The sequence below is a fragment of the Klebsiella sp. Q11 genome (genome assembly GCF_964241505.1).
GTDB classification, from domain to species: Bacteria; Pseudomonadota; Gammaproteobacteria; order Enterobacterales; family Enterobacteriaceae; genus Klebsiella; species Klebsiella michiganensis.
The window spans coordinates 48063-277469 of sequence record NZ_CAXSXW010000001.1 but is presented as its reverse complement, the minus strand read 5'-3'; the positions used below and the strand labels follow the sequence as shown (position 1 = coordinate 277469).

At 56.1% G+C, this 229407-nt stretch carries 205 protein-coding genes, 1 tRNA gene, 1 other RNA gene, 3 pseudogenes and 1 other annotated feature (1 of these 211 cut by a window edge); of the genes and pseudogenes, 118 read left to right on the top strand and 92 right to left on the bottom strand.

Annotated features, from left to right (window positions below; all coding sequences use genetic code 11):
* The 3 genes from cyoA to ACESQ2_RS01240 all read right to left on the bottom strand — a co-directional run.
* Positions 1 to 60 carry the beginning of a cytochrome o ubiquinol oxidase subunit II gene (gene cyoA, locus ACESQ2_RS01250; protein WP_004848249.1) on the bottom strand. Its footprint begins 888 nt before the window's first position, so only the first 60 of its 948 coding nucleotides appear in the window; its start codon is at positions 58 to 60; its stop codon lies beyond the left edge, outside the window.
* 480 nt (positions 61 to 540) lie between these two features.
* Positions 541 to 2016: a muropeptide MFS transporter AmpG gene (ampG, locus tag ACESQ2_RS01245; RefSeq protein ID WP_046876992.1), complete on the bottom strand. Its 1476-nt coding sequence runs from the start codon at positions 2014 to 2016 to the stop codon at positions 541 to 543.
* A 45-nt stretch (positions 2017 to 2061) separates the two neighbouring features.
* The gene (locus ACESQ2_RS01240) at positions 2062 to 2640 is read right to left on the bottom strand and encodes a lipoprotein (protein ID WP_004848253.1); all 579 of its coding nucleotides are present in this window, start codon (positions 2638 to 2640) and stop codon (positions 2062 to 2064) included.
* A 305-nt stretch (positions 2641 to 2945) separates the two neighbouring features.
* Here ACESQ2_RS01240 and bolA point away from each other — a divergent pair, with 305 nt between their 5' ends.
* The 9 genes from bolA (at position 2946) to ACESQ2_RS01195 (ending at position 13387) form a co-directional block, all read left to right on the top strand.
* Positions 2946 to 3263, top strand: coding sequence for a transcriptional regulator BolA (gene bolA / locus ACESQ2_RS01235; protein WP_004133447.1), 318 nt, complete (start codon positions 2946 to 2948; stop codon positions 3261 to 3263).
* 347 nt (positions 3264 to 3610) lie between these two features.
* Positions 3611 to 4909 carry a trigger factor gene (gene tig / locus ACESQ2_RS01230; protein ID WP_004848255.1) on the top strand — a complete coding sequence of 433 codons (1299 nt, stop codon included), beginning with the start codon at positions 3611 to 3613 and terminating at the stop codon, positions 4907 to 4909.
* A gap of 314 nt (positions 4910 to 5223) precedes the next feature.
* Positions 5224 to 5847, top strand: coding sequence for an ATP-dependent Clp endopeptidase proteolytic subunit ClpP (clpP, locus tag ACESQ2_RS01225; protein ID WP_003021624.1), 624 nt, complete (start codon positions 5224 to 5226; stop codon positions 5845 to 5847).
* Between the two features lie 132 nt (positions 5848 to 5979).
* Complete coding sequence (gene clpX / locus ACESQ2_RS01220) at positions 5980 to 7254, top strand: ATP-dependent protease ATP-binding subunit ClpX (RefSeq protein WP_004099538.1); 1275 nt, start codon at positions 5980 to 5982, stop codon at positions 7252 to 7254.
* Positions 7255 to 7437: 183 nt separating this feature from the next.
* Complete coding sequence (lon, locus tag ACESQ2_RS01215) at positions 7438 to 9792, top strand: endopeptidase La (protein WP_373170105.1); 2355 nt, start codon at positions 7438 to 7440, stop codon at positions 9790 to 9792.
* Between the two features lie 208 nt (positions 9793 to 10000).
* Positions 10001 to 10273, top strand: a complete 273-nt coding sequence (hupB, locus tag ACESQ2_RS01210; protein WP_002444653.1) for a nucleoid-associated protein HU-beta — start codon at positions 10001 to 10003, stop codon at positions 10271 to 10273.
* A 213-nt stretch (positions 10274 to 10486) separates the two neighbouring features.
* Positions 10487 to 12361: a peptidylprolyl isomerase gene (ppiD, locus tag ACESQ2_RS01205; protein ID WP_004848261.1), complete on the top strand. Its 1875-nt coding sequence runs from the start codon at positions 10487 to 10489 to the stop codon at positions 12359 to 12361.
* Positions 12362 to 12509: 148 nt separating this feature from the next.
* Positions 12510 to 12875, top strand: coding sequence for a helix-hairpin-helix domain-containing protein (locus tag ACESQ2_RS01200; RefSeq protein ID WP_004848263.1), 366 nt, complete (start codon positions 12510 to 12512; stop codon positions 12873 to 12875).
* Positions 12876 to 12985: 110 nt separating this feature from the next.
* Entirely contained in the window at positions 12986 to 13387 is a 402-nt protein-coding gene (locus tag ACESQ2_RS01195; protein ID WP_046876990.1) for a YbgC/FadM family acyl-CoA thioesterase, read from the top strand.
* A 199-nt stretch (positions 13388 to 13586) separates the two neighbouring features.
* On the opposite strand, the gene queC is transcribed toward ACESQ2_RS01195, so the two are convergent.
* Together queC and ACESQ2_RS01185 are read right to left on the bottom strand one after the other, a co-directional pair.
* On the bottom strand, positions 13587 to 14282 hold the full coding sequence (gene queC / locus ACESQ2_RS01190; RefSeq protein ID WP_014228183.1) for a 7-cyano-7-deazaguanine synthase QueC: 696 nt from the start codon (positions 14280 to 14282) through the stop codon (positions 13587 to 13589).
* Between the two features lie 66 nt (positions 14283 to 14348).
* Entirely contained in the window at positions 14349 to 16049 is a 1701-nt protein-coding gene (locus ACESQ2_RS01185) for an SgrR family transcriptional regulator (protein ID WP_046876989.1), read from the bottom strand.
* A gap of 126 nt (positions 16050 to 16175) precedes the next feature.
* On the opposite strand from ACESQ2_RS01185, the gene cof reads away from it, so the two are divergent.
* Complete coding sequence (cof, locus tag ACESQ2_RS01180; RefSeq protein ID WP_014228185.1) at positions 16176 to 16994, top strand: HMP-PP phosphatase; 819 nt, start codon at positions 16176 to 16178, stop codon at positions 16992 to 16994.
* Between the two features lie 46 nt (positions 16995 to 17040).
* Here cof and ACESQ2_RS01175 read toward each other — a convergent pair whose 3' ends face one another.
* A complete protein-coding gene (locus tag ACESQ2_RS01175) occupies positions 17041 to 18093 on the bottom strand; it encodes a PLP-dependent cysteine synthase family protein (RefSeq protein WP_046876988.1) in 1053 nt (350 codons plus the stop codon).
* A 115-nt stretch (positions 18094 to 18208) separates the two neighbouring features.
* Between ACESQ2_RS01175 and ACESQ2_RS01170 the strand changes: the two genes are divergently transcribed.
* From ACESQ2_RS01170 to amtB, 6 genes are read left to right on the top strand one after another with little or no spacing between them, the layout of a single operon-like run.
* The gene (locus ACESQ2_RS01170; protein ID WP_004135994.1) at positions 18209 to 18667 is read left to right on the top strand and encodes an Lrp/AsnC family transcriptional regulator; all 459 of its coding nucleotides are present in this window, start codon (positions 18209 to 18211) and stop codon (positions 18665 to 18667) included.
* 42 nt (positions 18668 to 18709) lie between these two features.
* Entirely contained in the window at positions 18710 to 20482 is a 1773-nt protein-coding gene (locus ACESQ2_RS01165; RefSeq protein WP_025107160.1) for a SmdA family multidrug ABC transporter permease/ATP-binding protein, read from the top strand.
* Positions 20475 to 22253 carry a SmdB family multidrug efflux ABC transporter permease/ATP-binding protein gene (locus ACESQ2_RS01160; protein ID WP_025107159.1) on the top strand — a complete coding sequence of 593 codons (1779 nt, stop codon included), beginning with the start codon at positions 20475 to 20477 and terminating at the stop codon, positions 22251 to 22253. Before ACESQ2_RS01165 ends, ACESQ2_RS01160 begins: the two co-directional genes overlap by 8 nt.
* The gene (locus ACESQ2_RS01155; protein ID WP_004848281.1) at positions 22253 to 22483 is read left to right on the top strand and encodes a hypothetical protein; all 231 of its coding nucleotides are present in this window, start codon (positions 22253 to 22255) and stop codon (positions 22481 to 22483) included. The genes ACESQ2_RS01160 and ACESQ2_RS01155 overlap by 1 nt, the downstream gene beginning before the upstream one ends.
* Positions 22484 to 22496: 13 nt before the next feature.
* Positions 22497 to 22835 carry a P-II family nitrogen regulator gene (gene glnK, locus ACESQ2_RS01150; RefSeq protein WP_004099573.1) on the top strand — a complete coding sequence of 113 codons (339 nt, stop codon included), beginning with the start codon at positions 22497 to 22499 and terminating at the stop codon, positions 22833 to 22835.
* 33 nt (positions 22836 to 22868) lie between these two features.
* Positions 22869 to 24155, top strand: coding sequence for an ammonium transporter AmtB (gene amtB / locus ACESQ2_RS01145; protein ID WP_004848284.1), 1287 nt, complete (start codon positions 22869 to 22871; stop codon positions 24153 to 24155).
* A gap of 56 nt (positions 24156 to 24211) precedes the next feature.
* On the opposite strand, the gene tesB is transcribed toward amtB, so the two are convergent.
* On the bottom strand, positions 24212 to 25075 hold the full coding sequence (tesB, locus tag ACESQ2_RS01140; RefSeq protein ID WP_373170104.1) for an acyl-CoA thioesterase II: 864 nt from the start codon (positions 25073 to 25075) through the stop codon (positions 24212 to 24214).
* Positions 25076 to 25295: 220 nt separating this feature from the next.
* On the opposite strand from tesB, the gene ACESQ2_RS01135 reads away from it, so the two are divergent.
* A complete protein-coding gene (locus tag ACESQ2_RS01135) occupies positions 25296 to 25805 on the top strand; it encodes a YbaY family lipoprotein (protein ID WP_004848288.1) in 510 nt (169 codons plus the stop codon).
* A 39-nt stretch (positions 25806 to 25844) separates the two neighbouring features.
* Here ACESQ2_RS01135 and ACESQ2_RS01130 read toward each other — a convergent pair whose 3' ends face one another.
* Positions 25845 to 26156, bottom strand: coding sequence for an MGMT family protein (locus ACESQ2_RS01130; RefSeq protein ID WP_025107157.1), 312 nt, complete (start codon positions 26154 to 26156; stop codon positions 25845 to 25847).
* A gap of 65 nt (positions 26157 to 26221) precedes the next feature.
* Positions 26222 to 26629 (bottom strand): hypothetical protein, encoded by a 408-nt coding sequence (locus ACESQ2_RS01125; protein WP_025107156.1) that lies wholly within the window; start codon positions 26627 to 26629, stop codon positions 26222 to 26224.
* 254 nt (positions 26630 to 26883) lie between these two features.
* On the opposite strand from ACESQ2_RS01125, the gene ffs reads away from it, so the two are divergent.
* The 3 genes from ffs (at position 26884) to ACESQ2_RS01110 (ending at position 27765) form a co-directional block, all read left to right on the top strand.
* Positions 26884 to 26980: signal recognition particle sRNA small type (ffs, locus tag ACESQ2_RS01120), an RNA gene on the top strand.
* Positions 26981 to 27295: 315 nt separating this feature from the next.
* Entirely contained in the window at positions 27296 to 27553 is a 258-nt protein-coding gene (locus ACESQ2_RS01115) for a hypothetical protein (RefSeq protein WP_004848294.1), read from the top strand.
* Complete coding sequence (locus ACESQ2_RS01110) at positions 27550 to 27765, top strand: hypothetical protein (protein WP_004129860.1); 216 nt, start codon at positions 27550 to 27552, stop codon at positions 27763 to 27765. Before ACESQ2_RS01115 ends, ACESQ2_RS01110 begins: the two co-directional genes overlap by 4 nt.
* 133 nt (positions 27766 to 27898) lie before the next feature.
* Here ACESQ2_RS01110 and ACESQ2_RS01105 read toward each other — a convergent pair whose 3' ends face one another.
* Positions 27899 to 29326 carry a PLP-dependent aminotransferase family protein gene (locus tag ACESQ2_RS01105; RefSeq protein WP_032748270.1) on the bottom strand — a complete coding sequence of 476 codons (1428 nt, stop codon included), beginning with the start codon at positions 29324 to 29326 and terminating at the stop codon, positions 27899 to 27901.
* A gap of 87 nt (positions 29327 to 29413) precedes the next feature.
* On the opposite strand from ACESQ2_RS01105, the gene ACESQ2_RS01100 reads away from it, so the two are divergent.
* Both ACESQ2_RS01100 and ACESQ2_RS01095 read left to right on the top strand, forming a co-directional pair.
* Positions 29414 to 30028 carry a YitT family protein gene (locus ACESQ2_RS01100; protein ID WP_014228193.1) on the top strand — a complete coding sequence of 205 codons (615 nt, stop codon included), beginning with the start codon at positions 29414 to 29416 and terminating at the stop codon, positions 30026 to 30028.
* A gap of 92 nt (positions 30029 to 30120) precedes the next feature.
* Positions 30121 to 30474, top strand: a complete 354-nt coding sequence (locus ACESQ2_RS01095) for a DUF1428 domain-containing protein (protein WP_004848301.1) — start codon at positions 30121 to 30123, stop codon at positions 30472 to 30474.
* Positions 30475 to 30520: 46 nt separating this feature from the next.
* Here ACESQ2_RS01095 and ACESQ2_RS01090 read toward each other — a convergent pair whose 3' ends face one another.
* A complete protein-coding gene (locus ACESQ2_RS01090; RefSeq protein ID WP_224260027.1) occupies positions 30521 to 31399 on the bottom strand; it encodes a nickel/cobalt efflux protein RcnA in 879 nt (292 codons plus the stop codon).
* A 166-nt stretch (positions 31400 to 31565) separates the two neighbouring features.
* Here ACESQ2_RS01090 and ACESQ2_RS01085 point away from each other — a divergent pair, with 166 nt between their 5' ends.
* Positions 31566 to 31838: a metal-sensing transcriptional repressor gene (locus ACESQ2_RS01085; RefSeq protein ID WP_004129869.1), complete on the top strand. Its 273-nt coding sequence runs from the start codon at positions 31566 to 31568 to the stop codon at positions 31836 to 31838.
* Positions 31839 to 31840: 2 nt separating this feature from the next.
* On the opposite strand, the gene ACESQ2_RS01080 is transcribed toward ACESQ2_RS01085, so the two are convergent.
* Together ACESQ2_RS01080 and ACESQ2_RS01075 are read right to left on the bottom strand one after the other, a co-directional pair.
* Entirely contained in the window at positions 31841 to 33427 is a 1587-nt protein-coding gene (locus ACESQ2_RS01080) for an EAL domain-containing protein (protein WP_373170103.1), read from the bottom strand.
* A gap of 243 nt (positions 33428 to 33670) precedes the next feature.
* Entirely contained in the window at positions 33671 to 34780 is a 1110-nt protein-coding gene (locus ACESQ2_RS01075; RefSeq protein WP_004848307.1) for an ABC transporter ATP-binding protein, read from the bottom strand.
* 353 nt (positions 34781 to 35133) lie between these two features.
* Here ACESQ2_RS01075 and ACESQ2_RS01070 point away from each other — a divergent pair, with 353 nt between their 5' ends.
* The 6 genes from ACESQ2_RS01070 (at position 35134) to ACESQ2_RS01045 (ending at position 42268) form a co-directional block, all read left to right on the top strand.
* On the top strand, positions 35134 to 36366 hold the full coding sequence (locus ACESQ2_RS01070) for a maltodextrin ABC transporter substrate-binding protein (RefSeq protein WP_049070858.1): 1233 nt from the start codon (positions 35134 to 35136) through the stop codon (positions 36364 to 36366).
* 56 nt (positions 36367 to 36422) lie between these two features.
* Entirely contained in the window at positions 36423 to 37730 is a 1308-nt protein-coding gene (locus tag ACESQ2_RS01065; protein ID WP_004848312.1) for a carbohydrate ABC transporter permease, read from the top strand.
* A 10-nt stretch (positions 37731 to 37740) separates the two neighbouring features.
* Positions 37741 to 38592 carry a sugar ABC transporter permease gene (locus ACESQ2_RS01060; RefSeq protein WP_014837601.1) on the top strand — a complete coding sequence of 284 codons (852 nt, stop codon included), beginning with the start codon at positions 37741 to 37743 and terminating at the stop codon, positions 38590 to 38592.
* 4 nt (positions 38593 to 38596) lie between these two features.
* Positions 38597 to 39799 (top strand): arabinogalactan endo-beta-1,4-galactanase, encoded by a 1203-nt coding sequence (locus tag ACESQ2_RS01055; protein WP_032694156.1) that lies wholly within the window; start codon positions 38597 to 38599, stop codon positions 39797 to 39799.
* Between the two features lie 31 nt (positions 39800 to 39830).
* A complete protein-coding gene (locus tag ACESQ2_RS01050; protein WP_373170102.1) occupies positions 39831 to 41888 on the top strand; it encodes a beta-galactosidase in 2058 nt (685 codons plus the stop codon).
* A 65-nt stretch (positions 41889 to 41953) separates the two neighbouring features.
* Positions 41954 to 42268, top strand: coding sequence for a glucose PTS transporter subunit EIIB (locus ACESQ2_RS01045; RefSeq protein WP_057173779.1), 315 nt, complete (start codon positions 41954 to 41956; stop codon positions 42266 to 42268).
* A gap of 123 nt (positions 42269 to 42391) precedes the next feature.
* On the opposite strand, the gene ACESQ2_RS01040 is transcribed toward ACESQ2_RS01045, so the two are convergent.
* On the bottom strand, positions 42392 to 43663 hold the full coding sequence (locus ACESQ2_RS01040) for a maltoporin (protein ID WP_014228201.1): 1272 nt from the start codon (positions 43661 to 43663) through the stop codon (positions 42392 to 42394).
* 269 nt (positions 43664 to 43932) lie between these two features.
* On the opposite strand from ACESQ2_RS01040, the gene ACESQ2_RS01035 reads away from it, so the two are divergent.
* From ACESQ2_RS01035 to ykgO, 3 genes are all read left to right on the top strand, one after another.
* On the top strand, positions 43933 to 45006 hold the full coding sequence (locus ACESQ2_RS01035) for a LacI family DNA-binding transcriptional regulator (protein ID WP_009653595.1): 1074 nt from the start codon (positions 43933 to 43935) through the stop codon (positions 45004 to 45006).
* 112 nt (positions 45007 to 45118) lie between these two features.
* The gene (locus tag ACESQ2_RS01030; protein WP_004848323.1) at positions 45119 to 45382 is read left to right on the top strand and encodes a type B 50S ribosomal protein L31; all 264 of its coding nucleotides are present in this window, start codon (positions 45119 to 45121) and stop codon (positions 45380 to 45382) included.
* A complete protein-coding gene (gene ykgO, locus ACESQ2_RS01025) occupies positions 45382 to 45522 on the top strand; it encodes a type B 50S ribosomal protein L36 (RefSeq protein WP_003859006.1) in 141 nt (46 codons plus the stop codon). Before ACESQ2_RS01030 ends, ykgO begins: the two co-directional genes overlap by 1 nt.
* On the opposite strand, the gene ACESQ2_RS01020 is transcribed toward ykgO, so the two are convergent.
* Positions 45519 to 46217 carry a GNAT family N-acetyltransferase gene (locus ACESQ2_RS01020; RefSeq protein WP_046876980.1) on the bottom strand — a complete coding sequence of 233 codons (699 nt, stop codon included), beginning with the start codon at positions 46215 to 46217 and terminating at the stop codon, positions 45519 to 45521. The genes ykgO and ACESQ2_RS01020 overlap by 4 nt on opposite strands.
* Before the next feature lie 101 nt (positions 46218 to 46318).
* Here ACESQ2_RS01020 and ACESQ2_RS01015 point away from each other — a divergent pair, with 101 nt between their 5' ends.
* On the top strand, positions 46319 to 47773 hold the full coding sequence (locus tag ACESQ2_RS01015) for a PLP-dependent aminotransferase family protein (RefSeq protein WP_373170132.1): 1455 nt from the start codon (positions 46319 to 46321) through the stop codon (positions 47771 to 47773).
* Here the strand turns inward: ACESQ2_RS01015 and ACESQ2_RS01010 are convergent.
* A complete protein-coding gene (locus tag ACESQ2_RS01010) occupies positions 47748 to 48218 on the bottom strand; it encodes a YlaC family protein (protein WP_014228205.1) in 471 nt (156 codons plus the stop codon). The two genes, ACESQ2_RS01015 and ACESQ2_RS01010, sit on opposite strands and share 26 nt — an antisense overlap.
* 20 nt (positions 48219 to 48238) lie before the next feature.
* Here ACESQ2_RS01010 and ACESQ2_RS01005 point away from each other — a divergent pair, with 20 nt between their 5' ends.
* Positions 48239 to 48373 carry a hypothetical protein gene (locus tag ACESQ2_RS01005; protein ID WP_223226764.1) on the top strand — a complete coding sequence of 45 codons (135 nt, stop codon included), beginning with the start codon at positions 48239 to 48241 and terminating at the stop codon, positions 48371 to 48373.
* Here ACESQ2_RS01005 and maa read toward each other — a convergent pair.
* The 5 genes from maa to acrA form a co-directional block, all read right to left on the bottom strand.
* Complete coding sequence (gene maa, locus ACESQ2_RS01000) at positions 48345 to 48911, bottom strand: maltose O-acetyltransferase (protein ID WP_373170101.1); 567 nt, start codon at positions 48909 to 48911, stop codon at positions 48345 to 48347. The genes ACESQ2_RS01005 and maa overlap by 29 nt on opposite strands.
* Before the next feature lie 162 nt (positions 48912 to 49073).
* Positions 49074 to 49292, bottom strand: coding sequence for an HHA domain-containing protein (locus ACESQ2_RS00995; RefSeq protein WP_004099646.1), 219 nt, complete (start codon positions 49290 to 49292; stop codon positions 49074 to 49076).
* Between the two features lie 26 nt (positions 49293 to 49318).
* On the bottom strand, positions 49319 to 49693 hold the full coding sequence (tomB, locus tag ACESQ2_RS00990) for an Hha toxicity modulator TomB (protein WP_004129911.1): 375 nt from the start codon (positions 49691 to 49693) through the stop codon (positions 49319 to 49321).
* A 480-nt stretch (positions 49694 to 50173) separates the two neighbouring features.
* Positions 50174 to 53320, bottom strand: coding sequence for a multidrug efflux RND transporter permease subunit AcrB (gene acrB, locus ACESQ2_RS00985; RefSeq protein ID WP_014228207.1), 3147 nt, complete (start codon positions 53318 to 53320; stop codon positions 50174 to 50176).
* A 22-nt stretch (positions 53321 to 53342) separates the two neighbouring features.
* Positions 53343 to 54536, bottom strand: a complete 1194-nt coding sequence (gene acrA, locus ACESQ2_RS00980) for a multidrug efflux RND transporter periplasmic adaptor subunit AcrA (RefSeq protein ID WP_004136054.1) — start codon at positions 54534 to 54536, stop codon at positions 53343 to 53345.
* Between the two features lie 142 nt (positions 54537 to 54678).
* Between acrA and acrR the strand changes: the two genes are divergently transcribed.
* Positions 54679 to 55329 carry a multidrug efflux transporter transcriptional repressor AcrR gene (gene acrR / locus ACESQ2_RS00975; protein WP_014228208.1) on the top strand — a complete coding sequence of 217 codons (651 nt, stop codon included), beginning with the start codon at positions 54679 to 54681 and terminating at the stop codon, positions 55327 to 55329.
* 130 nt (positions 55330 to 55459) lie between these two features.
* Positions 55460 to 58801 carry a mechanosensitive channel MscK gene (gene mscK / locus ACESQ2_RS00970; RefSeq protein WP_014228209.1) on the top strand — a complete coding sequence of 1114 codons (3342 nt, stop codon included), beginning with the start codon at positions 55460 to 55462 and terminating at the stop codon, positions 58799 to 58801.
* 35 nt (positions 58802 to 58836) lie between these two features.
* On the opposite strand, the gene ACESQ2_RS00965 is transcribed toward mscK, so the two are convergent.
* From ACESQ2_RS00965 to priC, 3 genes are all read right to left on the bottom strand, one after another.
* Entirely contained in the window at positions 58837 to 59760 is a 924-nt protein-coding gene (locus ACESQ2_RS00965) for an Rpn family recombination-promoting nuclease/putative transposase (RefSeq protein WP_064358000.1), read from the bottom strand.
* Between the two features lie 66 nt (positions 59761 to 59826).
* Positions 59827 to 60000 carry a pleiotropic regulatory protein RsmS gene (rsmS, locus tag ACESQ2_RS00960; RefSeq protein WP_014228211.1) on the bottom strand — a complete coding sequence of 58 codons (174 nt, stop codon included), beginning with the start codon at positions 59998 to 60000 and terminating at the stop codon, positions 59827 to 59829.
* Positions 60001 to 60014: 14 nt separating this feature from the next.
* Positions 60015 to 60542 carry a primosomal replication protein N'' gene (gene priC, locus ACESQ2_RS00955; RefSeq protein ID WP_025107143.1) on the bottom strand — a complete coding sequence of 176 codons (528 nt, stop codon included), beginning with the start codon at positions 60540 to 60542 and terminating at the stop codon, positions 60015 to 60017.
* A 69-nt stretch (positions 60543 to 60611) separates the two neighbouring features.
* On the opposite strand from priC, the gene ACESQ2_RS00950 reads away from it, so the two are divergent.
* The 9 genes from ACESQ2_RS00950 to ACESQ2_RS00910 all read left to right on the top strand — a co-directional run bounded on the left by ACESQ2_RS00950 (position 60612) and on the right by ACESQ2_RS00910 (position 69962).
* Positions 60612 to 60989 (top strand): DUF454 family protein, encoded by a 378-nt coding sequence (locus ACESQ2_RS00950; protein ID WP_004848353.1) that lies wholly within the window; start codon positions 60612 to 60614, stop codon positions 60987 to 60989.
* Positions 60990 to 61139: 150 nt separating this feature from the next.
* Entirely contained in the window at positions 61140 to 61691 is a 552-nt protein-coding gene (apt, locus tag ACESQ2_RS00945) for an adenine phosphoribosyltransferase (protein WP_004099669.1), read from the top strand.
* Between the two features lie 91 nt (positions 61692 to 61782).
* Complete coding sequence (gene dnaX, locus ACESQ2_RS00940; RefSeq protein WP_373170100.1) at positions 61783 to 63690, top strand: DNA polymerase III subunit gamma/tau; 1908 nt, start codon at positions 61783 to 61785, stop codon at positions 63688 to 63690.
* Positions 63023 to 63087, top strand: a sequence feature (DnaX frameshifting element). Its footprint overlaps the gene before it by 65 nt.
* 57 nt (positions 63691 to 63747) lie before the next feature.
* Positions 63748 to 64080, top strand: a complete 333-nt coding sequence (locus ACESQ2_RS00935) for a YbaB/EbfC family nucleoid-associated protein (RefSeq protein WP_004099673.1) — start codon at positions 63748 to 63750, stop codon at positions 64078 to 64080.
* Complete coding sequence (gene recR / locus ACESQ2_RS00930; protein ID WP_004129946.1) at positions 64080 to 64685, top strand: recombination mediator RecR; 606 nt, start codon at positions 64080 to 64082, stop codon at positions 64683 to 64685. The genes ACESQ2_RS00935 and recR overlap by 1 nt, the downstream gene beginning before the upstream one ends.
* 111 nt (positions 64686 to 64796) lie before the next feature.
* Positions 64797 to 66671, top strand: a complete 1875-nt coding sequence (htpG, locus tag ACESQ2_RS00925; protein ID WP_009653565.1) for a molecular chaperone HtpG — start codon at positions 64797 to 64799, stop codon at positions 66669 to 66671.
* A 188-nt stretch (positions 66672 to 66859) separates the two neighbouring features.
* Entirely contained in the window at positions 66860 to 67504 is a 645-nt protein-coding gene (gene adk, locus ACESQ2_RS00920; RefSeq protein WP_004848363.1) for an adenylate kinase, read from the top strand.
* Positions 67505 to 67631: 127 nt separating this feature from the next.
* The gene (gene hemH / locus ACESQ2_RS00915; RefSeq protein ID WP_004129953.1) at positions 67632 to 68594 is read left to right on the top strand and encodes a ferrochelatase; all 963 of its coding nucleotides are present in this window, start codon (positions 67632 to 67634) and stop codon (positions 68592 to 68594) included.
* Positions 68595 to 68657: 63 nt separating this feature from the next.
* Complete coding sequence (locus tag ACESQ2_RS00910; protein ID WP_004137947.1) at positions 68658 to 69962, top strand: inosine/guanosine kinase; 1305 nt, start codon at positions 68658 to 68660, stop codon at positions 69960 to 69962.
* A 43-nt stretch (positions 69963 to 70005) separates the two neighbouring features.
* Here ACESQ2_RS00910 and ybaL read toward each other — a convergent pair whose 3' ends face one another.
* Together ybaL and ACESQ2_RS00900 are read right to left on the bottom strand one after the other, a co-directional pair.
* Positions 70006 to 71682: a YbaL family putative K(+) efflux transporter gene (ybaL, locus tag ACESQ2_RS00905; RefSeq protein WP_014228214.1), complete on the bottom strand. Its 1677-nt coding sequence runs from the start codon at positions 71680 to 71682 to the stop codon at positions 70006 to 70008.
* 357 nt (positions 71683 to 72039) lie between these two features.
* Positions 72040 to 73260, bottom strand: coding sequence for an MFS transporter (locus tag ACESQ2_RS00900; RefSeq protein ID WP_373170099.1), 1221 nt, complete (start codon positions 73258 to 73260; stop codon positions 72040 to 72042).
* 163 nt (positions 73261 to 73423) lie between these two features.
* Between ACESQ2_RS00900 and ushA the strand changes: the two genes are divergently transcribed.
* Positions 73424 to 75076 carry a bifunctional UDP-sugar hydrolase/5'-nucleotidase UshA gene (gene ushA, locus ACESQ2_RS00895; protein WP_373170098.1) on the top strand — a complete coding sequence of 551 codons (1653 nt, stop codon included), beginning with the start codon at positions 73424 to 73426 and terminating at the stop codon, positions 75074 to 75076.
* Positions 75077 to 75204: 128 nt separating this feature from the next.
* On the opposite strand, the gene ybaK is transcribed toward ushA, so the two are convergent.
* Both ybaK and ACESQ2_RS00885 read right to left on the bottom strand, forming a co-directional pair.
* Positions 75205 to 75684 (bottom strand): Cys-tRNA(Pro)/Cys-tRNA(Cys) deacylase YbaK, encoded by a 480-nt coding sequence (ybaK, locus tag ACESQ2_RS00890; RefSeq protein WP_014228216.1) that lies wholly within the window; start codon positions 75682 to 75684, stop codon positions 75205 to 75207.
* A 201-nt stretch (positions 75685 to 75885) separates the two neighbouring features.
* Positions 75886 to 76680, bottom strand: a complete 795-nt coding sequence (locus ACESQ2_RS00885; protein ID WP_014228217.1) for a TraB/GumN family protein — start codon at positions 76678 to 76680, stop codon at positions 75886 to 75888.
* 322 nt (positions 76681 to 77002) lie between these two features.
* Between ACESQ2_RS00885 and ACESQ2_RS00880 the strand changes: the two genes are divergently transcribed.
* The 5 genes from ACESQ2_RS00880 to ACESQ2_RS00860 are packed head-to-tail and all read left to right on the top strand — an operon-like array spanning position 77003 to position 82340.
* A complete protein-coding gene (locus ACESQ2_RS00880; RefSeq protein WP_025107137.1) occupies positions 77003 to 77410 on the top strand; it encodes a biopolymer transporter ExbD in 408 nt (135 codons plus the stop codon).
* A 1-nt stretch (position 77411) separates the two neighbouring features.
* Positions 77412 to 78155 carry an energy transducer TonB gene (locus tag ACESQ2_RS00875; protein ID WP_025107136.1) on the top strand — a complete coding sequence of 248 codons (744 nt, stop codon included), beginning with the start codon at positions 77412 to 77414 and terminating at the stop codon, positions 78153 to 78155.
* 34 nt (positions 78156 to 78189) lie between these two features.
* Entirely contained in the window at positions 78190 to 80430 is a 2241-nt protein-coding gene (locus ACESQ2_RS00870; protein WP_368768366.1) for a TonB-dependent receptor family protein, read from the top strand.
* Between the two features lie 19 nt (positions 80431 to 80449).
* Positions 80450 to 81097: a MotA/TolQ/ExbB proton channel family protein gene (locus tag ACESQ2_RS00865; RefSeq protein ID WP_004137930.1), complete on the top strand. Its 648-nt coding sequence runs from the start codon at positions 80450 to 80452 to the stop codon at positions 81095 to 81097.
* Complete coding sequence (locus ACESQ2_RS00860; RefSeq protein ID WP_014228221.1) at positions 81090 to 82340, top strand: phospholipase D-like domain-containing protein; 1251 nt, start codon at positions 81090 to 81092, stop codon at positions 82338 to 82340. Before ACESQ2_RS00865 ends, ACESQ2_RS00860 begins: the two co-directional genes overlap by 8 nt.
* Positions 82341 to 82414: 74 nt before the next feature.
* On the opposite strand, the gene copA is transcribed toward ACESQ2_RS00860, so the two are convergent.
* Positions 82415 to 84916, bottom strand: coding sequence for a copper-exporting P-type ATPase CopA (gene copA / locus ACESQ2_RS00855; RefSeq protein ID WP_368768368.1), 2502 nt, complete (start codon positions 84914 to 84916; stop codon positions 82415 to 82417).
* A 106-nt stretch (positions 84917 to 85022) separates the two neighbouring features.
* Between copA and cueR the strand changes: the two genes are divergently transcribed.
* Positions 85023 to 85433, top strand: coding sequence for a Cu(I)-responsive transcriptional regulator (cueR, locus tag ACESQ2_RS00850; RefSeq protein WP_014228223.1), 411 nt, complete (start codon positions 85023 to 85025; stop codon positions 85431 to 85433).
* Here cueR and ACESQ2_RS00845 read toward each other — a convergent pair.
* Genes ACESQ2_RS00845 through ACESQ2_RS00830 form a run of 4 tightly spaced genes read right to left on the bottom strand, consistent with a single transcriptional unit; the run spans position 85430 to position 89678 of the window.
* A complete protein-coding gene (locus ACESQ2_RS00845) occupies positions 85430 to 86146 on the bottom strand; it encodes a DUF3142 domain-containing protein (RefSeq protein ID WP_025107133.1) in 717 nt (238 codons plus the stop codon). The two genes, cueR and ACESQ2_RS00845, sit on opposite strands and share 4 nt — an antisense overlap.
* Entirely contained in the window at positions 86116 to 88284 is a 2169-nt protein-coding gene (locus ACESQ2_RS00840; protein WP_345911479.1) for a hypothetical protein, read from the bottom strand. The genes ACESQ2_RS00845 and ACESQ2_RS00840 overlap by 31 nt, the downstream gene beginning before the upstream one ends.
* Positions 88285 to 88305: 21 nt before the next feature.
* Entirely contained in the window at positions 88306 to 88764 is a 459-nt protein-coding gene (locus ACESQ2_RS00835) for an NfeD family protein (RefSeq protein ID WP_172868649.1), read from the bottom strand.
* Positions 88761 to 89678, bottom strand: coding sequence for an SPFH domain-containing protein (locus ACESQ2_RS00830; protein ID WP_004129981.1), 918 nt, complete (start codon positions 89676 to 89678; stop codon positions 88761 to 88763). Before ACESQ2_RS00830 ends, ACESQ2_RS00835 begins: the two co-directional genes overlap by 4 nt.
* A gap of 136 nt (positions 89679 to 89814) precedes the next feature.
* On the opposite strand from ACESQ2_RS00830, the gene fetA reads away from it, so the two are divergent.
* Both fetA and fetB read left to right on the top strand, forming a co-directional pair.
* Positions 89815 to 90495 (top strand): iron ABC transporter ATP-binding protein FetA, encoded by a 681-nt coding sequence (gene fetA, locus ACESQ2_RS00825; RefSeq protein WP_004848402.1) that lies wholly within the window; start codon positions 89815 to 89817, stop codon positions 90493 to 90495.
* Positions 90482 to 91264 carry an iron export ABC transporter permease subunit FetB gene (gene fetB / locus ACESQ2_RS00820; protein WP_014228227.1) on the top strand — a complete coding sequence of 261 codons (783 nt, stop codon included), beginning with the start codon at positions 90482 to 90484 and terminating at the stop codon, positions 91262 to 91264. Before fetA ends, fetB begins: the two co-directional genes overlap by 14 nt.
* 107 nt (positions 91265 to 91371) lie before the next feature.
* On the opposite strand, the gene ACESQ2_RS00815 is transcribed toward fetB, so the two are convergent.
* The 3 genes from ACESQ2_RS00815 to tesA all read right to left on the bottom strand — a co-directional run bounded on the left by ACESQ2_RS00815 (position 91372) and on the right by tesA (position 93710).
* Positions 91372 to 92226: a co-chaperone YbbN gene (locus ACESQ2_RS00815; protein WP_014228228.1), complete on the bottom strand. Its 855-nt coding sequence runs from the start codon at positions 92224 to 92226 to the stop codon at positions 91372 to 91374.
* Positions 92227 to 92287: 61 nt separating this feature from the next.
* Entirely contained in the window at positions 92288 to 93097 is an 810-nt protein-coding gene (locus tag ACESQ2_RS00810; RefSeq protein ID WP_171820944.1) for an SDR family oxidoreductase, read from the bottom strand.
* Positions 93087 to 93710 (bottom strand): multifunctional acyl-CoA thioesterase I/protease I/lysophospholipase L1, encoded by a 624-nt coding sequence (gene tesA, locus ACESQ2_RS00805; RefSeq protein ID WP_014228230.1) that lies wholly within the window; start codon positions 93708 to 93710, stop codon positions 93087 to 93089. Before tesA ends, ACESQ2_RS00810 begins: the two co-directional genes overlap by 11 nt.
* Between tesA and ybbA the strand changes: the two genes are divergently transcribed.
* Positions 93681 to 94367: a putative ABC transporter ATP-binding protein YbbA gene (ybbA, locus tag ACESQ2_RS00800; RefSeq protein ID WP_004099723.1), complete on the top strand. Its 687-nt coding sequence runs from the start codon at positions 93681 to 93683 to the stop codon at positions 94365 to 94367. The two genes, tesA and ybbA, sit on opposite strands and share 30 nt — an antisense overlap.
* The gene (gene ybbP / locus ACESQ2_RS00795) at positions 94364 to 96781 is read left to right on the top strand and encodes a putative ABC transporter permease subunit YbbP (protein WP_373170097.1); all 2418 of its coding nucleotides are present in this window, start codon (positions 94364 to 94366) and stop codon (positions 96779 to 96781) included. Before ybbA ends, ybbP begins: the two co-directional genes overlap by 4 nt.
* Positions 96782 to 96904: 123 nt before the next feature.
* On the opposite strand, the gene ACESQ2_RS00790 is transcribed toward ybbP, so the two are convergent.
* On the bottom strand, positions 96905 to 97213 hold the full coding sequence (locus ACESQ2_RS00790) for a monooxygenase (RefSeq protein WP_014228233.1): 309 nt from the start codon (positions 97211 to 97213) through the stop codon (positions 96905 to 96907).
* Between the two features lie 209 nt (positions 97214 to 97422).
* Here ACESQ2_RS00790 and ACESQ2_RS00785 point away from each other — a divergent pair, with 209 nt between their 5' ends.
* Positions 97423 to 98568 (top strand): porin, encoded by a 1146-nt coding sequence (locus ACESQ2_RS00785; RefSeq protein WP_004130005.1) that lies wholly within the window; start codon positions 97423 to 97425, stop codon positions 98566 to 98568.
* A gap of 117 nt (positions 98569 to 98685) precedes the next feature.
* On the opposite strand, the gene mnmH is transcribed toward ACESQ2_RS00785, so the two are convergent.
* From mnmH to ppiB, 5 genes are all read right to left on the bottom strand, one after another.
* Positions 98686 to 99765: a tRNA 2-selenouridine(34) synthase MnmH gene (mnmH, locus tag ACESQ2_RS00780; RefSeq protein ID WP_032719617.1), complete on the bottom strand. Its 1080-nt coding sequence runs from the start codon at positions 99763 to 99765 to the stop codon at positions 98686 to 98688.
* Positions 99766 to 99970: 205 nt separating this feature from the next.
* Positions 99971 to 101038, bottom strand: a complete 1068-nt coding sequence (gene purK / locus ACESQ2_RS00775; RefSeq protein ID WP_014228235.1) for a 5-(carboxyamino)imidazole ribonucleotide synthase — start codon at positions 101036 to 101038, stop codon at positions 99971 to 99973.
* Positions 101035 to 101544: a 5-(carboxyamino)imidazole ribonucleotide mutase gene (gene purE / locus ACESQ2_RS00770; protein WP_046876964.1), complete on the bottom strand. Its 510-nt coding sequence runs from the start codon at positions 101542 to 101544 to the stop codon at positions 101035 to 101037. The genes purK and purE overlap by 4 nt, the downstream gene beginning before the upstream one ends.
* 180 nt (positions 101545 to 101724) lie before the next feature.
* Entirely contained in the window at positions 101725 to 102447 is a 723-nt protein-coding gene (gene lpxH / locus ACESQ2_RS00765) for a UDP-2,3-diacylglucosamine diphosphatase (RefSeq protein WP_048261489.1), read from the bottom strand.
* Between the two features lie 3 nt (positions 102448 to 102450).
* A complete protein-coding gene (gene ppiB / locus ACESQ2_RS00760) occupies positions 102451 to 102945 on the bottom strand; it encodes a peptidylprolyl isomerase B (RefSeq protein WP_004099775.1) in 495 nt (164 codons plus the stop codon).
* A gap of 173 nt (positions 102946 to 103118) precedes the next feature.
* On the opposite strand from ppiB, the gene cysS reads away from it, so the two are divergent.
* Positions 103119 to 104504 carry a cysteine--tRNA ligase gene (cysS, locus tag ACESQ2_RS00755; RefSeq protein ID WP_373170096.1) on the top strand — a complete coding sequence of 462 codons (1386 nt, stop codon included), beginning with the start codon at positions 103119 to 103121 and terminating at the stop codon, positions 104502 to 104504.
* 293 nt (positions 104505 to 104797) lie between these two features.
* Here the strand turns inward: cysS and ybcJ are convergent, their stop codons facing one another.
* A complete protein-coding gene (gene ybcJ, locus ACESQ2_RS00750) occupies positions 104798 to 105010 on the bottom strand; it encodes a ribosome-associated protein YbcJ (protein ID WP_004099787.1) in 213 nt (70 codons plus the stop codon).
* Between the two features lies 1 nt (position 105011).
* Positions 105012 to 105878 carry a bifunctional methylenetetrahydrofolate dehydrogenase/methenyltetrahydrofolate cyclohydrolase FolD gene (gene folD, locus ACESQ2_RS00745; RefSeq protein WP_004099791.1) on the bottom strand — a complete coding sequence of 289 codons (867 nt, stop codon included), beginning with the start codon at positions 105876 to 105878 and terminating at the stop codon, positions 105012 to 105014.
* A gap of 340 nt (positions 105879 to 106218) precedes the next feature.
* Between folD and ACESQ2_RS00740 the strand changes: the two genes are divergently transcribed.
* The 9 genes from ACESQ2_RS00740 (at position 106219) to ACESQ2_RS00700 (ending at position 113499) form a co-directional block, all read left to right on the top strand.
* A tRNA-Arg gene (locus ACESQ2_RS00740) sits at positions 106219 to 106295 on the top strand.
* Between the two features lie 166 nt (positions 106296 to 106461).
* Complete coding sequence (locus ACESQ2_RS00735) at positions 106462 to 107676, top strand: tyrosine-type recombinase/integrase (protein ID WP_032410625.1); 1215 nt, start codon at positions 106462 to 106464, stop codon at positions 107674 to 107676.
* A 143-nt stretch (positions 107677 to 107819) separates the two neighbouring features.
* Positions 107820 to 108782 carry a hypothetical protein gene (locus tag ACESQ2_RS00730; RefSeq protein WP_009307965.1) on the top strand — a complete coding sequence of 321 codons (963 nt, stop codon included), beginning with the start codon at positions 107820 to 107822 and terminating at the stop codon, positions 108780 to 108782.
* Positions 108783 to 108938: 156 nt separating this feature from the next.
* Complete coding sequence (locus ACESQ2_RS00725) at positions 108939 to 109136, top strand: AlpA family transcriptional regulator (RefSeq protein WP_009307966.1); 198 nt, start codon at positions 108939 to 108941, stop codon at positions 109134 to 109136.
* A 60-nt stretch (positions 109137 to 109196) separates the two neighbouring features.
* Positions 109197 to 109913: a hypothetical protein gene (locus ACESQ2_RS00720; protein WP_009307967.1), complete on the top strand. Its 717-nt coding sequence runs from the start codon at positions 109197 to 109199 to the stop codon at positions 109911 to 109913.
* Positions 109906 to 110508 carry a host cell division inhibitor Icd-like protein gene (locus ACESQ2_RS00715; protein WP_077254552.1) on the top strand — a complete coding sequence of 201 codons (603 nt, stop codon included), beginning with the start codon at positions 109906 to 109908 and terminating at the stop codon, positions 110506 to 110508. The genes ACESQ2_RS00720 and ACESQ2_RS00715 overlap by 8 nt, the downstream gene beginning before the upstream one ends.
* Positions 110501 to 110719: a hypothetical protein gene (locus ACESQ2_RS00710; RefSeq protein ID WP_009307969.1), complete on the top strand. Its 219-nt coding sequence runs from the start codon at positions 110501 to 110503 to the stop codon at positions 110717 to 110719. The genes ACESQ2_RS00715 and ACESQ2_RS00710 overlap by 8 nt, the downstream gene beginning before the upstream one ends.
* 43 nt (positions 110720 to 110762) lie before the next feature.
* A complete protein-coding gene (locus ACESQ2_RS00705; RefSeq protein WP_373170095.1) occupies positions 110763 to 112874 on the top strand; it encodes a DUF927 domain-containing protein in 2112 nt (703 codons plus the stop codon).
* A 181-nt stretch (positions 112875 to 113055) separates the two neighbouring features.
* The gene (locus ACESQ2_RS00700) at positions 113056 to 113499 is read left to right on the top strand and encodes a single-stranded DNA-binding protein (RefSeq protein WP_032436817.1); all 444 of its coding nucleotides are present in this window, start codon (positions 113056 to 113058) and stop codon (positions 113497 to 113499) included.
* 49 nt (positions 113500 to 113548) lie between these two features.
* On the opposite strand, the gene ACESQ2_RS00695 is transcribed toward ACESQ2_RS00700, so the two are convergent.
* The 3 genes from ACESQ2_RS00695 to ACESQ2_RS00685 form a co-directional block, all read right to left on the bottom strand.
* The gene (locus ACESQ2_RS00695; RefSeq protein WP_032410629.1) at positions 113549 to 114421 is read right to left on the bottom strand and encodes a hypothetical protein; all 873 of its coding nucleotides are present in this window, start codon (positions 114419 to 114421) and stop codon (positions 113549 to 113551) included.
* Complete coding sequence (locus tag ACESQ2_RS00690; protein WP_373170094.1) at positions 114418 to 115179, bottom strand: HipA family kinase; 762 nt, start codon at positions 115177 to 115179, stop codon at positions 114418 to 114420. The genes ACESQ2_RS00695 and ACESQ2_RS00690 overlap by 4 nt, the downstream gene beginning before the upstream one ends.
* Before the next feature lie 375 nt (positions 115180 to 115554).
* Positions 115555 to 116100, bottom strand: a complete 546-nt coding sequence (locus ACESQ2_RS00685) for a hypothetical protein (RefSeq protein WP_373170093.1) — start codon at positions 116098 to 116100, stop codon at positions 115555 to 115557.
* Between the two features lie 198 nt (positions 116101 to 116298).
* Here ACESQ2_RS00685 and ACESQ2_RS00680 point away from each other — a divergent pair, with 198 nt between their 5' ends.
* The 6 genes from ACESQ2_RS00680 (at position 116299) to ACESQ2_RS00655 (ending at position 124260) form a co-directional block, all read left to right on the top strand.
* Positions 116299 to 116463 (top strand): hypothetical protein, encoded by a 165-nt coding sequence (locus ACESQ2_RS00680; RefSeq protein WP_009307973.1) that lies wholly within the window; start codon positions 116299 to 116301, stop codon positions 116461 to 116463.
* 96 nt (positions 116464 to 116559) lie between these two features.
* Positions 116560 to 116850 carry a hypothetical protein gene (locus ACESQ2_RS00675; protein WP_135716460.1) on the top strand — a complete coding sequence of 97 codons (291 nt, stop codon included), beginning with the start codon at positions 116560 to 116562 and terminating at the stop codon, positions 116848 to 116850.
* A 40-nt stretch (positions 116851 to 116890) separates the two neighbouring features.
* Complete coding sequence (locus ACESQ2_RS00670; RefSeq protein ID WP_032436811.1) at positions 116891 to 119587, top strand: transglycosylase SLT domain-containing protein; 2697 nt, start codon at positions 116891 to 116893, stop codon at positions 119585 to 119587.
* Positions 119587 to 121314: a hypothetical protein gene (locus tag ACESQ2_RS00665; RefSeq protein ID WP_032436810.1), complete on the top strand. Its 1728-nt coding sequence runs from the start codon at positions 119587 to 119589 to the stop codon at positions 121312 to 121314. Before ACESQ2_RS00670 ends, ACESQ2_RS00665 begins: the two co-directional genes overlap by 1 nt.
* Positions 121307 to 123874 (top strand): hypothetical protein, encoded by a 2568-nt coding sequence (locus tag ACESQ2_RS00660; protein ID WP_032436809.1) that lies wholly within the window; start codon positions 121307 to 121309, stop codon positions 123872 to 123874. The genes ACESQ2_RS00665 and ACESQ2_RS00660 overlap by 8 nt, the downstream gene beginning before the upstream one ends.
* A gap of 2 nt (positions 123875 to 123876) precedes the next feature.
* Positions 123877 to 124260, top strand: a complete 384-nt coding sequence (locus ACESQ2_RS00655) for a Rap1a/Tai family immunity protein (protein ID WP_040215289.1) — start codon at positions 123877 to 123879, stop codon at positions 124258 to 124260.
* Positions 124261 to 124292: 32 nt separating this feature from the next.
* On the opposite strand, the gene ACESQ2_RS00650 is transcribed toward ACESQ2_RS00655, so the two are convergent.
* The 4 genes from ACESQ2_RS00650 to ACESQ2_RS00635 all read right to left on the bottom strand — a co-directional run bounded on the left by ACESQ2_RS00650 (position 124293) and on the right by ACESQ2_RS00635 (position 126047).
* Complete coding sequence (locus tag ACESQ2_RS00650) at positions 124293 to 124700, bottom strand: hypothetical protein (protein ID WP_072040111.1); 408 nt, start codon at positions 124698 to 124700, stop codon at positions 124293 to 124295.
* Positions 124697 to 125266 carry a Panacea domain-containing protein gene (locus ACESQ2_RS00645; protein WP_040215292.1) on the bottom strand — a complete coding sequence of 190 codons (570 nt, stop codon included), beginning with the start codon at positions 125264 to 125266 and terminating at the stop codon, positions 124697 to 124699. The genes ACESQ2_RS00650 and ACESQ2_RS00645 overlap by 4 nt, the downstream gene beginning before the upstream one ends.
* Before the next feature lie 168 nt (positions 125267 to 125434).
* Positions 125435 to 125698: a hypothetical protein gene (locus tag ACESQ2_RS00640; RefSeq protein WP_226323891.1), complete on the bottom strand. Its 264-nt coding sequence runs from the start codon at positions 125696 to 125698 to the stop codon at positions 125435 to 125437.
* Positions 125699 to 125798: 100 nt separating this feature from the next.
* A complete protein-coding gene (locus ACESQ2_RS00635) occupies positions 125799 to 126047 on the bottom strand; it encodes an AlpA family transcriptional regulator (protein ID WP_032410641.1) in 249 nt (82 codons plus the stop codon).
* 82 nt (positions 126048 to 126129) lie between these two features.
* Between ACESQ2_RS00635 and ACESQ2_RS00630 the strand changes: the two genes are divergently transcribed.
* The gene (locus tag ACESQ2_RS00630) at positions 126130 to 126522 is read left to right on the top strand and encodes a KilA-N domain-containing protein (RefSeq protein WP_052455502.1); all 393 of its coding nucleotides are present in this window, start codon (positions 126130 to 126132) and stop codon (positions 126520 to 126522) included.
* A gap of 505 nt (positions 126523 to 127027) precedes the next feature.
* On the opposite strand, the pseudogene ACESQ2_RS00625 reads toward ACESQ2_RS00630, so the two are convergent.
* Positions 127028 to 127162, bottom strand: a pseudogene (locus ACESQ2_RS00625) (integrase); the annotation flags it as partial.
* A 334-nt stretch (positions 127163 to 127496) separates the two neighbouring features.
* Here ACESQ2_RS00625 and ACESQ2_RS00620 point away from each other — a divergent pair.
* Complete coding sequence (locus tag ACESQ2_RS00620; RefSeq protein WP_038423285.1) at positions 127497 to 128111, top strand: FMN-binding negative transcriptional regulator; 615 nt, start codon at positions 127497 to 127499, stop codon at positions 128109 to 128111.
* A 223-nt stretch (positions 128112 to 128334) separates the two neighbouring features.
* On the opposite strand, the gene ACESQ2_RS00615 is transcribed toward ACESQ2_RS00620, so the two are convergent.
* The 3 genes from ACESQ2_RS00615 to ACESQ2_RS00605 all read right to left on the bottom strand — a co-directional run bounded on the left by ACESQ2_RS00615 (position 128335) and on the right by ACESQ2_RS00605 (position 131875).
* Positions 128335 to 130311, bottom strand: coding sequence for a glycosyl hydrolase family 28 protein (locus ACESQ2_RS00615; protein ID WP_046876926.1), 1977 nt, complete (start codon positions 130309 to 130311; stop codon positions 128335 to 128337).
* 184 nt (positions 130312 to 130495) lie between these two features.
* Positions 130496 to 131323, bottom strand: coding sequence for an MBL fold metallo-hydrolase (locus ACESQ2_RS00610; RefSeq protein ID WP_046876925.1), 828 nt, complete (start codon positions 131321 to 131323; stop codon positions 130496 to 130498).
* Between the two features lie 9 nt (positions 131324 to 131332).
* Positions 131333 to 131875, bottom strand: a complete 543-nt coding sequence (locus tag ACESQ2_RS00605) for a hypothetical protein (protein WP_014837702.1) — start codon at positions 131873 to 131875, stop codon at positions 131333 to 131335.
* Positions 131876 to 132012: 137 nt separating this feature from the next.
* Here ACESQ2_RS00605 and ACESQ2_RS00600 point away from each other — a divergent pair, with 137 nt between their 5' ends.
* On the top strand, positions 132013 to 132888 hold the full coding sequence (locus ACESQ2_RS00600) for a LysR substrate-binding domain-containing protein (protein WP_046876924.1): 876 nt from the start codon (positions 132013 to 132015) through the stop codon (positions 132886 to 132888).
* A 37-nt stretch (positions 132889 to 132925) separates the two neighbouring features.
* On the opposite strand, the gene ACESQ2_RS00595 is transcribed toward ACESQ2_RS00600, so the two are convergent.
* Positions 132926 to 133792, bottom strand: coding sequence for a GNAT family N-acetyltransferase (locus tag ACESQ2_RS00595; RefSeq protein ID WP_032719595.1), 867 nt, complete (start codon positions 133790 to 133792; stop codon positions 132926 to 132928).
* A gap of 352 nt (positions 133793 to 134144) precedes the next feature.
* Between ACESQ2_RS00595 and cadC the strand changes: the two genes are divergently transcribed.
* The 6 genes from cadC to ACESQ2_RS00565 all read left to right on the top strand — a co-directional run bounded on the left by cadC (position 134145) and on the right by ACESQ2_RS00565 (position 143568).
* Positions 134145 to 135677: a lysine decarboxylation/transport transcriptional activator CadC gene (gene cadC / locus ACESQ2_RS00590; RefSeq protein WP_048261503.1), complete on the top strand. Its 1533-nt coding sequence runs from the start codon at positions 134145 to 134147 to the stop codon at positions 135675 to 135677.
* A 364-nt stretch (positions 135678 to 136041) separates the two neighbouring features.
* Positions 136042 to 137379, top strand: a complete 1338-nt coding sequence (gene cadB, locus ACESQ2_RS00585) for a cadaverine/lysine antiporter (protein WP_004848490.1) — start codon at positions 136042 to 136044, stop codon at positions 137377 to 137379.
* 81 nt (positions 137380 to 137460) lie between these two features.
* Positions 137461 to 139608, top strand: coding sequence for a lysine decarboxylase CadA (gene cadA / locus ACESQ2_RS00580; protein ID WP_004848492.1), 2148 nt, complete (start codon positions 137461 to 137463; stop codon positions 139606 to 139608).
* Positions 139609 to 139667: 59 nt separating this feature from the next.
* The gene (gene dtpD / locus ACESQ2_RS00575) at positions 139668 to 141143 is read left to right on the top strand and encodes a dipeptide permease DtpD (RefSeq protein WP_046876922.1); all 1476 of its coding nucleotides are present in this window, start codon (positions 139668 to 139670) and stop codon (positions 141141 to 141143) included.
* A 341-nt stretch (positions 141144 to 141484) separates the two neighbouring features.
* On the top strand, positions 141485 to 143002 hold the full coding sequence (lysS, locus tag ACESQ2_RS00570) for a lysine--tRNA ligase (RefSeq protein WP_004848495.1): 1518 nt from the start codon (positions 141485 to 141487) through the stop codon (positions 143000 to 143002).
* Between the two features lie 152 nt (positions 143003 to 143154).
* Complete coding sequence (locus ACESQ2_RS00565; protein ID WP_014228246.1) at positions 143155 to 143568, top strand: hypothetical protein; 414 nt, start codon at positions 143155 to 143157, stop codon at positions 143566 to 143568.
* A 266-nt stretch (positions 143569 to 143834) separates the two neighbouring features.
* Here the strand turns inward: ACESQ2_RS00565 and ACESQ2_RS00560 are convergent, their stop codons facing one another.
* The gene (locus ACESQ2_RS00560; RefSeq protein ID WP_025107110.1) at positions 143835 to 144710 is read right to left on the bottom strand and encodes an extended-spectrum class A beta-lactamase OXY-1-2; all 876 of its coding nucleotides are present in this window, start codon (positions 144708 to 144710) and stop codon (positions 143835 to 143837) included.
* 162 nt (positions 144711 to 144872) lie between these two features.
* Here ACESQ2_RS00560 and ACESQ2_RS00555 point away from each other — a divergent pair, with 162 nt between their 5' ends.
* Positions 144873 to 145904 carry a Gfo/Idh/MocA family protein gene (locus tag ACESQ2_RS00555; protein WP_373170092.1) on the top strand — a complete coding sequence of 344 codons (1032 nt, stop codon included), beginning with the start codon at positions 144873 to 144875 and terminating at the stop codon, positions 145902 to 145904.
* 43 nt (positions 145905 to 145947) lie between these two features.
* Here the strand turns inward: ACESQ2_RS00555 and ACESQ2_RS00550 are convergent, their stop codons facing one another.
* The gene (locus ACESQ2_RS00550) at positions 145948 to 146955 is read right to left on the bottom strand and encodes a Gfo/Idh/MocA family oxidoreductase (RefSeq protein WP_373170091.1); all 1008 of its coding nucleotides are present in this window, start codon (positions 146953 to 146955) and stop codon (positions 145948 to 145950) included.
* A 104-nt stretch (positions 146956 to 147059) separates the two neighbouring features.
* On the opposite strand from ACESQ2_RS00550, the gene ACESQ2_RS00545 reads away from it, so the two are divergent.
* The 4 genes from ACESQ2_RS00545 to ACESQ2_RS00530 all read left to right on the top strand — a co-directional run bounded on the left by ACESQ2_RS00545 (position 147060) and on the right by ACESQ2_RS00530 (position 152003).
* Complete coding sequence (locus ACESQ2_RS00545; RefSeq protein WP_046876920.1) at positions 147060 to 148079, top strand: LacI family DNA-binding transcriptional regulator; 1020 nt, start codon at positions 147060 to 147062, stop codon at positions 148077 to 148079.
* A gap of 449 nt (positions 148080 to 148528) precedes the next feature.
* Positions 148529 to 149452, top strand: a complete 924-nt coding sequence (locus ACESQ2_RS00540; RefSeq protein WP_046876919.1) for a sugar ABC transporter substrate-binding protein — start codon at positions 148529 to 148531, stop codon at positions 149450 to 149452.
* A gap of 24 nt (positions 149453 to 149476) precedes the next feature.
* Positions 149477 to 150961, top strand: coding sequence for a sugar ABC transporter ATP-binding protein (locus ACESQ2_RS00535; protein ID WP_004848509.1), 1485 nt, complete (start codon positions 149477 to 149479; stop codon positions 150959 to 150961).
* A gap of 19 nt (positions 150962 to 150980) precedes the next feature.
* Positions 150981 to 152003 carry an ABC transporter permease gene (locus ACESQ2_RS00530; protein WP_170873311.1) on the top strand — a complete coding sequence of 341 codons (1023 nt, stop codon included), beginning with the start codon at positions 150981 to 150983 and terminating at the stop codon, positions 152001 to 152003.
* Between the two features lie 45 nt (positions 152004 to 152048).
* On the opposite strand, the gene ACESQ2_RS00525 is transcribed toward ACESQ2_RS00530, so the two are convergent.
* The 7 genes and pseudogenes from ACESQ2_RS00525 to ACESQ2_RS00495 form a co-directional block, all read right to left on the bottom strand.
* Positions 152049 to 153290: a Zn-dependent hydrolase gene (locus ACESQ2_RS00525; RefSeq protein WP_122117662.1), complete on the bottom strand. Its 1242-nt coding sequence runs from the start codon at positions 153288 to 153290 to the stop codon at positions 152049 to 152051.
* A complete protein-coding gene (locus tag ACESQ2_RS00520; protein WP_122117661.1) occupies positions 153287 to 153769 on the bottom strand; it encodes an L-2-amino-thiazoline-4-carboxylic acid hydrolase in 483 nt (160 codons plus the stop codon). The genes ACESQ2_RS00525 and ACESQ2_RS00520 overlap by 4 nt, the downstream gene beginning before the upstream one ends.
* A 17-nt stretch (positions 153770 to 153786) precedes the next feature.
* A complete protein-coding gene (locus ACESQ2_RS00515; RefSeq protein WP_122117660.1) occupies positions 153787 to 154944 on the bottom strand; it encodes a branched-chain amino acid ABC transporter substrate-binding protein in 1158 nt (385 codons plus the stop codon).
* A gap of 27 nt (positions 154945 to 154971) precedes the next feature.
* Positions 154972 to 155606: pseudogene (locus tag ACESQ2_RS00510) on the bottom strand (ABC transporter ATP-binding protein).
* Positions 155599 to 156366 carry an ABC transporter ATP-binding protein gene (locus tag ACESQ2_RS00505; protein ID WP_025107103.1) on the bottom strand — a complete coding sequence of 256 codons (768 nt, stop codon included), beginning with the start codon at positions 156364 to 156366 and terminating at the stop codon, positions 155599 to 155601. Before ACESQ2_RS00505 ends, ACESQ2_RS00510 begins: the two are co-directional and overlap by 8 nt.
* Positions 156363 to 157469 (bottom strand): branched-chain amino acid ABC transporter permease, encoded by a 1107-nt coding sequence (locus ACESQ2_RS00500; protein ID WP_046876915.1) that lies wholly within the window; start codon positions 157467 to 157469, stop codon positions 156363 to 156365. Before ACESQ2_RS00500 ends, ACESQ2_RS00505 begins: the two co-directional genes overlap by 4 nt.
* 10 nt (positions 157470 to 157479) lie before the next feature.
* A complete protein-coding gene (locus ACESQ2_RS00495) occupies positions 157480 to 158430 on the bottom strand; it encodes a branched-chain amino acid ABC transporter permease (RefSeq protein ID WP_046876914.1) in 951 nt (316 codons plus the stop codon).
* Between the two features lie 171 nt (positions 158431 to 158601).
* On the opposite strand from ACESQ2_RS00495, the gene ACESQ2_RS00490 reads away from it, so the two are divergent.
* The 4 genes from ACESQ2_RS00490 (at position 158602) to licT (ending at position 163880) form a co-directional block, all read left to right on the top strand.
* Complete coding sequence (locus ACESQ2_RS00490) at positions 158602 to 159531, top strand: LysR substrate-binding domain-containing protein (RefSeq protein WP_025107100.1); 930 nt, start codon at positions 158602 to 158604, stop codon at positions 159529 to 159531.
* A 211-nt stretch (positions 159532 to 159742) separates the two neighbouring features.
* Positions 159743 to 161623, top strand: a complete 1881-nt coding sequence (locus tag ACESQ2_RS00485; RefSeq protein WP_046876913.1) for a beta-glucoside-specific PTS transporter subunit IIABC — start codon at positions 159743 to 159745, stop codon at positions 161621 to 161623.
* A complete protein-coding gene (locus ACESQ2_RS00480; RefSeq protein ID WP_046876912.1) occupies positions 161620 to 163044 on the top strand; it encodes a glycoside hydrolase family 1 protein in 1425 nt (474 codons plus the stop codon). Before ACESQ2_RS00485 ends, ACESQ2_RS00480 begins: the two co-directional genes overlap by 4 nt.
* A complete protein-coding gene (licT, locus tag ACESQ2_RS00475; RefSeq protein ID WP_014228254.1) occupies positions 163041 to 163880 on the top strand; it encodes a BglG family transcription antiterminator LicT in 840 nt (279 codons plus the stop codon). The genes ACESQ2_RS00480 and licT overlap by 4 nt, the downstream gene beginning before the upstream one ends.
* A gap of 1 nt (position 163881) precedes the next feature.
* Here the strand turns inward: licT and ACESQ2_RS00470 are convergent, their stop codons facing one another.
* The 8 genes from ACESQ2_RS00470 to ACESQ2_RS00435 form a co-directional block, all read right to left on the bottom strand.
* Positions 163882 to 164886, bottom strand: a complete 1005-nt coding sequence (locus ACESQ2_RS00470; protein WP_032694592.1) for a LacI family DNA-binding transcriptional regulator — start codon at positions 164884 to 164886, stop codon at positions 163882 to 163884.
* A gap of 30 nt (positions 164887 to 164916) precedes the next feature.
* On the bottom strand, positions 164917 to 166317 hold the full coding sequence (locus ACESQ2_RS00465) for a sucrose-6-phosphate hydrolase (RefSeq protein ID WP_046876911.1): 1401 nt from the start codon (positions 166315 to 166317) through the stop codon (positions 164917 to 164919).
* Entirely contained in the window at positions 166317 to 167687 is a 1371-nt protein-coding gene (locus tag ACESQ2_RS00460) for a sucrose-specific PTS transporter subunit IIBC (protein WP_014837718.1), read from the bottom strand. The genes ACESQ2_RS00465 and ACESQ2_RS00460 overlap by 1 nt, the downstream gene beginning before the upstream one ends.
* A gap of 136 nt (positions 167688 to 167823) precedes the next feature.
* Positions 167824 to 169341: a carbohydrate porin gene (locus ACESQ2_RS00455; RefSeq protein ID WP_004848527.1), complete on the bottom strand. Its 1518-nt coding sequence runs from the start codon at positions 169339 to 169341 to the stop codon at positions 167824 to 167826.
* A 164-nt stretch (positions 169342 to 169505) separates the two neighbouring features.
* Positions 169506 to 170429, bottom strand: coding sequence for an aminoimidazole riboside kinase (locus ACESQ2_RS00450; RefSeq protein ID WP_046876910.1), 924 nt, complete (start codon positions 170427 to 170429; stop codon positions 169506 to 169508).
* A gap of 281 nt (positions 170430 to 170710) precedes the next feature.
* Entirely contained in the window at positions 170711 to 171502 is a 792-nt protein-coding gene (locus tag ACESQ2_RS00445; RefSeq protein WP_014837719.1) for an ABC transporter ATP-binding protein, read from the bottom strand.
* The gene (locus tag ACESQ2_RS00440) at positions 171499 to 172581 is read right to left on the bottom strand and encodes an iron ABC transporter permease (protein WP_032748538.1); all 1083 of its coding nucleotides are present in this window, start codon (positions 172579 to 172581) and stop codon (positions 171499 to 171501) included. The genes ACESQ2_RS00445 and ACESQ2_RS00440 overlap by 4 nt, the downstream gene beginning before the upstream one ends.
* A gap of 6 nt (positions 172582 to 172587) precedes the next feature.
* Positions 172588 to 173706 (bottom strand): ABC transporter substrate-binding protein, encoded by a 1119-nt coding sequence (locus tag ACESQ2_RS00435; protein ID WP_373170090.1) that lies wholly within the window; start codon positions 173704 to 173706, stop codon positions 172588 to 172590.
* A gap of 274 nt (positions 173707 to 173980) precedes the next feature.
* Between ACESQ2_RS00435 and ACESQ2_RS00430 the strand changes: the two genes are divergently transcribed.
* The 10 genes from ACESQ2_RS00430 to ACESQ2_RS00385 all read left to right on the top strand — a co-directional run bounded on the left by ACESQ2_RS00430 (position 173981) and on the right by ACESQ2_RS00385 (position 186472).
* Positions 173981 to 174373, top strand: a complete 393-nt coding sequence (locus tag ACESQ2_RS00430) for a hypothetical protein (protein WP_373170089.1) — start codon at positions 173981 to 173983, stop codon at positions 174371 to 174373.
* Between the two features lie 308 nt (positions 174374 to 174681).
* Positions 174682 to 175164, top strand: coding sequence for an RcnB family protein (locus tag ACESQ2_RS00425; RefSeq protein WP_025107092.1), 483 nt, complete (start codon positions 174682 to 174684; stop codon positions 175162 to 175164).
* A 439-nt stretch (positions 175165 to 175603) separates the two neighbouring features.
* A complete protein-coding gene (locus ACESQ2_RS00420) occupies positions 175604 to 176782 on the top strand; it encodes a M20 aminoacylase family protein (RefSeq protein ID WP_004848538.1) in 1179 nt (392 codons plus the stop codon).
* Positions 176783 to 176801: 19 nt separating this feature from the next.
* On the top strand, positions 176802 to 177578 hold the full coding sequence (locus ACESQ2_RS00415; protein WP_004848539.1) for an ABC transporter substrate-binding protein: 777 nt from the start codon (positions 176802 to 176804) through the stop codon (positions 177576 to 177578).
* 131 nt (positions 177579 to 177709) lie between these two features.
* Complete coding sequence (locus ACESQ2_RS00410) at positions 177710 to 178663, top strand: aldo/keto reductase (RefSeq protein ID WP_014228266.1); 954 nt, start codon at positions 177710 to 177712, stop codon at positions 178661 to 178663.
* 342 nt (positions 178664 to 179005) lie between these two features.
* Positions 179006 to 181243, top strand: a complete 2238-nt coding sequence (locus ACESQ2_RS00405) for a TonB-dependent receptor (protein WP_373170088.1) — start codon at positions 179006 to 179008, stop codon at positions 181241 to 181243.
* 267 nt (positions 181244 to 181510) lie between these two features.
* Positions 181511 to 182887, top strand: a complete 1377-nt coding sequence (pheP, locus tag ACESQ2_RS00400) for a phenylalanine transporter (protein WP_048261542.1) — start codon at positions 181511 to 181513, stop codon at positions 182885 to 182887.
* 150 nt (positions 182888 to 183037) lie between these two features.
* On the top strand, positions 183038 to 184279 hold the full coding sequence (locus ACESQ2_RS00395) for an MFS transporter (protein ID WP_025107089.1): 1242 nt from the start codon (positions 183038 to 183040) through the stop codon (positions 184277 to 184279).
* A 16-nt stretch (positions 184280 to 184295) separates the two neighbouring features.
* Positions 184296 to 185324: a sugar phosphate isomerase/epimerase family protein gene (locus ACESQ2_RS00390; RefSeq protein ID WP_373170087.1), complete on the top strand. Its 1029-nt coding sequence runs from the start codon at positions 184296 to 184298 to the stop codon at positions 185322 to 185324.
* Positions 185321 to 186472, top strand: coding sequence for a Gfo/Idh/MocA family protein (locus ACESQ2_RS00385; protein ID WP_025107087.1), 1152 nt, complete (start codon positions 185321 to 185323; stop codon positions 186470 to 186472). The genes ACESQ2_RS00390 and ACESQ2_RS00385 overlap by 4 nt, the downstream gene beginning before the upstream one ends.
* A gap of 37 nt (positions 186473 to 186509) precedes the next feature.
* Here the strand turns inward: ACESQ2_RS00385 and ACESQ2_RS00380 are convergent, their stop codons facing one another.
* Both ACESQ2_RS00380 and ACESQ2_RS00375 read right to left on the bottom strand, forming a co-directional pair.
* Positions 186510 to 186926 carry an Exc2 family lipoprotein gene (locus ACESQ2_RS00380; protein ID WP_032748557.1) on the bottom strand — a complete coding sequence of 139 codons (417 nt, stop codon included), beginning with the start codon at positions 186924 to 186926 and terminating at the stop codon, positions 186510 to 186512.
* Positions 186927 to 187053: 127 nt separating this feature from the next.
* Positions 187054 to 187803 carry an SDR family NAD(P)-dependent oxidoreductase gene (locus ACESQ2_RS00375; RefSeq protein ID WP_049101474.1) on the bottom strand — a complete coding sequence of 250 codons (750 nt, stop codon included), beginning with the start codon at positions 187801 to 187803 and terminating at the stop codon, positions 187054 to 187056.
* A 180-nt stretch (positions 187804 to 187983) separates the two neighbouring features.
* On the opposite strand from ACESQ2_RS00375, the gene ACESQ2_RS00370 reads away from it, so the two are divergent.
* Positions 187984 to 188913: a LysR family transcriptional regulator gene (locus ACESQ2_RS00370; RefSeq protein ID WP_373170086.1), complete on the top strand. Its 930-nt coding sequence runs from the start codon at positions 187984 to 187986 to the stop codon at positions 188911 to 188913.
* 250 nt (positions 188914 to 189163) lie between these two features.
* A pseudogene (locus ACESQ2_RS00365) lies at positions 189164 to 189867 on the top strand (helix-turn-helix transcriptional regulator).
* Here the strand turns inward: ACESQ2_RS00365 and ACESQ2_RS00360 are convergent.
* The 7 genes from ACESQ2_RS00360 to ACESQ2_RS00330 form a co-directional block, all read right to left on the bottom strand.
* Positions 189868 to 190551 (bottom strand): fimbria/pilus periplasmic chaperone, encoded by a 684-nt coding sequence (locus ACESQ2_RS00360; RefSeq protein WP_025107085.1) that lies wholly within the window; start codon positions 190549 to 190551, stop codon positions 189868 to 189870.
* Positions 190548 to 192182, bottom strand: coding sequence for a hypothetical protein (locus tag ACESQ2_RS00355; protein WP_064405474.1), 1635 nt, complete (start codon positions 192180 to 192182; stop codon positions 190548 to 190550). The genes ACESQ2_RS00360 and ACESQ2_RS00355 overlap by 4 nt, the downstream gene beginning before the upstream one ends.
* On the bottom strand, positions 192172 to 194709 hold the full coding sequence (locus ACESQ2_RS00350) for a TcfC E-set like domain-containing protein (RefSeq protein WP_049069464.1): 2538 nt from the start codon (positions 194707 to 194709) through the stop codon (positions 192172 to 192174). The genes ACESQ2_RS00355 and ACESQ2_RS00350 overlap by 11 nt, the downstream gene beginning before the upstream one ends.
* Before the next feature lie 8 nt (positions 194710 to 194717).
* Positions 194718 to 195395 (bottom strand): hypothetical protein, encoded by a 678-nt coding sequence (locus ACESQ2_RS00345; protein WP_025107082.1) that lies wholly within the window; start codon positions 195393 to 195395, stop codon positions 194718 to 194720.
* 64 nt (positions 195396 to 195459) lie between these two features.
* Positions 195460 to 196038, bottom strand: coding sequence for a common pilus major fimbrillin subunit EcpA (locus ACESQ2_RS00340; RefSeq protein ID WP_004111140.1), 579 nt, complete (start codon positions 196036 to 196038; stop codon positions 195460 to 195462).
* A gap of 70 nt (positions 196039 to 196108) precedes the next feature.
* Positions 196109 to 196726 carry a LuxR C-terminal-related transcriptional regulator gene (locus ACESQ2_RS00335; RefSeq protein WP_025107081.1) on the bottom strand — a complete coding sequence of 206 codons (618 nt, stop codon included), beginning with the start codon at positions 196724 to 196726 and terminating at the stop codon, positions 196109 to 196111.
* Between the two features lie 675 nt (positions 196727 to 197401).
* Complete coding sequence (locus ACESQ2_RS00330) at positions 197402 to 197800, bottom strand: NUDIX domain-containing protein (RefSeq protein WP_049069481.1); 399 nt, start codon at positions 197798 to 197800, stop codon at positions 197402 to 197404.
* A 211-nt stretch (positions 197801 to 198011) separates the two neighbouring features.
* Between ACESQ2_RS00330 and ACESQ2_RS00325 the strand changes: the two genes are divergently transcribed.
* On the top strand, positions 198012 to 198992 hold the full coding sequence (locus ACESQ2_RS00325; RefSeq protein WP_014228283.1) for a LacI family DNA-binding transcriptional regulator: 981 nt from the start codon (positions 198012 to 198014) through the stop codon (positions 198990 to 198992).
* Between the two features lie 5 nt (positions 198993 to 198997).
* Here the strand turns inward: ACESQ2_RS00325 and ACESQ2_RS00320 are convergent, their stop codons facing one another.
* Together ACESQ2_RS00320 and ACESQ2_RS00315 are read right to left on the bottom strand one after the other, a co-directional pair.
* Entirely contained in the window at positions 198998 to 200242 is a 1245-nt protein-coding gene (locus tag ACESQ2_RS00320; protein ID WP_014837733.1) for a mechanosensitive ion channel family protein, read from the bottom strand.
* A gap of 77 nt (positions 200243 to 200319) precedes the next feature.
* Positions 200320 to 201747, bottom strand: coding sequence for an MFS transporter (locus tag ACESQ2_RS00315; protein WP_373170085.1), 1428 nt, complete (start codon positions 201745 to 201747; stop codon positions 200320 to 200322).
* A 109-nt stretch (positions 201748 to 201856) separates the two neighbouring features.
* Here ACESQ2_RS00315 and ACESQ2_RS00310 point away from each other — a divergent pair, with 109 nt between their 5' ends.
* Entirely contained in the window at positions 201857 to 202723 is an 867-nt protein-coding gene (locus ACESQ2_RS00310; RefSeq protein ID WP_049069470.1) for a helix-turn-helix transcriptional regulator, read from the top strand.
* Positions 202724 to 202983: 260 nt separating this feature from the next.
* On the opposite strand, the gene nfsB is transcribed toward ACESQ2_RS00310, so the two are convergent.
* From nfsB to ACESQ2_RS00295, 3 genes are all read right to left on the bottom strand, one after another.
* A complete protein-coding gene (gene nfsB / locus ACESQ2_RS00305; protein WP_046876899.1) occupies positions 202984 to 203637 on the bottom strand; it encodes an oxygen-insensitive NAD(P)H nitroreductase in 654 nt (217 codons plus the stop codon).
* Between the two features lie 118 nt (positions 203638 to 203755).
* Positions 203756 to 204124, bottom strand: a complete 369-nt coding sequence (locus ACESQ2_RS00300; protein WP_014228308.1) for an MmcQ/YjbR family DNA-binding protein — start codon at positions 204122 to 204124, stop codon at positions 203756 to 203758.
* Positions 204124 to 204705, bottom strand: a complete 582-nt coding sequence (locus ACESQ2_RS00295; protein WP_004848568.1) for a TetR/AcrR family transcriptional regulator — start codon at positions 204703 to 204705, stop codon at positions 204124 to 204126. The genes ACESQ2_RS00300 and ACESQ2_RS00295 overlap by 1 nt, the downstream gene beginning before the upstream one ends.
* Positions 204706 to 204895: 190 nt before the next feature.
* Between ACESQ2_RS00295 and ACESQ2_RS00290 the strand changes: the two genes are divergently transcribed.
* Positions 204896 to 205996, top strand: a complete 1101-nt coding sequence (locus tag ACESQ2_RS00290; protein WP_049069471.1) for an MBL fold metallo-hydrolase — start codon at positions 204896 to 204898, stop codon at positions 205994 to 205996.
* A 32-nt stretch (positions 205997 to 206028) separates the two neighbouring features.
* The gene (locus ACESQ2_RS00285; protein ID WP_004848570.1) at positions 206029 to 206370 is read left to right on the top strand and encodes a RamA family antibiotic efflux transcriptional regulator; all 342 of its coding nucleotides are present in this window, start codon (positions 206029 to 206031) and stop codon (positions 206368 to 206370) included.
* A 36-nt stretch (positions 206371 to 206406) separates the two neighbouring features.
* Here ACESQ2_RS00285 and ACESQ2_RS00280 read toward each other — a convergent pair whose 3' ends face one another.
* Positions 206407 to 208551: a TonB-dependent siderophore receptor gene (locus tag ACESQ2_RS00280; protein ID WP_049069473.1), complete on the bottom strand. Its 2145-nt coding sequence runs from the start codon at positions 208549 to 208551 to the stop codon at positions 206407 to 206409.
* Between the two features lie 153 nt (positions 208552 to 208704).
* On the opposite strand from ACESQ2_RS00280, the gene ACESQ2_RS00275 reads away from it, so the two are divergent.
* Positions 208705 to 210327, top strand: coding sequence for an esterase family protein (locus ACESQ2_RS00275; protein ID WP_049069475.1), 1623 nt, complete (start codon positions 208705 to 208707; stop codon positions 210325 to 210327).
* Here the strand turns inward: ACESQ2_RS00275 and ACESQ2_RS00270 are convergent.
* Positions 210256 to 210504, bottom strand: a complete 249-nt coding sequence (locus tag ACESQ2_RS00270) for a DUF1158 domain-containing protein (protein WP_004848573.1) — start codon at positions 210502 to 210504, stop codon at positions 210256 to 210258. The genes ACESQ2_RS00275 and ACESQ2_RS00270 overlap by 72 nt on opposite strands.
* Positions 210505 to 210998: 494 nt before the next feature.
* On the opposite strand from ACESQ2_RS00270, the gene ACESQ2_RS00265 reads away from it, so the two are divergent.
* From ACESQ2_RS00265 to ACESQ2_RS00255, 3 genes are all read left to right on the top strand, one after another.
* On the top strand, positions 210999 to 213722 hold the full coding sequence (locus tag ACESQ2_RS00265; RefSeq protein WP_368763187.1) for a cation-transporting P-type ATPase: 2724 nt from the start codon (positions 210999 to 211001) through the stop codon (positions 213720 to 213722).
* A gap of 70 nt (positions 213723 to 213792) precedes the next feature.
* Entirely contained in the window at positions 213793 to 214875 is a 1083-nt protein-coding gene (locus tag ACESQ2_RS00260) for an efflux RND transporter periplasmic adaptor subunit (RefSeq protein ID WP_064374611.1), read from the top strand.
* 10 nt (positions 214876 to 214885) lie between these two features.
* Complete coding sequence (locus ACESQ2_RS00255) at positions 214886 to 217978, top strand: efflux RND transporter permease subunit (protein ID WP_032748594.1); 3093 nt, start codon at positions 214886 to 214888, stop codon at positions 217976 to 217978.
* Positions 217979 to 218696: 718 nt separating this feature from the next.
* Here ACESQ2_RS00255 and ACESQ2_RS00250 read toward each other — a convergent pair.
* Together ACESQ2_RS00250 and ACESQ2_RS00245 are read right to left on the bottom strand one after the other, a co-directional pair.
* Positions 218697 to 219416 carry a phosphodiester glycosidase family protein gene (locus ACESQ2_RS00250; RefSeq protein WP_046876891.1) on the bottom strand — a complete coding sequence of 240 codons (720 nt, stop codon included), beginning with the start codon at positions 219414 to 219416 and terminating at the stop codon, positions 218697 to 218699.
* A gap of 51 nt (positions 219417 to 219467) precedes the next feature.
* The gene (locus tag ACESQ2_RS00245) at positions 219468 to 220583 is read right to left on the bottom strand and encodes a YbdK family carboxylate-amine ligase (protein WP_025107066.1); all 1116 of its coding nucleotides are present in this window, start codon (positions 220581 to 220583) and stop codon (positions 219468 to 219470) included.
* A 449-nt stretch (positions 220584 to 221032) separates the two neighbouring features.
* Between ACESQ2_RS00245 and ACESQ2_RS00240 the strand changes: the two genes are divergently transcribed.
* The 7 genes from ACESQ2_RS00240 to ACESQ2_RS00210 are packed head-to-tail and all read left to right on the top strand — an operon-like array spanning position 221033 to position 229073.
* Positions 221033 to 222697 (top strand): ABC transporter substrate-binding protein, encoded by a 1665-nt coding sequence (locus tag ACESQ2_RS00240; RefSeq protein WP_014228317.1) that lies wholly within the window; start codon positions 221033 to 221035, stop codon positions 222695 to 222697.
* A gap of 18 nt (positions 222698 to 222715) precedes the next feature.
* Positions 222716 to 223669, top strand: a complete 954-nt coding sequence (locus tag ACESQ2_RS00235; protein ID WP_004848587.1) for an ABC transporter permease — start codon at positions 222716 to 222718, stop codon at positions 223667 to 223669.
* A 2-nt stretch (positions 223670 to 223671) separates the two neighbouring features.
* On the top strand, positions 223672 to 224565 hold the full coding sequence (locus tag ACESQ2_RS00230) for an ABC transporter permease (RefSeq protein ID WP_014228319.1): 894 nt from the start codon (positions 223672 to 223674) through the stop codon (positions 224563 to 224565).
* Between the two features lie 3 nt (positions 224566 to 224568).
* Complete coding sequence (locus ACESQ2_RS00225; protein WP_046876890.1) at positions 224569 to 225612, top strand: ABC transporter ATP-binding protein; 1044 nt, start codon at positions 224569 to 224571, stop codon at positions 225610 to 225612.
* Positions 225602 to 226612, top strand: a complete 1011-nt coding sequence (locus ACESQ2_RS00220) for an ABC transporter ATP-binding protein (protein ID WP_373170084.1) — start codon at positions 225602 to 225604, stop codon at positions 226610 to 226612. Before ACESQ2_RS00225 ends, ACESQ2_RS00220 begins: the two co-directional genes overlap by 11 nt.
* Before the next feature lie 18 nt (positions 226613 to 226630).
* Complete coding sequence (locus ACESQ2_RS00215; RefSeq protein WP_373170083.1) at positions 226631 to 227815, top strand: amidase; 1185 nt, start codon at positions 226631 to 226633, stop codon at positions 227813 to 227815.
* Positions 227805 to 229073 carry a Zn-dependent hydrolase gene (locus tag ACESQ2_RS00210; RefSeq protein WP_219558049.1) on the top strand — a complete coding sequence of 423 codons (1269 nt, stop codon included), beginning with the start codon at positions 227805 to 227807 and terminating at the stop codon, positions 229071 to 229073. Before ACESQ2_RS00215 ends, ACESQ2_RS00210 begins: the two co-directional genes overlap by 11 nt.
* A gap of 127 nt (positions 229074 to 229200) precedes the next feature.
* Here ACESQ2_RS00210 and ACESQ2_RS00205 read toward each other — a convergent pair.
* The coding region (locus ACESQ2_RS00205) for a hypothetical protein (RefSeq protein ID WP_373170082.1) at positions 229201 to 229407 on the bottom strand (207 nt) is incomplete at its 5' end.

The following is a 229407-nucleotide window of genomic DNA, read 5'->3' as shown; positions in this document are numbered from 1 at the left end:
TACAGTGCCTGCGATTAATGACATCCATCCCAAACTTTTATTGTATTTCCTAAGTCTCATTGAACGACCTCAATTCCACGGAATCTGGTGGCGCTTAAAGTGTACGGGCATTTTACGGGAAGGTTGCATTACTGTAAACATAGTTGGAGCTGTGTCTGCTCTATGTTAGCGGCTTCTGCTTGCCCTGTCACATATGTTACGGAGTGTGACATTATCGCTTGCAAACCTTGATTTAGGCGGGATTGATAACGAAAGGGATAAGAACGAAAGGCTTTATAAGAGAATGAGCATAACTACCCGCAAAACAACACAAATAATTAACAATTAATTATCAAATAAAAGACATCATAAAAGCGGAAAATAAAACCTGCAGAGCTGAATCGGTTAAATTATTTAAAGATTCGCATGAAAATTGTCAATAATTTCCAGAAATCTAAAACGCACAAAACAACAAATCGGCTACGATGAATATAAAATCGTTAATAAGACGTTATAATTACGTTTAGTAATTACAACGTCCTCGTACGTTTCGGCGCTGATTTAAATCAGCTCGGTTTTACGTAATGCCAGATAGTCAAGGAAGGCGCCGAGTAAAATACCCGCGACGGCGGTGAGTACGGCGATCTCAAGCAGGCCGGCAAGGAAGGAGAAGTTGGTGTAATCCAGCGCGTTGAGCGCCAGCAGCAGCAGCCACACCGCCAGCATCAGGCAGCCAACCGCCAGAATAATTAATGCCAGCCCGTAGGTCTGCGGAAAGCGCGTGCGCGGCATAAAGCTTTCTGAACGCTGGGTGTGTTCCAGCGTACGCCGGCAAATTAACAGCAGCAAAATCCCCGGCACCGCGGCGACGACGGAAAAGAGATAGAAGGTAGGCCAGCCGTGGGCTTCGACAAACCAGCCGGCGATAGGCCCAACGTACACGCGCCCAACGGCAGAGAGCGCTGAGAGCAGGGCAAACTGGGTGGCTGAAAACGATTTATTGCACAGCGTCATCAGCAGCGCGACGAACGCCGCGGTGCCCATCCCGCCGCACAGATTTTCGAAAAACACCGCCGTCGCCATGGAGAAAAGGTGTTTATCGGTAATTGAGAGCAGCCAGTATCCGGCGTTGGATACCCCCTGCAGCAGGCCGAAAATCAGCAGCGCGCGGAACAACGTCAGGCGCTGCATGAGCACGCCGCCGTAAAGCGCGCCGACAATCGTGGCAAACAGGCCGAGCGTTTTATTCACCATTCCCACTTCACCCGCATCGAAACCAACGCCGCGAATCAGAAACGTGGTGGTCAGGCTCATGGCAAACGCGTCGCCAAGCTTATAAAGGACGATCAGCAGGAGAATGAGCCAGGCGTTATTCCGGCCGAAGAAGTCGCGCAGCGGTGCGGCAACGGCCTGCTCCAGCGTCTTCGGCACCGGAATGACGTCGCTGGGTTCCGGCGCCAGCAGCGTGGCGATAATGCAGGGGATCAGCAGCGCGGCCATCAGCCAGTACATCCCTTGCCAACCCAGCCAGCGATCGGCCAGCCAGAGCGCCAGCCCGCCGGAGACCAGCATCCCCAGACGATAGCCCAGCACGCTGATTGCCGCTCCGGTGCCTCGCTCTTCCGCGGCCAGCACGTCAGTTTTCCACGCGTCAAACACGATATCCTGAGAGGCGGAACAAAAGGCGATGACCACCGCCAGCGCCGCCATCCAGCGCAGCTGCGTGGACGGTTCAAGGAAACCCATCGCCGCAATGGCAATAAGGAGCAGAAACTGGGTCGCCAGCAGCCAGCCGCGACGACGGCCGAGAAACGGCGGCGTATAGCGGTCCATCACAGGCGACCAGAGGAACTTAAAGACGTAGGCCTGGCCGACGAGCGAGAAAAAACCGATAGTTTTCAGATCGATGTTTTCAACGGTCATCCACGCCTGCAGCGTGCCGGAGGTGAGGGCGAGCGGTAATCCTGAGGCAAAACCGAGGATCAGCAGGATAGCTGATTTTGGCTGCGTGAAAATGCGTAAGTAATGATTAGACATAGCATGTCGTGCAGACCCGGCGCGAGGCCGGGTCTGCGACTTAAATTAACGCGCGTTTTGCTTGATGAAATCGTGAATGCTGGTGTCCTGCGCCATATCGCTAATGGTATCGGTCATGACGCTATTAACCGCATCGGCGATATTTTTGTTCGAGGCCTGGAAGGCGCCTTCAACAGAGTAGCTGGCACGATAGTTTTTCGTCATCTTATTGCCGTTGGCGGCAGTGGCAACGATCGCAATGTCGGCTTTGGTCGCAATGTTGTAACGCACGTTGCCCTGAGAAACGTCGGCGTACAGTTTATTCACGATGATTTGCAGATCCACGGCGCCGTTCGGGCCAATCATATAGCCACGCGAGGTCATCTGTTTCTCGAGCACTTCCTGCAACAGGAAGCGCAGGTCGCGAGAGGCGGTGAGCGTAACCTGTTGGTTATCGCGGGTGACTTTCGCCAGCGCCTGATCCGGACGCTGATCGGCGCCGTTAATGCTGACGGTCACGCCCATCAGGCTGGGATCCTGCTGCGGCAGGGTGATTTTCGGTGAAACATCAATGGTGGTCGGCGGAGTGGCGCATCCGGCCAGCATAAACAGCGCGACCAAAGGAAAAAGAATTTTCTTAAACATGTTCAGGGTCTCAACGCATGGTGGAGTGGTAATGAGGAAAATTCCCGCCATCATAACATCGCCAACGGCAAGGGGAAGTGGCAACGCATGTAAATTCATCGCCTTGTGCGTTTTCTGTCCTGACTGCATCTCTTATCGCCACGCAGGCAGGGCTTTCAGGACACCGAACCACTAAAGCCGATACTTTTGCATGAAAATATCAGAGGAATGCTAATTTTTTGTTGTTTTCGCCCAATGGAAGCGGTAAAAGCGGCTAACATTTAAAGGGAATGGCGGCAATACAGCGTTGTCGGAGGAGAAAATTCATGATGATACGTGAACAGATCGAAGCAAAACTTAGGGCAGCGTTCGACCCGGTGTATCTTGAAGTCGTGGATGAAAGCTATCGCCACAACGTTCCTGCGGGCTCTGAAAGTCATTTTAAAGTGGTGTTGGTGAGCGATCGCTTCCTTGGCGAGCGTTTTCTTAATCGTCACCGTATGATTTACGGAACGTTGACTGAGGAACTATCAAGCACCGTGCACGCTCTGGCGTTGCATACCTATACAATCAAAGAGTGGGAAGGGCTACAGGATACCGTCTTTGCTTCTCCTCCTTGTCGCGGGGCTGGAAGTATCGCGTAGAAATCGCATTTGCAACCGCTGGAGCTTTTCCAGTATGTTGCGTGAAGATTTATGAGAAAACGGCCTGCGGGCCGTTTTGTTTTGCCTGAAAAATGTGCAATTCACGCATATTTACAGGCAAATTTGCTCGGGAAATGTGAAAAAAGCCGCAGCAGTGGGCGACAACCGTTCTCGACTCACAAAAGTGATGCCGCTATAATGCCGCGTCTTTTATTATGAATGTCTTCGGGATGATTCTGACGACAGGGAATGTGTTTCTGATTTGAAGAGGGCATCCCGGTTCTGCGAAGCAACCTGTTCGCGCTTCCAGAGTTGACCGAGCACTGTGATTTTTTTGAGGTAACAAGATGCAAGTTTCAGTTGAAACCACTCAGGGCCTTGGGCGCCGTGTAACGATTACTATCGCCGCTGACAGCATCGAGAATGCTGTCAAAAGCGAGCTGGTCAACGTAGCGAAAAAAGTTCGCATTGACGGCTTCCGTAAAGGCAAAGTGCCGATGAATGTTGTTGCTCAGCGTTATGGCGCATCTGTTCGCCAGGACGTGCTGGGTGACCTGATGAGCCGTAACTTCGTTGACGCGATCATCAAAGAAAAAATTAATCCGGCCGGCGCGCCGAACTACGTTCCGGGCGAATACAAGCTGGGTGAAGACTTCACCTACGCGGTAGAGTTCGAAGTTTATCCGGAAGTTGAACTGCAGGGTCTGGAAGCGATCGAAGTTGAAAAACCGGTTGTTGAAGTGACCGATGCTGACGTTGACACCATGCTGGATACTCTGCGCAAGCAGCAGGCGAACTGGAAAGACAAAGACGGCGCTGTTGATGCAGAAGATCGCGTTACCGTTGATTTCACCGGTTCCGTTGACGGCGAAGAGTTCGAAGGCGGCAAAGCCTCTGACTTCGTACTGGCGATGGGCCAGGGCCGTATGATCCCGGGCTTTGAAGACGGTATCAAAGGTCACAAGGCTGGCGAAGAGTTCACCATCGACGTGACCTTCCCGGAAGAGTACCACGCTGAAAACCTGAAAGGTAAAGCAGCTAAGTTCGTTATCAACCTGAAGAAAGTTGAAGAACGTGAACTGCCAGAGCTGACTGAAGAGTTCATCAAACGTTTCGGCGTTGAAGATGGTTCCGTAGCCGGGCTGCGCGCTGAAGTGCGTAAAAACATGGAGCGCGAGCTGAAAGGCGCCGTGCGTAACCGCGTTAAATCTCAGGCTATCGAAGGTCTGGTTAAAGCTAACGATATCGACGTTCCGGCTGCGCTGATCGACAGCGAAATCGACGTTCTGCGTCGTCAGGCTGCTCAGCGTTTCGGCGGTAACGAGAAACAGGCTCTGGAGCTGCCGCGTGAGCTGTTCGAAGAGCAGGCTAAACGCCGCGTTGTTGTTGGCCTGCTGCTGGGCGAAGTGATTCGTACCAACGAGCTGAAAGCTGACGAAGATCGCGTTAAAGGCCTGATCGAAGAGATGGCTTCCGCTTACGAAGATCCGAAAGAAGTGGTTGAGTTCTACAGCAAAAACAAAGAGCTGATGGACAACATGCGCAACGTCGCGCTGGAAGAGCAGGCCGTTGAAGCCGTGCTGGCGAAAGCTAAAGTGTCTGAAAAAGCCACTTCCTTCAGCGAACTGATGAACCAGCAGGCGTAATTTCGCCCCAAGGTTTAAGGTTTGAGCAAAAACCCGTTGCCGAAAGGCTGCGGGTTTTTTATTGCAATGATAGCCTTAGGATGAGTGCGAAAAGGCGATTTCAGTGATAGCGTTACGACAAAAGATTGTTATGCTTGAATTATGGCGACGTCATCCCCATAACCGGGAGACGTAACTGCATTGGCATAATCATGCGCCGTAATGAAGCGTGCATCTATGCACTTCTGCCCGACGGCAGAAATTCTGGCTGATAATCCGTCCGTAAGGTTACAATCAGTGCAGCGGTTTTTTTCAAATTAATCCAGGAGACGGAAATGTCATACAGTGGCGAACGAGACAACTTTGCACCCCATATGGCCCTGGTGCCGATGGTCATTGAACAGACCTCACGCGGCGAACGTTCATTTGATATTTACTCCCGTCTGCTCAAGGAGCGCGTCATTTTTCTGACCGGCCAGGTAGAAGACCACATGGCTAACCTGATCGTGGCGCAGATGCTGTTTCTGGAAGCGGAAAACCCGGAAAAAGATATCTATCTGTACATTAACTCTCCGGGCGGGGTGATTACCGCCGGGATGTCTATCTATGACACCATGCAGTTCATCAAGCCTGACGTGAGCACCATTTGTATGGGCCAGGCGGCCTCAATGGGCGCGTTCCTGCTGACCGCCGGGGCGAAAGGCAAGCGTTTCTGCCTGCCGAACTCCCGCGTGATGATTCACCAGCCGCTGGGCGGCTACCAGGGCCAGGCGACGGATATCGAAATCCACGCCCGCGAAATCCTGAAAGTGAAAGGTCGCATGAATGAACTGATGGCGCATCATACGGGTCAATCCCTTGAGCAGATCGAGCGCGATACCGAGCGCGATCGCTTCCTGTCTGCCTCAGAAGCAGTGGAATACGGCCTCGTTGACTCTATTTTGACTCATCGTAATTGATGCCCCAGGCGCAAGGGTGCCGCTATACTTGTTTGAAAGAGGGCGGCACAACGCTTCACAGCGGTTTGCGCCTGAGAATGGCATTTGCGTCGTCGTGTGCGGCACAAAGAACTTAATAAGAGGTTTGGACTCATGACAGATAAACGCAAAGATGGTTCGGGCAAACTGTTGTACTGCTCTTTTTGCGGCAAAAGCCAGCATGAAGTGCGTAAGCTAATCGCCGGGCCATCCGTGTATATCTGCGACGAATGCGTTGATTTATGTAACGACATCATTCGCGAAGAAATTAAAGAAGTCGCGCCGCATCGCGAGCGCAGCGCGCTGCCGACGCCGCACGAAATTCGCCACCATCTGGACGATTACGTTATCGGCCAGGAGCCGGCGAAAAAAGTGCTGGCGGTGGCGGTATACAATCACTACAAACGTCTGCGCAATGGCGACACCAGCAACGGCGTTGAACTGGGCAAAAGTAACATTCTGCTGATCGGGCCGACCGGTTCCGGTAAAACGCTGCTGGCGGAAACGCTCGCGCGCCTGCTGGATGTGCCTTTCACCATGGCGGATGCCACCACCCTGACCGAAGCCGGCTACGTGGGTGAAGACGTTGAGAACATCATCCAGAAGCTGCTGCAGAAGTGCGACTACGACGTACAGAAAGCCCAGCGCGGTATCGTCTACATTGATGAAATCGACAAAATTTCCCGTAAATCGGATAACCCGTCGATCACTCGCGATGTTTCCGGCGAAGGCGTGCAGCAGGCGCTGCTGAAGCTTATTGAAGGTACCGTTGCCGCGGTTCCGCCGCAGGGCGGGCGTAAGCATCCGCAGCAGGAGTTCCTGCAGGTTGATACCTCTAAGATCCTGTTCATCTGCGGCGGCGCCTTTGCCGGTCTGGATAAGGTCATTTCCCACCGTGTTGAAACCGGTTCAGGTATTGGTTTCGGCGCGACGGTCAAGGCGAAGTCTGACAAAGCCAGCGAAGGCGAGCTGCTGTCTCAGGTTGAGCCGGAAGATCTGATCAAGTTTGGCCTGATTCCTGAGTTCATCGGTCGTCTGCCGGTTGTGGCGACCCTGAGCGAGCTGAGCGAAGAAGCGCTGATTCAGATCCTCAAAGAGCCGAAAAACGCCCTGACCAAGCAGTATCAGGCGCTGTTCAGCCTGGAAGGCGCTGAGCTGGAATTCCGCGACGAAGCGCTGGACGCTATCGCTAAGAAAGCGATGGCGCGTAAAACCGGGGCTCGCGGTCTGCGTTCTATCGTTGAAGCCGCGCTGCTTGATACCATGTACGATCTTCCGTCAATGGAAGACGTGGAAAAAGTGGTCATCGACGCTTCGGTTATCGATGGCCAGAGCAAGCCGCTGCTGATTTACGGCAAACCGGAAGCGCAGCAGGCATCTGGTGAATAATTAACCATTTTGCTCAAGCAGTTAACAAAAAGGGGGGATTTTATCTCCCCTTTTATTTTTCCTGCATTCCCGCCGTTGAATGTATGGAATACATCCCCATATACTGGTTTACATATTAACGGCGACGCGTCGTTGAGTTGCGTCGTCGGCTACCTGGCGGACTTTAAACTAAGAGAGAGCTCTATGAATCCTGAGCGTTCTGAACGCATTGAAATCCCCGTATTGCCGTTGCGCGATGTGGTGGTTTATCCGCACATGGTCATACCCCTGTTTGTAGGGCGGGAAAAATCTATCCGTTGCCTCGAAGCAGCCATGGATCATGATAAAAAAATCATGCTGGTTGCGCAGAAAGAAGCCTCGACGGATGAGCCGGGTGTAAACGATCTTTTCACCGTCGGGACCGTGGCGTCTATTTTGCAAATGCTGAAGCTACCGGACGGTACTGTCAAAGTGCTGGTCGAAGGTTTGCAGCGCGCGCGCATCTCTGCGCTGTCTGATAATGGCGAGCATTTTTCGGCGAAGGCTGAATATCTTGAATCGCCGGCCATTGACGAACGCGAGCAGGAAGTGCTGGTTCGTACGGCCATCAGCCAGTTTGAAGGCTACATCAAGCTGAACAAGAAAATCCCACCGGAAGTGCTGACGTCGCTGAATAGCATTGACGATCCGGCGCGCCTGGCGGATACCATCGCTGCGCATATGCCGCTGAAGCTGGCGGACAAACAGTCCGTGCTGGAGATGTCCGACGTTAACGAACGTCTGGAATATCTGATGGCGATGATGGAGTCGGAAATCGATCTGCTGCAGGTTGAGAAGCGCATTCGCAACCGCGTGAAAAAACAGATGGAGAAATCTCAGCGCGAGTACTATCTGAATGAGCAAATGAAAGCCATTCAAAAAGAGCTCGGCGAGATGGACGACGCCCCGGACGAGAACGAAGCGCTGAAGCGTAAGATCGACGCGGCGAAAATGCCGAAAGAGGCAAAAGAGAAAACCGAAGCGGAACTGCAGAAGCTGAAAATGATGTCCCCGATGTCGGCGGAAGCGACCGTCGTTCGCGGCTACATCGACTGGATGGTGCAGGTACCGTGGAACGCCCGCAGCAAGGTCAAAAAAGACCTGCGTCAGGCTCAGGAGATCCTCGACACCGACCACTACGGCCTCGAGCGCGTGAAGGATCGTATTCTTGAGTACCTCGCGGTGCAGAGCCGTGTTAACAAGCTCAAAGGGCCGATCCTGTGCCTGGTTGGGCCTCCGGGGGTCGGTAAAACCTCTCTCGGCCAGTCCATCGCCAAAGCCACCGGACGTAAGTACGTGCGTATGGCGCTGGGCGGCGTGCGCGATGAAGCGGAAATCCGCGGTCACCGTCGTACCTATATTGGCTCAATGCCGGGCAAACTGATCCAGAAAATGGCCAAAGTGGGCGTTAAAAACCCGCTGTTCTTACTGGATGAGATCGACAAGATGTCTTCGGACATGCGCGGCGATCCGGCCTCGGCGCTGCTGGAGGTGTTGGATCCGGAACAGAACGTGGCCTTTAACGATCACTATCTGGAAGTGGATTACGATCTCAGCGACGTGATGTTTGTCGCGACCTCCAACTCCATGAACATTCCGGCGCCGCTGCTGGATCGTATGGAAGTGATCCGTCTCTCCGGCTACACCGAAGATGAGAAGCTGAACATCGCCAAACGCCACCTGCTGTCAAAACAGATTGAGCGTAACGCGCTCAAAAAAGGCGAGCTGACGGTGGATGACAGCGCAATTATCGGCATTATCCGCTACTACACGCGTGAAGCGGGCGTGCGTGGTCTGGAGCGCGAAATCTCGAAACTGTGCCGTAAGGCGGTAAAACAGCTGCTGCTGGATAAATCGCTGAAGCACATCGAGATTAACGGCGACAACCTGCATGACTTCCTTGGCGTGCAGCGCTATGACTATGGCCGGGCGGATAGCGAAAACCGCTTGGGTCAGGTGACGGGTCTGGCATGGACGGAAGTGGGCGGCGATCTGCTGACCATTGAAACCGCCTGCGTTCCGGGTAAAGGTAAGCTGACCTATACCGGTTCACTGGGTGAGGTGATGCAGGAGTCCATCCAGGCTGCGCTGACCGTGGTGCGTTCGCGTGCGGATAAGCTGGGTATCAACTCAGACTTTTACGAAAAACGCGATATTCACGTGCACGTACCGGAAGGCGCTACGCCGAAAGATGGCCCAAGCGCAGGTATCGCGATGTGTACCGCGCTGGTTTCCTGTCTGACGGGCAATCCGGTGCGCGCCGATGTGGCGATGACCGGGGAAATTACCCTCCGTGGCCAGGTGTTGCCAATCGGTGGTCTGAAGGAAAAACTGCTGGCCGCGCACCGCGGCGGCATTAAGACTGTTCTGATTCCTGATGAAAACAAACGTGACCTTGAAGAAATTCCAGATAACGTTATCGCCGATTTAGATATCCATCCGGTGAAACGAATCGAGGAAGTTCTGGCACTTGCACTGCAGAACGAGCCGTTTGGTATGGAAGTCGTCACGGCAAAATAGTGATTTCGCGCAAATTGCGCTAAGAAAAATAGGGCTGGTAAGTAAATTCGTACTTGCCAGCCTTTTTTTGTGTAGCTAACTTAGATCGCTGGCAGGGGGGTCAATTACAACTCTGTTGTAAGGGCATGACAGTCCTGATATAACTGCTGCGCGGTCGCGCCACGAAGGATTCTGGTGCGATATAAATTATAAAGAGAGGAAGAGAACAGTGAATAAATCTCAACTGATTGACAAAATTGCTGCCGGTGCGGACATTTCTAAAGCCGCAGCTGGACGTGCGTTAGATGCTTTAATCGCTTCTGTTACTGAATCTCTGCAGGCTGGGGATGACGTTGCGCTGGTAGGGTTTGGTACTTTTGCTGTTAAAGAGCGCGCTGCCCGTACCGGTCGCAATCCGCAAACAGGCAAAGAAATCACCATTGCTGCTGCTAAAGTACCGGGTTTCCGTGCAGGTAAAGCGCTGAAAGACGCGGTAAACTGATCGACTTCCCCACTGGGGTCTGTGACGAAGTACAAGGGCGCATCGTAAGATGTGCCTTTTTTATTTGCCAGAATGAGACTTAATGTGACTTTATACGCACTTGTGGGCTGACAATCACCCCGTTTTCTTGTCAAAATACGTCCTCACGCGCGGCGGCCATCACATGCTATGCTGCGCGAGCTAAAGTCATCTACAGCGGAGCGTTGTTACACCATGATGGACAACCTACGCACGGCCGCCAACAGCGTCGTGCTCAAGATTATTTTCGGTATCATTATCGTCTCGTTCATTTTGACCGGGGTGAGTGGTTACCTGATTGGCGGTGGTAACAACTATGCCGCAAAAGTTAATGACCAGGAGATTGGTCGCGCACAGTTTGAAAATGCCGTTGCCAGCGAGCGTAATCGCATGCAGCAGCAGCTTGGCGACCAGTTCTCAGAACTGGCGGCCAATGAAAATTACATGAAGACCATGCGTCAGCAGGTGCTGAACCGTCTGATTGACGAGGCGCTGCTCGATCAGTATGCCCGTGAGCTGGGTCTCAACATCAGCGACGACCAGGTGAAGCAGGCTATCTTCCAGACCCAGGCTTTCCAGGCGGATGGCAAATTTGATAACGAGCGCTTCAGCCGTATTGTTAATCAGATGGGGATGACGACGGATCAGTACGCGCAGGCGCTTCGTAATCAGCTGACGACTCAGCAGCTGATCAACGCCGTAGCCGGTACCGACTTTATGCTGCCGGGCGAATCCGACCAGCTGGCGGCGCTGGTTTCTCAACAGCGCGTCGTCCGTGAAGCCACTCTCGACGTGAACGCGCTGGCGGCGAAGCAAACCGCAACCGACGATGAAATCAACGCGTTCTACCAGCAGAACCAGGCGCGTTTTATGGCGCCTGAGCAGTTCCGCGTCAGCTACATCAAGCTGGACGCTGCCAGCATGCAGGAAAACGTCTCTGACGAAGAAATTCAGTCATGGTACGACCAGCATCAGGATCAGTTCACTCAGCCGCAGCGTAACCGCTACAGCATCATCCAGACCAAAACCGAAGCGGATGCGCAGGCGGTGCTTGATGAGCTGAAGAAAGGCGCTGACTTCGCCACGCTGGCCAAAGAAAAATCAACCGATATTATCTCTGCCCGCAGCGGCGGTGATATGGGGTGGCTGGAAGATGCGGCGACCGTGCCAGAGCTGAAAGAGGCCGGTCTGAAAGAAAAAGGCCAGCTTTCTGGCGTAATTAAATCCTCTGTTGGGTTCCTGGTTGCCCGTCTGGACGATGTTCAGGCAGCACAGGTTAAACCGCTGGCTGAGGTTCGCGACGATATTGCGGCGAAAGTGAAGCAGGAAAAAGCCCTGGATGCGTACTATGCCCTGCAGCAGAAAGTGAGCGACGCGGCGAGCAACGATAACGAGTCGCTGGCGGGCGCAGCCCAGGTTGCCGGTCTTAAAGTGGTTGAAACCGGCTGGTTTGGCCGCGACAGCCTGCCGCAAGAGCTGAATTTCAAGCCGGTCTCTGAAGCTATCTTCAACGGCGGCCTCGTGGGCGAAAACGGCACGCCGGGCAGCAACTCCGATATCATCACCGTCGACGGCGATCGTGCGTTTGTTCTGCGCATCAGCGAGCATAAACCGGAAGCGGTGAAACCGCTGGCGGATGTAAAAGCGCAGGTGAGCGATATTGTTAAGCACACGAAAGCGGAACAGCAGGCGAAGCTGGATGCCGACAAGCTGCTGACGGCCCTGAAAGAGGGCAAAGGCGATGAAGCGATGAAAGCCGCAGGCCTGAGCTTTGGTGCGCCGCAGACGCTGTCACGCACCGGTCAGGAAGCGCTGAGCCAGTCCGTCTTTGCACTTCCGCTGCCGCAGGCAGGTAAGCCAAGCTACGGCGTGGGCTCCGATCTGCAGGGCAACGTGGTGCTGCTGGCGCTGGACGAAGTGAAAGCGGGTACGATGCCGGAAGAGCAGAAAAAAGCGATGATTCAGGGGATCACCCAGAATAACGCCCAGATCGCTTTCGAAGCGCTGATGAGCAACCTGCGTAAAGCGGCGAAAATTAAGCTCGGCGACATTATCGATCAGCAACAATAATTACGTGCTGCTTCGCAAAAGCAAGTAACGTGATGTCATTCTCAAAGGCCGCTTTCGCGGCCTTTTCCATTTCTGCATTTTGCCTTTTGTACTCTTTTCCCTTCGTCGCTATCGTGACCTTGCTGTCTACAAACAAGGAGATAACAGCATGAAACGAGGAATGAAAACGCTTATTGCCGCCGTACTGGTTTGCGCGGCGGGGAGTCAGATAGCGCAGGCGGCGCCTTCTGCCGGCAAAGCGTCGGCGCCGGTAAAGGAAAGCGTGCAGTCGCCGCAGGCAAAAGCGCCGGATGCGTTAAATGCGCCGGATAGTGAAGGCACCAGGGTGAGTATCAATAACGCCAGCGCGGAAGAGCTGGCTAAGGCGCTGAATGGCGTCGGCCTGAAGAAAGCGCAGGCTATAGTGAGCTATCGCGAAGAGTACGGGCCATTTAAAACCGTTGACGATCTTAAGCAGGTGCCCGGAATGGGCAACTCGCTGGTAGAGAGAAATCTGTCACATCTGAAGCTGTAAATTTTCAGCGAAAGTTTGCACAGTCGTCATTATTTGCCAGACTGAAGAGGTCATGCCAGTGGTGTGACCTCTGACCTCAAAACAACAATTAAAGATAAGGCATTTGCGCTATGCAGACACAAATCAAAGTTCGCGGCTATCATCTGGATGTCTATCAGCACGTTAACAATGCGCGTTATCTGGAGTTTCTCGAAGAAGCGCGTTGGGATGGCCTGGAAAGCAGCCCGGCCTTCCACTGGATGACCGCTCGCAACATCGCCTTTGTGGTGGTCAATATCAATATCAACTACCGCCGACCGGCGGTACTGGGCGATGTGTTAACCGTCACCAGCAAGCTCGAACAGCTGAACGGAAAAAGCGGGACGCTAAGCCAGGTGGTCACCCTCAATCCTAACGGCGAAGTAGTCGCCGATGCGCTTATCACTTTTGTCTGTATCGATCTAAAAACGCAGAAAGCGCTGCCGCTTGAGGGCGAACTGCGGGAGAAGCTGGAGCAGCTTGAGCCTAGCTAACAGGCCAGCCGGAGGAGGATGTCCCGGAGGCGGTGCTGCGCACCTGTCCGGGCTACGTTTCCTCAGCTGTCTGCGATCCGGTAGCGCGGGCAGGCGCACAGAAAGTGGCAGAACTTCCCCGAAGGCGCTGCTGCGTATCTGACCGGGATATGCATCGTGAGCCGCCTGCGATCCCGCCACGCCGCCGGGAAGTAACTGGTTACTGGAGCCCGGTTTTCTGCTTCATCACCGTCATCACCCCAACCTTATCGCCCAGATACTGGCTCAGCCCGTTGGCGCGGAGGTTACAGGCGGCGCACTGCCCGCAGCCGTCGCCTTTAATACCGTTATAGCAGGTGAGGGTTTCATGGCGCACCAGGTCGAGCTGGCCCCAGTAATCGGCCAGGGCCCACGTTTCGGCTTTATTAAGCCACATTAGCGGCGTCTCAAAGCGAATATCTTTCGCCATACCGAGGCTGACGGCATGGTGCAGCGCTTTCACGAACTCGTCGCGGCAGTCCGGGTAGCCCGAAAAGTCGGTCTCGCAAACGCCGGTGATAATGGCTTCCGCCTTCACCTGATACGCGTAAATGGCCGTCAGGGTTAAAAACAGAATGTTGCGCCCGGGTACGAAGGTATTCGGAATGCCGCTGGCGTCCGGTTCATAATCCGGAACCGGAATGCTATCGCGGGTCAGGCTGCTGACCGCCAGTTCGTTAAGCAGGGTGACATCAAGGACTTTATGGGCCACGGCCCCCAGCTTTAGCGCCAGTTCGCGAGCAACGTCAATCTCCGCGCGATGACGTTGGCCATAATCAAAAGTGACGCAATGCACTTCATCATACTGTTGCAGAGCCTGCACCAGGCAGGTCGTCGAATCTTGTCCTCCGCTGAAGACAACTACGGCGCGTTTCATGGTAATTCCTGACAATCGAAGTGAGGCGCATATGGTAGCGCCTGATGAACGTGACCACCAGCCCCGTCACGGCGCAGAGGCCGGTAGCCAGGCGCTGGCGAAATCAAACCAGCCGCGCGCGTTTAGCCGTAGTCCGTTGACCCCCGGCGGCGCGCTGATGCGATAATTATAATTGAACAGCGGCGTCATGATGGCATCGTCCATCAGGCTGTTAAAGACGTTGCGCAACGCTTCGCTACGGCTGCATTCGTCCGGTAAGGCCTGAACGGCATCCAGCGTCGCCTGGAGATGCGCATATTGCGCCCCGGTCAGCAAATTAGGCCACAGCACGTCGCAGCGTAGCCACTGCTCCAGCGCATAGACCGGCGCTTCGCCAATCAGGCGGTCGCCCATCATCAGGTCCGCCTGTGCAAACTGCTGGCAGCCATCCCAGTTTTTCGCATCATGGAAAATAATCGTCAGCTCACAGCCCAGTTCCGCCAGCCGTTGACGAAGCCGATCCGCCATAGCGTGTAGCTCTACGGGGAGGTGATAGAGCAGCGTAAGCCGTTCGGGCAGAGGGGTACTATGATTTTCAGGCCACTGCGGAATAGACCAACCCGGCAATACTTCGTTGCTGGGCGCGATCAGATCCTCATCCAGCGGCAGGGTTTCTAACAGGGTGGAGCGATGAATCAGCGAGACCAGCCTTTGCGCCTGCGCTTTGTTAAGACGAGGGCTCTGGCGCAGCGTCAGATAGCAAAAGCCGAGGCTAATACTGTTGCTGACCTGACGTAGCCTGGTCAGCTCGTCAGGATCGCCAATGGTTATCTGTACCGGATGACGACAGCTGGTGCCCAGATCCTGCTCGAACAGCTGCGGCGTGATCCAGTACTCCACGGCCTGCAGCAGCGGGTGAGTGAGATGATAGCGCTGATGGTTTTCCAGCCGCACCAGGTCCGGAGTAAATCGCTTCAGGCGAAACGGTCCGCTGCCGATCGCCGGATCGTCAGGATGCGCCAGCACGCTGCAGTAGCTGGCAAGGCGGAACGGCAGCCAGTAATCGGCGCGATGCAGGGTGATAGTCAGACACTGGGAGTGGGTGACGCTAATCTCGCTGATACTGGCGAACAGCGTGCGCAGCGCGGGCAGCTGCAGCAGCATCAGGAGCCGCTGCTGCAGCTGTGAGGTTTTAATCGGATCGCCGTTGTGCCAGAACAGGGTAGAACGAATATAAAAGTGCCAGCGCAGGCCGTCAGGCGACACCTCCCAGTGATGGGCTAAATCGCCTATCGGACAGGTACTCTGCGCATCAAATCGGGTCAGACCGGAAAATATCTCCCCGGCCAGGTGCTGCTCCGCGCGTCCCGGCATAAAACCCGGGCGCAGCGGCTCCAGCGGACGGTAGTAAGGAATACGCAGGGTCGGCGTATTGTTCTGCCATTGGCCGCCGAGAAAGGGGGAAAGCAGCGCTTTAAGCTCCACCGGCGCCAGCTGGGCCAGTTCGAGGGCATTTTGCTGCTGCCCTTTATTCAGCGCCTGCTCCATCATCTCATTGCGCAGCGCTTCCGGCGCTTTATAAAACTGGAGTAGCCCGCGCTTTCCGCGACCGGAGCTGGCCTGCCAGCTTAGCCAGCCGGACTCTTGCGCCTGGCGCAGCAGGGTTCGAATGTGGCGTTCGCTGCAAAAGCAGCGTTCGGCCAGCTCGCCGACGGTTACCTGCTGCGGCTCTCCGGCGGAGGGCTGCCAGAGTCGCTGGTACTGATGCAGACGGTTTAATAGCCTCATCGCTGTGTAATCCTGCGTAGATTGGTAAACCCGGAACAATAAAATTTATCTATTCACTATTACTTCCGTATATCTCAGGCAATACTGCAACACAAGCAAAATCCACCACGATTTGGGGAGCAGAAGATGGCAAGACTGGCTGCATTCGATATGGACGGTACGCTACTGATGCCGGACCATCGTCTGGGAGAAAAAACGCTTTCGACGCTCAAACGTCTGCGCGATCGCGACATCACCCTGACTTTCGCCACCGGTCGTCATGCTCTGGAAATGCGCCACGTTATCGGCGAGTTCTCTCTGGATGCGTTTTTAATCACCGGCAACGGGACGCGCATTCACTCTCTGGAAGGTGAAGAGCTGTATCGCCGCGATCTGGCTCCCGATGTGGCGGAAGAGGTGCTGCACAGCGCCTGGGAAACCACGGCCAGTATGCATTTCTTTAACGACGGCGGCTGGTACACCGGGCAGGCGATCCCGGAATTACTGAAGGCGCACGTCTTTAGCGGTTTTCGTTATCAGCTGTACGATCCAAAGCGAATGCCGGCGCATCAGGTCACTAAAATCTGCTTCTGCGGCGATCATGACGATTTGCGGCGGCTAAGGCTTCAACTGAGTGAAGCGCTGGGCGGCCGAGCGGATCTCTGTTTTTCGGCGATGGATTGCCTTGAAGTGTTGCCTGGCGGCTGTAACAAAGGCGCGGCGCTGGCGGTATTAAGCCAGCATCTGGGGCTGACCATGCAGGATTGCATGGCGTTCGGTGACGCCATGAACGACCTGGAAATGCTCGGCAGCGTCGGGCGCGGCGTGATTATGGGCAATGCGATGAATCAGCTGAAAGCGGAACTCCCACATCTACCGGTTATTGGCGACTGCCGTCATCAGGCCGTCTCCCACTTTTTGACTCATTGGCTGGATAATCCCGATCTTCCTTATTCCCCCGAATAAAGAGACCCTGCCAGCAAGCCAGATATCCTGTGATATCTGGCTTCTTTTATTTTGCCTGCAGCATGTCGGCGATTTGTGCCTGCCATGGGGAGATATCGCCAATATTGGCCGCTACCCACTGCGGGTTGTAGTAGGTTTCCAGATAACGTTCACCGCTGTCGCACAGCAGCGTGACGAGAGAGCCGGTGCGCCCCTCTTCGCGCATCCGCACGACCAGCTGCAGTACGCCCCACATGTTGGTGCCGGTGGAGGCGCCGACCTTACGTCCGAGCAGCGTTTCGAGCCATAGCGCGGTGGCGACGCTGGCGGCATCCGGTACCCGCAGCATCTCATCGACCACGTCGGGAATAAACGACGGTTCGACGCGCGGGCGGCCGATGCCCTCAATTTTACTGCCGACCGGGCTGCGCAGGCTGGCGTCGCGGCTCTGCCAGTAGTCCATAAACACCGAGTTTTGTGGGTCAACCACCAGCAGCTGCGTATCGTAGCCCTGACAACGAATGTAGCGTCCGATGGTGGCAGAGGTGCCCCCGGTGCCCGCGCTCATCACGATATACGACGGCTGCGGATGCGGCTCGTGGTTCATCTGACGGAAGATACTGTCGGCGATATTATTGTTTCCCCGCCAGTCGGTCGCCCGTTCGGCATAGGTAAACTGATCCATATAATGGCCGTTCAGCTCGCGGGCCAGGGTTTCGGAGGCGGCATAGATTTCGCAGGCGCTATCGACGAAGTGGCAGCGGCCTCCGTAGAACTCAATTTGTTCAATTTTACGTTTTGCCGTACAGGAAGGCATCACGGCGATAAACGGCAGACCTAAGAGACGGGCGAAGTAGGCTTCAGAGACGGCGGTCGAACCGGAAGAAGATTCGATAATCGTTGTCCCTTCTTTAATCCAGCCGTTGCACAGACCATAGAGAAACAGCGAGCGGGCCAGGCGGTGCTTCAGGCTACCGGTTGGATGGGTGCTTTCATCCTTCAGGTAGAGCTGGATCCCCGGGAACCCCGGAAGCGCCAGACGAATAAGGTGCGTGTCGGCGGAACGCTGATAATCGGCATTAATTTCACTAATCGCGTGTTTAACCCAGGCGCTGTTCATCTTAAATTCCTGTTTGTCATTTTGTGCCCAGCTTAGCGGAAATCGAAGGAAAAATTGTTGCCATTTAGCCTTTCAATTACAATGAATGGAGTAAATTTTTCTCCCAAGGTGCCCTATGTTAGATAAAATTGACCGTAAGCTGCTTTCTTTACTGCAAACCGACTGCACCCTCTCTTTGCAGGCGCTGGCCGATGCCGTTAATCTGACCACCACGCCCTGCTGGAAGCGCCTGAAGCGGCTGGAAGATGAAGGTATTCTGCGTGGGCGCGTCGCGCTGCTGGATGCGGAAAAGGTCGGGCTTGGGCTGACGGCGTTTGTGCTGATTAAGACTCAGCATCACAGTAGCGACTGGTATTGCCGCTTCGTCAGCGAAGTCACGCAGATGGCGGAGGTTCTCGGTTTCTGGCGTATGGCGGGGGAGTATGACTACCTGCTGCGGGTCCAGGTGGCGGATATGAAGAACTACGATGATTTTTATAAACGCCTGGTAAACAGCGTGCCGGGGCTCTCGGATGTGACTTCGAGTTTTGCCATGGAACAGATAAAATACACCACTGCCTTGCCGATTGATTAACGGCATCAGCCGCTACGAATTACACACTCAGGATTTAACTGCTTGCGATTATTTGCCCAACTTAGCTGGTATTTCCGCCGGGAGTGGCGTCGTTACCTCGGCGCTATTGCTCTGCTGATCGTCATTGCCATTCTGCAACTGGTGCCGCCAAAGGTGGTGGGTATCGTGGTTGACGGCGTAACAAAACAACATTACACCGCGGAAAAGGTGTGGATGTGGATCGGCCTGCTGGTCGTTATTGCGGTGATGGTCTATCTGCTGCGCTACGTCTGGCGCGTATTGCTTTTCGGCGCCTCTTATCAGCTGGCCGTCGAACTGCGCGAGGATTTCTATCGCCAGCTCAGCCGCCAGCATCCGGCCTTTTACCTGCGCCACCGTACCGGCGATCTGATCGCTCGCGCCACCAACGATGTGGATCGGGTGGTGTTCGCCGCCGGCGAGGGGGTATTAACCCTGGTTGACTCGCTGGTCATGGGCTGCGCGGTGCTGATTGTCATGTCGACGCAAATCAGCTGGCAGTTAACCCTGCTGGCGCTGCTGCCCATGCCGCTGATGGCGCTGGCGATTAAGCGTAACGGCGATGCATTACACGAACGCTTTCGCGTCGCGCAGGCGGCCTTCTCCAGCCTCAACGACCGCACCCAGGAGAGCCTGACCAGCATCCGCATGATCAAAGCCTTTGGTCTCGAAGACCGACAGTCGGCGCTGTTTGCCGCCGACGCCGCGGATACCGGGGCGAAAAACATGCGCGTGGCGCGTATCGACGCCCGCTTTGACCCGACGATTTATATCGCTATCGGGACCGCTAACCTGCTGGCCATCGGCGGCGGCAGCTGGATGGTGATCCAGGGCAGCCTGACTCTGGGTCAGCTCACCAGCTTTGTGATGTACCTCGGCCTGATGATCTGGCCAATGCTGGCGCTGGCGTGGATGTTTAACATCGTGGAGCGCGGTAGCGCGGCCTATGCGCGCATTCGCACCATGCTGGAGGAGGCGCCGGTGGTGAACGACGGCAGCGAGCCGACGCCGGAAGGGCGCGGTACGCTTAGCGTCGCCGTGCGCGAGTTTATCTACCCGCAGGCGAACAAGGTCTCGCTGGAAAAGGTCAACTTTACGCTCCAGCCCGGGCAGATGCTGGGGATTTGCGGGCCGACCGGCTCCGGCAAGAGCACCATTCTGGCGCTGATTCAGCGCCACTTTGACGTGACTGAAGGCGATATCCGCTTCCACGACGTTCCCCTGACCCGGCTACAGCTGGATAGCTGGCGCGCCCGGCTGGCGGTCGTCAATCAGACACCGTTCCTGTTCTCCGATACCGTCGCCAGCAACATTGCCCTCGGTAAACCGGACGCCACGCAGGAGCAAATCGAGCACGTTGCGCGGCTTGCCAGCGTGCATGAGGATATCCTGCGCCTGCCGCAGGGGTATAACACCGAAGTCGGCGAGCGCGGCGTGATGCTTTCCGGTGGGCAAAAACAGCGTATTTCCATCGCCCGCGCGCTGCTGCTGGAGGCGGAGATCCTGATCCTTGATGATGCGCTGTCGGCGGTGGACGGCAGAACGGAGCACCAGATTTTGCATAACCTGCGGCAGTGGGGAGAGGGGCGGACGGTGATCATTAGCGCCCATCGCCTGTCGGCGTTGACCGAGGCCAGCGAAATTCTGGTGATGCAGCACGGGCATATTTCCCAGCGCGGTCGCCATGAGGCGCTGGCGGCGCAGCCGGGCTGGTATCGGGATATGTACCGTTATCAGCAGCTGGAAGCGGCGCTGGATGATGTCCCGCAGGAAGATAAGGAGGTCGCCGGTGCGTAGTTTCACTGAACTCTGGCCGACCTTAAAGCGCCTGCTGGCCTACGGCTCCCCGTGGCGTAAACCGCTGATGATAGCGGTTGCCATGATGTGGGTTGCGGCGGTGGCGGAAGTCAGCGGCCCGCTGCTGATCAGCTACTTTATCGACAATATGGTGGCGAAGCACTCGCTGCCGTTGAAGCTGGTCTGCGGTCTCGCCGTGGCCTATATCGGCCTGCAACTTCTTGCCGCTGGCCTGCATTATTGCCAGGCGCTGCTGTTTAATCGCGCGGCGGTCGGCGTGGTGCAGCAGCTGCGCAGCGATGTGATGGACGCCGCGCTGCGTCAGCCGCTCAGCGAGTTTGATACGCAGCCGGTCGGGCAGCTCATCTCGCGGGTTACCAACGATACCGAAGTGATTCGCGATCTCTACGTGACCGTGGTGGCGACCGTGCTACGAAGCGCCGCTTTGATTGGCGCGATGCTGGTGGCGATGTTCAGCCTTGACTGGCGGATGGCGCTGGTGGCTATCGCTATTTTCCCGGCGGTGCTGATCGTGATGATGATTTATCAGCGCTACAGCACGCCCATCGTCAGGCGGGTTCGCGCCTGGCTGGCGGACATCAACGACGGTTTTAATGAAGTGATTAACGGCATGGGCGTCATCCAGCAGTTCCGCCAGCAGGCGCGGTTCGGCGAGCGGATGCGCGAGGCCAGCTACGCCCACTATCTGGCGCGTATGCAAACCCTGCGTCTTGATGGCTTCCTGCTGCGCCCACTGCTGAGCCTGTTCTCTTCATTAATTCTCTGCGGCCTGCTGATGCTGTTTGGTTTCAGCAGCAGCGGAACGATCGAAGTCGGGGTGCTATACGCCTTTATTAGCTATCTTGGGCGACTGAACGAGCCGCTGATCGAGCTGACCACCCAGCAGTCAATGCTGCAGCAGGCGGTCGTGGCGGGCGAGCGCGTCTTCGAGCTCATGGACAAACCGCGTCAGGCGTGGGGTGAAGATAGCGAGCCGCTGCGCAGCGGGGCGATGAGTATCGATCATGTCTCTTTTGCCTACCGCGACGATAGCCTGGTGTTGCAGGATATTAATCTCGATATCCCGTCCCGCAGCTTTGTGGCGCTGGTTGGTCATACCGGGAGCGGTAAAAGCACCCTGGCCAGCCTGATGATGGGCTACTACCCGTTAACCCAGGGAGAGATTCGCATCGACGGTCGTCCGCTTTCTTCCTTAAGCCACAGCGCGCTGCGTCAGGGGATTGCAATGGTGCAGCAGGATCCGGTGGTGCTGGCTGACACCTTCTATGCCAACGTCACCCTCGGTCGCGACATCAGCGAAGAGCAGGTGTGGGAAGCGCTGGAAGCGGTACAGCTGGCGGCGCTGGCCCGTGAAATGGAAAACGGTATTTATACGCTGCTGGGCGAGCAGGGGAATAATCTCTCCGTTGGCCAGAAACAGCTGCTGGCGCTGGCGCGGGTGCTGGTCGATACGCCGCAGGTGCTGATTCTTGATGAGGCGACGGCCAATATCGATTCCGGTACCGAGCAGGCGATTCAGCAGGCTCTGGCTCGGGTGCGCGAGCACACCACGCTGGTGGTGATTGCGCACCGCTTATCGACCATCGTCGAGGCCGATACGATCCTGGTACTGCACCGCGGTCAGGCCGTTGAGCGCGGAAGTCACCAGCAGCTGCTGGCGGCCAGAGGCCGCTACTGGCAGATGTATCAGCTGCAGCTGGCTGGCGAAGAGCTGGCGGCCAGCGCGCAGGAAGAGTCGCTTATCGCCTGATGCACCATAAACAGGCAGCGGCGCCGCCGCGGCCTGAGGTGGTGCAAAATCGTCACAAGCTGCGCACTGAAATGGTGCAGTTTCAGGCAAAAGAGGCATTTTGCCGCTTCGTTTCCGCCGAATTATTCTCCTTCCTCCTCAAAAAGGGCCGCCTGGCGGTCCTTTTTCATTTCTGGCATAGCCCTTGCTTTATTAGAGACGTGTTAGCTGCGGCCATTACCGAATTCTGACTGGAGGGGACTTATGAAGCTGGTTACCGTGGTAATCAAACCATTCAAACTGGAAGACGTGCGTGAAGCATTATCTTCAATGGGTATTCAGGGCCTGACGGTCACTGAAGTTAAAGGGTTCGGCCGTCAGAAAGGCCACGCGGAGCTCTATCGCGGCGCGGAATATAGCGTCAATTTTCTGCCGAAAGTGAAGATTGACGTCGCGATTGCCGACGATCAGCTGGACGAAGTCGTCGATGTCATCAGTAAAGCGGCTTACACCGGAAAGATTGGCGACGGCAAAATCTTTGTCGCCGAGCTGCAGCGCGTGATTCGCATCCGTACCGGCGAATCAGACGAAGCGGCACTGTAACTTTCAGACCACACAGTGATGGGGAACGAAACAATGAAGATAGCAACAATGAAAACAGGTCTGGGAGCGTTGGCTCTTCTTCCGGGGCTGGCGATGGCCGCACCGGCGGTCGCGGACAAAGCCGACAACGCTTTTATGATGATTTGCACCGCGCTGGTGCTGTTTATGACGATTCCGGGCATCGCGCTGTTCTACGGCGGGCTGATCCGCGGTAAAAACGTTCTCTCCATGCTGACGCAGGTCATCGTGACGTTTGCGCTGGTCTGCGTACTGTGGGTGGTTTATGGCTACACGCTGGCCTTCGGCGCTGGCGGCAGCTTCTTCGGCAACTTCGACTGGGTACTGCTGAAAAATATTGAACTGAAAGCGCTGATGGGGAGCTTCTATCAGTACATCCACGTTGCTTTCCAGGGCTCCTTTGCCTGTATTACCGTTGGCCTGATCGTCGGTGCGCTGGCGGAACGTATTCGCTTCTCGGCGGTACTGATATTCGTTGTGGTATGGATGACGCTCTCTTATGTGCCGATTGCGCACATGGTATGGGGCGGCGGTCTGTTGGCTACGCACGGCGCGCTTGATTTCGCCGGCGGTACGGTTGTTCACATCAACGCCGCGGTCGCGGGGCTGGTGGGCGCCTACATGATGGGCAAACGCGTCGGCTTTGGTAAAGAAGCGTTCAAACCGCATAACCTGCCGATGGTTTTCACCGGCACCGCCATCCTCTACGTTGGCTGGTTCGGCTTTAACGCCGGTTCAGCAAGCGCGGCGAACGAAATTGCCGGTCTGGCGTTCGTTAACACCGTGGTTGCAACGGCGGCGGCTATCCTGGCATGGACCTTCGGCGAGTGGGCAACCCGCGGCAAGCCGTCACTGCTGGGCGCCTGTTCAGGGGCGATTGCCGGTCTGGTCGGCATCACTCCGGCCTGTGGCTACATTGGCGTCGGCGGCTCGCTGATTGTGGGTATCGCTGCGGGCCTTGCGGGTCTGTGGGGCGTCACCGTTCTGAAACGCTGGCTGCGCGTTGATGACCCGTGCGATGTGTTTGGCGTCCACGGCGTCTGCGGTATCGTAGGTTGCATCCTGACCGGTATCTTCGCCGCGACTTCTCTGGGCGGTGTGGGCTACGCGGAAGGCGTCACCATGGGCCATCAGGTTCTGGTACAGCTGGAAAGCATCGGTATCACCATCGTCTGGTCCGGCGTCGTCGCCTTTATCGGTTACAAGGTTGCCGATATGACCGTTGGCCTGCGCGTACCGGAAGATCAAGAGCGTGAAGGGCTGGACGTAAACAGCCACGGCGAAAACGCCTACAACGCCTGATAAAACGAGTTATCTCCTGAAGCTGCAGAGCCTCCCCTCGGGGAGGCTCTGCTTTTTTATGCGTTGCGATTACGCATGACGCCTTCCTGCACCGTGGAAGCCACCAGCGTACCGTCCTGAGTGTAGAACTCGCCGCGGACAAAACCGCGCGCGCTGGAGGCGGAGGTGCTCTCAACGCTGTACAGCAGCCAGTCGTTGATGTTGAACGGGCGGTGGAACCACATTGAGTGATCGATGGTGGCAACCTGCATGCCCGGCTCCAGAAAACCGACGCCGTGAGGCTGCAGGGCAACGGGCAGGAAGTTAAAATCCGAAGCGTAGCCCAACAGAGACTGATGGGTGCGGAGATCTTCCGGCACTGCGCCGTTGGCGCGGATCCAGACCTGACGCGTTGGTTCTGCAACGTGTCCTTTCAGAGGGTTATGGAATTTGACCGGGCGAATCTCCAGCGGTTTATCGCAGAGAAATTTCTCTTTGACCTGCGGCGGCAGCAGGTGGGCCAGCTTGCGGGCAATATCCGTTTCGGAGGGAAGCGCGTCCGGAGCGGGTGCCGCTGGCATGGTTTTCTGATGTTCATAGCCGGGTTCTGGCGCCTGGAAAGAGGCGGTCATATAGAAAATGGGCTTCCCGTTTTGAATCGCCGCCACCCGGCGGGCGCTGAAGCTATTGCCATCGCGCAGGACTTCAACATCATAGATGATAGGTTTCAGGCTATCGCCGGGACGCAGGAAGTAGCTGTGAAACGAGTGAATCAGGCGTTCTGTGGGCACCGTCTCTTTTGCCGCATACAGCGCCTGACCCACTACCTGGCCGCCAAAGACCTGTCGCAATCCCAGATCTTCGCTCTGTCCGCGGAACAATCCCTCTTCAATTTTTTCCAGATTTAACAATGCCAGCAAATGGGTTAGTGCCTGACTCATAGTTATCCTCAATCAATGATGACTGCCTGGCGCAGCGCGTTATTGAGGCAAAGTATAACCTGGAATCGCAAGTGGTCCGATGGGTTCAATAATCTGAATATGGGCTCTTTTCCAGGAAGAGATCTGAGATCTGTGCCACACTTATTCACGATACTAATGTCCTGTCCCCGATTGTGGCTGGATGTACTCCTGTTAAAGAAGGGATGAAAAGGAGAAAAGAATGAAATTTGCCTATATGTTAAGTGCTTTAGCCGTAGCGGCTACGCTGTCTGCCTGTGCGAACAACCACAACAGCAATGCAGCGAACCAGGCGGCGCCCGATCCTTATGGCATTGCCTCACTAAGCTCCTCGCAGCAGCAGCCTAACGTATCCGGGACCATCAATATTCGACAGCGCGTGGCGTTACCGCCGGACGCGGTATTGACCGTAACCCTGTCGGATGCGTCTCTGGCCGATGCGCCAGCGCACGTGCTGTCGCAAAAAGCGGTAAGGACCGAAGGGAAGCAGGCGCCGTTTAACTTTGTCCTGCCCTATAACCAGGCGCAAATTCAGCCTAATGCCCGCATTCTTCTCAGCGCGGCGATTACCGTTAACGGTCAGCTGATGTTTATTACCGATACCGTGCAGACGGTGATTAACCAGGGCGGTAACCGGGCCGATCTGGTGCTGGTGCCGGTTCAGCAAACGGCGGTGCCGGTGGCGAACAACAGCGCTCCTGCTGCCCAGTAACTCCCCACCATGCCCCTTTACAGGGGCATTTTTTTGCCTTCAATAAATCCAGCGGTAGTGCTGGAGATCAATATGTCCGCTGCCTGAAACCTGGACGCCCTCCGCCAGTAGCGCCTGGCGTTGGCGCTGCAGATCTGGTCCGGTAAGGGAGATATCGCCGTGGCGGTTGACGACCCGATGCCAGGGGAGAGTCGATCCTTCCGGCAGGCGCTTTAATACTCCGCCCACCTGGCGAGCCGCTCGCGGTGAACCCGCCAGATGAGCAATGTCGCCGTAGGTGGCAACGTATCCCTCTGGAATCGAGGCGACTATCTGCCAGACCCGCTGCGGAAAAGTATCGTGAGAATCCATAGTACGTCCTGTTGCCGGAAAAGGCTCAGGATAAGCGTTGTATGACGGGCTGTACAGATAGCGGGTCAGGCCGATTTAACGATGGTAAATTCCAGCGCCAGACCCAGCACCTGCATGCCATGAACATTTTCATTCGCCGTATTGCTCAGCAGTGTTTCAAGAAACTTCAGGCGTTTTGACTGGGCGTTAATCACCAGCTTTGCGCGCATTGCCGGAAGCTTAAGCGTTGATATCGGATACACCACGCGACCGCTGACGTCGATGGGGAGTTTACGTAATTCAATGTGCTGAAGGACGCCGACGGTAGAGTAGAGCAGCGCGACCGGGGTGACGGCGAGCAGCTGATTATTGCTAATCGTCACAAAATCGAGGATGACCTCCGGACGCAGAAAGTTTAAACCGCGGAAGGAAACGGTCACTTCGGCGATGGCCGGCATCGCCAGGGTAGTGATTAAACGCGGTGATTCACTCATTCATATACCATTGAGACAGTGCGTTGATTAAAAAAGACGGTAGATAAGCCTCATTATGGCCGCTGGCGAGGATTCCCGCTGAGAGTGTGCTCGCAATCTCATAAGGGGATCGGGGCCATTTTACGGTGAGAAGCCGCTGTAGACGCGACTTTGCGCAATAAACCAGCACCCAATCGCCGGCGGCTTGCAATTCAGGGGTTCAGCAGGGATAATGCGCCAGCGCGTTAGGTAACTAACGCTCTCAATGGGGGCTCTGTTGGTTCTCCCGCAACGCTACTCTGTTTACCAGGTCAGGTCCGGAAGGAAGCAGCCAGAGCAGACGACGTGTGTGCCGGGATGTAGCTGGCAGGGCCCCCACCCATTTCAGGGTACCCTCTCGCTATTCGCATTCATTCCATGGTTTCCCTCAGCCTTCATATTTAATATCCACAAATATATTGTGAGTATTTTTGGTTTCTAAACCCTCTATTTTTTATGCCAAAAAATTCACTACGTCATAAATTTGAAATTTAACTGAAATATTATTGTCATCTTTATGTCATATATAACGTGCAGATTATTCATGGGAAAATGTTGTTTGATATAAGCTAAAAATATATCTCTGGATCAGCATGTTAACTTCGTGTATTAATTATATGATGATTTTATTTCACGGGAAGCGTGACTATGACCACTGTGGTTCTGAACGTAAAAATTGATGGCGAGTTAAAAGAAAAGCTGCGTCAGTATGCGGAAGAAAATAACGAAAATTTAGGAACAGCTACGGAGAAACTGCTGCTGCTGGCCTTTCAGGTAGCGGAATCAGCAGACGAGGCGGGGGTTTCGGAAGAAGATATCGATAGCCAGCATACCGAAGAGGAAGCGTCTCCATTAACCCCTAAAGAAATCAAAGCATTACGTAAAATTCTGAAGAAGAAAAAATGAAACAACAACTCTCTACAGCCAGCAACTATAGCGAAGCCTGCGATATGCTGCGTTCCGGATACGTTAAGCACGTACGCCTGAACTGGAATATCGGTAGCGATGAGTTCTTTCGCATTGCCTCCGACTGGTGTGACACAGGGGCAAAAATAAAAAAAGATGAAGACGGCTTTATTATTTCTCTGAAAGGGTTTCCGATCCCGCGTCAGCATTAATGAAACTATTGCAATTTTGTCATCGGGCTGACACGTCAGAAAGACAAAATTGAAGCGCAATTTTATAAAAACATCTCATATGCGTCATGGATGATGGTTTTTGACGGGCTGGCTCCAGCCCGTCGATATTTTCTTAAATGATTTTCCTCAGGCGGAAACTCTCTTTCTGCTCAGTCAGACTATGCCACAACGGCTGCAATGTCGTAAACGCGCTGCGCAGTTCGTCATCCGAAAGGGTAAAGGGCAAACGCAAATAGCGATCAAACGCGCCGGCCAGGCCAAAGCGAGTTCCCGTCCCGATGTGAATTCCCCGGCTTTCAGCGCGAACGGAAAAGAGCGTCGCCAGCATTCCCGGTAATTCCACCCAAAAAGAGAGTCCTCCTTCCGGCGGCGTGAAGTGCCAGTGGGGAAAATATTCCGCCATCAGCGCGCCGCACATATCCCGGCGAGTCGCCAGCATGGCGCGCCGTGACGGTAGCAGCCTGTTCTCATTCTCAAGCAACCAGCAGCAGGCCAGCTGTTCCAGCAGCGGGGAGCCGAGATCGAGAGAGTCGCGGGCCTGAACCAGCGAAGCAATGGTTCGCGAAGATGCGCGGATCCAACCTATGCGCAGGCCGCCCCAGAAGCTTTTTCCCGCTGAACCGATGGTTATCACCGGGGCATCAGGATTAAATGCCGCTAAAGGCGGCGGCGGCGGGGCGTCATACCATAAATCCACCATCGTTTCATCTGCCACCAGCGTGGTGCGGGTTTGTGCGGCGATGTCCGCTACCCGCTGGCGCGTTGCGCTATCCATACAGCGGCCGGTGGGATTATGAAAATCCGGCATCAGCCAGGCCAGACGCGGAGCAGTTTGGGCAATCGTTGCCGCCAGACCGTCGCAATCCCATCCCTGCTGCGGTAACGCCACGCTAACCGGACGACATGATGCGCCTTGTATCGCGCTAAGCGCCATGGGGTAAGTTGGCGCATCCACCACCACCCGATCGCCGGGCCCGGTGAATAAACGCAGTACCAGCGCAAAGCCGCTCAGGGCACCGTTGACGATCATTACTTCATCGCTGCGGGTTGGCAGCCCGCGTTCGCTATAGCGGCGGGCGATGGCTTCGCGCAGAAGCGGGAGCCCTTGTTGATCGTAACCGGTGTTGGATAAATGTTCAGGCATGATCTTTAAGGCCTGGCTGTAGGCCTGATGGATCTCGGGGCCGGCGCTAAGGGCGGCAACGGCCAGATTCACCGATAGCGGGTCCGTTTGTTTGGCCGCCGCCTCTACCGGACGCTCCGGCAAGGCGATCCGCGAACCGCTTCCCTGACGGCTGTAGAGATAGCCTTCTTCCCGAAGCTGACCGAGCGCGCTGGCAACCGTGGTGCGGCTGATATTCAGGGCAGCCGCCAGTTCACGTTCGCCGGGCAGTCGCGTTTCCAGCGCCAGGCGGCCATCGAGGATGAGCAGGCGCAGCGCTTCTGCAAGCTGACGCCAGATAGGCGTGCGAGAAGTGGACTCCTGCCAGTGACCGAGCAGCCGTACCAGCGATTGTGCACCAAAGCGACGAGATAACATAGCAATCCACTTTTTAAAAACTGGCCATTAATTATCAATCCATTTTTACTGATGATAAGGGAAATCGCAATTGTCCTGAGGTGAAAAATGGTACGTCGCTTGCTGCAACTTTACATTGGTCTGGTCCTGTACGGCGTGTCGACCGCATTATTTGTGCATGCCAATCTGGGGGCCGATCCGTGGGATGTTTTTCATCTGGGGATCGGTAAGCAGTTTAATCTGGATTTTGGTACGGTCATGATCCTGACGGGAGCGGCAGTGCTGCTGCTGTGGATCCCGCTACGGCAAATGCCGGGGCTGGGTACGGTGAGCAACGTGATTGTGCTGGGGCTGGCGGCAAACGCGACCTTAGCCGTGCTGCCGCCGTTGGATTCGCTGGTGGCGCGTAGCCTGCTGCTGGCGGGCGCTATCGTACTGAACGCGCTGGCGACGGGGATGTATATTGGCGCGGGCTTTGGTCCCGGGCCGCGCGATGGGCTGATGACCGGTCTGCATGCTCGTACGGGGTGGTCGCTGCGCGGTATCCGCACCGCGATTGAAGTTTCGGTCCTGCTGATTGGCTGGATGATGGGCGGCAAGTTTGGCGTGGGAACCGTACTCTATGCGTTAACTATCGGCCCGCTAATCCAGCTGTGCCTGCCGTGGTTTCATCAGCCAGCCGCGCGGAAGGCTCTGGCGAAACCCGGTGAGGCTATCTCCTGATTTTACGCTGCCATCAGACCTGGAGACTAAACTTATCAATTCAGATACGGCCGGATTCTCCGGCTGTACTGTTCACTTCGGAGAGCAGACTCATGAAGTACGTTGATGGTTTTGTCGTTGCCGTACCGGCGGAAAATAAGGAGGCATACCGCGAGATGGCAGCAAAGGCCGCGCCATTATTTAAAGAGTTTGGCGCACTCCGCGTGGTCGAATGCTGGGCGGATGATGTCCCGGATGGCAAGCTGACCGATTTTCGCCTGGCGGTGAAAGCGGAGGAGAGTGAAGAGGTGGTGTTCAGCTGGATTGAGTATCCCTCTAAAGAGGTTCGCGATGCCGCGAATGCCAAAATGATGGCCGACCCGCGGATGAAAGAGTTTGGCGAATCGATGCCCTTTGATGGAAAACGAATGATATACGGCGGCTTTGCCCCGCTTCTGGATGAGTAATTCATCTTTGCCATCCCCATAGCTTTTGGGGATGGCGATAGACGCGCTACAGATGACTCCAGCCATGCAGCAGCATATAAAAACCCACCACCATAATCAGGGTGCCGGAAATCCACGGCGCTTTGCGCGAGAGATCGTTCAGCCCGGGCCAGCGGTTTGCCACGTGCTTCAGGCTGAGGGCGGCAATTGCGCCGGAAGCCACCAGGGTGATCGCCAGCCCAACGCTAAACCCCAGTACCAGGGTTGCCCCCAGCGAGAACTTTTTCAACTGCAGGCAAATGAGTAGCACGGTAATGGATGCCGGGCAGGGAATGAGTCCCCCGGTCAGTCCGAACAAGACGATCTGCCCGGTGGTGACCCGCTGGCCGTTAAAGCGGCGATTGATCGCTTGCGCATGCGCGCGCTGATGGGCGTCCTGCCAGTCATCGGCGGCAACCCGCGAAGGTTGGTGAGCGTGAGGATGATGTTGATACGCAAGGTGGCGATCGTGATGATGTTCATGTTCATGTTCATGTTCATGTTCATGTTCATGTTCATGTTTATGTTCATGTTCATGTTCATGGTCATGGGTATGGGTATGTGAACGCGATTCGCGCCAGGTACGCGCCAGCATCCAGCAGGCAATCAGTACGATAAGGCCCCCTGAGATTAGCTGAAACCAGGGTTCCGACGTTTGTGCATTCCAGCCGCGGCCGAACCACAGGCCTGCCATGGCCACCAGCCAGACCACCGCCGTATGCGATACCGTCGCCGCCAGCCCCAGCAGCACCGCCTGCTTTAATGTTCCGCGCACCGCCACGATAAATGCCGCCATCATGGTTTTTGAGTGCCCGGGCTCAAGGCCGTGCAGCGCGCCCAGCAGAATCGCGCTGGGAATAAATAGCCAGGCGTTGCCCTGCTGCAGGAGTGAAGCGAAATCGTTCATAACGTGATCCCTAACTAAAAAGTGCTTGTATGCTACTCCCCCCCAGTACATAAATACTACCCCCCAGTAGAAAAATACTCCGGGGGAGTAGGGCATGTTATGCTGTTCTGATTGCATACAAGGGTCGTTAGTGGAACGATCGATTAATCAAATAGTGGATCGCGAAATGTCACATACCGTTCGTCACAAGAAGATGTTATTGACCCGATTGAAGAAAATTCAGGGGCAAAGCGCCGCGCTGGAAAAAATGCTTAACCGCGAGCATGAATGCGCAGAGGTTCTACAGCAGCTGGCTGCCATTCGCGGTGCGGTAAACGGCATGATGATGCAGGTTATCCAGGGGCATTTAACGGATCATGTCGTGAAGGAGCCGGAAGAAGGTCAGCGTGAGGCTGACCTTGATGTGGTGATGCAGGTGATAAAATCCTATCTGAAATAGGCTCAGTCATCATGTGTTCCGGACGGTGATGAATACGCCTTGAGGTTATTCTCGGCCCACAGAATAAATTTCTCTTTTGGCAGCGCCTTACTATAAAGCCAGCCCTGTGCATACAGCACGCCATGCATGCGCAGCCAGTCGCGTTGGCTTTCGGTTTCGACGCCTTCTGCGACGGTCGCCAGATTGAGCGCTTTCGCCATTTCAATGATGTGCGGCGTCAGCGATTCACACTCCAGCGTATCGACAAATGCTTTATCGATTTTTAGGGTATCAACGTCCAGCTTTTGTAAATAGCTCAGGCTGGAATAGCCGGTGCCGAAGTCATCGATGGAGATACGGTGTCCTGCCTGACGATAGCCGGCGATGACTGGCAGAGTGGTTTGCGGGTCGACAAAACCGCGCTCGGTGATTTCCAGAATGATCTGCTGAGCGCTGATGCCCCAGCGCTGAAGCTGATCTTGTAACAGCATCGGCAGCCTTGGCGAACGCAAATCATCAACCGACAGGTTTATCGAGATATGTATCTCCGGGCGCTGCCGCAGCCAGGTACCGAGATCGGTAAATATTTTCCGTACAATATCTTCGGTTAAGCGGGTAATCAGCCCGGTTTGTTCGGCAAGCGGAATAAAAATATCCGGCGATAAGAAACTGCCATCGGGTTGCCTCCAGCGAGCAAGCGCCTCCGCGCCGACGATCTTTCCACTCTGCAGCGAAATAATGGGCTGGTAATAAACCTGGATGGCATGAGAATTCAGCGCGTCCAGCATCCCATTACGCGGTAAGCGCAGCCTTCGCAGCAGGCGAAGCAGCAGAAATGAGGCCAGAAGGCTGGTGAACAGACCAATCGGCAGCCACAGCATCAGCTGCTGATGTAGCTTTTTCTGCAGCGGCACCGTCGAGGACCAGGTGGCAATGGCCAGCCCCAGCTCCGGGAGACGATGAAGACGATAAACGGTGCTATCGAGGGTTAGGGTCCTGGCATACTGATGCTTAATTCTCTCCCAGACGGCAGCGTTGAGCGGTTTACTGCTAATGATGATTTGATTGCGCTGCGTGCCGAACAAGAGAGTGTGAATCTGTTCATGGCCTAATGGAATGACATCGATAAACGACTCGGGATCGATCATCACCACGTGATGCTCGCTGCCCATGGCCGTCATTTTATGTTTCAGACCCAGATCGTTAACTGAGGTAAGCCAGGTACGATAGCCATCGGCCGTGATGTGGTCGGGAGCAGGAAAGGTAACCGAAACCTGATGATCTTCGAGGGAAGAGCACTGCGGAATACCCTCATGTAACCACAGCACTTCCTGAACGTAGCGATGGGTATAGGCGATCCGTCGCATCATGAGCAAATGCTGCGGACTGCAGGTGGTCGCCGCATGCGCATCAGCTTCGTTCAGCGCCTCTCTTGCCTGATCGGCAACCTGCTGAACGCGGGCCAGTACGCGGACGGAAAAGTTGTCCAGTTCGCTATAAAATTGCTCTTTGGCCTGCTGCATTGCCAGCCAGATGCTCAGCGCGACCGGCAGGATAATGGCGAGTATCAATACCCCTGTAACCAGACTCACCTGATGCCGGGTCGTCATGAGTATTTCCTTATTTTATTGAGGGGTTCGATGAGTATACGCGAAAGATAAAAGAGGGTTCAGCACGGGGTAGAAAAAGGCCCGAACCGCAAGATAGCAACGAATTCGGGCTAACAGTGGATGAACCGCGACGCCCAAGGCCTGGAGCGTCGCGGAGAAAAACGAGGGCTGGTATGCTGGCAATAAGCGTTGTCAGCACAGATTCATATTCTAAAGCGCAATCATGACAGTCATATGTTGCGCTTAATGGGCGTCCGGCGCAGCGATGTCAGCGCTAATCCGCTGGTCGTTTTCGTCGAAGACCATGCAGTAGCGATCGTCAAACGCGACCCTTATCTTCTGCCATGGACGGAAATGAACGTCGCCGGGCAGCAGAATTTTGACGTTATCGTGGCCGTAGCACTGGCCGAACAGATAGGTGTTGTTACCCAGTCTCTCCACGACTTCACATTGAAACTCAACTACGGTACCGATATTCACATCAGTTGAGAGATGTTCAGGGCGAATACCGAGGGTAACGGCAGCGCCGGGCTGCAGCGGCGATGTGGTGATATTGAGCGTCAGATTATGATCTTGCGCCATCTTCACGCTAAGCTGGCCCGGCTGCCATGCGGTGACCGTCGCGGGCAGGAAGTTCATTTTCGGCGAACCGATAAATCCCGCAACGAACTTATTGACCGGGTTGTAATACAGCGACATCGGCGAACCCATCTGCTCAACTTTGCCGTAGTTCATCACCACGATTTTATCGGCCAGCGTCATCGCTTCAACCTGATCGTGGGTGACATAAACCATGGTGGTTTTGAGTTCATGATGCAGTTTAGCAATATGCAGGCGCATCTCAACGCGCAGCTCGGCATCCAGGTTGGAGAGGGGTTCATCAAACATAAACACCCGTGGATTACGCACGATGGCGCGACCGATCGCCACGCGCTGGCGCTGGCCGCCGGAAAGCTGCTTAGGTTTGCGATCCAGCAGATGAGAGAGCTGCAGCGTTTTCGCCACCATTTCAACCTGGCGGCGAATTTCATCTTTTGGCACTTTATTCACCTTCAGGCCATAGCCCATATTTTCCGCTACCGTCATATGCGGGTAGAGCGCATAGGACTGGAATACCATGGCGACGCCGCGATGGGCAGGAACGACATCATTCATCACCTCATCGCCAATAAGCACTTCACCTTCGCTGACCTCTTCGAGACCGGCAATCATTCGCAGTAGCGTCGATTTGCCGCAGCCTGACGGACCGACGAAAACCGCAAACTCGCCATCTTCAATATCAAGATTTACCTGATGCAGCGTCACTGTACTGCCGAACCGTTTGGTGACATTCCTCAGTCGTATATTGGACATCAACATTCCCCGGGTTAGTAGCCGTTTTTGCCGTTGGGATTTGGGCTGTGACGCATTATTTGTATAACGTGTAACAATTCAGCCGGGCGATGCTCAACGACACTAAAATCATGCAGTGACTATAACTTCCAGAGTTTTAGCGCCCTATATCGATGTTTCATTTCTGCAATCAGGATCACACAACTGGCAGCTTTCAGTAGTTTTGTTAGCATTCAAAGCGTACCGTATAACAAATCAGGAATAACGGCATATTTGTTTATGAATCACCGTTTATCAGTTAACTGAAAGATTCTCGGAAGTCACATCGCCCAATAAAAACCATTAAATTGTTATACCTTCACATGAGGTTGATAATGAAAAAGAACACTCTTGCTGCACTGATCCTTACTACTCTGGCTGCCGGGCAGCTGGTTAGCCTGCAGGCGCACGCGGCCGGACAGCTCAACGTCTGGGAAGACATCAAAAAATCCGACGGCATTAAGGCCGCGGTAAGCGATTTTGAAAAGCAGTTCAACGTTAAGGTGAACGTGCAGGAAATGCCGTACGCCCAGCAGCTGGAAAAGCTGCGCCTTGATGGGCCGGCGGGCATTGGCCCGGACGTGCTGGTGATCCCTAATGACCAGCTAGGCGGTGCGGTCGTCCAGGGACTGCTGTCTCCCCTGACGCTGGACCAGGCGAAGCAGGAGGCCTTTACGCCGGCATCAATCAACGCGTTCCATATGGATAACGTGCTTTACGGCGTACCGAAAGCGGTGGAAACCCTGGTGCTGATTTACAACAAAGACCTGATCGATAAGCCGCTGGATAGCCTGCAGGACTGGTTCGACTATTCGAAGAAGCAGCGCGAAGAGGGTAAGTACGGCCTGCTGGCGAAGTTTGACCAGATCTATTACAGCTGGGGCGCTATTGGCCCAATGGGCGGCTATATCTTTGGCAAAAACGACAAAGGCGGCTTCAACCCGCAGGATGTCGGCCTGAATAAGCCAGGCGCGGTGGAAGCGGTGACTTTCCTGAAAAAATTCTACACCGACAAGGTATTCCCGGCGGGGATCCTCGGCGATAACGGGCTGAACGCCATCGACTCGCTGTTCACCGAGAAGAAAGCGGCTGCGGTGATTAACGGCCCGTGGGCCTTCCAGCCGTATGAAGCGGCAGGCATTCATTATGGCGTCGCGCCTTTGCCGACGCTGCCGGATGGCAAACCGATGAGCTCCTTCCTCGGCGTGAAGGGCTATGTCGTCTCGACGTGGAGTAAAGATAAAGCGCTGGCGCAGCAGTTTATCGAGTTCATCAACCAGCCGCAGTACGTGAAAGCGCGTTATGTCGCCACCGGAGAAATCCCGCCGCTGAAGGCCATGATTGACGATCCGCTGATTAAGAATGACGAAAAGGCCAGCGCGGTGGCGGTGCAGTCAGCGCGGGCGACGGCGATGCCCGGGATCCCGGAAATGGGAGAGGTATGGGGCCCGGCGAACGCCGCGCTCGAGCTTAGCCTGACCGGTAAACAGGAGCCGAAGGCGGCGCTCGATAACGCTGAAAAGCAGATCAAAATGCAGATCGAAGCCATGCAGGCCAGCAATCAATAATCCGGTGATGTAACAGAACGGGAGGGCCGACCTCCCGTTTTCAGAAGGAGTCGTGTGTGATTATCAATCCCAGCGAAAATATTGCCGAAGCGCGCGGCGCAGGACGCCATGCGTGGTGCGGCCTGTTGCTGGCTATCGTGCCGGGTTTTGGGCAGTTTTATCACCGCCAGTGGCTGAAGGGGATTGTCTTCCTGGTGCTGCTGAGCAGTTTTATGAGCATTTTCTATGACTTTCTCAGCGAAGGCCTGTGGGGGTTATATACCTTAGGCGAGGAAGTCCCGCGGGATAACTCTATTTTCCTGCTGGCGGAAGGGATAATCAGCGTACTGATTATCGCATTCGGTTTGTTGGTCTATTTCCTCTCGCTGCGCGATGCCTGGGTTAACGGCAAAAAGCGCGATGAAGGCATGGCGCTGAATAGCGTACGCAAGCAGTATCAGATGCTGCTCAGCGAGGGTTTCCCGTATCTGATGATCACGCCCGGCTTCATACTGCTGGTGTTTGTGGTCATCTTCCCGATCCTGTTTGGTTTTGCTATCGCCTTTACTAACTACAACCTTTATCACACGCCGCCAGCGAAGCTGGTGGATTGGGTGGGATTCAAAAACTTCATCAATATCTTCACATTATCCATCTGGCGCTCGACCTTCTTTGACGTACTGCAGTGGACGGTGGTGTGGACGCTGCTGGCGACGACCCTGCAATGTACCGTCGGCGTGCTGCTGGCGATTCTGGTCAACCAGAAAGATCTGCGCTTTAAGCCGATGATCCGCACAATTTTCATTCTGCCGTGGGCGGTGCCGGGCTTCGTGACGATTCTGGTTTTTGCCGGCATGTTCAATGATTCATTCGGGGTGATTAACAACGCCATTTTGTCCTTCTTTGGCATCACGCCGAAGGCCTGGCTGACCGACCCGTTCTGGACTAAAACGGCGCTGATCATGATGCAAACCTGGCTGGGCTTTCCGTTTGTTTTCGCCATGACCACCGGCGTCCTGCAGGCGATCCCGGACGATCTGTATGAAGCGGCCACCATGGATGGCGCTAGCGCGTTTACCCGCCTGCGGACCATTACTCTGCCGCTGGTGCTCTACTCCATTGCGCCGATCATCATCACTCAGTACACCTTCAATTTTAACAACTTCAATATCATCTACCTGTTCAATAACGGCGGACCGGCGGTAGCCGGGTCGAATGCCGGCGGTACGGATATTCTGGTGTCGTGGATCTACAAATTAACGATGTCGTCTTCGCAATACGCCATCGCGGCCACCATCACGATTCTGCTGTCGATTTTTGTCGTCGGCCTGGCGTTGTGGCAGTTCCGCGCCACGAAATCCTTCAAAAACGACGACATGGCGTAAGGGAAGCAACATGGCTAAATCACCGAGTATTAAACGTGAAAAGTGGATTCGCCTGTCTCTCACCTGGCTGGTGGTCCTCTTTGTATCGACGATTATTATATACCCGCTGGTCTGGACGGTAGGGGCGTCTCTGAACGCCGGGAACAGTCTGCTGAGTACGTCGATTATTCCTGAAAACCTGTCGTTCCAGCATTACGCGGATCTGTTTAACGGCAATGTGAATTATCTCACATGGTACTGGAACTCGATGAAAATCAGCTTCATGACCATGGTGTTGACCTTAATCAGCGTCAGCTTCACGGCCTATGCGTTCTCCCGCTTTCGTTTCAAAGGGCGGCAGAACGGGCTGATGCTGTTTCTGCTGTTACAGATGATCCCGCAGTTCTCGGCGCTGATTGCGATCTTTGTTCTCTCTCAGCTTCTGGGGCTGATCAACAGCCATCTGGCGCTGGTGCTGATCTACGTGGGCGGCATGATCCCGATGAATACCTGGCTCATGAAGGGGTATCTGGACGCGATCCCCAAAGATCTGGATGAATCCGCGCGGATGGATGGCGCCAGCAGCTTCCGCATCTTTATCGAAATCATTATGCCGCTGTCGAAGCCGATTCTGGCGGTGGTGGCGCTGTTTTCATTCACCGGCCCGCTGGGGGATTTCATCCTCTCCAGCACCATTTTACGTACCCCGGATAAATACACGCTGCCGATTGGCCTGTATAACCTGGTGGCGCAGAAAATGGGCGCCAGCTACACCACCTACGCGGCGGGCGCGGTGCTGATTGCCGTCCCGGTGGCGATTCTCTATCTGGCGCTACAAAAATACTTTGTTTCCGGCCTCACCTCAGGCAGTACAAAAGGATAACCCCATGAAAAGATTAACACCCGCGTGGCTTGCTGTTTCTCTGGCATGCTGTTTTTCCGCCGGTACGCTGGCGGCAGATGCGCTGCAAACGAAGGCGTTTAGCAATATGCCCGCTGATTTTATTAAAGGCGCGGATATCTCTACGCTGCTGGATGCGGAAAAGCACGGCGCGAAGTTCTTTAACCACAACAATCAGCCGCAGGATCCGATCGCGATTCTGAAGGCCGACGGCGTGAACTATGTTCGCCTGCGCCTGTGGGTGGATCCAAAAGACGCCCAGGGTCAGCGCTACGGCGGCGGCGATAACGATCTGGCGGCGACGCTGGCGCTGGCGAAGCGCGCAAAAGCGCAGGGTATGAAGCTGCTGCTTGATTTTCACTACAGCGATTTCTGGACCGATCCGGGCAAGCAGTTCAAGCCGAAGGCCTGGGAGAAAATGGATTATCCGCAGCTGAAAACCACGATCCACGACTACACCCGCGACACGATTGCCCGCTTTAAGCAGGAGGGGGTGCTGCCGGATATGGTCCAGATCGGCAACGAGATCAACGGCGGTATGCTGTGGCCGGAGGGCAAAAGCTGGGGGCAGGGCGGCGGCGAGTTCGATCGCCTGGCGGGGCTGCTTAACGCCGCCATTGACGGCCTGAAGGAAAACCTCACCGGCGGCGAGCAGATTAAAATTATGCTTCATCTGGCCGAAGGCACGAAAAACGACACCTTCCGCTGGTGGTTTGATGAAATCAGCAAGCGCAACGTGCCTTACGACATCATTGGTCTGTCGATGTACACCTACTGGAATGGTCCGATTAGCGCGCTGAAAGCCAATATGGACGATATCAGCAAGCGCTATAACAAAGACGTGATAGTGGTGGAAGCCGCTTACGCCTATACCCTGGAAAACTGCGACAACGCCGAAAATAGTTTCCAGGCGAAAGAGGAAAAGGATGGCGGTTATCCTGCCACCGTACAGGGGCAATATAATTATATTCACGACTTAATGCAGGCCGTTGCGGACGTACCGGACCACCGCGGTAAAGGTATTTTTTATTGGGAGCCGACGTGGATTGCCGTACCGGGAAATACCTGGGCGACGCCTGCCGGAATGAAATATATCCATGATGAATGGAAAGAGGGGAATGCCCGGGAAAATCAGGCGCTGTTTGATTGCCAGGGAAAAGCATTGCCGTCGATGAAGGTATTCAATTAATTATTCAGCTTTACACTTCAGGATGTTTATTATGAAAAAATTTGCGCCTTTGAGTCCGAAGGTCAATGCGCTATTGCATGGCGCCGACTATAACCCGGAGCAGTGGGAGAACTATCCCGATATTATCGATAAAGATATTGCCATGATGCAGCAGGCAAAATGTAATGTCATGTCGGTAGGGATATTTAGCTGGGCGAAACTTGAACCTCTGGAAGGCGTATTTGAGTTTGGCTGGCTGGACAGTATCCTGGATAAACTCTATGCCGCCGGCATTCATGTCTTTCTCGCGACCCCAAGCGGCGCGCGCCCGGCCTGGATGTCGCAGAAATATCCTCAGGTCCTGCGCGTCGGTCGCGATCGGGTGCCTGCGCTGCACGGTGGACGTCATAACCACTGTATGTCGTCGCCGGTCTACCGTGATAAAACCCTGAAAATAAATTCCCTGCTGGCGGAGCGCTACTCGCAGCATCCCGCGGTGCTGGGCTGGCATATCTCCAATGAATACGGCGGAGAGTGCCACTGTAGCCTGTGCCAGGAGCGTTTCCGCGACTGGCTGAAAGCGCGCTATGAAACGCTGGATAACCTCAATCACGCCTGGTGGAGCACCTTCTGGAGCCACACCTACAGCGACTGGTCGCAGATCGAATCTCCGGCCCCGCAGGGGGAAGTCTCCATTCATGGTCTGAACCTGGACTGGCATCGCTTTAATACCGCTCAGGTGACGGACTTCTGCCGCCACGAAATTGCGCCGCTGAAAGCGGCGAATGCTGCGCTGCCGGTAACAACCAACTTTATGGAGTATTTCTACGATTACGACTACTGGCAACTGGCGAAGGTGCTGGACTTTATCTCATGGGACAGCTACCCCATGTGGCACCGTGATAAAGATGAAACCACGCTGGCCTGCTACACCGCCATGTATCATGACATGATGCGCAGCCTGAAGGGCGGCAAACCGTTTGTATTAATGGAATCCACCCCGAGCGCGACCAACTGGCAGCCGACCAGTAAGCTAAAGAAACCGGGAATGCATATTCTCTCTTCTCTGCAGGCGGTGGCGCACGGTGCGGATTCGGTGCAGTACTTCCAGTGGCGTAAGAGCCGCGGTTCGGTTGAGAAGTTTCATGGCGCGATTATCGATCATGTCGGTCATCTGGATACGCGCGTGGGTCGTGAAGTGACGGCGCTCGGCGAGATGCTAAGCCAGCTGCCGGGCGTCGTGGGCTGCCGGACGGATGCGAAAGTGGCGATTATCTTCGACCAGCAAAACCGCTGGGCGCTGGATGATGCACAGGGGCCGCGAAATCTCGGCATGGAGTATGAAAATACCGTCAACGAACATTATCGTCCGTTCTGGGAGCAGGGGATTGCGGTTGATGTTATCGATGCTGACGTTGACCTGAGTCCTTATCAACTGGTCATTGCGCCAATGCTGTATATGGTTCGTGAGGGATTTGCCGAACGCGCCGAAGCGTTTGTGGCTAACGGTGGCCATTTAGTTACAACATACTGGACAGGCATAGTGAACGAGTCCGACCTCTGCCATCTCGGCGGTTTCCCGGGCCCGCTGCGTAAACTGCTGGGCATTTGGGCGGAAGAGATTGACTGCCTGAACGACGGCGAACGCAACCTGGTACAGGGGCTGGCGGGCAATGAAGGGGGCCTGCAGGGACCGTATCAGGTACGCCATCTGTGTGAACTGATTCATGCCGAAACGGCGCAGCCGCTGGCGACCTACCGCGATGATTTTTACGCGGGAAGACCGGCGGTTACCGTCAATCACGTGGGTAAAGGTAAGGCCTGGCACGTCGCTTCGCGCAACGATCTGGCTTTCCAGCGGGACTTCTTCACCGCCATAAGTAAAGAGCTGTCGCTGCCACGTGCGGTGGCGGCCGATTTCCCGCCGGGCGTGGTGGCGACCGCACGGACGGACGGTGAAACCACCTACGTATTCCTGCAAAACTACAGCGCGCAGCAGCAGCAGGTGACCTTACCGCAGGGCTATCAGGACAGCCTCACCGGCACGGCACTGAACGCGCCGTTAACCTTAAAAGCGTGGGATTGCCGCATCCTCAGTCGTCACGCGTAATTTTTCTCTATCCACGCCTGCTCGCAAGAGCAGGCGTTTTTTTATCTGCTTATCAGGAGTCTATTATGGTGAGTTTAAAATCCTTTCTGAATTATTTCTCCCAGTCTCGTCCGGCGGTAACGTTAAGCCAGGCGGAACAACAACAGATTGAACGTTTAATTCAGGCTTTTGGCGGCGAGGCGAATATTGTCAACGTTGACGCCTGTATCACCCGCTTACGCGTCACGGTGAATAATCTGTCGATTGTTGACTCTCAGGGGCTACAGCAGCAGGGAGCGCTTGGCGTTATTATCCTTGGGCAGCAGGTGCATGCTATTTTCGGTAAACAGTCGGATGCTTTGCGTCAATTACTTGACGAACACTTTGCCAGCCGTAAATAAAATAAAACGGGATAACGCAATAATGAGTTATCCCGAAAAGAAAACAAAGCATTCAATGGCAATAATGATTACCGGAGGGTAATTAACGACCTTACAGCTGGAGATAAAACAGTTAAATGACGACTACCACCAGGCCTCGACCTGTACACCAAAGTTCCACGTATTATTGGCAGTTTGATCTTCGAACGGTTTACCGTTTTCAGAGTCATTCAGATACGAAGCGAAAATGCGCAGTTCCGGGCGAGACATAAAGTCAGGGCCATCGGCCAGGCCCAGCGCGATGGTATATTTCTCACCGGCCTGCTTATAATCAGTATTGTTCTTGTAGCTATCTTTTTGGTAAAAGCCGCCCACTTCGCCAATCAGGCGCACGTATTCGGTGAACTGATACTGCCCACGAGCCACCAGCGACAGCATGCGCGTTTTATCCGTGTAATCGGTGATGTTGTCCGCGGAGCCCCAGGTGAGAACGTGGTTAATGGAGAACTTTTCGGTAATCGGAATTAAACCGGTATTAATCACGCGGTATCCGGTGGCGTCATTGACGTAGTTCCACATGTCGTACCAGCCGCCGCCCTGGGAAACCATGTTCTGCGCCAGCCCTTTGTTGGCGTACTGCAGCACCGTTTTGTTGTAACCACCCAGCATATCCTGGCTGATTTCACCGGTTAGCATGACGCCGTTTTCAGCATCGTATAGACCACCGTAGGAGTCCTGCTTTTTAGTGGTATTCGGCATCGCGTAGTCGATACCAAATTCGGTCCACGAACCGGCCCACGGCTTCCAGCCTGCGTAGCGCAGGTCGAGGTAGTTAATGTTGACGTTGCTGTCGCCATCGACGCGATAGTCGACGTCATTGGCATCGCCGCGGATCCAGGCAAATGAAACGGCCCCCGGGCCGAGCGTATAGTTTTCGATCCCGGCACCGGATCCGGAAATGTTCCAGTATTTGGTATCAATGATGTGGAGATCGTGGCGCTGGTAGTAGCGTTTACCGCCCCAAATGACCGCGTTCGGATCGCCGGGGACCAGCCCTTTGATTTGCAGGTTGAGCTGGCGCAGGCCGAATTGGGCATCATCATCGAGCGTGGTTTCGTTATCGTTAGAACCGTCAGAAACCATGCTGACCATGCTATCAAGATAGAAGCTCACGTCATTCTTCTTATAGACCTCTGATCCCAGCTCCAGCTCGCCGTAGGTATCGGACTCGTTACCCAGACGGCCAATTTTGTTTTTTTGCCATTCGGCCTGACTACCGTCGCCGGAGACCCCAACCCCGGCGCGCATATAGCCATGAAAATCGATACCCGGAAGCGTGGCGGAAGCAGCAAACACGGATGGTGAAATCAGCGCAGCGGCCAACGCAGCGGAGAGTGTGCGCAGCGTAGTGTTCATGTCTATCCTCTTATTGTTTTGTATTACGTTCACATAACCGATGTCATAAAATGCCTAAACCCGAATTCAGGCAATTGAATGATCGCTATAGTGTGATTAACTGCAAATAAATTGGCGGGTTTTGTTACGAGTAGTGAGTCTATTCACAATTTGTTGTATTGTGAGCGTAATACTTTTTTTGATGATTGTGGTTCGAGGGACGCGGCGATGAGCGTTTTTTCACATTGCCCCTGTTACAATCCAGGGATAACAACATAAGGAACCGGACTATGAAGTCTAAAAGCGCGACCTTAGAAGACGTTGCTCGCCATGCGGGCGTCTCCTATCAGACCGTGTCCAGAGTGCTCAACAAATCTGCTAATGTATCCAAAGCCACACGCAGCAAGGTGGAGAAATCCATCGAGGAGCTGCGCTATGTCCCAAACCGCCTGGCGCAACAGCTGGTAGGAAAGCAAAGCCGCACCGTGGGCCTGGTCACCATCTCCCTCGCATTGCACGCGCCTTCTCAGGTGGCTGCTGCGGTAAAACGCTATGCGAATGTGGAAGGCTATCAGGTGCTCATCTCCATGATCGATGAGAGCGTCAACCAAAGTATTCAAGATTCCATTAATGAACTGAAGTCTCAGCTGGTGGATAAGGTCATCATCAACGTGCCGCTGGAGACTGAACTGGCTCAAAAAATTGCCGCTGATAACGATGATATCGTCTGTCTGTTTTTAGATGTTGACCCCTACAGCTCCGTGTTTAACGTTTCGTTTAACCCGGCTGATGGTACCCGGGCCAGCGTCAAATATCTCTATGAAATGGGGCATCGGGAGATCGCGCTGCTAGCCGGCCCGGAAAGCTCGGTATCGGCCAAACTGCGTCTGAAAAGCTGGATTGAGACCCTTGAGGGATATGGCCTGCAGCCGGTCACGGTGATTCGCGGTAACTGGGATGCGCAGAGCGGCTATGCCGGCGCGCTGCAAATGCTGCGGGAGACGCCAAACTTTACCGCCGTTCTGGTGGGTAACGATCAGATGGCGCTGGGCGTACTGAGCGCGTTTCACCAACATCAGGTGCCGATTCCGGGGGAAAAATCGGTTATTGGTTATGATGACACCTATGAGAGTTCGTTCTTTTACCCGGCGCTCACCACCGTTTCGCTGGATCTTGATTTACAAGGAAAAGAGGCCGTCCGGCGCCTTCTCGATAGCGGCGATCGCGAGACATCTCATACTTCCTCTATCCTTCCGGCTCGTCTGGTCGTGCGCCACTCTACCGGACCGAAAACTGAGCCGGGCAAAAACCTGCAGTCTATTGCCGAACAGCTCAGAGCGCTGGCGCATCAGCTTAATCCTTAATCCGCAACGGGCGGCCTGCGCCGCCCTTTAGCCCCTTCCATTCTCAGGGTTGATCTTTGTATTTACCCGGCGTACCATAATGTTATGTTATAACGTAATGATTGAGGTCGCTATGAAACCCAATATTCATCCGCATTATCGTACGGTGGTTTTTCACGATACCAGCGCCAACGAATACTTCAAAGTCGGATCAACGATCCGTACCGAGCGCGAAATTGAGCTGGAAGGCGAGACGTATCCCTACGTAACGCTCGATGTCTCCTCCAAATCGCATCCGTATTACACCGGCAAACAGAAGGCCTTCAACAATGAAGGCAGCACCGCGCGTTTCCGCCAGCGCTTCGGCGGTTTTATTGATGCGAAAAGGAGTAAATAATGCAGGTACTCAACTCATTGCGTAGCGCGAAACAGCGCCACCCGGATTGCCAGATCGTCAAGCGTAAAGGGCGGCTGTACGTTATCTGCAAAAGTAATCCTCGCTTTAAGGCCGTCCAGGGGCGCAAGAAGAGACGTTAACGGAAGCTCTCCAGCGTTCGTAACTGCCGGTCGTCGGCGCTAAAGTTGTCGGCGGCCAGCCACTGCCGCATTGCCTTGTCAATATGCGGCCACTCGGAATCGATAATCGAAAACCAGTCGGTATCGCGGTTGTGGCCCTTTATCACCAGCGCCTGACGAAAACGCCCCTCATACTGAAATCCCAGCCGCAGCGCCGCCCGGCGTGAAGGCTCGTTCAAACTGTTGCATTTCCACTCGTAGCGACGATAGCCGAGCGTTGCAAAAATATAATGCATCAGCAGCCATTGGGCCTCGGTGGCCATCGCCGTCCGGCTTAGTAAAGGCGAGAAGTGAACGTGGCCGACTTCAACAACGCCATTTTTAGCATCGATTCTCATCAGCGCCAGTGAGCCAACAGGCTGGTCTGTCCGTTGATCTATCACGGCAAAGTGGATGGGATCGGCCTGCCCGGAAACGTGCTCTATCCACGCGCGGTATTCCTCTACGCTGTTATCCGGCTCACGCAGCAGCCACGTCCAGCTTCGGGTGTCCGGGGCCAGCCGATGGGCGTCAAACAACGCACCGGCGTGCGTGGAGCGCAATGGCTCAAGCCGGCAAAGGCGGCCCTGCAGATTCAACCTTTCAGGATGCGGACGGGGCTGCCAGTCGGGCAGGGCTGCGCCAACGGGTTGATCGAATTGATTAAGATGGCTCATGAGGTTTTCCTTTGGCAGGTGAATGCTGCGAGATTAGGCGCTTGTTGGTTCCATAAAAAGAGCCACAGGAGTATGTTTTTATGGTGCCACGAGGAGCGATGATGAATATTCCGGATGATGCTTTTTTTGCTTTACTGGAGCAGGCCCTGCGCGGCAGGGGAGGTGGAACCCTGCAGCGTACGCTCTATCAGACACTACGCGAGGCGATTTTGCAGGGGGCGCTGGCAGGTGATAGCCGTTTACCCGGCTCGCGCGCCATGGCCCAGCGTCTGGGACTGTCGCGCAACACCGTCAACGGCGCGCTGGAGCAGCTGGCGATAGAGGGGTATTTATTACGTAGCCGCCAGGGGACGTCCGTCGTGCCTTTAGGAGCTCAGGGAGAGGGGGACGTTGAGGCGCGCCATATTGTACTCCCTGAATACTTACAGGGATTACCGGCGGCAATCCATCGTGATTCACCCTCGCTGCTCTTTACGCCGGGAATGCCTGCGGTTAACTACTTTCCGCTTTCCATCTGGCGCCGGCTCCTGGATCGCGTACTGCGTGAAGAGGGAAGCGCATTATTGGGCTACGGCGATGCGCAGGGAGAGCTCGTACTGCGCAAAGCCATTGCCCGCCACCTTGCGCTCTCGCGGGGGATCCGCTGTGAAGCCAGCCAGATTGTGATTACGGAAGGTGCGCTGGAAGGCGTCGATTTATGCACGCATTTGCTGAGCGTCGCTGGCGATACGGCCTGGGTAGAAGAACCCGGCTATCCGGGAGCAAAAAGCATCTTTCTCAAATCCGGACTTCATATAGAGGGCGTGCCGGTTGATCATGAAGGGATGCGTTTTGATAGTCATAATGATAGTGAAGCGCCGCGATTGATCTTTACTTCACCTTCCCATCAATACCCCTGCGGGGCAGTGATGAGCGCCGGGAGGCGACTGGCGCTACTGGAGTATGCCCGCCGGCATGATTCTTGGATTATTGAAGATGATTACGACAGCGAGTTTCGCTACAGCGGTGAGCCTATTCCGGCCATGCTGGGGATGGCCAGGCAGGCGCCGGTGGTTTATCTGGGGACATTCAGCAAAACGCTATTTCCGTCGCTGCGCATTGGCTTTATGGTGATGCCTCCCGCGCTGGCGGAGGCCGCACGTGGCGCCATTGGTTCGCTATTACGCGGCGGCCATCGGGCCGAACAGAGGGCGCTGGCGTTGTTCATTGAGGAGGGGCACTACGCACGTCATTTAGCCGCCATGCGCCGTTTATACCGCAAACGTCAGCAGCAGCTGCGGGAGATTCTGGCTCAAGAGCTCAGGCATCCTTATGAACTGTTTGGCGGCGAGGGGGGCCTGCACCTGACCGTCGCTATCGACAACGTGGATGACCTGGCGATTGTGCAGCAGGCCCGGCGGTTTCAGCTGGCACCCGGGGCGTTAAGCCGTTTTTACCTCGATGTAAAAACGGCGCGAAGCGGCTTTGTTCTGGGCTACGGTAATACGTCCGCCTCGCATTTTATGGCTGCGGTACGGACGCTGAACCGTCTTATTGCGCTGGACCGACGCGGGTAAGAGAAAACACATCGTAAAAGGAGAGTTCGCCTTTGGTGGCGATCATTTTTTGTAGCTGAGCCTTTTGTTCGCCGCCGACGCGTGGCGATTGCAGGATGCGTTCAAGCAGCTGCTCAGGGACAAATCGGGTGTTGTACCACTCACCGTTGTAGCACACGCGGAAATCAAGAACGTCAATATCTTCATAACGGTAGCGCGGATAGACGTCGAAGAAGAAGAAACCGTTTAGCAGAACAAATAAGACAATTAACAGCCAGACAGAATCTACCAGCGTTTCGGAACGTAGCATCACAATAAGCGTGGCCAGGAAAGCCGCGTACATGGCGACAAAAAGCCATGGATGGTTGCGAATAAAGCTAATGCTAAAGCGCGGACGGTTGTCGCGCTTCTCTTTCACATTAAGCTCATCAATGGTGCTCTTCAGCAGCAGCTGTATTTCTGTCATCTTATTCCCCAAATTCTGCCATGAGCCCGTATCCAGGCGTGACAAACCGGGCTCAGCCTGAAGGCTATTTTATGTTGCGTAAATCCATGGGGAAAGTAACAGATTGGTTGCAGAAAAGCATAACAGTTACCGTTTTTCGCTCTCCAGCATTTTAATTACCCGTGCCGGGTTTCCGCCGACGACGGCGTTGGCCGGCACATTTTTTACTACGACGGCCCCCGACGCCACCACGGCATTATCGCCGATAGTGACGCCTGGATTAATCACTGCCCGGCCGCCAATCCACACATTATGGCCAATGATGACGGGTTTTCCGTACTCTTGACCACTATTGCGGTCGACAGGGTCAAGGGGATGCGTAGCGGTATAAATATGCACGCCCGGCGCCAGCATGCAGTTATCGCCAATATGAATTGGACAGACGTCAAGCATGACGCAATCAAAGTTAGCGTAGAAATTTTTGCCGAGGAAGATATTGTAGCCATAGTCACAGCGAAATGTGGGTTCGATATACGCGTCACTCGCGTGCCCAAGCAGTTCAGAAAGTAATGCGTTTCTTAATTCACGTTCTTCAGGCGCCGAATGATTGTAGCGGTGCAGCAGTTGTCTGGCCCGCAGACGATCGGCTTTCAACGTGGCGTCACCTGCCAGATACAGTTCGCCGGCAATCATTTTTTGTTTCTCTTCACTCATGGAGGCTTTCCTTATTTCCTTATCGTTAGGCCGCCATAGTATAAAAAAGAAACCGGTTTCATATTCACATTGAGACAACATCTGTGAGCACTGTCACACTTATTATCATCACGAGAGAGGGGCGTTTTCGGCACGAGGTGTATGACTTTCATTTGAAATAAACTAGCGGATAAATTTCCAGACTGAAGGGGGGATCTTGTCATACAGTTTATTCATCGTCAGCTCAGCAAGACGATGGTCGGCCGCTGAGTAAAATACCGCCAGTTCATTATCGGAAAGTTCATATTTATTTTTTTCAATTACGCGCTCCAGCGTATCAATTGTCTGACAGCGTCGTAAACGCATCAAATAGTCTATTTTGGTTAATGTTTTATCAGACATAAATTCACCTTTTGATTGTAATAATACTAACACGAAAGACTGGCCGGGTTTTCCCGACTGGCGTTGACAAAACAGCGGAATAACCGATTGCCAGATTTACGCCATTTCTGCAGATCTGCGCTGTTAATGCCGTAGTTGCTGAACAAGACGAAAGTGTCATCCAGATATTCATCAATCTGGGTAATCAGCTTATTATCCTCTGCGTACTTAATTTTATAATTAAGTGCGAACGCAGCAATGTGCTCGATCAATTCATTAAGTTGAAGATTGACAGCCGAGGTCGGGTCATTAACCCAGCCGTGGTTGCTCTCTTCCAGGTTTGCAAGACAGTCATGATACAGGGTTTCGCAGAGAAATTTAAGCTGCGCAATATCATGTCTTTTTGGCGAGTATTCGTCCATAACGCATCCCCTTTTGAGTGGTTTAAACGACGATTATCGACACCGTTGTGGGATGAACACGACTAACAGACCTGACACATACATTGTAATCTTGCTGTTTAACTATAATCCACTCTTAAAAAGATTTCATCGTGCTATTACGAAAAATTACAATTATCAGCGTCCTTTTATCTTCAATGCCTCGGACTTTATTATATCGTGCCGTTACCCCGTTCGGAAAAAACGAATACTGACCTTATATTTCATCAGGTTAGCCGACGCGTTTAGCCGTTATAGAGAGACAACCATACACAAAATCAGTGATTAAGAATATTCTGAGTTAGGGGCGCAGGAAAGAAAATTGTGGAAAAAAAATGGAGATAAGCACCGCGACTCATCATTAAATATTATATCTCAGCTTATAAATTAGACAATAACAATCCGTGCGTTTTAACGAGGAACAAAAGAAAAGGGCCGCAAATGCGGCCCTGAGAGGAGAGATTAATGATGCTCAACCGGATGGCTGTGCTCAATATCCTCATTTTTCTTACTAAAGCGGCGGCGAACCACCACGAAGAACACCGGCACGAAGAAAATCGCCAGCACCGTCGCGGTCACCATCCCACCCATTACGCCAGTACCGACGGCGTTCTGCGCACCGGAGCCTGCGCCGGAGCTGATAACCAGCGGCATGACCCCAAGGATGAACGCCAGTGAGGTCATCAGAATCGGACGCAGACGCATACGAACGGCTTCCAGCGTGGCTTCGATCAGGCCTTTGCCCTCTTTATCCATCAGGTCCTTGGCGAATTCAACGATAAGTATCGCGTTCTTCGCCGACAGGCCGATGGTGGTCAGCAGACCAACCTGGAAGTAGACGTCGTTGGTTAAACCACGGAAGGTAGCCGCCAGCAGCGCACCCACAACCCCCAGCGGAACAACCAGCATGACCGAGAACGGAATCGACCAGCTTTCATACAGCGCCGCCAGGCACAGGAAGACGACAATCAGCGAGATAGCGTACAGCGCTGGTGCCTGGTTGCCTGACAACCGTTCCTGATAAGACATACCGGTCCAGTCATAGCCAATACCCGCAGGCAGTTTACCCGCCAGCTCTTCCATCAGGTTCATCGCTTCACCGGTACTTTTGCCCGGTGTCGCCTGGCCGAGGATTTCCATTGATGGCAAACCGTTGTAACGCTCCAGACGCGGCGAGCCGTATTCCCAGCGTGAAGTCGAGAAGGCGGAGAAGGGCACCATCTGTCCATCGCTGCCGCGTACGTACCAGTTGCCGATATCTTCCGGCAGCATACGGTATTTCGCTTCAGACATGATATACACTTTCTTCACGCGACCGCGGTCAATGAAGTCGTTGACGTAGCTACCACCCCATGCTGCGCCAAGCGTCGTGTTAATGTCGCTGATAGACACGCCGAGAGCCTGCGCTTTTTCCTGATCGATATCCACTTTGAACTGCGGAGTATCTTCCAGTCCGTTTGGACGCACGCCGGTTAAGACGTCAGGATGCTGCGCGACCATACCAAAGAGCTGGTTACGTGCCTGGGTCAGTTTTTCATGGCCCAGTCCCGCCTGGTCGATCAGCTGGAAGTCAAAGCCCGTTGCGGTACCCAGTTCAACAATTGCCGGCAGGTTAAAGGCAAAGACCATTGCGTCTTTAATCTGCGAGAAATACCCCATTGCGCGACCGGTAATCGCCTCAACTTTGTTCTCTTCGCCCGGACGCTGGCTCCAGTCCTTCAGAGAAACGAACGCGATACCGGTGTTTTGCCCACGACCCGCGAAACCAAAGCCGTTTACGGCGAATACCGATTCAACGTTGTTTTTCTCTTTGGTGAGATAGTAGTCGGTCATCTCATCCAGAACTTTCTGGGTACGCTCCTGAGTTGCGCCAGCAGGCAGCTGCGCCATGCTCAGGAAGACGCCCTGGTCTTCGTCCGGCAGGAACGAACTTGGCAGACGAACGAACAGCCAGGCCATGCCGACAACGATGATCAGGTACAGCACCAGATAACGGCCGGTACTGCGCAGGATATTGCCTACGCTATCGGTGTAGTGATGCGTGCTCTTATCGAACATGCGGTTAAACCAACCGAAGAAGCCGGTGGTGGCGCCATGGCTGCCTTTCTGGATGGGTTTCAGCATCGTGGCGCAGAGCGCCGGGGTCAGAATCAGTGCCACCAGTACCGACAGCGCCATCGCGGAAACGATAGTGATCGAGAACTGACGGTAAATCGCACCGGTAGAACCGCCGAAGAAGGCCATCGGGATAAATACCGCGGAAAGCACCATCGCGATACCCACCAGCGCGCCCTGAATCTGGCCCATTGATTTACGCGTGGCTTCCTTCGGCGGTAGCCCTTCTTCGGCCATTACACGCTCGACGTTTTCTACCACCACGATGGCGTCATCCACGAGCAGGCCTATGGCGAGCACCATACCAAACATGGTGAGGGTGTTTATCGAGAAGCCGAACAGCGCGAGGATAGCGAACGTCCCCAGCAGTACGACCGGCACGGCGATAGTCGGAATCAGCGTTGCGCGGAAGTTCTGCAGGAACAGGTACATCACCAGGAACACCAGAATGATGGCTTCAACCAGCGTTTTCACCACTTCGTGAATGGAGATCTGCACGAAGGGGGTGGTGTCATACGGGTAAACAATCTTCAGGCCTGACGGGAAGAAAGGTTCCATTTTCTTCAGTTCGGCACGAATGGCGTTGGCGGTATCCAGCGCGTTCGCGCCGGTCGCGAGCTTAATACCCAGACCGGACGCGGGCTGACCGTTAAACTTCGCAACGACGTCGTAGCTTTCGCCACCCAGCTCAATCTTCGCGACATCGCGCAGACGCACCTGGGAACCATCCTGGTTAACCTTCAGCAGAATGTTGCCGAACTCTTCAGTATTGGTCAGACGGGTCTGCGCCACGATGGAGGCGTTCAGCTGCTGACCTTTCACCGGTGGAGTACCGCCTAACTGTCCTGCTGCAACCTGGGCGTTCTGCGCTTTCAGGGCGCTGATCACGTCAACCGGCGTCAGCTGGAAGTTATTAAGCTTGTTCGGATCCATCCAGATACGCATCGCGTACTGGGAACCGAACAGCTGTACGTCACCGACGCCGCTGGTACGGCTAATCGAATCCTTCATGTTGGCGGCAACATAGTCAGAAATGTCATCCTGATTCATGGTGCCGTTGGTATTGATAACGCCGACAACCATCAGGAAGCTGCTGGATGCCTTTTCAACGCTAATACCCTGCTGCTGAACTTCTTGCGGCAGCAGCGGCGTTGCCAGCGCCAGCTTGTTCTGTACCTGTACCTGGGCGATATCCGGATCGGTACCGGATTCAAAGGTGAGGGTGATGGTTGCTGTACCGGTGGAGTCGCCATTTGAAGACATGTACATCAGGTGATCGATACCGTTCATGTTCTGTTCGATAACCTGGGTCACGGTGTTCTGCACGGTTTCAGCATCGGCACCGGGGTACATGGCTGTAATGGAAATTGCCGGCGGCGCAATCGTCGGATATTGCGCTATCGGCAACTTGAGGATCGATAACCCCCCAGCCAGCATGATGATAATGGCGATCACCCACGCAAATATGGGGCGATCGATAAAGAAATTAGGCATGTCTTAACGGCTCCTGTTTAAGTTAAGACTTAGGTTGTTCTGACTGAGCGTTGCCTGCGGCTTGCTGTTTATCGTCAGAAACGACTTCCTGCGCTTTAACCTGCACGCCAGGTCTGACTTTTTGCAGACCGGTGATGATGACGCGATCGCCCGTTTTCAGCCCTTCGGTGACCAGCCATTTATCACCAATAGCCTGAGTGGCGGTAATCTGGCGAACTTCGACTTTATCACCTTCGCCGACGACCATCGCGCTGGCATCGCCGCGCGGGGTGCGGGTTACGCCCTGCTGAGGAACCAGCAGCGCATCCGGGTTGACGCCTTCTTCCAGACGCGCGCGGACGAACATCCCCGGCAGCAGAGTGTGATCCGGGTTCGGGAAAATGGCGCGCAGCGTGATAGAACCGGTGGTCTGATCAACGGTGACGTCAGAAAACTCCAGCGTACCGTTCTGCGGGTATTTCAGACCGTCGTTCGTCACCAGCTCAACCTTCGCTTTGCCGTTTTCCTGCTGCAGCTTGCCGTTGGCCAGCTCTTGTTTCAGACGCAGGAAATCGTTGCTCGATTGCGTCACGTCAACATAGATAGGATCCAGCTGTTGCACGGTCGCCAGGGCGGTGGTTTGGCCGTTTTGCACCAGAGCACCTTCCGTGACTGCGGATTTACCAATGCGGCCTGAGATTGGCGAGGTGACTTTGGTGTAGGCCAGATTAATGCGCGCGGTTTCAACCGCTGCTTTGGCGGCAACCACGGCGGCGTTGCTCTGTTGCGCGGTCGCGACGGCAGTATCGTAATCCTGTTGACTGATGTACTTAGTGCCTAACAGTTTCTGATAACGTTTAACCGTCAGCTGATCCATATTTGCCGCGGCCTGCGCTTTGGCTAAATCGCCTTTCGCGCTTTCATAAGTGGCCTGATAGGTCGCCGGATCGATTTGATAAAGAGACACCCCTGCCTGGATATCGCTCCCTTCGGTGAAGTTACGTTTAAGAATAATGCCACTGACCTGAGGACGAACTTCCGCAACGCGATAGGCGCTGGTACGGCCTGGCAGTTCGGTAGTAATTTGTAGAGGAGCGGATTTGAGCGTCACAATACCGACTTCCGGCATTTGTTGGGCTCCTTGCTGAGCCGGTTTGTCGTCACATCCTGTTAGCGCTAAGCTGCCTGAGAGCATCAGAACGACCGCCAGAGGCGTTAACCCTCTGTTTTTGTTCATATGTAAACCTCGAGTGTCCAATTTCAAATTGTTCAGTGGCTCAATCGACCACAAACCCACTGCTGTGTTTCTATTATGGTCATGCTATGGTACATACATTCACAAATGTATGTAAACGTAACCTCTGTAAACTCATCGACCTATGGCACGAAAAACCAAACAACAGGCGCTTGAGACCCGGCAACATATTCTGGATGTTGCTCTGCGTCTGTTTTCGCAGCAAGGCGTATCATCCACCTCGCTGGCCGCAATTGCAAAAGAGGCCGGTGTGACGAGGGGCGCTATCTATTGGCATTTCAAAAATAAATCAGATTTATTTAATGAAATATGGGTGCTTTCAGAAGCCAACATCAACGATCTCGAAGTTGAGTATCGGGCAAAATTCCCCAACGATCCACTGTCAGTTGTCAGAGAGATCTTAGTGTATATCCTTGAAGCAACGGTGACAGAAAAACGCAGGCGCTTGATGATGGAAATCATTTTCCATAAATGCGAGTTCGTCGGAGAGATGGTCACGCTGCAAGAAGCGCAGCGAAGTTTATGCCTTGAGAGCTACGATCGTATCGAGCAGACATTAAACGAGTGCATTGCGGCGAAGATGCTGCCCGCCAATTTACTCACCCGGCGGGCGGCGATTTTAATGCGCAGCTATCTTTCTGGCCTGATGGAGAACTGGCTGCTGGCGCCCAACGCTTTCGATCTGCAGCATGAAGCGCGGGCATATGTCGAAACGCTGCTTGAAATGTATCAATTATGCCCCTCCTTGCGCAGTTCTGAAGGCGCGGAAGCTTAAGTATCCTCGCGGACAAAAGGGGTATTTTTCCTGCTGTCCGCCGCTATTCGCGCGATAACAGAAGTGCTATTCTTCGCGCTGCGACGATCCCCGGTATTCTCCGGCTTTTGCAATCACTCATGTTAACACTATGCTGCATACTATCCGTTGGCGAAACGCCATATCCGCTTTTGTTCTTACCCTGATGTTTTTTATCGGCTGTATTAGCGTTAACACGGCGCTGGCGGCTGACTTACCCGAACGCTCCGAGGTGCAAAGCCAGCTTACGACGCTGAATAAGCAAAAAGAGCTGACTCCGCAGGACAAGCTGGTTCAGCAGGACCTGACCCAGACCCTGGAAACCCTCGATAAAATCGAACGCATTAAGTCGGAAACGACGCAGCTGCGTCAGCAGGTGGCTCAGGCGCCAGCGAAAATGAATCAGGCTATCGATAGCCTCAACGCGCTAAGCGATGTTCCCGATGATGAGGCGACGCGTAAAACGTTGAGCACGTTATCGCTACGTCAGCTGGAATCACGCGTCTCTCAGACGCTGGACGATTTGCAAAACGCGCAGAACGATCTGGCAACCTATAACAGCCAGTTAGTCTCCCTACAAACCCAGCCGGAACGTGTGCAGAATGCGATGTACTCCGCTTCGCAGCAGCTGCAGCAGATCCGTAACCGCCTGAATGGCACCTCGACGGGCGAGGAGACGCTGCGTCCTACCCAGCAGAGTTTGCTGCTGGCTCAGCAGGCTCTGCTGAATGCGCAGATAGACCAGCAGCGCAAAAGCCTGGAAGGTAACACGGTCCTGCAGGATACCCTGCAAAAGCAGCGTGATTACATCACCGCCTACAGCAACCGTCTTGAACACCAGCTTCAGTTATTGCAGGAAGCGGTGAATAGCAAGCGCCTGACGCTGACGGAAAAGACGGCTCAGGAAGCGGTTTCCCCGGACGAAACGGCGCGTATTCAGGCAAACCCGCTGGTGAAGCAGGAGCTGGAGATTAACCACCAGCTTAGCGAAAGACTGATTTCGGCGACGGAAAATGGTAATCAGCTGGTTCAGCGCAACATCAAAGTGAAGACCTGGCTCGATCGCGCTTTGCAATCCGAGCGTGACATAAAAGAGCAGATTTCCGTGCTGAAAGGCAGCCTGCTGCTGTCGCGTATCCTTTATCAGCAGCAGCAAACGCTGCCCTCTGCGGAGGAGCTGAGCGATATGACGAACCGCATCGCCGACCTGCGCCTCGAACAGTTTGAGGTTAACCAGCAGCGCGATGCGTTGTTCCAGAGCGATGCGTACGTCGCGAAGCTGGAGGAAGGGCACAGCAGCGATGTCAATGCCGAAGTGCATAGCGCGCTTCTCGAAATCGTTGATATGCGCCGGGAGCTGCTCGATCAGTTCAACAAACAGCTGGGTAACCAGCTGATGATGGCCATTAACCTGCAGATCAATCAGCAGCAGTTAATGAGCGTGTCGACCAACCTGAAAGCCATTCTGACGCAGCAGATTTTTTGGGTAAACAGTAACCGTCCGATGGACTGGGAGTGGGTTAAAGCCTTCCCGGAAGCGCTGAAAGGGCAGTTTAAGGCGATGAAAATCACCGTAAACTGGGAAAAAGCCTGGCCTGCGGTATTTATCGCTTTCCTTGCCGGCCTGCCGTTGCTGCTGATTGCCGGTCTGATTCGCTGGCGCCTTAACTGGCTGAAAGCGTATCAGGCGAAGCTGGCTTCACAGGTGGGGCAACTGCGCAATGACACTCAGCTTCATACGCCGAAAGCGATTCTTATCGATCTGATCCGCGCGCTGCCTGTGGTGCTGGTGATTCTGGCCATTGGCCTGATTCTGCTGACCATGCAGCTGAATATCAGCGATTTGCTGTGGGCCTATAGTAAGAAGCTGGCGCTGTTCTGGCTGGTGTTTGGCCTGTGCTGGAAGGTGCTGGAAAAAGACGGCGTGGCGGTGCGCCACTTTAATATGCCGTCGCAGTTGACCAGCCACTGGCGGCGGCAGATTGTCCGCGTCAGCCTTGCGCTGCTGCCGCTCAATTTCTGGTCGGTGATGTCGGAGCTGTCGCCGCTGCACCTGATGGATGACGTGCTCGGGCAGTTTGTTATTTTCCTCAACCTGCTGCTGATTGCGGTGCTTGTTTTGCCGATGTGCCGCGAGAGCTGGCGTGATAAAGAGTCCCACAGCCTGCGCCTTATCACCGTCACCGTGCTATCGATTGTGCCCATCGCCCTGATGGTGCTGACGGCAACCGGCTACTTCTACACGACGCTGCGTCTGGCCGGCCGCTGGATTGAAACCGTTTACCTGGTGATGCTGTGGAACCTGCTGTACCAGACCGTTCTGCGCGGCCTGAGTGTGGCCGCCCGGCGTATTGCCTGGCGCCGTGCGCTGGCGCGTCGTCAGCATCTGGTTAAAGAGGGCGCTGAAGGGGCCGAACCCCAGGAAGAGCCGACGATTGCCCTGGAGCAGGTTAACCAGCAAACGCTGCGTATTACGATGCTGGTGATGATTGCGCTGTTTGCCGTGCTGTTCTGGGCGATTTGGTCCGATCTGATCACCGTGTTCGCCTATCTCGACAGTATTACGCTGTGGCATTACAACGGTACGGAAGCCGGCGTCAGCGCCGTGAAAAGCGTCACCATGGGCAGCCTGCTGTTCGCGATTGTCGCGTCGATGGTCGCCTGGGCGTTAATCCGCAACCTGCCGGGCCTGCTGGAAGTGCTGGTGCTATCGAGACTCAATATGCGCCAGGGGGCGTCGTATGCAATTACGACCATCCTTAATTACGCCATTATTGTTATTGGCGCGATGACGGTATTTGGCTCATTGGGCGTTTCGTGGGACAAACTTCAGTGGCTGGCGGCCGCCCTGTCGGTTGGTTTAGGGTTTGGCTTACAGGAAATCTTCGGTAACTTTGTTTCCGGTCTGATTATTCTCTTTGAGCGCCCGGTGCGTATTGGCGATACGGTGACCATTGGTACCTTCTCCGGTACCGTCAGCAAAATCCGCATTCGCGCCACGACGATCACCGATTTTGACCGTAAAGAGGTCATTATCCCGAACAAGGCCTTCGTGACGGAACGCTTGATCAACTGGTCGCTCTCCGACACCGTCACCCGCGTGGTCATCCGCCTTGGCGTGGCCTATGGTTCCGACCTGGATAAGGTTAAAGAAGTGCTGCTCCAGGCCGCGCATGAGCATCCGAAAGTGATGCAAGAGCCCGCGCCCTCGGTCTTCTTTACCACCTTCGGCGCCAGCACGCTCGATCATGAACTGCGCCTGTACGTGCGTGAACTTCGCGATCGCAGCTATGCGGTGGATGAGCTTAACCGCGCTATCGATCGTTTGTGCCGCGAGAACAATATTGACATCGCCTTTAACCAGCTGGAGGTGCATCTGCGCAATGAGAAGGGCGATGAAGTGACAGAGGTGAAGCGGGATAAGGGCGACGATGCCTCCCCGGCGATAAGCTAAGCATAACGGGGCGGTGGGTATCCGCCCCGCAGATGTTAATGGCTGAGCGAGGAGAGTTCTTCCTGGCTCAGACCGGTCAGTTCCATCACCATCTTCGGCTCCAGCCCGCAGGCGAGCATTTTCAGGGCAATGCTGCGCGAGATTTCTCTACGGCCTTCCTGCAAACCTTCCTGTCTGCCTTCTTTTCTACCTTTTTTACGGCCTTTCTCTTCCAGCCATTCGGCAATTGTCATCAGTAGCTCCTTGTGCCTGGGCGACTGCTTCGCCAGCTCGCGAATCAGGGGCCCGGGTTTTTCCGTGGTTCCCGCCTGCAGCATATAGCTGATGAGGGTATTGATCTGGTTTTCCGTCAGATATCCTTGCGCCAGCAGCGTAATCAGCATCGGTTGCAGTTCGGCCAGATCGCGCTGGCGGATATGCTTTTGCAACAGTTCCAGCATCGCCATACGCTGGTGGCGGAGGATATGATTATCTGGCATAACGGTCAGGTCCACCAGCGGAAAATCTCCGCCGTACAGCGCGCCGGCAAGCTCAGGATGGTCAAAAAGCTGGAGCCAGTTGAGCGTATGTGGCCAGGGGCTGACGGTGCCGTGATAAAACAGAATCGGGACCACCAGCGGCAGCGTATTGTGGCCGGCATCCAGGTGGCGCTGCATGGCGGCCAGCGTATAGCGCATCAGGCGAAAAGCCATCAGCTTATCCGGCGAGCTTTGATGTTCAATCAGCGCGTAGATATATCCCGCGCCGTGCTGCGTTTGTAGGGAGTAGAGAATGTCGGAGTAGCTGGATCGCAGGTCTTCCTCGATAAAGCTGCCGGAAGCCAGCTGCAGCGTATTGAGATCGCAGATACTTAAAAACTGCGCGGGAAGATAAAGCTGTAAAAAATCGCGAGCGACCTCTTTCTGGGCCAGCATTTGACGAAAAATAGCATCGTGCGGCGTACGTGAGAATCTTTCCATGAGCATCTATCCGTTGTGGTAAGGGGCAGGCGACAACTCTGCCACCCCCAAAGATCCGCCAACAGACTACTCCTGTGCGTTTTGCGAGGCCTCTTCCGCACTTTTTACTTTGTTTTCATAGTCTCGACGGATAATTTCCAGCGCAGCTAGCACGGTTTGCGCAGGAACTTTATTCTCCTCAAGCAGCATAATTAAATCGACGGCCAGCTTGACCTCGTCAGGGGCATTTTCCAGCGACATACTTCTTCCTCCCGTTAGCGCGTTAAGCGGGCTAGTCTGTTTTCAATTTTTTCCAGCGCGTCGCGACAGCGGGCCAGGCGCCCGGTATAGGCTTCAACTTCCTTTGCCAGCCGCTGCTGGTCATCAAGGCTAATGGCTTGCGCCAGTCGTCTTTGTCGGTCGTTGCGCATGGCCAGCAGGCGCCGTTCATACTCCTGATGCTGTAGACGTCGGCGCTGCCAGCGGCTAAGCGTTGGCGACGCGCTATCCCAGGCGCGTAATGACCAGGTCGCCGTTTCCCGGTTAATCGCGGCGATTTGAGCAACGAGACGTTCCGCCAGCCAGGCGACCTGCGCAAGCTGCTGGCGTTCGGCCGCCTGTTTTAACGCCGTTAAGCCGTCTCTGGCCTCATTGAGATAAGCCTGCATCTGCGTGCTGCGGGTACGGAACAGCTGACGATCGAAGCGCGGGCTGAGGGTCGCGTGATTGGCCATGGGCGCCACCTGAGCGGCCAGCTCCGCAAGCTGGTTTTCCAGTGAATGTAAAAGCCGGGCGGTTTTCAAATAACTCCTCCATCCCCTGATAAGCAACTGTGCTACATTAGCGTTATCTTCGTGATAACGATTCGCATTATGCCACGTATTATTTTGATCATCATTGGCTGGCTGGCGGTAGCGCTGGGAACGCTGGGCGTGTTTTTACCGCTACTGCCGACGACGCCGTTTATCCTGCTTGCCGCCTGGTGCTTTGCGCGCTCGTCGCCGCGCTTTCACCACTGGCTTTTGTATCGCTCATGGTTTGGCGGCTACCTGCGTCACTGGCAGAAATACCGCGCCATGCCGCCGGGCGCGAAGCCGCGGGCGGTCGCGATGATTTTGCTGACCTTTGCCATTTCGCTGTGGCTGGTTAATCTTACCTGGGTGCGCATCTTGCTGCTGATCATTCTGACCTGTCTGCTGATATTTATGTGGCGCATTCCGGTGGTTGATGCAAAGCAACAAAAGCACTGATGCGCAATAATGATGGTTGCAATTGTCGCTGACAGCCAGTAAATTCTGGCGTTTTCGAGCGCGGGTAAGCCTGGTCAAAGGTTAAACAAAAGTTTCTTTGGCCCATTTGGCATGCCCGTGAGTAACACCGTTTTAATCAGGCATACACTTATGACCGCAACAGCACAGCAGCTTGAATATCTGAAGAACAGCATCCAAAGCATCCAGGACTATCCGAAACCTGGCATCCTTTTCCGTGATGTCACCAGCTTGCTGGAAGACCCGAAGGCCTACGCGCTCAGCATTGAGCTGCTGGCCGAGCGTTATAAAGACGCGGGGATTACCAAAGTGGTGGGCACCGAGGCGCGTGGCTTCTTATTTGGCGCACCGGTTGCGCTGGCGCTGGGCGTAGGCTTTGTTCCGGTACGCAAGCCGCGTAAGCTGCCGCGTGAAACTATCGCAGAAAGCTACGAGCTTGAGTACGGCACCGATCAGCTGGAAATCCATGTCGATGCGATCAAAGAAGGCGATAAAGTCCTGGTGGTTGACGATCTGCTGGCAACCGGCGGCACCATTGACGCCACCGTGAAGCTTATTCGTCGCCTGGGCGGTGAAGTGCACGATGCGGCCTTTATTATTAATCTGTTCGATCTGGGCGGCGAGCAGCGCCTGGAAAAACTGGGAATCAACTGCTATAGCCTGGTCCCTTTCCCGGGCCACTAAGCAAATCCCGCCACATAGCCTCGCTGATTGAGCGGGGCTGTGATAGCATGACCCCTCGTGATTTCACCTTCCAGCGTTTCAGAGCCAGCCCATGAGTTATCAGGTCTTAGCCCGTAAATGGCGCCCACAAACCTTTGCTGACGTCGTCGGCCAGGAACATGTGCTGACCGCACTGGCGAACGGCTTGTCGTTAGGGCGCATTCACCACGCATATCTTTTTTCCGGTACCCGCGGAGTCGGTAAAACCTCTATCGCGCGCCTGTTGGCAAAAGGATTAAACTGCGAAACCGGCATTACCGCCACGCCGTGCGGCGTCTGCGATAACTGCCGTGAAATAGAACAGGGGCGCTTTGTCGATCTGATTGAGATCGATGCCGCCTCGCGCACCAAAGTCGAAGATACCCGCGATCTGCTGGATAACGTCCAGTACGCGCCGGCCCGCGGTCGCTTCAAGGTCTATCTGATCGATGAAGTCCATATGCTTTCGCGCCACAGCTTCAATGCGTTGTTAAAAACGCTGGAGGAGCCCCCGGCGCACGTTAAATTTCTGCTGGCGACGACCGATCCGCAGAAGCTGCCGGTGACTATTCTTTCCCGCTGCCTGCAGTTCCATCTTAAGGCGCTGGACGTCGAACAGATTCGCCATCAGCTGGAGCATATTCTCGGCGCCGAGCAGATCGTTTTTGAACCGCGCGCGCTGCAGCTGCTGTCGCGCGCGGCGGACGGTAGCCTGCGCGATGCGTTAAGCCTGACCGATCAGGCCATTGCCAGCGGCGACGGTCGCCTGACGGCTGAATCCGTCAGCACCATGCTCGGCACCCTTGAGGACGATCAGGCGCTTTCGCTGATTGAGGCGCTGGTGGCTGCCGACGGCGAGCGGGTCATGGCCGGCGTCAATGAGGCTGCCGCCCGCGGCGTGGAGTGGGAGGCCTTGCTGGTGGAAATGCAAAGCCTGCTGCACCGTATTGCGATGGTTCAGCTCTCGCCGTCGGCGCTGGGAACGGATATGGCCGCGATTGAGCTGCGCATGCGCGAGCTGGCGCGGACGGTGCCGCCAACCGATGTTCAGCTGTACTATCAAACGCTACTGATTGGCCGCAAAGAGCTTCCGTACGCCCCGGACAGACGAATGGGCGTCGAGATGACGCTTCTGCGTGCGCTGGCTTTCCATCCGCGTATGCCGCTGCCGGAACCGGAGGCGCCGCCGGTGCAGGCTATTCAGACCGCACCGGCCCAGCAGGCTGTCCCGGCATCCGCGCCGCCGTCACCGCCGCCGAATTTGCCGCAGACCACCAGCCAGGTGCTGGCGGCCCGCAGCCAGCTGCAGCGTAGCCAGGGAGCGCCCACCCCAAAAAAGAGTGAACCGGCAGCCGCTTCCCGCGCGCGGCCGGTGAATAACGCTGCGCTGGAACGACTGAGTTCAATTACCGAACGCGTACAGGCGCGTCCGGCGGCGGCTGCGCTGGAGAAAGCGCCGGCGAAAAAGGAAGCCTATCGCTGGAAATCGACGACGGTTGTTGAAGCCATAAAAGAAGAAGTGGCGACGCCGAAGGCGCTGAAAAAAGCGCTGGAGCATGAAAAAACGCCGGAACTGGCGGCAAAGCTGGCAGTCGAAGCGGTCGAGCGCGATAGCTGGGCGGCGGAAGTCAGCCGGCTTGCGGTACCCAAACTGGTGGAGCAGGTCGCCCTGAACGCCTGGAAAGAGCAGGAGGGCAATCGCGTCTGCCTGCATCTGCGTCCGAGCCAGCGTCACCTGAATTCGGCGGGCGCGCAGCAAAAGCTGGCGGAAGCGCTCGGTATTTTGTACGGTACGCCGGTTGAATTGACCATCGTGGAAGATGATAATCCCGCGATGCGCACGCCGCTTGAGTGGCGGCAGGCAATTTATGAAGAAAAGCTCGCGCAGGCGCGTGAAGCGATTATTGCGGATAATAACATTCAGACGCTGCGTCGATTCTTCGATGCGGACCTGGATGAAGAGAGTATTCGCCCCATTTGATTGCAAGTCTGACTTGCGGTCAGCATCCTTAACGATGACTTACTGAGAGAGAAGCCTATGTTTGGTGGAAAAGGCGGTCTGGGTAACCTGATGAAGCAGGCCCAGCAGATGCAAGAAAAAATGCAGCAGATGCAGGAAGAAGTGGCCCGGCTGGAAGTGACCGGTGAATCCGGCGCAGGCCTGGTAAAAGTCACCATCAACGGCGCGCACAACTGCCGTCGCGTTGAGATCGACCCGAGCCTGCTGGAAGACGACAAAGAGATGCTGGAAGATCTGGTGGCTGCCGCGTTTAACGACGCCGCCCGCCGCATTGAAGAGACGCAGAAAGAAAAAATGGCGTCCGTGTCCGCCGGTATGCAGCTGCCGCCAGGCTTTAAGATGCCGTTCTGATGCAGACCAGTCCGCTGTTAACGCAGCTTATGGAAGCACTGCGCTGCCTGCCGGGCGTCGGCCCGAAGTCGGCGCAGCGCATGGCGTTTACCCTGCTGCAGCGCGACCGCAGCGGCGGAATGCGCCTGGCGCAGGCGCTAACGCGCGCGATGTCGGAAATCGGCCACTGCGCCGATTGCCGTACCTTCACCGAGCAGGAGGTGTGCAATATTTGCAGCAACCCTCGGCGCAAGGAAAACGGCCAGATCTGCGTGGTAGAGAGCCCAGCGGATATCTACGCTATCGAGCAGACCGGGCAGTTTTCCGGTCGCTACTTTGTGCTGATGGGCCACCTGTCGCCGCTTGACGGTATCGGGCCGGATGACATTGGGCTCGATCGTCTGGAACAGCGTCTGCGTGACGAATCGATGCAGGAAGTGATCCTCGCGACCAACCCAACGGTAGAAGGGGAGGCGACGGCCAATTATATCGCCGAGCTCTGCGCGCAGTATGGCGTAGACGCGAGCCGTATCGCCCATGGCGTACCGGTCGGCGGCGAGCTGGAGATGGTTGACGGCACGACGCTATCCCACTCGCTCGCCGGGCGGCATAAGATTCGTTTTTAATCAAACGGAGGCGCTTTTCGGGGCCTCCGCTTGAAAACTTCTCCCTCTGTCCCCATCTCACCCTCAACGGTTTTTTTACCATTAACAATGGCATTGTTGAGGTTGATTTAGATGAAAGGACAAGAAACTCGTGGTTTTCAGTCAGAGGTCAAGCAGCTTCTGCACCTGATGATCCATTCTCTTTATTCCAATAAAGAAATTTTCCTGCGTGAGCTGATTTCCAACGCCTCCGATGCGGCCGACAAGCTGCGCTTCCGCGCGCTGTCCCAGCCGGATCTGTACGAAGGCGACGGCGAGCTGCGCGTGCGTGTTTCATTTGATAAAGACAACCGCACCCTGACCATCGCCGATAACGGCATTGGTATGAATCGCGATGAGGTCATCGACCATCTCGGCACCATCGCCAAGTCCGGCACCAAAGCGTTCCTTGAGTCCATGGGCTCTGACCAGGCGAAAGACAGCCAGCTGATTGGCCAGTTCGGCGTGGGCTTCTATTCGGCGTTTATTGTTGCCGATAAAGTTACCGTCCGTACCCGCGCGGCGGGCGACAGCGCCGAAAACGGCGTCTTCTGGGAATCCGCTGGCGAAGGCGAATATACCGTTGCCGACATTAACAAAGCCGATCGCGGTACCGAGATCACGCTGCACCTGCGCGAAGGCGAGGACGATTTCCTCAACGACTGGCGCGTGCGTTCGATCATCAGCAAATACTCCGATCACATTGCGCTGCCGGTGGAAATTGAAAAGCGCGAAGACGTTGACGGCGAAACCGTCATTAGCTGGGAAAAAATTAACAAAGCCCAGGCGCTGTGGACGCGCAATAAGTCGGAAATCAAAGACGACGAATACAACGAGTTTTATAAGCACATTGCCCACGATTACAGCGATCCGCTGACCTGGAGCCACAACCGCGTTGAAGGTAAGCAGGAGTACACCAGCCTGCTGTATATCCCGTCGCAGGCGCCGTGGGATATGTGGAATCGCGATCATAAACACGGCCTGAAGCTGTACGTGCAGCGCGTCTTCATCATGGATGACGCCGAGCAGTTTATGCCGAACTACCTGCGTTTCGTCCGCGGCCTGGTCGACTCTAACGATCTGCCGCTGAACGTGTCGCGTGAAATCCTTCAGGACAGCAGCGTCACCCGCAATCTGCGTACCGCGCTGAGCAAACGCGCCCTGCAGATGCTGGAAAAACTGGCGAAAGACGACGCGGAAAAATATCAGACCTTCTGGCAACAGTTTGGCCTCGTGCTGAAAGAGGGGCCGGCGGAAGATCAGGCTAACCAGCAGGCCATCGCCAAACTGCTGCGTTTCGCCAGCACCCATACCGACTCCGCCGCGCAGACCGTGTCGCTGGAAGAGTACGTCTCCCGCATGAAAGAAGGGCAGGAGAAGATTTACTACATTACCGCCGACAGCTACGCCGCCGCGAAAAGCAGCCCGCATCTGGAACTGCTGCGTAAGAAAGGCATTGAAGTGCTGCTGCTTTCCGATCGCATCGACGAGTGGATGATGAGCTATCTGACCGAGTTCGACGGTAAGCCGTTCCAGTCGGTGGCGAAAGCCGATGAGTCGCTGGATAAGCTGACGGACGAAGTGGATGAAACCACTAAAGAAGCCGAGAAGGCGCTGGAGCCGTTCGTTGAGCGTGCCAAAACGCTGCTTGGCGACCGGGTGAAAGAGGTTCGTCTGACCCATCGTCTGACCGATACGCCGGCCATCGTCACCACCGACGCGGATGAAATGAGCACCCAGATGGCAAAACTGTTTGCCGCTGCGGGCCAGGCCGCGCCGGAAGTGAAGTACATCTTTGAACTGAACCCGCTGCATCCGCTGGTAAAACGCGCGGCGGATACCCAGGATGATGCGCAGTTCGGCGAGTGGGTTGAGCTGCTGCTCGATCAGGCGCTGCTGGCCGAGCGCGGTACGCTGGAAGATCCGAACCAGTTTATCCGCCGCATGAACCAGCTGCTGGCGTCGTAATCTTTACCCTCACTCTACCCCTCTCCCGCTGGGAGAGGGCCGGGGTGAGGGCATCAAACCGCACTCTACGTAAAATATCTCACCATTAACCGTTTCAGCCGCCCCGCCTTCCTTGAGCCATCCGCGTTCTGGTGGTATGGTTTAGCGTTTTTTGAAAAATTGAATCAACTTTTGAGGGGATTTTCGTAATGCGTATTATTCTGCTTGGCGCTCCGGGCGCGGGTAAAGGGACTCAGGCTCAGTTCATCATGGAGAAATACGGTATTCCGCAAATCTCCACCGGCGACATGCTGCGTGCCGCGGTGAAGTCAGGCTCCGAGCTGGGCAAACAGGCGAAAGATATTATGGACGCCGGTAAGCTGGTCACCGACGAACTGGTTATCGCCCTGGTCAAAGAGCGTATTACTCAGGAAGATTGCCGCAACGGTTTTCTGCTGGACGGCTTCCCGCGCACCATTCCGCAGGCTGACGCCATGAAAGAAGCGGGTATCACCGTGGATTACGTGCTGGAATTCGATGTTCCTGACGAACTGATCGTTGACCGCATCATCGGGCGTCGCGTTCACGCAGCTTCCGGCCGCGTTTACCACATCAAATTTAATCCGCCGAAAGTTGAAGGCAAAGACGACGTGACCGGCGAAGAGCTGACCACCCGTAAAGACGATCAGGAAGAGACCGTGCGTAAGCGTCTGGTTGAATATCATCAGATGACGGCTCCGCTGATCGGCTACTATCAGAAAGAAGCCGAAGCGGGCAATACCCAGTACGCGAAAGTCGATGGCACCAAAGCGGTGGCCGACGTTCGCGTTGAACTGGAAAAAATCCTCGGTTAATTCCGTTAGTTCTCATCCCGCAGCGGCGGGGTGAGAACTCCTCTCATTTTACCTTTTTCTATGATTGGTTCCGTTTAGCGCCATTTCAGCTACAATTGTCAGCGATTCAAATGGTTAAGAGGCGGTAATGCATCAGACGAAAACAGGTATCTTATTAGCCAATTTAGGCACTCCCGATGCGCCCACGCCCGACGCGGTAAAGCGCTATCTACGACAGTTTCTTAGCGATCGGCGCGTGGTGGATACCTCCCGTCTACTGTGGTGGCCGCTGCTGCGCGGCGTGATACTGCCCCTGCGCGCCCCCAGGGTCGCTAAGCTCTATCAGTCCATCTGGATGGAAGATGGCTCGCCGCTGATGGTCTATAGCCAGCAGCAGCGGCAGGCGCTGGCCGCGCGGCTTCCGGATACGCCGGTGGCGCTGGGGATGAGCTACGGTTCGCCGTCGCTGGAGAGCGCGGTTGATGAACTGCTGGAGCAGGGCGTGGATCACATCGTGGTGCTACCGCTCTATCCGCAGTACTCCTGCTCCACCGTGGCGGCGGTCTGGGATGAACTAGGGCGTATCCTTGCCAAAAAGCGCGCCATCCCCGGCATCTCTTTTATTCGCGACTACGCCGATGACGTGGACTATATTCACGCGCTGGCCGCCAGCGTGCGCGCGTCCTTTGCGGTGCACGGTGAGCCAGATTTACTGCTGCTCTCCTATCATGGCATCCCTCAGCGGTACGCCCAGCAAGGGGATACCTATCCTCAGCGCTGCCGCGATACCACCCGTGAGCTGGTTTCAGCCCTGGGGCTGCCGCCTGACCGGGTGATGATGACGTTCCAGTCGCGCTTTGGTCGTGAGCCCTGGCTGACGCCCTACACCGACGAAACGCTGAAAATGCTCGGTGAGAAAGGGGTGAAGCATATTCAGGTTATCTGCCCCGGCTTTTCCGCCGATTGCCTGGAGACGCTGGAGGAGATCGCGGTGCAGAACCGGGAAATCTTCCTCGAAGCCGGCGGCCAGCAATATGAGTACATTCCGGCGCTTAATGCGGACACCGCGCATATTGAAATGATGGTCAACCTGACGGCGAAATATCGCTGATCGCGCGTGCGGCGGGGAGTATGCTACTATTCCCCGCTTGTTCACTGTCAATAAATCGCCACTATGAAATTTCCCGGTAAACGCAAATCCAAACACTATTTTCCCGTCAACGCTCGCGATCCGCTGCTGCAGCAAATTCAGCCGGACAATGAGTCTAACGTCGCCTGGGTGGTCGGCATCGATCAAACCCTGGTCGATATCGAAGCGAAAGTGGATGAGGCGTTTATCGTACGCTACGGCCTGAGCGCCGGGCATTCGCTGGTGATTGAAGACGATGTCGCCGAAGCGCTGTATCAGGAACTGGTTCGCAATGACCTGATTACCCACCAGTTTGCCGGCGGCACCATCGGTAACACCATGCATAACTACTCGGTGCTGGCGGATGACCGTTCGGTTCTGCTTGGCGTCATGTGCAGCAATATTGAAATCGGCGGCTACGCCTACCGCTACCTGTGCAACACCTCCAGCCGTACCGATCTGAACTACCTGCAGGGGGTGGATGGGGCGATTGGGCGCTGCTTTACGCTGATTAGCGACTCCGGCGAGCGCACCTTTGCGATCAGCCCCGGGCATATGAACAAGCTCCGTCCGGAAAGCATTCCGGAAAGCGTCATCGCCGGCGCCTCCGCGCTGGTGCTGACCTCCTATCTCGTGCGCTGCAAGCCGGGCGAGCCGATGCCGGACGCGACGATGCAGGCCATCGCATATGCGAAAAAGCACGATGTACCGGTGGTCCTGACTCTGGGGACCAAATACGTTATCGCCGATAATCCGGCGTGGTGGCAGGCGTTCCTCAAGGAGCACGTCTCTATTCTGGCGATGAACGAAGAGGAGGCGGAAGCGCTGACCGGACTATCCGATCCGCTGCTGGCTTCCGACAAGGCGCTGGAGTGGGTTGACCTGGTACTGTGCACCGCCGGGCCTGCCGGGCTGTATATGGCCAGTTTTACCGAGGATGAGGCTAAGCGCAAAACGCAGCATCCGCTGCTGCCGGGCGCGATTGCCGAGTTTAACCAGTATGAATTCAGCCGCGCGATGCGCCATCAGGATTGCGAAAATCCGCTGCGTATTTATTCGCATATCGCACCCTATATGGGCGGGCCGGAGAAGATCATGAATACCAACGGCGCGGGCGACGGCGCGCTGGCGGCGCTGCTGCACGATATCACCGCCAATAACTATCATCGCAACAACGTGCCGAACTCCAGCAAGCACAAATGCAAGTGGCTGACCTATTCCTCGCTGGCGCAGGTGTGTAAATACGCTAACCGCGTGAGCTATCAGGTGCTGAACCAGCACTCGCCGCGTCTGACCCGCGGCCTGCCGGAGCGTGAAGATAGCCTGGAAGAGGCTTACTGGGATCGCTAAGCCGGTAAGTAAAGCCGGCCCCGAGAAGTCGGGGCCGGAAGCATTAACCGGTAATAAGCTCGCCTGCTGGCGGCGTTTCGAGCAGCTGCAGCATGGCGCGGGCGATTTCCCGCTCGCCCATCACCACCTGGTTGGCGCCGCGTTCAACGATATACTCCACTTCATCGTCGTAGTGGGCGCGCGCGATGATCTCGATATTCGGGCACTTCTCGCGCGCGGAAGCCACGATTTCCCCGGCTTCATAGCCGTTAGGGATGGTCAGCAGCAGCCAGCGGGCGCAGTCCAGATGCGCCAGATTCATAATCTCTTCATTGGCGGCGTTGCCTAATACCGCGCGAATACCGCGTGCGCGCAGTTCGTCAACGCGGGTACGCGAGGTTTCGATAACCACCAGCGGCACGCCCTGCGCCATCAGTTTTTCACCGAGCAGGCTCCCGACGCGACCGAAACCGACCAGCAGCGCGTGGTTACAGATATCGACGGGGATCTGTTTCTCATCTTCAAGCACTTCTTCCAGCGTCTGTTCGTCCAGCGTCTCCGTTTTATCGAGATATTTTTCCAGCAGGGTAAACAGGACCGGGTTGAGCATGATGGAGATAATGGCGCCGGCAAGCACCAGGTTTTGCCCGGCCTGCGGCAGCAGATCCAGCGCCATTCCCAGCCCGGCGAGAATAAAGGCAAATTCACCGATTTGCGCCAGGCTGGCGGCAATGGTCAGCGCGGTGCGCGGCGAGTGGCCGAACATTCGTACCAGGAAGAAGGCGGCGGCCGATTTACCGAAAATAATGATGACCAGCGTCGCCAGCACCGCCAGCGGCTGATCGATCAGGATCATCGGGTCAAACAGCATTCCCACGGAAACAAAGAACAGTACGGCGAAGGCGTCGCGCAGCGGCAGGGTATCGTGGGCCGCGCGATGGCTGAGCTCGGATTCATTGAGCACCATACCGGCGAAAAAGGCGCCGAGGGCGAAGGAGACGTCAAACAGCTCAACGGCGCCGAAGGCGATGCCGAGCGCTAACGCCAGCACCGACAGCGTAAACAGCTCGCGCGAGCCGGTTGCCGCGCTGCGTGACATAATCCACGGCACCAGGCGGCGGCCGACCAGCATCATTATGGCGATAAAGGCAACGACTTTACCGATGGTAATGCCCATATCGAGGGCCAGGGTAGCCAGGCCAACGTCGCCTTTCTCGGTCATGCCGGCGACCGCCGGCAGCAGCACCAGCGTCAGCACCATCACCAGATCTTCCACAATCAGCCAGCCGATGGCGATTTGCCCCCGCTGGCTATCAATAAGCTGTCGTTCTTCCAGCGCGCGCAGCAGCACCACGGTACTGGCGGTAGAAAGACACAGACCAAAAACGATCCCGGTCATTAACGACCAGCCCAGCATGGCAGAGAGCGCCATACCCAACAGCGTCGCCACGGCGATCTGGGCGATTGCCCCCGGAATAGCGATGGCCTTGACCGCCATCAAATCTTTTAAGGAGAAATGCAGACCCACGCCGAACATCAGCAGGATCACGCCAAGCTCGGCCAGCTCCGGCGCCAGCTTGGTATCAGCAACGAAACCTGGAGTAAAAGGTCCGGCCAGCACGCCCGCTAATAAATATCCCACCAGAGGAGAAATACGTAGCTTATTGGCAATCATGCCGAGAATAAAGGCGAGCACAAGGCCGCCGACAATGGTGGTGATTAGCGGTGTTGCGTGGTGCATTCCGTCTCCTTGCAGTGGTGAGCTGATCCATTTTCGGCATATACCCGTCATACTTCAATTTGCATGGGCGTTGGCTTTCCTCGCTCACCCCAGTCACTTACTTCAGTAAGCTCCAGGGGATTCCCTGCGTCGCCGCCTTCCTGCAACTTGAATTATTTAGGGTATAAAACCAAAAAACCGAATAATAGTTTATGACAATTTCAGCGGTTTTGTTTATGAATAATCGTTGAATTTTGCAGAAAGATGGAATTGGCATGCAAAAAAGCACGGACCGCAAAATGGCAGCAGCTTATGCGGGGTAATGCTGGTGGAGTAAGGGATTGAGGCAGCCAAAGTTACACTTTGGCTGCCGAAGAATCAGGACTTTTGGTGGTTGTCAGGCAGAAATATCGTCAGGATGCCAATCAGTGGCAGGAAAGCGCAGATTTTATAGACCAGTTCGATACTGGTATGGTCAGCTAACAGCCCCAGCACCGCGGCGCCAAGGCCACCCATGCCAAAAGCGAATCCGAAGAACAAACCAGAAACCATGCCAATCCGCCCCGGCAACAGCTCCTGAGCGTAGACCAGAATGGCGGAAAAAGCCGACGCGAGGATAAAACCAATTATCACCGTTAAAATGCCGGTCCATTCCAGCGATGCGTAGGGTAAAACAAGAGTAAACGGCGCTACGCCAAGGATAGAGCCCCAAATAACATATTTTCGCCCAATCTTATCGCCTACAGGCCCGCCAATCACCGTTCCCGCCGCGACGGCAAAAAGGAAAGCAAACAGATGAAACTGCGCGTTTTGCACCGATAATCCAAACTTTTGCATCAGATAAAAGGTGTAATAGCTGCTGATGCTCGCCATGTAGAAGTATTTTGAGAAAATCAGCAGCAAAAGAATGCTAACCGCCAGAATGACTTTGTTTTTCGGCAATGGATTGACAATGACCGCTTTGGGTTTACCTTTGTTCATACGGTGCTGAGCGGCATACCAGCGGCTGATCTGCACCAGCACGACGATCGCCAGCAGCGCCGCCAGGACAAACCAGCCAACGTTACCTTTGCCGTAGGGCGCGATAATCAGGGCCGCAAGCAGCGGGCCTAACGAACTGCCAAAGTTGCCGCCGACCTGGAATATCGACTGCGCCAGGCCATGGCGACCGCCGGAGGCCATTCGCGCCACGCGTGAAGACTCCGGGTGAAAGACCGAAGAGCCGGTACCGACCAGCGCGGCAGCCAGCAGAACCATCCCGAAGCTCCCGGAAAGCGCCAGCAGCACCAGACCGCTTAAGGTAAAGCACATGCCTATCGGTAGCGACCACGGCATCGGGTGTTTGTCGGTCAGATAGCCGACGACCGGCTGCAGCAGCGATGAGGCCAGCTGGAAGGTGAGGGTAATCATCCCTATCTGCACAAAGGTCAGCGAAAACTCGGCCTGCAGCAGCGGGTAGATAGCCAGAATAAGCGATTGGATCATATCGTTTAGCAAATGCGAGAGGCTGATAGCGCCGAGAATGCGAAACGAGGTGCGTGCTTTTTGCGGCGCAGCAGCAGGGCCGGATAAGGGTTGTGCGGTCTGATTCATTGCCATAGGTTCGCTTAAGTATCTTTTATAGAGGATGCAGGTGGAATTATTATCTGCCTAACATACCTGCCCCTAAGGTTTGAAGGAAGTCGCAATTCTGAAAACATATTTGTCTAATCGGCTAACTCGCTATACTTTCGGCACTTGTCATTTCGTCAGGGAGAGAAATATGCATTTTATGAAGCAAGGCGTTGCGCTGGCGCTATTCACGGCGTTATCGCTGGGGAGCCTGTCTGCGCAGGCTTATGAGCAGGATAAAACCTATAAAATTACCATCCTGCATACTAACGATCATCATGGCCACTTCTGGCGCAGCGACTACGGCGAATACGGGCTGTCGGCACAAAAAACGCTGGTGGACGGCATTCGCAAAGAGGTGGCGGCAGAGGGCGGCAGCGTGCTGCTGCTATCCGGCGGCGATATCAACACCGGCGTGCCGGAATCCGACTTACAGGACGCGGAACCCGATTTTCGCGGGATGAACCTGATTGGCTATGATGCGATGGCGGTGGGCAATCACGAGTTTGATAACCCCCTTAGCGTACTGCGTCAGCAGGAAAAATGGGCGAAGTTCCCGTTCCTCTCCGCCAATATTTACCAGAAAAGCACCGGCGAGCGTCTGTTTAAGCCGTGGGCGCTGTTCAAACGCGGCGGGCTGAATATTGCGGTTATCGGCCTGACGACCGACGATACGGCCAAAATTGGTAACCCTGAGTTCTTTACGGATATCGAGTTCCGCAAACCGGCGGAAGAGGCCAAACTCGTTATCCAGGAGCTGCAGCAGAATGAAAAACCGGACGTCATTCTGGCCACCACCCACATGGGCCATTATGACAACGGCGCCCACGGCTCGAATGCGCCGGGCGACGTCGAGATGGCGCGCAGCCTGCCGGCAGGTTCGCTGGCGATGATCGTCGGCGGCCACTCGCAGGACCCGGTATGCATGGCCTCTGAGAATAAAAAACAGGTGGATTACGTTCCGGGCAGCCCGTGCGCGCCGGACAAGCAGAACGGTATCTGGATCGTCCAGGCCCATGAGTGGGGCAAATATGTGGGCCGCGCCGACTTCGAATTCCGCAACGGCGAAATGAAGCTGGTGCACTATCAGCTGATCCCGGTCAACCTGAAGAAAAAGGTCACTTACGACAACGGCGAGAGCGAGCGCGTGCTCTATACGCCGCAAATCGCCGAAAATCCGCAGATGCTCTCCCTGCTGACGCCGTTCCAGAATAAGGGCAAAACGCAGCTGCAGGTCAAAATCGGTAGCGTAAACGCGCACCTGGAGGGCGATCGCAGCAAAGTGCGTTTTGTGCAAACCAATATGGGACGTCTGCTGCTGGCGGCGCAAATGGCGCGCAGCAATGCCGATTTCGCGGTGATGAGCGGCGGCGGAGTGCGTGATTCGATTGAAGCGGGCGATATCACCTATAAAGACGTGATGAAGGTACAGCCTTTCGGCAACGTGCTGGTGTATGTCGATATGAGCGGTAAGGAAGTGACGGAGTATCTGACCGCCGTGGCGCAGATGAAGCCCGATTCTGGCGCCTATCCGCAGTTTGCCAACGTCGGTTTTGTGGCCAAAGACGGTAAGCTTAATAATTTGACCATCAAAGGCGAACCGGTCGATCCGGCGAAGACCTACCGTATGGCGACCCTGAGCTTTAACGCCACCGGCGGCGATGGCTACCCGCATATTGATACCAAGCCCGGCTATGTGAATACCGGCTTCATCGACGCGGAGGTGCTGAAAGAGTATATCCAGAAAAACTCACCGCTGGACGCGGCAGCTTATGAACCGAAAGGCGAGGTAAGCTGGCAGTAACGTCAGAGCAGCGCCCCGGTGGCGCTGCGCTTAACGGGGCTACAGGTCTGAGCGGATTTGGATTTTGTAGCCCGGACAAGGCGCGTCAGCGCCGCCTCCGGGAGTGTCCTCAGACGAAAAACCGTCAATTAATCGCGACGCGCGATATCGGCGAATTTTGCCTCAAGGATCTTCGCCAGATCGCTGGCCGCCAGCTCAATATCCAGCCCGCGTTTGCCGCCGGAAATATAGATGGTGGCAAACGACTGGGCCGGCGCGTCAATCACCGTCGGCAGGCGTTTTTTCTGCCCAAGCGGGCTGATCCCGCCCACCAGATAGCCGGTGACCCGCTGTGCGACCATCGGGTCTGCCATATCGACTTTCTTAGCGCCTAAAGCCTTCGCCACCTTTTTCAAATCCAGCTGACCCGCTACCGGCGTCACCGCGACGGCCAGATGCTTCATGTCGCCGTTGACGGCGACCAGCAGCGTTTTATAGACCTGGTCTGCGTTGAGCCCCAGCTTACGCACCACCTCATCGCCAAAATTGGTTTCATTCGGATCGTGATCGTAGCTGTGAATGTGAAAACTAATTTTGTTTTTTTCGAGTAATTTTACGGCGGGAGTCATCGTTATCCTTCTTACCAACCGATTTAATGTGACATAAGCATACGCCCGACGGCTGTCTAAAAAATAGTATCATCTTGCGCAATAGTATTGGCAGTGATGGTCACTTTGAGCGACAATCAGACGATCCGGGGCGCGAACCCCGGAATAATAATAATGATGAAATTCCTCTTTGACGGGCCAATAGCAATATTGGCCATTTTTTTACGTCAGCATGTCCGGCAGATTTCCTTCCCCGTACAAATGAAGCGCCCCTACGGCAACCACGTAGCGCCCCGGCGGCAGCGCCAGCAGCGTTTCGCGCCAGGCGAGATTGCGCTGATGCATCAGCACATCATACAGCGACTGGCTAAACGTTGTCGGCAGCGAGGTTGCGCCCGTTGACGGCGGCTGCTCCAGCCACCAGCCGATCATCACCTGCAGCAGACGCGCATTCGTGCGCCAGTGGGTGAGGGTATCCTCCAGCAGCGCCAGGCCGCCGTCGGGCAGATCCCGCAGCAGCGCTATCTGGCTGTCGGCTCCCTCCAGCTCCATCACGCGGATATTGCTCTCGCGCGCCGCCATCAGCAGTTGATAATCAATGCCGTAATCCGCCCTTAGCCCCAGTTTTTGCGCCTGAGTCGCCTGCAATACCATCGCCACCTGCCACAGCGGCTGGCTGTCGAACAGCGCGATGGACAGCCCCATTTCTCCTGCCCGCTCTTGCAGTTCAGCAAGCAGGGAGGCGCTCAGGCGTTCCGCCAGCGGCGGACAGGAGGGGAGGTTGCTGAACGGCGTTTCGCTGCCGCTAATATCCGCTTCCACAATCAGCGCATCGGCCTGGCGGATCTTTTTTAATAACCTGGCGGGCGGCGGCGACATGTCGCGGGTGCCCATATGAATACTGCCGACCAGGTGCAGATAGCGCTCGCCGGGAAGCGTGATATCCAGCGCGGGCCAGGAATAAGATGAGCCGACGGCGGCTTGCCACAGCATTTTTATTCGGTTTAACAGGCCCATACGTGCTCCGTAGTGTGAGGAAGCCATGCTAGCGCGCGGGGGGCTGGGGCGCAAGGGGACTCAACGTGCGCGACGGAAGAGGCGTTTTGCAATGTCACGAAAATAACAAAAAAATTTGATGTTCTCTTTTTCGTCATTTCTGTAATGGCGTTTTGAAATTAATTATCACTTAAAAAACAATGGAATGACTATTTATAACGTGAATGACTATGGTTTTTTTTTCTCAAATATTCCTCTGTTGTGATAATAAAATAAAAAATCTGTAACAAAAAATAAACAAAACGCTTCTATATTGGCCCCTTCAATTTTTGGGGGGAGTGACATGCGTAACTGGAGTGAGCCTAAAAAGAATAAAGCCCATATCGAGCTGATCCCGATGATCGATGTGATGATGTTTCTACTGGTTTTCTTTGTCCTGATTAGCCTGAATGTGATCCCGGCTCTGGGCTTGAAAACGCAGCTGCCGTCGGCCGGCAGCGCCCAACAGCTTAAACCGCAAAAAAAAGCCATTATCACCCTCGGCATCGGCGACCAGCTGCAGCTTGATGGCCAGCCGCTGCCCCTGAATGCGCTGGTCAATACCCTGAAGCAACAGCAGCAGGAAAACCAAACCACCACCATTATCGTGAACAGCGATAAAGAGGTTGCGGTGGAACGCCTGATCGCCGTGATGGATACCCTGCGTCAGGGTGGTTTCTTCTCCATTTCCATTGCCACACGGAAGCAGTGATATGTATCTGCTTTATCGCTCACGTCACGTTGTTAGCTGGCTACCCGCCCTTGTCGTCGCCGGATGTTTACTGTTTGTCAGCCAGCAGGCAGTGCTGCAGGTCAAACCGCATTACGACGATACGGTCATGGAACTGTCGCTGGCTGAACCCGAACCGCCGCAGCCGGAGCCTGTCCCGGAACCGCAGCCGGAAATACCGCCGCAAATTCAACCTGAGCCGGAACCGGAGGCGGTCGCTGAACCCGTCGTTTCTGCGCCAGAACCCATTATCCAGGCCAAACCGGTTGTTAAACCGAAAGCCAAACCCAGGCCCAAACCGGTTGTGAAGGAAAAAGCGCCGAAACCGCAGGCGATCGCGGCTCCGCAGCCCGCCGCCGTTCGTAGTCCGGTGAGTAAACCGGCCCCGCCGCCTTCTCCCCCGGCGCCGAAGGCGAACGCGCAGGCGGTGGAAAACGGCTATCTGCAGGCGCTGCGCCGGGAGCTGGAGCAGCGCAAGCGCTACCCGAGCGGCCGTCAGGCTTCGCTGGAGCGCCCGCAGGGCAACGTGGAGGTCTGGCTGGAGGTTGACCGCAGCGGCAGAGTGCTGGCTTCCGGTATTGCCAGCAGGGCGCCGAACATGCTGCTCAATCGCGCTGCGCTTAGTTCCCTGCAAAGCATCAGCCAGCTGAAGCCCTTTCCTGAAGAGGCTTTTGCCGGACAAAGCAGCAAAAAATTTACCGCGACGTTTAATTACCAGGCGCCATAAGCCTAATTAATCATTTGTTTTTACAGGAAAAGAAATGAAAAACTTTAATTATTCTAGGATTGCGTTAGCCGTGGTGTCGGCCCTGTTATCGGGGTCCTCGCTGGCGGCGGAAAGCAGCGACGTGGGGGAGATTAACGTTAAGGGGCAATCGCTCGGCGGCGGTCTGATGGTGCAGGAAGACAGCGGCAAAGCGCGTTCCACCCTGACCAAAGAGGCGATGGAAAAAGCCCCCGGCGCCAGCAACGCTATCGACATGCTGAAATATACGCCGGGAATGAACGTCAACAGCAATGACGCCAGCGGCCTGAGCGGTATCGACTACACCATGCGCGGGATGAACTCGGATCAGATCGGCCTGTCGATGGACGGCATCCCGATTAACGACTCGGGCAACTATGCGGTCTACCCCAACCTGCTGGGCGACGCGGAAAACCTTGAGCAGATCTTTGTCACCCAGGGCTCTTCCGAGGCTGACGGCCCGCATATTGGTTCCAGCGGCGGTAATATTGGCCTTGTGACAAAGCGTCCCTCAAAGGAGTTTGGCGGCTTCGTCAAACAAACGCTCGGCAGCCATAACCTCAGCAAAACTTTCGCTCGTCTGGAGACCGGGGAGTACAACGGTTTTAGCAACTGGCTCTCGTACTCACATACTGAAGCCAAAAAATGGCGCGGGGAGGGGCGTAATTATTCCGATAAGTTCGAAATGAACTCGCTGTACGAGGATGGCAACGGCAACAGCAGCAACCTGATCATGAAGTATAACCGTCAGGATAACAGCAACTATAACACCCTGAGTAAAGCGCAGTTCGAAGAAGACCCGCGTCAGGACTACTCGACCACCCCGGTCTACAACAGCAAAGGTCAGCTGAGCAAATATTACAAGCTGAACCGTAATCCGTTTGAAACCTTCACCCTCTCTTTTGCCCAGCGCTTACAGCTGCGCGATAACCTCGCGTTGACCGTTCAGCCCTATTACTACTGGGGTAACGGCGGCAGCTTTACCGGACAAACGGCCTCGGTGCTGTCCAATACGTCTGATACCGCCGGACAGTACGATCTCAGCAACCTGACTTCCAATACCTACTACCGGCCTTCGTGGACCCAGACCTGGCGGCCGGGCGTTACCACGAAATTGAAGTGGGATATTAACGACGAACACAGCCTGGATATTGGCTACTGGTACGAGCGCGCGCGTCAGTCGCAGACCCAGCCGTTTATTAGCATTCAGGACGATGGCAACCCGGCGAACGTTTCCGGCAAACCGGGCGGTTCCGATCAGGTTAAAGATGCGAACGGCAATACGGTACAGGGGCGTAACCAGTACACGGTGACTCCTGCGCACAAAGTATGGCTTCAGGACAGCTGGTTCGTGACGCCGGACTGGACGCTGGTGGGCGGGCTGGCTTATCAGTATGTTGAACGTAAAGGCGATAATAAAGGCAGCCTGTATAGCGCTGCGGAAAAACGCCAGGCGACCTACCATGAATTCCTGCCGAACTTTAGCATCAGCTATAAGCCGGATAGCGAAAATCAGCTGTTCTATAACCTGACGCGCAACATGCGTACGCCACCCAACTACGTGCTCTACAACGTCGGCGACTCGATCAGCACCAAACCTGAGCTGAGCTGGAACCACGAGCTGGGCTGGCGTTTTCAGCGCGAAGATATGCTGCTGAGCGCGACGCTCTTCTATATGCGCTATACCGACCGGCAGATTTCGACCACCAATGCGGATGGTGACTACGAAATGATGAACATCGGCAGCGTGGAGAGTAAAGGTCTGGAGCTGGAGTGGAGCGGTAAGCTGCCGTACAACTTCAACTACTACACCTCTTATACCTACACCCATTCCGAACAAAAAGACGACATTGTGAGCAACGGCGGACATCCGCTGCCAACGGCGGGCAAAACGGTGCCAAACGTACCGAAAAACATGCTTAACGCGTCGCTGGGCTATGACGATGGTCTCTACTACGGCAGCTTCGGCGGCAAATACGTCAGTTCGTTCTACGGCGATTTGACCAACGACGAAAAAATCGGCGGGCGCACGGTCTTTGATGTCGCCGCGGGCGTGCATCTGCCGGTGGATAAAAAGATTGTCAAAAGCGCCACCCTGCGCTTTGGCATCGATAACCTGTTCGATAAACAGTACCTGACCTCCGTCCGCTCGACGACTTTTAACGCGGCGGCTTACGACGGCGTGAAGGCCAGTACCCCGTACTACAACGTTGGCGAAGAGCGCACCTTTAGCGTCTCGCTGGAAGCAACCTTTTAATTAACCGGAGGGCACTCTGATGGATGCCAATCTGATTCACGATATTATTTTCTACGTTATGTACGCCGCGCTGGCGATCGCCGTGGTGATACTGGTTGAACGCGGCCTCTATTTTTCGTGGGCCCAGCGTCAGGCTTTGCGCTTTGAAAAGGCGCTGACGCCGGACGTTCGCCGCGCGTCGGATCTGCCGGAATCGCTGACCGGCCGCAGTAGCCTCCCGCTGACCCTCATTCTGCCGGTGCTGGAGAAAAAGCAGACGGCGGAAGACCGTGAGGCGATGAGCGATCTGATCGACGCTCAGTATCTGCTCAGCAAACCGCAGATGTCGCGTGGGCTGTGGATGCTTGAAACCGTTGTCACCGCCGCGCCGCTGCTGGGCCTGCTGGGGACGATCCTCGGTATTATGGATACCTTTAAGGCCCTTTCCGCCTCCGGCGTCTCCGATGCCAGCATGGTTTCTGCGGGTATGGGGACCGCCCTGTATGCCACCGGCCTGGGCATTGCTATTGCGCTGCTGTGCCTGGTGGGCAATAACTATTTGCAAAGCCGCATGGAGCGAATCAACGAACTGCTGAAGGTGCTGCTGATCCGCGCCGGCAGCCCTGTCAGCCGTCCGGAGCAGGGCGGCAAACGCTGGGAAGGCCACGAGGCGCAGCGCTATGCCTGAACATGGTCAATGCGGGTGGCCGGCAGGCCGCCTGATGAGCGCGCTGGCGGGGAGCTGGATGCTGTTAAGCCAGCCGGTATGGGCGGCGTTCTCTATACCCGGCTACGAGCTGGTGTATAACGCGCCGCAGGAAACCACCTTACAGGATAACGACTTACGTCATGCCGCCGAGGTCTGGCAGCAGATGTTCGATGCGGCGCGCAGCCATATCGATCTGGCGCAGTTTTATGTGGCGAATGAAAAAGGCTCTCTGCTGGATGGGGTTCTGGCACGTCTGCGGGCCGCCGGGGAGCGTGGAGTAAAAATTCGTTTTCTGATGGAGGAGAAGGGCGTGGGCCTTTCAACGCCGGAAACGCTGACGGCGCTGAAAGCGATCCCGAACCTGGAATTGCGGGTGATTCCGTTCCATCGGCTGACTGGCGGTATTGTTCACGCCAAGTATCTGCTGGTGGATGGCAAAGAGGCTTTTGTCGGTAGCCAGAATTTTGACTGGCGGGCGCTGGAACAGATCCAGGAGACCGGTCTGCGCATCAGCGATCCGCAAACGGTGCAGCAGATTCAGGCTATTTTCGATCAGGACTGGCAGGCGCAAGCTCTGCTGGCGGAGAGTAAGCCGGTACCGAAGCCGGCGCGGCAGGCGGTAGCGTCGGCCCCGCAGGGCAATTATCTGGTTGCCAGCCCGCGCGATTATAACCCGAGCGGGGTGATTGATTCGCAGGTGGCGCTGCCGCGGCTGCTGGCGAGCGCCAAATCGCGGATCCGGGTGCAGGTGATGGACTATGCGCCGCTGGCGTGGGGAGAAAAGGGGAGCCGGCCCTTTTATGCGCCCATTGATAACGCCCTGCGCAGCGCGGCGGCCCGCGGCGTACAGGTGGAGCTGATGGTGGCGAACTGGAACCTGAAAAAGCCGGAGGTATTCTGGCTGAAGAGTCTCTCTCTGGTGCCAAACGTTCAGCTAAAAGTGGTGACCATACCTCCCGCCAGCCGGGGGTTTATCCCCTTTGCCAGGGTGGTACACAGTAAGCTGATGACCATCGACGGTACGACGGCGTGGGTCGGAACCAGCAACTGGAGCGGAGGCTATTTCGATAACTCACGCAACCTTGAGCTGGTGCTGAATAATGCGTCGATGGCCGCACGCGTGGACGCGCTTTACAGCCAGCTGTGGAATAGCCGCTATGCGGCGCCGATCAAGGTCGATTTTGATTATCCGGTTCCGCATCCTGGCCGCGAGTTCGAATAGATAAATCGGCTGAGGCTTCCCCTCTCCCGAAGGGGGAGAGGGGAAGCCTGTTTTCGTCCTCGCCAGAGGCTGCCTTATGCTTTGGGCTTATAGCGCAGCAGGCGGTTGGCGTTGCTCACGACGGTAATCGAAGAGAGCGCCATGGCCGCGCCCGCCACCACCGGGTTGAGCAGCGTTCCGGTCAGCGGCCACAGGATCCCGGCGGCAATCGGAATGCCCAGCGAGTTATAAACAAATGCCCCCAGCAGGTTCTGCTTCATATTACGCAGCGTGGCTTTGGCGATGTCCAGCGCATCGGCAACGCCGTTCAGGCTATGGCGCATCAGGGTAATCGCCGCCGTCTCAATGGCGACATCGCTGCCGCCGCCCATGGCGATCCCCACATCGGCCTGCGCCAGCGCGGGCGCATCGTTGATACCGTCGCCGATCATCGCCACCTGATGCCCTTCGCTTTGCAGGCGCTTAATCGCATCGGCTTTCCCGTCCGGCAGCACCCCGGCAACCACCTCATCAATGCCCGCCTCTTTGGCGATAGCTTTGGCGGTGGTGGGGTTATCTCCGGTCAGCATCACCAGACGATAGCCCTGGCGGTGCAGCCTGGCTAATGCCGCCACGCTATCTTCGCGCAGCGGATCGCGGATGGCGAACAGCGCCGCCGCCTGACCATCTACCGCCAGCAGCACCGGCGTGGCACCCTGTGACGCCTGGGCGGTCATGTCGTCTTCTATTTCAGCCGTTGCAATCTTGTGCTCATTAAGCAGCGCCTGGTTGCCGAGCAGCAGACGGCGGCCTTCGGCTTCGCCTCTGACCCCCAGCCCGCGCAGCGTGCGGAAGTTTTCTACCGCAGGCAGGCGTTGGTCCGCGGCTTTGTCGAGAATGGCTCGCGCCAGCGGGTGGCTGGAACCTTGCTCCAGAGACGCCGCCAGACGTAGAGCGGTGGACTCATCTATGGCGGTAAAGGTTTTTATCGCCACCACCTGCGGTTTACCCTCGGTCAGGGTACCGGTTTTATCAAAGACCAGCGTATCGAGAGTGCTGGCGCGCTGCAGCGCATCGGCGTCGCGCACCAGTACGCCGTACTCCGCCGCGCGGCCCACGCCGGAGATAATCGACATCGGCGTTGCCAGCCCCAGGGCGCACGGACAGGCGATAATCAGCACCGTGGTGGCGATCACCAGGGTATAGACAATTTGCGGCGCCGGGCCAAAAAAGTACCAGATCGCGGCGCTGAACAGGGCTATCGCCACAACCGCCGGGACGAACACGGCGGAGATTTTGTCCGCCAGCTGGCCGATTTCAGGTTTACTGCTCTGCGCCTGGCGCACCATGCGGATAATGCGCGCCAGGGTGGTTTGACTGCCGACGGCGCTGGCGGTAAACAGTACGCTGCCGTCCTGCACTACGGTCCCGGCATGAACGGCGTCACTGTCGCCTTTTTGCTGCGGCACCGGCTCGCCGGTGAGCATCGCTTCATCGAACCAGGCTTCGCCCTGGCTAATGACGCCGTCGACCGGTACGCGATCGCCGGTGGTCAGACGCAGGATCATTCCCGCCTGAACCTCAGCCAGCGGCAGATCTTTTTCGCCTTCGTCGGTGACCACCCTCGCTGACGGCGGGGTTAAATCGAGCAGTTTTTCCAGCGCTTTCGAAGAGCGCTGGCGCGCGCGGGCTTCCAGCATATGGCCGAGGTTAATCAGACCGATAATCATCGCGCTGGCTTCATAATAAAGGTGGCGGGCTTCCATCGGAAACCACTGCGGCCACAGGTTGACGCTCATTGAATAGAGCCAGGCGACGCCGGTACCCAGCGCTACCAGCGTATCCATGGTCGCGGTGCCGTTTTTCAGGCTTTTCCACGCGCTGCGGTAGAAATGGCCGCCGGCAAAGACCATCACCGCCAGGGTGACAACACCGATAGCCAGCCACAGGGAGCGGTTATCATCGCTGACCATCATATTGTCGCCGATCATTCCCCAGCCCATGACCGGGATACCGACCAGCAGGGCGACGATAGCCTGCCAGCGGAAGCGCTTCATTGTGGCGACGGCGGTTTCCTGCTGGCGCTCGCGGCGTTCGAGGTCGTCTTCGATAGCTTCCGCGCCGTAGCCCGCTTTCTCTACGGCCTGGACTAATTCTGCGGCGGACGCGCTGCCCATCACCAGCGCAGTGCGTTCCGCCAGGTTGACCCGCGCCTGCGAGACGCCCGGCACCGCGGCGAGCGCGTGTTGTACCCGGGATACGCAGCTGGCGCAGCTCATGCCGTTGATTAACAGCTGCTGGCTGTCATCTTCGTCACGGGCTGCCGGAAGCTCAGAGGTGGCCGCTGTCAGCGCTTCCGGCGGGATTGATGATTCTGCCAGCGGTTTAGCCTTTGGGTGGCTGAGCTCCGCGCCGTATCCGGCCTGTTTAATGGTCTCAATCAGCGCTTCCGCGCTGGCGCTGCCCGTGACGTGGGCTTCGGTAACGGTGACTTCCGCCTGCTCAACGTCGGGACGCTGCTCCAGACTCTCTTTCACCCGTTTAACGCAGTGGCCGCAGGAGAGGCCATCAAGCGCGAGGTCGATAGTGGTAGACATACATAACTCCTGAATAAATTTCCGGTTAATGATTGACCGAACACACTCTTTCATCGAGTATTAACAAGGTTAAACCTTCCAGCAAGGGGAAGGTCAAGGGGGAAAGATGAATATTAGCGATGTGGCGAAAAAGACCGGCTTAACCAGCAAAGCGATCCGTTTTTACGAGGAGAAGGGGCTGGTGACGCCGCCGCTGCGTAGCGAAAACGGCTACCGCAGCTACAGCCAGCAGCATCTGGATGAACTGACCCTGCTGCGCCAGGCGCGCCAGGTGGGGTTTAATCTGGAAGAGTGTCGCGAGCTGATATTCCTGTTCAACGATCCCTCGCGGCACAGCGCCGACGTGAAACGCCGGACGCTGGAGAAAGTCGCGGAAATTGAGCGGCATATCAGCGAGCTGCAGGGCATGCGTACGCAGCTGCTGGCGCTGGCGGACTCCTGCCCCGGCGATGACAGCGCGGATTGCCCGATCATCGATAATCTCTCAGGCTGCTGTCACCGCAAGGCGCAGGCTTAACGCCGCGCCGGGTTGAGCATAAAGACCACCGTGCCGCGGTAGTAGGGGGAGTCATTCAGCTGCATTTCCGCCTGCCGATCGCGTCTGCCGTTTTGCACCAGCCCGAGTTTGAACGGGATACGCAGCCGGCTGAGCGCGGGGAGATAGTCCTGATAATTCGCCACCGTGTGGCGTCCTTGATAGCTTTGCACCACCAGTTCATCAACCGCAAGCGCGTTCAGTGTGGCAATATCGCCGGTTTTAGCCCAGTCCAGCAGGCCCGTTACCCCCAGCGCGAACTCTGGCGGCAGCTGCTGGCGTAGCTGTTGCAAAAACTGGGCGTAGTCGGCGAGCTGATATGTGGCTGCGTCAAAATCAACCTGCAGACCAACCACCTGATTGCCAGCCGCCCGCCAGCGCTGCATCAGGCGTACGATCCGCGGCACAATCGTCTGCGGCACATCAAGTGTGGTAAACCGGACGGTAAGCCAGATTGCGGGAAACGTCAGGCGGCTGACCGGCAGGCCGAGGCGCTGGAATATGACCTCGCCCGCGCGCGTCAGCACCTCGCCCTGATGCAGATACACCGTCTGCGCGTTCTGCAGATCGTTGCTGGCTTTCACCCCGGACCACAGCCAGAAGGCGGAATGCTGGCGCGCATCCACGCGCTCCGCCGCCTGCGCTGACCCGGACAGCAGCGCGATTACCAGTAATATTTGAGTTTTTGCGCCCACGGGCTGCCCGGATACTGCGTTTTCAACTGAGTGAACCAGCCCTTACGCTGCAGTTTTTCGACATCTTCGCCGCCGCATTCGTTGCTACCGGAGGGGGCGTAACAGAGAATCGCCCGATAGAGCGCATAGCTTTTATCTTCCGGCTCCGCTTTCGGCGAGGTGATAATCTGCTGGTAATAGCGTTGGCGATCGTACTGTCCCAGAGGCTGCTGGCGGTTGATGGCGGCCTCGAGTATATCGTTGCCGGCGTGGTCTTTCCACAGATCAACATGCGTCTGCGTGGTACGGAAGAACTCGCCCAGGCAGTTAAGCCCATGGGCATCGTCGGCGTTTTTACTGAGCACGGTGACGGTGTCATCCAGGCTGCGGCAGGCATAACCGGCTTCGGTCGCCTCGCCATCCCAGTCGAAGCTGCTAAGGTTGACGTCGTTAAAGGCCTCGCTGATTACCGGCTGGGTAATAGCGGTGGCGAGCTTTTTGTCGTTCAGCCAGTCGCTGAAGCGACTTTCCGTGAGATCCCGCACCAGCAGCGTATGCAGAGCGATAGTACGTTCTTCATTATTGGGACCGTTGGCCGCCTGTTGGCGTAGCAGTTCAGGCGAGGCCTGGGTTTTCAGCACTCGGGAGCGAAAGCGTAGATTGGTCACCGGGCTATCGGCGGCAAAGATAGCCGCCGCGTTACCGCTGTAGACCAGCGTTGCCGCCAGTTTTGCCTGGATATACTGCTGTTGCTCGGGGTTTTGGCTAAGTTGTAGCAGCTGCTGCCAAAAATCGCGCGCCGCGGGCCACTGTGTTTGTCCCATTAGCGCTTCGCCGTAGAGGACCTGTTCGCTGAAGGCGAGAATATCATTCGCCGGCAGCGTTTTCGCCGGCGTGACAGCCTGCAGGATGGCGGCATTGTTGCCCGTCGCGCTCCACAGCTGCAGCTGCAGGTCGCGCCACAGCGGCAGATTTCCGCTCTTCTCAAACGCCGCTTTGCTGGCGTCAAGCTGTGCCTGGGTTAAGGTTGGCTTATTGTCAGCATTCAGGCGCAGGGCGCGGAGAAGTTCGACATAGCTGACCTGCGGCGCGTCCGGGAATGCTGCCAGAACGGGCTGCGCGTAGAACGGCATGCCGAAGACATTATCATATTCACTCACCAGTTTACGCAGTTCCCCGGCGTCGGCAGCCTGCCGGAAGGCCTGCTCATAGAGTCCGGCCAGCTGCGGCCACGCCTGCAGATACCAGTTAATGCGGCGCAGCATATTGCGCGCGGAGTCGGCATAAAGCCCTGCGGGCCAGCGTTGCAAATAGGTTTGTGCTTCTTTTTGCGCCTGTGCGGCATCATCACGATTGATGCGCGCAATATCAAAATCGCCGTACTGCCCGATGCTGTTCTGGCTACTTTTGTTGAGCGCCGTGCGCATCAGCATATATTGCGCGGTCTCGGTCAGCCAGGGCTGCTGACTCTCCAGCAACAGGGTGAAATCGTGGGTCGCGGCGGTGTAATTGCCGCCATAGAAGTGGGCGATGCCGGAAAGGTAATAAGCGAATAAGTCGGCGTCCGCATCTGCCGGGAAGCTATTGAGGATATCAGCGACTGCGGTGATATTGGCGCCATAAAACAGTTTCAGCCGCGCCAGCGCCAGGTCATGACGCTGCTGCGGGGTCACAGAGGGCGCGGCGAGCAGGGCGGCGTTGAACTGGCTGACGGCGGCAAGGGTGTTGCTGACAAAGCGGTTTTCCAGTTCATAGTCGGATGTTCCCAGCCGTTCAGCCGAATCGGCCGGCATGACCTGCGCCGGATCGATATTCAGCGCCGCCATTTGTTGGATGAAGGTTTCATCTTCGCGTTGCGCCGGCGGCGCGGGAGGCGGCGGCGCGCTATCCCACTCAGGATGCCAGGCGAAGTAAACATCGCGGGTACGGCTGACATCAGCGGGAATGGCCTGAACGGGCAGGGCGAAAGATTTCGCTTCGCTCAGCAGGCGCAACAGATTATCGCGAGAATCGTTTCCCGGGGTGAGGATTGGGTCGCCTTTTAGCAGGCATAGCGGGTCGCTCCACGAGCAATCTTCGATATCAGCAGAAGCATATGCCTGAGCGGCTGCCGCGAGCAGGGCGCAGAGCGAAAGGGTAAACGTTGTCTTCCTGACCATGACGGATGTCCTGTGGCGTGATTATTGTGATACGGCTCTTATATGTAGGGTGATGCCTTCGATGGCGACCACTTCAACTTTGCTGCCCGCCGCGAGGTCGTCATCGGCAATAACCGGCCATGAACTGTCGCCCACGCGGACGTGTCCGCGGCCGTTAACCAGCGCCGTTTCCAGCGTAAAGCGGCGGCCAAGCAGCTGCTGCCCGCGCTGATTAAGCTGAGCGTCCGCCGGCTTCTGGCGCTTAACGCGGTTACGCAGCCAGCGCGACCACAGCCAGGCCGCCAGCAGAGTCAGGACGGCAAACAGCGTACCCTGCCACTCCCAGCTCAACGGCAGCATCCAGACCAGCAGCCCGGTTACGACGCCGGCAATGCCGCTCCACAGCAGATAACCGTTGCCGCCGAGCATTTCCGCCGCCAGCAGCAGCCCGCCGAGGCTGAGCCAGAAAATATGCGGGTGGGTGAGAATCAGCGCGATCATGATTTTTTCTGCGCGCCAGCGCCTTCTTTAAGCAGCTCGCCGATCCCGGCGATGGAGCCCATCAGGCTGCTGGCGTCGAGCGGCATCAGCACCACTTTACTGTTGTTGGCCGCGCCAATTTGCTGCAGCGCATCGGTATATTTCTGCGCGACAAAGTAGTTGATGGCCTGAATGTCGCCGGAGGCGATAGCGGATGAGACCATCTGCGTAGCGCGCGCTTCCGCTTCCGCGGAACGTTCGCGCGCCTCTGCCTGTAAAAACGCCGACTGACGCTCGCCTTCGGCTTTGAGGATCTGCGACTGCTTCTCGCCCTCGGCTTTTAAAATTTCCGCCTGACGTATCCCTTCGGCCTCAAGAATATAGGCGCGCTTGGTGCGCTCGGCTTTCATCTGGGCGTTCATGGAGGCGATAAGCTCCGCCGGCGGGCGTACGTCGCGGATCTCAACGCGGGTGATTTTGATGCCCCACGGGTTGGTCGCTTCATCGACAATATGCAGCAGGCGGGTGTTGATGCTGTCGCGCTGGGAGAGCATTTCGTCCAGCTCCATGGAGCCCAGCACGGTACGAATGTTGGTCATGGTCAGGTTGATAATCGCCAGCTCGAGGTTGCTGACTTCATAGGCGGCTTTCGGCGCGTCGATGACCTGAATAAAGCACACCGCATCAATGGTGACGTTGGCGTTATCGCGCGAAATCACTTCCTGCGAAGGGATATCGAGCACCTGCTCCATCATATTAATTTTGCGCCCGATACGATCCATAAAGGGCACCACCAGGCTCATCCCCGGCTGCAGCGTTTGCGTATAGCGGCCAAAGCGCTCTACCGTCCACTGGTAGCCCTGAGGAACGATTTTTACCGCCGCTCCGACGATAACCAGCGCGACGAAAATAAGAATGGGGATAAAAATCAGCATCAAAAACCTCCTGTCTTGTTGCCTGTTGATGCGCCGGGAGAGTGGCGCGCGTTTAACCAGAGTATATCTTTCCGCGCATCCGGGTGAAAGAAAAGTGGAGTAAACTAGAGGCGTTGTCGAAAAACTGGGAATAATAATGACCGAAAGTAACGCTATTTTGCGCCTGGACAATGTGGGTTTTCAGGCCGATGGAGTGACCATCCTTAATGAGATGAGTTTTCAGCTCAGGGCAGGGGAATTTAAGCTGATTACCGGCCCTTCCGGCTGCGGAAAAAGCACGTTATTAAAAATAATCGCTTCGCTGCTGAGCCCCACCGCGGGAAGCATTTTCTTCGCCGGTAAAAACATTAATGACTTAACGCCGGAAACCTATCGTCAGCAGGTTTCCTACTGCGCGCAAACCCCGGCGCTGTTCGGCGATTCAGTGTATGACAACCTGGTCTTCCCGTGGCAGATCCGTCATCAACAGCCGGATCCCAACGCGCTGGTCGCCGATCTGCTGCGCTTCGGGCTGGCGGAGAATACGCTGGAAAAGTCAATCAATGAACTTTCGGGCGGGGAAAAGCAGCGCGTTTCGTTGATTCGCAATCTGCAGTTTTTACCGCAGGTGCTGCTGCTCGATGAAATTACCAGCGCGCTGGACGAGAGCAATAAAAAAAACGTGAATGAGATTATCCATCGCTACACGACCGAAAAAAATATCGCCGTTCTGTGGGTCACTCACGATAGCAATGAAATTGCCCATGCGGATGAAGTGATTACCCTAAAGCCTGCCGGCGGAAAAGCGCAGGAGGAGAAAAAAAATGAACGGGCATAATATTACTAACGAATCGCTGGCGCTCTCCATGGTTCTGGTGCTGGTAGCGATCGTGGTCAGCTACCGGGAAAAGCTGGCGCTGGAAAAAGATATTATCTGGAGTATCTGCCGGGCGATTGTGCAACTGATTATCGTCGGCTACGTGCTGAAATATATCTTTAACGTTAATCACGCCGTGCTGACGCTGCTGATGGTGCTGTTTATCTGCTTTAACGCGGCGTGGAATGCGAAAAAGCGCAGCAAATATATCGATAAAGCCTTTCTTTCTTCGTTTATCGCGATAACCACCGGCGCCGGATTAACCCTGGCGGTGCTGGTTTTTTCCGGATCGATTGCGTTTGTGCCGATGCAGGTGATTCCGATTGCCGGGATGGTGGCCGGTAACGCGATGGTGGCGGTCGGGCTGTGCTACAACAACATGGGGCAGCGTTTCAGCAGCGAGCAGCAGCAGATCCAGGAGAAGCTGAGCCTGGGCGCGACGCCGAAGATGGCTTCCGCAAGGCTTATCCGCGATAGCATTCGCGCCGCGCTGATCCCGACGGTAGATTCGGCGAAAACGGTGGGGCTGGTGAGCCTGCCGGGGATGATGTCGGGGCTGATTTTCGCCGGGATTGATCCGGTAAAAGCGATTAAGTACCAGATTATGGTGACGTTTATGCTGCTGTCGACCGCCAGCCTGTCAACGATTATCGCCGGGTATCTGACCTACCTGAAGTTCTTTAATGCTCGCCATCAGCTGGTGGTGACGCAGCTGAAAAAACGCGCGTAAGTTTTTCCCCGGAGGCGGCGCTGAACGCGCCTGTCCGGGCTACCGTCCCGCAGACGGCGGGGCATCTGTAGCCCAGCTAAGCGCAGCGCGAGCCGGGTTTTTTACGATTAATAAAGCAGAGAGTAGAGCTGGCGGCGGTACTTCGCGGCCAGCGCGTCGCCGGTGCCGAGGGCGGAGAGGATCTCCTGCAGCAGCTTGCGAACCTCGCCGTTTCCGGCGCCTAAATCTTTTTGCAGATGGCTGAACAGCAGCGCCAGCGCCTCTTCGTTACGCCCCACCTGATGCAGCTGTAATGCCAGCTGGGAGGCCAGCGCCGCGTCTTCCGGGTTCTGCTCTACCTGCTGCTGCAGCTGCTGAATTTCCGGCGTGTCGGCGGCTTTTTTCAGCAGCTCGATCTGCGCCACCAGCCCCTGATAGCGGGTATCCTGATCCTGCAGCGGCACGGTTTTCAGTACGGTTTCCGCTTCATCGGAACGGTGGAGGGCAATCAGCGTTTCCGCCAGCAGCAGGCCAATCTGGCTCTCCTGGTTCGACAGCTGCCAGGCGTCTTTCAGCAGCGGCAGCGCTTCGGCGTAGTTCTCTTCCTCCATCAGCGCCAGCGCCTGCTGCGCTTTGAGCTCCTCTTCGCGCGGCAGGAACTTATCCAGCAGCGCGCGCACCGCTTCTTCCGGCTGCGGGCCTTCGAAGCCGTCGACCGGCTGACCGTTCTGGAACAGGTAAACCGTAGGGATTGCGCGCAGGCCAAACTGCGAAGCCAGCATTTGTTCGGCATCGCAGTCAACTTTAGCGAGGGTAAACAGGCCGTTGTACTGGGCGGCGAGGCTCTCCAGTACCGGCGTCAACTGCTCGCAATGTTGGCTGCGCGCGGACCAGAAATAGAACAGCACCGGCGTTGTCGCGGACTGCTGTAGCGTCTGGTGTAGGTTAGCTTCGGTAATATTGACAATATTCTGTGCGGACATGAGCAAGTCTCTTTAATCGATATTTGTATAGATATATGGGGGCGACGGCAGGCGCTTCAACTTAGCCCTGGATAATTTTGTCCATCGCGCGGGTCGGCAGCAGGCGTTTCAGCAGGGCGACCGCATGCGCCACCAGAGTGACCCGGTAGCGCAGCTTCGGTTTATCGCTGACAAAAGCATGGCGCACTTTTTCCACCACCGCTTCCGGCCCGAGAGTAAAGCGGGCGGCGATGCCGGGGTTTTCCACCGGCTTATCGGTCTGGGTCTGGTTGACGTTGTTGGTGAAGCGGGTGTGGATCGGGCCCGGCTCAATCAGGATGACCTTAATTCCGCTGTGGCGCAGCTCCATGCGCAGCGCGTCTGACCAGGCTTCCAGCGCGAATTTGCTGGCGGCATAGGCGCCGCGGCCGGGGCTGGAGATAATTCCCATCACCGATGAGGTCATCACAATTCGCCCTTCGCCGTGCGGCTCCATTGCCGGAAGCAGCAGCATCGTTAGCTGATGGGCGCCGAAAAAGTTGGCGGAAAACTGCTGCTCCATCTGCCGGCGGCTGATGGTCGGCAGCGGGCCGTAGACGCCGTAGCCCGCGTTGTTAAACAGGCCGTACAGGCGGTTGTCGGTCAGGGCAATCACCTCGGCGGCGGCGCGTTCAACGCTCTGCGGATCGTCAAGATCCAGCAACACACCGGTCAGCCCCAGTTCCTGCATCCGTGCGACATCTTCCGCTTTGCGGCAGGCGGCCAGCACGTTAAAGCCCTGGCGCTTTAAATCAAGGGCGCTTTCAAGACCAATTCCGCTGGAACATCCTGTAACTAAAACCGATTTTTGCATAACTTTACCTGCAAATGACTCGCTGTTATCAGGAGTCATGATTAACTAAGGGAGCCAAACGCGTCGCCATCCAGTCGGCGATAAACGGCTGGGCGTCGCGATTAGGGTGAATTCCATCGTCCTGCATCCACTGCGGTTTCAGATAAACCTCTTCCATAAAAAAGGGCAGCAGAGGAATATCAAACTCTTTGGCCAGTGCCGGATAAATTGCGCTAAAGGCTTCATTATAACGGCGGCCATAGTTGGCGGGCAGGCGAATTTGCATCAGCAGCGGCTGGGCGTTTGCCGCTTTGATATGCTCAATAATGGTACGCAGCGTCTGCTCCGTCTGCTGCGGCGGGAAACCGCGCAGCCCGTCGTTACCGCCCAGCTCTACCAGCACCCAGCGCGGCTGATGCTGCTTAAGCAGAGCCGGCAGCCTTGCCAGCCCCTGCTGCGAGGTATCGCCGCTGATGCTGGCGTTAACCACCGGCGTTTTGGTCTGCCACTTATCGTTAAGCAGTGCAGGCCAGGCGGTATTGCCCGCCATGCGATAACCGGCGCTCAGACTGTCGCCGAGAACCAACAGCGTGTCGGCCGCCATCGCGCGGCAGGTAAACAGGACCAGAAACAGGAAAGGCAAATGCCAGCGGAAAACATACTTGAAGTTCATCATCTTAAGAAATCCGTCGGTCAGGGTGAGCATCAGCTTTCCATCCTTACCGGAGTTGAGCTGGTTGTCAAACAGGGGCAGACCATCGCCCTGATTGGCGAGTCGGGGTCCGGCAAATCGACGCTGCTGGCGATCCTCGCCGGGCTGGACGACGGCAGCAGCGGGGAGGTTTCGCTGCTCGGACAGCCGCTGCACCAGATGGACGAAGAGGCGCGGGCGAAGCTGCGCGCTAAGCACGTCGGCTTTGTGTTTCAATCTTTTATGCTGATACCCACCCTCAATGCGCTGGAAAACGTTGAGCTTCCGGCGCTGCTGCGCGGCGAAAGCGACAGTCAGAGCCGCGGCAGCGCCCGGGCGCTGCTGGAGCAGCTGGGGCTGGGCAAACGCCTGCATCACCTGCCGGTACAGCTCTCCGGCGGCGAGCAGCAGCGGGTCGCGCTGGCGCGCGCGTTTAACGGCCGCCCGGAGCTGCTGTTCGCCGATGAACCCACCGGCAACCTCGACCGTCACACCGGGGATAAAATCGCCGACCTGCTGTTCTCGCTGAACCGCGAGCACGGCACCACGCTGATCCTCGTCACCCACGACCCGCTGCTGGCGGCGCGCTGCGACCGACGGCTGAGGCTGGTGGATGGCCAGCTGCGGGAGGAAGCATGATCGCCCGCTGGTTCTGGCGCGAATGGCGCTCGCCGTCGCTGCTGATCGTCTGGCTGGCGCTGAGCCTGGCGGTGGCCTGCGTGCTGGCGCTGGGCTCGATAAGCGACCGCATGGAGAAAGGACTCAGCCAGCAGAGCCGGGAATTTATGGCCGGCGACCGTACGCTGCGCAGCTCGCGCGAAGTCCCGGGCGCATGGATTGACGAAGCGCGTCGCCTTGGTTTAACCGTCGGCGAACAGCTGAGCTTCGCCACTATGACGTTTTCCGGCGATACGCCGCAGCTGGCGGACGTCAAAGCGGTTGACGACACCTATCCGCTATATGGTCAGCTGCAGACCCAGCCGCCGGGGCTGAAGCCGCACGCCGGCACCGTGCTGCTGGCGCCGCGATTAATGGCGCTGCTGAATCTGAAAACCGGCGACACCATCGACGTGGGCGACGCCACGCTGCGCATTGCCGGCGAGGTGATACAGGAGCCGGATGCCGGATTTAACCCCTTCCAGATGGCGCCGCGGCTGATGATGAATACCGCCGACGTGGCGAAAACCGGCGCGGTGCAGCCCGGCAGCCGCGTCTCCTGGCGCTATAAGTATGCCGGAACCCCGCAGCAGCTGGCGGACTACGAAAAGTGGCTGCTGCCGAAGCTGGGGCCTGAACATCGCTGGATCGGCCTGGAGCAGGACGACAGCGCGCTGGGTAAATCGCTGGAGCGCTCGCAGCAGTTTTTGCTGCTGTCGGCGCTGTTAACGCTGCTGCTGGCGGTCGCCGCGGTGGCGGTGGCGATGAGCCACTACTGCCGCAGTCGTTACGATCTGGTGGCGATCCTTAAAACCCTCGGCGCCGGGCGGGCGCAGCTGCGCAAGCTGATTGTCGGCCAGTGGCTGATGCTGCTGGCGCTGGCGGTGGTTGCCGGCGGGGCGATGGGCGTCGGGCTGGAGCATATTCTGCTGCTGATGCTTAAGCCGGTGCTCCCGGCGGCGCTGCCGGCGGCGAGCGGCTGGCCGTGGCTGTGGGCGATCGGCGCGATGGTGGTGATTTCCCTGCTGGTCGGGCTGCGTCCTTATAGACTGCTGCTGGCGACGCTGCCGCTGCGGGTGCTGCGCCAGGATGTCGTCGCCAACGTCTGGCCGCTGACGATCTATATTCCAGTGGTGTGCGCGGTGGTGGTAGCCCTGCTGGCGCTGCTGATGGGCGGCAGCCCCCTGCTATGGGCGGTGCTGGCGGGCGCCGTGGTGCTGGCGCTGCTGTGCTGCCTGGCGGGATGGGGCGTTCTGTGGCTACTGAAGCGTTTGACGTTAAAAGCGCTGCCGCTGCGCCTGGCGGTGAACCGTCTGCTGCGTCAGCCGTGGTCGACCCTGAGCCAGCTGGCGGCCTTTTCGCTGTCGTTTATGCTGCTGGCGCTACTGCTGGTGCTGCGCGGCGATCTGCTTGACCGCTGGCAGCAGCAGCTGCCGCCGGAAAGTCCTAACTATTTCCTGATTAACATCGCGCCGGAGCAGGTGGTGCCGGTGAAAACCTTCCTCGCCGAACATCAGACCCGCGCCACCGAGTTCTACCCCATCGTGCGCGCCCGTCTGACGCAAATTAACGGTCAGGTGACGGAGGGCAATAAAGATGAAGCCCTGAACCGGGAGCTTAACCTCACCTGGAGCCGCGAGCGTCCGGATCATAATCCGCTGGTTGCCGGTAGCTGGCCGCCGAAGTCGGGCGAGGTGTCGATTGAAGAGGGGCTGGCGCAGCGTCTGGGCGTCAAGCTCGGCGATAGCGTGACCTTTACCGGGGATACTCAGGACTTTAGCGCGAAGGTGTCCAGCGTGCGTAAAGTCGACTGGGAAAGCCTGCGGCCGAACTTCTTCTTTATCTTCCCGCAGGGGGCGCTCGACGGCCAGCCGCAAAGCTGGCTGACCAGCTTCCGCTGGGATAACGGCAACGGGATGCTCACGCAGCTCAACCGCGAATTCCCCACCGTCAGCCTGCTGGATATCGGCGCGATTTTGCAGCAGATTGGCCAGGTGCTGACCCAGGTAAGCCGCGCGCTTGAGGTGATGGTGATTCTGGTGACCGCCTGCGGCGTTTTGCTGCTGCTGGCGCAGGTACAGGTCGGGATGCGTCAGCGTTATCAGGAGCTGGTGGTCTGGCGCACGCTGGGGGCCGGGAAGTCTCTGCTGCGCACCACGCTGTGGGCGGAGTTCGCGCTGCTGGGCGTGGTGTCCGGCGTCGTGGCGGCGATTGGCGCTGAGGTGGCGCTGGCGCTGCTGCAAAGCAAAATCTTTGACTTCCCGTGGTCTCCGGACTGGCGGCTGTGGGTGATGCTGCCGCTCTGCGGGGCGATACTGCTGTCGCTGTGCGGCGGCTGGCTGGGGCTGCGTCTGCTGAAAGGTAAGGCGCTGTTCCGCCAGTTTAGTCAGGGATAGGGTTAGCTATGTAGCCCGGGTAAGGCGTTATCCGCCACCCGGGGGGTTCACTGTATGCGGGAAAGTAGCCCGGGTAAGGCGTCAGCCGCAACCCGGGGGGTTACCCTGTACGGATGCGCGTTGCTATTGCAGATGACCGTGGTTCAGCGCGGTGAGCGGCTCATTAACATCGAAAATTTTGCAGATAACCTCGTTTACGCCGAGAGATTTCAGACGCGCGGTGTGCTTGTTGAGATAAGCGAGCGCGGTTTCTTCATTCGCAAAAAGATAGATCCCGCCCGCCTCCTGATTTTTTTCGCTTTCCGTCCAGACCTTCCAGATAAAACCCGGCTCCTGATTGATGGACTCGGCCAGCTCCACGAGCTGACGGGACATCTCGCTGCCGAAGGGACCGTTAAAGGCAAAGTGCAGCTGCAGTAGTTTTTTCGACATACTTCCTCCATGGATGATGTTTGCGCGGTAATAGACCATTTTAATGACATGGCGATGAAAAGATAACCACAGTTTTTTTAACGGCACAAAATGGTAAGTCACTGATTTTTAACCGCACGAAACATTAAAAACTCAACAACACGCCATACTCGATCGCAGTTAATATTCAACTGGTAAATATAAGGTTGCTTATTAATCAAGGAAAAAGTATGGCACATAAAATAAAAGCGCTGGCGATAACGATCGGCGCAGCCCTGGCGTTAACCTCTTTTGCATCCCAGGCGGAAATTACGCTTTTAAAACAAGATCCGCAGGCGGGCGATCCGTTAAGCCGGCTTAATTTCACCGTCGGCGGGAGCATCCGTCCCCAGTTCAACATGATGTCCGGCGACGGAGACAAAGGCTCTTATAAACGTAACGGTTTCGATGGCGGTACCCGTTTCCGCTTCGCCGCCGACTACTATCTGTTCGATGATATTAGCTGGATCAGCTACTACGAGCTGGGCGTCAATATTCCGGCGCTTTTCGACTGGGATAACCACTACGCCGAAGGCGCGAATAACACCAGCCGCCGTATGCTCTATACCGGCCTGAAAAGCGATACCTGGGGGACGTTAACCTACGGTCAGCAGAACAGCGTTTATTACGACGTGGTCGGGGTAAAAACCGATATCTGGGATTACGACATGATAGGCCAGGCGCCGGGTAACGGCATCAACGGCGACTACGATGGCTCCTATCGCTCACGCAATATGCTGAAATATAAGAAAACCGTTGGCGATGTCGATCTTTACGCCTCTTATCTGTTTGAGGACAGCGAATATCTGCCGGGCAACGGCCTGCGCTACAAGCGTAAAGGCGGCGGCTCCATCGGCGCCGATTACCACATCATGAAGGATTTGACCTGGGGCGCAGCGTGGAACTATACCCGCGCCGATATGCGTAACCCCTCCAGTTCAGACAGCAAATCATACGATCAGAATATCGTCGGTACCGCGCTAAGCTGGACGCCGGATAACTGGACCTTCTCCTTCGGCGGCGGCTGGTATCAGAACTTCCTGACCACCAAAAAAACCGATGTTCATAACTACTTCGCGGGCGATGCCTGGGGTATTGAGTACTTTGCCGGTTATAAATTCCCGATTGGTCAGTATGCGGTGAAATCTATTCAGCCGTACTTTATGGGCGACCGCCTGCAGTACGTGAACGGCCGCAACTATCAGCGGATTGATAACGGCGTCGGCGTGAGCTTCCAGCTGGATTATGGTTTCCGCGTTGACTATGAACACGTCTTCACGTCGAGCACCGACAACCTGGGCGATATGAACCTGGTGCGTCTGCGCTACGACTTCTAAGCGCTGACACTTCCCCGGTGACGCTGCGCTTACCGGGGCTACAGGTTCACCGCCGTCTGCGGACCCGTAGCCCGGCTAAGGCGTTTACGCCGCAAGCCGGGACAGGAGAGGATGTGATTACTCCGCCAGCCAGGCGGCGACGTCCTGCCAGCTGCCGCGAAAAATAATCTTCTCCGCTTTTTTGCCGAGCTGGTAGCGGTACATCGGATCGTAATACTCGTTCAGCAGGGGAACCAGCCAGCTGAAGTGGGCTTCGGTGCTGGCGGTTCGCTGTTGCTCAAGCAGGGCTTCATCAAGCCGGGCGGTGAGCTGGGCAAAACGCTGTAACCCGAGGCGGCGGCGGATTGCGAACAGACCATGATGCAGATATTCGCTATACGCCTGCCAGCCTTGCTCTTCGCCGTAGGCCGCCAGGAAATCATGATGCATGCGCGCAAAATACTCTTCCCGCAGCCGTTCAAGACGGACAGCGAACGGATCTTCCACCACCGCCAGCGGCGACTGCGCCATGCGAAGACGCATGCACTCCGGCAGGTGATTGGCGCCAATCATATGCCCTTCATCCTCCAGCACCCAGCGCGTCTGCTGCCCTGACTTTTTGAGCATTGCCACGGCCAGGTGATTTTCAAAGGTTGCCTGCTGATGCTGCTCCTGCAGGGTTCGGCCAAATGAAGAGCCGCGGTGATGGGCGAGCCCTTCGAGATCGATACCGTCCGGTTGAGCGCCGACCAGCTGGGTTTTACCGTTACCGGTACAGCCGCCGATCAGCACGATAGGGCGCTGCACCAGCTCTTCGGTAAGCTGTATCGCCGCCTGGCGCAGCGCTTTGTAGCCGCCGACGATCAGCGGGTAATCCACGCCCGCTTCCTTCAGCCATTGCTGGACGATATGCGAACGCTGGCCGCCGCGAGCGCAGCACAGGTAGCCCTCGGGATAGCGCGCGCAGGCCTCTTTCCAGGCGGCGAGGCGGCGGGCGCGAATCTCGCCGTTGACCAGCTGATGGCCCAGCGCGAGGGCGGCGTCCGGCCCCTGACGCTTATAGCAGGTGCCGACGGCGGCACGCTCGTCATCGTTCATCAGCGGCAGGTTGATCGCCGCGGGCATGGCGCTTTGCCTGAATTCAACCGGGGCGCGTACGTCAATCAGCGGCGTATCGCTGGCGAGAATCTGCCGAATATTCTGTGGTACTAATTCCATCATTTAAACCGTTAAGCCATTCAGACGCGTCGCTCGACGCGATAATTCCTCTATTGTACGCGGTGAACGCCCTGCTGAATTGATTTTTCACGGTGTATCGCTGAATAGCGTCAGGAATGGCTGGATTTAAGCATCCGTGGGGCTGGCAAGTTGGGTAGCCCGGCTAAGGCGCAGCGCGCCGCAAGCCGGGATAAAGGAGAGAGGATTACGCCAGCTGCGCCTGCGCCCAGAAGATACCGCTGGCATATTCCGGCGGCAGCAGCGGCTTCAGCGCTTCCAGCGTCGCGCTCAGGCGGTCGGTATCGCTGTCGGTCAGGTTCAGGTGGCCGACTTTACGACCCGGACGTACCTCTTTGTCGTACCAGTGCAGATGCACCAGCGGCAGCTTCAGCCAGTCATAGTTCAGATCGGTACCGATCAGGTTGATCATCACCGACGGGCTGTTCACCACCGGCGGCGGCAGCGGCAGATCGGTAATCGCCCGCAGATGCAGCTCGAACTGGCTAATGGAGGCGCCGTTTTGCGTCCAGTGGCCGCTGTTGTGCACGCGCGGCGCCAGTTCGTTAATCAGCAGGCCATCAGCGGTGACGAAACATTCCATCGCCATCACGCCAACGTAGCCCAGCTCATGCATGATCGCCGACAGCATCTGCTCCGCCTGCGCCTGCTGGCGGGCGTTGGCCTGCGGAAAGGCGACGCTGGCGCGTAAAATACCGTCCTGATGCAGGTTGCGGGTCAGAGGATAGAAGACCGTGCTGCCGTCCCGGGCGCGAGCGCCGACCAGCGACACCTCGCCGGAGAAGTTAATCCCCTGCTCAACGATACACTCGCCGTAGTTATCCTCCGGCAGCTGCGCGGTTTCATTTTCCCGCAAACGCCACTGGCCGCGGCCATCGTAGCCGCCGACGCGGCGCTTAACGATAGCCAGCTCCCCGAGGCGGGCGAATACCGCAGGCCATTCGCTTTTATCCGCCAGAAGCTGCCACGGCGCGGTGGCGAGCGCCAGCTTATCGAACAGCTGCTTTTGCGTCAGGCGGTCGGCGATTATCGGGAAAACGTCGCGGTTAACGAAGGCGGAATGACGCGCCAGCTCGCGGGTCAGCGCCGTTTCCGGCCAGCGTTCAATTTCTGCGGTAATCACGCTTTGCTGTACCGGCACCGCTTCCGGGTCGGCTTCCAGACCGACCGGCCAGACCGCAATACCCAGCGGCTCGCCGGCCTGGCGCAGCATCCGGCCTAGCTGACCGTTGCCGAGAACGCAAACCTGCTTCATGCCGCACCCCGCGGATCCGGGTTATCCAGCACGTCATCGGTTTGCGCCTGACGCCAGGCGCTGAGGCGCTGGTGCAGTTCCGCATCGTGCTGGGCGAGGATCTGCGCCGCCAGCAGGGCGGCGTTGGCGGCCCCGGCTTTGCCGATGGCCAGCGTACCCACCGGGATGCCGCGCGGCATCTGGACGATGGAGTAGAGGCTGTCTACGCCGCTTAGCGACGCGCTCTGAACCGGCACGCCTAACACCGGCACCAGCGTTTTCGCCGCAATCATGCCCGGCAGGTGCGCCGCGCCGCCGGCACCGGCAATAATCACCTGAAAACCGTTTTCTTCCGCGCCTTCGGCGAAGCTGAACAGTTTATCGGGCGTGCGGTGGGCGGAGACCACTTCGACATGGTACGGAACGTTCAGGGCATCAAGGATTTCTGCGGTAAACTGCATGGTAGCCCAGTCGCTTTTGGACCCCATCACGATGGCGATACGCGCCGAATTATTGCGGGAAGACATGCGTCTTAAAACTCCTGTGGGTGTGTTTCACACTGCTTTAGAGGCCACAGAGAATAGCATGAACTCCCGGCAAGGAAAACGGTTGCGTGCGCATGGCCAGCCGCCTTTGTGTTGTCGGTATTCGATGAAACGCGCCGGTTATGAGCGGGCAAAAAAGTCACACCAGCCCCATTCCCGGGACTAGAAAGGAAAATGAATCAGCTCAACGTCTTCTGGCGTCACTTTGACCATAGAGCCCTGGCTATGCCAGGCGCCGAGCACCACGCGGTACGCGGTTTGGCCGTTGGCTTCTAGCGGGTGGACGGCGGGGCGGTGCGTATGCCCGTGAATCAGCCACTGAACGCGATGTTTTTCCATGACGTCAACGACCGCCTGGGGATTCACATCCATAATTTCCATCGACTTGCTGCTGTTGGCCGCTTTGCTGTCGGCGCGCATTCTGGCGGCGATACGGCGGCGGATAAACAGCGGCAGGGCCAGAAACAGGCGCTGGATCCAGGGATTGTGAACTTTCGCGCGAAACGCCAGATAGCCTGCATCGTCGGTGCAGAGGGTGTCGCCGTGCATAATCAGCACCTTGCGCCCGTAGAGGTCGAGAAGCTTCTCTTCCGGCAGCAGGGTCATCGCGCTTTCGTGGGCAAAGCGCTTGCCGACGAGAAAGTCGCGGTTGCCGTGAAGGAAGTAGCAGGGGACGCCGGAATCGGCCAGCGCTTTGAGCGCTGAGGCGATTTGCCGATGCAGCGGGTTAGGATCGTCATCGCCGATCCAGGCTTCAAAGAGATCGCCGAGGATATACAGGGCGTCCGCCCTGCGGGCTTCCCCCTGTAAAAAGCGCAGAAAACCGGCGGTAATCGCCGGTTCTTCCGTTTGCAGATGCAAATCCGCAATAAAAAGTGTCGCCACGAATTATTCGCTAACGGTGACGCTTTTGATCACAACATCTTCTTTCGGCACATCCTGATGCATGCCGCTGCGGCCGGTGGCGACCGCTTTGATTTTGTCGACCACGTCCATCCCTTCAACGACTTCTGCGAATACGCAGTAACCCCAACCCTGCAGGCTTTCGCCGGAGAAGTTCAGGAAGTCGTTATCGGCGACGTTGATGAAGAACTGCGCGGTGGCGGAGTGGGGCGCCTGAGTACGGGCCATCGCCAGCGTACCGCGGGTGTTTTTCAGACCGTTGTTCGCTTCGTTCTGAATGGGGGATTTGGTGGTTTTCTGATTCATGCCCGGCTCAAAACCGCCGCCCTGAATCATAAAGCCGTTGATTACACGGTGGAAAATAGTGTTGTCGTAGAAACCTTCACGACAGTAGTCCAGGAAGTTTTTAACTGTTTCCGGCGCTTTGTCGTCAAACGTCTTGATTACGATATCGCCATGATTGGTGTGGAAAGTAACCATTTTTGCATCCTGTTCCGATGATTGTGGTGCCTGCACCCGGAGTCGGGTGAGATATAGGGGGCTGTTATAGCATAACCGCGGGGTTGGATCACCTTGCAATGTGTGCTGCTTCGGGGTTGAATTAAGGTTAGAATACGCGACTTATATCCACACACGTCTACACGGAATCTTCGATGTTAAAAATTTTTAATACACTGACGCGCCAAAAAGAAGAATTTAAACCTATCCATGCCGGGGAAGTTGGCATGTACGTGTGTGGTATTACCGTTTATGACCTCTGTCACATCGGCCATGGCCGTACCTTCGTCTCATTCGATGTGGTCGCGCGCTACCTGCGTTTCCTGGGCTATAAGCTAAAGTACGTGCGCAATATCACCGATATCGACGACAAAATCATTAAGCGTGCTAATGAAAACGGCGAAAGCTTTGTTGCGCTGGTGGATCGCATGATTGCCGAGATGCACAAAGACTTCGACGCGCTGAATATCCGGCGCCCGGATATGGAGCCGCGGGCCACCCACCATATCGCGGAAATCATTGAGATTACCGAGCAGCTGATCGCCAAAGGCCACGCGTATGTCGCCGACAACGGCGACGTGATGTTCGATGTGCCGACCGACCCGAACTACGGTCAGCTGTCGCGTCAGGATCTCGATCAGCTGCAGGCCGGCGCGCGAGTTGATGTCGTTGACGTCAAGCATAACCCGATGGACTTTGTGCTGTGGAAGATGTCGAAAGAGGGCGAGCCAAGCTGGCCGTCGCCGTGGGGCGCGGGCCGTCCAGGCTGGCACATTGAGTGTTCAGCGATGAACTGCAAACAGCTGGGCAACCATTTTGATATTCACGGCGGCGGTTCGGATCTGATGTTCCCGCACCATGAAAACGAAATCGCCCAGTCCACCTGCGCCCACGACGGCGAGTACGTCAATTACTGGATGCACTCCGGGATGGTGATGGTTGACCGGGAGAAGATGTCAAAATCGCTGGGCAACTTCTTTACCGTGCGCGACGTGCTGAAGTTCTACGACGCGGAAACCATTCGCTACTTCCTGATGTCCGGCCACTATCGCAGCCAGCTGAACTACAGCGAAGAGAACTTAAAGCAGGCGCGTTCCGCGCTGGAGCGTCTGTATACCGCGCTGCGCGGAACCGACAAAACCGCAGAGCCGGCCGGCGGCGAGGCGTTTGAGGCGCGCTTTATCGAAGCGATGGACGACGATTTTAATACTCCGGAAGCCTATTCCGTGCTGTTCGATATGGCGCGTGAGGTTAACCGCCTGAAAAGCGAAGATGCCGCCGCGGCCAACGCGATGGCCGCGCATATGCGCAAGCTCTCTTCGGTGCTGGGGCTGCTGGAACAGGAGCCGGATGCCTTCCTGCAGAGCGGCGCGCAGGCGGACGACGGGGAAGTGGCGGAAATTGAGTCGTTGATCCAGCAGCGTCTGGACGCCCGTAAAGCGAAAGACTGGGCGGCGGCGGATGCCGCGCGTGACCGTCTCAACGAGATGGGCATCGTGCTGGAAGATGGCCCGCAGGGCACCACCTGGCGCCGTAAGTAGTCTCATTCTCTCTTTTTAGCCGGGGCCATCCCCGGCATTTTTTTGCCCTGACTCAGGCTAAGAAACGAAGCGCGGTCCTGATTTCGCCTGCGTATGTTCCCGGCCAGCGGCTGTAGCGTTCGTCGGGGAGAAGAGGTATCAGGCGGAAGTGCAGGTTGCCGGAGGCAGCCAGGGGAGCGGCTGTGCTACACAGGACGTGATATCGGAAGATGGCGGCGCTGACTGAAGTGCAGAAAAACGAGAGATCATCTGTCGGGGGGGGGGACAGGCGCCGGTTGCGGCGCCTGAACGTGTTACTCGGTAACGGTAACGCTCTGACCTTCAAAGCTGACCGTCTGACCGGCGACGATTTTACAGCGTTTACGGGTTTCCACCGCACCGTCGACTTTGACCAGACCGTCGGCGATAGCGATTTTAGCCTGCGCGCCGCTTTCGCTCCAGCCTTCCAGCTTCAGCAGATCGCACAGTTCAACGTGCGGGTGTTTGCCTAAAGAAAAATTCGCCATCTCAGGCCTCCTGAATATCGTGATACTCTTCACACGCCTGCAGCGTGTTCTGAATGAGGGTGGCTACGGTCATCGGGCCGACGCCGCCGGGAACCGGCGTGATGTACGACGCGCGCGCGGCGGCATCTTCATAGACCACATCGCCGACCACTTTGCCGCTTTCCAGGCGGTTAATGCCGACATCGATCACGATCGCGCCTTCTTTAATCCATTCGCCCGGAATAAAGCCCGGTTTACCTACAGCCACAATCAGCAGATCGGCATTTTCGACGTGATGACGCAGGTTTTTGGTAAAACGGTGGGTGACGGTGGTGGTGCAGCCTGCCAGCAGCAGCTCCATGCTCATCGGGCGTCCGACAATATTGGAGGCGCCAATGACCACCGCGTTCAGGCCGTAGGTATCAATGTTGTAACGCTCAAGCAGCGTGACGATCCCACGCGGCGTGCACGGACGCAGACGCGGCGCGCGCTGGCACAGACGGCCCACGTTATACGGGTGGAAACCGTCAACGTCTTTGTCCGGCGAAATGCGCTCCAGCACTTTGACATTATCAATGCCGGCGGGCAGCGGCAGCTGGACCAGAATGCCGTCGATGGCGCTATCCGCATTCAGGGTGTCGATAAGTTCCAGCAGCTCCGCTTCGCTGGTGGTTTCCGGGAGATCGTACGAGCGGGAGACGAAGCCTACCTCTTCACACGCTTTGCGCTTGCTGCCGACATAAATCTGCGATGCCGGGTTGCTGCCGACCAGCACGACGGCTAACCCTGGAGCACGAAATCCGGCCGCAACGCGCGCCTTCACTTTTTCCGCAACCTCAGAGCGTACCTGCTGCGCAATCGTTTTACCGTCAATAATTTTTGCTGCCATCAGAGAGAGGATTCCATCTGTATCTTTACGAAAGGGGGATGGCGATATTTTGTCAGAAGCCAGCCCCGCTGTCAGTCTTCGTTTAAGATTTTATCTTTCTTAGGCGTTGCAGAGGCTGAAAAACGGCCCTGACCGCGCTGCGAATGGCGCAAAAAGGAGCCCGGGAGTCGAAGAAAGGTTAACGTGCAGAAACATAAGGTTGGATAAACTTTATACTGCTTTTGCGGCATAAGCCGCCAGCCTGCACAGGCAAGCGCAGTTTCGCGGCAAAATACATTGACTCATCAGGCGTGGACCGTATAATTCCGGCGATTGCACATCATGAAGCTCGCTTCTCAATGCGCCCTTAGCTCAGCTGGATAGAGCAACGGCCTTCTAAGCCGTAGGTCACAGGTTCGAACCCTGTAGGGCGTACCATTTTCATTTCTCTTAACGTCTCTCGAAGTCTACTAAATCCAGCATATACGCGGCATTCGCCAATATCTCATTATCTCAACGTCTACTATAGTCTATTGAAATCCACATTCATGTGGGGGTACATTTGGGGGTAGATTCCTGTTCAATGAAATGAGATACCCCCAAAATGAAGCTCACAGCCCGCCAGGTCGACACATCCAAGCCCAAGGACAAACCCTATAAGCTGTCTGATGGCGGCGGTCTTTACCTGTTGGTGAACCCCAATGGCTCGCGATACTGGCGCCTGAAGTACCGCATCGCTGGTAAAGAGAAGTTACTGGCGTTGGGGGTATATCCTGATATCACTCTGGCGGAAGCCAGACAGAAGCGCGCTGATGCAAAGAAAGTCCTCGCTGCTGGTGGTGATCCGGGACAGGAGAAGCAGGAAGAGAAACAAGCGAAAGAGCAGGCTGTGGCAAACAGCTTTGAGCGCCTGGCCATGGAATGGCATTCCCATAAAAGCACATCGTGGTCAGAAGGCTATGCCGAGCATCTTCTGATGTACCTGAAGAAAGACATCTTCCCCTTCATCGGGCAAAAGGCGATTACGGATATCAGCCAGGTTGAAATGCTTAACGTCCTGCGAAAGATGGAACAACGTGGCGTTCTGGATAAACTCAAGAAAACCCGTCAGGCCTGCCGGCAGATATTCACCTATGCCATTATTACCGGTAGAGCGGAGCACAACCCTGTATCCGATCTGGCTGGCGCGCTGAAGTCGCCCAAGCAACAGCACTACCCACACCTTTTAGTCGACCAGATCCCGGATTTTCTCCGTGCGCTAAGTGAATACAGCGGCAGCACCATCACCCGCAACGCCACTCGATTGTTAATGCTTACAGGGCTCAGGACAATTGAGCTCCGTGCCTCTGAATGGGTTGATATCGACTTTGACAAAGGCGTCTGGAACGTCCCCGCAGAGCGAATGAAGATGCGGCGCCCACATCTCGTTCCTATCTCAACTCAGGTTCGCGAACTGCTTGAAGAAATCCACCAGCTTACCGGGCGAGGGAAGTATGTTTTCCCGGGTCGAAATGATGCTGGTAAGCCAATGAGTGAGGCCAGTATTAACCAGGTGATTAAGCGTATTGGCTACGACGGTAAAGCGACCGGGCACGGCTTCAGGCATACCATGAGTACCATACTCCACGAACAGGGCTATAACACCGCCTGGATTGAAACGCAGTTGGCCCACGTCGATAAGAACTCCATCCGCGGGACATACAACCATGCTCAGTACTTGGATGGCCGCCGGGAAATGCTCCAGTGGTATGCCGACTATATGCAGGCGTTAGAAAATGGTGAAAATGTGGTCCATGGCTCGTTCGGGAAACGTGCCTGACTGGATGCATAGACAGTATATACAGACGATAGTAGACTTAGGTAGACGAACAAAGAATAGGCTATGTCTAGGCTGATCCCCGAAAACCCGTACACCTCTGCGGGCTGGCATAGCCGCCAAAATCAGAGGGCGTGAGGTGGCGTGTGTTAAATGCTGATTCATTAAAAAGATGTTATGACGTCATATCATCTTTGCGGGATAATAAGCCTTTATGGATCCCCAAAGCTAGTTTGTTAAATGATCTTAGTTTCTATAAAGTAAGTTATAACTATAAAACCAAACCAGCATCATTTATTTACTCTATTATACATACACACTCTGAATTTGAAGAGTATATGTCAGTGGTTAAAAAATCCATTGATGGATATGTCAAAATTTCAGATCTGGACTATTGTAATGCTGTCTGGAAAGAAATAATTGATGATAAATATATAAGGAAGTCATTTAATGATGCTGGGTTTCCATTTGATTGCTCTATCCAGCCCGATAGATATGCAAGATATGTGATATTGACTCGGTTATTAGAGTTGTCGAATAATAAAGAAAGGTTTGATTACTGGCATGCACTTTACGATTTTTCTAAAGTAGAAGTGGAAACTTTTGAAAATAGCTATCTTCAATTTCATGAAAAACTCGTGTCTATTATGTATGGATATGTGTCAGGAGAGTTACGCACTGCCTATGTTAACGGAGTTGATGCAATAAAAAAATATAAATTACTTCTTGAAAATTTAATTGTTGTTGAAAAGGAACTGGTTTTTAAATACCTGTTTGATAAAAAAATTCATCGAGATATCGAGTGGGATATGATTGCCGCGAATGAAATCCTCGATGTTCTAATAACTAATAGGAATGATGAGACTCTGTCAGAACGTGCTTTTGTAAGCGAATTACTGAAATTGTATATGAAGTATTCAATAAATGGAAATAGAAGTTTTGTATCTTTAGTGTATAGATTTACCCGCGCTTCTTTCATAGTTAATGATATAGAAAGAAAAACAATTCAACGATGCTGGGAATCATTGTGTAGGGCGATGCGTGATGGCGAACATGCCCATGATAGGTATTTTAAAATGGAGAATGAAACCGTTTCTGGGACAAAGTAGCGCATTGAATGGTTGTTTTTGTCCTGACATAGATATGTAATTAAAACCTTTTATTGTCATGTCAAACAACTAGTTACTTCCCTCGTTTTTGGTATTTTAACCGGTGAGTATTTACCGCATTCTACTGCTGTCATCTCCCGTAGATTGAGGTTAAAAATGTCTAAAGCTCTTATCCGTTTATCTGAGGTCCGCCGCAGGACTGGCTACAGTAAGGCGTGGATTTACCGACTGATTAGCGAAAATCGCTTTCCTCAGCCAATCAAAATAGGTGCTCGTGCAATCGCGTTTGTTGAAGGCGAAATTGATGAGTGGATAGAGAGACGTATTGCTGATTCGCGTGGTGAGGTAGCTTGATGCAAAAGGAAACTACCAATACAGAGTTAAATCTGTCTAATTAACCTCAGGTAACCAGCGATGAAAAATATTAATGCCCTCATAGGGCAGGGCTTAACTCACCCTGTAGACAGCCAGAAGGAGTTTCTTACCCTACACAAACAGGAGGTGCGTATTGATTCTCGAGTAATCGCTGATCGCGCCGGAATACAACATGGAAGCCTCGTTGCGACGATTAAAATGCATCAAAGCAAATTGCGTGAACTTGGTACATTACCACGTCAATCTCTGAAAGAGTTTTCCGATTTGAAATCGGGAAACTCCAAGAGTAGAGGCGGAAGGCCAGAAATCAGTTATCTGCTTAACGAGACACAATTTGATTACACACTCCGTATTATTCGTGGGCGTGATCCTGAACGAATGAATCAGTTCAAGCTAGACATAACTAAGGCGCTCTCTAAACGAAGAGTCGTTGAACCCATTCGTCGCGAATATCTGCCTGGTTATCACGAAAGCCGTGATGGACTTAAGGCGCTAGGGGCGCAGCGTCATCATTACATCAATTTGGCTCGGGCCGAAAATCGTGTAGCTGGCTTGTCGGATGGTGAGCGTGGATCCGCCGGCGAGCAGCAATTAGGGTTACTGGTAGTAATACAGAAAATTGAACAGGCAGCATTTAACGAAGCAGTGCAAAGCGGAATGAGTCCGGGTGATGCAGTGCGGGAAGTCGCCCGCAGAATGGATACATTTGCGTCATTGCTCAGCACAAAACCGTTACTGGGGGGAGAAAATGTTTAACCCAATTCAACCTCCCTGCTCACCTGCAGTATCCATAAATTGCAGCTGTAATCACATTGCGGAGACTATACGCAAAAACCACTTGCTGGCGCTTGGTGTATTAGTCTACCCTGAAAAGGCACCAGCAAAATCTGGTGCCGGGATTGGCGTCCTGGAAAAGTACAAGGCGACACATGACGCGCCTAGCGTCTTTTTTTGTGTCCTCACATTCGTTCACCCTTTTTTCAGCGCTGCGGTTATAATCCGTGCCGCTCGCAGAGTTATGGTGAGTTGGATGGGGGCGGAGAAATCCGCGCCGGTTACCTTGTACGCCGGTTACGCCAACCCTGTTCAGCTCACCACCAGTGAAATTGGCGTTTCCGGTGGTGGGATTAAATCCCAGTACAAGGAGGCTGCCATTATGGCTACTACCCCTACCAAAAATCCGCAATATATCTGGATTATCGCCGCTGTTCGCCGCGAAATGCCGACAATTAAGCCCAAAATTTACCATATCGCCGCGCCGTCTGAGCGTGAAGCCCGCAGTTATCTAGTTCGTGATCACGTCTGTTTTTTCGCCGGACGCATCCGTCTGACGGAGGTGCATCATGCGTAAAAACATCCTCTCTACTGCCATCGCTGAGAAGCCGTATTTGCTCGATGAACTCACCTACGAAACCGAATGTGTGTTGGCGATTCTGCGAACAATCAACGATGTCAGTGATCCACACACCAAAAGCTATCTCGTAGATGCAAGTGAGCTAATTTGCTCACGGTTATTTGAAAAACTACAGCACAATGAACGTATTGAGAATGGTGATAACTGATGAACAACACGGATATGGTCAGCTTAATCGTGGAGATTACTCTATGAAAATGGCGCCGAACGTTAAGCAATTACCAAAAGATAAGTTCTCGGAGGCGATAATTTTTGCTGGTTCCGATGCTTACGCCCATGCTCAACACTGGATCGAAAGTGAAGGCAGGAAACACGGCGATAATGTGCCGCCTGTTTACTTAGGTGGCAAACAACTAGCTGAACTGAATAACCTTCATATTATCGATAAAGGCCGGCGTTCTGCCCGTGTTTATATTGCCGGTGACATAGAGCCTATTTTCATCAACGCTATTGGCGAAAAGTTAGCGATGGCCGGCGTGCAGGATGCGAAATTATATAATGGGATTCCTGACCAGAAGCCGGAGAACTGGCGGGAATACTTGGCCAGGCTCAGAGAACGAGGCGAACAAACGACGACCTCAATTCTAAAAGCCAATAAATCAGTGAATAGTGACAGCCTGAAACCTCATGTCCAAAGCCGTATTGATGGGGTGTACTGGGTTGAGCCACGCACAGACAACGCTACCGGAGAAATCATCAGTCGTGAAAGTTGGTTATGTTCTGCTCTGGAGGTTGTCGGTATTGGCATTGATGACAGTAAAACCCGGTACCTGATCCTGCGCTGGCAGGCATTCGGTGCGAAGAGTGAGACCGTACAGGCGATACCTCTTGCTGACATTGGCGAGCGAGAAGGCTGGCGAACACTCAAGGCCGGCGGGGTGAACGTCACAACCAAGAGCGGTTTACGTGCAACGCTGGCCGACTGGTTGCAGAGCTGTGCCAATGGCGAAGTCTGGCGCATTGCGCACGCTACGGGGTGGCAGTGTGGTGCCTATATCATGCCGGATGGCGAGATCATTGGTACACCAGAACAGCCGGTACTGTTTAACGGGCGAAGTTCGGCCGCATCGGGGTATACCACCAGCGGTACCACGCAAAGCTGGCGCGAAAGCGTCGGGCGTCTGGCCTTTGGCAATTATTCCATGATGACTGGCGTGGCCGCAGCACTGGCCGCCCCGCTGATTGGCCTTGCTGGTGCTGATGGATTCGGTATCCACCTCTACGAACAGTCGAGCGCGGGTAAGACCACCACTGCTAATGTGGCATCCAGTCTCTACGGAAACCCGGATGTACTGCGCCTTACCTGGTACGGCACCGCGCTTGGGCTGGCGAATGAGGCCGCCGCGCATAATGACGCGCTGATGCCGCTTGACGAAATTGGCCAGGGTGCTGACCCGGTGGAGGTCTATAAATCGGCCTACGCGCTTTTTAATGGTACGGGTAAGCTGCAGGGAGCGAAGGAGGGAGGGAACCGTGATCTGAAGCGCTGGCGTACTGTGGCCATCAGTACCGGTGAGATGGATCTGGAAACATTCATCGCCAGTGCCGGCCGTAAGGCTAAAGCGGGCCAGCTGGTTCGCTTGCTGAATATTCCGATGCGTCGGGCAGTACGCTTCCATGAGTATGCCAATGGTAAACACCATGCCGATGCTCTCAAGGATGCATACCAGCGTCATCATGGAGTGGCTGGGCGTGAGTGGGTGAAGTGGCTGGCGGACCACCAGCACGAGGCGGTAAGCGCCGTCAGGGCAGCGGAAGAACGCTGGCGTAGCTTGATCCCGTCGGATTATGGGGAGCAGGTCCATCGCGTCAGCGCCCGGTTCGCGATTCTGGAAGCCGCACTGCTGTTGGGTAAGGTGATCACTGGTTGGGATGAGCAAACGTGTCGGGATGCTATCCAATACAGCTATAACGCCTGGCTGCGCGAATTTGGTACTGGCAACAAAGAGCATCAGCAGATTATCGAGCAAGCCGAAGATTTCCTGAACAGATTCGGACTTAGTCGGTTTGCACCGTTGCCATATGAACCAAGAGATCTGCCTATTCCTAATCTGGCAGGGTTCCGTTCCAAAGGGAATCATGATACAGACCTGATTGTTTTCTATGCTTTTCCGGCAACATTCAATGATGAAATCGCGCGAGGGTTCAACAAAGGACAATTTGCTGAAGTCCTGAAGAAAGCTGGAATGCTCACACCACCCAGTAACGGTCGCGGGTACCAAAAAAAGGGGCCCCGTATAGAAGGGCGGCAGCCATGGTTTTATGTTATGCAGTATCTGCCGGATGACGACCAGCCAGAGTAAAAGCATTCTTTCATGTGTGTAGTTTAGGTGTTGGTTCAGTTGGTTCAGTTGCCTCAGTAGTTATATATATCTGTTTAATAAGGGTTCTGGTTTAAAAAATGAACCAACATTGAGGCAACAAACGGGCATTTTGAACCAACACAGAATCAGATACAGAGCATCAGAAGAGAGGATTCCAGCGATGACAGCTCAAATTTCAGCGTATGGCCGGCTGGTGGCCGACCCGCAGACCAGAACAACGGGAAAAGGTACAAACATGGCTATGGCCCGCCTGGCGGTTGCGCTGCCTTGTAATGCGGCAGATAACGGGGAGGCTACTTTCTGGTTGGGCGTGATTGCCTTTGGTAAGCAGGCTGACGCGCTGGCTAAACACCATAAAGGAGACCTTGTCAGCGTGGCGGGTAATATGCAGATCAATCAGTGGACTGGTCAGGATGGCGGTACACAGCAAGGCTATCAGGTCATTGCGGACAGTATACTCAGCGCCAGAACGGTACGACCAGGAGGTAAAGCAGGGCAACAGGGTCAAGCTACGGATGCCCTGCGCCGTGCCCATGAGCAACAACCGCCCGCGACCGGGTATGAAGGATTCGACCAGACTCCGCCGTATGAAGATGATTTTTGATTGAGCTATGTGGTTTTGTTTTTGCTGATATGAGCCTGAATTGTATGATTCAGGCTGCTATTTTAATAATTCTTTGAGCGGCTTCGAATGCACTGTTTACAGGAATGAAATTAATATCTTCCTTTAAGGCTAACTCGGTGAGTTCATTAACATAACCACGCATGCTTGCAACGGTTTTAGGTGGGATCGTTGGATCGTCGAATGAAGGAATACCGACGATAACGTCAAGAGTCTTTGGCTTTAAAACCATACTGGAGCGAGAAAGTGATTCTAAATCATATACTTTTGCTTTAATAGAGTTAATCGATGCGGATAAACGACTAGGTACCATTAACCCAAAATTAGACGCATAGATATCATTATAAAACCCAAAGCGCGTGTGCAACTGCGCACTTGATAACTGGACTCGGGTACCAAAATAATCTGAAAGCTTCGGGTTTAGCTTTCTGGCTTCGTCAGATATTCTGGTTGACCATTGCTCAGACTGCTTCTGACTAGATCTGTCATCATCTTCTAAGCGTTCTGCCTCAAGGGTTAAAGTACCTAGGCTCGCTGTTAGCCTGACAGCCTGCCTTAAGATCCCTGATAAGCTATCGTCGAGAGCGTCTGAATTTTTTGAAATTGCGAAACCAGAAATCGGTGGTGCCCAATGTTCTAAGTTAATGTGGGATTCTAGGTGAGAATGGAGAGAGCTTCTCACCCAAGATACCATTGATTTGATTGATTCTGATTTCGTCCCGTAGATTGAATCGAGAACCTCATCTCTGATGGACTGTATGATTTCATGCTTACCATCAACTCCCCGAGCCACAATGATTGCATTAATTCGTTCGCCTGAACCGATGATGGGCTCAAAGGACACTGACCACCACTTACCTGCGTAGGTTGGTTTAGCTGGGAACAGTGAGATGTCAAATGTCATTGAAACATGTCCGTTTGAGAGATGCATAGCCTAGATCTTATCAGAGTCTCGATTGATGACAATCTCTCGGTTAGAAAAGCTAAAATTTGAGCGATCACCGCATCGGGAACATACATTGTTGCCTGAGCGCTAGACATTATATCTTCCAAATTTAAAGCTCGATACATAGGGGTAATCATCTGTGAGGCGGTTCGTAAATCGCGGAATTTTTCTAATTCGGATTTGAATGAGAATAGAGCTCTCAAGATATTGTTATCGATTGCCGGTTCGCTAGCATGCAGCCCTTCTGGGAGCGCGAGCCCATGGTCAATGAATAAAAAATCATCACATCCATCATAAAGAATGTTACCAACATTTCTGTCATGATTGGCAATCCATTCATCGAAAACGCCAACATCTAGGGATGCTTTAAAATTCTGTAGTTTTTCGTATGCTTGACTGCAATCGGCGTACCGCCGAAAACTAGGATAATCCGCATCTTCAGAACCATACATCAGTGCATGCTGCCCTGGTGGGATAACATCCAACGTAGTGTTATCTGCGAGAACGAGGAAGGGCTTAGGAATTGGTATTCCTAGCTCTCTACCAAGAATAGCGCAGAATGCTTCCACGCAAATTTCCCGGGGATCAATGATCTTAGCAAACACTACAACCGTATTCGTTGCTGTTCTGACATGGGCTTTCCACGTCTGGTTTATGTTGCTATCACTAAACAATGTAGCCCCGGGTAAGAGGGTTGCTATCTCAATATTGTCCATATCTAAGCCAAGATTACCTACAGTACCCCTGAGAATATACAGAATACTCCCCTAGACATATCCTGATAAATGATCAGTGATTCATAATCAATCCGTCTGTAGTGATTTACTGATTTTGGCCACCCGTACCGAGGTTGTATGCTCAGCTTGGAACAAAACCTAGTCGTTCTGTTCATGCTGGTGGCCATCACTGCGTGGCAGTTTCAACGCTACATGTAAAATCAAAAGCCTCATCAAAATGCCCATATTTTATTTATAGGCAGAAACGGTGTGTTCTGGCTATGTATGGCAGGAATGGTGTGTTCTGCCTATCTATAGGCAGGTTTGACGTGTTCTGGCTATGTATAGGCACATCAGGGTTGATATCTCTTAGCGTTAACTTGCTGCGCTGGGAGGTAGCGGGTATCTCAGGTCGATTTGTGGCGCATCGCTTAGAAGCCGGCCAGATCTTGCCATCAGGTATCCGGCTATTTCTTCAGGCGTCAAATCTACATGGAGCATGTCTTCATTCTGGAACCATTCATTAGGCCAGTAGATGAGATCGGACGGATTGGCATCAAAGTTTATCTCCAGCAATCCCAGCGCGTAGCTTTGTTCCGATTCCTTGCCTTCAGCATTGCACACGAAACTAATTATCTGAACGAGTTTATCCCAGGTTAAATCCGCAACGTATTTCTCCTGATTAAATGCCATCCGGGTAAAGTTCTTTGCGTCGGTCCATGAGGAAAAGTCACGGAAATCAGAGAATTCATACGGATTAACTACCTGCCTGTTCCAGTCATCAATCATCGCTTTTAGCTCTTCATCATCTTCGTCAGCACCACTATCAATTTGCGACAGCATTTCTTCGGCTGCGTCCGTTAGTTCTTTAAGTTTCTGGCGATTTATCTTGGCTGGCTTAAAACGTTCGGGTAAGGGCATCAGGTCTTCCTTGTTAAGTTGAGACTCAGCGGCGACAAGTCATTACGCAATCTTCGTTAAGTACTCCTCAAAAGTCTATAAAACAATCAATTTCCTTTCTGATAACGATCGAATTTATTCTTTCATTAATTGCAATATAAACAATGATCATTTCATTAAGTGAAATTAAAATAACTGTATAAATATCAGGAGGTGGTCATGTCAAAACAGTCCGTCAAACCTGTCTTGCTCAGCGAGGCACAGATTCAGGCAATCCGAAAAATTCAGGAACAGCAGCGCCAGCAATCAGGTATTGGTGTTGCGCCAACTATCCATGAAATCGCTAGGGGGCTGGTGGATAAAGCGTTACAGCATCTGGGGTAAAAGTCCAAATAACTTCAATGCGAGGGTAAATCAACCATCTGTTTATTATTCATGCAGATAGTTAATGTTTTGGGGTTAATAAAGGTAATTGTGAAAATGAATATCACTGATGAAGAGTTGCTTCAGGAAATCCTGAAAATCATCGATAAGGCGCCGTTAACTGAGCAGATTGCGCTAACTAATTTGATTCAACGATATCAGTTGGCTGTCTCTGTGGCTGAGTTTGCATTACCCGGTTTTCCGTTAGGGGTTTTAGACTTTCTCTCGGCCGCAATAAAACCAGCCACCTTTCTTTCCTCTCCTCAATCGTCTGATCTGCATTGTAACGCCCAAGATAAAGCCGATGAGAAATCAGCACTAGCACCCAATGGGGATAAATACCACTAATCCCTGAAGACCACTCGCATAACATTCTCGGGAGAAAAGCATGCCAACCGTTCCGCAGTATCAACGCCAGAGCCAGACGCAGGCCGCGCCGGTAATGACCAATAATCTCCGCGTGCCGGAGAATCCACTGGTGCAGGGAATCCAGCAGGCTGCTGATATGTCGATCAATATGATGGCTGATGCAAAGCGCAAGGCTGATTTAGCCAATACCCAGAATGGGTTACTTCAGGTAAGCCAATTTAATGATGATCAAATTAACAATCCGCGGACTGGACTTATAACAAAACAGGGCAAGGATGCACTTGGACAATCTGATTTAGTTATTTCTAATGCGACTCAGAAAGTGCAGGACATTGCCTCTACCCTACCAGAGGGAGAAGTGCGCGATAATTTTATGCGCCAGGCTCAGGTTCAGTTACTTTCGCTGAAAAGCCAGGCAACCCGATACGAGGTTGGACAGCATCGACAATATGAAGCTGGCCAGCAAGATGGGTACTTACGCCTCCAGCAGCAGCAGGCTTTGAACCCGCAGGAATTTAATCAATCTGCGATGAATGCCTACCACTCCATAATTGCTTATGGGCAAGCTCATGGACAAAGCCCAGAAGAGATAGAAGCAAATTGGGCGCAGTGGCGTGAGCAGGCAGCGAACCGAGCGAGCGAAGCCTGGTATACGCCAATGTATCAGCAGCTACTTGGGCCAAACGGGAAAGTTGAGGTCACTGATACGCCCAGTGAATCGCAGCTATTTTCCGCAATGATCTGGCAGGAGAGCGGTGGTAATCAGTATGGTAAAGACGGATCGCCGTTGGTGTCGCCGAAAGGCGCGGTGGGCGTAGCGCAGGTTATGGAAGACACAGGGCCAGAAGCTGCACGTCTGGCTGGTGTGGCGTGGGATCGTGACAAGTGGCTTAACGATCCGCGCTATAACGCGAAGCTGGGCCAGGCGTACTTCGGTGCGCAGATGACGAAATACGGTAACAATCCTGTACTTGCGGTTGCTGCCTATAATGCCGGGCCCGGGGCGGTCGATAGCTGGATAAAAAAAATTGGCGATCCGCGTACAGGCGCCGTAAGCAATGAACAGTTCGTCGCGGCAATTCCATACGAGGAAACCCGCAACTATGTGGCGAAAGTAACCGGAGGTGCGCTGGCTATCCCGGGTCCGGCCACAATGGAAAGCCTCATCAAGCAGCCTTTCTGGAATGCGATGAGCCCACAGAACAAATCCGCCATGATGAGTAAAGTTGCAGGCATGTATGATATGCAGGCGGCTGCCGGGCGTGTAGCGCTGCAGAGTCAGATGCTTGATGACATGGTAACGCTTGAAGCTGGAGGTTCTGTTAATCCAGTCACGCCGCAGAAATGGGCTGCGGTAATGCCTTTGCAGGCGTCGCCCGCTGAGCGTATGCAACTGGAGAAAATCTATCAGCAGTATCAACAGGCCATGAGCCTGCAGCCCGTCTACCAGACCATTGTGAAAGGTAATTATCAGCAAGGTCTTGCGGCCGTTCAGTCTATACAACCCCAGCAGGGTGAGACGAACTCCAAATATAAGAGTGAGCTTTATGCTTCTGCTGTATCAAAACTCCAGCAAGTTCATGATGCACGCGAGGCTGATCCCGGAGCCTGGTTGCAACAACATTCCCCGGTAGTTCAATCAGCCTTCCAAGAGTACCAGAATAATCAGGTTACCGGTGAATATCTGGCTTCACGCATTCAGGCAGAAAAAGACCGGCTTGGGATCCGAAGCAAAAGTGTATTACCTGCGAGCATAGTTGACGGGATATCGGCAAAAGTTGATAGCGGCGATATGAACTTTTCTGACCTGAAAGGGATTATCTCTGGCTTTGGCCGTTACGGTGACACTGTTGTCGCGCAGTTGCAGCCAAAAACAAAAGCAGCAGTAAGGGTTGCTACAGCGATAAACGACCCTAACGCTGCTGACACGATGTTTACCATCCGCAATGTGAAGACTGAAGAGCTGAAGAAGAACGCTGGAGAACAAGCCAAAGGTGTAGACGCGGCCTGGAACTCTCTAATTTCCGCAGCATCGCCGACATTTAGCCTACAGCGACAAGGTGGAGCGGAAACGCTTGCTGATATCAATGAGCAAGGTAAGCGCCTGGCTTATTACTACATGGCATCGGGGGAAGATGCTCAGGCAGCAACAGAAAAAGCCTATAAAAAAATGATCGGCGATCATTATACGGTCACTGAGACATGGCGAATGCCTAACAGCCTGGGACTGAAAGAGAATAATGTTACCGACGGTCTGAGTAATATCGTCAATAGCCTCAAGGTAGATGATATTGGCAGTCGGAGTATGTTTTATATTCCATCAATGACGCCAGAGCAGAATGCCGCGAATAATCTTGCGCAGATACAGAATAGCGCTGAATGGGTGACAGACGAAAATGAGCAGGGTGTTTATCTAACAGTTAACGGCACTCCTATTCTGGATCAGCATGGCGCTCCTATCCATGTGAGCTTTGCTGATGCCAGCAAGTCTGGAATTGCAAAACCGAGTACAACCGGCGCCGTTCTTAACTGGATGGGCGAAAAACGAAAGGTTACTCCACCCTCTGAGTTCTATACACCAAATGTTAATGCCACTATGTCCGATGCCTTCAGGGTGATCCAGGGTCAGGATGGGATGAACCTACAGCCCCAAAAAGAGCCGGACACCTCGAGGAATGTATTGCGCGATGCTCTTAATACACGAGGAGGCCAATAATGGCGTTCTATACCGGTGCTCCGCTAAGCAACAACCCCTTGCCAGTCGAGGGCGAGCAGCCGCTATTACGCTCGCTTGGCGCGTCTGTTTCTGAAGGATTCAACGAAGGTCCATTCGTATCATGGGGTGAGGAATCACGCCTTGCCCGGCTAAATATTGATCCCAGTGCAGAGCGATATAGCCAGGAAGATGCCAGGCGTTTATTCGGCGAACATAAAATTGAATCTATCAATGTTCCTAGTGCGGGTTTAACAAAGCCTTATGTTGACGCTGTTATTCAGGACCATCAGGCTCACCTCAACAGGCAACAGATTTTACAAGGCGCTCCATCGGGTACCGTCTCTACTCCACTGAAGTATATGGCTAATCTGATGGGCAGCATGGCGGATCCTGGTAACGCTTTAATAGGGCTTATCCCTTTCGCTGGTGAAGCCAGAGCCGCAACACTTCTTGGCCGTGCTGGCCAACGTTTTCTACAGGGAAGTGCATATGGTGCAGCACAGACAGCAGCAACAATGCCGCTGGTTGCAGAAGGACAAGCAGCCCAGGGTAATGATTTTACTATGGGAGACTACGCCTCCAACTTTCTATTTGGAACAATTGGCGGTGGTATTCTTCACGCTGGTGGTGGGATTGTGGCTGATGCGCTTCGAGCCCGTGATATGTCCACTTCCCGGGTAAATGAGGTACCAGGTGCAGCAACCGAAAAGTCGCCATCTCCGGAAATTGGTCTCCCCATCGAATCACCGGCGGCGGAACCATTAATTATGCGACCGGGCATATTTCCTGATTCGCCAACATATCTCTCCAGAGCGCCGGCAGATGACCTGGCTAGAAGCATCGATCATTACCGCGAGAACTATACGCAGCAAACGGCCTATAACGATGTTGTCCCTTCTTATGCCGATAATCTTCAGGAGTTGGCATCACGGCAGATAACAGGCGTTGGTGAACTTCAGCGCCAGGTGGAAAGTCTGACCAGAAATATTGGCTCTCTTGATGCATCGCTGCCCGAGCTTACTAAACAGTATCAGGGGCAGAGGATGAAGTTCAGGGAAGCACGTGCGGCGGCACAGGCTCAACTGAATGATCGGCGCCAGCGGTTACAGACGGAGATCGAACAACTGAATTCTCGTATTGGAGAGCACCAGGACGGTGCCAGAGCGGCGCAGGAACTGGCATCTATCTCTCGCGGGGAACTTCCCGAACCGCTTGCAAAGCAAGTCTCCCGGCGAGCCGATGAGATCCGCTTGTCACTCCGACAATCCCCGGTTGCGCAAGGTATCAAAAGTGCAGCTCAGAAGTTAGGTGAGGCTGACTGGATGGTGCGTAATCAGGCTATGCGATCAGCCGTAGCCCAGATGCGCCGGGGGGAGGATGTAAACATCGAGCCGTTCCTCAATCTGGTAGACCCGGAGAAAAAAATAACGGCTATTGATGATCTGTCTTTACCTCGACGCATCCCAGCAGCGCAAGACGATGTGGCGGCCAGTGCTTCAGCTGATATCCAGATAAAGTCAGCGGGTGAGTCAGGCACTACTGATGACGCATTGAGACAAGCAGAAGAAAACCTGAATTATACGCGCCAGATTAACGACGCTATTTCTTCTGATGATCCGGAGTTCGCCGCTTTAATGAAACAGGTTGAACATGAGGCAGCAGATACCTCCATGGAAAAAGCAATCAAAGCTGCGGCTATGTGCCGTATAGGGAAACTGAATGGCTGATAATATTTTTCTCACCGCATGCGAAAAAGCAGTAAATGCTGCCGCCGGTCGCCCTCTGACCGATGAAGAGATGCAGAGTTTATTTAACAACATGGATGATACGATAGCGCGGATCAAAGCTGAGAATGCTGCTATTTCAAATGAGGGGGCTGCGCTCCAGGCTGCTGAGGAGCTAATGAAATCCGAGAGGCTGGCAAAAGCCATTGAGACTCAGCAGAAGCTGATCAACCTGCGTATTTACAAAAAACACTCGGCCTTTCTCAACAATACTCGTTTTGGCAAAGGCGAAGCAGATCGCCCTGATATCACACTGTCTTCCATTCTGGTCGGGCGTAATGAATATGCGGCCGGAACCCGTGAATCAGTAGCCAGGGAGCAGGAGCAACTGAGCGGTAAATACAATGGTGGTTTCTTTCACGACATCGATAAAACAGGTTACGAAAAAGCCTTTTCATCTGGTGAGTACGATCTTGATATAGCCCGAGCTATTGACCGTATGGGGCGCAGGGAGTCTACCGATGGTCTCCCTAAAGAGGCGATAGCACTTGGCAAAGTCATAATGAAGTGGAATGAAGTCACGCGTCTTGATAAAAATCGAGCCGGCGCATGGGTAGGTAAGCTGGCGGGATATATCACTCGCCAGAGCCACGACATGTACAAAATCAGAGCCGCAGGATACGAGGGATGGCGTGATTTTATTCTGCCGCGGCTGGATGATGGCACTTTTGAAGGCATAGCTAATCGCGAAGAGTACCTACAAAACGTCTATAACAACTTGGCATCGGGAACACATCTGACTTACAAGCCCGCCTCAGAGTGGCTGAAGGGCTTCAAAGGTGGCGGATCCAATATAGCCAAACGAGCCAGCCAGGAGCGTGAACTCATTTTTAAGCCCGGTGGTGATGCTTGGTTTGAATACAACAAACTGTACGGTGCTGGGAATATTCGCGAGTCTGTCATTGCCTCTCTGGATAGTGCAGCAAAAACAACCGGTCTGATGCGGGTACTCGGAACAAACCCTGAGCACATGTTTCAGCGTCTTTTTGATGATCAGTTGCAGCGTATTAAAAAGACAAATAACCCCGCGGCAGTGGCTGATTTTAATGGTCAGTTCCGTATGCTCAAACAGCAGCTTGATGAGGTCATGGGGCTTACCAATATCCCAGGGAATGCAACCCTGGCCAAAATGGGTGCCAGCATTCGAGCAGTTGAGGGGATGACTAAGCTGGGTAGCGCAACGCTTTCATCTCTTAATGATATAGGCAACATGTCCATGGAAATGCGGTATCAGGGCATGAATATCTATGAGGCGATGAGTAAAAACCTTGTGGCTAAGTTGCAGGGCTACAGCAGCGAAGAGAAAAAAGAAATCCTCAGTTATATGGGGATCGGTTTTGATGCAGTGCGCAATGAAGTGATCTCCAAATTTTCGGGAGATACTTCTGTCCCCGGGAAAATAGCTCGTCTTCAGCAGAAGTTTTTCAAATACAACTTGCTTAACTGGTGGACTGAAAACGGGCGTTCGGGCGCCGGACTTATCATGTCCAACTGGATGGCGCGTAATGCTGGCAGTGAGTTTTCAAAGCTGAACCCCGAACTCCGCCGCGTACTTGAAATAAGTGGTATCGGTGAGCATGAGTGGTCGGTATTCCGTAATATGCAGATGGACGAACTGAACGGTAACAGCCATATGACCCCTAATGGTGTTCAGTTTATCCCCGATCACGACATTGAAAAATATCTTGCAACGCAGAACATCAAGGCCAGTTCGGCGGCGATCGCCAATGCGCGGGAAACCCTTGCAGGTAAACTCCGGGGCTACTATCTCGATCGTATTCAGGTTGCTATGTCCGAGCCAGGGGCGAGAACAAATGCGCTAATTAAATTTGGCACTGTACCAGGCACGCCGGTTGGTGAAGCCGTACGAATGATGATGCAGTTCAAATCTTTCACAGCGTCGTTTATGCAGAATACCCTGGGAAGGGAGTTGTACGGCCGTGGTTACACGCCGGCGGCCCTTGGGCAGAGTAAGCTACCGGCGCTGGCCAAAGCGATGTTTGCAGGTAACGGGGAATGGCAGGGATTTGCTCAGTTGTTCGTATGGATGACTGCCTTTGGATATCTGTCCATGCAGGCAAAACTCATGGCAAAAGGGCAAACACCGCGACCACTGGATCATAAATCAGTCATGGCAGCGATGGCACAAGGTGGTGGTGCCGGCTTGATGGGGGATTTCCTTTTCGGCGAATATAACCGTTTCGGTGGGGGCATGGCATCCAGCCTGTCCGGGCCATTCGTCGGAGATGTAGATCAGCTACGGAACCTGTACCTGCAGGCCCGAGATGGCGATGCAAAGGCCGGAGATTTTCTCCGTTTCGGTATCAACCATACACCGTTCCTCAATCTGCTTGGTGTGCGTCAGGGAATGGACTATCTTATTCTGAACCGCATGCAGGAATGGTTATCACCTGGTTCTCTTGAGCGCTATGAGCAGCGTGTACAGAAAGATCAGGGTAATACCTTTATGTTACCGCCGTCGCAATTCATGTTAGGGAAATAATAATGAATTCTAAATATATAGCTTGCGCCATTTTCTGCTCATTTTTAGCTCCTGCAGAAGCAAAGTTTTATGATGGTCAACAGCTGTACCGATATGCTCAGGAGTATAAAAAAGCTGAGCAAGGTGTTCGCAGCACTCCTGATAATCAGCTTCAAGCTGGCGTATTCATGGGATATGTAGCATCAATGGTTGATGCCTATGGTGATGAGGGGGCTCAGGTTTTTTGCCAACCTAATGGGCGGTTACAGACATATGCTGATGTTGTTTATAAATACTTAAACGATAACCCTGACAAGCGAGTTAACTCAGCTGAGAGCTTGGTCATAGCTGCTATGCAGGCATCGTTTCGTTGTAACGAGCCGCCAAAGCTGGATGGTAAAAACTAGCGTGACATGTCACAAAGGTCGCTTTCGTGGCCTTAAATGCAGTGTGCCCTATAGAATTTTAATATCTTCGGATTAGTGAAATCGGATGCTTCAAAACCGCTCAAGACCCTCTGAAGTACGTTTTCTTCCATATCGGCGTGAGGAGTAAGTTCTCCACTCTGCTCTCGCGAAATAACATTCGGTACTTTCCAAACGATAGCATCTTCGTAATAAACGAAACTGTCATGGAAGACAAAGGGATGCTCCCCTGCATGAAGGATACATGCAGGGTCACTGTAAGCTGGTGGTGGATAAACAGAAGAAATATTCACTACCAGAACACAGTCGCAACCATGTATCGGGTAGTGAACCGGATCATTACAAATGATATGTAAATGATCGCTGCCGCCAACAGGCGCTAAGACCGTTCCTTTCCTGTAAGGGGCATATTGTTGCGTCATGCAAGTTGCCTGCTGAACTGTTTGAGTGCATCTCTCTCACGCATATGGCGAATTAGCTCATCAGCTTCTGATTCACTTTTACCCCCAGCCATAAGAATATCTTTAGGGCTGATGGGAACTGATGAACCATGCGGATTTTGCCATTCAGCGCACACTCGATGTGTCAGATCACAAAGCTCAAATCGTTTGTACTGACCATATTCGTCAAATACTTTATCAAGAATGCGTTTGTTTGCCTTGCTGAGCTCATCGAATGCGTCATCGTCGTCGAGTCCGTTAACTCGTTTCTTCAATGACACTTCAAAATCTGCCTCACCGGCAATCCAGTCATCCCAGGGAGATTCTTCCTCCGGGCTACCTGATTTCAGCAGGTCATACGTTCTTGACAGAACAGGTCCATTATTCATGGATACGGCACGATCACCAGTCATGGAGTCGCCGTAAGTGATCATGTATTCCCTGTCAGCAAGATACAGCAACTTCATGAGCTTGATGTATGCCATGCGTCCACCACGTTTAAGCAGCAGATAGCCAGCCATTTGCGCAGTTTTGCTTTCGCTATACATACTCAACCTCCAGAGTAAACAAGATGTTTACCGTGTAGCTAGCTTACTCAAATTTGATGAGTTAAGCAAAGTGAATAGATATAAAAAGAAGCGAATACATAGAACATCTAACCAAACTAAGAAGCGAATACCTGCGCCAGCAACCTCAGTAACCCTTGGCCTTAGCTATCACGTACTGAGCGTGCGTCTCGATTTCTCGCAGCGCTTGCTGACGCCAGCTATGTAGCAGAACATAGTCGTTAACTCCGCAGCGGCGCCGGCAACATTATGCCCGTCGGCATCCATCTTTTTCAGCATATCCATCAGCATGGAGTGTTCAACCGGACCGTTCACTCCCTCAGGACTATGGATGTGCTCACGGTAGTTCGTCTTCAGAGGGTAGTGATAGGTCTGCTTCTCTTCCGACTTTATGGTCTCAAGGGTGGCTGGCATCAAGCTGGCTACTACCTTCTGCGTTATATCCGCCGGCGAGAGCTCCTGGCGAACGTATCGCCCGGTGCAGAGGATTTGCGTAAGCAATGTGCCAACTGTATCACGTTGCCTTACTTACCGGGCGAGAAACTCTCTTGTCAACAGGTGGCTTTTTCCCACCAAAATTACCGGTGTTTGCGGCCTTTCTTTCGTCAAGCCACTGTTCGACTTCATCTCCATCCCAGGCACAGCGTCCGTCGGTAATATAAAAGCGTTTTGGGAACTGACCTTTGTGTTCAAGGCGGTCGATAGTACTCATCGATAACGGCACCACCAGCAACAACTCTTTCCTACCAAAAGCTTTTTTCATTAATTAATTCAACTATATGTATTAAAAATGGTGGTGTTTTTAGCAAGTGGCGCATCAGAAATGCAGAGGATTACTCCTGGTTATGTGCCGATGTATATTCAATCGTCCAGATATTATCCATTTACTGTTCAACACTAACTCTTTGTCTCTTCTGTCATGTTTAACTGGGCTCGTAAGCAATGATGCTTTCCCCTCATTGGGGGAAAAGGCTACTGCCGGACGCTTCAACCTGAATGCGCTACACAAAGCGAGTGGGGCAGAGAAAAAGAAAGGTCCGAGTTACTGGCTGGCCCTCGAGGGAACTAAGCAACTGATTTCTGAGCTTGAAAGGCAAACTACCGAGATCTCGGTAGTTACTAAGGAAGGTAAGAACGGCGGCACGTTCGCCCATGAACTGCTGGCTATCGAATACGCCGGATGGATCTCATCGAGATTGAGCACAAGCATATCTATGCTAAAACGCCGTTGGTATTAGGTGAAATACACTCAGCGAAATTTTTCGCTCACTACTCAGATAGCACGGGGAGAAAGCTGCCTTGTTACTTCTATCCAGAACGCGAAACCTGCCTGTACGCAACGTCATTTTCGCGGCTGATGTTGGTTCACTCAGCTAAATGTTGGTTCAAAATCGGATGGTGTTGGTTCAATTTTTTGAAAAATAATCAAATAAAACAATGGTCTTTACGTTTTGAGGCAACTGAACCAACCGAACCAACACATTTTGCATGTATATAGAGAAATTTTCCGTGTGTAAATTATGAAGCGGTTTTGGACGGGGGAATATTAGCGGCATAGCAGAAAGCTCCTGGCACCCAACATTGCGCGATAAATAGTCAATGTTCGGCCATAGAAAAATATATGGGGGTACATTTGGGGGTATGTGTGATTTTTATAACCTGTATAGTTAAATTAAATCAGTTTCTTACGTGTTACTATCGAATCCTGTAGGGGTACCATTTAAAATCAATAAGTTATCAACTTCATCCTCTCGCTGATGTTTTCTCATGGAACACATTTGGAACATCTTCTGCAAAAATCGAGTCAATTTGCCTTGCGTGTTCCGTTAAATGGTTAGGCGCCAGCTGGGCATAACGGCGTACCATTTCGATGCTTTCCCGGTAGATCAAAAAAACACAATAATCTGGCAAGAGATCAATATGTAGATAATACGAACACAGAATGTGTATATCTATGTAAGATCATTATATTCAATTGGTTAAAAAGGTGTTGATAATTAATATTATTAAAAAATACATAAAGACTTTATACAATTCTAACTAAAACGATAAAAACAACAAAAAATATTACTAACCAGTGCAATAAGGGGAAGCGAAGTGGATGACGTTCCCTGGCGCCAACGCTTTGATACACTAAATCATTGCTTAATAAAAAGGGGGCGTTATCTTTTTCAAAGAAACTACCTGGCGGGTCAACATGATGAGGTAAAAAATGTATACACCTGATGCAATGAAGCTATCAGATAAAAAGCATATTTTTGATTTTATTGACACTTATAGCTTTGGATTAGTCGTTTCACCCACCCTCAACGCCAGCCATTTTCCTTTTATCCTCGATCGTAGTTCTTCATCGCAGGGAATTCTTCTTTCCCATATGGCCCGTGCGAATCCTCTATGGAAAGACTTTGACGGAAAGAGGGTTCTCGCCATATTTCAAGGGCCCCATAGTTACGTTTCTCCAACCTGGTATCAAACTTCTCCCGCGGTGCCAACATGGAACTATACCGCCATTCACTGTTATGGCACGGTAAGCCTTGTACCCGTCAATGAATTGCGCACGGTGATGGATGCGTTAGTTCATAAACATGAACCAACCCTTCAGGCGCAGAAAGACGTTATGCCAAAGGCATTTATCGAAGAAAAATTAAAAAATATTATTGGATTCAAAATTGAAATTGAGGAGTTTCAGGCCAAAGAAAAGCTGGGGCAGCATCGTTCTCAGGCCGATCAGCGAGGAACGTTGCAGGGGTTAATCAACAGCCAATCTTCAGAGTCCGTTGCGCTGGCTGACTATATGCTTAAGGTGAAGAAAGGCACTGGCGTTTAAAAGCGATACTTCGCTCTATTATTTATGTTGGAGGAAAATACTTACACCTTACGTAATGTATTGAATCAACCATCCCGGAAAAACGTACTCGCGAGCGGCTTGTCGGAAGGATAATGAAATTGAATTTGAGCGCCGCGTTTATCAGAAGAAAGCATAGGGAAACGCCGTTTAAATCAGGGGTGAGTTCGGTTAAACCCGGCGCCTTACGCCGCCGGGAACGCCATTACTTCATTGCCCCCTCAAGGATAAGTTTGTCCTTTTCTCCGCGGGTGATGCTCTGCTGATGCAGGCTGTCAGCGAGCGTCACGTCATTGACGGCGAAAAAAGCCCAGGCCTGCGGCGTATTGGCGAACGTCACCTCATCAAACTGACTGTCGTGCAGGAAGGAGATACTGGTCGCTTTGGTGTTACGGAAGCTGACGTTGGAAAAACGCAGATTCTGGTGATAGGCATCGCGAGAATAGGTCAGCCCAAATGATTCTGCCATTTCGGCTACCGTCATGCCGTCAATCAGGATGCTGTGCTTAGCCGAAGTACCATCGACGGTGACGTCCTGCACCTGAACGTCGCGGAACTGAGCGGGCTCGTCGGCAGGGGTCGTATCATTCACGTCGGCGCTGTATTTGATAGTAAAAACGAACGGCTCTTTGGCGATATCTTTCATCGCATTATGGCGAAACAGCACATCCCTTACGCCGCCGCCGTAGTAAGGGCGGCTTTTCATGCGCAGGCCGACATCGGTCATATACATGACGTTATCCTCGGCGCGAACGTTTTCGATCCACGCGCCGGTATGGCTACCGGTCACCACGGCGCCGTGGCCTTTGCGGAAATAGTTATTAAAGATCCATGCCCCGCTTTGCGGCTGTTGATGAAAAGTTTCCGCGCCTTTACCAAACCCGGCGGCGAAATTGACGCAATCATCTCCGGTATCGAAGAAGTTATTGAAGACCAGCGCATTCTGGCTATTGCCGAACTCGACGCCGTCGGCGTTATTGCCGTCAAAGGTCTGGTGGACCAGGCCATTCAGGGTGATATTTTTTGACTCCAGCGCCATTACCCCGTGGAACGCGGGGTTGCGGATTGTCAGCCCGGCAAGATAGAGGTTCTGCACACCGCGCAGGGTCATCAGGCTGGAGCGGCGATTTTTATAGGCGCTATTGCTTTCGATGCCTTCCGCAATAGCAGCTTCGGTCTGATGCTTTGCCAGAATGCCGTCCGCGCTGACTTTTGCCGCACTGCTGGCCCGGTATTGCGGCAGCGCGTTCCCCATTTCGTCGATGATGGTGGCCTCGCCGCCGCTTTTGACGCCCCGGGTCCAGCCGTTGCCGTCAATCGTGCCTTGACCGACGATGCGAATATTGCGAAACGTTCCGGCCGGAGACTCGCCCTTATCGTCCGCTTCCAGCACGTTAATTAATGACGGCGGGCGGCGGAGCTGCGGATGATCGCTGTAGGGATAGAGGTAATAGCCTTTTTCCAGCGGATACTGGGCCGGATCGTCCGAACCCAGCAGGGTGGCGCCAGCGGCAATCTCCAGGGTCATATCGCTGTGCAGAAACAGCGCGCCGGTTTTGAATTCGCCGTCGGAAATCACCACCTTGCAGCCCTGAGGATAGTACGAGACCGTACAGCTATCGATCGCCTGCTGCAGCGCCTGGGTATTCAGCGTTGTGCCGTCACCCTTCGCACCAAAGGTTCTGGCTTCGATGATGTGCGGCGTTTTGCTGGTCCGCGCTTTAATCACCGCGCTATCCGGCGACTCTTTGCCATTGGCGTAGACCGCACGTACCGTAAATGTGTACTCCGTATCCGGCTCCAGATGGGTGACCGTAAAGGTACGCAAGTCGATTGGCTGCTGCCAGCCGTCGCTGGCAATCCGCTGATAGAAGTTATCAATATAGGGTTTGGCCGGTGAAAAATGGTTTTGATTTTCGCGCGCCAGACCCAGCCGCTCGCCCTGACGGTAAATCGCGTAGTCCACCACCTGCTGCGTCTCTGATTCCGGCTTTTCCCAAACCAGCACCAGGCTATTTTCATCGGCAGAAAGCGCGGGAACGAAGACATTCTGCGGCGCGGAGGCGGGCGCATCCTGCTGATTGTCGCGTGGGGCGCCGCTATCATTACAGCCGCCCGCGAGGCCAGCCAGCGCGATAGCCAGCGCCAGCATACTGCGTGAAGGTCCAAAGGTATTGCGCATAAATTTCCCTTAATGTCATATCGCTTGTAAAAAACAAAATGCATATTCATTTAAAATAAAATGACATTTTATATTTATGGCAAAAAATAAACGCGAGTCAGTTCAATCTTTCAGCAGGTGAAAAATAAAGCGTTGTTGGATAAGAAAAGGCGGCCAGGGCGTTAACCTCCGGCCCGCTTTCTCTTTACGGCGCGGAATATTGAATACGATAGCCGTGCGAGGTCGGTACGATATGCGCAAATCCCGACCCGCCAAGGTGCATACCGGCAATCAGCAGGTTTTCGCTGACGGCCTGGGCGAGGATCGCTTCCCGCGTCGCTCTGGCCTGCGCGGGATCGCAATCAAAAGCAACGGCGGCGGCGGGTCGTGCGGTCTGAATATGCGGAAAATGGACGATGTCGCCCCAGATCAGCAGGCTTTGCGCCGCGGCGTCGATGCGAAACCCGCTATGGCCCGGCGTGTGCCCGGGTAGCCATAGCGGGCGGATACCCGCGACGGCCTCGCGCTCATCCAGAAAACCGAGGCTGCGGGAATAGGCGTCCAGGGCGCGGCGGGCGAGCGTGAAGTTGCGCTGCCCCCGCGCATTGGCCCGGTTTAGCATGGCGTCGTCCTGCCAGTACTCGGCTTCCAGAGGGTGCAGATAAAGACGGGCGTTGCGATAGCGCGGCGCGCCGTTGGCATCCAGCAGGCCGCCGATATGATCCGGGTGAGCGTGGGTCAGCAGGACAGTATCCACGTCGTCTGGCGCACTCCCCGCCGCTCGCAGACTGGTTTCCAGCACGCCGCCTCCCGTACCCGCGTCGACCAGAATCGTCCTTCCCCGACCGCGAATAAGATAGCCACTAATGTCGATATTGCCGGGGTCAATGACGCCCGCGCTGCGCTGAATGTCTGCGGCATCGTCGATATTAATACCCGACAGCAGCGCCAGGCCAGCGGCCATGCTGCCGTCGCTGAGGGGCGCCACCTGAAAATCGCCAATCTGGCGGGAGAGAAAAGCGGGTTTGTGCATATCAACCTCTTAGCGTGATGGGGGCTGTATTTCAGTCGGGCTTTGCAACTGACCGGCCATGGGCTCATACATCGAGACGTTTTCCCGTCCCGCCAGCAGCATGGCTTCCCGGCGCGGCAGAACGTACGCCACGCGCTGCGGCGGGTTGTTATCCAGCCCGGCGGCCGAAAGTTTTGTTGGCGGATATCCCAGTTCCGACTCAACGACGTCCAGCGGCTCGGGGCTCAGTAGCAATACATCCCCCTCAGCGACGGCAGGAAAGACGCCGCCGTAGCGATACAGGTTTCGCCGCCAGTCGCGAATATGCGCCTGCCAGCGGGAAAAGCTGCCGCCGCCTTTCTGGCGATACGCTTCACTGGCGAGCGTATCGCCATGCTCGATGGTATGAATAGCAAGATAGACCGGGCAGCCGGAGGAGAGCGCCCTGAAGCGCTGCGAGGCGCGGAATCCGCTGACGGACACCAGCGCAGGCAGCTTGTCCTCGCTGTAAAACCTGTTCCAGCCGGCTTCGCTTTGCGGGTCGGCGTAGCTGCACTCAACGATATATAACATGGGCTGCCCTCTGCATGATGGAATGATGTTATTGACGTTTGATCATGCTACGTTGGGCACTAAGCGCTATAAAACGATATTATTTCACCACTCAATGACATTTCGTCATTGATAAACCTTCAGCAGAGGCGGCGTTCGTGCGAAAAAAACTCCCCAGCAGTACCTCGCTGCAGGCCTTTGAGGCTGCCGCCAGGCACGGTAACTTTGCCCGCGCGGCGGAAGAGCTGTCGCTTACCGAAGGCGCGATCAGCCGGCAAATCGCCCGCCTGGAATCGCTGTTAAACTGCAAGCTGTTTGAACGGACTGGGAGCCGGGTACGGCTGAACCCCAACGGCGCGCGCTATGCGCACCATGTCCGCGAGACGCTGGAGCGTCTTGAGCGAGATACGCAGTATCTGATGGGGGCTGCGGACGGCAGCCGAAGCCTGGAAATCGCCGCGCCGCCGACCTTTGCCAGCCGCTGGCTCATTCCCCGACTGGGGGATTTTCAGCGCCGGAATCCGGATATCACGCTGAATATCGCGGTCAGAACCGACCCGTTTATCCTCACCGGCAGCGGTTTTGACGCGGCAGTTCATTTCGAGCATCCCGCATGGGCAGGAATGCGCTTGCGGTTTCTGTTTGAAGAGAGACTGGTGCCGGTATGCCACGCCGGGCTACTTACGGGAGAAGATCTCGCCAGCCAGCTGAACGCGCTGCCGCGTATTCATCGACGGCAGAATCCTGACGCCTGGCAGCGCTATGCTGAAGAGTGCGGGATCGCGCTGGATAATCCGGCGCAGGGCGTGCGCTACGATCTGCATGAGATGGCGATAGCCGCCGCGCTGGCCGGGCAGGGCGTTGCGCTGGTACCGCACGTGTACGTTGAAAAAGCGCTCGAAAACGGGACGCTGGCTGCGCCCTGGCCGCAGGCCCGCAGCCTGAGCAAGCGCTTTTGCCTGGTGAGGCCGCTGGAAAACGGCGTCAACGAATCGGCGCTACAGGCGTTTGAACAGTGGTTATTGGCGCAATAAGGCCCGGTCGCGGGCCGTAGACGCGTTAAGCGCAGCCTCAGGCGTGGGATAAAAGCGGGAACATCAGCTTATTCTCTTTGAAGATATTTTCTTTTTGTCCGTAGATAAACAGAATATCTTCGCCTTCGATTTTTTCATACTCGCCGGTCCGATTCTCTTTGGGGGTAAAGCCGAGGATAGCCTGGTACGTATTTTCATCGGCGAGCTCGTTAATAATGGCCGACAGGGAACGTCCGCTGTCGCAGAAAATATCAAAACAGATCAGCGCCGGACCGTTTTGCATCGCAATCGCGATGGCCTGGTTTTTGTCGGAATAATAGACGAAGTGCTTCATAAAGGCGGAGCAGTAGAACATCAATAAACCGAAGTTATCCTCTACCCGCAGCTGTGAAAACGGATTCGATTTTTGATAGTACCGCTGTAATCGCGCAACCTCTTCCGGCTGGTCCATATCGAGCTTGCGGAAGTCGCCCGCTGCCGGTACCACCGGCATAATATATTGATGTTCGGCGGTGCGCTCGAAGCCAAATTTCGGATAAAAATCAACGGTTGTCGGGTTAGCAAACAGGAAAAAGGCGTCGGCCTTATCCTGCCAGTCCGTCAGAATCTCCCTGACGAGCTGCCCGGCCAGGCCCTTATCACGATGATCGATATCGGTCATCACGGTGCCGATTTGAATATAGCGGCGGGGTTCGTCCTGCCAGATTAGATCGATAATATTGGCGGAGGCGTTAGCAATCACTTTATTGTTGCTCACCAGGGCGTAGGGAATATAGGCGTCGGTCCAGTACCCTTTGCGGTACCACTCTTTAAAGGAGAGATCGAAGGTTTTAATCGCCAGGTCAATGAAGCTATTTCTTAACACATCATTGTGCACAATTTGCTTATCTAATTTGTAGTTCATCGTCGACATTCCTTACGCTGCGGGTGAGGCACTGTTTTCGGCCATCTGTTCGGCGGTCCGATCTCTGTCGGGCGAGCTAAAAATAGCATATCCCCACGGATGGGCGACGATTGTCGCGCCTAAGCTTTGCTCAGGTCACACATTCGCGGAAAATAGGGCTAAAAATGGCGCGCTTTTGTCGCCCCAGGGAACATCGCCCTCAGGCAAAAGACGCCTTTAGCAAATGAAAGTTTGCCAGTCATCAAAAACGAAGAGGAATATATTGCGTTCATGGTCATGACCCCTATCATTAATAGGTAGGGTAAATGTGGTATCATCGCGCCTTTCCCTTTTCGTCCTGGGGCTCTTTTTTATGCAACAACCTGTTGTTCGCGTTGGAGAATGGCTGGTTACTCCCTCTGTTAACCAAATTAGCCGCAAGGGGCGTCAGCTAACTCTCGAACCGCGCTTAATCGATCTTCTGGTTTTCTTTGCCCGTCATCCCGGCGAAGTACTCAGTCGGGATGAGCTCATCGATAATGTCTGGACCCGCAACGTTGTCACCAGCCACGTCGTCACGCAAAGCGTTTCCGAGCTACGTAAGTCGCTGAAAGATGGCGACGATGGCAGCCTTGAATATATCGCTACCGTACCCAAACGCGGCTATAAGCTGACGGTGCCGGTGATCTGGTGTACCGAAGAGGGGGAGGAGCCGACGCCGGTTATCCCCGCAGAAACGACGACGGTCGGGTTTGACGCGCCGTTGACCTCCCCGCAGCCCGATGCGGCTGCGCCAGACAGCACAGCGGTGGCGAAGCCGGAAAAACGCAAGCGGCTGAGCACGTTTATCGTCTGGGGTCTGTTCCTGCTGGCCCTCGCGAGCTGCGTGGCGCTGGTGGCCCTGTCAACCCTGCAGTCGCGCCCGCCGGTCACGAAAACCCGGCTGCTGCTTAACCCGCGTGATGTCGATATTCACCTGCTCAGCGGCAACACCTGCAACAACTGGTCATCGCAGCACTCCTATGCCATCGGGCTGGGGAGCCTGATTACCACCTCGCTGAACACCTTCTCCACCTTTATGGTGCACGACAAAACCAACTACAACATCAATGAGCCGAGCAGTTCCGGTAAAACCCTGACCATTGAGTTCGTCAACCAGCGGCACTATCGCGCACAGCAGTGCTTCATGTCGGTGAAGGTGGTGGATAACGCCGACGGCTCGACCATGATGGATAAGCGTTACTTTGTCACCAGCGACAACCAGCTTTCGATTCAGAACGACCTGCTGAGCAGCCTCTCTGAGGCGCTGAAGCAGCCGTGGCCGGCGCGGATGCAGGAGATGTTAAAGCAGTATCAGCCGTCGCAAAGTATCGCGCTTACCCATTTCTATCAGGCGCATCAGCTATTAATGAACGGAGACATTGATTCGCTGGGCAAAGCCAGTAGCCTGCTTGCCGACGTGAATAAGCAGTCGCCGGACTTTACCTATGCGTGGGCGGAAAAAGCGCTGGTTGACGTATTGCGCCATTCTCAGCAGCCGCTGGATGATAAACAGCTCGCCGATCTGTACAGCGAAATAACCCGGGTGGGTAATATGCCGGGGATTAAAGATATGGCAATATTTTATCAGATTAAAACGGTGGATATGCTGGGCAAAGGAAAAGTGGATGAAGCCTATGACGCGATTAATGCCGGGATTGATCTGGAAATGTCGTGGATGAATTACGTGCTGCTGGGCAAAGTCTACGAAATGAAAGGGCAGAACCGGGAAGCTGCCGATGCCTATCTGACGGCGTTTAATTTACGCCCGGGTGAGAATACATTTTACTGGATTGAAAACGCCGTATTCCAGACCTCCGTGACCCGCGTGGTTCCGTATCTCGATAACTTCCTCGCTTCAGAATAAGTAAACCCTCATCATGGTCATGGTCTTGGCCGTGGTGAGGTTAAAATTATGTTTCTCATGAGCCACAAGGTTGTTATTTTTTATAACCTCTCTGGTCCCGCACGCAACACTTTTTCAACACGAAGTTGACCTTGTAACCTAATGAAAAATATCTGAATTTACCTTTCCCTGATATCAACATGTCATCCTGATATGTTGCGCGAAAAAGGTCAAAATATCATTTGTCTGATGTTTGCAGTTATTTCACTTTATCTTTAGGACTTATCTCGTACTAATCCGTAATCTTGTTGGCAGTTGGTCGGGTCAATAAAAGGTTCATCATCATGATCTGTACCTCCCAAATAAACTTAGGAGAAAAGCAAACATGAGTTCTGCCAAGAAGATCGGGCTATTTGCCTGTACCGGTGTAGTCGCCGGTAATATGATGGGGAGCGGTATTGCATTATTACCTGCAAACCTCGCTAGCATCGGTGGTATTGCCATCTGGGGTTGGGTGATTTCTATTATTGGCGCGATGTCTCTGGCTTATGTTTATGCCCGGCTGGCGACCAAGAATCCGCAGCAGGGTGGCCCAATTGCCTATGCCGGTGAAATATCCCCAGCGTTCGGTTTCCAGACCGGCGTGCTTTATTATCACGCCAACTGGATCGGTAACCTGGCAATCGGTATTACCGCCGTCTCTTATTTATCAACATTCTTCCCAATTTTAAATAACCCGGTGCCGGCAGGTATTGCCTGTATCGCCATCGTATGGATATTCACCTTCGTGAATATGCTCGGCGGGACCTGGGTGAGCCGCCTGACAACAATTGGCCTGGTACTGGTACTTATTCCGGTGGTCATGACCGCGGTGGTCGGCTGGCACTGGTTTGATGCCGCAACCTATCAGGCAAACTGGAATACCTCCAGCACCACTGACAGCCACGCGGTAATCAAAAGTATCCTGCTCTGCCTGTGGGCCTTTGTCGGGGTAGAATCTGCCGCCGTGAGTACCGGGATGGTGAAAAACCCGAAACGCACCGTGCCGCTGGCTACCATGCTGGGCACCGCGATGGCCGGTATCGTCTACATCGCCGCGACCCAGGTGATTGCGGGTATGTATCCTGCCTCTCAGATGGCCGCATCCGGTGCGCCGTTTGCAGTGAGCGCCTCCACCATTCTCGGCGGCTGGGCTGCGCCGATGGTTTCCGCCTTCACCGCCTTTGCCTGCCTGACTTCGCTGGGTTCGTGGATGATGCTGGTGGGTCAGGCCGGCGTACGTGCCGCCAATGACGGTAACTTCCCGAAAGTGTATGGCGAACTCGACAGCAACGGTATTCCGAAAAAAGGCTTGCTGCTGGCCGCGGTGAAAATGACCGCGCTGATGGTGCTGATTACCCTGATGAACTCTACCGGCGGCAAAGCGTCTGACCTGTTCGGTGAGCTGACCGGTATCGCGGTACTGCTGACCATGCTGCCTTACTTCTACTCCTGCGTTGACCTGATTCGCTTCGAAGGCATCAATGTACGCAACTTCGTCAGCCTGATTTGCTCCGTACTCGGCTGCGCGTTCTGCTTCATCGCCCTGATGGGGGCAAGCTCCTTCGAACTGGCCGGTACCTTTATCGTCAGCCTGATTATCCTGATGTTCTACGGTCGCAAAATGCACCAGCGTCAGAACAACGACAACTCCGCTGATAGCAGCACCGCCAGCGCGCATTAATCAGCAACCCTATTCCTGAGGCTCCTTCCATCACCTGTCACGACGTGGCGGGAGGGGCTTTCTTTATCTGGAGATTTGACTATGAACGTTATCGCAATCATGAATCACATGGGTGTCTACTTCAAAGAAGAACCCATCCGTGAACTGCATCGCGCCCTCGAACGCCTGGACTTCCGTATTGTCTACCCGAACGACCGTGAAGACTTATTAAAACTTATCGAAAACAATGCGCGTCTGTGCGGCGTGATCTTCGACTGGGATAAATACAATCTCGAACTGTGCGAAGACATCAGCAAAATGAACGAATACATGCCGCTGTACGCCTTTGCGAACACTTACTCAACGCTGGACGTGAGCCTCAACGATCTGCGGATGCAGGTTCGCTTCTTCGAATATGCGCTGGGCGCAGCGGAAGATATTGCCAACAAAATCAAACAGAATACCGACGAGTATATCGACACCATTCTGCCGCCGCTGACCAAAGCGCTGTTTAAATACGTGCGTGAAGGCAAATACACCTTCTGTACCCCAGGCCATATGGGCGGTACCGCGTTCCAGAAAAGCCCGGTCGGCAGCATCTTCTACGATTTCTTTGGTTCCAATACCATGAAATCCGATATCTCGATTTCGGTTTCTGAACTCGGTTCTCTGCTGGACCACAGCGGCCCGCACAAAGAAGCGGAAGAGTACATCGCCCGCGTCTTCAACGCGGAACGCAGCTACATGGTGACCAACGGGACCTCTACCGCCAACAAAATTGTCGGCATGTATTCCGCCCCGGCCGGTAGCACCGTGCTGATTGACCGTAACTGCCATAAATCGCTGACCCATCTGATGATGATGAGCGACATTACGCCAATCTACTTCCGCCCGACCCGCAACGCCTACGGTATCCTCGGCGGTATCCCGCAGAGCGAATTCCAGCATGCGACCATCGCGAAGCGCGTGAAAGAAACCCCGAACGCGACCTGGCCGGTGCACGCGGTTATCACCAACTCCACCTATGACGGTCTGCTGTACAACACGGACTACATCAAGAAAACCCTGGATGTGAAATCCATCCACTTTGACTCCGCGTGGGTGCCTTACACCAACTTCTCGCCGATTTATGAAGGCAAATGCGGGATGAGCGGCGGCCGCGTCGAAGGGAAAGTGATTTACGAAACCCAGTCCACGCACAAACTGCTGGCGGCGTTCTCTCAGGCCTCGATGATTCACGTTAAAGGCGACGTGAACGAAGAAACCTTTAACGAAGCCTACATGATGCACACCACCACTTCTCCGCACTACGGCGTGGTGGCCTCGACGGAAACCGCGGCGGCGATGATGAAAGGCAACGCCGGTAAGCGCCTGATTGACGGCTCTATCGAACGTTCAATCAAGTTCCGTAAAGAGATCAAACGTCTGAAAGGCGAGTCCGACGGCTGGTTCTTCGACGTCTGGCAGCCGGAACATATCGATGGCGCTGAATGCTGGCCGCTGCGCTCCGACAGCGCGTGGCACGGCTTCAAAAACATCGATAACGAGCACATGTATCTCGACCCGATTAAAGTCACGCTGCTGACTCCGGGGATGAAGAAAGACGGCACCATGGATGAGTTCGGTATTCCGGCGAGCATCGTGGCGAAGTATCTCGACGAGCACGGTATCGTGGTCGAAAAAACCGGTCCGTACAACCTGCTGTTCCTGTTCAGTATCGGTATCGACAAAACCAAAGCGCTGAGCCTGCTGCGTGCGCTGACCGATTTCAAACGCGCGTTCGACCTGAACCTGCGGGTGAAAAACATGCTGCCGTCGCTGTATCGTGAAGATCCGGAATTCTACGAAAACATGCGCGTTCAGGAACTGGCGCAGAACATTCATAAACTGATTGAGCACCACAACCTGCCGGACCTGATGTTCCGCGCGTTCGAAGTGCTGCCGACCATGATGATCACGCCGTACGCCGCGTTCCAGAAAGAGCTGCACGGTCAGACCGAAGAGGTGTATCTCGAAGAGATGGTGGGTCGCGTCAACGCCAATATGATCCTGCCGTATCCTCCGGGAGTGCCGCTGGTCATGCCGGGTGAAATGATCACCGAAGAGAGCCGTCCGGTGCTGGAGTTCCTGCAGATGCTGTGCGAAATCGGCGCCCACTATCCGGGCTTCGAAACCGATATCCACGGCGCCTATCGTCAGGCGGATGGTCGTTACACCGTTAAAGTGCTGAAAGAAGAAAATAACAAATAATCGATGCACAACAGGGAAGTGGCTTGCCACTTCCCTTTTTCACGCTGCAAGGAGAACACATGAAAACACCCTCACAGCCGCGCGCGATTTATTACATCGTTGCGATCCAAATCTGGGAATATTTCAGCTTTTACGGCATGCGTGCCTTACTCATCCTCTACCTCACCCATCAGCTCGGCTTTGATGACAGCCACGCTATCAGCCTGTTCAGCGCTTACGCTTCCCTCGTGTACGTCACTCCTATTCTCGGCGGCTGGCTTGCCGACCGCCTGCTCGGCAACCGCGCGGCGGTGATTGCCGGCGCGCTGTTAATGACGCTTGGCCACGTGGTGCTGGGCGTCGAATCCGATTCCACCTGGAGCCTGTACCTCGCGCTGGCGATCATTATCTGCGGCTACGGCTTGTTCAAATCCAACATCAGCTGCCTGCTGGGCGAGCTCTATGCCGTTGACGACCCTCGCCGCGACGGCGGTTTTTCGCTGCTGTACGCCGCCGGTAACGTCGGCTCCATCGCCGCGCCTATCGCCTGTGGGCTGGCGGCGCAGTGGTACGGCTGGCATATCGGCTTTGCGCTGGCGGGAATCGGCATGTTTGTCGGCCTGATGATTTTCCTCAGCGGTAGCCGCTACTTCCGCCACGCGCGCGGCGTCGATAAACAGGCGCTGCGGGCGGTAAAGTTTGTGCTGCCGACCTGGGGCTGGCTGGTGGTGATGCTCTGCGTTGCGCCGGTGTTTTTCACGCTGCTGCTGGAGAATAACTGGTCCGGCTATCTGCTGGCGATCGTGTGCGTGTTCGCCGCCCAGATGGTGGCGCGCATTATGGTCAAATCGCCGGAGCATCGCCGCGCGCTGTGGCAGATCGTTCTGCTGATGCTGACCGGGACTCTGTTCTGGGTTCTGGCGCAGCAGGGCGGGAGTTCGATCAGCCTGTTCATCGACCACTTTGTTAACCGTCATCTGCTGAATATTGAGGTGCCGACCGCGCTGTTCCAGTCGGTTAACGCCGTGGCGGTGATGGCGGCTGGCGTCGTGCTGGCGTGGCTGATGCGGCCGGAAGGCGCGACCCGCTCGGCGCTGCGCGTGTGGCTGAAGTTCGCCTTTGGCCTGGTGCTGATGGGCTGCGGCTTTATGCTGCTGGCGCTTAATGCGCGCCACGGCGCGGCGGAAGGGCAGGCATCAATGGGCATGATGGTGGCCGGCCTGGCGCTGATGGGCTTTGCCGAACTGTTTATCGACCCGGTAGCGATGGCGCAGATCACCCGCCTCAATATGCCCGGCGTCACCGGGGTACTGACCGGAATTTATATGCTGGCGACCGGCGCGGTAGCCAACTGGCTGGCGGGAGTGGTGGCGCAGCAGACCACCGAGTCGCAGATCAGCGATACGGCGATTGCCGCATATCAGCACTTCTTTGCCCAGATGGGCGAATGGACGCTGGGCTGCGTGGCGGTGATTGTCGTCGTCGCCTTTGCCGCCGCGTTTAGCGTCGGCAAACGCCGCGCGGCCGCCGGTGAACTTCCCGGCGGCGGCGCCTAGCCCCGTCTGGCGACAGGTCCGGCTTACCGGGGCTACAAAATCGTGCTGCCTGGTAGCCCGGCTAAGGCGTTTACGCCGCGAGCCGGGGATCGGTAACCCCAACAGTGGAGCGACAAGCCGCTCCTTGCACCGTTTACTGAACAGGAGGAGGATATTCTGGCAGGCGCGGAAGCCGAAGATAAAAAACTGTTACTGAAGCGATGGCTGAGCGAAATCAGCCGGAATTGAAGCCAGGCTCCTTAAGATTGTTCTTTGGCGTCGACGCCGGAACAGGCCGCGCTGGAGAGTGACCTGGTTCAATTATCGAAGCAAGTTTGCAAGCAGGGTTATGAGGAACCAACATGTCTGAACAACAAGCACAAGGTGCCGATGAGGCAATTGACCTTAATAATGAACTGAAAACCCGTCGTGAAAAACTGGCCGCGCTGCGCGAGCAGGGCGTGGCGTTCCCGAATGATTTTCGCCGTGACCACACTTCTGACCAGCTCCATGCGGAATTTGATGGTAAGGAAAACGACGAGCTCACCTCTCTGAACGTCGAGGTCGCCGTGGCTGGCCGCATGATGACCCGCCGGATTATGGGGAAAGCCTCTTTCGTCACCTTACAGGACGTCGGCGGCCGCATTCAGCTGTACGTCGCGCGCGACGATCTGGCGGAAGGCGTCTACAACGAACAGTTTAAGAAATGGGATCTTGGCGACATCATCGCCGCCCGCGGTAAGCTGTTTAAAACCCAGACCGGCGAACTCTCCATTCACTGCACCGAGCTGCGCCTGCTGACCAAGGCATTGCGCCCGCTGCCGGACAAGTTTCACGGCCTGCAGGATCAGGAGGCGCGCTATCGTCAGCGCTATCTGGATCTGATCTCCAACGAAGAGTCGCGCCACACCTTCAAGGTGCGTTCGCAGATCCTCGCCACCATGCGTCAGTTCATGGTCGCGCGCGGCTTTATGGAAGTCGAGACTCCGATGATGCAGGTGATCCCCGGCGGCGCCTCCGCGCGTCCGTTTATCACCCATCACAACGCGCTCGATCTGGATATGTATCTGCGCATCGCGCCGGAGCTGTATCTGAAACGGCTGGTGGTCGGCGGCTTCGAACGGGTGTTCGAAATCAACCGCAACTTCCGTAACGAAGGGATCTCCGTGCGCCACAACCCTGAGTTCACCATGATGGAACTCTATATGGCGTATGCGGATTACAAAGATCTGATCGAACTGACCGAATCTCTGTTCCGCACGCTGGCGCAGACCGTGCTGGGGAAAACCGAAGTCCCGTACGGCGACCAGGTGTTCGACTTCGGCAAGCCGTTTGAAAAACTGACCATGCGCGAAGCGATCAAGAAATACCGTCCGGAAACCGAGATGGCGGATCTGGATAACTTCGAGGCGGCAAAAGCGCTGGCGGAATCCATCGGTATTCACGTTGAGAAGAGCTGGGGGCTGGGGCGTATCGTCACCGAGATTTTCGACGAAGTAGCGGAAGCCCATCTGATCCAGCCAACCTTTATCACCGAGTATCCGGCGGAGGTTTCGCCGCTGGCGCGCCGTAACGACGTGAACCCGGAAATCACCGATCGCTTCGAGTTCTTTATCGGCGGGCGTGAAATCGGCAACGGCTTTAGCGAGCTGAACGACGCGGAAGACCAGGCCCAGCGTTTCCAGGATCAGGTCAACGCCAAAGCGGCGGGGGATGATGAAGCGATGTTCTACGACGAAGACTACGTCACCGCGCTGGAATATGGCCTGCCGCCGACGGCCGGTCTGGGCATCGGTATCGACCGCATGGTGATGCTGTTTACCAACAGCCATACCATTCGCGACGTGATTCTGTTCCCGGCAATGCGTCCGCAGAAGTAAATCCCGCTAAAACCAGGTCCCCTCGTTTCCCTGAACCGGGGGGCCCTTATTTCGACGTGTTTAATTCCGACGAGCAATAATTGCGAATCAGCTTACTCCGGACACCTTATGTGCTATAACAGCGCGCATAAAAAACATAAGGTGTTAATTAAATGAAAAAAATAAAATTAATTGTTGGTGGCGTGATCTGTGCAAGTTATTTATTTACGTCAGTATTATCAATGGCAAGTGATAATATCAACAACCATACCGTTCATTTTGATAAAGGCAGCAACGGCACGATAATAAAAAGCACCGTGACCGGTGACGGTGTTAACGACTATACGCTGGAGGCGAAAGCGGGCCAGATGATGCATATCAATATGAACAGCCAGCGGCCGCATCCTTATTTCAATGTTATCGCTCCTGATAATAATTCGATTTTTAACGGTTCTCTGAGCGGTGATACCTTTGAGCAACGTCTGATGAGCAGCGGTAAATATACGGTGCGGGTTTATCAGATGGGCGGCGCGCGCGATGAAAGGAAAACCAGCGCTTACGCGCTGACGTTTAAAATTACCGACTAATATTTGGCGGCTGTCTATTCAGGCTGTCCCGGAGGCGGCGCGCTGCGCCTGTCCGGGCTACCGGCCCGCAGACGGCGGGGAACCCGTAGCCCAGTCAGCGCAGCGCCACTGGGGAAACAAAGCGCAGAGTGGCTGAATTTCCCGGAGGCGATGCTGCGCATTTGTCCGGGCTACCGGCCCGCAGACGGCGGTGGACCCGTAGCCCGGTCAGCGCAGCGCCACCGGGAAACAAAGCGCAGAGTGTTGCAGAGGGGCCTGTTCCCGGGTTAAAGCCCTTCGGTGACGATTTTTGCCGCCGCGGCTAACACCTCTTTGCGGCTTTTCGCATCCTGCTGCGGCTGGGTAAAATAGGTCACCAGCACCAGCGGGGCATGATTTTCCGGCCAGATCACCGCGATATCGTTGGTGGTGCCGTAATCTCCGCCGCCGGTTTTATCCCCGACCACCCAGCTTGCGGGCAGGCCTGCGCGAATGCTTTGCCCGCCGGTGGTATTGCCTTTTAGCCACGTCACTAACTGGGCGCGCTGCTGTTCGCCCAGCGCATTGCCCAGCGTCAGCTTGCGCAGGCTTTCGGCCATCGCCAACGGGGTGGTGGTATCGCGCTTATCGCCGGGAATCGCGCTGTTCAGCGCCGGCTCCGTACGATCGAGACGAAAAGTGACATCCCCGATACTCTGGGCGAATGCGGTCACCTTTTCCGGTCCGCCAAGGTAGCTAATCATCTTATTCATCGCGGTATTGTCGCTGTACTGCAGCGCCGCCGCGCTGAGTTCCGCCAGGGTCATTCCGCTTTGCAGATGTTTTTCGGTGATCGGGCTCCAGACCACTAAATCCGATTTTTTAATCTCCAGCCTTTTATTCACCACCTCTGGATTGCTTTCGCTCTGTTTTAACACCGCGGCGGCGGCCATCACTTTACCGGTGCTGCACATGGCAAAACGTTCATCGCCGCGATAGAGGGTTTGCGAATCATCTGCCGTGTTAATCAGCGCTACGCCCAGCCGACCGCCGGAACGTTTTTCTAAATCAGCCAGCTTTTGCTGGATAGCATCGGCACTGGCCCATAATGAACCGCTCGCCAGCAGCAGCGGAACGGCGGCGGCGGCCATCAGGGCGGTTTTACGCCACGAACTTTTCAACATCTCAGACTCCTTGATAGTGATGAGCTGCCCGGACTATCCGCGACTCCCGCGCTTTTGACAAGCACTATGTCGATGATGGAATTCCATCATAAATTCGTTATTCGTCCTCCTCTGCGCCTGCTTATAGTGTCTCTCCCCGGCAAAATAAAATCAGGAGCCGCTATGTTCCCGTCACAGTTACCAAAACCGCGCCATCCCGCCGCCTCGGCGATCCCCTCGCTGCGTTGGGCCATTATTGGCCCCGGCTGGATTGCCGAGCGCTTTGTGAAATCGTTAAAAGAGCTCAGCCGCCAGCGGGTGGTTGCCGTCTCCTCGCGCACGCAGCAAAAAGCCGACGATTTCGCCGCCCGCTGGGGGATCCCGCAGGCTTATGCTCAGGTGGATGAGATGCTGGCGCGACCGGATATTGATGCGGTTTACGTTGCCACGCCGCATAACCACCACTTTCCCGACGGGCTGCGGGTGCTGCAGGCGGGCAAACATGTGCTGATTGAAAAGCCGTTTGCGCTGAACCGGCGGGAAGGCGCGGCGCTGAAAGCGGAGGCCATGAAGCAGGGGACCCTGGCGATGGAGGCGATGTGGTGCGACTACGCGCCGAAGTATGACGTGATTCGCCAGCTGCTGGAGGACGGCGTGCAGGGCGATCTGCACACGCTGCTCGCCGATCACGGCGAGTTTTTTACCCCGGATCATCGCATTTTTAATGCCGATCTCGCCGGCGGGCCGATGATGGATCTCGGCAGCTATCTGACCTCATTCTGCGTGATGGTCGGCGGCGTGCCGCAGGACATTATCGCCCGCGGGCGTCCCGCCCAAAGAGGCGTCAACGGGCAGATTTCGATGCTGTTTAACTGGGAAAACGGCTTACAGGGATTGCTCAATACCACCCTGTTCAGCAACACGCCGGGCGGCGCGGTGGTGGCCGGGCGCGATGCGACCCTTACCCTCGACGGGCAGTTCTACGCGCCGGGGAATTTTACCCTCGCCGCCAGCCAGGGCGGGCAGGTGCTGCACTGGGAGGAGCCGCGCAACCGCTACGACCAGCTGTTTTATCAGGCCGAACATTTTGCCTGGTGCGTGGGGCAAGGGCTTACGGACTCGCCGATCCGCCCGCTGGCCAGGGTGTTGGAAAACCTGAGCGTGATGGACGAAGTGCGGCGGCAGATTGGCGTGATATTTAACGAGGAGCGTTAACGGCGCGCCGTTGCCCCGTATGCCGACCGCATACGGGGCTTTTTTACGCCAGCGGTTCGACGCTGACAAACTGCCCTTGCCGCAGGGAAAGCACGGCGGCTTCGGCGATAGCCTGCGCCCGCAGCCCGTCCAGCAGCCCCGGCAGGTCCGGCACCGCTTCTCCGCCTAGCGAGCGGACAAAAGCATCCAGATGCGCGTAGTACGACCCCTCGACGCGACTGAACCAGTCCGGATAGAGTCCGGGCTGAATGCAGCGCGCTCCCTGCCACAGCGTGACGCCGCGCGATGCCTGACTGCCGGACTCTATCACCCCCTGCGGGCCAAGCAGGCTAATGCGCTCATCGTAGCCGTGGCCGGTGCGCCGGGTGTTGTCCAGCTGCGCCAGCGCGCCGCCGCGCATCCGCAGCATGACAATAGAGGTATCGACATCGTCGAATTCGGCAATTTCCGCCAGCGCCAGCGCAGCCCCCAGCGCGGCGACGATCGTCACTTCATCACCGGTAAGAAAGCGCAGCAGGTCAAAGAAGTGAATCGCCTGGTCGCGCATCTGGCCGCCTGAGCTGCGCAGATATTCCAGCGGCGGCATAACCGATGCCCGACACACCATCTGAACCAGTTCGATTTGGCCAATCGCGCCAGCCTCGATCTCCCGGCGCAGCTGCTGGTGGCTGGCGTCGAAGCGGCGGTTAAAGCCAACTGTCACCGGTACCCCGAGCGGCAGCACTTTCTCGACGACCTGGCGGGCGCGGGCCAGCGAAAGATCGATCGGTTTTTCGCAGTAGACCGCTTTTCCCGCGCGCGCGGCGGCTTCCAGCAGCGCCGCGTGTGAAGGCGTCGAGCTGGCGATCAGTACCGCGTCAATGGCGTCGCTATTGATGGCCTCGGCGACGGTTACCGCCCGCGCGCCGTAGCGGGAAGCCAGCGCTTTCGCCCGCTCGGGATCGGCGTCGGCCACCATGGCCAGAACGGTCCGCTCATGGCGAGCGAGGCTGGCGGCGTGAACCTGGCCAATAAAACCGCTGCCCAACAATGCAAAACGAATGCAGGTCATTTTTTTCTCCAGAAAGAGGGATTTAGCGTTGCCAAAGTAATCCGTTTGCTACACTGACCGACACGGGCGTTTTGATGGATTTCCATCATGGGGGAGACGAGACGATGAAAAGCATTTCGCTGGAAGCACTGGCTAAACGGATTGGCGTGGGCGTCGCGACCGTTGACCGGGTGCTTAACGAACGCGGCGGCGTGTCGCCGGAAACCACGCGCAGGGTGCTGGAGGCCGCGCGGGAGGCCGGGCTGAAGCGCATTCTGCCGGAAGAGCGCCGTCTCCCGTGGCAAATAGAAGTGTTTCTCAGCGATAACGATTCGCGCTTTTTCTCCCGTCTGACGCAGGATTTCGCCGACGTGGCGGATAGCCTTGGCTATCGCCGACTGACGCTGCACCGCACGCTGGTGGCGGAGTCCGCGCCGGAAAAGCTGGCGAAAAGCCTTATCCGCAGCAGCAAAAAGCGCCATGCGATAATTGTCTTTGGCAACGAACATCCGCGGGTCTATGACGCCTTGCGCCAGTGTCGCGAGGCGAACGTGCCGGTGATTACGCTGGTCACCGATCTCCCCGGCGCGCAGAGGCTTTGTCACGTCGGGATCGATCAGCAGCAGGCCGGCCGCACCGCGGGCAGGATGATGGGGTTAATGGCGCACCGTCCTGGAGAAGTGCTGATGCTCAGCGGGCGCCAGGACTTCAGCGCTCATCGCTTACGGATTCAGGGATTTCGCGAGGTGATTAGCCAGCGCTTTCCGCATCTGCTGCTGGGCGAGGTTTTGGCGGGGGAGGACAACCGACAGCGAATCGACCGCGTGCTGGAAGAGGCCCTGCGCCGCAACCGCGACGTGGTGGGCATCTACAATACCGGGCTGGGCAACACGCAGGTGGCGCAGGCGCTGGCTCGCCATCGCCGCTACGGCGAGTGCTGCTGGATGACCCATGAACGCTACAGCACCACCCGTGAACAGCTGGCCCTGGGGGGAATGGCGCTGACGATCGATCAAAACCCGCGCCAGCATGCCCGTCTGGCGGTGGAGCTGGCCCTGCGCCATCTGGAAACCGGCTATCAGCCGCATCTCTTCAGCGACGGCAAGGTCGAATTTATCCTTTACAGCGCTGAAAACGTCGACTGAGCGCCCGCCGCCCGCGGGGCGACATCCCCTTTTACACCCTATATCCTGTCTCGTTTTAAACCGCTGCCGCTATCGGCGCGCCGCGCGGCAAACCGTCGCCTGCCTCTCATTTTTTGCGCATTTATGCGTCAATGTTAGATGTGTGTCAAAGTTCTGTTAACACGCAGTTTTAAAATTTTCATTTCAGTTATTTACTTATAAAAGTTTCATATGTGTTGTTAATGAAATAAATGGTCTGGAATTTTTCTTCCGCTATAAATGGACTAATGTTTCAAAAAACCATTTTAAAACAACTGAATTTTGTGATTTCGATCAACAACAAAAAATGCACCAGCGCGCGGGCTGTTTTTTCAAAAAGCTGGAAAAGCAGGCGCTTAACGCACAATTAATGAAACTATTTTTTCATTTTACCTTACCTAACCGATGTACCTGAAAATAAAGGATCAACGATGAATATTAAGAAAACGGTTGTTGCCTCTTTGCTAGCCTGCATGCTGCCAGCGGTCGTGATGGCGAAAGATATTTCGGTCGGTGTTTCCATGGCGCTATTCGATGACAACTTCCTGACGATTCTGCGCACCGCAATGCAAAAAGAGATGCAAAAAGATGGCGTTAAGGCGCAGGTGGAAGATGCCAAAGGCGACGTCTCCCAGCAGCTACAGCAGGTACAGAACTTTATTGGCCAGGGCGTCGACGCGATTATCGTCAACCCGGTCGACACTAACGCGGTCAAACCGATTATGGACCAGGCGACCAAAGCGGGCATTCCGCTGATCTTTGTTAACCGCCGCCCGCAGGCGCAGCTGACCGACAAAATGGCCTACGTTGGCTCCGACTCGGTGCTGGCGGGGCGCTTACAGATGGAAGCGTTAGCCAAAGCGATGAACGGCAAAGGGAACGTCGCCATTCTGCTCGGCGACCTGGCGAATGAATCGACCCGTGACCGCACCAAAGGTGTCGAAGAGGTGGTGGCGAAGTACCCGGATATCAAAATCGTGCAGAAGCAGACCGCGAAATTTACCCGCAACGATGCCGTTGACGTGGTCAGCAACTGGATGACCAGCGGCGAAGACATTCAGGCCATCGCCTCCAACAACGATGAAATGGCCATCGGCGCGCTGCAGGCGCTGGGTAAAAACCCGAACCATATCCTGATAGCCGGGGTGGACGGGACGCCGGATGCCCTGCAAATGCTCAAAAACGGCAAGATGATCGCCACGATTTTCCAGGATGCCAAAGGGCAGGGCGAAGGCGCGGTGGATGCCGCCATTAAGCTGGCCAACGGCGAGAAAGTGGAAAAGATCATCGACGTCCCTTACCAGCTGATCACCAAAGACAACATGGCTGAGTTCGTTAATCGCAACCAGAAATAGTCGCTCAGGGTACGGAGGTGAAGTATGAACGCTTTTGCACTTGAAGCCGAAGGGATCAGCAAATTCTTCCCCGGCGTGAAGGCGCTCGACAACGTCTCATTACGCGTGCGCCCGGGGACGGTGCACGCGCTGATGGGCGAAAACGGCGCCGGAAAATCCACGCTGATGAAATGCCTGATCGGGATCTACCGTCCCGATAAGGGCGCGATCCGCGTTAAAGGGGAGCCGGTCCAGTTTCAGGATACGATGGACGCGCTGCGCGCCGGGATCTCGATGATCCACCAGGAGCTGAATCTGGTGCCGCATATGACGGTGGCGGAAAATATCTGGCTCGGCCGCGAGCCGATGAAATACGGTTTTGTCGATCATCGCCAGCTTGCCCGCCAGACGCAGGATCTGCTGGATAAACTCAATATCCGGCTATCCGCCGACCGGCTGGTGGGGGAGTTAAGTATCGCCTCCCAGCAGATGGTGGAAATTGCCAAAGCGGTTTCGTGGAACGCGGATATTGTGATTATGGATGAGCCGACCTCGGCGTTAACCGAAAGCGAAGTGGCGCATCTGTTTACCATTATTCGCGATTTACGCCAGCAGGGAAAAGCCATTATTTATATCAGCCATAAAATGGATGAGATTTTCGCGATTACCGATGAGATCAGCGTATTTCGCGATGGCACCTGGGTCGGCAGTAAACATACCACCGAGTTTACCCGTCAGTCGCTGATCACCCAGATGGTCGGCCGGGAGCTCACCCAGCTCTTTCCCAAGTTCAATAACGCCATTGGCGAAGAGGTGCTGACCGTCCGCAATCTGTCGCGCAAGGGGGTCTTTCACGATATCAACTTTAGCGTACGCCGCGGCGAAATCCTCGGCGTGGCGGGGCTGGTGGGGGCCGGGCGTAGCGAAGTGATGGAGAGCCTGTTCGGCATGGATAAAGCCGATAGCGGCGAAGTGCTGATTGAGGGAGTGCCGGTCACGATTGACTCGCCTTCGACGGCGATTGAAAAAGGGATGGCGCTGCTGACGGAAGACCGCAAAAAGTCCGGACTGTTTCTCGTGCTGTCGGTGCTGGAGAATATGAGCATCGTCAAAATGCCGGAATATATCGGTAAAACCGGCTTTGTTCAGCACCTCAAAATGGCCGAAGACTGCATGGAGCAGATCCGCCGCCTGAATATTAAAACCCCCACCATGGATCAGATTATTAATAACCTCAGCGGCGGTAATCAGCAGAAGGTACTGATTGCCCGCTGGCTGCTGGCCCAGCCGAAAATACTGATTCTCGATGAGCCGACGCGCGGAATCGACGTCGGGGCGAAAGCGGAAATTTACCATCTGATCAGCGAGCTGGCCAACCGCGGCGTGGCGGTGATTATGGTCTCTTCAGAATTGCCTGAGATTCTCGGGATGAGCGATCGGGTGATGGTCATGCATGAAGGGCGTATTACCGGCATCCTCAATAAAGAGGACGCCGACCAGGAAACCATTTTGTCGTTGGCATCCCATTGAGGCACAGAGAATGAGCAATATGAAAATAACGGCGACCCCGATCACTGAGAAACCCTCTTTCTTTGGGCAATTACGCCACCGGCTGCCGAAAGATACCGGGATATTTATCGTCATGCTGGTGATTGCCCTGACGTTTGAAATTGCCGGCTGGTACGTCCGCGACCAGTCCTTTTTATTAAACACCAATCGCCTGATATTAATTGTTTTACAGGTAGCGATTATCGGTATTATCGCCGTCGGGGTCACCCAGGTCATTATTACCACCGGCATTGACCTCTCCTCCGGCTCGGTGATCGCTCTCGCCGCCGTGGTGGCGGCAAGCCTCGCGCAAACCTCCGATAGCCTGTCGCCGATGTTCCCGTCGCTGGTCAATATGCCTGCGATTATCCCTATTGGCGCCGGCATCGGCGTCGGTCTTCTGTGCGGCTTAACCAACGGTTTTCTGGTGACCCGCACCGGCATCCCGCCGTTTATCGCGACGCTTGGAATGATGGTGTCGGCGCGCGGTCTGGCGCAGTACTACACCCAGGGCAACCCAATCAGCTTCTTATCCGACAGCTTTACCGCCATCGGCCAGGGGGCGATGCCGGTGATTATTTTCTTCGTCGTCGCCGCGGTCTTCCATATCGCCCTGAAGCATACCCGCTACGGTAAATACGTTTACGCTATCGGCGGTAACATGACGTCGGCCAAGGTCTCCGGTATCAACGTGAATAAATACCTGGTGATCGTCTATGCCATCGCCGGGGCGCTCTCCGGCCTCGCGGGCGTGGTGCTGGCGGCGCGCGTCAGCAGCGGGCAGTCGAGCATGGGCATGTCCTACGAACTGGATGCTATCGCCGCGGCGGTTATCGGCGGCAGCAGCCTGATGGGCGGGGTGGGGCGCATCACCGGGACCTTAATCGGCGCGATGATCCTCGGCCTGATTAAAAGCGGGTTTACCTTTGTCGGCGTCGACGCCTACGTGCAGGATATTATCAAAGGCATCATTATCGTCGCGGCGGTGACTATCGATATGCGCCGCAACCGCAAAAAGCATTGATCGGCAATAGCCCACGGCCCTGGCTGGCGTGGGCTGTATCGCGTTTTACGTCGCGCCGCAAGCGGGCTCATCCGCGGCAAGACGTAAACTGTTGAGCAGCACGTTCGCCCCTTTCTCCGCCCATTCCGGCAGAATGTTCTCCGCTTCGTTATGGCTAATTCCCTTCTCGCAGGGAATGAAAATCATGCTGGCGGGCGCGACCTTGCTGATATAGCAGGTATCGTGCCCGGCGCCGGAAACCATGGTTCGCGCGCTATAGCCCAGTTCGTCCGCCGCCCGCTGGCTGCGCGCCAGACATCCGGCATCAAAGGCAATGGGCGCGTAATCAAAAATACGCTCGACGTTTGCCGTCACGCCGCGCGCCGCCAGCGCTTCAGCGGCGCGATGCAGGGCGAGCTCCATCGCTTCCAGCGCCGGGGATTGCGGATGACGAAACTCGACGCTGCACGCCACGCCTCCCGGCACCACGTTGCGCGATCCTGGTATCACCTGCGCCATGCCGATAGTCGCACGCCCGTCTGGATTATGGGCGATACCGATTTGCTCCACCGCCAGCGCCAGCTCGGCGAAGGCGGTCAGCGCGTCGCGGCGGCTGCCCATCGGCGTGGTTCCTGCGTGGGCGGAAAAGCCCTCCAGAGTGACGTTGAACCAGCGTTGGCCCATTGCTGCGTGAACGAGGCCGATATCAACGCCTTCCTCTTCCAGAATCGGCCCCTGTTCGATATGCACTTCGTAGCAGGCGTGGAGCGGGAAGGCGGCGGCAGGACGCTCCCCGCGATAGCCGATAGCCTCCAGCGCCGCGCCAACGCTGATGCCGTCGCGATCTTCGCGGGCGAGGGCGAAAGCTTCGCTAAACTGCCCGGCCCACACGCCGGACGCCAGCATCGCCGGGGCAAAGCGCGCGCCCTCTTCGTTGGTCCAGTTCACCAGCACGATATCGCGTTCGGTCTCAATGCCGCGATCGTTCAGCGTGCGCAGCGCCTCCAGCCCGGCGAGAACGCCGTAAATGCCGTCATAGCGGCCGCCGAGCGGCTGGGAGTCGACGTGGGAACCGGTCAGCACCGGGGCTAACTGCGAATTTTTACCGGCGCGGCGAATAAACATATTGCCCATGCTGTCGACGTCGCAGGGAAAGCCGGCTTCCCGCGCCCACTGGCGCAGCAGGTCGCGCGCCTGACGATCCTCTTCGCTGAGCGCCAGCCGGGTCACGCCGCCCGCCGGCGTGGCGCCGAGCAGCGCCATCTCGTTGAGCGTCGACCACAGACGTGCGCCGTTGACGGTTATCATGACTTGTCCTTTTGCACGCGATAGCGGAAGTCGCAGCATTTACCGCCCTGCATGATGGTGGTGGTGCGGGTCAGCTCCACGTCCGGGGCGTAGCCGACGATAAATTTATCGTCGCGGGCGCAGGAGAGCAGGTGGCCAATCTCGCCGAGGCCCATTTCGTGGTACATCTCGGCGTAGCGGCAGCGGTTCACGTTGTAGTTATACTGCTGGTCGTCGGCGTCCAGCACCGTGACCTCCAGGGCGTTATCTTTTTCCCACAGATACTGCAGCGCGACAAAGCTCTGGATATCCGCACCGTTCGGCTCCTCGCGGGCAAACGCTTTTCCCGCCTCAATGGCGGCGTTTTCAATCGCTTCGCCGATGACCGCCTGGGCGCGAGCCTTCCCTATCTCGCGCACCAGGATGGCGTAAATCGGCTTGATTATTTCTGCTTCAATTTTGCGGCGGGCGAGAATGCCCAGCTCGTTATTATCACTCATCACATTGCCTCACTGCGTTACTTCGTTGTTGCGCCGCCGAGTACGGTTTGCGGCTGCCATTTGCCGTCGACGACTTTATAAACGGTAAAGGTTGGCGATTTCAGGTTGCCCTCTTTATCAAAGGCGATTTGTCCGGTCACGCCGGCGTAGTTAATGGCGCGCAGGGTGGGCAGATAGTCGGCAGGGTCGACGGAGTCGGCTTTTTCCATCGCCGCGACCAGCACGCGGGTAGCGTCATAGGCGAACGGCGCGTGCAGTTCGATATGGGTGTGATAGCGCGACTGGTAGGCCTGCTCGAAGGCTTTACCGCCCGGCATTTGCTCGACCGGCAGTCCCGGCTCCAGCGCCACCACGCCGTCGCCCTCTTTTTGCGCCAGCTGGAGGAAGGTCTGGCTAACGAAGCCGCCTGCGCCCATCAGGGTGGCATTCATACCCAGCTGTTTGATGCGGCGCGCCAGCGGGGCGGCCTGGCTATCGACGCCGCCAAAGAAAATCAGGTCGGCGTTTTTGCTGCGGATCGCGGTCAGCACGGCGCTGAAGTCGACGGTTTTGTCATCGACGTACTGACGGTCGACGATGTTGATTCCCTGCGCTTCCAGCGACTTAATAAACTCATCCGCCAGCCCCTGGCCGAAGGCGGTACGGTCATCGATGACCGCGATGCGTTTGGCCTTAAGGGTTTGTACCGCGTACTGTCCGGCAAACTGCCCGCCGTCATCGTCGTGGCCCATCACGCGGAAGCTGGTGTCGAAGCCCTGTTTGGTGTAGGCGTGCCCGGTGGCGACCGGCGCGACCTGGGCGATGCCCGCATCGTGATAAACCCGCGCAGCGGGAATGCTGGTGCCGGTGTTCCAGTGGCCGACGACGCCCGCGACCCCGCTATCCACCAGACGCTGGGCGACGGCAACGGCGGTGCGTGGGTCGGACTGATCGTCTTCCGATTGCAGCTTGAAGGTTACCGCCTTGCCGCCGATGGTCGGGTGCTGCTTGTTGATATCGTCAATCGCCAGCTGCGCGCCGTTTTCCAGATCCTTGCCGATACGCGCGGAAGGGCCGGTGAGCGGGCCAGCCAGGCCGATAATAACGGTTTCGCTGGCCGCGGACCACGCGGCGGATGAGGCAAAACCACTGAGCAGAATAGCGGCGCTGAGCGCGCTGATTTTTACGGTTTTCATTGTTTTTCCCTGATGCTGGTTGGTGTGTTAAACGGGCATTTCGCCCAAATAAATCTGTGCTATACGATCGTCGGCCAGCAGCGTCTGCGACGGACCGCGCTCGACGATGCTGCCGCTATCCATTACCCAGGCGCTGTCGGTCGCCTCCAGCGCCAGGCGTGCGTTCTGCTCGATCAGCAGCAGCGCGACGCCGCGCTGGCGCAGGGTGGCGATAACGCGAAAAATGTTCTCGACCATCAGCGGCGCCAGGCCCATTGACGGCTCGTCGAGGATCAGCAGGCGCGGCTGGCTGAGCAGGGCGCGGTTGAGCGCCAGCAGCTGCTGTTCACCGCCGCCGCGTCGCGTCGGAGCCAGGCGCCCATTTGCAGGTTTTCCAGCACCGTCATGCGCGCAAAGATGCCGCGTCCTTCCGGCACCATCACGAGTCCTTCGCGCAACAGGGATTCGGCCCGACGTTTGCGGATCGGCTTGCCGTTAAACAGAATTTCGCCGCGAAAGGGTTCCAGCCCGGTAATGGCGCGGACGGTGGAGCTTTTGCCCGCGCCGTTGGCGCCGATAAGCGTGGTCTGCTCGCCCTCTTTCACGCTGAATGAGACGTCGCGCACCGCCTGGATGCCGCCGTAGTGGACGCTAAGCTGGTTAACGGTTAATAAATCAGACATGGACATTGCCTCCCAGCCAGGCGGCGATCACCGCCGGATCGCGGCGTACGGTATCCGGCGTGCCGCTGGTTAACGTTTTGCCGTAATCCAGCACCATCAGGCGATCGCAGATCCCCATCACCAGCTTGACGTCATGCTCAATCATCAGCAGCGTTTTGCCGTCGTCGCGAATGCGCAGCAGCAGTTCGCCAAGGGCCATCTTCTCGGCGGCGTTCATCCCGGCCGCCGGTTCATCCAGCGCCAGCAGGCGCGGTTCGGTGGCCAGCGCGCGGGCAATCTCCAGCCGCCGCTGGTGGCCGTAGGCGAGGTCGCAGGCGCGATAGTGGGCGAACTGCGCGATGCCGGTATAGTCCAGCAGGTGCCAGGCCAGCTCGCGGGTTTGCGTCTCCTCGGCGCGGGCGCGTTTATGACGGGAGATCGCGGCCCACAGGCCGTTGCGGGTGCGGACGTGGCGGCCCACCATGACGTTTTCCAGTACCGACATGTCGTTAAACAGCCGCACGTTCTGGAAGGTGCGGGCGATGCCCGCGGCGGTCACTTTCTCAATATTGTTCGGAGAATAGGCTTCGCCGCCGATAGCGAACTCGCCGCTGTCCGCCGGGTAGAGCCCGGTAATCAGGTTAAAGCAGGTGGTTTTCCCCGCGCCGTTGGGGCCGATCAGGCCGTAGATTTCACCCTGATTAATGCTCAGCGATACGTTGTCGACCGCCGTCAGACCGCCGAAACGCTTCGTCATATGGCGTACGCTTAGCAGGCTCATGCTTTCGCTCCTTGATGTCGCGCGGGCCAGATGCCCTGCGGGCGCAGCAGCATGACCAGCACTAGCGCCAGGCCGTAGAACAGCTGGCGCAGCACTTCCGGGTCAATCAGCACTTCGCCAAACAGCGCCTGCTGTACCGGCGCCGCCTGGCTGCGCAGCAGCTCCGGCAGCGCGGTCAGCAGCACCGCGCCGAGGATCACGCCGGGGATATGCCCCATCCCGCCCAGCACCACCATCGCCAGGACCGCAATCGACTCCTGCAGGGTAAAAGATTCCGGCGAAACGAAGCCCTGAAATGCGCCGAACAGGGCGCCCGCCACGCCGCCGAATGAGGCGCCGATAGCGAAAGCCAGCAGTTTGTAGTTACGCAGGTTGATGCCCATCGCGCGGGCGACGTCTTCATCCTCGCGGATGGCGTGCCAGGCCCGGCCAATGCGCGAATGCTGCAGCCGCAGGCAGACGAAAATAATCGCCACAATCACCAGCATCAGCAGGTAGTACCACAGCCACAGCGCCGGGACTTTAAAGCCAAACCAGTGATAAACGCCGCTAAACTTGAGGCCGAACAGATTCAGCGAATCGACCCCGGAAATGCCTTTTGCGCCGTTGGTGATGTTGACCGGACGGTCGAGGTTGCGCATCAGGATGCGGATAATTTCGCCGAACCCGAGGGTGACGATGGCCAGATAGTCGCCGCGCAGCTTCAGCGTCGGCGCGCCCAGCACGATACCGCAGCCTGCCGCCACCAGCGCGGCGAGCGGAATAATCACCAGCCAGGAGGTGTGCAGGCCGTCCGGAAACCAACTATTTAAAATCGGGAAGACGTCCAGCAGATGCGGTGAGGCCAGCAGCGCCGCCAGATACGCGCCGACGGCGTAAAAGGCGATAAAGCCCATATCCAGCAGGCCGGTATAGCCGACCACAATATTCAGCCCCAGCGCCAGCATAACGTAGAGCAGGGCGAAGTCGATGACCCGCACCCAGTAGTTGCCGCCGAGCTGGCTGGCGACCATCGGCGCTACCAGCAGCGCGCAGACCAATAGGGTCATCCCGGACCAGAAGCGGCGGGAAACGACAGGCGTATCGAGTTGTGCCGTTGTCATGATTTTTCTCCTAAGCCCGGTGCGCGACGCGTTCGCCGAGCAAACCGGCAGGGCGGAAGACCAGCACCAGGATCAGCACCATAAAGGCGAAAATATCCTGATAGTTGCTGCCGAAGACGCCGTGGGTCAGGTCGCCGAGATAGCCTGCGCCAAGGGATTCGATAAGGCCCAGCAGCAGGCCGCCGATCATCGCGCCGCGAATATTGCCGATGCCGCCGAGCACCGCGGCGGTAAAGGCTTTAATGCCGGGCAGAAAGCCCATGGAGAAGCTGGCATTACCGTAGTTGCTGGCCATCATGACGCCAGCCAGCGCGGCGAATATGCCGCCGATGGCGAAAGTGAGGGCGATAATTGCGTTAGGGTTAACGCCCATTAGCGTGGCGATGCGCGGATTTTCCGCTACCGCGCGCATACCGCGACCTAAACGGGTGTACTCCACCAGCAGCCACAGGCCAAGCATCACCGCGAAGGCCAGCGCGACGGTGACGATACCGGTGACGGTAACGAGAGCCGGTGGATGCGCTGCGCTGCCGTGGGTCACGGCGATCGCATCCATTGGCAGGATCTGCGGGAACATCAGCGGATTGCGCGACCAGACGATCATCGCCACGGTTTGCAGCAGCACCGAGACGCCGATCCCGGAGATCAGCGGCGCCAGGCGCGGGGCGTTGCGCAGGCGGCGGTAGGCAAAGCGTTCGACCGCCATCGCCAGCAGGGCGCAGACCGTCATGGCCAGCAGCAGCGCCAGCCCGAGCTGCGCCAGCGGTGGCAGAGTAGGGAAATGCGCGTTCAGGGCGTGCATCCCGGAAAGGGTGGTCAACGCGCCGACCATCAGAATGTCGCCATGGGCAAAGTTAATAATGCGCAGGATGCCGTACACCATGGTATAGCCGAGCGCGATCAGGGCGTAGATGCTGCCGAGCATGACCCCGTTGATGATTTGTTGTATGAGTGTGTCCAACTGATTGTTCCGACAAGATGCTCAAATAATAGCTACCATCCAACAAATGAATTAAATTGTAAAATACGCATATATTCTTTCTTATTATAAATGTGTGGTTAACTATCCTTATGATTTTAAATATAATTTAATAACTCGCCGGATAGCGTAATGCGCTAAGAAAATCAACATATGAAAAAAACAGAACAATCAGAAGCGCCGGTTAGCTGGTCGGAGAGTACGTTGGCCAACGATCCGCCGCTGCGGGCGGTGCGCGCCTTCGAGGCGATCGCACGCCTGGGCAGCGTGACCCTGGCGGCGCAGGAGCTGGCGATATCGCCTTCTGCGGTCAGTCATCAGCTTAAGGTGCTGGAGGGCTATTTGCAGATCCCGCTCACCGAACGGCAGGGGCGGCGGCTGACTCTCAGCCAGCAGGGGCGGGAGTATTATCGCTCGATCCGCGCGGCGTTTAACGTGCTGCGTCAGGCCACCGAGCATCTGGTCGAGCAGGTGCAAACCCAGCAGGTGACGATCAGCCTGATCCCGCTGTTTGGCATGGGCTGGTTTATTCCCCGCCTGCCGTCGTTCGTGCACGCGAACCCGCATACCGAAATCAACGTGGTTTATGCTAACCACCGCAACTATCTTAGCGACGCTTCCGATATGTCGATCCGCTTTGGCAACGGTCACTGGGTGGGCTATCAAAGCGAAAAGCTGATTTCCGGCAAAATGGTGCCGGTATGCAGCCAGGCCTTTTTGCGCCTGCACGGGCATATTGATACCCCGGAACAGCTGTTGCAGATGCCGCTGCTGCACGATGAGGAGCGCACGACCTGGAATCAGTGGTTTGTGCAGCAGGGCGTGAAGCGCCCGCCGCGCTCGACCGGGCCGCTGTTTGAGGATGGCCTGTTGACCCTGGCTGGCGTACAGGCCGGGCTGGGCTGCGCGCTCATGCGCGAGCCGCTGATCGCTCCCTATCTGAAGCGCGGTGAGCTGGTGAAAATCTTCGATGCGGCAATTGATGATGGCCGGGATTATTATCTCTGCGTGCGTCAGGATAGCGAGATGACCCCCAACGGTAAGCTATTGCAGAGCTGGCTACGCCAGCAGGCCCTCGGTTGATATTTACTTAAGAATTTACTTAATCCAGTTCACACTTTTGTTCGGTCGCCATTGTCATTACGCAGGGGCGCTTAGATAATCCGCCGAAATAACCCATTTTTATGATGGCGTGCTACTGCGAAAGCAGGCAAGACCAAAATAGAAATGCTCTCCCGCCAAGGGGAGCGTCTCTGTTTTGGTCTTTTTTTTTGCCCCAACACCAGGGAACACTATGAACTATAACGAAACAGCAGACAAAATCCTCCACGCGGTGGGCGGTGCGGAAAATATCCGCATGCTCACCCATTGCGCGACCCGGCTGCGCATGGAGTTCAATGACCGCGCAAAGGTTAACGATGCGCAGATTGGCTCCCTCCCCGGCGTGATCAGCGTGGTGGAGAAGGGCGGCCAGTTCCAGATTGTGATCGGCAACGAGGTGCAGCAGGTTTACCGGCGGCTTAATAAGGCGCTGCCGGAGAAGAAAGGCCCGGCAGGCGGCGATAAAAACGCGAAGCCGGCCGGCATCGTCGCCCGGATTATCAGCGTCATTTCGACCACCTTTACCCCGGTGATCCCGGCGATTACCGGCGCGGGGATGATTAAAGCGCTGCTGGCCATTCTCAAGCTCACGGGGGTGATTAGCGAAACCAGCTCGACGTATCAGCTGCTGAATATTATTGCCGACGCCGCCTTCTTCTTCCTGCCGGTGCTGCTGGCCTACGGCGCGTCGCTGAAGTTTGAATGCAATCCGATTCTGGCGATGACCCTCGCGGGCGTGCTGCTGCATCCGGGCATCGGCCAGATGCTGGCGGCCGGTAAAGCGGTCGATTTTGTCGGCATCAACGTCCTGCTTTCCGATTACGCCGGTTCGGTGCTGCCGATTATTCTGACCGTGTGGCTGATGTCGTGGGTGGAGCGCTTTGCCGAAAAAGTGTCGCCATCGATTATCAAGTTTTTCGTTAAGCCGATGCTGATTCTGCTGATTACCGCGCCGCTGGCGCTGGTGGTGGTCGGCCCGGCGGGCATTTTGCTTAACGATCTGGTCGCCGCCGGGGCGGGCGCTATCGACCGCCACGCCAGCTGGTTAATCCCGATGCTGATGGGCACCCTGCAGCCCTTCCTGATCATTACCGGCACCGCCTGGGCGATGACGCCGATCGCCACCGGTCAGCTGAGTAAAAGCGGTTACGAGATGATTAACGGCCCGGGGATGCTGGCATCAAACGTGGCGATGGGGGCGGCGACGCTGTGCGTGGCGCTGAAAACCAAAAATAGCAACCTGCGCCAGCTGGCCTCTTCGTCGGGCTTTACCGCGCTGCTGGGGATCACCGAACCGGCGCTGTACGGGGTGCTGCTCAAGTTCCGCCGGGTGCTGATTGCCGCGATGATCGGCGGCGGCTGCGCCGGGGTCTACGCCGGGGTGAGCGGGCTGGTGCGCTACGCGTTTGTCTCGCCAGGCCTCGCTGCGCTGCCGGCGTTTATCGGCGAAAACCCGATGAACATCGTCCATGCGCTGGTGACCTGCGCGATTTCCATCGTGGTGACCTTTACCCTGACCTGGTTTATCGCTTTTAAAGACGTTCCTGAGGAACAAGACGCGGTGAGCGAGACGCCGCAGCCTGCGGTCAGCCCGACAAGCGAGGGGGAGACGGAAGTCTTCAGCCCGCTGCGCGGCCAGGTGGTGGCGCTCAGCGACGTGAACGACGACGTCTTTTCCGGCGGCCTGCTGGGCGAGGGGCTGGCGATTCGTCCCGAAGAAGGGGTACTGCGCGCGCCGTTTAGCGGCACGGTAATGATGTTTCTGCCCTCCTGCCACGCCGTTGGCCTGCAGAGCGACAGCGGTCTTGAGCTGCTGATCCATATCGGTATCGACACCGTCAATCTTAACGGCCAGCACTTTAGCTCTACGCTGAAGGTGGGTGATAAGGTGGAAGCGGGACAGGCGCTGATCCGCTTTGATATTCCCGCCATCGAACAGGCCGGATACGACCTGATTACCCCGGTGATTGTGGTCAACGGCGACGCGCAGCGCGCTCTGCGCCTCACCGCCGCCGCGCAGGTGGATTACGGCGAACCCCTGATGGTGCAATCCGCTAAGGAGGCGCAGGTATGATTTATCAACAGCAGGCCCGGTTCCCGGACGGTTTTCTGTGGGGCGCCTCCACCTCGGCCTATCAGGTTGAGGGCGCGTGGAATGAAGACGGTAAAGGGCCGTCGGTGGTCGACATGCTCAGCCATCCGCCGGGAACGGCGGACTTCCGCATCGCCAGCGACCACTATCACTGGGTGGAGGAGGACGTCGCGCTGATGGCGCAGATGGGGCTGAAGGCCTACCGTTTTTCGGTGGCCTGGTCGCGGGTGATACCTGACGGCGATGGCCCGGTGAATCCGGATGGGCTGGCCTTTTATCACCGCCTGATCGACGCCCTGACGCGCCACGGGATCACCCCCATCGTGACGCTCTACCACTTCGATCTGCCGTGGGCGCTGGAGCTAAAAGGCGGCTGGCTGAACCGCAAAACCGGGGAGGCATTCGTGCGCTATGCCAGGCTGCTGTTCAGCGAATTTGCCGCCAAAGTTCCGCTCTGGCTGACCATCAACGAACAGAACACCATGATTCTGCATCCCGGCGCGATTGGCGTGCCCGCCGATCGTGAACTGCCGGATAAGAAGGCGCTGTACCAGCAGAATCATCATATGATGCTGGCCCAGGCGCAGATCTTCGCCCTGTGCCACCGTGAGTTCCCCGGGCTGCGCATCGGCCCGGCGATAAACACCACGTCGATGTACGCCGAAAGCTGTAAGCCGGAGGACGCCATCGCCGCGCATAACTGGGAGACGCTGCGCTGCTGGAGCTTTTTGGATGTTGCGGTGCATGGGCGCTACAACGCCCTGGCGTGGGCCTATATGCAGGATCGCGGCCTTGCGCCAGAGGTGCAGCCGGAAGATGCGCTGATTTTGCAGCAGGGGAGGCCGGACTTTATCGCCATTAACTACTACTCGACCGCCACCATTGCCGCCAGCCGGGGCGACGGCGGCGACGTTGCGCCCCGCGCGGGCGATCAGCAAATTATGCTGGGCGAAGAGGGGGTTTATCGTCCGGCGGAAAATCCGTGGGTTGGCAAAACCCCCTACGGCTGGGTTGTTGACCCGGTGGGGCTGCGCCTGACGCTGCGTAAAGTGTGCGAGCGCTACGGTCTGCCGATTCTGATTAGCGAAAACGGGATGGGCGCGCCGGACAAACTGGAGCATGACGGGACGGTAAATGACGACTATCGCATCGCCTTCCTCGACGCGCATATCGAGCAGATGCGGCTGGCGATAGCCGACGGCGTCGAGCTGATGGGTTACTGCCCGTGGGCGGCGATTGACGTGGTCAGCACTCACCAGGGATACGCCAAGCGCTACGGTTTTATTTATGTCGATCGCGGCGAGGATGACCTGAAGCGCCTGCAAAGGATCCGCAAACGCAGCTTCTGGTGGTATAAGGATGTCATCGCGCAGAACGGCAACCACGACGAGTCGCAGAGATGATTGTTCAGAAGGTGCTCAATAATAGCCTCGTGCTCTCTATGGATGACGATAACAGGGAGGTTATCGTCATGGGGAAAGGCATTGGTTTCAATAGCAGACCCGGGGACGAGATCGCCCCGGAGAAGATAGAGAAGCTGTTCGTGACCCAGACGCTCGGCGCGCGCAGCGGCTATCTTGAGGCGCTCTCCGCCATTCCGGATGAGGTCATCGAAATGGCGGCGATGATTATTTCCCGCGCCAATCTGCAGCTCGCCGGCAAGGTTCGCGAGCAGATTTTCTTTACCCTCGCCGACCACCTGACCTTTGCCATCGAGCGCAGCCGTAAAGGGATCGCCATTCAAAATCGCCTGCTGCCGGAAGTCAGGCGTTTTTATCCGCAGCAATTCCGCGTCGCCAGCGAGGCGGTGACGATTATTCGTCAGCAGTACGGGATCGAACTACCGGAGGAGGAAGCCGGGAATATCGCCTTTCATCTGGTAAACGGCCAGAGCGAGGGCGACGACGTGGCGCAGACCATGCAGTCGGTGAAAATGCTGAAGGATATTTTTAATCTCGTGCAGTACCACTTTAAGCAGCAGATAGACACCGAATCGATAAACTACTCGCGCTTTCTGGTCCATATGCAGTTTTTCCTCCAGCGTTTACAGGAGGGGGAGCTGGACGGCGCGCGGGACAGTTTTCTGCTGGTGCAGGTGATTAAGGCGTATCCGGACGCATACCGCTGCGCGCTGCTAATCCGCGATTACGTCAAAGCCCAGCTCGATATCACCCTCGGCGGTAACGAGCTGCTGTGGCTCACCGTTCATCTGGTGCGGATCGCGGGACTGGATGCGTGAATCACCGATGCCGAAACTGCAGCGTCGCCGGCAGGTAGCGCTGTAGCGGCTCAGGCGTATTGCCGTCAATCAGCTGGCTGATTAAATCGTAGCAGTGCCAGGCCAGCTGGCGGTTGTCCTGCTGGACGGTATCAATACGCAGCGACAGCGAATCGTAGAGATAGTGATCGTCAAAACTTGCCAGGTGGATGTCTGAATCCAGTAAATGGTGCTGGCTCATATAGCGCAGCACCCCTTCCAGCAGACCACAGGCGGCGGTAAACAGCGCCTTTGGCGGCCGGCCCAGACGCGCGCAGAGGGCGGCGAACATCTCATAGCCGGAGCTGGGGTGATAGTTGCCGTTGATCACCCACTCCGGGCGCAGCGCAATGCCCGCCTGAGTCAGACCCTGCGTAAACCCGGCCAGGCGATCGCGGGAGGGCGACAGACGCGGCTGGCCGCCTAAAAACCAGAACTCATCGTGATGCTGAGGCGCGATGCGGGAAATCAGCTCCGCCGTCGGGGTAATCGAATCGGTCATCACCAGCGGCAGCGCGCTTTCAGTAGGACAGCGATCAAACAGCACCACCGGTAGCTGTTCGCTGAGCTTCAGGTAGTCGGCATCGCTATGCATACAGGAGGCGACGATCAGGCCGTCGACCTGGCGGGCAATCATGTTATTGACCACCATGCTCTCCTGACCGGGGTTTTCGTCGGTACAGGAGATCAGCAGCTGGACGCCCGCTTCGCGGCACAGCATCTCCAGCTCATGGGAAAAGACCGCAAAGCCGTAGTTGGTGATCTCCGGCACCACCAGGCCGATGGTGTGGCTGCGGTTATCGCGCAGCGAGCGGGCGTGAATGCTCGGCTGATAGTGCTGCTCGCGGGCAATCGCCAGCACGCGCTCGCGCGTTTCCTGCGCCACGCGCAGCTCCTTGCCACGACCGTTCAGCACCAGGCTGGCGGTCGCTTTGGAAACGCCCGCCAGTTCGGCGATATCTTTAATGGTTACGCGTTTGGTTTTCATTACGACGCCATGAGCCTGAAAGCAAAACGCTTATTCTATCATGCATGTTCGCAGCGGCCAGTAGCAGAATGCATCCGGCGCGCTGCCGGAGAAAATCAGCTGCGCCGGATAATCCGGGAAGCAGCGGCTGCTCATCACCCCCTCGCCGTCGTTGATGAAAAACTCCACGCTCGACCGATCGATGAAAATCCGCAGCGAGCGCACCTCGCCGCGCCAGTAGCGATAGTGCATTTCATCGCTGGCGAGGCTGCGTCGCGCCAGACGGATACCGCTGGCGTCGCGCTCCAGGGTTAACGCGCCGCCGAAATCAAGGCTTAGCGCGTCGTCGCCGGCGGTTTGCAGCGCGATTTCCATCGGCGCCAGCGGCAGTGCGTTCCCCTGCCAGCCGTGCGCCTCCCCGCGCAGGGCGGTCAGCTCGCGCAGCGGACGCTGGTAGAGCCGGCCGTCGATAAATTCCAGTTCGCGCAGGCAGGTCATCTGGTGGATCCAGCCGCTGGCAAGCGTCGGCTGAAGCATCTCTTCACCGTCCGGGACGCCCATCCAGCCGACCAGCAGGCGGCGGCCATCGCTGGTGTGCATGGTTTGCGGGGCATAAAACTCAAACCCGGCGTCCAGCTCGTGCAGCTCGCCGTGTTTGAACGCGGCGCGGTGGTCGTCGAAACTACCGGCCATCCACACCGCCGGATAGGTATTGAGGAAGCGCTCTTCTTCGCGGGCAATCCCCTGCGGGCAGCAGATCAGAATATGCTGGTCGCCGAGCGGAAACAGATCCGGACACTCCCACATATAGCCCGCGTCGCTCAGGCCGTTAATGCCGTAGCCGGCGATTTCGCCCTCGCTGCGCCACTGATGAAGGTCCGGGGAGCTGAACAGCAGCACCTTACCGCGCTTTTGCCGATCCTGCGCTCCCAGTACCATGTACCAGCGGTCTTTATGCCGCCAGACCTTCGGGTCGCGCACGTGGCCGGTATAGCCCTCCGGCAGCGGCAGGACCGGACCGATTTTGCGGAAGGTACCGTCGGCGTTTTCCGTCGCCAGGCACTGCCACGCGGTTCGGCCGCCGTCGTCAAACTTCACGTTGCCGGTATAGCACAGGGTGAGCGTACCGTTGTTATCCACCGCGCTACCGGAGTAGCAGCCGTTGCGGTCGTACTCTTCATCCGGCATCAGCGCAATAGGCTCATGCCGCCAGCGCAGCAGATCCTCTGAACTCCAGTGCGCCCAGCACTTGAACTTATGATCGCAGGCGAGCGGGTTCCACTGGTAGAACAGATGATAGCGCCCGGCAAACTCGACAAAGCCGTTGGGGTCGTTCATCAGCCCGGTCACCGGCGCATGGTGCCAGCGTGGATAATGGCTATCGGCCAGCGCGCGCGGCTGGCCCTGCATAACGGCCTGCAAAATCGCAGGCAGACGTGATGGTAGTGACATTATTCAGCGTCCGTTTTGTATTTCAGCAGCAGAGAGACGACGAAAGCGACGCCAAAGGCGATGACCATGCCGATAATGTAGTTCAGCAGCGAGCTGGCCTGCACGATGGCCATGCCGGGAATCGCCGTCAGGCCGACTGCGGTCATATAGACGTGCACTGACACGACCCACGCGCCGCCCGCCGCGCCGCCGATCAGCGCCGCGATAAACGGCTTCATGAAGCGTAAGTTGATACCAAAAATCGCCGCCTCGGTGATGCCCAGCATAGCGGAAAACGCCGAGGGCAGCGCAATGGCCTTGATTTTGACGTCTTTGGTTTTAAACCATACCGCCAGGCAGGCGCCGCCCTGGGCGACGTTGGCCATGGACCAGATCGGCAGCAGGAAGTTGACCCCGATGGACGGGTTGCCCAGCAGTCCGGCTTCGATGGCGTGGAAGCTGTGGTGAATACCGGTAATGACGATAACCGAATAGAGACCGCCAAACAGCAGCCCGGCGAGCCAGCCGGCGTGGCTAATCAGAGTGCTGAGGACAAACGAAATGCCGTCGCCGAGCGCGCGACCGGCCGGGCCGATAATCAGCAGGGCGATAAAACCGGAAATAATCACCGTCAGGAACGGCGTCAGGATCAGGTCCAGGGCATCGGGGATCGCGCGGCGCAGCTGCTTCTCAACGATGCTCATAAACCACACCGCCAGCAGCACCGGGAACACCGTCCCCTGATAGCCGATCATGGCGATTTCGAGGCCGAAGAAGTTCATGGTATGGAAACCGGCGGCCACGCCCCAGGCGTTAGTCAGCGCCGGGTGGGTCAGAATGCCGCCGAGCGTCGCGCCGAGATAGGGGTTACCGCCGAATTCGCGGGCCGCGGTAAAGCCAATCAGGATCGGCAGAATGATAAACGCCGCCGAACTGCACATATCCAGCATGATGTAGAGGGCGTTGCTCGGGTCAACCCAGCCGTAGGTTTTGACCATCCCCAGCAGGCCCATCAGCAGGCCGGAGGCGACGATAGCCGGGATAATCGGTACGAAGATGTTCGACAGCAGGCGCGCGATGCGCTGGAAAGGATTAAGCTTTTTCGCCGCGATGTCGGCGGCCTCCGATTTGCTGGATTCGCTAATACCAGCCGCCTGAATAAAGGCGGCGTAGACTTTATTCACCACCCCGGTGCCGAAAATAATCTGCATCTGCCCGGCATTGCGGAAACAGCCCTTAACCCCTTCAATTTTGCCGATAGCCTGCTGGTCGGCCAGCGCGTCATCGACCAGCACCAAGCGCAGGCGCGTGGCGCAGTGCGCGGCGCTGGCGATATTTTCCTTGCCTCCCAGAAGCGGAAGCAGCGAGCGGGAAATCTGTTCAAAATCCATAGTACCCTCTGAATGCGTAAAAAAATTCGTGTTGTCGTCCCGCGTTAACGGGGGCGCAGTCTCTGCGTCGTTATTGTGTCCGGGGCGACGAAAGGCGCGTCGTCGCCCCGGAGGGCCTGTCGTCAGGCATTCACCGTCAGAACCAGGTTTCCATCTGCATACCGAACGACCATTCGCCGCCCGAGGTAAAACCATTGCTGCCCAGCGCGTCATCGCTGGCGTAATTATTCAGTTTTTTGCTCCAGTCCATCCACGAGGTGTAAAGGCGGATTTCAGGGCGGCTGAAGAAATCACCGATGCTGCCGACCTTAAATGTCGGGGCGAAGGTGAGCTTGTAGAAGCTACCGTTTACCGCATGACGATCGTTATAACCTTCGGGTTTGAGATCCATATACTGGTAGCTGCCTTCGTAAGCGAGAGCGAAGTTCTGGTTGATCTCCTGGATCAGGCGCATGTTGAGCGTGGCCCACTGATAGCTGTCGCCATCGGCATAACGGCCTTTACTGCTTTGCGCCAGGATCGCCGGGGCGATAGACCAGTTTTCGCTGAGCGGGGTGGTGCCATAGCTGGCGAAGCGCCAGGTGTTGGCTCCCGACCGTAGCGCGCCGTCAGAGCCGATACCTTTAACTTCCGCGCCCAGGCCGTGACCGTAGAGCAGGGCGGTTTTGCTGGTGCCTTCACGCAGACCGTAAAAACTGTCGTTGTGCAGGCCGAGCAGCGTATGTACCCCGGTATTTGCCGCATCGCCTTTGACCGGGTTACCGTTGGTATCCTGACGGTCGTCGTTGTCTTTTGCCCGCATCCCGCTGACCATCACCTGCACCGGACCGATGAAGTTGTTCATGCTGAGGATATAGTTCTGCACGCTGTTGCTCGAGTCAGCAATATCGCCGAAATTGCGCCCGTAAAGCGAGAGGTTGCTGCGGATGCTGTCGTTCCACCTGACGTCGTAAATACCGCCGCCGGTACCGGCGAGGAACACAACGTCAGAGTCAATCCAGTGAATATCAAAGTTGTCGCGGTCGAAGCGTTTCCCGGCCCACAGGGTGGAGCCTTTAAACGCCCCTGTGAAGGTGGGCAAGTTGCCCAGTTCGACAAAGGCCTGACGAACGTTCAAATCGCTGCTGCTTGCCGTCCAGTCGTTATAAGTGGTTTGTCCGTCGGCGACCATCACTTTGAAACGGGTCGTCGCGCCATTATCCAGGGTCTGCTTATGTTCAAGGTTCATTTCAACATAGGTATCGGCCTGGTTTCCCAGACGACCGATAGCCCCGCCGGTTTCCCCCGCTGGCGTCATGTAGGCGCCGGATTTGGTGCTGGCGGCGGAATCATTCATTATCACGCCGGAGCGGGCGTAGCCGTGAAACTCAAAGCCGCTTTTCTCATCGGCCTTCTTCTCGAGTTTGGCGGTACGTTGAACCACTTCCTGCGTCGTGTCCTGATTTTTCTGCTGCTGCGCGGTGAGCTGCTGGACCTGTTTCTCCGCCGACTCGGCGCGGTTTTCCGCAGTTTGCGCCCGGTTTTCCGCCTCCTGCAGGCGTTTTTCCAGGGCGATCAAACGGGCTTCGATCGTGCTGAGATCCGTTTGCGCGTGGGCTGAGGCGGCGCCGGTTAGCAAAGCGATAAGGACGGCGAGTGTGCTTTTTTTATACATGCTGGTTGCATCCCGAAAGGAAAATGTAAAATGTTGTTTTTTGCTAAACCGGTTTAGGCGCTATGTTAAGCATGACCCTTAACATTTTGAAATGGATTTTGCTAAACCGGTTTAATAAATGTGATGGATGCAACAAAGTGGGCCGCGCGCGGCGGCCTGAAGGATCAAAACTGGCGATTAAGATCGCACTGGTATGGCAGGGCGGTCATGGCGCCTTTCGCCGTTGTCGCCAGGGCGCCGCAGGTTTGCGCCAGCGTGAGCGTCGGTTCCAGCGCAGCGATATCCGTCGGCATCCCGTTGGCAGCAAGGCTTGCGAGCAGTCCGGCGACAAATGCGTCGCCCGCGCCGGTGGTGTCCACGCTGACAACGGGCTTGGCGCTGAAATGGGTAAACTGCTGCTGAAAGGCGGCAAGTACGCCGGCTTTGCCCTGGGTCACCAGCAGCAGTTCAGGCTGATAGCGTTCGGTCACACTGGCGATTCCGTAGGCTAAATCATCACTGCCGCTGATGAATACCAGCTCCTCTTCCGACAGCTTCACCACGTTGGCCATGCGCAGGGCGCGATCGAGGCAGGCGTGCAGCAGCTCCTGATCCTGCCAGAGGTCCGGGCGGATATTGGGGTCAAAGCTGACCCGGCCGCCGGCATGTTTGATGCTTTCCATCGCCGAGAAGGTGGTGCTGCGGCTGGGCTCGGCGCTGAGCGCGATGGAGCAGACGTGCAGCCACTGGTTGGCGGTAAACTGCGGCAGGTCTTCTTCCGCCAGAAACAGGTCCGCGCTGGGGCGCACCATAAAGGTAAAGGTACGTTCCCCCTGATCGTCCAGGTCGACCACCACGGTGGAGGTACGGTGCTGGCCGTCGAGGCGCATATGGCTGACGTCGACCTGCTCCTGTTGCAGGGTATGGCGCATAAAGCGGCCAAACGGATCGTCGCCGACGCGGCCGATAAATCCGCTGTCGCCGCCAAGGCGGGCGATACCGACCGCCACGTTAGCCGGGGCGCCGCCGGGGCAGCGCAGCAGGCGGCCTTCGCTCTCCGGCAGCAGGTCCACTACCGCGTCTCCCAGAACCCAAACTTTTGCATTCATGTTGAAAATTCTCCATAGCTAAACTTAATTAAACCGGTTTAGCACATTAAAGCATAGCGACAGAATGAGGGGAACGTCACGGGCGGAAAAGTGCCAATCAGGGCATAAAAACGTGAGCTGGTTAGCAAAAGAGCGATGATTCGGCCAGGCGGGAGGGGCTTCCGGTGGCGGCGGGCGAGATGGCGGCATAACGCGGTAGGCCGGAGAGGCGCAGCGCGCCGCCTCCGGAAAAGCCCTGGAGAGAGGGGATCTCAGGGCTTGATGTTCAACGCCGCAGCCGCTTAAGCCCCCGCCGCCAGACCGTCGATAATCACCTGCATCACCCCCTGAGAACAGGGCTCGATGCGCCCGCGCACGCCGTAAACCGCCGCCAGAGCCTGCGGGGTAATCACCTCGGCCGGCGCGCCGTCCCCCAGCAGTTGTCCCTCTTTCAACATCAGCACGTGATCCGCGTGGCGCAGGGCGATATTGATGTCGTGAACCACCACCAGCGTGATGATGTTGCGCCTCTGCGTCTCCTCACGCACCAGATCCATCACGTGGAACTGATAGTTTAAATCCAGCGCGCTAAGGGGCTCATCCAGCAGCAGCAGGGCTGGCTGACGGATAAGCGATTGCGCCAGGCCGACGAGCTGCTTCTGCCCGCCGGATAGCCGGTCGAGGTAGCTCAGCGCCAGATGTTCAATGCCTAGCTGGCGCAGCAGCGACATCACCTGCGCCTGATTTTCCGGGCTGTGCGCTCCTCCGGCGGCGCGTTGAGCGACAATAATCGACTCCAGCACCCGCAAGTGCACGCCGGCGGGCAGCGTCTGCGGCAGGTAGACCACTTTTTCCGCACGCCGGGCAAAGGGGAGGGCAAGCAGATTCTCACCGTCCAGCGACAGCTCGCCCGCGGACGGCCCCAGCCCGGCCATCGCCCGCATCAGGGTGGATTTTCCGCTGCCGTTGGGGCCGAGCAGCGCGGTGATTTTACCGCGCTGCAGCCGCGGTACCGTCAGGTCGCGGATCACCTGACGTCTGGGATAACCGGCGCTGAAATGGGTCAGCGCCAGTCCGGATACAATATGGCTCATACGTGCCCCCGATGGCGCAAAATGATGCTCAGGAAAAAAGGCACCCCCACCAGCGAGGTGACGATACCCACCGGAATCACTGCGCCGGGAATCAGGTTTTTTGCCGCAACCGAAGCCAGCGACAGGACGAGGGCGCCGATTAACGCGCTGGCCGGCAGGTAAAAGCGGTGATCTTCGCCGAAAACCAGCCTGGCGATATGCGGCGCCACCAGGCCGATAAAACCGATTGGGCCAACGAACGCCACCGAAATCGCCGACAGAACGCTGATGCGCAGCAGGGTGGTCAGGCGCAGGCGGCGCACGTTGATGCCGAAGCTGACGGCCCGGTCCTCGCCGAGGCGCAGCGCGGTCAGCTTCCACGCGCTGCGCATTGATAGCGGCATGACGACCGCCAGTATCGCAAGCAGGATCCCCACCTTTTGCCATGAAGCGCGGTCAATGCTGCCCATCGTCCAGAACACCAGCCCCTGGAGGGTATCTTCGTTGGCGACAAACTGCAGCATCGATACCAGCGCATTGAAGGTAAACACCAGCGCGATCCCGAACAGAATGACGCCGGAGGTGGCGACCTGGGTCCAGCGCGTAATACCGTCCAGCAGCAGCGCCGCCAGCAGAGCGAAGATAAAAGCGTTGGCCGAGACAAACCACTGGCCGGGAATGCCGGGAATCCCTATCCCCAGCACGATAGCCAGCGCCGCGCCGAATGCCGCCGCCGAGGAGACGCCGAGCGTAAACGGGCTCGCCAGCGGATTGTTAAGGATGGTCTGCATTTCCGCCCCGGCGAGGCCGAGAGCCAGGCCGACGACGATCGCCATCAGCGCATAGGGCATGCGGATATCCCAGACGATCGCCCGCGTCCCGGCGCTGGCGCTGGCCGGGTCGGTAAGGGTTTGCCAAAGCGCCTGCAGCGACAGGCCGGATGGCCCCATCACGAAGTCGAGCAGCAGCGAGGCGACAATCAACAGCGTCAGCAGCAGCAGCATGATGGCGCGGCGGCGCACAATGTGACGGTAGTTTGCCATTACGTCACGGCTATCGACGCCGAACGCGACGATATCGGATTCAGGAGAGAGACTCATGGCTAATTACTCACCTTGTTGCCAGGAAAAAACAAACGGCAGATCGGGAAGGGTGGTGAAATGACGGACAATGTAGTGCCAGCTATTGTCAGGGTTGAGGTCGCTGAAGGTCTGGGGATAGATATCCTTCGCCAGATACGCCATACCGACGATATTCCACGGATGGTTGTAGAAGTGGTGGTAAATGCCGTAAGCGCGTTTTGCTTCAATCGTCGGGATGTTGCTCACGCCGGTGCGCGATAGCAGCCGCTCCGCCTGGCGATTGACCTCCTGAGGATCGGCCTGTAAACCGAGCGGCAGCACCTGGCTATTCCCGCGTTTTGAACCGGTCATAATATAGGCATCCGGCTTCATGCTAATCACTTTTTCCAGCGACACAAAGCCGGAAGCGCCCGGCAGCAGCTGCGAGCCGATATTGTTCGCGCCGACGGCTTCGACCAGACCGCCCCAGCCGTTGTGGCCGTGGGTAAAGCAGCAGGCATCGCTATTACCCGCCAGCGCCTCGACAAAAACGTTAGCCTTTGGCGTGATGTTCGCGGTTTTCTGGCGGATGGCGTCCAGCTGCTGACGGTAATAGTCGGTATAGGCTTTGGCGTTTTCTTCACGGTTAAGGACTTTCCCCAGCAGATCGATACTCGGGGCGGTGTCTTTGCCGGGGTTGATTTCATAATCGACGAACAGCACGGGAATATTCAGCGCGCTGAGCTTGCTGATGACACCGCTCTCCTCCAGCGCGGGCTTCGCGCGAAGCTGGGCGATCATCAGGTCCGGCTGGCGGGAAATGACGCTCTCAAGGTCAACGTTGCCCTTATCGCTAAAGCCCATATCGAGGATCTGAGCGGATTGCGGCCACTTCTCTTGCAGCATTTTCCAGGTATTGATGTCCTGTTTTCTGGCCAGGTTATTCCATGCCACGACGCGCCTGAAGGGGTTGTCGCGGTCGAGCAGGGCCATGGCCATAATATCGCGACCATCCTGCAGGATAATGCGCTGTGGCTCATGCTGGAGCGTAATCGCGCGGCCGTCGAGATCGGTGACGGTGAGCGGATATTGCGCGGCAAAGCTACAGAGAGGAGTGGAAATCAGGGCAGTAAGGATGAACGAACCTACTGATTTTCTTGCCATAATATGCGTTCCGTTTGCTAATTTATAAATATAATGATTCTGAGAATTATTCTCGTGTAAACATAAACGGCAAGTATATCAACGGCAAATGACTTAAAATGTAACAAATTTGTTGGAATTTATTCGCGCATTCAGAAGCGGGACGCGGCAGACCAAAAGTCGATAGAAAAGTCCGAAATCAGTTTTAAGAACAATCCCTAAAGCCAGGCGGTAAAATCTTGTGCCATGCTAAATGCGACTCATAACATTAAGTTCGTTAGCGAGAGAGGACATTATGAAAAAAGCAATGATTGCGTTATCTGCGATTCTGGTAGCAGCTCCTGTTTTTGCTGCAACAACGACACACGCAACCGACGATACCGTCGCGGCGGCCCATGAAGGGGCGAACACCGCGAAAGAAAAACTGCACGAGGCCCAGCACCAGGGTGAAGAGCAGCAGCTGAAAGCCAAACACGCGGCAGAAGGCAAAAGCGACAGCGTAGGCAGCGAAGTTAGCGAAGGCGCGCAGAAAACCTGGAATAAGACCAAAGAAGGGACTGAGAAGGGCTGGAACGCGACTAAAGAAGGCACCGAAAAAGGCTGGAATAAGACCAAAGAGGTCAGCAAAGAAGGCTGGGATAAAACCAAGCAGGGTGCCCAAGAGCTAAAAACCAAAGTCACTGAGTAATCTCTGGCTATTTTCTAAAAAAGGTCGCGAAAGCGGCCTTTTTTGTTATTTGGTGCGCTTTGTTCAGCGTCGGGATAATATTTTAAAAACGTTATCATGCTCTCTCCCTGGATTTTTAGCCGCACAGCGGCGGCGAATTTATAAGTCCCCGGGAGCACCGGTCGCCAGGTGAACGGGGGGAATGCATGCAGCCAGGACATGCGCCTTAAAAGATGAAAGGTATAAGCCAGGAATTGTCCTGGTTATATTGTTACTCACTATTCCTCCACATTTTCCCGGTACAAAGGAAATATATCAGGAGGTGTATTATGAAAAAGATTCTTTCACTGGCGATTATTCTATCTTGTGCTTTGACTTCCGTCTCCTGGGCGGATGGCCCTGGCGGCAACAACCGCGGTCAGCAGCAGGTCTGGCAGCAAGACGCCGGCCGCGGCGGCCCGGACGGCAACCGTCAGCAGGGGCCGGGCAAGGGGCCGCAGGCCAACAATCATCAGGGTAACGACGATAACCGTGGCCCGTCGCGCGGTGATAAGGGGCCGCAGGGTAACCCTCATCAGGAGCGCCATGAGCGGGACCATTTCGCGTGGAACGGCCATGATTTTCGCAAAGGTCAGCCGGCTCCGGAACGTTATCGCGGCAATGATTACCGGATAAACGACTGGAACGATCGCGGATTACCGGCACCGCCGCACGGGCAGCACTGGTCCTATATTGACGGTAACTATGTGCTGATTGCCGCCGCGACCGGGATTATTACGTCGATCCTGATTAACGGCGCGCTGAGCCACTAACCTTTTCTGCTTTAACCTCGCAACCGCCTCCTCCGGAGGCGGTGCTGTGCACCTGTTCGCGCTACCGATTTCCGCGTCTGAGGGACGGTAGTCCGGCCAGCCTGGCGCTATTGGGCACTGCCCACCCGCCCCTGTTCTCACATCAAATCCGCTTAAAAACCGCAAAGTTGAAAATATCATCCTTGCGCCTCTTCTTTGATGTTTTATCTGCTTATTTAGGCTTTATAAATGAGTATTGTGCTTCATGGTTAATAAAAGGCAGAGAATGTAAGACGTTTCCTGGTTCAGGTGATAGTAAAACTCGTCCGCTTCGCCGTTAAATCGCTATGAATAAATCAGATGAAAACCCCGCGCGGAATAAGAAATCCTGCTTGCAATAAACCCTTAGCACGTTAAGTTATTAAAGCTTAGCACCTGATTCTATATCCCGGAGACCGGCATGACCGACTGTGTAATTCCTGAAATTAAAGCCACCGAAGATGAAATGATTGCGATCCGTCATTATTTACACGCCCATCCGGAATTAAGCCTGGAAGAGTTTAATACCAGCGAGCTGGTGGCCGGAAAACTGACCGAGTGGGGCTATACGGTGACGCGCGGGCTGGCGAAAACCGGGGTGGTAGGAACGTTAAGCAAGGGCGATTCGCCGCGTACTATCGGCCTGCGCGCCGACATGGACGCGCTGCCGATTTTCGAAGCGACCGATCTCCCCTGGGCCAGCACCGTGGCCGGAAAAATGCACGCCTGCGGCCACGACGGCCACACCACCATTCTGCTGGCGGCGGCGAAATATATCGCCTCGCCGGCCTGCCAGTTCAACGGCACGGTACACCTGATTTTCCAGCCCGCGGAAGAAGCGATCGGCGGCGCGGATTTAATGATCAAAGACGGCCTGTTTGAGCGCTTTCCCTGCGAGCGCATCTTCGGCCTGCATAATATGCCGGGCCTGCCGGTGGGGAAAATCGGCTTTTACGCCGGGAATTTTATGGCCTCGGCGGATACGGTAAAAATCACCATTACCGGCTACGGCGGCCACGGCGCGCATCCCGAGCGCACCGTCGATCCCATTGTTACCGGCGCGGCGCTGGTAATGAATCTGCAAAGCATCGTTGCGCGTAACGTACCGCCGGGCGAAACCGCGGTGGTGAGCGTCGGCACCTTCCAGGCGGGTATCGCCTCCAACGTCATCCCTGAGAACGTGGTGATGGAGCTGAGCGTGCGGGCGATGAAGCCGGAAATTCGCGACCTGCTGATTAAGCGGATCAAGGAGCTCGCTGATTTTACCGCCAAAAGCTACGGCGCCAGCAGCGAGGTAGCGGTTTTTGACTCCTATCCGGTACTGACCAACAGCGTCGAAGAGACCGAATTCGCCAAAGCGCTGGCGCTGGACGTCTTTGGCGAGGAGGGCGTGCTGGAATCCATTTCGCCGATGAACGCCAGCGAAGATTTCGCCTTTATGCTCCAGCAGCGCCCCGGCTGCTACTTCCTGCTGGGCAATGGCGAGAAAGGCGGGAAGGGCAGCTGTATGGTGCACAACCCCGGCTATGACTTTAATGATGACATTATTTCTACCGGCGCGACGCTGTTCGCCCGGTTAGTTGAAACACACTGCCGTTGATCTCTGGAGTCCGTAAATAATGAAAAAATCTCTTCTGCTGTGGGTCGCGCTGATGGCCTCAACTTCAGCCCTGGCCGCAGAAAATAAGGAAATTCGCTTTGGCGTCGATCCGACTTTCGCGCCGTTTGAATGGAAAGATCCGCAGGGTAAGCTGGCGGGTTTTGATATTGACCTCGGCAACGCGATTTGCGCCCAGCTGCAGGCGAAGTGCGTGTGGGTGGAAAGCAACTTCGACGGCATTATTCCGGCGCTGAAGGCGCGTAAGTTCGACGCGATCCTCTCCGGCATGTATATGACCGAGAAGCGTAAAGAGCAGATCGGCTTTAGCGACAAGCTGTACAACGGCCCGGTGTTCCTCGTGGCGCGTAAAAACACCCTGGCCGGGAATACCGTCGAGCAGCTGAAGGGCAAAACCATCGGCGTAGAGCAGGGCTCGGCGCAGGAGACTTACGTTAACCAGCACTGGCGCACGGCCGGGATCAATATCGTCGCCTATCAGGGGGCGGATCGCGTGGTTCAGGATCTGGAGTCCGGGCGTATTGACGGCGCGGTGCTTTCCGGGATGATGGCCGACTACAGCTTCCTGCAGCAGCCGCAGGGTAAAGATTTTGCGTTCGTTGGCGGCCACCTGAAGGACGACAAGCTGTTCGGCGCCGGCGCGGCGATTGGCCTGCGCAAAGAGGACGATGCTCTGCGCCAGGAGATAAACGGCGCGATTGCCACTATTCTCGCCGACGGCACCTATAAAAAGTTAGCCGGGAAATATTTTAGCTTTGACGTCTATTCCGGGACATAATGTTGTTATGCATTCAGCGGGCACGGATAGCCCGCTTCAAGCTTCCTTTTCTTACTATCCCGTAATTGTCCTTTTCTGGCCCTCACGGCGTTCCGAAGGATACTGAATATAAGCGATAAGGAGTGAACGGCATGATGACACGTCCCTTGGGCAAAACCGGATTTTCCATCGCCCCGCTGGTGTTTGGCGGTAACGTTTTTGGCTGGACCATCGATGAAAAAACCAGTTTTGCCATTCTTGATGCGTTTATAGACCACGGCTTCGATGCTATCGACACGGCGGATGTCTACTCCCGCTGGGCGGATGGCAACCAGGGCGGCGAGTCTGAAACCATTATCGGCCGCTGGCTACAGGCGCGGCCAGGCATGCGCGATAAGGTAAAGCTCTTCACCAAAGTGGGTTCCGATTTAGGCCTTCCCGGTCATAAAGGGTTGAAAAAAGCCTGGATCCAGCAGGCGGTGGACGACTCCCTGCGACGCCTGAATACCGATTATATTGACCTCTATTTCGCCCACTGGCCGGACCCGGAAACGCCGGTCGCCGAAACCCTCGACGCCTTCCATGCCCTACAGCAGGCGGGGAAAATCCGCGCCATGGGCGCCTCGAACCTCGATGCGCAGCAGCTTTCAGGCGCGCTGGAGGTGTCGCGTAAAAGCGGCCTGCCGGCCTGGCAGGTGCTGCAGCCGGAATACAATCTTTATCATCGCTCGGCTTTTGAGGGCGCGCTCTGCGACCTGTGCATCAGCCGCGATATCGGCGTGGTGACCTACTACAGCCTGGCGTCCGGCTTCCTGACCGGCAAATACCGCCAGCAGTCCGACCTGGCGCAAAGCCAGCGCGGGGGCGGTATCGGCAAATATCTCAATCCTCGCGGGCTGCGTATTGTCGATACCCTGGTTGAAGTGGCGGAGCAAAGCGGCGCTAAACCTGCCGAAGTCGCGCTGGCCTGGCTGATGAGCCGCGACGGCGTGACGGCGCCCATCGCCAGCGCCACCAGCCTCGCTCAGGTGGAGAGCTTTGCTCGCGCCGCCGCGCTGAGCCTGAGCGCCGGGCAGCTGGCGCGTCTGGATACCGCCAGCGCGTAGTGATTGAGGCCGGAGCCTGTCGGGTTCCGGCCTTTTGTCTCTCCGCGTTTTGCTGCGCGCGCTTCCTCACCTTTCGCCCAAACCTCTGCGGCGAATCCCTTTCAGCGAAAAATGAAACGTTTTTCCAGACGGCAAAAGCCAGGCTTGATTACGATAAGATAATGCGTATAGTTCTCATTCTTCTTCTTGTTTGTGGTTTTATCAGGAGATAACCTGCGTACGTCGCGGGCTCACAGGGAAACGGCGAAGGCACTGGATGGGGCTCACAGGCGCAAGACCGGAAATGCGAATTTCGGCGGCGGAGTCACTATCGGATCGTTGATTTTGTTCAGGACTGATCTTATGAAACGCACTCTCCCGGCGCTGGCCGTCTCTGCCAACTTAAGCGGCTGCGCCGCACCGGCTTTCCCGCTGCGGAAAACGCTGCTGGCGTTAACCATTGGCGCAATCTCCCATTCGGCAACGGCGGCGGAAAACGTCGCCGAACGCCAGAAAAGCGAAGAAACGATGGTCGTTCAGGCCGCATCCGCCAGCGATTTTAAAGCCGGCGGCGATTTGATAGTGCCCGCCTATCTCGATGGTCAGATCGCCAACGGCGGCCGTCTCGGAATGCTCGGCGAACAAAACGCGATGGACGTTCCGTTTAGCATCATCGGCTATACCTCGAAGCTTATCGAGGATCAGCAGGCGAAAACCATCGCCGATGTGGTCAGCAACGATGCCGGAGTTCAGCCGGTGCAGGGCTACGGTAACTACGCCGAGACCTACCGCATTCGCGGCCTTAAATTTGACGGCGATGATATGACCCTGAGCGGGCTGGCGGGCGTGGTGCCGCGTCAGGTGGTGGATACCGCCATGCTTGAGCGGGTCGAAATTTTTAAAGGCGCCAACGCCCTGCTGAACGGTGCGGCCAGCTCCGGCGTCGGCGGGATGATCAACCTGGAGCCTAAGCGCGCGGAAGATACCCCGACCGCCCGCGTGGGCGTCGACTATACCTCGGATTCTCAGGTCGGCGGCACGCTGGATTTGGGCCGCCGCTTTGGCGACGACAACCAGTTCGGCGCGCGGGTGAATCTGGTGCACCGCGAAGGCGAGGCGGCGGTGGAGAGTGATAAGCGCAGAACCACGCTGGCCTCCATAGGGCTCGATTATCGCGGCGAACGGATGCGCAGCTCGTTTGACTTTGGCTATCAGAAAAAAACCTTCCACGGTAGCCCGATGGGCATCAACATTTCGGGCGTCGATTTTATTCCGCGCCTGCCGGATAACACCCACAACTACACGCAAAAATGGGCTTACAGCGATATCGAAAATGAGTTCGGTATGCTGAGAATGGAATACGACATTGTCGATAAATGGACCGCCTACGCCGCTCTGGGGGCGCAGCATGCCCATGAAATCGGTCTCTATAGCGCCTCGAAGCTGATTGACCGGGCGGGCAACGCCACGGCGGGGCGCCTGGACACCAACCGCTATATGGATACCGCCAGCGGCATGGCCGGGATACGCGGCGAATTCGCCACCGGTTTTGTGTCGCACAAGGTCAACGTCGGCTATTCGGCGAAAACCCAGAACGACAAAACCGCGTGGCGGATGTCGAAGGCGGCGGATAATCCGCTGGTGAATATCTACGATACCCGTCCGGTTGCGCCCCCGGCGAACGCATCATTCGGCGGCGACTATGGCGATCCGCTCACCAGCGGCCGCACCCGTTCCCAGAGCTGGCTGCTGAGCGACACCCTCGGCGTGCTGGACGATACGCTGCTGTTCACCGTCGGCGCCCGTCATCAAAAAGTGGTGGTGCGCAACTACGATAAAGTCACCGGCCTGCAAAGCGATGCGTATGACGACAGCCGCTGGATGCCGACCTATGGCGTGGTCTATAAGCCGTGGCAGGTTCTCTCTTTATACGCTAACCATACCGAAGCCCTGCAGCCGGGCAGCAATGCGCCAACCTCCGCCGCTAACTATGGGGAAAGCGTCGGAATTATTCACTCAAAACAAAACGAAGTCGGGATGAAGGCGGATTTTGGCCGCATTGGCGGCTCGCTGGCGCTGTTTGAAATTAAAATGCCGTCCGCCTTCCTGGATAGCCAGAAACGCTATGGCCTTAACGGCGAGCAGCGCAATCGCGGCGTGGAATTTAACGTTTTCGGCGAACCGCTGTACGGCCTGCGCCTTAACGCCAGCGCGACCTGGCTGAAAGCCGAACTGTCGAAAACCAAGGATGGCGTCAATGATGGTAAAACAGCCATCGGCGTACCGGGCTTCTACGCGGTGCTTGGCGCAGAGTATGACATCAAACCTATCGACGGCCTGACCGCCACCGCACGCCTCAATCACTCGGGTTCGCAGTATGCCGACCAGGCGAACAGCAAGAAGATTGATAGCTTCACGACCCTGGATCTCGGCGTGCGCTATCGTCTGGCGCTTAACGAGAACCAGAATCAGATGACGGTACGCGCAGGCGTCGATAACGTGACGGATGAGAACTACTGGTCCGGCGCGGACGACAGCGGAACCTATCTGTTCCGCGGCGAACCGCGCACGTTCAAGGTTTCGGTCGGCTACGAATTTTAAGGCAAAACCGCAGGAGCGGGCAGGGCGGCTCGCCGGTTGTAATAAATCAATGAATGTATAAAGCCAGGGCATCTGCGGCTTGAAGTATGACGATTTTATACCCTAAATAATTCGAGTTGCAGGAAGGCGGCGACGCAGGGAATCCCCAGGAGCTTACTCCAGTAAGTGACTGGGGTGAGCGAGAAAAGCCAACGCACATGCAGCTTGAAGTATGACGGGTATAAGTGTTAAAAGGTGCCCCTTCATATATACACACAGGGGAGCGACGTGAAAGACGCGTCAACATCGTCGGATGCCGTAGAGGAAAGCGGCCCGACGCTTCATCGCGGTTTACAGAACCGACATATTCAACTTATCGCCCTTGGCGGCGCCATCGGTACCGGCCTGTTTCTCGGCATCGGGCCGGCGATTCAAATGGCGGGACCGGCCGTACTGCTCGGCTATGCCGTCGCCGGGATAGTTGCCTTTCTGATCATGCGTCAGCTGGGCGAAATGGTCGTCGAAGAACCGGTTTCAGGCTCCTTTGCCCACTTTGCTTATAAATACTGGGGCCCGTTCGCCGGTTTTCTTTCCGGCTGGAACTACTGGGTGATGTTCGTGCTGGTCGGGATGGCGGAGCTGACCGCCGCCGGGATCTATATGCAGTACTGGCTGCCGGATGTGCCGACGTGGATCTGGGCCGCCGCGTTCTTCATCATTATCAACGCCGTAAACCTGGTGAACGTGCGCCTGTACGGCGAAGCGGAGTTCTGGTTCGCGCTGATTAAGGTGCTGGCGATTATCGGCATGATCGGCTTTGGCCTGTGGATGCTGTTCGGCGGCCACGGCGGCAGCAAGGCGGGAATCGATAACCTGTGGAAACACGGCGGTTTCTTCGCCACCGGCTGGCACGGCCTGATCGTGTCGCTGGCGGTGATCATGTTCTCCTTCGGCGGACTGGAGCTTATCGGCATTACCGCCGCGGAAGCGCAGAACCCGGAAAAGAGCATCCCGAAAGCGGTTAACCAGGTGGTATACCGTATTCTGCTGTTTTATATCGGTTCGCTGGTGGTTCTGCTGGCGCTCTATCCGTGGGTGGAAATCAAATCCGACAGCAGCCCGTTCGTGATGATCTTTCATAATCTCGACAGCAACGTGGTGGCTTCCGCGCTGAACTTCGTGATTCTGGTAGCGTCGCTGTCGGTTTATAACAGCGGCGTTTACTCAAATAGCCGGATGCTGTTCGGTCTGTCGGTGCAGGGCAATGCGCCGAAGTTTCTCGCCCGCGTCAGCAAGCGCGGCGTGCCGGTTAACTCCCTGCTGCTCTCGGGGATTATCACCTCGCTGGTGGTGCTGCTTAACTATCTGCTGCCGCAGAAAGCCCTCGGCCTGCTGATGGCGCTGGTGGTAGCGACGCTGCTGCTGAACTGGATTATGATCTGCCTGGCGCACCTTAAGTTCCGCGCCGCCCAGCGGCGCAAGGGGCGCGAGTCGAAGTTTAAAGCGCTGCTGTCGCCCGCCGGAAACTATATCTGTATCGCCTTTCTGGGGCTGATCCTGGTGCTGATGTGCACCATTGACGGGATGCGCCTGTCGGCGATTCTGCTGCCGGTGTGGATCCTGTTCCTGTTTGTGGCCTTTAAAACCCTGCGCCGTTCGGCGTAGCACGATCGCCCCGTCGTCCGGCGGGGCATTATCTCCTTTTATTGTGATCTTCTTCGCGCTTAGCGTGTTTTGCCCGCGATCTTCTTTTTGTAATCGATTACTTTTTATTTGAGCGTATTTGTAATCGATTACTTTTTGAGGGCGGTCGAAATGGTCACAACAACCGAAGGTCGTGAAAGTCCCCGCGTAGCCCACCGTTTTCTGGTGCCGCGGCTGTCGTTAATGATGTTTATGCAGTTCTTTATCTGGGGTAGCTGGTCGGTGACGCTGGGGCTGGTAATGACCCGCTATGAGATGTCGCTGCTGATCGGCGATGCTTTCTCCGCCGGGCCGATTGCGTCTATTCTCTCACCGTTTGTGCTGGGAATGCTGGTCGATCGCTTTTTCGCTTCGCAGAAGGTGATGGCGGTGATGCATCTGGCCGGGGCGGTTATTCTGTGGTTTGTTCCGCAGGCGCTGGTGGCGCAAAACGGCGCGCTGCTGATTGGCCTGCTGTTCGGCTACACCCTGTGCTATATGCCGACGCTGGCGCTGACCAACAACATCGCTTTCCACAGCCTGGCGAACGTTGATAAAACCTTTCCGGTGGTGCGCGTCTTCGGCACCATCGGCTGGATCATCGCCGGCATCTTCATCGGCGTCACCGGTATCTCCGATACCACCGGCATTTTTACCCTGGCGGCGCTCTGCTCGGCGGCGTTGGCCGTTTATAGCCTGACGCTACCGCACACGCCGGCGCCGGCGAAAGGGACGCCGGTCCAGTTTCGCGATCTGCTGTGTGCCGACGCTTTCGCGCTGCTGAAAACGCGCCACTTCCTGATTTTCTCCCTCTGCGCGACGCTGATTTCGATTCCGCTGGGGACCTACTACGCCTATACCGCCTCTTATCTGGCGGATGCCGGCATCGCGGACGTCAGCACCGCGATGTCGTTCGGTCAGATGTCAGAAATCTTCTTTATGCTGGTGATCCCGCTGCTGTTCCGCCGCCTCGGGGTGAAATACATGCTGCTGATCGGCATGGCGGCGTGGTTCGTGCGCTACGCCTTCTTTGCGCTGGGGGTCAGCGAAGAGGGGCGCTTCCTGCTCTATCTCGGCATCCTGCTGCACGGCGTGTGCTATGACTTTTTCTTTGTTGTGGGCTTTATCTATACCGACCGCGTGGCCGGTGAAAAAGTGAAGGGCCAGGCGCAAAGCATGATCGTGATGTTCACCTACGGTATCGGCATGCTGCTGGGGTCGCAGATCTCCGGCGCGCTGTACAACCATCTGGTGGCAGGCCAGAGCGTACCGCAGGCGTGGGTGACCTTCTGGTGGATCCCGGCGGTGGCCGCTGCGGTTATCGCGCTGATTTTCCTTTTCTCTTTCCATTACAACGAGAAAGAGCAGCGTTAATTTTTCAGGAGGTGGTATGAAAACAATCAAAGGACCGGGCATTTTTCTGGCGCAGTTTATCGGCGCGCAGGCGCCGTTTAATACCCTGGAGGGCCTGGCGCAGTGGGCCGCCGGTTTGGGCTATCAGGCACTGCAGATCCCCTGCAACCATCCGGCGATTTTCGACGTTGAACGCGCCGCCGCGAGCCAGACCTACTGCGATGAGGTGAGCGGCATCCTGGCGGAACAGGGGCTGGCGATCGGCGAGCTGTCCACCCATCTTGAGGGGCAGCTGGTGGCCGTTCATCCGGCTTATGATAAGGCCTTTGACGCGTTTTCGCCCGCCGCGCTGCGCGGTAACCCGCGGGCGCGCCAGCAGTGGGCGGTAGAGAAAGTGCGCCAGGCGGCGGTGGCCTCGGCGCGTCTGGGGCTAAAGGCGCATGCCACCTTTTCCGGGGCGCTGGCGTGGCCTTATTTTTATCCGTGGCCGCCGCATAATCAGCCGCTTCTCGATGAGGCCTTTGATGAACTGGCCCGGCGCTGGCGACCGCTGCTGGACGTTTTTGACGAGCAGGGCGTGGATGTCTGCTACGAAATCCATCCCGGCGAAGACCTGCATGATGGCGTGACCTTTGAGCGTTTTCTGCAGCGGGTCGATAACCATCCGCGCTGCAATATGCTCTATGACCCCAGCCACCTTCATCTTCAGCAGATGGACTACCTGGCGTATATCGATATCTATCATTCGCGAATCAAAGCGTTTCACGTCAAGGACGCCGAATTCCGCCGCGACGGGCGCTGCGGGGTCTACGGCGGCTATCAGAACTGGCAGCAGCGGGCGGGGCGTTTTCGTTCGCTGGGCGACGGGCAGATCGATTTCAAAACGATTTTCAGCAAGCTCACCGAGTATGATTTTGACGGCTGGGCGGTGCTGGAGTGGGAGTGCTGCCTGAAGGACGCGGAGGTCGGCGCGCGCGAAGGCAGCGAGTTTATCCGCCGCCATATCATCCCGGTCTCCGGGCGGGCGTTTGACGATTTCGCCGCAGGCAAGGAGGGAGGAGAATGATTCAGGTCGGCATTATTGGCTCCGGGTTTATCGGGCCGGCGCATCTGGAAGCGCTGCGCCGGGTGGGCGACATCGAGGTGGTGGCGCTGTGCGACGGTTCGCTGGAGATGGCGCAGCAGAAGGCGCGCCAGCTCAACGTGGCGCACGCCTACGGTAGCGTTGAGGCGCTGCTGGCGCATCCCGGGCTACAGGTGGTGCATAACTGTACGCCGAACCATCTGCATGCGCGGATTAACCGACAGATCCTCTCCGCCGGACTGCACGTCTTTTCGGAAAAGCCTCTCTGCATGACCGCGGAGGAGGCCCGTGAGCTGGTGGCGCTGGCGGAAAGCGCCGGGGTGATTCATGGCGTCAGCTTTGTTTATCGCCAGTTTGCCATGGTGCAGCAGGCGGCGGCGATGATGCGCAACGGCGATGTCGGGAGGCTGTTTGCGGTGCACGGCAGCTATTTGCAGGACTGGATGCTGCTGGAGACCGACTATAACTGGCGGGTGGATTCGGCGCAGGGCGGGGCCTCGCGGGCGATGGCCGACATTGGTTCCCACTGGTGCGATACGGTGCAGTTTATGACCGGCCGACGCATTGTGGAGGTGATGGCGGACCTCTCCATCGTCTGGCCGACGCGCCAGGCGCCCGTGGCCGGCGACGCGACGTTCAGCCAGCATCGCGATGATATCGCGTATGAAGCGCGGCCCGTCGATACCGAAGATTTGGGGTCGGTCCTGTTTCGCTTCGACGATGGCAGCAAAGGGAGCTTTATCGTTTCGCAGGTCAGCGCCGGGAGAAAAAACGGCCTGACGGTGGAGATCGGCGGCAGCCGCTGTTCGCTGGCCTGGGATCAGGAAATGCCACAGCGGCTGTGGATTGGACATCGCCAGGGGCCAAACCAGCTGCTGAGCGACGATCCGAGCCTGATGCTCGGCGAGGCCGCCGCCAGCGCCCACTTCCCCGGCGGGCATAATGAAGGCTGGCCCGATGCGTTTAAAAATATGATGCTGAGCTTTTATCAGGCAGTGCGCACCGGTGAGATGCCGCCGGCATCGTCACGGCGTTTCGCCTCATTCTACGAGGGGGCGGATGTGATGTACATCATTGCGGCGATAGTGAAAAGCCATCAGCAGCAGCGCTGGGTGAAGGTGGAAAGATAAGCCGAAGGCGCGGTGCGCATTTCGCGCACCCGCTGGGTTATTTCACGCCAAAATAGCCGTCGAGATACGTTCCGGCCAGTTCATTACCGAACAGCACGGCGTCTTTATTTTCCATTTCGTTATCCCATTTATCGCTGACGTTGCCGGTAAATGCGTGCTGGGTTTTTGTGCCCTCTGCCACCTGCTGCCTGATTGCGTCGGCGGTACGGCGGGCGTCGCTTTCGCTCATCCCCGACTTTCTGTCCTGCTGGCCGCGGGCATAGATGTCGGTAAAGTTCGGCAGATTTAAGCGGTAGTTTTCCTGACGGTTACTAACGAAGTTACCGCCGACGAAATCGCTGCGGTGTGAGACAAAATAGTAAGCGTGGCGTTCCGGAGAAGATTTTGAGGAGGTACAGCCGGAAAGGGCGGCAAGCGAACAGCCGAGCGCGATAAGCGCTATTTTTAGTTTCATTGATATCATCATCCATAATTATTAGAACAGGTACACCGATCATTCGGCTACAGAACAAAACGGCTAATTATGTCTGTACGGTAGCACCTGAAGACCCATGAATCCAAGGGTCTTCAGGCAGCATTTTTTAGATCTGCGCCAGCCCGCCATCAACGTAGATTTCAGCGGCGTTAATAAAGCTCGCGTCGTCTGAGGCCAGGAAAGCTACCGTTTTAGCCACTTCTTCCGGCTCGCCAATGCGGCCCAGCGGGACGTCGGCGGCCAGCATATCGAAGAGCCCCTGACGCTGCTCTTCCGTGACAAGTCCCCCCAGACCGGGCGTACGGACGGGCCCCGGGCTGACCACATTCACGCGGATACCGCGCGCCTTCAGGTCCAGCGCCCATGAGCGGGCCAGGTTACGCACGGCGGCCTTACTGGCGCTGTACACGCTGAAGTTCGCGGTGCCTTTCACCGCCGCCGTCGAGCCGGTAAGGATGATGGAAGCCCCCTGGGTCAACAGCGGCAAGGCCTTCTGGACGGTGAACAGTACGCCGCGCACGTTGGTAGCGAAAATGCGATCGAAGTGCTCTTCCGTTATGGCGCCCAGCGGCATCATATCGCCGCCGCCCGCATTGGCAAAAAGCACATCCAGTCGCCCTGATTCGCTGGCAATGGTCGAAAACACCCTATCGAGGTCGCTTAATATCGAGGCATCGGCGCGGATCCCGCTGGCGGCGGGACCGATTAACGCGACCGCCGCGTCAAGCTCTTCCTGACGGCGGCCGGTGATATAGACCGTCGCTCCCTGCGAGGCCAGCTCCCGGGCTGATGCCAGGCCGATGCCCGAGGTGCCGCCGGTGACTAACGCGATTTTTGCCGAAAGTTTTTTACTCATGGTGCACTTCCTTAACTAAAGTATGAATATGCCAATTGAGTCATCCACTTACCGTGACCACCTGGCGACTGAGTACGGGAGTCACTCTACCGTCAGCCACGGATGCAAAAAACGGAGTAATGTGAAAAACACTCTTCACACCGGTGAATAATCAGCGGCTATTATCAGGAAAAATGAATAATGGATCGGTTTTCAGCCCTTAAAGTTTTTACGCGCGTTGTCGAAGCCAACAGTTTTACCCGGGCCGCAGACTCCCTGAATATGCCCAACGCCACCCTCAGTAAAGCCATTCAACAGCTTGAATCGCATCTGGGCGTGTGCCTGCTGCAGCGCACGACCCGACGCATTACCGTCACGCCGGAAGGGCGTGAATACTATGAAAAAGCGGTGCGGATTCTGAAAGAGCTGGACGAGATTGATGCCTCATTTCGCGCTTCCCGCAATAAGCCAAAGGGCCACCTGCGCGTCGCGGTAGGCGGTTCCACCGCTCGCGACGTGCTGATCCCGCTGCTGGCTGATTTTATGACGACCTATCCGGATATCCGCATCGATCTGGCGGTCGCTGACAGCCCCTCGGACCTTATCAGCGGCAATATCGACTGCGCGATTAGAGGAGGGCCGCTGGACGACTCGACGCTGATCGCGCGCAAAATCGGCGAAGCAACGATTGTGACCTGCGCTACGCCGGGCTATTTCAGGCTTTATGGTGTTCCCGCGTATCCCGATGAGCTGAAGAACGGACATCGGTTGGTCAGCTATTTGTCTCCCGCCAGCGGAAGAGCCTTTCCGTTCCGCTTTCTGGATAACGGTATGGCTCAAGAGATCAAAACGGAACATCACCTTGGCGTAAATGAGAGCAACGCGCATATCGCGGCTGCGGAGGCTGGGCTGGGTATTGTGCAGACCTTCTCATATTCGTTGAGAAATGCGCTGGTGAACGGAACACTGGTGGAAATACTCAGCAAATGGCGCCCGGCCCCTTATCCCTTCCACGTGGTTTATGCGCAAAATCGCCACGTCACATCCCGGCTACGCGTATTTATCGACTGGCTGGCGGAAGCATTTCCGGCGGCGGCGAGTGGGCTACTGCTCACAGGAACCAGAGAATGACGATTGCCTGCGAATATTATGCATCGCGTGATGATAAATTAAGTCACAAAATTATATGCTCGCTTCGAGTAAGGGAATCAGGCAGCGATGTTTTGCTATATATGATATAGTTAAATTATATGATGGTTCTATTAAAATATTTAATGAAAGGTGTTAACGTTATTTTTCCGAAGGTCTGGAATTATAAATTAGTCTTTTGTTTTCTATGGTTATAGTAAATATAATAGCGGCAATAATTTTTGTTTATAGTATGTTTGATATTCCATATGTATCTTTTTGAAAATATTTTTAGCCACTCAAGAGGTAAGCGTAATGCCGGCAGGTAACCATGAGATTAAATGTATGGCGTGTGGTTTAAACTGCCTTATTGAAGCGGAAGATAAAATGGAGCGATCCCTTTGCGGAGAGAGGAAGTTTTCTGTATGGCCAGATAAAAACTATTTTTTTAAGCGAGCGGTTAATGATTTGGTTTTTCGTGAAATTACCTGTTTTCTGCCTGAAGGAATGGTGGTAGTGGATTTCTCCCTCGACAATATTTTGTATTTTCTGCATGAGGAGTGGGCTGAAAAACTGCAGGAGACCGGGCTGAAAGTTATTTTACTCGCGGATAAGAGCATGCTGCCCATGGCTAATTTTTGGATGCTGCGCTCCGGATTATTATGGTCGGTGGTGGAAGTCAACGATAGCTTAAGCAGCTTAATCAAGAAAATAAAACGCATCATGCTGGGGCGAAATCTTCGCTGCCGGCGCACACCGTCGCTGACGGAGCATGAAATGAAGACGCTGCGCCTGCTGGCGGACGGGCATTCCAGTCAGGATATCGCCCGCATCATGGCGCGCGATACCCGCAGCGTCTACCGCTTTCAATACTCTTTATGCAAGAAGTTCGGCGGACTCAATCGCCTGCGCGAGCTGCGCTTCAGGCATAACATACCCGCTCTGGATCGGCAGTGATTAGTCAGAGGCATCGGTAAAGCAGCTGCTTCCTAAGCGATGGTATTTACCCAGTGCGACAATAAATTTTTTATTACCGTATTGAGCCTTAGGATCTTTCCAGCTTTCCCCTGGCAGCATGTAAAATTGCGTCGAACTTTCATCATCACCATTGCATCCTTTCTGGATAACAACTCTAAAAAAGGTGTTACCGGTATTTTTAATAGTGCCTGTTTCTTCGTTTATCTCATACTTGAACTGCGTTTTACGCGGGCGCACGATGAGAATGGTGCTCATAGACACTGAGGGAACGACATCCATTTGTTTCTGATCCTGACGCCAGGGGAAAATCGTAACCGGGGTTTCCTTAAAAATTACCCGATAATATCTCTCAACGGCATCTTTAGGCCCGCGATAATAGAGTTTAAAATATTCCTGGCCATTGGCCTGTACCGTGAACTTCAGCGGCGACCAGACCAGATCTTTATCCTGGCCTGGAACGGGTCTTTCATCTCCGCTGCCCGGTCGGGAGATTTTATAAGCCGATATGGTATACAAATTGTTGTTTTTTGTATCATTGACTATTGGCCGGGAGATAAAATCTTTACTGGCATCCATATCATAGATAATAGAGTCAAAGTACACCGCAGACGCGGGCGGCATCCACAGCCCGCATAATCCGATGACAAGGATTTTTTTCATCATACCCCCCGATCGACGCCAATCCAGGTGGCGGTCACTTTCACATCTCCGGTAGCGTTGACGACACCCATCCAGTCATGGCCATTGGTGGTGAACTGTGAATGCGGGTCATCCATCGGAAACAGCAGTTTCAGCGTGGTGGTAAAAAAGAAACCATCGTTAACGTTGGCGTTCCAGGCCGTCTGAACCCAGGCTGCATTGGTCATATCGACAGGATCTTCACCGCAGCTGTTGCGGACTTTTACCGCTTTACCGGTAGCTGACGTCCATTCGAGGTAGGCCGGGACGGGCACTTTTAGCGTCTCGTCCGCTGAGGTAAACAGGCAGTACGGCAGACCATACATGTTGATGGAGTCGCCGATTACCTGGGCGGTGATGCTATCGGCCTGACGCGATGCGGAGGTGGTGACTTTATACTCAAAGGTGATGGGCTCTTCGCTACCGATCTTGCCGGATGCTTGTGGATGCGAATGCCCGTCGCTGGCGACAATGCTGATGCCGTATTCCCGCGGGATGAGGTTAATTAATGTTGATGGCGTGAACTGATAATAACCCGATTGTGTGGTGACGGCGTTATCAAAATAGAAGGTAAACAGAGAATCCTTGTTGGTTAAATCCGTTCCCGCCTTGAGGACTTTTTGGAAAAAGGCGTTGGACAGGAACACGTAGACGTAGTTACCTGACGGTGTGAAAACCTGGTTATAGTCGACGGTAGTGCTACTGTAGTTGTACCAGGTTGCCCCATCACCGCTGAACCTTACTTCCGATGCGGAAGGAGAGAATCCCAACATTGCCGTATCAATGAGCATCCGGATATCAAGGCTGGAGGTGAGTACTTTGGTCTCCTGTAAATTGTAAGACACCATTTTACAGATGATTCCCGAAGCGCTCGTCAAACCGCTCCCTACCACGCCCATCTGGCATAAATCAGAGCCGAGGTTAACGCTTGGCGTACCGTCGCTGGCAATCCACACTTCTGCCATAGCACCGGTACTGTTTAACTTCAGATGCGAGACCTTTTCGAGGTTGAACGTGTAGTAGCGCCATGTTCCCCCGCTGGGGAGATCTTTACAGCGAACGCCGGAGGCAAAGTCATAATCGGTATTGGTATTCATGTAGCAAAGATTAAGCTGCAAAGAATCGATGGTCCCCACCGGCCGATCGCGAAAATACTCATAGGCCGACTGGCTCAGCGCGCCGGCGCCGTAATAACCGTTTGCTACGGTGTTGCCGGACATCGCGTGATAGTAGCCGTCTTTATCGATGACATCGGGAGAAATATAGCCAGACGCCGGGCAGTTTGCGCCCGTAGACATGCAGCGGATCCCGAGAAACGGCTGGTTAATGGGCGAATTCTCGATCCACAGGTCGAAGTAGCGGTTGGCGTAAGCCCAGCCTACGTAGGTTATATACCCCAGGCTACGCTGGTTAGTCGGATATTTTGTCCAGACGTTGGCTCCAGTGAAGCGCGGGTCGAGGGAGCTGGTGGTGATGAAATATTCGTCATCGACATCATTGTCGATAAACATATAGGAGTTGCTGCCGCTTCCGCTGTTGCTGGGGGTGAGCGCCATAGCCGGCGCAGCCAGCAGCCAGCCGGCCAGCAGCATGATGCTCTGGGGTTTAATAGACATTCTTAACATCTCCAGTCACTGATGCCGTTTGTTGTTGGATCTCACAAGGAATCTCCCCGACCCACACGGCGCCTTTCGCTTCATTCAGATCCAGATCCACTTCGCAAATGCCGCCGAATTTATCGACCAGGGTAATCACTGGATAACGCTTATCGACGTCCATGGCGAACTCACCGAGTTCGTCGGTTCGGGTTTTACCAATGTGGTTATGAATATCGGCGTTGGCGTAGTAACCGCCGCGACGGTCTTTCACCCGGCCAAATACGGTGACCAGCTGTTTGACTTCCGGATTAATCACGCTGACGTTGCCCGGATAGAGCACGACTTTGCTGCGGCGGTCGGTCACGATGTCGACGCTGTCTTCTGAGTTTTTGTCGTTCATCAACTCCACCTTATATTCCGCGTAAGGCGGAAGGCTGATGAAGTTGCTTTTGCCGGTGAGGGGATAGCTTTGACCGTTGATCTGCGCCATCATCCGGCCCTTGCCGCTGAAATTGGTGTTGACCACCAGGCCTGCGGTTTGGGTACCTTTTCCGGCATAGATATTTTTTTGCGTCCAGGCCACGCTGCCCTGTGAGCTCAGGCTGTAGTTTGAGCTGTGCTGCGATGAGCGGCTGACGGAGACGGTGCCGGCGTTATATTTGGTGTCATAGCTGACGTAACCATTGGTTGCGTAATCGTCGGCGCGATAGCTGCTATCGTCATTTTTATTCTGTTTAATTTGTTTCGAAACCGATGCCCCCACCTGGGTAATGGCGCTGTTGTCGAAGCTCTTTCGCAGCGTGGCGTTAGCCAGCATATTACCGTTCTGGCTGGACACTCCGGTGCTAAGCCAGGTAGAGAAGGGGATAGAGATATCAATATTGACGTACTTATCGCGCAGATTTTCGTGGTTGTTGTACTGATAATTCTGAATACCGGCGCGCAGAGAAATCGTCGCATAGCGATTGGCTAACAGCGATTGATCGTAATCGACGTTGGTATAGGTGCTTCCGGTATATTTATTATTGGTTCGGCTGACGCTCAGCGTACCGAGGAACGGCGCTATTTTGCGCAGGTTAGCGTTAGCGCCTACTGTAAAGTAGTCGTTCTGCTGCATGGGCAGCGCGTTACCGATAGAACCATACTGGCGCGACCCCCACAGGCTGCCGTACCCATCCGGTAAACTCATATTGAAGGTGGAGGTACTCTGCCAGCTGCCGTCGGTAGCGAGCAGACCCTGCTGGTTAAAGCTGAACGAGTTGTTGAAAATAACGTTCGCTTCCGTTTCATTGACGCCGTTATTGTCAAAACCGTAGAGCGTGGTTTTCAGATTCACGCCGGAAAGCCAGGGTTGGCTGGTTGCAGCGGCGACCCCGGCAATCCACGTATTCCGTGTGCCATAATTGATGTTGTAGTTGTGGCGATAGTCCATCTTGTTGTATTCGAGGCTGCCCGCGAAGGTTTGCCATGAGAGATCGCCGGTGACGCTCGATTTTCGGGCGAACGTTTTATTGATGTTCGCCGTCCGACTGCTGACCACGCGCCCGTTAACGACCACCTGTATGTCAACGTTGTAGATGCCAAACGGCAGGCGCGACGTATCCAGTTCGTAGCTGCCCATGGAGAAGTTTTGAATGCTGAGTAGTTTACCGTCACGGTAAACGTGCACTTCACCGGCGGCCGGCAGGAACACCGTTACGGGCACCAGAGCAAGCGTGTTGTCTTGCGTTTGTGAACTGCTTTTATTGCCATAGCTAATGCCGTAAATGCGGCTGGAGTTCAGGGCGCTCATGCTGGCGATCGATTGCAGATTCCAGGTATCCACCATCCCCATCGCCAGGCGGCGCCCCTGATAGTCACGTTCGTACATCGAGCGATACAGTTTGCTCTGCTGGTTGCTGGTACCAATACCGTACAGGGAACCGTTGAAGTTCAGATGGTGCTCGCGCAGCGACCAGGTATTGTCCAGCGTCAGGTAGCTACTTGCGCTATCGGTATTCTCATATTTGTTGTAATAGCTTCCCATGGAGTAATTCAGTACGCTGGAGAGGTCCTGCGCAGTGGATTCTCCAAGTACGTTGGTACGCGGCAAAATAGCGGCCTGCATGGCCTCCCGGTTAACCGTTAATTCAAGATAAAATGAACGCGTATCGAGTGATAGCGAGGCGTCTTTGTTGATATAAACGCGCTGACCGTCGCCGATGCTTTTGTCCTGCATCTCGTTAATCAGCGATTTTATTTGTGGCGATAATTCAGTTCGCTCAGGGAGATCGCTGAGGGTGATCTGATTCAGGCGAAACTCATTATCCTTGATGGTAAGGATGGCATCAGCGATTTTTTGCTGGCTGCGTTGGGTACTATTATCGCCTTCATAACGAATAAAAACAGGGACCGACATGCCCTGATATAACGCGTTAGCAAATACCGAAGGAATAATATAGTTACTGACTTTAACTGGCGCTGTAGCATTAGCTGCCCAACCCTGGTTTACCGTAAGCAATAACCCAGCGAACAACGTCCCTTTGACATAACCAAGATTATCCATAATGTTACTCAGTTTACATTTATATATTGCTCACCGTGCCATATTCCAATTCGCGTTTTTTTGTTGGTGAGATCGGTATGCTTTATTTTTACGCTGACACCAGGCATGACATAATAGCGTTCACGGCAGCCTTGACCCTCATCCTTCGCTTTATCACGACAGGGCCCATAGGAGATAACGCGGAATGAAGCGTTGCCGGTATTGGTCACCGTGTCATTATCGCGACGATAGTCAAATCTTTCTTCACGCGGCGCGACCACCAGAATGGTACCAATAATGGCAGAGGTCGTTGCCTCACCCTGTTTTTTCTTTTTACTGGCTTCGAACTCGGTCACCGGCTCATCGGTCCAGGATATGCGGTAATAACGTTCCTGGTTGTCCTGAGGTCCTTTGTAAAAAAAACGAAAGTTCTCTTTGGCATTTCCGGGTAATATCAGGCTGGCTGGCGTTGATAATAATTCCGATCTGCTCGCCATCGGGATAACCGTGCCGCCGGCCATAGGCGATGAAATACGCTCCACGCTGACGCTAACGTAACGCGCCGTATCGGTGGTATTAATGATTTCTTTTGCCAGAGTCGAGGCATCCGGCCCCATTATTGAGGTGACGTCTCCGACATTAATTGCATGGGAGGAGGGCGTCACGGTGAATAAGAAGAGAGAGAGTAATAATGGATTCAGTTTCATGGCGCATCCTTATAAGGAGGCCGAAGCCTCCTTGTCATACCGGACAGGTGTTGGCTACACCTGATTAGATAGTCCAGACCGCGTTGAACTGAACGCGAACGTCGCCGCTCCAGTAACCGTCGGTTAAATCTTTGAACTCAGCTGCGGTGCTGCCGTCAGAAGTCGCGGAGTCGACAGTGAAATCGAAGGAACCCTGAGTGCTGACGCGATCGGCGCCTGCGAAGGCGGTAGCGACAGCCAGCGCATCCAGACCCGCGGAGATGTTGTTGGCGGTATCAATCATCGTTACCGGGGTGGTTTTGTTCAGCGCGTTGCCGTTCCAGCTCACACCGACGGCCAGAGTAGAGGCATCAGTGGTACGGCTCAGGGTGTTGCTGACGATCTGAGAGGTCAGCGTGAAGTCGGTCGCGCCAGACTGGCCCTGGATGGTGATATCAAAAGCGCCTTTCTGGGCGTTAAACGCTTCAATCCCTTCAGCGTACTGGAAGTTCAGGGATTTCAGCGGAGTGACAACCAGCGCGCTGGTGGTGTCTTTAGTTGCGCTTGCATCCCAGCTTGCAGTGGCGGAAGTGGTCACGTCAGCCATTGCGTTGGAAGAGATAAGAGCCGCAGCCACAACACCCGCTAATACGATTTTTTTCATTTTAAATTTCCTGAGAATAATTAAGTTAGTTCCATTTATGGAGTTATTGCTACAAATACTGATAATGACTTTATCCAGATAGAATAATGTTTAACTTCCCTCTGCCTCCCATCTTATTCTGCAAGCTGAGCTTGATTGCGTAGATCCTTTTTTCTGCCATCTGCAATTCGTTGGCTATTTGCTTAACCGACTTTTCTGCGAGTAAAAGATCGAGAACCAGCACTTCCTGGTCGCTGAGTTTTTGGCGGTAACCTCGACCATCTCTTTGACCGAGAAACGAAAGCTGTATTTTCTTTTCAATCTCGTCTCGGGTATCGCTGGTGTTGATAATCGAAACTATCTGCTGACAGCGGTGTTTCCAGAACAGCGCCAGCGGCTGCGCTAACCTGTCGGCAATCAACACTATCCGCAACCCTGTTTTGATCAAATATTCAATCCATTTATCATTGGTGAATAATCTGATGTTGTAGCGAGAAAAATCAACAAAAATAAATCCAGAATTAGAGAAGTTGTAGTGCTTGTTAATTAAAAAACAATGCACACCATTTTTTAAATAGATGTTTTTATCGGGCCATACGCAATAGCGGGTTTCAATGCAGTTAATCGATTTTATCGTAGGTCGTGGATAGATTTCGCATTGATACTGACAGCTTATGCAGTATACCTTCTCATATTTCTGCGGAGCCATATGTCGATTTATTTCCCTATATTGTATTACCCTATCGTTCAATGATGTGGCTATATTATGGCTAGTTAATAAATGTGACAACTTTAATTTCTGGAGAGTTATATAGATGAAAAATGTGTAAATTCTTAAGGGCTGAAATTGACTGGATTGATACTAACCTACTATTCTGAATAAGAAAAATCTTAAGGAGCAGGATTTTATGTCGATAGCCCTTTAAGAATTATCCATGGTGACCAGGAATTTTCTCGCTGAATGGGGGAGAATTGGTTAAAAAAAAACAGCACAATAAGTCAAAAAAAATGCTATCTCATCGCCATTTGTTAATTTTGTGTTCTTGTTTTGTTTTATTTTGTGGTGTTTATTCTGTAATCACCTGTTTTTTGTAAGGGAAAGTTGCGATATTTTGGATTATGGGGGAAAGGACTGTCTGGCGAAATATGATCTGGCGTACAAAACAGGGTGTTTTTAAGAACTAAAACGCGTCGGCGCTTGAAAAGGAGCGAATCAGAAGGATGTGCTAAATCTTAACCGGAAGAAGCGGACAAATGCTTCTCGGAGAGACGGGGCGCTGCAGCCTGAACGGGCTCTGCCTGCAGGCCGCCGTAGCGCCACCGGGACGATGGCAGCGTGAATGTGCAGACAAATGAGCCAATACTTTCGATGCGCCCCGGGCGCTTACGCCCCTTTCAGCAGAGGAAGCAGGTGATTCTCGGTAAGAGGAGCAAGCTTAATATGCCGATCCTGGCCCGGCGTATACCAGATAACTTCTTCTATTTCTGCAGTCGGTGTAAAGCTCGCTTTGTTGGTGGCTATCTGAAAGATATCCGCCGAGACCGTATGGCCCGGCTCGTTTGCCGCCGTATCGGTGAAGCGGCCTAACGGGACCAGTTCTTCAGGTGAGACGATGAAGTTGAGCTCCTCTTCGAGCTCGCGGATCAGCGCCGCTTCCGGGGCTTCCCCGATTTCAGGTTTTCCACCGGGCTGCATAAAATACTCAGTCCCTCGTTTGCGTACTAAAAGACAGCGTCCTTGGCCGTCGGCGATCACTGCCGCCGCGATATGAATATTTTTTATTGTGTTCAAGAGATACCCCAGTTATATGCCGATGATGTTCAACGGCCGGCGTACGTTTCATCTCTCGCGAAACAACGCCGGCGCTATCATGATAGCGACCTTAGCGTGCTAATCAATCCCGTCGATTATCGCAAAACCTGCTGACGGCGCAGGCGGGGCTCATTTATGATAGCCTGCGAAATATAACGTCTATGCGGGAAGTGCAGCCTCTATGTCAATTCAGAAAATCGCTCGCCTGGCGGGCGTCTCGGTGGCGACGGTATCGCGGGTATTGAATAACAGCGATACCGTTAAAGCGAAGAATCGCGAACGTGTGCTGCAGGCGATCAAAGAGAGTAACTACCAGCCGAATTTGCTGGCCCGCCAGCTGCGAACGGCCCGCAGCAATATGATTCTGGTGATGGTCTCTAATATCGCCAACCCCTTTTGCGCCGAGGTGGTCAAGGGCATTGAAGAAGAGGCGGAAAAGAACGGCTACCGGATCCTGCTGTGTAATTCAGGTTCGGATTTAGCCCGTTCAACCTCGGGGCTGCAGCTGCTCTCCGGCAAAATGGTCGACGGTATCATCACCATGAACGCGCTCTCCAGCCTGCCGGAACTCACCACCATGATCGGCGACGCGCCCTGGGTGCAGTGCGCGGAATATGCCGATAACGGCAGCATCTCCTGCGTCGGCATCAACGACGTCGACGCGGCGCAGGGCGCCGTTTCCCGGCTGGTTGACGGCGGGCGTAAACGCATTGCTTTAATCAACCACGATCTCAGCTATCGCTACTCGCGCCTGCGCGAGCGCGGCTATAAAAGCGTTCTGCACGTTCGCGAACTGGCGTATCAACAGGTGATCTACGCCAGCGATCTGAGCGCCGCGGCCGGTAAACAGGCGATGGAGACGCTGCTGGCGCAGGAAGAGCAGCCGGACGCGGTGTTTGCCGTCTCTGATTCGCTGGCGGCGGGCGCGCTGCGGGCTATCGCTCAGGCCGGAATGCGGGTGCCGGAAGATATTGCGGTGGTCGGTTTTGATGGCACCGAACTGGCTGAAGTGGTATCGCCGCAGCTGACCACCGTGGAACAGCCTTCGCGCGAGATTGGCCGTACGGCGGTCACGCTGCTGATGAAAAGAATCGACAATCCCGACGCCGCGGTCGAGCGGGTGATGATGGACTGGCGCGTCATTTCCCGCGCCAGTGCCTGAGGATATTACTGAGACACCGCGCCCGCCAGCGAACGAATGTCGTTACCGGTAGGGGACTGATGGATCCGCAGGCCGAATTCGTCAACCACGGCATAGACGTGATCGAATATATCCGCCTGAATGCTTTCATATTCCGCCCACACCACGGTGTTGGTGAAGCAGTAAATCTCAATCGGCAGGCCGCTGGCGTCCGGCGCCAGCTGGCGCACCATCAGCGTCATATCTTTGCGGATGCGCGGATGATTACGCAAATACTCCTGCAAATAGGCGCGGAAGGTACCGATATTGGTCATCCTGCGCTGATTCAATATCGATTGATCGGCGGCGTTCTGCTGGTTCCACAGGCTGATTTCCTGATGACGTGAATCCATATACGGCTTCAGCAGCCTGGCCTGAATTAAGCGCTGCTGCTCCTGTTCATCAAGAAAATGAATGCTGGTGGTATCGATATTCAGGCTGCGCTTAATGCGGCGACCGCCGGATGCCGACATACCGCTCCAGTTTTTAAACGAGTCGGAAACCAGCGACCAGGTTGGAATGGTGGTGATGGTGTTATCCCAGTTGCGCACCTTCACCGTGGTCAGGCCGATGTCAATCACCGCGCCGTCGGCGCCATATTTGGGCATCTCCAGCCAGTCGCCGAGCTTGAGCATATCGTTGGCGGAGAGCTGAATTCCCGCCACCAGGCCAAGAATAGGATCTTTGAATACCAGCATCAGTACCGCGGCCATCGCGCCGAGTCCGCTAATCAGAATCGCCGGCGACTGGCCAATCAGTAAGGAGATAACCAGAATGCCGACAATAATCGCGCAGACCAGCTTAATACCCTGAAATATCCCTTTAAGCGGCAGCTGAGAAGCGGTGGCGAATTTCTGCGATAAATTGAACACCACGTCCAGCAGCGAAAAGAAGGACAGCATCGCGTAGATCATCACCCACAGCTGCGCGCAGGTGGTGAGTATTTCCGCGGCCTCGCTGCCTTTTTGCAGCCACAACACCGCCTGCACGTTGACGATAATCCCCTGCAGGGTGAAGGCCAGACGATGAAACAGTTTGTTCTGGGTAATAATTTGCAGCCACAGGTGGCTACTGGCCTTCGCCCGCTTTTCGAAGGTGCGCAGCACCACTTTGTGCAGAATAAGATGAACGACAATCGCCGTCAGAAAAATAATGCCGAAGATAATAATGAGTGAGGTGGTGGGGGTAATTTTGATGCCTAATGCGGCGATTTGCGATATGAATTCCTGCATAACGTCTCCTTTACATCCAGCGGTTATGATGACCGCTGGATGTCTATTATGCAAATCGCAGGTTACGCCGTTGTGAATTATGGGGTCGCTACCGCCGGACGGACGTTAAGGTGATGGCGTAGCCACAGCGCGATGGCGCCCAGTAGCAGCATCATCACCACTTCCACCGCCAGGAAATCGATCAGCGCCCGCGGATAGTCGCCGCCGCTGCGCTGGGCAAGGGTTAAGAATAGCGACCCGAGAATTGCCGGGCCCAGACCCAGCGTCGCCTGTTGCAGAGTGCTGAGAATCGCGCTCCCGGCCCCGGCGTCGCAGGCGCTGATATCGCGCATCCCGATACGGTAAAAGCTGTTGACGATCAGCGCCTGCCCGTAGCCGATAAGCGCCGTGGAGGGGACCAGCGCCAGGGTGGTGGTGTGGATACCAAGGCGATAAAAGGTCGCGCTCAGCAGCAGCAGGCCGACAATCTGCACCGACAGGCCGGTCAGCAAAATGCGCCCCATGCTGTAGCGGGCAATCAGCTTCGGCGCGTACAGCGCGGAGATGAAGTAGGCCACGCCGAGCGCGATAAAGCTGTTGCCGGACTGCCACGGCGCCATCCCCAGACCGGCCTGCATGGTCAGCGCCATGCAGAACATAAACCCGGACCAGGCGCTGAAAAAGAGCAGGGCGATGGCCATGCCAAAGCGAATGCTGGTGAGCTTCAGCAGGCGGGGCGGCAACAGCGGCTGCTCGCCGCGCTGCTGTTTGCTCAGCGCGCTCGCCCGCATCCAGACCAGCAGCGGCAGCACCGCAGCTAACATCAGCTGCAGCGTCCACGGCCAGTGCAGCTCCGGCCCCAGCGCCATCGGAAACAGCAGGCAGCAGAGGATTAGCGCAAGGCTGAAGGTGCCCTGCCAGTCGATGCGCGAATGCGCTTCGCGCCGGGTCTCCGGGACGTATCGCGGGCTGAAGGCCAGCACCAGCAGGCAGATCGGCACGTTAATAAAGAAGGCATTTCGCCAGCCTAAACCGGCGATATCCGCCGAGACCAGCCAGCCGCCGCCCATCTGACCGACGATAAAGGCGATGCCGCCAATGCCGCCGTAGAGGCTGATGGCCCGGGCGTGGGCGGTGCCTTTGAGGGTGATATGCAGCGTAGTGAGAATCTGCGGCACGATCAGGGCCGCGCCGGCGCCCTGGACCGCGCGCGCCGCCAGCAGCGTGCTGATGGAGTTCGCCATCCCGCACAGCAGGGAGGCGACGCCAAAAATCGCCACGCCCCACATAAACAGACGGCGGCGGCCATAGTTATCGCCAAGCTTGCTGCCCATCGCCAGGCAAACGGCAAAGGCGACGCCGTACAGCGCGACGATCAGTTCCAGCTGGGTGGCGCTGGCGTTCAGCGACTGGGTGATGGAGTCCAGCGCGACGTTGGCGATCGAGGTGTCGATCAGCGGCAGCATCTGGCCGGTCAACAGAAGGAATAAACCGGCGCGGCCGGGTGAAACAGCAGACGAATTCATCGGATCTCTCCATTGCGTCATTCAGCGGATGGCCGTAGCATCACCGATAAATTAAACGGGTACCAGTTCCTGCTTATACTGGTATTAGCACTACCATGCTGGAGGTTTTATGACGACCATGCCGCAACGTGAATCGACGATCGCCGCGCCCGATGACGGCCGTAAACAGCTGGGGGCGTTTCTGCGCGCCCGGCGTGAGAGCCTCGATCCGCAGCGCCTGGGGTTGCCGCGCGTTGGCCGACGACGCACGCCGGGCCTGCGGCGGGAAGAGGTGGCGATGCTGGCGGAGGTCGGCATCACCTGGTACACCTGGCTGGAGCAGGGGCGGGAAGTGAATCCGTCCGAGGCCGTGCTGGTGTCGGTGGCGAACGCGCTGCAGTGCAGCCCGCTGGAGACCCGACATCTGTTTGTCCTGGCCGGACTGACGCCGCCGGAAGCCGCGCAGGTCACGGTATGCGAAGGCATCAGCCCGGGCACCCGGCGGATGCTTGATAGCCTGATGCCGCAGCCCGCCAGTATTCAGAAGCCGAGCTTTGATATTGTGGCGTGGAACGACAGCTTCTGCCGCCTGATGGGCATCGATTTCGCCACCATTCCGGAAGAGGATCGCAACTGCATTTATCTGTATCTGACCAATGAAACCTGGCGCAGCCGCATCGAGAATCGCGACGTGCTGGCTACGTTTGTCTCCTATTTCCGCGCGGCGATGGCGGAGCACCGCGGCGATCCGCTGTGGGAGAATAAGCTGGCGCGCTTTTTCGCCGCGTCGGCGGAGTTCGAGGCGCTCTGGCATCAGCGCTATGAGGTGCGCGGGGTGGAGAATCAGGTGAAACACTTTAACCATCCGCAGCTCGGACGCTTCAGCCTGCAGCAGATGTACTGGTACTCGGCCCCGCGCAACGGTTCGCGCCTGCTGGTCTATTTGCCGATGGATGAAACGGGCGAGCGGGCGCTGGCGTGGCTGCACACACACTAACGGAATGCTTATGAACGTGACCCGAAAAGAGCAGCGCATTATTCAGCGTACGCTCAACGCCTGGCGGTCATTGGCCGCTATGCGGAGCGCATCTGGCACGTGGAGGTATCCTGGCTGCAAAATACTGCGGGCTATCCCCGGGGGCGGCGCTTGACGCGCCTTACCCGGGCTACGGGTTCCCACAGTGTGTAATTTTGTAGCCCGGATAAGGCGACGGCCGCAATCCGGGGATCATCCTGACGTAAAAGAAAAGCAGAGAATTAAATCTCGGTAATGGTCGTCGCCTGCGGCAGGCGTGATTTCGGCAGCGTCGCGTTGAAGTCTTCGACGCTATGATGGCCGACCGGCACCACCACCAGGCTGGTGTAGCCCTGGGCTTTCAGGTCGAATTCGGCATCGAGAATCGCGAAATCGACGCCTTCAATCGGCACGGCGTCCAGGCCCATTGCCGCCACGCCCAGCAGGAAGTTGCCGACGTTCAGATACACCTGCTTCGCCATCCACTGGTCGTCGTCATGCAGATCTTTGCGGTGCATATCGGCAAAGAAGGTGCGGCCTTTATGGTTCGCGGCTTTGGCGTCGGCGTTTGCGAAGCGGCCATCGGCCTCTTCCTGGTTCACCACGCGCTCAAGCCAGGCGTCATCCATCGCAGTTTTGGCGCAGAACACCACCACGTGGGAGGCATCGAGAATTTTACGTTCGTTAAACACGTAGGTGCCGCTCGCCGCTTTGGCAACGCGCGCTTTGCCTTCATCGCTGCTGGCAACGATAAAGTGCCACGGCTGGGAGTTGGTGCTTGACGGGCTGTACTGCAGCAGCGTTTTCAGGTTTTCCGCCTGCTCGGCAGTTAGCTTTTTGGTGGCGTCAAATGCCTTGGTGGAGTAGCGCTTTAAGGCAACCGATACGATATCCATACTCTTCCTCACTGTTTACAACCCCTTGCGGGTGCGTTTCGTGAAGGAAGAGTACAGCGATGGCGGGCAAATGATAAGGGGCAAAAATGCGATAACACTTATCGCGCAGCGCTGAAAATCACCCCGGACGTAGGCGCTGCTGCTCTTTTTTGCTGAGTTTATCGACGATCAGATTCCACGAATCATCGATCAGCTCCGCCAGCAGATCCACGCTGATGTCCTCGCCGGGAACTACGGTGATCCAGTGCTTTTTGTTCATGTGATAGCCGGGCTCGATGCTGCGATAAATCGCCTGATGAAGCAGCGATTTTTGCGGATCGCACTTCAGGTTGACCAGCGCGCGGCCGCGTACCGTCGCGGTGAGCATAAAAATCTTCCCGCCGACTTTAAACACATCGTACTCCGGGCCAAACGGCCAGCAGTGCTCGGTAAAGGGGAGCTCCAGCGCGATACGATGCGCGTTGTCATGCAGCGAGCGGTGATCCATCAGCTATTGTCCTCGGCAAGGGCCTGCCACATGGCTTCAAAGCCCAGCTCGACAAAACGGACGGCGCGCTCCGGCTCGTGGCTGGCGTATTCAATGGTGGTTTCGGCCAGCGAAAGAAACAACGCATCGCCGAAGGTACGGTACTCGTCGGATTGAAAAACGGGTTTGATTGAGCGCTGGCACAGTTCATTGAGCTCGGGAAACATCTCCTGGACGCGGTTGCGGGTTTCGTCGGTGATCCGTTCGCTCAGCGCCATCCGGCGAATCGCTTTATGCTCCATGGGGTTACGTACGCCCCAGCCGATATAGCTATTCCAGATATTGCGCGTGTTCTCTTTTGGCCGGGTCTCGTTCGGGTTGAGACCCGCGATCATTGTCTGAACCAGGTCTGCTTTTATGGTCAGATAAAGCTCGTTGAGCAAATCGTCCTTGGTGGCAAAGTAGCGAAACAGCGTACCCTCGGCAACCCCGGCGCTGCGGGCGATGGCGGAGGTTGAGGCGGCGATTCCCGATTGGGCAAAGGCGGCGGTTGCGGCCTCCAGTAACGCTTGCTTTTTATCTTCACTCTTAGGACGAGCCACTACACTTTACCTCACTCATAATAAAACCACGATCTAAGCACGCCCGGCATGGGCGCTGCAACGCTGTCTGTCAAAATTTGAAAATCGTCTTGACGACTTTCAGCTTCTTCCTAATAATGAGTGCTTACTCACTCATAATCAAGCCTTATAACAAAAACCTCCAGGAAGGGGGATTTCGCCAGGTCAGGATATGAACCGTGTCACTTTCAGCGTGGTCGCCATCATGTTATTAGCGTCAGCAACAATTTTGCCGTTTGTGTTAAATGCCGGATTTGGTCAGGCGCCGCAGGGCGCGCAGCTCAGCCTGGTGGAGCAGTCGCCGCACTATCACGACGGTCAGTTTCACAATCAGCTTCCGACGCCTGGCTTTACCGGGCAAAAAAATATGCTGGCCGCATGGTGGGAGTTTCTGGTCGCCAAACGTGAAAATGCCAGACCGGCCCAGCCGCTACCGCTGGTGAACACCGATCTGGCGGGCTTGCCGTCAGGGCAGGACGTGATGGTCTGGCTCGGTCACTCCTCCTGGTATCTGCAGCTGGCGGGCAAACGCATCCTGATCGATCCCGTATTTAGCAACTATGCCGCACCGTTCTCGTTTATTAATAAGGCCTTTGCCGGGGATTACCCGTGGCACGCTGAGGGCATGCCGGATATCGACCTGCTGATTATCTCGCACGATCATTACGACCACCTTGATTACGCCACCATTAAAGCTCTGATGCCGAAGGTCAAGCGCGTGGTGACGCCGCTGGGCGTGGGGTCGCACCTACGCTACTGGGGAATGGAGAGCGCGATAATCAGCGAGGCTGACTGGAATCAGTCGGTACAGGTGAGCGATGAGCTGACGGTACACGTCCTGCCCGCGCGCCACTTTTCCGGCCGCGGCCTCAAGCGCAACCAGACCCTGTGGGCCAGCTTTATGTTCGTTACCCCGCAGCAGAAAATTTACTACAGCGGCGACAGCGGCTACGGCCCGCACTTTAAAGCCATCGGCGAACAGTTTGGCGAAGTGGATTTGGCGATCATGGAAAACGGTCAGTATGACCAGGACTGGAAGTACATCCACATGATGCCGGAAGAGACGGCGCAAGCCGCTGACGATGTTCATGCACGCGCGGTGCTTCCGGGTCACGCCGGGCGCTTCGTGCTGGCAAAACACACATGGGACGATCCGTACAAAAGGCTGGCGGAGGCCAGCACAGGGCGACCGTGGCGACTGCTGACGCCAATGTTGGGTGAGCCGGTTTGGGTCGCCGATAAAACGCAATCATTTAACGCCTGGTGGCGCTAACGATGAGAGTGGTTCAGGAGGAGAGAGGACATATGACTATTTCCGCTCAGGTCATTGATACTATCGTCGAGTGGATTGATGATAATTTGCATCAGCCGCTACGTATTGACGATATTGCGCGCCACGCCGGTTATTCGAAGTGGCATTTGCAACGACTGTTTTTACAGTACAAAGGGGAGAGTCTGGGGCGCTATATCCGCGAGCGTAAGCTGCTGCTGGCGGCCCGCGATCTGCGCGATACCGATCAGCGGGTCTACGATATTTGCCTGAAATACGGTTTTGACTCGCAGCAAACCTTTACCCGCATCTTCACCCGCACGTTTAATCAGCCGCCGGGTGCCTACCGTAAAGAAAATCACAGCCGCGCGCACTGAAAAGCGTCCGCCGGGGGAAGACCGGCGGACGCTTTTTTACCAGGCGTAGTTGACCGTCGCCGTCACCGTCCGACCAATGCCGTAGAAGCAGGCGCTATCGCTGGCGCAGGAGGCCACGTATTTGGTATTGGCGAGGTTGTTGACGTTGAACTGCACTTTCGCCCCTTTCAGGCTCGAATTCAGCTCGCCTAACTCATAGCTGACCATGGCGTCGTACAGATCCACTGCCGGTACCTTAAACGTGTTTTTCGCATCGCCGTAGCTGGTGCCGATATAGCGTACGCCAACGCCCGCGGTCAGGCTTTTTAACGCGCCGTCCGGCAGGGTATAGCTGGTGAACGCCGAAGCCATATGGGTCGGAATGCGTGCCGGCGTTTTCCCTTCGGTACCGACGACGGTGGTATTGACGGTTTCCGCGTCGGTATAGGTGTAAGACGCGATCAGATTGAGGTTATCGAAGACCGTCGCGTGCGCTTCGGCTTCAACGCCTTTCGAGCGCACTTTACCGCTGTTTTCAAACCACCCGGCCGCGCTGTTGTACGTCGCGACGTTGCTCTGCGTCAGATCGTACAGCGCGAGGGTCATTAACGCGTTTGGGTCAGGCTGGTATTTCAGACCCACCTCTACCTGTTTGCCTTCGCTGGGATCGAATGGTCCGACACCCGGCGCGCGGTTGGTTTGCAGGTTAGGTTCGAAGGAGGTGCTGTAGCTGATATAGGGGGAAAGACCGGAATCAAAGGCGTACAGCAGGCCGGTGCGCCAGGTGAGCTTATTATCATTCTGCTGGGTGCTGCTGGCGTCGTTAAAATCGGTGGTGCGTACCTCTGCCCAGTCGTAGCGCCCGGAAACTAACAGTTCCCAGTTTCGCCAGCTCAGCTGATCCTGAACATACACCCCAGCCTGGTCGAGATTTTGCTGTTCATTAGTGGCGGGACTGAAGGCGCTTTCATCGACGCTAACCCCGTAGGTCGGGCTGCGCCAGTCGATATCGTACTGAGAGCCGCCGGCCCGACCAAGGTACTGCTTATCCTTACTGGTTTTGTAATCCACACCGCCAATCACCGTATGCGCCACCTGACCGCTGGCGAACTGCGCTTCAAGCTGGTTATCGATGCCAAACTCATCGGTCTGACGCTGTTCATGCTGGGCGCGGCGGGAGAGTACCGAGCTGTTGGCGGCGCTGGTGGAATAAACCAGGTAGCGATACTTCTGTTTGATGGTGGCGTAGCGGGCGTTCTGGCGCAGAGTAAAGGTATCGTTGAGCTGGTGCTCAAATTCATAGCCAATCATCGTTTGTTCACGCCACGACTGGTTGTAGCTGGGATCGCTGACGTTAAAATCGCGAGGAATATAGCTGCCGTCGACGCTTTCCACGGTACCGTAACGCGGCAGGAAGTTACGATAGCCGGCGTCCGGGTCTTTCTGATAGCTGGTTAACAGGGTAAAGCGCGTGGCGTCACCAGGATACCAGGTGAGGGCAGGGGCGATAGCCATCCGCGTCTCTTTATAGTCATCGATCTGGTTATTCTGGGTGCGGGCGATCCCGCTCAGGCGATAGAGCAGGTGGCCGTCATCGCTCAGCGGGCCGCCAACGTCGAAAGCCCCTTCGGCGAGGTGGTTATTGCCGGTACGGAACTGTACCTCATGAATCGGCTGGCTGGTCGGGCGTTTGCTGGTCATGCTAATCAGCCCGCCGGGGTTGACCTGACCAAACAGCACCGAGGCCGGGCCGCGCACCAGCTCGACGCGTTCCAGCAGCCACGGGTCGAAAGTGCCGGTTTGTGACGAGGCGGTGGCACCGTAGCTCAGGCCATCGAGGAATTTGGGCACGTAGCTGAAGCCGCGCACGAATACTTCGTCGTTGCGGTTAGATGAACCTCGGTATTCGGTAAAAACGCCCGCGCTATAGCGCAGCGCCTGGGAAACCGAGGTGACGTCCAGCGCCCGCATTTGATCGCGGGTGACCACCGATACCGACTGCGGCGTTTTGACGATCTCCGCAGCGGTCTTTGTTGCCGACAGGGTTTTTGTCGCCACTATTCCCTTCAGCGGCGCTGTAGGATCCTCGCCGCTGCCGGCGGTGACGACGATCGTTTCCTCCGCTGCCAGCGCCGGCCCGCCAAACAGAGATGCCGCCACGCCCGCGGCCCAGAAAGCTGTTATCTTATTATATTTAAACATGTTTATTTTTTATCCTTGGTTGAATCGCCATCAAAAAACGCCCGCGTCGAGGAGAATCGACCGGCGGTTATCATTAACGGCGTTAATGTTATTGCAAATAGTTATTATTTGCATTAGCGTTATTAACAAATTCTTACAAGGAACTATTGGCTAATGAAGACGGCGTGGAGCGGCCTGCTGATTGGCATGAGTACCCTACCGGCGGCGGCGATGAACTGCGAATCTCCTTCGTTACAGGGGGAACTGGAGGGGAAGTTCGACGCCAGCGGCGAGGTCTGTTTTGACCTGCCGACATTGGGCGAGAACTACGTCGCGGCGACCCTCTCCGGCGTCACCGATGCCCGACTGCTGGATGACAATAACCGCCGTCTGCGCACGCTGCTGACGGGCGGTCCGGCGGACGGCGAGCAAACCCTGCTGTTTTCTCTGCCGGTAAATCGCGCCTCCTCGCTGGTGCTGCACGGCGAAGAGGGGGCGCGCTGGCGCTTTCAGTGGCAGATGCGGGAAACCACCGCTCTGGCCAAAGTTCAGCCGCTGGATCCGGTCAGCCCGCGCCTGCTGCGGCTGAAGCGTGAACTGGCGGCGGGAGGTTCAACGGCGCATTTCTGGCAGGAGCGCGAGCGGGAAGGGACGCCAATGGTGGAACCGGTGGACGCCGGTCATAAGCGGGTAACTTTCCTGTGGCGCGGGGCGAGCCGCAACGTGTTTATTCTGGGTTCGCCGGCGGGGGATCACGATCCGCTGTTTCGCCTCGGGGATTCTGACGTCTGGTTTCGCAGCTACGTGGTGCCCGCCGATACCCTCATGCAGTATAAGCTGGCCCCGGACGTGCCGCAGGTAACCGGCAGCGCGCGGGAGCAGCGGCGGGCGATTCTGGTCAGCGCCCAGGCTGACCCGCTCAACCCGAACAGCATCAATGCCGCCCACGACCGCTGGAATCGCCACTCTCTGCTGGCCCTCAACGCCGCGCGTTTTTGCACCGCCCAGCGTATGGCGCAGCCGCTACGCTACGGAACCTTAACCCGCCATCAGCTGCGCAGCGACTTTCTGCAAAATATGCGGGAAGTGCTGATTTATCGCCCGCGGTTGCCGCAGCCCGCGCGCTGGACCCTGTTGCTCTTTGACGGTAAAACTTACCAGCACGAATACCGCCTCGCCAACGTGCTGAACGCCCTGATCGCCAGCCACCGGCTGCCGCCGATTAACGTGGTGTTTATCGATAGTCTCGATCATTCGCGACGGGCGAAGGAGCTGCCGCCAAATCCGCACTTTGCCGATTTTATGGCCCATGAGTTGCTGCCCTGGCTGAACCGCCAGGGGATCAGCCTGACCCGGCAAAAAACCGTGGTTGCCGGGTCCAGCTACGGCGGGCTGGCCGCGTCCTGGGTAGCGCTGCGCTACCCCCGGCAGTTTGGCAACGTATTGAGCCTGTCCGGGTCATACTGGTGGGCGCCGCAAGGGGAGGAGGCCGGCTGGCTGACCCGCCAGTACCAGCAGTCGCCGCGCTATCCGGTGCGCTTCTGGCTGCAGGCGGGGAAATTCGAAACCAGCGGGCCGGACGGCGGCATTTATGCCAATACGCTTGAATTTGAGCGGGTGCTAAAAGAGAAGGGTTATACGGTGAGCTTCCATCCCTCCTCCAGCGGCCACGATTACGCCGCCTGGTGCGAAGCGCTGGTCAACGGCATGCGCGACCTGACCGGCTTAGCGCTCAAGGGAAAACCAGCGACGCCAGACCCAGCGCAGCAGCAGATATTCAACCGCGCCCAGCGCTAAAAACCACAGGCAAAAGATCAGGGTATAAAGCTGGTTGAGATCCATCAGATGGAATGTCGCAACCAGCTTCTGCGCCAGCGTCAGGCCCAGCGAGGGCGCCGGCAGCAGCAGGCAGGAGAGCAAAGCCAGCAGCAAAATGCCGGCGGCGCTGAGGAGCGTTTCTAGCGGATGTTTCATTATTTGTTAATCATCAGTTAAAAACATATTGTCCGGTAAAAAGAGAATCAATGCAATATCGTTTCGTACGTAATTATAATACGCATTAGATATTATATTTAAACGTCCTCGTTTATTCCCATGTTAATTATTTTGGTAATGTTTGTGATTAAGTTAATTACATTGCAATGTAAATTAACGTCATTATTAAGCCAGCGCTTTTACAAAAGTATAGGTGCTATATCCCACCAGTGTAGCGATAATAATGGCCAGCAGGATGTACAGCACCAGACGGCGTCCGCGATAGATTCCAAACATAGTAGACCTCGTTTAGTTTTGGTTTATTAATATTCTGCAATAGTTGTTTTATAGAATTAACTTACCATAAATTTTGTATTGGCGAGAGAGTAAATATTGCGCAAGCTCAAATTATCTCCCGCCTGTTTGAAATTTTTCTCATTGGCCCGGAATGATTCCAGGCTTTCCGCCTCACGGAATTTTAAGGGAGATATATTTTGACCAAAACGATCAAAACTAATAATACCACCCCCTCAGGGGATGTCGCGCCACGCCGCGCATATCAGCAGACGGTTGATGCGGTGCTGGCGCAGAATAAAAGCCATGCCAACGGCCTCAGCGCCGCCGAGGCCGCCGAGCGTTTGAAGACCTTCGGCCCCAACGCCTTGCCGGAGAAAAAAGGCAAGCCGGCCTGGCTGCGCTTCCTTGCCCACTTTAACGACGTCCTGATTTTTGTCCTGCTGGCCGCCGCCGCGCTCACCGCGGTCATGGGCCACTGGGTCGATACGCTCGTCATCCTTGGCGTCACGGTGATCAACGCCCTGATCGGCCATATCCAGGAGAGCAACGCAGAAAAATCGCTGCAGGGCATCCGCAATATGCTCTCCAGCGACGCGCGCGTGCAGCGCAGCGGCAAGCATGAAACCATCCCGACCCGCGACCTGGTGCCGGGCGATATCGTGATACTGCGCGCGGGTGACCGCGTGCCTGCCGATATGCGCCTGATTGAGAGCCATAATCTGCGGGTCGAAGAGGCGATTCTCACCGGCGAGTCGACGGTAGTGGATAAAACCACCGACGCGCTGGAAGGCGAACTGCCGCTGGGCGACCGTACCAATATGCTCTTCTCCGGCACCACCATCAGCGCCGGCGGCGGCGTTGGCGTGGTGACCGCAACCGGTCAGGAGACCGAACTCGGCCACATCAACCAGATGATGGCGGGGATTGAGAAGCACCGCACGCCGCTGCTGGTGCAGATGGATAAGCTCGGTAAAGCGATTTTCGTTATCATCCTGGCGATGATGGCCGCGCTGTTCGTCTTCAGCCTCGCGCTGCGCGACATTCCTCTCGGCGAGCTGCTGCTCTCCCTGATTAGCCTGGCGGTGGCCGCCGTGCCGGAAGGCTTACCGGCGATTATCTCGATTATTCTCTCTCTGGGCGTACAGGCGATGGCGCGTCAGCGGGCGATTATCCGCAAGCTGCCGACGGTGGAAACCCTGGGCGCCATGACCGTGGTGTGCTCGGATAAAACCGGCACCCTGACGATGAACGAGATGACCGTCAAAGCGATCATCACCGCCGACTGCTGCTACCGCGTCGAAGGCGACAGCTACGAGCCACAGGGTAACATCTGCCTGGAAGGCAGCAACGAGCCGGTGCAGATTAAACCGGGCAGCGTGCTGGAAACCTATTTGCGCACCATCGATCTGTGTAACGACAGCCAGATGATTCAGGACGAGCGCGGCCTGTGGGGCATTACCGGCGGGCCGACCGAAGGGGCGCTGAAGGTGCTGGCGGCGAAAGCGCAGCTTGCGCCCGTCGATGCCCGCCTGGTCGCAAAAATCCCGTTCGACTCGCAGTACAAGTACATGGCGACCCACCAGAAAATGGGCGACGTCGAGCAGGTGCTGATTACCGGCGCGCCGGACGTGATTTTTGCCCTGTGCCGCCATCAGCTGAGCAAGCAGGGGGCGGTGCCGTTCGAGCCGCAGTACTGGGAAGAGGAGATGGCGCGCTTTGCCCGCCAGGGCCTGCGTATGGTCGCCGCCGCCTACAAACCGGCCACCGTTGGCAGCACCACGCTGACCCACGACGATCTGCGCGAAGGACTGGTCTTCCTCGGCATTGCCGGAATGATGGACCCGCCGCGTCCGGAAGCGATTGACGCTATCCACGCCTGCCAGAACGCGGGGATCCGCGTGAAGATGATTACCGGCGACCACCCGCAGACGGCGATGAGCATTGGCCAGATGCTGGGGATCACCAACAGCAGCCAGGCGATGACCGGCTATCAGCTGGAGCACATGGACGACGCCGAGCTGGCGAAAGCCGCCGTTGAGTACGATATCTTTGCCCGTACCAGCCCGGAGCACAAGCTGCGACTGGTGAAAGCGCTGCAGGATAACGGCGAAGTGGTTGGCATGACCGGCGACGGCGTCAACGACGCCCCGGCGCTGCGCCAGGCCGACGTCGGGATCGCCATGGGGATTAAAGGCACCGAGGTGACCAAAGAGGCCGCCGACATGGTCCTGACCGACGACAACTTTGCCACCATCGCCAGTTCGGTCAAAGAGGGGCGTCGGGTCTACGACAACCTGAAGAAGACCATTCTGTTCATCATGCCGACCAACCTGGCGCAGGGGCTGCTGATTATCATCGCCCTGCTGGCGGGGAACATCATTCCGCTGACGCCGGTGCTGATTCTGTGGATGAACATGGCCACCTCCGCGACGCTCTCCTTCGGCCTCGCGTTTGAAGCCGCCGAGCGCAACGCCATGAACCGGCCGCCGCGTAAAACCGGCCAGCACGTTATGGACGCCTTCGCCGTCTGGCGCGTCGCTTTCGTCGGCACCATGATCGCCGTCGCCGCCTTTATGCTTGAAGCCTGGCTGGCGCCGCGCGGCCACAGTCCGGAGTTTATCCGCACCGTCCTGCTGCAGATGCTGGTCACCGCACAGTGGGTTTATATGATTAACTGCCGCAGCAGCGACAGCTTCTCGCTGGGCATGGGACTGCTGCGCAACAAAGGCATCTGGCTGGTGAGCGGCGTGCTGCTGCTGATGCAGCTGGTCATCATCTACGTACCGGTGATGCAGACGATGTTTGGCACCGAAGGGCTGCCGCTGCGCTACTGGTTCATCACGCTGGTCATCGGTATCGCGATGTTCCTGGTGGTGGAAGTTGAGAAGCGCCTGACCCGTCGTTTCCGCAAAGCCGCATAGCGTGTCTGACCCGCCCGGCGTCCCTTCTCCTGAGGGGGGAGGGACGCCGCATCGTCGTAAGGAATTCCCCATGAACAAGATTATCCGCTCCGCCCTGCTGGCCTGGGGCCTGGCAGGCTACGCGCTCGCCGCCGCCGCCGCGCCGGCCGTTCCGGTGCGCGTCGCCACCGTGGAACACGCGCCGCATGCCGGTGAACGGCAAATCTCCGGCCGCGTCGAGGCCATTCACTCCGTCGATATTCGCGCCCGCACCGAAGGAAAGATTGTGCAGCGCCACTTCCAGGATGGGCAGTACGTCAACCAGGGCGATCCGCTGTTTACGCTGGATGACGCCCAGCCGAAAGCCGCGCTGGCGCTGGCCCAGGCTGAACTGAAAAGCGTGCAGGCTTCGCTACGCCAGGCCCAGCAGCAGCTGAGCCGCTACCAGCAGCTGAAAAATAACCACGCAATCAGCCGCAACGACGTAGACACCGCGCAGATGCAGCGCGATGTCGCCGCCGCCGCCGTCGAGCAGGCCCGGGCGCGCATTGCCGCCCAGCAGATTACGCTCGGCTATACCCGCATTACCTCGCCGGTCACCGGGCGCGTCGGCCATAGTCCTTTTCACGTCGGCGGTCTGGTGAATCCCGCCAGCGGCGTGCTGGTCGATGTGGTCCAGCTTGATCCCATTCGCGTGGCGTTCTCGCTGGATGAAACCGCCTTTTTCGCGAAAGCGGGACAGCACACGGATATCGCCGCGCTGAAGCAGGCGTGGCTGGCGCAGGTGGATGTCGATGGGCGGCGTGAAGACGGCGCCCTGACCTCCGTCGATAACCGTATTGATAGCCGCACCGCCAGCGTGGCGCTGCGCGCTGAGTTTGCCAACCCGCAGCACCGTCTGCTGCCGGGCGGCAACGTCACGGTTTTCTTCCGGCCGCAGCAGCTTAAGGAGAGCCCGATGATCCCGGCCTCTGCGCTACAGCAGGATGCGCTGGGCTTTTACTGCTGGGTACTGACGGCGGACTACACCGTGACGATGCGCCGTTTAGCGCCCGCCGGTCAGCATGGCCAGAGCTTCGTGGTGGCCGATGGTCTGAAAGCGGGGGAGCGCGTAGTGACGGAAGGCGCCCAGCGCCTGCGTGACGGCGCGGCCGTTCAGCTGCTGAGTGAATAAGGGAGAGGCGATGCTCACATTTTTTATCCGTCGCCCTCGCTTTGCGATGGTGATTGCGCTGCTGATGACCTTTGTCGGCGCGGTCTCGCTGAAGCTGATCCCGGTCGAGCAGTATCCGCAGATTACGCCGCCGGTCATCAACGTTAGCGCCAGCTGGCCGGGCGCCAGCGCGGCGGACGTGGCGGAAGCCATTGCCGCGCCGCTGGAGACCCAGCTCAACGGCGTCGATCATATGCTCTATATGGAGTCCACCAGTTCCGATGAGGGGACCTACAGCCTGAGCCTGACTTTTGCCGCCGGGACCGATGCCGATTTAGCCGCGATCGATGTGCAGAACCGCGTGTCGCAGGCGGTGGCGCAGCTGCCTGCCGACGTGCAGCAGAACGGCGTGCAGGTGCGTAAGCGGGCGACGAACCTGCTGATGGGCGTGAGTCTCTATTCGCCGCTCGGCACGCTATCGCCGCTGTTTGTCAGCAACTACGCCAGCACTCAGGTGCGCGAGGCGCTGGCGCGTCTACCCGGCGTCGGGGAAGTGCAGATGTTCGGCGCGCGCGACTACAGCATGCGCATCTGGCTGCGGCCCGACCGCATGAACGCGTTGAATATCACAACCGACGATATTGCCCAGGCGCTGCGCGAGCAGAACGTGCAGGGCGCGGCGGGGCAGGTGGGGACGCCGCCGGTATTTAACGGCCAGCAGCAGACGCTGACCATCAACGGTATCGGGCGACTCAGCGACGCCGCCGGCTTCGGGCAAATTGTGGTTCGCAGCGGCGAACGCGGCCAGCTGGTGCGCCTGTCTGACGTGGCGACCATTGAGCTGGGCGCGCGCAGCTACAGCTCCGGCGCGCAGCTCAACGGCAAAGATTCCGCCTATCTCGGTATCTATCCGACGCCCACCGCCAACGCCCTGCAGGTCGCCACCGCGGTGCGCGCTGAGCTGACCCGGCTGCACGCGCGTTTCCCGGCGGATCTCACCTGGGAAGTGAAGTTTGATACCACCCGCTTTGTGGCGGCGACGATCAAAGAGATCGGCGTGTCGCTGGCGCTGACCCTTATGGCGGTGGTGGTGGTGGTTTCGCTGTTCCTCCAGAGCTGGCGGGCGACGCTGATTGTCGCGCTGGCGATCCCGGTGTCGCTTATTGGCACCTTTGCCGTGCTTTATGCGCTGGGCTACAGCGCCAATACCCTGAGCCTGTTCGCGATTATTCTCGCCCTGACGATGGTGGTGGATGACGCCATCGTGGTGGTGGAGAGCGTGGAAACGAAAATGGCGGAGGGGCTGGATCGCGGCGCCGCGACCGCCGAGGCGCTGCGGCAAATCGCCGGGCCGGTGATCGCCACAACTCTGGTGCTGCTGGCGGTGTTTGTGCCGGTAGCGATGCTGCCGGGGATCGTCGGCGAGCTGTATCGCCAGTTTGCGGTGACCTTATCGACGGCGGTGACGCTGTCGAGCGTGGTGGCGCTGACCCTGACGCCCGCGCTGTGCGCGCTGCTGCTGCGTCCGCGGCCGCAGCAGCCAGCCGCCATCTGGCGCGGTTTTAACCGCGGTCTGGATACGGTGCGCGATGGTTACGGGCGTCTGGTCGGGAGGATGAATCGTCGCCCCTGGCTGGCGCTGGCGGCGACGATGGCGGCGGCCGGGGTGGTGGTGTTTAGCTTTATCACCATGCCAAAGGGTTTTCTGCCGCAGGAAGATCAGGGCTACTTTTTTGCCAGCGTGCAGCTGCCTGAAGCCGCCTCGCTGGAGCGTACCGAAGCGGTGATGGCGCAGGCGCGCGAGCTGCTGTTGTTGAATCCGGCGGTTGAGGATGTGATTCAGGTCTCCGGTTTTAATATTCTCAACGGTACCAGCGCTTCAAACGGCGGATTTATCTCGGTGATGCTGAAGGACTGGCACCAGCGGCCGCCGCTGGAGGCGGTGATGGAAAAGGTGCAGGGCCAGCTGATGGGGCTACCGGAGGCGACGATCATGACTTTTGCGCCGCCGACGCTGCCGGGGCTGGGCAACGCCTCCGGGTTTAATTTACGCATTCTGGCCCAGGCCGGACAATCGCCGGCGGAGCTGGAGCAGGTGACGCATCAGGTGCTGCGGACGGCTAATCAGTACCCGCAGCTGAGCCGGGTATTTACCACCTGGAGCAGCAACGTGCCGCAGCTGACGCTCACCGTCGATCGCGACCAGGCGGCCCGGCTGAACGTACCGGTGGCGAGGATTTTCAGCAGCCTGCAAACCGCGTTTGGCGGCACCCGCGCCGGCGATTTCAGCATCAACAATCGTGTCTACCACGTGGTGATGCAAAACGAGATGCAGTGGCGCGAGCGGGCAGAGCAGATAAGCGAGCTGTACGTGCGCAGCGACAGCGGCGAGCGGGTTCGCCTGAGTAATCTGGTGACGATTACGCCGACGGTGGGCGCGCCGTTTATTCAGCAGTATAACCAGTTCCCGTCGGTATCGGTGAGCGGGTCGGCGGCCGAAGGCGTCAGCAGCCGGACGGCAATGGCGGTGATGGAGCAGATTTTACAAGCGAACCTGCCGCACGGTTATGATTACGCCTGGAGCGGCATCTCCTGGCAGGAGCAGCAGACCGGTAACCAGGCGGTGTGGATTGTGCTGGCGGCGGTAGCGATGGCGTGGCTGTTCCTCGTCGCCCAGTATGAGAGCTGGACGCTGCCGGCGAGCGTGATGCTGTCGGTGCTGTTCGCCATCGGCGGGTCGCTGCTGTGGCTCTGGTGGGCCGGTTATGCCAACGATGTATACGTGCAGATAGGCCTGGTGCTGCTGATCGCGCTGGCGGCGAAAAACGCGATTTTGATCGTCGAGTTTGCCCGGGCGAAGCGCGAAGAGGGGATGTCGATTATCGACGCCGCCCGTGAAGGGGCGACCCGCCGCTTCCGCGCGGTAATGATGACGGCGGTCTCTTTTATCATCGGGATTGTGCCGATGATGCTCGCCACCGGCGCCGGGGCGCAGAGCCGGCGGATTATCGGTACCACGGTGTTCAGCGGCATGCTGGTGGCGACGGTAATCGGCATTTTGTTTATTCCTTCGCTGTACGTGCTGTTCCAGCGGCTGCGCGAGTGGGCCCACCGCCGGATGTAGGTGGCCCGCGCCTGTCCGGGCTACAGTACTGCATATTGCCGATAACCCGTAGCCCGGGTAAGGCGTTTACGCCGCAACCCGGGGAATATGCCGCGACGTGGTATTGCTGTGGCTTCTTCCCGGCTTGCGCTGCGCTTAGCCGGGCTACCGGGCCGCAGATTGCCGGTAATCCGTAGCCAGGACAGGCGCGGCAGCGCCGCCTCCGGGAGATTTTCATGCCGCTGCGGATATGTTTCTGAAACAACGTGTCATGCAGCGATGCCCTGGCCCCCGCTGAAATCGGCGAACCGGAGGACCGAAGACAAGGGCTGGCCGCCAGGGATGGCGGACAGAGGCGAATCGAGACACGACAAAATTGCCTGGAGCAATTTTGAACAGCGCTTGCGCTGGCCCCGTAGGGGCGAGTCCCAGGGATGGGACGAGTAATGTCGAGTTGAGCCGACCTCGGGCTGAGGACCGGGAGGTGAGCGCAGTGCGCAGCACCGATTTATTTGCGGGACCGCGGGGATTGTAAAGGGGGAGACGGTTTTCTCCCCCTTTACCCGTTCACGTGCCTCGATGAGACATTTTCTGCGACTTGATGGTGAACGGAACCCCTCAACACCGTCCCGGAGGCGGCGCTGCCCAATCTCCCTCCCTCAGGCACCGGGCCCGGAAATCCCGGGTCGCGGCGTAAACGCCTTACCCGGGCTACTCCCCGCAGACGATGTTTTGCCGACTACCTGCTCTCCACCGCGATCATGGTGACGAACGGATGGTACTGCCACGGCACGCTGCCGCCTTTCTGGTACATCTTCGAAATGGTGCCGTCGAGATAGAGCATCTGGCGCACGTTGAGCCTGGACTGCGCGTAGCAGGCAAAATCATAGAAATTGGTTTCGCGCGCGCTGAGCATAAAGACCACTTTGCCATCGCCGGTGATGCCCACGCCGTTACGCAGCTTGCGCGAGCTGGCGGACGGCTTCAGCCGCCAGTTGATCTTGCCGTTTTCAATCAGCATCGGCCCGGACTGCACGGCGTAGCGGATGGCTGGCGACGGCTTGAATTTATCGATGCTGACAATCCCCGCGTTTTGCCCGCGCAGATAAAACACCCCGCCGGGACGAATAAAAAAGTTGCCGCCGCCGGAAGCACGGTTAAGCGGGGTCAGCTGCCTGCCTTTCTCGATATACAGCCCCAGCGGCGCATAGGCTTTATCATAAATTCCGCCGTTCATCGCCATCTGCACCTGTCCGTTGTGGTCGATATCCGCCAGCAGGGCGCGCAGCGATCCCCAGGCTTTACCGTCCTCTTTTTGCCAGTACATCACGATGCGTTCGCGCTGCGGATCAACGGTATAGCTTTGCAGCGTCAGCGACGGGTCGGTCAGCGAGCACTTCCCGCTGGCGAAAGCGGGCAGGGATAACAGCAGCAGCGGCAGAAGAGAGAAAAAGCGCACGACAGGTTCCAGACAGACGACGAAAGCGTGCAGTATAGCGTTTTATCGCCGCTACGCCGTCCAGATTTCGCAGTGCTTTTGTACCAGCCCGATCAATGAACCGCCGTTGGCGACAAACTCGCGCATCTGCTGCGGCTCGCTGCGATCCTGCTTCGCCTGGCGCACAATCGCCTCCAGCGCGCTGCCGGCATTCAGCTTGTGGGCGCTGGGGGCCAGCCTATCCGCCAGCTGTAAAATTTCTTCGCGCAATGTTCGTTGTTCGCCGCCGTTAACATCGGTATTGATCCCATCAAGCCCGTAGCGGCAGGCCTGATAGCGGTTGAAGGGGTAGAGCAGATAATCCTCGGGCTGATGCTTAAACGGCCGCTCCGTCAGCAGCCAGCAGGCGATGATCTGAATAAACCCGGCGATATTCACCGCCTGAGCAATCGTCAGCGGCGTATCCATCACCCGGACTTCGACGGTACCAAAGCGCGGGCTGGGGCGGATATCCCAGTGCAGATCCTTCATGCTGTCGATCATGCTGGTATAGCTAAGACGGCGAAACAGACCGGTAAAAGCCTGCCAGTTATTCACCCACGGCATCGGGCCGTTATCGGGATAGGCGGCAAAAAGGTTAAGCCGCGAGCAGGCAAAGCCGCTATCGGTCCCGTCGAGCCAGGGCGATGCCGCATTCAGCGCGATAAAATGCGGTACGAAGCGCGACAGGCCGTGCAGAAGATAGATGGCATCATCGCCGTTTTGACACCCCACGTGCACGTGCTGGCCGAAGATCGTCGCCTGCTTCGCCAGGTAACCAAAGTGCTCGACGGTTTTCAGGTAGCGCGGGTTATCGCTGATCTGCTGACGCTGCCAGCTTTGAAACGGATGCGTTCCGCCGCCGCAGATTTGCACATGATGGCGGGAGGCGGCGCGCAGCACCGCCTGTTGAATCGCGCTCAGCTGCGCGGTGGCCTGGTGGATATCGCGGCAGACGCCGGTGGCGATCTCCAGCATGCTTTCGGTAATGTCATGCTTGGCCTCGCCCGCTTTCAGCGTGCCCTGCACCTCGTCAATCAGCGCGGAAGAGTCCTGGCTCAGATCGAAACCCGGCGGGTTGACGACCTGAAGCTCCAGCTCGATACCGAGGGTAAACGGCTCGGAGCGGTGAAAATCAGGTAACGGCATGGCGACTCCCTCTTTCTCTTTATCAGAAAGTATATACCCGTCATACTTCAAGTTGCAGGTGTGTTGGCTTTCCTCGCTCACCCCAGTCACTTACTGGAGTAAGCGCCTGGGGATTCCCTGCGTCGCCGCCTTCCTGCAACTCGAATTATTTAGGGTATAGAAGACAACGCCTCAAACTGATGATTTGCCGGATATTATGAATTTAATTTATAGAAAATAACGCCACGTGATTATCCCTTTAAAAAGAAAGTAAGGCTGGTGCAATCCTGCAACAGAATTCCCGCCGGTGGTGCAAAAAGATAAGGTTATTCTATTTTTTAAGTAAAATCATATAGATGATATAAGTCATTCTTATTTTATAAGCCATTTCACGCTTATTCCCCGCGCGTTCAGAACTGGTATGTATCTTGCCTGTTAAATAGCGACTTTTATTTAACAGGGACAATGTGATGCTGAAGAAAAAAATATTTTCGCGTAAATGCCATCTCGCCGTTGCTGTTAGCGGAGCATTGGCGCTGATCGCCTCTTTGCCGGCCAATGCCTCAACCCTGCGGATCGCCATGACCGCCGCCGATATCCCTTTGACCCTCGGCCAGCCCGATCAGGGCTTTGAGGGCAATCGCTTCACCGGCATTCCGCTCTACGACGCCCTCGTTGAATGGGATCTCTCACAGGGAGAAAAGCCCAGTGGCCTGGTGCCGGGGCTGGCGACCGAGTGGCACGTTGACCCGCAAAATCAAAGCCGCTGGATTTTCACCCTGCGCCCGGGCGTTAAGTTTCACGATGGTTCAACGGTCAACGCCGATGCCATCGTCTGGAACGTGGATAAGGTGCTGAATAAAGCCGCGCCGCAGTATGCCCCGGGCCAGATAGGCAACACCCTCTCACGCATGCCGACCCTGACCGGCGCGGAAAAGATTGACGACCACACCGTGGCGCTGACCACCTCCGAACCGGACGCGCTGCTGCCGTACAACCTTACCAACCTGTTTATCGTTTCGCCGACGGCGTGGCAGAAGCTGTATGACGCGGTGCCGGCAAACGCCGGCGATGCCGCCGCGCGTAGTAAGCAGGCGTGGACCGAGTTCGCCGCCCACGCGGTGGGCAGCGGTCCGTTCAAAATGGAAAAACTGGTTCCTCGCCAGCAGCTGATCCTCGATAAGAACCCCGACTACTGGAACAAAGATCGCATTCCGCGAGTGGACAAAGTGGTGCTGATCCCGCTGCCGGAAGCTAACGCCCGCACGGCGGCGCTGCTCTCGAAGCAGGTGGACTGGATCGAAGCCCCGGCCCCGGACGCGGTCGATCAGATAAAAGCCCAGGGCTTTAAAATCTACGCTAACACCCAGCCGCACCTGTGGCCGTGGCAGTTCTCCTTCGAAGAGGGCTCGCCGTGGAAAGATATTCGCGTGCGCAAAGCCGCCAACCTGTGCCTGAACCGCGCGGAGCTCAAAAGCTATCTCGGCGGCTATATGACCGAAGCGACCGGCGTCTACGAGGCCGGCAGCCCGTGGCACGGTAAACCCACCTTCCAGATCAAATATGACCCGGATACCGCCCGTAAGCTGATGACCGAAGCCGGGTATAGCGCCGGGAAACCGCTGCACGTCACGGTCGCCACCTCGGCCTCCGGCTCCGGGCAGATGCAGCCGCTGCCGATGAACGAGTACATCCAGCAGAGCCTGAAAAGCTGCTTCTTTAACGTCGACATTAAGGTCAACGAATGGAACACCCTGTTTACCAACTGGCGTCTCGGGGCGAAAGATCCGTCGGCGAAAGGGATCGACGCGATCAACGTCAGCGCCGCGGTTAACGATCCCTATTTCGGCATGATCCGCTTCTCCACCGCGAAGGCCTTCCCGCCGGTGGCGACCAACTGGGGCTACTTCTCGACCCCGGAAACCGAAAAGCTGGCGGCGGCGGTGAAACATGCGTTTACCCCGGCTGAAATGGATAAAGCCGCGGGTGAACTGCACGCCGCGCTGGTCGATCAGGTGCCGTTCCTGTTCGTCGCACACGATGTCGGGCCAAGGGCGATATCGCCAGCCGTCACCGGTGTGGTACAGCCGCAAAGCTGGTTTATCGACCTCAGCCTGGTGAGCAAAAAAGAGTAATCGACACGGGAGCAAGAGATGATCAATACGCTGCTATATCGCATCCTGCTGGCCGTCCCCACCATGCTCGGGGTGGCGGTGATCTGTTTTATGCTGGTGCAGATAGCGCCGGGCGACCCGCTGGTATCGGTGATGCCGCCGGACGCTTCGGAATCGCTGCGTCAGACCTTAATGCAGGCCTACGGCTTTGATAAACCGCTGCCGCTGCAGTTTGTGCACTGGCTATGGCGGGCGCTGCACGGCGATCTGGGCATGTCGGTCGCCACCGGGCGCCCGGTCATCGATGAAGTGATGACGGCGGTCACCTACTCTCTGCGTCTGGCGCTGCTGGCGACGGCGATCGGGTTTGCGCTGGGCAGCCTGTTCGGTTTTGTCGCCGGCTACTTTCGTAACAGCATTATTGACCGTCTGGCCTCGGTGCTATCCGTGTTTGGCGTCAGCGTACCGCACTACTGGCTGGGGATGCTGCTGGTCATCGTTTTTAGCGTCAAATTCGCGCTGCTGCCGGCGACCGGCGGCGGGCCAATCGGCGAGGTGGGCTGGCAGTGGAACTGGGAACACCTGCAGTTTATGCTGCTGCCGGCCTTCACGCTGTCGGTAATCCCGACCGGCATTATCGCCCGCACCGTTCGCTCGCAGGTGGCGGACATTCTCAGCCAGGAGTTTATCGTCGGCCTGCGCGCCCGGGGGCTCAACGAGTCGCGGATCTTTCTGCACGTGGTGAAAAACGCCGCCCCGACCGCGCTGGCGGTGATGGGGCTGCAGGTTGGCTATCTGATGGGCGGCTCGATTCTGGTGGAAACCGTCTTCTCCTGGCCCGGCACCGGTCTGCTGCTGAACACCGCTATCTTCCAGCGCGATCTGCCGCTATTGCAGGGCACCATCTGGGTACTGGCGCTGTTCTTTGTCCTGCTCAATCTGCTGGTGGATATTCTGCAAACCAGTCTCGATCCGCGAATTAAGAGGAGCTGACGATGGTGGATACCGTGACGACCAAAGGCATTACCGTCTCTGCCGCGACGGTTGCCAGACAAGGCTACTGGCGCGGCGTGTTTCGCCGCCTGCTGCGCGACCCGGGCGGCGTATTCGTCGGCGCGATCATTCTCATCCTGCTGGCGCTGGCGCTGTTCGGTCCCTGGCTAATCGTGAAAGATCCGTATCAAACATCGATGTTTTTACGCCTCAAACCGATTGGCGCCGACGGCTTTCCGCTGGGCTCCGATGAGCTCGGGCGCGATATGCTATCAAGGCTGATTCTCGGCACCCGGCTGTCGCTGTTTATGGGGATTGTCCCGGTGGTGTTCGCCTTTTTCATCGGCGGGGCGATCGGCATCATCGCCGGCTATGCGGGCGGTAAAACCAACACCCTGATTATGCGCACCGTGGACGTGTTTTACGCCTTTCCCTCGGTGCTGCTGGCGATCGCGCTCTCCGGCGCGCTGGGGGCGGGCATCGGTAACGCGCTGCTCTCGCTGACCCTGGTGTTCGTGCCGCAGGTGGCGCGTATCGCCGAAAGCGTCACCGCGCAGGTGCGGCATATGGACTATATCGACGCCGCCCGGGCTACCGGGGCCAGCGCGTTCACCATTATTCGCGTCCAGGTGCTGGGCAACGTGCTGGGGCCGATTTTCGTCTTCTCCACCGGCCTGATTTCGGTGTGCATGATCCTCGCCTCCGGGCTCTCTTTTCTCGGTCTCGGGGTTCGCCCGCCGGAGCCGGAATGGGGGCTGATGCTAAACACCCTGCGTACGGCGATTTATACCCAGCCGTGGGTAGCGGCGCTGCCCGGCCTGATGATTTTTATCACCTCCATTTCGTTCAATATCCTCGCGGACCGCCTGCGTGCGGCAATGGCGATTAAGGAGTAAGCGATGCAACCCTTTATCAATATCGACCTCGGCGGACCGGCGCAGCCGCTGCTGAAGGTCAACAATCTGCTGAAACATTTTCCCGCCGGCGGCGGCAAAGCGCGCGAAGTGGTGCAGGCGGTGGACGACGTCAGTTTTTCGGTGATCAAAGGCGAAACCCTCGGCGTGGTGGGGGAGTCGGGCTGCGGTAAATCCACCACCGCGCGGCTGCTGATGCAGCTGCTTAAGCAGGACAGCGGGGAGCTGATCTTCGATGGTCTGGAGGTGGGCTCATCGCGCCTGCCGATGAAAGCGTATCGCCGCCAGGTCCAGATGGTTTTCCAGGATAGCTACGCCTCGCTCAACCCGCGCATGACCATGGAAGAGAGCATTGCGTTCGGCCAGCGGGTACACGGCGTCAGCGCCAAAGAGGCCAGCGAGTATGCCCGCTATCTGCTGGCGCACGTCGGCCTTGAGCCGGAACGTTTTGCCCATCGTTATCCGCACGCGCTTTCCGGCGGCCAGCGCCAGCGGGTGAATATTGCCCGCGCGCTGGCGATGAAGCCCCGGCTGGTGATCCTCGACGAGGCCGTCTCGGCGCTGGATAAGTCGGTGGAAGCTCAGGTGCTGCAGCTGCTGCAGGAGCTGAAGCGGACGCTGGCGCTGACCTATGTGTTTATCAGCCACGATCTGCACGTGGTGCGCTGGCTGTCGGACCGCATTCTGGTGATGTATCTCGGCGAGGTGGTGGAGATTGGCCCGGCGGAGCAGCTGTTTACCGCCTCGGCCCACCCCTATACCCGGGCGCTATTAAGCTCGATGCCGTCGATGGACCCGCACAATCGCACCTTAACCTCGCCGCTGAGCGGCGATCCGCCCAGCCCGATTTCGCCTCCTTCCGGCTGCCGCTTTCATACCCGCTGCCCGCACGCCAGAGCGGTGTGCGCCGAGGTGAAACCGACGCTCGAAAGCGTCGGTGAGGGGCACCAGAGCGCCTGCCTGATGGCGCAGCCCGCGTCGCCCTGGCATCAAAATATCGCCATTCAGGAGGCCAGCCATGTCGCATGAAGCCTACGTCCATATCCGCGACCTGCGGGTTGAGTTTCGCCGCGACGGTCAGACGGTCAACGCGGTCAACGGCGTCTCCTTTGATGTGCAAAAAGGCGAGGTGATGGCGCTGATCGGCGAGTCTGGCTCCGGGAAAAGCGTCACTCTGCGCGCCCTGATGCGGCTGCACCCGCCGAAAAGCAGCGTGCTTTCCGGTACCCTGAAGGTCGGGGAAGAGGATGTGTTGAACATGAGCGCCGGGCAGCTGCGGCGCTACCGCGGCGCGCGCTGCGCGATGATTTTCCAGGAGCCGCTGCTGGCCTTCGACCCGGTCTATACCGTGGGCCAGCAGATTGTTGAGGGGCTGCGTCGCCATGAAGGCCTGTCGCGGCAGGCGGCGCGGGAAAGGGCGCTGGAGGCGCTGCGTCAGGTGCGCATTCCGAGCCCCGAGCGGCGGCTGGATGCTTACCCGCACGAGATGTCCGGCGGGATGCGCCAGCGGGCGATGATTGCCCTCGCGCTCTCCTGCAACCCGCAGTTGCTGCTGGCGGATGAGCCGACCACCGCCCTCGATGCCACGGTGCAAATCCAGATCCTGATTCTGCTGCGCGAGCAGCAAAAGCAGCGCGATCTGTCGATTATATTTGTGACCCACGATATCGGCGCGGCGGTGGAGATCGCCGACCGGGTGGCGGTGATGTACGCCGGGCGCATCGTGGAGGAGGCGTCGATCGAGGAGATTCTGTATCGTCCGCGCCATCCCTATACCCAGGTGCTGCTGGGCAGCCGGCCGAAAGAGGGGCTGAAAAAGGGCGACGCGCTGCACTGTATCCCCGGTTCACCGCCGGATCTCTCGTGCCTGCCGCCGGGCTGCGCGTTTGCCGAACGCTGTCCACACGCGCGCCCCGCCTGCGCGCAAAGCCAGCCGACGACCGAACCGGCCGGGCTGCGTCACGTGGTAAGTTGCCATCGCTGGCGTGAGCTGAGCCCGTCCGTTGAAAACCAGGCGCTTTACGCCTGAGGCCAGGAGGAAACCATCATGCAGGACGACATTCGCGCCTTTATGCCCTATCCGCCGCATCCGGTGGCGCATGCGCTCAGCGGGCCGCTGAGCGGCTTAACCTTTGCGGTCAAAGATCTGTTCGACGTGGCGGGCTACCCAACCGGCGGGGGTAATCCGCACCTGCTGGCGCTGTCCGGGATTAAAAACCGCACCGCGCCGGTGGTGCAAAAGCTGTTAGATAACGGCGCGCGCTTTATCGGCAAAACCCATACCAGCGAGCTGGCGTATTCGATGAGCGGGCACAACGTGCATTACGGTACCCCGCGCAACGGCGCCGCGCCGAATCATATACCCGGCGGATCGTCGTCCGGCTCGGCGTCGGCGGTATCGAACGCGGCGTGCGACTTTGCCCTCGGCAGCGATACCGGCGGCTCGGTACGCACGCCGGCGAGCTACTGCGGACTGTTTGGCCTGCGTCCAACCCACGGCCGTCTCTCCCTCGACGGCTGCCAGCCGCTGTGCGCCACTATGGACACCTGCGGCTTCTTTGCCCGCTCGCCGGAGGTCTTTTCCGCCGTCGCCGCCTGTCTGTTCGACGCTGAACGCGCGGATCTCGACGGCGTGCGGCTGGCCTGCCACGATGGGCTGTTTTCCCGCCTGCCGCTGCGCAGCCAGCAGGCGCTGCTGCCGGTCCGCCAACGGCTGGCGCGCTTTTTCGGCCCGTTAGCGCCGCTCGATGCGCCGCTGCCCGACGCTGACGATATTTATCTCGCCTTCCGCCAGATTCAGGGCTACGAAGCGTGGCAGGCGCAGGGCGAAACCATTGAGCTCTATGGTCTGCAGCTAGGCCCGGACGTCCGCGAGCGCTTTTTCTGGGGCAAAGCGGTCACCCGCGCGCAGTTTGACGCCGCCTGCCAGCTGCGCGAGCGTTTTACCGCCTGGTGGGACGCGCAGCTGGGCGATGCGGTCCTGGTGATGCCGACCGTTCCCGATGGCGCGCCGCTGCTGACGGCGCAGGCCGAAGAGATAGAAGCGGTCCGGCGCCTGTCTCACGACCTGCTGTTAATTTCCGTGATGACCCAACGTCCGCAGGTGACGCTGCCGGTCGCCCAGACGGGCGGTCTGCCGCTGGGGATCTCATTTTTAGGCCCGCGCGGCAGCGATCGTCTGCTGGTCGAGCTGGCCGCCGCGTTTATGCAAGGAGACCGAAATGAGCAGTGATGTCCTTTTTACCCCGATGACCGAAACCACCGACTGCCGGGTTAACGGCGAGCGTCTGTGGGAGTCGCTGATGGCGCTGGCGGAAATCGGCGCCACGCCGAAGGGCGGCTGCTGTCGTCTGACGCTCACCGATCTCGATCGCCAGGGGCGGGATTTGGTGATTAGCTGGGCGCAGGCGGCGGGGATGCGCGTCACCGTCGATAAAATCGGCAACGTCTTTATGCGCCGGGAAGGGCGTAATCCGGCGCTGCCGCCGATTGTCTCCGGCAGCCATATTGATACCCAGCCCACCGGCGGCAAATTTGATGGCAACTACGGCGTGCTGGCGGCGCTGGAGGTGGTGCGCACCCTGAACGATCGGCATATTGAAACCGAAGCGCCGATTGAAGTGGTGTTCTGGACCAACGAAGAGGGCTCGCGCTTTGTGCCGGTGATGATGGGCTCCGGGGTGTTTGCCGGGGTATTCCCGCTGGAAACTGTCTATGCCGCGCAGGATGCGGACGGTAAAACCGTGGGCGAGGAGCTGGCGCGCATCGGCTATATCGGCAGCCAGACGCCGGGCGATCATCCGATTGGCGCCTACTTTGAAGCGCATATTGAACAGGGGCCGATTCTGGAAGATGAAGCGAAAACTATCGGTATCGTTCAGGGCGTGCTGGGGATCCGCTGGTATGACTGCGTGGTGACTGGCCAGGAGTCCCACGCCGGACCGACGCCGATGCGCCTGCGTCAGGATGCGCTGCAGGCAGCGACCCGCATTATGCAGGAGGTCGTGGCGATCGCCGGGCGCAGCGACGAGGGGCGCGGTACGGTAGGGAGGGTGCAGGTCTATCCGAACAGCCGCAACGTGGTGCCGGGAGAGGTCACTTTTTCGATTGATATGCGTAATCTCAGCGATGCGCTGGTGGATGAGATGGACCGCCAGCTGCGGGCGTTTATCGCCGGGGTTGAGCGGGAGAGTGGCCTGAAGGTGGCGCTGAAAGAGGTGAGCCACTATCCGGCGGCGCCGTTCCACCCGGATTGCCAGGCGGCGATCGCCGACGCCGCGCAGCGGCTGGGCTATCCGGCGCGGGAGATTGTCTCCGGCGCCGGGCACGACGCGGTGTATATGAGCTACCTGGCGCCAACCGGGATGATTTTTATCCCCTGCAGGGACGGGATCAGCCACAACGAAATTGAGTATGCGTCGCCGGAGCACGTTGAGGCCGGCGCGAACGTGCTGCTGCAGGTGATGCTGCAGTACGCGCGGGTGGTATAAACGGCCGCTCTCCCCGGTCGCGCTGCGCTTACCGGGGCTACGGGTTTCCAGCCGCCTGCGGGGGAGTAGCCCGGGTAAGGCGTTTACGCCGCGACCCGGGATTTCCGGGCTACAAGGGCAATACAGGCTAGCTGCCAAATTTGCGCGAACCGATAACGCACAGAATCATGCCCAGGGTTACGGTCAGCATCAGGCCGTTCTCCCCGGTCGCGCTGCGCTTACCGGGGCTACGGGTTTCCAGCCGTCTGCGGGGCGGTAGCCCGGGTAAGGCGTTTACGCCGCGACCCGGGATTTCCGGGCTACAAGGGCAATACAGGCTAGCTGCCAAATTTGC

Excerpts from the sequence above, each read along its gene's own strand:
- ACESQ2_RS01155 (WP_004848281.1), top strand. The coding sequence starts at position 22,253 with ATGCACCATAAACAGGCAGCGGCGCCGCCGCGGCCTGAGGTGGTGCAA.
- ushA (WP_373170098.1), top strand. The coding sequence starts at position 73,424 with ATGCATTTTATGAAGCAAGGCGTTGCGCTGGCGCTATTCACGGCGTTA.
- licT (WP_014228254.1), top strand. The coding sequence starts at position 163,041 with ATGATTGTTCAGAAGGTGCTCAATAATAGCCTCGTGCTCTCTATGGAT.
- ACESQ2_RS00300 (WP_014228308.1), bottom strand. The coding sequence starts at position 204,124 with ATGGATCACCGCTCGCTGCATGACAACGCGCATCGTATCGCGCTGGAG.
- ACESQ2_RS01105 (WP_032748270.1), bottom strand. The coding sequence starts at position 29,326 with ATGTTATCTCGTCGCTTTGGTGCACAATCGCTGGTACGGCTGCTCGGT.
- ACESQ2_RS00790 (WP_014228233.1), bottom strand. The coding sequence starts at position 97,213 with ATGTCGAAAAAACTACTGCAGCTGCACTTTGCCTTTAACGGTCCCTTC.
- ACESQ2_RS01240 (WP_004848253.1), bottom strand. The coding sequence starts at position 2,640 with ATGTTTAAGAAAATTCTTTTTCCTTTGGTCGCGCTGTTTATGCTGGCC.
- ACESQ2_RS00900 (WP_373170099.1), bottom strand. The coding sequence starts at position 73,260 with ATGGCAATGAATCAGACCGCACAACCCTTATCCGGCCCTGCTGCTGCG.
- ACESQ2_RS00255 (WP_032748594.1), top strand. The coding sequence starts at position 214,886 with ATGCTCACATTTTTTATCCGTCGCCCTCGCTTTGCGATGGTGATTGCG.
- ACESQ2_RS00690 (WP_373170094.1), bottom strand. The coding sequence starts at position 115,179 with ATGGACAATATTGAGATAGCAACCCTCTTACCCGGGGCTACATTGTTT.
- rsmS (WP_014228211.1), bottom strand. The coding sequence starts at position 60,000 with ATGTCGCTGGAAAATGCCCCTGACGAGGTCAAGCTGGCCGTCGATTTA.
- cadC (WP_048261503.1), top strand. The coding sequence starts at position 134,145 with ATGCAACAACCTGTTGTTCGCGTTGGAGAATGGCTGGTTACTCCCTCT.
- ACESQ2_RS01035 (WP_009653595.1), top strand. The coding sequence starts at position 43,933 with ATGAAGTCTAAAAGCGCGACCTTAGAAGACGTTGCTCGCCATGCGGGC.
- ACESQ2_RS00285 (WP_004848570.1), top strand. The coding sequence starts at position 206,029 with ATGACTATTTCCGCTCAGGTCATTGATACTATCGTCGAGTGGATTGAT.
- ACESQ2_RS01185 (WP_046876989.1), bottom strand. The coding sequence starts at position 16,049 with ATGAGGCTATTAAACCGTCTGCATCAGTACCAGCGACTCTGGCAGCCC.
- cadA (WP_004848492.1), top strand. The coding sequence starts at position 137,461 with ATGAACGTTATCGCAATCATGAATCACATGGGTGTCTACTTCAAAGAA.
- ACESQ2_RS01110 (WP_004129860.1), top strand. The coding sequence starts at position 27,550 with ATGAAACAACAACTCTCTACAGCCAGCAACTATAGCGAAGCCTGCGAT.
- ykgO (WP_003859006.1), top strand. The coding sequence starts at position 45,382 with ATGCAGGTACTCAACTCATTGCGTAGCGCGAAACAGCGCCACCCGGAT.
- ACESQ2_RS01040 (WP_014228201.1), bottom strand. The coding sequence starts at position 43,663 with ATGAACACTACGCTGCGCACACTCTCCGCTGCGTTGGCCGCTGCGCTG.
- ACESQ2_RS00450 (WP_046876910.1), bottom strand. The coding sequence starts at position 170,429 with ATGAATGCAAAAGTTTGGGTTCTGGGAGACGCGGTAGTGGACCTGCTG.
- ACESQ2_RS00240 (WP_014228317.1), top strand. The coding sequence starts at position 221,033 with ATGCTGAAGAAAAAAATATTTTCGCGTAAATGCCATCTCGCCGTTGCT.
- ACESQ2_RS00815 (WP_014228228.1), bottom strand. The coding sequence starts at position 92,226 with ATGTCCGCACAGAATATTGTCAATATTACCGAAGCTAACCTACACCAG.
- ACESQ2_RS00520 (WP_122117661.1), bottom strand. The coding sequence starts at position 153,769 with ATGAGTGATAATAACGAGCTGGGCATTCTCGCCCGCCGCAAAATTGAA.
- fetA (WP_004848402.1), top strand. The coding sequence starts at position 89,815 with ATGACCGAAAGTAACGCTATTTTGCGCCTGGACAATGTGGGTTTTCAG.
- ACESQ2_RS00885 (WP_014228217.1), bottom strand. The coding sequence starts at position 76,680 with ATGGGCCTGTTAAACCGAATAAAAATGCTGTGGCAAGCCGCCGTCGGC.
- ACESQ2_RS00555 (WP_373170092.1), top strand. The coding sequence starts at position 144,873 with ATGTTCCCGTCACAGTTACCAAAACCGCGCCATCCCGCCGCCTCGGCG.
- ACESQ2_RS01060 (WP_014837601.1), top strand. The coding sequence starts at position 37,741 with ATGGCTAAATCACCGAGTATTAAACGTGAAAAGTGGATTCGCCTGTCT.
- ACESQ2_RS01100 (WP_014228193.1), top strand. The coding sequence starts at position 29,414 with ATGGTACGTCGCTTGCTGCAACTTTACATTGGTCTGGTCCTGTACGGC.
- ACESQ2_RS00460 (WP_014837718.1), bottom strand. The coding sequence starts at position 167,687 with ATGGATTTTGAACAGATTTCCCGCTCGCTGCTTCCGCTTCTGGGAGGC.
- ACESQ2_RS00210 (WP_219558049.1), top strand. The coding sequence starts at position 227,805 with ATGAGCAGTGATGTCCTTTTTACCCCGATGACCGAAACCACCGACTGC.
- ACESQ2_RS00395 (WP_025107089.1), top strand. The coding sequence starts at position 183,038 with ATGGTCACAACAACCGAAGGTCGTGAAAGTCCCCGCGTAGCCCACCGT.
- ACESQ2_RS01115 (WP_004848294.1), top strand. The coding sequence starts at position 27,296 with ATGACCACTGTGGTTCTGAACGTAAAAATTGATGGCGAGTTAAAAGAA.
- ACESQ2_RS01170 (WP_004135994.1), top strand. The coding sequence starts at position 18,209 with ATGTTAGATAAAATTGACCGTAAGCTGCTTTCTTTACTGCAAACCGAC.
- ACESQ2_RS00315 (WP_373170085.1), bottom strand. The coding sequence starts at position 201,747 with ATGAATTCGTCTGCTGTTTCACCCGGCCGCGCCGGTTTATTCCTTCTG.
- ACESQ2_RS01195 (WP_046876990.1), top strand. The coding sequence starts at position 12,986 with ATGCAGACACAAATCAAAGTTCGCGGCTATCATCTGGATGTCTATCAG.
- ACESQ2_RS00550 (WP_373170091.1), bottom strand. The coding sequence starts at position 146,955 with ATGACCTGCATTCGTTTTGCATTGTTGGGCAGCGGTTTTATTGGCCAG.
- htpG (WP_009653565.1), top strand. The coding sequence starts at position 64,797 with ATGAAAGGACAAGAAACTCGTGGTTTTCAGTCAGAGGTCAAGCAGCTT.
- ACESQ2_RS01095 (WP_004848301.1), top strand. The coding sequence starts at position 30,121 with ATGAAGTACGTTGATGGTTTTGTCGTTGCCGTACCGGCGGAAAATAAG.
- mscK (WP_014228209.1), top strand. The coding sequence starts at position 55,460 with ATGCTGCATACTATCCGTTGGCGAAACGCCATATCCGCTTTTGTTCTT.
- ACESQ2_RS00505 (WP_025107103.1), bottom strand. The coding sequence starts at position 156,366 with ATGAGCCTGCTAAGCGTACGCCATATGACGAAGCGTTTCGGCGGTCTG.
- ACESQ2_RS00290 (WP_049069471.1), top strand. The coding sequence starts at position 204,896 with ATGAACCGTGTCACTTTCAGCGTGGTCGCCATCATGTTATTAGCGTCA.
- cadB (WP_004848490.1), top strand. The coding sequence starts at position 136,042 with ATGAGTTCTGCCAAGAAGATCGGGCTATTTGCCTGTACCGGTGTAGTC.
- ybbP (WP_373170097.1), top strand. The coding sequence starts at position 94,364 with ATGATCGCCCGCTGGTTCTGGCGCGAATGGCGCTCGCCGTCGCTGCTG.
- ACESQ2_RS00275 (WP_049069475.1), top strand. The coding sequence starts at position 208,705 with ATGAAGACGGCGTGGAGCGGCCTGCTGATTGGCATGAGTACCCTACCG.
- ACESQ2_RS00405 (WP_373170088.1), top strand. The coding sequence starts at position 179,006 with ATGAAACGCACTCTCCCGGCGCTGGCCGTCTCTGCCAACTTAAGCGGC.
- ACESQ2_RS00340 (WP_004111140.1), bottom strand. The coding sequence starts at position 196,038 with ATGAAAAAAATCGTATTAGCGGGTGTTGTGGCTGCGGCTCTTATCTCT.
- hemH (WP_004129953.1), top strand. The coding sequence starts at position 67,632 with ATGCATCAGACGAAAACAGGTATCTTATTAGCCAATTTAGGCACTCCC.
- ACESQ2_RS00545 (WP_046876920.1), top strand. The coding sequence starts at position 147,060 with ATGAAAAGCATTTCGCTGGAAGCACTGGCTAAACGGATTGGCGTGGGC.
- ACESQ2_RS01085 (WP_004129869.1), top strand. The coding sequence starts at position 31,566 with ATGTCACATACCGTTCGTCACAAGAAGATGTTATTGACCCGATTGAAG.
- ACESQ2_RS00605 (WP_014837702.1), bottom strand. The coding sequence starts at position 131,875 with ATGTTATATATCGTTGAGTGCAGCTACGCCGACCCGCAAAGCGAAGCC.
- bolA (WP_004133447.1), top strand. The coding sequence starts at position 2,946 with ATGATGATACGTGAACAGATCGAAGCAAAACTTAGGGCAGCGTTCGAC.
- ACESQ2_RS00515 (WP_122117660.1), bottom strand. The coding sequence starts at position 154,944 with ATGAAAACCGTAAAAATCAGCGCGCTCAGCGCCGCTATTCTGCTCAGT.
- mnmH (WP_032719617.1), bottom strand. The coding sequence starts at position 99,765 with ATGGAATTAGTACCACAGAATATTCGGCAGATTCTCGCCAGCGATACG.
- ACESQ2_RS01045 (WP_057173779.1), top strand. The coding sequence starts at position 41,954 with ATGGTGAGTTTAAAATCCTTTCTGAATTATTTCTCCCAGTCTCGTCCG.
- ACESQ2_RS00420 (WP_004848538.1), top strand. The coding sequence starts at position 175,604 with ATGACCGACTGTGTAATTCCTGAAATTAAAGCCACCGAAGATGAAATG.
- ppiB (WP_004099775.1), bottom strand. The coding sequence starts at position 102,945 with ATGGTTACTTTCCACACCAATCATGGCGATATCGTAATCAAGACGTTT.
- ACESQ2_RS01015 (WP_373170132.1), top strand. The coding sequence starts at position 46,319 with ATGAATATTCCGGATGATGCTTTTTTTGCTTTACTGGAGCAGGCCCTG.
- ACESQ2_RS00645 (WP_040215292.1), bottom strand. The coding sequence starts at position 125,266 with ATGTATAGCGAAAGCAAAACTGCGCAAATGGCTGGCTATCTGCTGCTT.
- ACESQ2_RS00325 (WP_014228283.1), top strand. The coding sequence starts at position 198,012 with ATGTCAATTCAGAAAATCGCTCGCCTGGCGGGCGTCTCGGTGGCGACG.
- ACESQ2_RS01175 (WP_046876988.1), bottom strand. The coding sequence starts at position 18,093 with ATGAACAGCGCCTGGGTTAAACACGCGATTAGTGAAATTAATGCCGAT.
- ACESQ2_RS00640 (WP_226323891.1), bottom strand. The coding sequence starts at position 125,698 with ATGCCAGCCACCCTTGAGACCATAAAGTCGGAAGAGAAGCAGACCTAT.
- ACESQ2_RS00910 (WP_004137947.1), top strand. The coding sequence starts at position 68,658 with ATGAAATTTCCCGGTAAACGCAAATCCAAACACTATTTTCCCGTCAAC.
- maa (WP_373170101.1), bottom strand. The coding sequence starts at position 48,911 with ATGAGTGAAGAGAAACAAAAAATGATTGCCGGCGAACTGTATCTGGCA.
- ACESQ2_RS00465 (WP_046876911.1), bottom strand. The coding sequence starts at position 166,317 with ATGTCACTACCATCACGTCTGCCTGCGATTTTGCAGGCCGTTATGCAG.
- tig (WP_004848255.1), top strand. The coding sequence starts at position 3,611 with ATGCAAGTTTCAGTTGAAACCACTCAGGGCCTTGGGCGCCGTGTAACG.
- glnK (WP_004099573.1), top strand. The coding sequence starts at position 22,497 with ATGAAGCTGGTTACCGTGGTAATCAAACCATTCAAACTGGAAGACGTG.
- ACESQ2_RS00710 (WP_009307969.1), top strand. The coding sequence starts at position 110,501 with ATGCGTAAAAACATCCTCTCTACTGCCATCGCTGAGAAGCCGTATTTG.
- ACESQ2_RS00270 (WP_004848573.1), bottom strand. The coding sequence starts at position 210,504 with ATGAAACATCCGCTAGAAACGCTCCTCAGCGCCGCCGGCATTTTGCTG.
- ACESQ2_RS01125 (WP_025107156.1), bottom strand. The coding sequence starts at position 26,629 with ATGAGTGAATCACCGCGTTTAATCACTACCCTGGCGATGCCGGCCATC.
- ACESQ2_RS00260 (WP_064374611.1), top strand. The coding sequence starts at position 213,793 with ATGAACAAGATTATCCGCTCCGCCCTGCTGGCCTGGGGCCTGGCAGGC.
- ACESQ2_RS00695 (WP_032410629.1), bottom strand. The coding sequence starts at position 114,421 with ATGACATTTGACATCTCACTGTTCCCAGCTAAACCAACCTACGCAGGT.
- ACESQ2_RS00380 (WP_032748557.1), bottom strand. The coding sequence starts at position 186,926 with ATGAAACTAAAAATAGCGCTTATCGCGCTCGGCTGTTCGCTTGCCGCC.
- ACESQ2_RS00565 (WP_014228246.1), top strand. The coding sequence starts at position 143,155 with ATGAAAAAAATAAAATTAATTGTTGGTGGCGTGATCTGTGCAAGTTAT.
- ACESQ2_RS00390 (WP_373170087.1), top strand. The coding sequence starts at position 184,296 with ATGAAAACAATCAAAGGACCGGGCATTTTTCTGGCGCAGTTTATCGGC.
- ACESQ2_RS00345 (WP_025107082.1), bottom strand. The coding sequence starts at position 195,395 with ATGAAACTGAATCCATTATTACTCTCTCTCTTCTTATTCACCGTGACG.
- queC (WP_014228183.1), bottom strand. The coding sequence starts at position 14,282 with ATGAAACGCGCCGTAGTTGTCTTCAGCGGAGGACAAGATTCGACGACC.
- ACESQ2_RS00675 (WP_135716460.1), top strand. The coding sequence starts at position 116,560 with ATGAATATCACTGATGAAGAGTTGCTTCAGGAAATCCTGAAAATCATC.
- cueR (WP_014228223.1), top strand. The coding sequence starts at position 85,023 with ATGAATATTAGCGATGTGGCGAAAAAGACCGGCTTAACCAGCAAAGCG.
- dtpD (WP_046876922.1), top strand. The coding sequence starts at position 139,668 with ATGAAAACACCCTCACAGCCGCGCGCGATTTATTACATCGTTGCGATC.
- ACESQ2_RS01130 (WP_025107157.1), bottom strand. The coding sequence starts at position 26,156 with ATGGATTCTCACGATACTTTTCCGCAGCGGGTCTGGCAGATAGTCGCC.
- ACESQ2_RS00525 (WP_122117662.1), bottom strand. The coding sequence starts at position 153,290 with ATGATAACCGTCAACGGCGCACGTCTGTGGTCGACGCTCAACGAGATG.
- ACESQ2_RS00485 (WP_046876913.1), top strand. The coding sequence starts at position 159,743 with ATGAACTATAACGAAACAGCAGACAAAATCCTCCACGCGGTGGGCGGT.
- ACESQ2_RS00235 (WP_004848587.1), top strand. The coding sequence starts at position 222,716 with ATGATCAATACGCTGCTATATCGCATCCTGCTGGCCGTCCCCACCATG.
- ACESQ2_RS00865 (WP_004137930.1), top strand. The coding sequence starts at position 80,450 with ATGGATGCCAATCTGATTCACGATATTATTTTCTACGTTATGTACGCC.
- fetB (WP_014228227.1), top strand. The coding sequence starts at position 90,482 with ATGAACGGGCATAATATTACTAACGAATCGCTGGCGCTCTCCATGGTT.
- ACESQ2_RS01055 (WP_032694156.1), top strand. The coding sequence starts at position 38,597 with ATGAAAAGATTAACACCCGCGTGGCTTGCTGTTTCTCTGGCATGCTGT.
- ACESQ2_RS00670 (WP_032436811.1), top strand. The coding sequence starts at position 116,891 with ATGCCAACCGTTCCGCAGTATCAACGCCAGAGCCAGACGCAGGCCGCG.
- ACESQ2_RS00530 (WP_170873311.1), top strand. The coding sequence starts at position 150,981 with ATGAAAATAACGGCGACCCCGATCACTGAGAAACCCTCTTTCTTTGGG.
- ampG (WP_046876992.1), bottom strand. The coding sequence starts at position 2,016 with ATGTCTAATCATTACTTACGCATTTTCACGCAGCCAAAATCAGCTATC.
- ACESQ2_RS00630 (WP_052455502.1), top strand. The coding sequence starts at position 126,130 with ATGTGCCGATGTATATTCAATCGTCCAGATATTATCCATTTACTGTTC.
- ACESQ2_RS01090 (WP_224260027.1), bottom strand. The coding sequence starts at position 31,399 with ATGAACGATTTCGCTTCACTCCTGCAGCAGGGCAACGCCTGGCTATTT.
- ACESQ2_RS00720 (WP_009307967.1), top strand. The coding sequence starts at position 109,197 with ATGAAAAATATTAATGCCCTCATAGGGCAGGGCTTAACTCACCCTGTA.
- tesA (WP_014228230.1), bottom strand. The coding sequence starts at position 93,710 with ATGAACTTCAAGTATGTTTTCCGCTGGCATTTGCCTTTCCTGTTTCTG.
- ACESQ2_RS00655 (WP_040215289.1), top strand. The coding sequence starts at position 123,877 with ATGAATTCTAAATATATAGCTTGCGCCATTTTCTGCTCATTTTTAGCT.
- ACESQ2_RS00430 (WP_373170089.1), top strand. The coding sequence starts at position 173,981 with ATGAAAAAAGCAATGATTGCGTTATCTGCGATTCTGGTAGCAGCTCCT.
- clpP (WP_003021624.1), top strand. The coding sequence starts at position 5,224 with ATGTCATACAGTGGCGAACGAGACAACTTTGCACCCCATATGGCCCTG.
- ACESQ2_RS01005 (WP_223226764.1), top strand. The coding sequence starts at position 48,239 with ATGAGCCCGTATCCAGGCGTGACAAACCGGGCTCAGCCTGAAGGCTAT.
- copA (WP_368768368.1), bottom strand. The coding sequence starts at position 84,916 with ATGTCTACCACTATCGACCTCGCGCTTGATGGCCTCTCCTGCGGCCAC.
- ACESQ2_RS00965 (WP_064358000.1), bottom strand. The coding sequence starts at position 59,760 with ATGGAAAGATTCTCACGTACGCCGCACGATGCTATTTTTCGTCAAATG.
- ACESQ2_RS00595 (WP_032719595.1), bottom strand. The coding sequence starts at position 133,792 with ATGAACTACAAATTAGATAAGCAAATTGTGCACAATGATGTGTTAAGA.
- ACESQ2_RS00685 (WP_373170093.1), bottom strand. The coding sequence starts at position 116,100 with ATGCCCTTACCCGAACGTTTTAAGCCAGCCAAGATAAATCGCCAGAAA.
- ACESQ2_RS01070 (WP_049070858.1), top strand. The coding sequence starts at position 35,134 with ATGAAAAAGAACACTCTTGCTGCACTGATCCTTACTACTCTGGCTGCC.
- ACESQ2_RS00705 (WP_373170095.1), top strand. The coding sequence starts at position 110,763 with ATGAAAATGGCGCCGAACGTTAAGCAATTACCAAAAGATAAGTTCTCG.
- ACESQ2_RS00535 (WP_004848509.1), top strand. The coding sequence starts at position 149,477 with ATGAACGCTTTTGCACTTGAAGCCGAAGGGATCAGCAAATTCTTCCCC.
- ACESQ2_RS00350 (WP_049069464.1), bottom strand. The coding sequence starts at position 194,709 with ATGGATAATCTTGGTTATGTCAAAGGGACGTTGTTCGCTGGGTTATTG.
- ACESQ2_RS00490 (WP_025107100.1), top strand. The coding sequence starts at position 158,602 with ATGAAAAAAACAGAACAATCAGAAGCGCCGGTTAGCTGGTCGGAGAGT.
- ACESQ2_RS00435 (WP_373170090.1), bottom strand. The coding sequence starts at position 173,706 with ATGGCAAGAAAATCAGTAGGTTCGTTCATCCTTACTGCCCTGATTTCC.
- ACESQ2_RS01030 (WP_004848323.1), top strand. The coding sequence starts at position 45,119 with ATGAAACCCAATATTCATCCGCATTATCGTACGGTGGTTTTTCACGAT.
- ACESQ2_RS00540 (WP_046876919.1), top strand. The coding sequence starts at position 148,529 with ATGAATATTAAGAAAACGGTTGTTGCCTCTTTGCTAGCCTGCATGCTG.
- ACESQ2_RS01050 (WP_373170102.1), top strand. The coding sequence starts at position 39,831 with ATGAAAAAATTTGCGCCTTTGAGTCCGAAGGTCAATGCGCTATTGCAT.
- ACESQ2_RS00715 (WP_077254552.1), top strand. The coding sequence starts at position 109,906 with ATGTTTAACCCAATTCAACCTCCCTGCTCACCTGCAGTATCCATAAAT.
- ACESQ2_RS00680 (WP_009307973.1), top strand. The coding sequence starts at position 116,299 with ATGTCAAAACAGTCCGTCAAACCTGTCTTGCTCAGCGAGGCACAGATT.
- ACESQ2_RS00320 (WP_014837733.1), bottom strand. The coding sequence starts at position 200,242 with ATGCAGGAATTCATATCGCAAATCGCCGCATTAGGCATCAAAATTACC.
- ACESQ2_RS00875 (WP_025107136.1), top strand. The coding sequence starts at position 77,412 with ATGTATCTGCTTTATCGCTCACGTCACGTTGTTAGCTGGCTACCCGCC.
- ACESQ2_RS00500 (WP_046876915.1), bottom strand. The coding sequence starts at position 157,469 with ATGACAACGGCACAACTCGATACGCCTGTCGTTTCCCGCCGCTTCTGG.
- ACESQ2_RS00470 (WP_032694592.1), bottom strand. The coding sequence starts at position 164,886 with ATGAAAACCAAACGCGTAACCATTAAAGATATCGCCGAACTGGCGGGC.
- ACESQ2_RS00410 (WP_014228266.1), top strand. The coding sequence starts at position 177,710 with ATGATGACACGTCCCTTGGGCAAAACCGGATTTTCCATCGCCCCGCTG.
- ACESQ2_RS00665 (WP_032436810.1), top strand. The coding sequence starts at position 119,587 with ATGGCGTTCTATACCGGTGCTCCGCTAAGCAACAACCCCTTGCCAGTC.
- ACESQ2_RS00830 (WP_004129981.1), bottom strand. The coding sequence starts at position 89,678 with ATGCTGATTTTTATCCCCATTCTTATTTTCGTCGCGCTGGTTATCGTC.
- ACESQ2_RS00660 (WP_032436809.1), top strand. The coding sequence starts at position 121,307 with ATGGCTGATAATATTTTTCTCACCGCATGCGAAAAAGCAGTAAATGCT.
- ACESQ2_RS00700 (WP_032436817.1), top strand. The coding sequence starts at position 113,056 with ATGACAGCTCAAATTTCAGCGTATGGCCGGCTGGTGGCCGACCCGCAG.
- ACESQ2_RS00840 (WP_345911479.1), bottom strand. The coding sequence starts at position 88,284 with ATGGTCAGGAAGACAACGTTTACCCTTTCGCTCTGCGCCCTGCTCGCG.
- ACESQ2_RS00810 (WP_171820944.1), bottom strand. The coding sequence starts at position 93,097 with ATGACTCCTGATAACAGCGAGTCATTTGCAGGTAAAGTTATGCAAAAA.
- purK (WP_014228235.1), bottom strand. The coding sequence starts at position 101,038 with ATGAAGCAGGTTTGCGTTCTCGGCAACGGTCAGCTAGGCCGGATGCTG.
- ACESQ2_RS00870 (WP_368768366.1), top strand. The coding sequence starts at position 78,190 with ATGAAAAACTTTAATTATTCTAGGATTGCGTTAGCCGTGGTGTCGGCC.
- ACESQ2_RS01075 (WP_004848307.1), bottom strand. The coding sequence starts at position 34,780 with ATGTCCAATATACGACTGAGGAATGTCACCAAACGGTTCGGCAGTACA.
- ACESQ2_RS00835 (WP_172868649.1), bottom strand. The coding sequence starts at position 88,764 with ATGATCGCGCTGATTCTCACCCACCCGCATATTTTCTGGCTCAGCCTC.
- ACESQ2_RS00620 (WP_038423285.1), top strand. The coding sequence starts at position 127,497 with ATGTATACACCTGATGCAATGAAGCTATCAGATAAAAAGCATATTTTT.
- ACESQ2_RS01135 (WP_004848288.1), top strand. The coding sequence starts at position 25,296 with ATGAAATTTGCCTATATGTTAAGTGCTTTAGCCGTAGCGGCTACGCTG.
- cysS (WP_373170096.1), top strand. The coding sequence starts at position 103,119 with ATGTTAAAAATTTTTAATACACTGACGCGCCAAAAAGAAGAATTTAAA.
- ACESQ2_RS01200 (WP_004848263.1), top strand. The coding sequence starts at position 12,510 with ATGAAACGAGGAATGAAAACGCTTATTGCCGCCGTACTGGTTTGCGCG.
- ACESQ2_RS00615 (WP_046876926.1), bottom strand. The coding sequence starts at position 130,311 with ATGCGCAATACCTTTGGACCTTCACGCAGTATGCTGGCGCTGGCTATC.
- nfsB (WP_046876899.1), bottom strand. The coding sequence starts at position 203,637 with ATGGATATCGTATCGGTTGCCTTAAAGCGCTACTCCACCAAGGCATTT.
- ACESQ2_RS00225 (WP_046876890.1), top strand. The coding sequence starts at position 224,569 with ATGCAACCCTTTATCAATATCGACCTCGGCGGACCGGCGCAGCCGCTG.
- ACESQ2_RS00375 (WP_049101474.1), bottom strand. The coding sequence starts at position 187,803 with ATGAGTAAAAAACTTTCGGCAAAAATCGCGTTAGTCACCGGCGGCACC.
- acrR (WP_014228208.1), top strand. The coding sequence starts at position 54,679 with ATGGCACGAAAAACCAAACAACAGGCGCTTGAGACCCGGCAACATATT.
- ACESQ2_RS00735 (WP_032410625.1), top strand. The coding sequence starts at position 106,462 with ATGAAGCTCACAGCCCGCCAGGTCGACACATCCAAGCCCAAGGACAAA.
- tomB (WP_004129911.1), bottom strand. The coding sequence starts at position 49,693 with ATGGACGAATACTCGCCAAAAAGACATGATATTGCGCAGCTTAAATTT.
- ACESQ2_RS00385 (WP_025107087.1), top strand. The coding sequence starts at position 185,321 with ATGATTCAGGTCGGCATTATTGGCTCCGGGTTTATCGGGCCGGCGCAT.
- ACESQ2_RS00455 (WP_004848527.1), bottom strand. The coding sequence starts at position 169,341 with ATGTATAAAAAAAGCACACTCGCCGTCCTTATCGCTTTGCTAACCGGC.
- ybcJ (WP_004099787.1), bottom strand. The coding sequence starts at position 105,010 with ATGGCGAATTTTTCTTTAGGCAAACACCCGCACGTTGAACTGTGCGAT.
- recR (WP_004129946.1), top strand. The coding sequence starts at position 64,080 with ATGCAGACCAGTCCGCTGTTAACGCAGCTTATGGAAGCACTGCGCTGC.
- folD (WP_004099791.1), bottom strand. The coding sequence starts at position 105,878 with ATGGCAGCAAAAATTATTGACGGTAAAACGATTGCGCAGCAGGTACGC.
- ACESQ2_RS00880 (WP_025107137.1), top strand. The coding sequence starts at position 77,003 with ATGCGTAACTGGAGTGAGCCTAAAAAGAATAAAGCCCATATCGAGCTG.
- ACESQ2_RS01080 (WP_373170103.1), bottom strand. The coding sequence starts at position 33,427 with ATGACGACCCGGCATCAGGTGAGTCTGGTTACAGGGGTATTGATACTC.
- lysS (WP_004848495.1), top strand. The coding sequence starts at position 141,485 with ATGTCTGAACAACAAGCACAAGGTGCCGATGAGGCAATTGACCTTAAT.
- ppiD (WP_004848261.1), top strand. The coding sequence starts at position 10,487 with ATGATGGACAACCTACGCACGGCCGCCAACAGCGTCGTGCTCAAGATT.
- ACESQ2_RS00220 (WP_373170084.1), top strand. The coding sequence starts at position 225,602 with ATGTCGCATGAAGCCTACGTCCATATCCGCGACCTGCGGGTTGAGTTT.
- ACESQ2_RS00725 (WP_009307966.1), top strand. The coding sequence starts at position 108,939 with ATGTCTAAAGCTCTTATCCGTTTATCTGAGGTCCGCCGCAGGACTGGC.
- ACESQ2_RS00440 (WP_032748538.1), bottom strand. The coding sequence starts at position 172,581 with ATGAGTCTCTCTCCTGAATCCGATATCGTCGCGTTCGGCGTCGATAGC.
- dnaX (WP_373170100.1), top strand. The coding sequence starts at position 61,783 with ATGAGTTATCAGGTCTTAGCCCGTAAATGGCGCCCACAAACCTTTGCT.
- ACESQ2_RS00355 (WP_064405474.1), bottom strand. The coding sequence starts at position 192,182 with ATGTCTATTAAACCCCAGAGCATCATGCTGCTGGCCGGCTGGCTGCTG.
- ACESQ2_RS00635 (WP_032410641.1), bottom strand. The coding sequence starts at position 126,047 with ATGAAAAAAGCTTTTGGTAGGAAAGAGTTGTTGCTGGTGGTGCCGTTA.
- ACESQ2_RS00415 (WP_004848539.1), top strand. The coding sequence starts at position 176,802 with ATGAAAAAATCTCTTCTGCTGTGGGTCGCGCTGATGGCCTCAACTTCA.
- ACESQ2_RS00230 (WP_014228319.1), top strand. The coding sequence starts at position 223,672 with ATGGTGGATACCGTGACGACCAAAGGCATTACCGTCTCTGCCGCGACG.
- ybbA (WP_004099723.1), top strand. The coding sequence starts at position 93,681 with ATGCCAGCGGAAAACATACTTGAAGTTCATCATCTTAAGAAATCCGTC.
- cof (WP_014228185.1), top strand. The coding sequence starts at position 16,176 with ATGGCAAGACTGGCTGCATTCGATATGGACGGTACGCTACTGATGCCG.
- tesB (WP_373170104.1), bottom strand. The coding sequence starts at position 25,075 with ATGAGTCAGGCACTAACCCATTTGCTGGCATTGTTAAATCTGGAAAAA.
- ACESQ2_RS01010 (WP_014228205.1), bottom strand. The coding sequence starts at position 48,218 with ATGACAGAAATACAGCTGCTGCTGAAGAGCACCATTGATGAGCTTAAT.
- ACESQ2_RS00950 (WP_004848353.1), top strand. The coding sequence starts at position 60,612 with ATGCCACGTATTATTTTGATCATCATTGGCTGGCTGGCGGTAGCGCTG.
- ybaL (WP_014228214.1), bottom strand. The coding sequence starts at position 71,682 with ATGCACCACGCAACACCGCTAATCACCACCATTGTCGGCGGCCTTGTG.
- ACESQ2_RS00360 (WP_025107085.1), bottom strand. The coding sequence starts at position 190,551 with ATGATGAAAAAAATCCTTGTCATCGGATTATGCGGGCTGTGGATGCCG.
- ACESQ2_RS00215 (WP_373170083.1), top strand. The coding sequence starts at position 226,631 with ATGCAGGACGACATTCGCGCCTTTATGCCCTATCCGCCGCATCCGGTG.
- ACESQ2_RS00560 (WP_025107110.1), bottom strand. The coding sequence starts at position 144,710 with ATGTTGAAAAGTTCGTGGCGTAAAACCGCCCTGATGGCCGCCGCCGCC.
- ACESQ2_RS00995 (WP_004099646.1), bottom strand. The coding sequence starts at position 49,292 with ATGTCTGATAAAACATTAACCAAAATAGACTATTTGATGCGTTTACGA.
- ACESQ2_RS00445 (WP_014837719.1), bottom strand. The coding sequence starts at position 171,502 with ATGAGCCATATTGTATCCGGACTGGCGCTGACCCATTTCAGCGCCGGT.
- clpX (WP_004099538.1), top strand. The coding sequence starts at position 5,980 with ATGACAGATAAACGCAAAGATGGTTCGGGCAAACTGTTGTACTGCTCT.
- ACESQ2_RS00370 (WP_373170086.1), top strand. The coding sequence starts at position 187,984 with ATGGATCGGTTTTCAGCCCTTAAAGTTTTTACGCGCGTTGTCGAAGCC.
- ACESQ2_RS01020 (WP_046876980.1), bottom strand. The coding sequence starts at position 46,217 with ATGAGCCATCTTAATCAATTCGATCAACCCGTTGGCGCAGCCCTGCCC.
- apt (WP_004099669.1), top strand. The coding sequence starts at position 61,140 with ATGACCGCAACAGCACAGCAGCTTGAATATCTGAAGAACAGCATCCAA.
- ACESQ2_RS00280 (WP_049069473.1), bottom strand. The coding sequence starts at position 208,551 with ATGTTTAAATATAATAAGATAACAGCTTTCTGGGCCGCGGGCGTGGCG.
- ACESQ2_RS00785 (WP_004130005.1), top strand. The coding sequence starts at position 97,423 with ATGGCACATAAAATAAAAGCGCTGGCGATAACGATCGGCGCAGCCCTG.
- ybaK (WP_014228216.1), bottom strand. The coding sequence starts at position 75,684 with ATGACTCCCGCCGTAAAATTACTCGAAAAAAACAAAATTAGTTTTCAC.
- purE (WP_046876964.1), bottom strand. The coding sequence starts at position 101,544 with ATGTCTTCCCGCAATAATTCGGCGCGTATCGCCATCGTGATGGGGTCC.
- acrA (WP_004136054.1), bottom strand. The coding sequence starts at position 54,536 with ATGAACAAAAACAGAGGGTTAACGCCTCTGGCGGTCGTTCTGATGCTC.
- ACESQ2_RS00650 (WP_072040111.1), bottom strand. The coding sequence starts at position 124,700 with ATGACGCAACAATATGCCCCTTACAGGAAAGGAACGGTCTTAGCGCCT.
- ACESQ2_RS00335 (WP_025107081.1), bottom strand. The coding sequence starts at position 196,726 with ATGGCTCCGCAGAAATATGAGAAGGTATACTGCATAAGCTGTCAGTAT.
- ACESQ2_RS00860 (WP_014228221.1), top strand. The coding sequence starts at position 81,090 with ATGCCTGAACATGGTCAATGCGGGTGGCCGGCAGGCCGCCTGATGAGC.
- ACESQ2_RS00310 (WP_049069470.1), top strand. The coding sequence starts at position 201,857 with ATGACGACCATGCCGCAACGTGAATCGACGATCGCCGCGCCCGATGAC.
- amtB (WP_004848284.1), top strand. The coding sequence starts at position 22,869 with ATGAAGATAGCAACAATGAAAACAGGTCTGGGAGCGTTGGCTCTTCTT.
- lon (WP_373170105.1), top strand. The coding sequence starts at position 7,438 with ATGAATCCTGAGCGTTCTGAACGCATTGAAATCCCCGTATTGCCGTTG.
- adk (WP_004848363.1), top strand. The coding sequence starts at position 66,860 with ATGCGTATTATTCTGCTTGGCGCTCCGGGCGCGGGTAAAGGGACTCAG.
- ACESQ2_RS00610 (WP_046876925.1), bottom strand. The coding sequence starts at position 131,323 with ATGCACAAACCCGCTTTTCTCTCCCGCCAGATTGGCGATTTTCAGGTG.
- ACESQ2_RS00245 (WP_025107066.1), bottom strand. The coding sequence starts at position 220,583 with ATGCCGTTACCTGATTTTCACCGCTCCGAGCCGTTTACCCTCGGTATC.
- acrB (WP_014228207.1), bottom strand. The coding sequence starts at position 53,320 with ATGCCTAATTTCTTTATCGATCGCCCCATATTTGCGTGGGTGATCGCC.
- ACESQ2_RS00935 (WP_004099673.1), top strand. The coding sequence starts at position 63,748 with ATGTTTGGTGGAAAAGGCGGTCTGGGTAACCTGATGAAGCAGGCCCAG.
- ACESQ2_RS00425 (WP_025107092.1), top strand. The coding sequence starts at position 174,682 with ATGAAAAAGATTCTTTCACTGGCGATTATTCTATCTTGTGCTTTGACT.
- ACESQ2_RS00480 (WP_046876912.1), top strand. The coding sequence starts at position 161,620 with ATGATTTATCAACAGCAGGCCCGGTTCCCGGACGGTTTTCTGTGGGGC.